Genomic DNA, 230686 nt, shown 5'->3' on the forward strand with positions numbered 1-230686 from the left:
GCCCTTGCGCCGGCCGCCCTGGTTGACGGCGGCGACGGAGGAGTCCAGCGTGCGCAGCCACGGCACGATGCCGTTGGAGTGCCCGTTCGTGCCCTTGATGAGCGATCCGCGCGAGCGGACCCGGGTCCAGGAGATGCCGATGCCACCGGCGTACTTGGACAGGCGGGCGACCTGCCCGTACCGGTCGTAGATGGACTCCAGCTCGTCCCGGGGCGAGTCCAGCAGGAAGCACGACGACAGCTGCGGCCGGCGGGCGCCGGAGTTGAACAACGTGGGAGAAGAGGGCAGATAGGACAACGTGGACATCAACGCGTACAGCTCGGCGGCCTCGCCGACCGTCTGGGACAGGCCGCAGGCGACGCGGAGCATGAAGTGCTGCGGGCGCTCCAGCACCTTGCGGCTCTCGGGGTGGCGCAGCAGGTAGCGGTCGTAGACCGTGCGCAGGCCGAAGTACTCGAACCGCTCGTCGGCGTCGGCGTCGATGAGCGCGTCCAGCTGTTCACGATTTCGCCGGACGAAGTCGGCGAGCGCGTCCTGGATCAGCCCGGCCGCGTGCGTGGCGGCGATGGAGTCCGAGAACGAGCGGACACCGTGGCCGGCCGCCTCGTCGGCGATCTCTTCGGCCAGCAGCCGCGCGGCGACCCGGGAGTTGGCCGGGTCGGCGATCACGCGCGCCGCCGCCTCCTCGATGGCCAGCCGCCGATCCATCTCAACGATCTGCGTCACGTGCAACACTCCTCGCGAGCGAGCTTTCCCCCTGCGAAGGCACGCGAGAGCGCACGCGGCAAGCACGGAGATCCCCCGGCCGCGCAGCCCCCGGGCCCTCCCTCGAGGCCCAATGGACAAGACAACCGCTGGCAGGTCTTCGGGCTCGCGGGCGTCTCAACGCGTGAGTCCTACTGGCCGTCGCTTCCCGGACCTGGGTCCAGTGCTCATGACGGCGGTCGTTCCCGCTTACCGCTGCGGGGCAGCCCTGGAATCGCACCAGGTTCCCTTTTGCTCCGCCTCCGGGGAGGCGAACCAGCGACAGTGCAGGATCCTACATCTAGTGGCCGATCCCGCAACTATCCCCGGTATGTTGTGCTCGGCGTGTCGAGCATGCCGAGTTCACGGAGTACTCTGCGGGTACGGGCGGACTCGGTGGCCAGCCACGTGGCGAAGTCGTCGCCGCTGAGCGGGATGGCCTCCCAGCCCCCGTTACGGCAGGCCTCGTGCCACGGCGCCGACCGGGTCGCGTCCTCCATCATGCGCACCGCGGCGCCCCGCCGTTCGCCGTCCATCGCGGCGGGCCCGACCACCGCGCACCAGTCGGCGAAGTCGACCCGCACCCCGCACTCCAGGAGCGTCGGGGCATCGACGCCGGGGACCCGGGCGGCCGAGGAGACGGCCAGCGGCCTGATCCGGCCGGAGTCGAGCCGGGCCCGCCAGTCGCGCAGCCGCCCGGTGGCCGCCGCGACCTTGCCGCCCTGCATGGCCGCCGCCACCTCCTGGGCGCCCGGGTAGCCGGTGTAGTCGATCTTCCTGACGTCCACGCCGAGCCCCTGCGCGACCAGGCCGAACAGCAGGTGATCGGGCTCGCCCAGGGGCCCGCCGGCCAGGTAGGTGCGCTCCGGCTGGGCCAGCAGGTGGGCGGCGAAGGCGTCGAAGTCCTTGAGCCGCGAGTTGGCCGGCACCACCAGCACCTCGACGTTGCCGGTGAGCCTGGCCAGCGGCGTGGTGGTGACGTGCATGGGGCGCTGGTCGTTCAGCTCGGCGGCGGCCAGCGCGGGCAGGCCGGTGACGGTGACCGTGGTCGTGCCGCCCGTGCCGGTGGCGGGGTAGCCGGTCCTGCGCAGGGTGCGGTAGAGAGCCTGCGCGACCGGGGCCCATCGCTCACCGCCGGGGACGACGCCGACGGGGCCGAGGCCGTGCGCGCCGCCACCCGCGGTGGCGCATCCGGAGGCACAGGCGGCCAGGCCGAGCCCGAGTGCGAAGAACTGCCGACGCCGCATGATGCCCCTCCCCGAACCCCGCGAGACCTCCCATTACATGAGGTTATTGGCAGATCACACGGTGTTACACATCGGGGGGCACTCTTCACGTATCATCGGCCGGCAGCGCGAACATCCTGATGTAGAGCGGGCGGGCGTCCGGGGGCGCGTCGTCGGCCCGGTGGCCGTACTTGGCCAGCAGCGCGATGTACTCCTCGAAGAAGGCGTCGAGATCCTGCTTGGTCATCCGGCCGAACCCCCGCGAGGCCTTGGCCCAGTCGGGGTCGCGCCGGTAGGCGGCCCCGAAGCGGTCCAGCAGCGCACGGTCCTCGGCCATGCCGATGCGGTAGAACTCCTCCAGCACCGCGCGGCTCTCCGGCGCCACGTCGCGGAAGTTCGGCGTGCGGATGTCGCGTGGCATGTCGGCCTTGCGCCACCAGCGCTCGCGGCCGGCCGAGCGCTCGGGGATCTCCTCGATGAAGCCGTACTTCTCCAGCTGGCGCAGGTGGTAGCTGGTCGTGCCGGTCTTGGCGCCGAGCAGCTCGCCCAGCGTGGTGGAGGTGGCGGGGCCGTGCACGTTGAGGTGCGTCAGCATGCGCCGGCGCATCGGATGGGCCAGGGCCTTCAGACGCTCGTGATCGTCGAGATACAGCGGCGCCCCATCCTCATCCCTCATGAGGAGAGAGCTTAGTCCTGCCGGATGATTTCTGCAGACATGTCTTTGCCGAGACCTCTCTGCAGAGTAGCGTCGGCAGCATGAAGAGGTTAGTGATCATGGTGTTCGCGCTCGTCTGCGCGTTCGTCCCGGCCGTTCCCGCGCTCGCCGCCGACGGGCTGACCGTCACCGAGGTCGCCTTCCGCGGCAGCGGCGGCCTCCCGATGCACGGCAGCGTGCTGGTCCCCTCCGGCGCGCGCGGGCCGCTGCCCGGCCTGGTGCTCGTGCACGGATCCGGCGGCGGGACCCCGCGCACGAAGCTGATGACCGAGGCCGAGGCCTTCGCCCGCCAGGGCCTGGCCGTGCTGGTCTACGACAAACGCTCCGAGGGCTACTCGATGACCGTCCGCGACTACGGCCAGCTGGCAGAGGACGCGCTCGGCGCGCACGCGACCCTGCGCGCGTTCGCGGGGGTCGACCGGGACAACGTCGGCATCTGGGGGCTGAGCGAGGGCGGCTGGGTCGCCCCGCTGGCCGCCACCCGCTCCAAGGACGTCGCGTTCGTGGTGATCGTCGGCGGCAACGCCATGCAGCCGCTGCGCCAGCAGACCTGGGCGGTCGCCGCCGGGCTGCGCAACGCGGGCGTCAGCGGCCCGGTGCCCGACCGCGGCGTACCCGCCGTCTACCGGCTGCTGGCCGGCGCCGGGCAGTTCCCGATGCCCTGGCACGACGCGCAGGCCGTGCTCGCCCGGGTCACCCAGCCCGTGCTCGGCATCTGGGGCGCCCACGACCTGCTCACCCCGCCGCGCGAGACCCCGCGGCTGCTGGCCGAGGGACTCTCGCACGAGCACTACACGCTGCGCTACTTCGCCGGCGCCGACCACGCCGCCCACCTCACGCCCGACCGCGGCGTCACCCGCTCCCCCGAGCTCGCGCCCGGCTACGCCGAGGCCGTCGGGACCTGGGTGAAGCGCGTCGCCGCCGGGCGGCTGCCCACCGCGGAGAGCGTGGGCGAGCTGCCCGGCCAGGCGTCGCTGACCGTCGCGGTCCCGCCGCCGGCCTGGTGGGAGTCGGCCGCGGTGCAGGTGGGGGCGCTGGTGCTGTTCCTCGTGGCCTTCCTGGGCTACCCGGTCTGGGCGCTGGTCAGGCGGGTGCGGGGCCGTACCCCGGCGGACATGAGGGCGGGCTGGCCGCGGACGGTGGCGATCGCCGCGCCCGTGGCGGCCTTCGGCGCGCTGGCCTACCTGTTCTACTCGATCATGACGGGCGGCAAGCTGGGCTCACCCGGCCCGCTGGTGGCCGGCCGCCCGCTCGTCTGGCTGGTCCTGCAGGCCCTCGCGGTGCTCGCGCTGGTCGCGGCCGTGCTCACGGTGCCCGCCGCGCGCCGCGCGCGTGGTTCCGAGCGGGTACGGCTGGCCGTCCTGCTGACCGGCGCCGCGGCCTTCCTGCCCTGGGCGCTCTACTGGGGACTGCTGGTGCCCTGAGGCAGCGGGCTAGCGGGGGCGGCCGGGTTTGCGGCCCATCGCGGCCCGCAGGTACGGCGGCAGCCGGTCCTCACCGACCAGCCGGGGCGTGTCGGGGCGCCACTCGGTCACCTCGACCAGTCCCGGTTCGACCAGCTCGAAGTCACCGAAGAAACCCAGGATCTCCGCCTCGGTACGCCCCACGGCCCCGCCTACGGAGGAGCCGCGGTAGATGTTCTTGGCCTCCTCCTCCGCCTCCGGGTCACCGAGCGTCGGCACCGCGTGCGTGAGCACCAGGTAACTGCCCGGCGGCACGGCCTCGCGCAGCACCGCGACCATGCCCGCCGGGTCGTCGGCGTCCTGGACGAAGTGCAGGATCGACACCAGCAGCACCGCGACCGGCTCGGTGCGGTCGAGGAAGCCGCCCACCTCGGGGCTGGCCAGTAACTCTCTGGGCCGCAGCAGGTCGGCGTGGAGGAAGACGACCCGGCCCGACTCCTCCAGCAGCGCGCGGGCGTGCGCCGCCACGACCGGGTCGTTGTCGACGTAGACGACCCGGGCCTCGGGCGCGATCTCGTGCACGTTGCCCTGCGTGGGCAGGCCGCTGCCGAGATCGAGGAACTGCCGGACGCCCGCCTCGGTCAGCGCCCGCACCGCCCGTTGCAGAAAGGCGCGGTTGGCCCTGGCTATCGGGATGGCCTCCGGGATGTGCTTCGACAGCTGGTCGATCGCGTCGCGGTCGACGCCGAAGTTGTTCTTGCCGCCGAGCATGTAGTCATACATCCGCGCCAGATTCGGCGTCTGCGGGTCGAAGGCCACATCATGATCTTAGGTCTTCTCAGTCATGACTTCACTGGATACCGTCCGATTCATGGCCGATTTCGAGCATTTCCCCTTTACGTCCGGTCGGAGGGGTGCCCCATCGGACCAATACGCCATCCGCCGTGAGAAGGAACCGCTCGGCCTGGTCCAGGTACCGAGCGGCGACCACGTCCACCTGGCGACCCGCTACGAGGACGCCGCCATGGTGCTGACCGACCCGCGCTTCAGCCGCGACCTGTCCTACCCCGGCGCGCCCCGCATGTTCAGCGGCTTCACGATCGCCGAGGCGCCCGGCGGCCTGATCGGCATGGACCCGCCCGACCACACCCGCCTGCGCCGCCTGCTGTCGGGTACCTTCACCCCGCGTCAGGTGAACGGCTGGCGCCCCCGCCTGCGCGAGCTGGCCACCGACCTCGCCGACCGGCTGCCCGCCGAGTTCGACTTCGTGACCGCGTTCGCCTTCCCGCTGCCCGTCCAGGTGATCTGCGATGTCATGGGCGTGCCCGGCATCGACAGCGAGCGCGTACGGCGCTGGTCGGACGCCATGCTCTCCTCCTCCGGCCTCACCGAGGAGGAGAAGGCCGGATCGGCCGCGGAGTTCTACGCCTACTGCGCCACGATGATCGCCGAGCACCGCGACGCCCCGGGCGACGGCCTGCTCGCCTCCATGATCGAGGCCAGGGACGGCGGCGACCGGCTCACCGAGGACGAACTCGTCCGCATGACGCTCGGCCTGTTCCTGGCCGGGCACGAGACGACCGGCTCGATCCTGTCCAGGGCGGCGCTGCGGCTGCTGGCTCCCCGCGACGGCTTCGAACGCCTGGTCGCCGACCCCGGCGTGATCCCGCGGGCGACCGAGGAACTGTTCCGCGTGGAACAGCCCGGCGACAGCCCGCTCATCCGCGTCGCCACCGAGGACGTCGAACTGCCCTCGGGCCCGATCAGGAAGGGCGAGGGGGTCATCGCCTCCTTCGCCGGGGCCAACTACGACCCCGGCGTCTTCCCCTCCCCCGCCACCATGGACTTCGACCGCGCCGCCGGGCAGTCGCACCTGGCCTTCGGCCGCGGCGCCCACTACTGCCTGGGCGCCAACCTGGCCAGGGCCGAGGTGCAGGAGTTCCTGGGTGTGCTGGCCGCGCGCATGCCGGGGTTGCGGCTGGCCGTACCGGCTGAGGAGGTGGAATGGACGGTGGGCAGCATCATGGTCCGCCCGCTCCACCTGCCCGTACGCAGGTAGCCCCTACTCGACCGTGACGCTCTTGGCCAGGTTGCGGGGCTTGTCGACGTCCCGCTCCAGGGCCACGGCGGCGTGGTAGGCCAGCAGCTGCAGCGGGATCGTCAGCAGGATGGGGTCGAGCTCGATCTCGTTCTTCGGCACCACGATCGCGTCGTCGGCCAGCTTGGCGCCGGGCTCGCGGTGGCCGATCATGAGGACGTTGCCGCCGCGGGCGCGGATCTCGCCGAGCGTGGTGAGGTTCTTGTCCAGGAGTTCGTCGTCGGGGACGATCGCCACCGTCGGCATCTCGGGGCCGATGAGCGCGAGCGGCCCGTGCTTGAGCTCGCTGGCCGGGTAGGCCTCGGCGTGGATGTAGGAGATCTCCTTGAGCTTCTGCGCGCCCTCCCTGGCCACGGGGTAGCCGCGCACCCGGCCGACGAACATGATCGACGGACGGCCCGCGTACTTCCGCGCGAAGTCCCTGATCCGGTCGCCCTGCTTGAGGATCTCCTCGATCTGGTCGGGCAGCTTGGCCAGGCCGTCCACGATGCGGCGGCCGTCGGCGGGCGAGAGGTCGTGCACGCGGCCGAAGTGCAGCGCGAGCAGCGCGAACGCCACCGCGGTGGAGGTGAACGCCTTGGTGGAGGCGACCGAGACCTCCGGCCCGGCGTGCAGGTAGATGCCGCCGTCCACCTCGCGGGCGATGGCGCTGCCGACGGCGTTGACGATGCCGATGACGCGGCCGCCCTTGCGCTTGAGCTCCTGGACGGCGGCGAGCGTGTCGTAGGTCTCGCCCGACTGGCTGATCGCGACGTACAGGGTGTCGGGGTCGACGACGGGGTTGCGGTAGCGGAACTCCGAGGCGGGCTCGGCGTCGGCGGGGATGCGCGCGAGCTCCTCGATGAGCTGGGCGCCGATCTGGCCGGAGTAGTAGGCGGAGCCGCAGCCGATGATCTTCACGCGGCGGAAGGAGCGGGTCTCGCGCGCGTCCATGTTGAGCCCGCCCAGGTGGGCGATGTGGAAGCGCTCGTCGAGGCGGCCGCGCAGCGTGCGGGCGACGGTCTCGGGCTGCTCGGAGATCTCCTTGAGCAGGTAGTGCTCGAAGCCGCCGGTGTCGTAGTGCCCGGCTTCGACGTCAACGGTCAGGGGCTCCTTCGCGGTCTCCAGGCCGCCGCTGGCGAAGGTGTGGAAACCGTCCGCCTTGAGCACGGCCAGCTCGCCGTCCTCCAGGTGGACGACCTGGCGGGTGTAGCGGACCAGCGCGGCCACGTCCGAGGCGGCGAACATCTCCTTCTCGCCGATGCCGAGCACGATCGGGCTGCCGTTGCGGGCCACGACGACCTCGCCGGGCCGCTCGGCGTCGAGGACCGCGATGCCGTAGGTGCCGACGACGCTCTTGAGCGCCTTCCTGACCGCCTCCTCCAGGCTGGAGGTCTCCTCGACGGTGCGGGCGATCAGGTGGGAGAGCACCTCGGAGTCGGTCTCGGAGACGAAGACGACGCCGTCGGCCTCCAGCTTGGCGCGCAGTTCCGTGGCGTTCTCGATGATGCCGTTGTGGACGACCGCGACGCGCTCGTCGGCGGAAAGGTGCGGGTGGGCGTTGACGTCGCTGGGCACGCCGTGGGTGGCCCACCGTGTGTGACCGATGCCGAGCGTGCCCTTGAATCGCGCGGGTACGGCCTGCGCCAGGTCGGCCACCCGGCCCTTGACCTTGCGGACCTTGAACCCCTTGTTGGAGACGACGACCCCGGCCGAGTCGTACCCGCGGTACTCCAGTCGCTGCAGACCCTCCAGCAAGATGGGGGCGGCGTCCTTCGGACCGACGTAAGCCACAATTCCGCACATACGGGCGTCCTCTCTTATCCGTAAACGATGCGGCGCAGCTGGCGCAGGGACAGCTCCGGTGCCGCGACCCGGCGTCCCGGCAACTCGGCGGCGATCCTGGGGAAGATCTCGTCGTTGGTGAGGCCGCGGGCCTTCAACTCGGCGTGCCGCCGCCGGACGAACTCCTCCACCGTTTCGGAGAAGTACGCCAGCACCTCGGCGACCACGCGGGCCGCCTCACCGGGGCCCAGCGGACTGGTCCTGGTCAGGTGCGCGATGAGCTCTTCGTAGGGATGCCGTGCCGTGGACACAGTCGAGGACATTACGCATCTGGGCCAGGTTCAAACAACTTCCTGCCCGAAATCGGGCAGGAATTGGCGACTTCGTCCCGTGCCTTTGCCTCGCAAGGCCGCAAAATCGGACCACATACGCATCGCACGCCCCGGGTGACACTCTTCTCACAGGGCATGATTACTCTATGTAGTTGTATGCTGCCTTTCCGTGGGAGTTGTCATGCCACACTGGATCGCCCTCACCCTCGCCACCGGCCTCCTGACCGCACCCACCCCCCAGCCCGGACGGCAGGGCGACTTCGCCGAGGCCGCCCGGGAGTACGGCGTTCCGGTCAGCGTGCTGCTCGGGGTCTCCTATCTGCAGTCGCGGTGGGACGACCACGCCGGGCTGCCGAGCGTGTCCGGGGGCTATGGGCCGATGCATCTGGTGGACGGGGGCGCGGCCGTACCGGAAGGTCATCATCACGACGGCGACCCGCGCGGCGACGACGCCCGCCCCATGCGGCCGCCCACGACGCCGCACGATCCGGGTTCCGCCGAGGCTCCTGAGGACACGTTGCGGGAGGCGGCGCGGCTGAGCGGGATCGGGGCGGCGCGGCTGCGGCGCGATCCGGCCGCGAACATCAAGGGCGGGGCGGCGCTGCTGGCCTCCTATCAGGCGCGGCCCAGCGGGGCTCCGGCGGACTGGTATGACGCGGTCGTGCGGTACGCGGGGTCGCGTGGGTTCGCGGACGAGGTGTTCGCGCTGATGAGGACGGGGGCGGCCCGCCGTACCGAGGACGGCTCCCTCGTCCGGCTGGCCGCCGCGCCCGAGGCGGTGCCGCCCGCGCGCCCGATGCGGAAGGCGGCGAACCCGGCCGAGTGCCCGACCTCGCTGGACTGCGAGTGGATGCCCGCGGCCTTCAAGAGGTTCGGCAAGAAGAAGGACTACGGCAACCACGACCGCCTGAACCGGCCGCGGCGCGTCGACTACATCGTCATCCACGACACCGAGGGCTCCTACGCGGGCGTGCCGTCCATGGTGGGCAATCCCCGATACGTCAGCTGGCACTACACCATCCGCTCCCGCGACGGGCATGTCGCCCAGCACGTGCGAAATCGCGATATTGCCTGGCATGCGGGCAACTGGGATATCAACTCGCGCTCCATCGGCATCGAGCACGAGGGCTATCTGGCGAGGGGCGGCGCCTGGTACACCGAGGCGATGTACCGCTCGTCGGCGCGGCTGGTGAAGCACCTGGCGTCGGTGTACAAGGTGCCGCTCGACCGCGCGCACATCATCGGCCACGACAACGTGCCCGGCACCACCCCGAGCACCGTGCCCGGCATGCACGAGGACCCCGGCCCGTACTGGGACTGGGCCCGCTACTTCGCCCTCATGGACGCCCCGCTCAAGCCGTCAGGCAACGGCGACTCGGTCGTCATCCGCCCCGGCTTCGACGAGCACCGCGAACGCTACACCGGTTGTTCGAGCAAGCGCCCCGCCCGCGCCTGCCCGTCGCAGGGCTCGGCGTCGGTGTGGCTGCGCACCGCACCGCGCGAGGACGCGCCGCTCGTCGACGACATCGGCAAGCGCGTGGGCCAGGGCAGCACCTACAGCGTGTACGACCACAGCGCCCGCGCCTCGACCGGCCAGCGGTTCGCCGTGGCCGGGCGCGAGGGCGAGTGGACCGCGATCTGGTACCTGGGTCAGAGGGCCTGGTTCCACAACCCGCCGTCCGCGCCGACCGCCATCCCGGCCGCGGGCCCGCTGGTGACGCCGGTGAAGGACAAGGTGCGGGTGTACGGCCGGGCGTACCCCGAAAAATCCGCCTATGCCGGATCGCGCAGCCGCTTCCAGCGCCACGTCCCCCTGAACTACGTCATCCGCCGCGGCCAGTCCTACTCCGCGGGCCTCACCCTGACCGGCACCTACCACCGCGCCGACTCCATCCACCCCGCCCGCCACGACACCGTCAAGGGACGGCTGCGCTACCACCAGATCCAGCTCGGGCACCGGGTGATGTTCGTACGGGCGGAGGACGTGCGGGTCGTCAGGTGAGACCCGTACACGCGCGGTGCGCACGGGCACTCCACGGAAGCGATATGGTTTTCCCGTGACCGGCGCTCACCGCCGGACACACGCGGAAGTGGCTCAGTGGTAGAGCATCACCTTGCCAAGGTGAGGGTCGCGGGTTCAAATCCCGTCTTCCGCTCGGAGTGCGATCTCCTGGTGGAGTGGCCGAGAGGCGAGGCAGCGGCCTGCAAAGCCGTCTACACGGGTTCAAATCCCGTCTCCACCTCGGTTGTACGGCGGACCGCCAGGATCCGCTAAAGTAGGTCAAGCGCCATGCGGAAGTGGCTCAGTGGTAGAGCATCACCTTGCCAAGGTGAGGGTCGCGGGTTCGAATCCCGTCTTCCGCTCGTTCGACAATTGAATAATCCCAGGACGATTAGCTCAGCGGGAGAGCGCTTCCCTGACACGGAAGAGGTCACTGGTTCAATCCCAGTATCGTCCACCAGCATGACCCAGCCCTCCACCTGAGGGCATCTTCACCGCCATCCGCGCGTCCCGCTGGCGTGTCTGACGTTCCAGGCAAGGTCACCGGGAAGGCCGACGGCCGTTCCTTCCCTCGCCGAGCGCTCGCCTTCGAGCTCTACCCGGGCGTGAACTGCACCTCGCTGGTCGGACTCTCGGTGTGGCCAGGAGGCTGTCCGCCGGGCAGGCGCGTGAAGACCACGGCTTCCGCTCGCGGATCGTCGGGTCGAACGGTCGGCAGGCACGTCCGGGTTCCGGTCAGGAAGCGATGTGCTCCCAGTTCTCGGTCCTGGCGCAGTCCTTGAAGCCGAAGCGGCGCGCCGCCTGGCCCACGGCCTTCGCCGACTCCATCGCGATGCCCGCCTGCATGACCCGGAGGACGTCCGCCACCTGCGGCGACTCCATCATGCCGCTCATCTTGCGGAGGTCGGCGGTGTAGTCGGCGAGCTTGGTCAGCCAGTCGTTCAGCTCGGCCTGGCCGGTCTCCGGCCTGGGCAACCGGCGGGTGTGGTCGTGCAGGTCCGTCAGGAGGGCCACGCGCTCACGGATGCCCGGCGAGTCGTCGGCGCCGATCCCGTCGCCGTAGGCCAGGTCGCCGGCGAACCGCTCGCTGATGACACGGCACTTCTCGTCCGCGCTGTCGATCAGCGCCTGCCTGGGAGGAGCGGAGCAGCCGGCGAGCAGCAGCAGCACGATCCCCGTGAGAGTCGTCTTCGTCACCCGGACAGGATGGTACGCCCGCCCCGGGAGGGCTCCCCGGCGCCGGCGGGCGGGGCCGGCGCCGGGTTTTCCTGGATGGTCAGGTCAGGGCGGGTTCGAGGATGCGGTTCTGCTCGTCTACCAGGATCACCCGGGGCTGGTGGTCGGCGATCTCGTTCTCGGCCAGCTGGGCGTAGGTGATGATGATGACGGTGTCGCCGCGCTGGACGAGCCGGGCCGCGGCGCCGTTCACCACGACCTCGTTGGCGCCCGGCGTCCCAAGGATCGTGTACGTCTCGAACCGGGCGCCGTTGTTGACGTTGACGACGTGCACCAGTTCGTGGACGCCGATGCCCGCCGCCTCCAGCAGTTCGGGCGAGAGCGTGAGCGAGCCCACGTAGTTCAGGTCGCTGTCGGTGACCGTGGCCCGGTGGATCTTGGAATTCATGAAGGTGCGCAACATGCGGTGAGCCCCTGTCTGTGTCGGTGGAAAGCCGTCGGAAAGTCGATGGATACTACAGGGCCGACGCCCGCGCCGAGTTTATCCAGCCGCACCCCCGACCACCAGCGAAAAACTCTCCGGTGCATCTTTAAGGAATACTGAAAGGCCCTCGATTCGGCTCAGCCCGAATAGATTGGCAGCCGCAGCCGGGGCCCATAACGTCGCCTCCAAGGGGTAATCGGGGAGGAACTTCGGGCGCAGGCAGGACGGGGCGCGCCGTTTTCCCACGTATGTTCAGAAGGGGATTCCGCCATGCCGAATTCCGTGACCAAGCATTACATCGATCAATGTCTGGACGAGCGATCCGGCCTGCGTGACGCGGTACGGCGGGCGCCGTTCTCACCGGCCTTCGCCCACGCCTACGGGCAGCGGCTGGCCGATCGGCCGTGGTTCGCCGGTGAGTCGCGGCTGCGTGAGTTCGCCGCCGATCTGCGGCCGTTCCTGGATCTGCTGGTGTCGCTGCCGTGGCGGTTGTTCGACGGCGACCTGGCGGCGTACTGCGCGACGCTGGGTGTCAGTCCCCGGCACGCCGCGGTGATGACGAGGAACGCGACCCGCAATCCGCCCAGGTACGCCCGCCCTGACGTGTACTTCGACGGCTCGGCGTTCAAGCTGCTGGAGCTCAACATCTGCAGCGCGCTCGGCGGGCTCGACCAGGCGGCGGTCAACCGGGCGCTGCTGGAGGTGCCCGAGTTCCGGGCTTTCGCCGAGGAGCACCGGCTCGGGTTCTCCGACACGGCCGCCGAGTTCGCCGCGGCCCTGCACGACATCGCCGCCCCGGTGGCGGAAGGCGACAGCCCGGTGGTGGCCATGACCGAATGGACGGACGGCCTGGCCGCCTATGGGCACCGTATGCAGGTGCTGCAAGAGCAAATGGGCGCGGCCGGGCTCGACGTACGGCTCGCCGAGGCGGGCCAGTTCAAGGAAAAGGCCGGAAAGCTCTTTCTGGACGGCACGCCTGTCGACATGGTCCTGCGCTATTTCTCGGTCGACGAAATATGTTCCGACCCGTCGGGAGAAGAGGTCGTGGAGCCGATAGTGCGGGCCCACGAATCGGGCCGGACGGTTCTCCATTCAACGCTCGACAGCTATCTCTACTCCAACAAGGGCTGCATGTACCTGCTGTCGGACCCGCGCTGGCGTGCGGCGTTCACGGCCGAGGAGTCCGCGCTGATCGACCGGGTGCTGCCGTGGACGCGGGCCCTGTCGGGCACGGACGTGGTCGAGCGGGCGCTGGCCGAGCGCGAATCGCTCATCCTCAAGCCGCGCGTCGGCTACGCCGGCACCGGGACGGTCGCCGGGTGGACGGCCGGTGAGCGGGAGTGGCGGCAGGCGGTGGCGGCGCACACCGGCGACGGCTACATCGTCCAGCGGCGGGTGACACCGCAGGCCGAGCCGGTCTGCGACGCGGAAAGCGGCGAGGTGGCCGACTGGATCGCCGCCTGGAGCTTCTTCTTCACCGACCGCGGTTACGCGGGTTCGTCGTTCATCCGCGCCATCCCGGCCGGCTCGGGGCCGATCATCAGCCCGTCCACGCAGCCGCCGATGCGTACCACCAGCGTCTTCACCTTTCCGCACGAATGAGGGGTTGCAGCCATGACCGAGATCATCAGGAAACGGGCCGAGCGCGTCCTTGTGATCGGCGCCGGTGTGAGCGGCCTGACCACGGCCCTGTCGTTGGCGCGGGCCGGGTTCGAGGTCGTCGTCGCCGCCGAGAAGGACGCCGCGCAGTGTGTGTCCGTGGTGGCGGGCGCCTTGTGGGAGTGGCCGCCCGCGGTGTGCGGCTACCACCATGACCAGATCTCGCTGTCGCGCTCGAAGGGGTGGTGCATGGAGTCGTACGAGATCTTCGACGGCCTCGCCGCCGACCCGTCGACGGGCGTGTTCATGCGGGTCTCGAACTTCTACTTCACCCACCGTGTCGAGCAGCACGTCCACGACCAGAACAAGATGAACGAGCTGGCCGTCAGGGTACGCGGGTTCGAGCGTGACCCCGGCCTCGCCTCGGCCAACGGCGTGAACCCGACGTACGGGATCCAGGACGCCTACCGGCACCTCGCCCCCATGATCGACACCGACACCTACACCGGCTGGCTGCTGCGGCAGGCGGAGGAGGCCGGGGTCAAGGTCGTGCGGGCGCGGGTCTCCGGCCTGCTGCGTGGGCAGGAGCGCGAATTGCACCAGGCGTACGGCGTGGACGCGATCGTCAACTGCACCGGCCTCGGCGCGGCCGAACTGCACGGGGTGCCCATGTACCCGCTGCGCGGCGCGCTGGTGCGGGTGCTCAACGACGGCAGCCGGATCCCGAGGATCGAGGAGGCGCACTGCGTCTCCCACGACGAGCGCAACGGGGACGAGCAGGACATCGTGTTCATCGTGCCCCGCGGTGAGAACCTCGTCGTGCTGGGCGGCCTCGCCGAGCCCGACCAGTGGAGCACCGACATCAACCTCGACAACCACCAGCCGGTACGCGACATGTACAACCGGTGCGTGCAGTTCATGCCGGCGATCGGCAAGGCGGAGATCGACCCGGTCGAGCCGGTACGCGCCGGCCTGCGGCCCTTCCGCAAGCAGAACGTCTGCCTGGAGAGCGAGCCGGGAACCCGCATCGTGCACAACTACGCGCACGGCGGCGCCGGGTTCAGCTTCTCGTGGGGGTGCGCGCGGGAGACGGTCGACATGGTGAAATCCTTCGCGATCTGAACGCGGGGCGGGGGGCTCGGTGGTCCGGGCCCCCTCAGAGGGGGATCTCGGTCAGCCACTCCGGGTGGCGCTCGGAGCGTCCGCGCACGATCGCCGCGTACTCCCGCTCCAGCCGCGCCGTCACCGGCCCCATCGTCCCGTCGCCGACGCGGCGCCCGTCGACGGCGGTGACCGGCAGGATCTCCCAGGCGGTGCCCATGAAGAACACCTCGTCGGCCAGGTAGAGCTCGCTGCGGTCGACCTCCCGCTCCTCCAGCGCCAGCCCGAGGTCGCGGGTCAGCGCGCAGACGCTGTCCCTGGTCAGCCCGGCCAGCAGGCCACTGGTCAGCGACGGGGTGATCACCGTACCGTCGCGCACGAGGGCGACGCAGGCGCCCGGACCCTCGCTGACCTTGTGCCGGTCGTTGAGCAGGATGGGCCAGTCGTGGCCGTTCTCCCTGGCCTCCATCATCGCCAGCCGCCCGTTGTGGTAGTTGGAGAACGTCTTGGCCCGCGGCGGCATGGACGCGTCGCTCACCCGGATCCACGAGCTGACCGCGGCGCGGCAGCCGCGCGGCGTCAGCAGGTGGCTGTGGAAGGGCCAGCTGTCGACGACGATCTCGCAGCGGGTGCCCGCCGGGACCATCTGCTCGCGGATCACGCCGCGCGGGAAGGCCCACGGCCGGATGTAGGTGTCGGTACGGCAGGCGTTGGCGCGCAGCAGGCCGAGGATGGCCTCCCGCAGGTCGTCCACGCCGCCGGGCAGGTCGAGCCGGCACAGCCGCGCCGAGTCGAACAACCTGCGCAGGTGGTCGTCGAGCCGGAAGGCCAGCAGGCGGCGCCCGTCCGCGGCGAGGTAGGCCTTGATGCCCTCGAAGACGGCGGCGACCGAGGCGTGGCCGACCGCGTTGACGTGCACGGTGGCCTGCTCCCACGGCACGAGGGCGCCGTCGCGCCAGATCCACTCCGGATGCCCGCTGCCGCGGGCGGCCAGCGAGGCGAGGGTGTCGGGGGCCTGGGTGTCGGCGGCCTGAGTGTCTGCGGCCTCAGTGTCGAGTGCGTGCGTCATGCGGCCGCCACCTCCAGGCCGTCGAGCGAGATCTGGTACAGGGTGTCGAGGACGGCGCTGGCCGCGCCGAGGTCGGCGTGGCGGCCGGCGGCGCTGGGCACGGCGACGCAGCGCAGTCCGGCGGCCCGCGCGGCGGCGACCCCCACCTCGGAGTCCTCCAGCGCCAGCACCTCCTCGGCCCGCAGCCCGCACCGCCGCAGGGCCAGCAGGTACAGGTCGGGAGCGGGCTTGGCGGCGATGCCGCCGTCGGCGGTGACCAGGTGGTCGAACCACTCGAGCGCCCCGAGCCGCCCGAGGTGCCCGGCCACCCAGGTGCGCGGCGAGCCGGAGACCACCGCGAGCCGGATGCCGCGCCGCGCGGCCTCCCCGGCCAGCGCCCGTACGCCGGGCCGCAGCGGCTCGGCGTCGGACAGCTCCTGCTTGCGGGCCAGCCGCCAGGCGACCTCCTCCTCGGTCACCGCGCGGCCGAGCGTGCGCCCGAGATGCCCGGCCGCGATGTCGGCGCCGGAGGAGCGTCCGGTCATCGCCGTCCACACCGACTCGGGAAAGGCGAGGCCGAAGCGGGCGTAGAGGTCGCGCCAGGACTGCCGGGCGGCCCGTTCGGTGTCGCAGAGCAGGCCGTCGAAGTCGAAGAACAGTCCCCGGACGGCCATCACGCGGGCTGCCCTGCGTGGACGGGGCCGAGGACGCGGCCGAGGTAGTCGTTGGCGAACACGCCGTCGGGGTCGAGCGCGGCGCGCACACGCGCGAAGCTCTCCCACTCCGGGTAGCGCGGGCGCAGGATCTCGGCGGTGGCGGTGTGCGCCTTGCCCCAGTGGGGCCGGGCGTCGAGGTCGCGCAGCACGGGCTCGGCGACGCGCAGGATCTCGATGTAGCCCGCCGTCCTGGGCACGCACAGGTTGACGTAGCCGGTCCGCCGGCCGTACGCGGGACTGAGCGGGGAGTCGTCGGGGGCGCCTACGCGCACGAGCACCGAGTACGGCGAGTAGTGGCCGAAGCGGCGCAGCGCGCCGCGCAGCCCGGCCAGCGCGGCGGGGATGTTCTCCAGCGGCAGCGCGTGCTCCATGGCCAGGAACTTGATCGGCTGCGGGAAGGCGAAGACCCGGTGGGCGGTGTCCACGTAGGAGACGCGCTCGCCGGTGGCGGGTGTACGGCCCAGGCGGGGGACGATGCCGGGGCGCAGCCGTCCGGCCAGGCCGGACAGGCCGCAGCGGACCTCGGCCAGCGTGCTGTCGTAGCGGTGCAGCGCGGCGCGCGGGGTGGGCGGCGCGGCGGTGCGGTCCAGCGCGCGGGTGGCGGCGCCGTCGGCCCACGGCAGCCAGGAGAACGAGACGTGCTCGGCGCTGCCCGCCCACTCCCCGAAGCGTTCGAGCAGCGCGTCGAGCGGCTCGCGGCCGAGTACGGCGCGCAGGTTGAAGCGCGGCACCACGCGCAGCGTGACCTCGGTGATCACGCCGAGGGCGCCGAGCGAGGTGCGCGCGCACCGGAACAGCTCGGGGTCCTCGCGGGTGTCGCACTCGCGTACGGAGCCGTCGGCGGTGACCAGGCGCAGGCGGGTGACCTGGCCGGAGAACGGCGGATGGGTCAGGCCGGTGCCGTGGTTGCCGGTGGCCAGCGCCCCGGCGACGGTCTGCGCGGCGATGGTGCCGAGGTTGCCGAGCGCCAGCCCGGCGCGGTCGAGGGCGGTGCTCAGCATGTGTAAGGAGGTTCCGGCGCGCACGGTGACGGTCCCGGCGGCGCGGTCCACGCCGGCGACGCCGCGGAAGCGGGTCAGGTCGAGCAGCGTGCCGTCGGTGCAGGCCAGCTGGTTGAAGGAGTGCCCGGTGCCGACCGGGCGCACGGTGCGGCCGGCCTTGGCCGCGGTGCGCACCGCGTGGACGATCTCCTCCTCGCGGGTCGGCGCCAGCAGCGTGGCGGGGGCGCAGCGCGCGGTGCCCGACCAGGTACGCCAGGTGGGTCGGTTGCTCATGTTCTCCCGTTCCCTGTGGAGAGGTGGGTGCGGTAGCGGGAGACCGCGTCGGACCAGTCCGGCATGGTGATCCCGAGGTGCTTCAGGCGGCCGGTGCTCAGGGTGGAGTTGCGCGGGCGGCGGCCGAGGAAGCCGCAGTCGTCGAGCGCGACCGGCTCGGCGGCCCGGCCCTCGCGCCCCAGCGCCACCCTGGCGACGTCGAACCAGCTGGCCGAGCCGGTGTTGGCCACGTGGAGCGTCCCCGCGGTGCCCCGCTTGAGCAGCAGCACCATGGCGCGGGCCAGGTCGACGGTGTAGGTGGGGCAGCTGAACTGGTCGTGGATGAGGCGTACGCGCTCGCCCCGCTCGGTCTGGCGGATCATGGCGAGCACATTGTCGGTGCGCTCGTCGCTGCCGCCGAACAGCCAGGAGGTGCGGATGACGAGGTGGTCGTCGACCGTGGCCGCGATGCGCTCGCCGGCCAGCTTGCTCAGCCCGTACACGCTGAGCGGGCCCGGGGTGTCGGTCTCGCGGTAGCCGCCGTCGGGGGTGTCGGCCCCGTCGAAGACGTAGTCGCTGGAGACGTAGACCAGGCGGCTGCCGGTCCTGCGGCAGGCGTCCGCGACGTTGCGGACGCCTGCCACGTTCACGCGCAGCGCGAGCTGCGGGTCGGCCTCGCACTCGTCGACGATCGCGTGCGCGGCGGTGTGGACGACGACGTCGGGCGCGAAGTCCTCGACGGAGGCGCGCACCGCGCCGGGGTCGCCGATGTCGAAGTCGGCCACGGAGACGCCGCGCACGTCCCAGCCCGCGGTGAGCGGGTCGGCGGCCAGCGCGGCGCGCAGTGCGGTGCCGAGCATCCCGTCGGCTCCGGTGAGGTAGATCCGCATTCCCCCGCGTCTCCTTTACAGGTGGCCGAACTCGGCCAGCAGCTCGGACACGGTCGCCCCCGAGTTGATCTTGTCGCGGATCGTCTTCTCCTTGCCGATCTGCACGCGGGTGCCTTCCAGCACGTCCTGGGCGTCGGCGGAGGGGACGACGGCGATGCCGTTCTCGTCGGCCACGATGATGTCGCCCGGGTGGATGACCTGGCCGTCCACCACGACGGGCACGTTCACCTGCACCGGCTCCGTGCGGTTGTGCACGGCGGTGGGCGAGGGCCTGGGCACCGTGCCGCGGTACCAGACCGGGAAGTTCAGGTCGCGGATCTCGTCCACGTCGCGGATGGCGCCGTCCACGATCCCGGCCGCGACGCCCGCCTTCAGCGAGAGCGTGGACATCAGCCCGCCCCACATCGCGGTCCTGGTGGAGCGGTGACAGGCGAGCACGATCACGTCGCCCGGCCGCGCCCTGCTCAGCACCGGCATGCAGTCGACGAGGTCGTCGATGGACAGGTTCACGGTGATCGCGGGCCCGACGATCTTGTGGTGCGGCAGCACCGGCAGCAACCCCCCGATGGCTCCGGTACGGCGGCGCGCGTCGGTCACCAGGCAGCTCGGGCTGTACTCCTTCAACACCTCGCGGAAGGCGTCGATGATCTCCTGCGGAGGGCGCGGCATGTCGTTGTAGACGGTCTCCACTGTGGTCCTTTCAGGAAACGTGTTTACGGATGGTGTCGGCCAGGTGCTCGGGGCTCAGCCCGTGGGCGGCGAGCACCTCGTCGTCGCGCCCGCAGCGGGGCACGTCCTCGACGCCGATCCCGAGGAAGGCGGGCGGGCCGGGCAGGCCCAGCTCCAGCAGCGTCCTGGCCACGACGTCGGCCTGGCCGCCCCTGGTGTAGTGGTTCTCCACGACGAACAGCCGGTCGGCGCGGCCGGCCAGGTCGGCCAGCCAGCCGGCGTCCACGCGGTTGAGCCAGGGCAGGTTGACCACGGTGAGCTCCAGGCCGGTCGCGGCCAGCGCCTCGGCCGCGCGCAGCAACTGGGCCAGGACGATCGGCCCCGAGCCGATGGCCACGGTCCGGCCGCCCTCGCGCACGACGGTGCCCCGGCCGGGCACGAGCGGCGCGGCGGGCAGCGTGGCGGTCTCCGGCGGGCAGGGCACGCTGACCAGCCGGAGGTAGACGCTGTGCGGGGTGTTCGCGCAGAAGTCGACCGCGGCCCGCGTCTCCTCGGGGCTCGCCGGCTCCAGGATCACCAGGCCGGGCATCGCGGCCAGCGCGCTCACGTCGCGGACCGCCTGGTGGGAGTGGCCGGGCGCGGCTGGCAGCAGCCCGGCCAGCGACCCGACGTAGATCACCTTCCGGCCTTCCGTGGCGTTGGTGTAGATCTGCTCGTTCGGCCGGGCGTGCAGGAAGCAGGAGAAGGAGTGCGCGAACGGCAGCAGCCCCCGGTAGGCCAGGCCCCCGGCGATCGAGACCATGTCCTGCTCGGCGATGCCGCATTCGACGAAGCGCAGGGGGAAGCGGCGCCAGAACGGGATCAGGCCGGTGTCGAGCACGAGGTCGGCGTCCAGGGCGATCACCCGGGCGTCCCGGGCGGCCAGGTCGGCGAGGGCTTCGCCGTACACCTCGGGGAGTTTGGGTGTCTGGAGCTTGACGGGGGGCTGGTCCTGGGCGGTGCTCAGCCCGAACGGACCGCAGCTCGCGCGGGCGGCGTCGAGGAGCTCGCCGTGCGCGGCGAGGTAGTCCTCGCGGGCGGGCGCGCCGCTGTGGAAGCGGTAGCGCCACTCGTCCTCGCGCATCGAGGTCGCGGCGAAGCGCGCGCAGCCCGCGCCCTTCACCGTGTCGGCGATGATCACGGCGGGCCGGTCGGCGTGATCGTCGGCGCGGCGGGCGAAGGTGGCGGCCAGTTGTTCCTGGTCGTGCCCGTCGCACCGCAGGACGGCCCAGCCGAACGCGGTGAACTTGGCCTCCAGGTCGCCGAGGTCGCTGACGTCGCGTACCCAGGTGTCGGACTGGATCTTGTTGTGGTCGACGATGACGGTCAGCTCGCCCATGCCGGAGCGGGCCGCGCCGGCCAGGGCCTCCCAGTTCTGGCCCTCCTGGAGCTCGCCGTCGCCGGTCAGCACGTAGACGCGCTGGTCGCGGCCGAGCAGCCGGTTGGCCAGCACGACGCCCTTGGCCTTGGAGATGCCCATGCCGAGCGAGCCGGTGTTGAAGGGCATGTGCGGGGTGCCGACGTCGGGGTGGCCGGGCAGGCCGCCGAGGCGGCGCAGCCGGTGCAGAAGGTCCTCCTCCAGCCGGCCGAGACCGATCAGCGCCGCGTACAGGCCGGGGGCGTCGTGGCCCTTGGAGGAGAAGAACAGGTCGTCCTCGCGCAGCTCTTCGAGCAGGAGCCGGCTGATGACGTCGGCGGCGCTGAAGCTGGACCCGAGGTGCCCGGATCCGGCGCGCATGATCATGTAGAGGGTGTTGATCCTGGTGAGGGTGGCGAAGGCGTGGGCCCGGCGGCAGGGGTCCTCGATGCCGCCGAGCACGCGCGTGATCTCGCTCACCGGCACCCAGGCCAGCGTGCGGGTCTCACCAGCAGACGTAGCCGCCATCGACCTGCAACTCCGTTCCTGTGACGTAACTGCTCTGGTTGGAGGCGAGGAAGAGCAGCGGGCCCGCCAGGTCCTCGTGGCGGGCCATCCGCTGCAGGGGCACTTTGGCGCTGAACTTCCTGCGGAACTCGGGGTCCTGGCCGCCGAGCACGCCGCCGGGCGAGAGCGTGTTGACCCGCACGCCGCGCGGGCCCCACAGCGCGGCCAGGTACCGGGTCAGCGCGGACACCCCGGCCTTCGACATGCCGTACGCGGGCGGCTTGAGGAAGGGCGGGTCGAGCGGCAGGTGCTCGTACAGCCGGGGGTCGGGGGCCATGGTCCCGTAGAGGGAGCCGATGTTGACCACCGAGCCCCGGCCGTTCCTGGCCAGCTCGGCGCCGAACACCTGGCAGGCGCGCAGCGTGCCGTGCAGGTTGACGTCCAGCACGGCCGCCGAGCGCTCGTCGGGGATGTCCTCGAACGTCCAGCTCCCGGTGGCGGCCGACGGCGGCTGGTCGATCCCGGCGTTGTTGACCAGGATGGCCGGCCGGCCCAGCTCGGCCAGGCACAACTCCAGTGCCGCGCCCAGGCTGAGCCGGTCGGTGATGTCGGCCTTGGCGAGCACGAAGCGCTCGTCGCCGTGGCGGGTCAGGGTCTCGGCCAGCTCCGCGCTCAGCTCGGCGTGGATGTCGAGGCCGAGCACCCTGGCGCCCGCGCCGAGCAGCGCGTCGGTCCAGACCGCGCCGAGCCGGCCCAGCACGCCGGTCACGACCGCGATCTCCCCGGTCAGTTCGATGTTCAGCGCAGTCACCCTCAGCCGAGAAGGTCGGGGCTGAGGTCGGCGTCGAAGGCCAGCGGCGCGCGCAGCGTGCGCCCCACGACCTGTCCCAGCAGGTACGGCCGCATGCCGTCGCCGCCGGGTGACTTGATCGCGATGTCGTCCTCGGTCAGCACGTGGCCGGTGTCCAGGTCACGGGCGGCGACCAGCTTCTTGCCCAGCTTCCGCAGCGCCGGGGCCTCCGCGGGCAGCTGGCGCTTCTCCCCCGAGCCGAGCGACTCCCGGGTACGGCGCAGCCCGGCCACCAGTTCTCCCAGCTGCTCCGGTTCGAGGGAGAAGTGGTGGTCGCTGCCCGGCCTGGTGCGGTCGAGGGTGAAGTGCTTTTCGACCACCCGGGCGCCCAGCGCGTAGGCGACGTAGCTGAGATCGGGTCCCAGGTCGTGGCCGGAGAAGCCGACCACGACGTGCGGGAACTCCCGCCGGTAGGTGCCGATGACCGACAGGTTCAGGTCGGTGGCCGAGACGGGGTAGATGGCGGTGCACTGGAGCATCGCCACGTTGGAGTTGATCGGCAGCACCACGTCGAGCGCGCGGCGCACGTCGGTCATGTCCGCGCCGCCGCTGCTCATGATCAGCGGCAGGCCGGTCTTCGCGGCGTAGCTGAGCAGCGGGGTGTTCGTGAGGTCCGCGGAGGCCAGCTTGATCGCCGGGACGCCGATGCCGACGAGGAAGTCGACGCTGGCGAAGTCGAAGGCGGTGGAGATGAAGTCGATGCCCGCCTCGCCGGCCACCTTCGCGAGGTGCGTGTATTCGTGGTGGCCGAATTCGAGGGCCTCTCTGTGGGCGCCGTAGGTGGCGCCGTAGCTGTTTCTGCCGGTATAGGGCTCGTCGTACATCGCCTTGGTGTACAAGGTCGTGTTCTCGCGCTTCTGAAGTTTGGCCGCGCTCGCGCCGGCGGCGGCGGCCTTCAGGACGAGTTCTTCCGCCTTATCCAGGTCGCCCTCGTGGTTGTGCCCGATCTCCGCGATTACATACGCGTCGGAACCATCCGAGATCACTCTGCCGGCTATTGCCAGTTCCCGCGAACTCATTTTTCCCCTTTACCATGCACACGTGTCGACATGCGGCGCGAATGTTTGTCGCTCCGCACTCTTGGCCGTAACCGACTCGTACCAGAGGAAGCATGCTCCAGCGCTGGTCAGCGCCTTGCGATGGGAGATCCTCAAGTGTCTCCGCCCAGGCGAGCATGCTCGCCGAATACACCTTTGGATTGTTTATCCGTGCCGATCAACCGGCGCCGCCCTTGCCGTATCGATCACACCCCGATTTCACCCCTGGCCTCATCTCAGCGCCCATTTGGCCGCGGATCTATGTGAGGTCCCCACAAATCACTGGTCAAGTGTTACACGACCGGTCGTCGCACTGTCAACACATGACATATTTAGCCAGGTGGATCGTATTAAGTCAGGATGGCCTTAAAGCGCCGATGGACGCCACCCTTCAGCAGGGCTTCAACATTGTGATCCGATGTTCTCGGCAAATTAATGGGGCGGGATATCACGCGATGGGAGCCATTACAAGGGACTCGGCCACGGTGGTGCGCGCGTACATGACGAATCGCCCCGCGCGATGCGCGGTCACCAGTCCCGCGGAACGCAGGGCGGCGAGATGCTCCGAGACGCTGCTGGCGGCCAGACCCGTCCGATGGGTGAGCTCGGTGGTGGAGGCGGGCGTGTCGAGCTCCATGAGCAGAACGGTCCTGGAGCGCCCGATGACCGCCGCGAGAGCGTCGGCCGTGGTGCGGTCGCGGCGCTCCCACAGCGAGGCCACTCCGCGCGCCGGATAGGTCAGCGTTGGCTGCCAGGGCGGGATGGTGCTGGAGAAGACCGACGGCCAGACGAACGCCGAGGGGACCAGCAGCAGACCCTGGCCGTCCAGGGAACGCGCGCCGGAGTAGCGCGGGTGGGCGATGTGCAGGCTGCCGTCCTGCCAGCGCACGATGGAGGCCAGGTCGGCGAAGAGCCTGGCCGCGCCGCCGTCGGCCAGGCGGCGGGCGCGGTAGATCACGTCGCCCTGGTGCAGCGCGCGCAGGCGCGGCCAGTGCGGGGCGATCGCCAAGTCCCAGTACGCCTCGATCACCCCGGCCAGCCTGGCCAGGCCGGGGACCGGGTCGTCGTGGAGCGCGTCCACCCAGGGCGAGCGCGCGTCGACCATGTGCCCGAGGTCGGTCCTGACCTGGCCGGGCGGCGTGGCGCGCAGCGTCTCCAGCTGGGCGGCGAACTCGGGGGCCGGCGTGAGCGGCGGCGGCGTCAGGAAGTCCGGGATGTACCAGCTCGGCACGGGCACCAGGTCGGACAGCGGTCCGAGGTCGAGGCCGGAGGAGGCCAGCAGGGGCCGGGTCTCGGCCACCCACGGCTCGTGCACGATGTGGGCGGCCGGATCCTTCAGCACCCGGATGCTGGCGACGACCTCCTGCAGCGGGGAGGTCGCGAAGCGGGTGCGGGCGAGGTCGTCCGCCGAGAAGCCGAGCGTCAGCATGACACCCCCACAATTTCCGCGGAAAATCCATTGTGCACGCATTTCGGGCGATCGCGAGGCTTTAAGCGGCGCTTCAACCCAGGGCACAGAATCTTTCACTACTTCTTTCCGCGGCGACCCTCCATAATGGGGCCCGAAACGGATTCCGGCTTATGGAGAAACGTCTGATGCCAAGTTCCCTTTTCTCGCTGGGCGGCGACCTTCCGATCCGGAGGCTGGGCTTCGGCGCGATGCGGCTGACCGGTGAGGGCAACTGGGGCCTGCCGGACGACCCCGGGTACGCGCTCGACGTGGCCAGGCGCGCGGTCGAACTCGGCGTGAACTTCATCGACACCGCCGACGCCTACGGCCCGGGAACCAATGAGGAGCAGCTGGCGCAGGCGCTCCGGCCCTACCCCGACGGCCTGGTCATCGGCACCAAGGCGGGCCAGAGCAGGCCCAGCAGCGACGACTGGGTGCCGCTCGGCCGTCCCGAGTACCTGCTGCAGCAGGCCCACCTGAGCCTGCGCCGCCTGGGTGTCGAGCGCATCGACCTCTACCAGCTCCACCGCATCGACCCGAAGGTCCCGGCGGAGGAGCAGTTCGGGGCGCTCAAGCAGCTCCAGGACGAGGGGAAGATCCGCCACATCGGGCTGTCGGAGGTCTCGGTCGCGCAGATCGAGCAGGCGCGCAAGCAGATCGACGTGGTGAGCGTGCAGAACCTCTACAACATCACCAACCGCCGCTATGAGGACGTCATCGACTACTGCGAGCGGGAGAACATCGCGTTCATCCCCTGGTTGCCGCTGGCCAGGGGCGGCCACGCCAGCGCCGGCGGCGCGCTGGCACAGGTCGCCAAGCAGCTCGACGCCACGACCGCACAGATCTCGCTGGCGTGGCTGCTGCGCCGCTCCCCCGTGATCATTCCGATCCCGGGCACCTGCTCGATCCCCCACCTGGAGGAGAACGTCGCGGCGGGCGACATCGAGCTGACCGACGAGCAGTTCGCCTACCTCACGCGCGAGGTCGCGGGGGGCTAGGCGCCAACGGCGGCCGCCGGGGCGCGCGGTCCGGGCAGGACGGACGGCGTCCCGGCGGGCAGGGGCCCGTCGATCAGCCGGTGGTCGGGCTGGGTCACCAGCCGGGCCGCCGTGGCCAGCATCTCCACGGCCGCCATGACGGCGGGACGACGGCCGGCCTCCTGGCGCCAGACCGCGTAGACGCGCCGGCTCAGGCGGGGGCGTACCGGCACGATCCGCACGCCGTCGGGCACCTGGTCGCGGCCCAGCCTCGGCATGACCGCGACCCCGAAGCCCGCCTGCACCAGCGCCAGCTGCGTCGGGTGCTCACCGGCGGTGTGTCCCACCCGCGGCTCCACCCCGCGCTCGCGCATGGTGTGCAGCAGCCAGTCGTGGCAGCCCGTGCCGGGCGACCAGGTGATCCACACCTCCTGCGCCAGGTCCTCCAGGTCGAGCACCGAACGCTCGGCCAGCGGATGCCCGGCCGGCAGCGCCACGTCCACGACGTCTTCGAGCAACTGCTTCGTGGCCAGCCGATCGGGTACGGCCAGCGGCACGTTGAACCAGTCCTGGACCACGGCGACGTCCAGGTCCCCCCGGGACACGAGGGGCATCGAGCCTTCCTGCTCCTGCTCCGACAGCTCCACGCGAAGCTGCGGATACTCGCGTTTCAACATGGTGACGGCCCGGGGCAGCAGGCCCCGCACCGTGGACGGGAAGCCCGCGATCGACAGCTTGCCCACGACCGCGCCCCGGTACCCGTCGAGCTCGGCCTCCGCCTCGTCGGCCAGGGACAGGATGCGCTCGGCGTATCCGAGCAGGAGCCGTCCGGCGTCGGTGAGCCGCACGCCCCTGCCGTGGCGTTCCAGCATGCTCTGGCCTACCTCGCGTTCGAGCTTGGCCAGGCGCTGGGAGACCGCCGAGGTCGTGATGTGCAACACGTCCCCAGCGGCGCTGATCGAGCCGCTCCGAGCTACGGCGTGCAACGTCTGCATTAACGCCAACTCAATCATGTGCCGATCCTAACCGTGGGCCTTCCTCCTCCGTCAGCCCTGCCGGTCGGGTGGTTTTGTGCCGTTCGACGCATTCACCGGCTCCTAGGACTCCGGCTCCTCTCGCGGCAGTTCCCGCATCTTTCTCATCGGCGAGAAATAGAGCGGCAGCCACGCGAGGGCCAGTCCGGCCGCGCCCACCCAAAGGGCGGTCCGCACGCCGGCGAACTGCCCGATCAACCCGGTGAGCGCGGCGCCGAGTGAAAGCACGCCGTGCATGAGGAACCGCATGGTGGCGTTCATCCGGCCCAGCAGATGCGTGGGGGTCACCTGCTGGCGGAAGCTGATCAGGATGACGTTGTTCACGCCGATCCGGTAGTTGAGCACGAGCCAGGCGGCGCCCGCGAGCCACAGCCATATCCCGCGGTCGACGAGCGGGAACACCGCGCAGGCCGGTACGACGGCGAGCCCGATGATCCACAGGCCGCGGCCCTGTCCGAGCCAGGCCGTGACCCGGCGCGCGGTCAGGGCGCCGAGCAGCATGCCGATGCCGTCCACGGCGAAGAACAGGCCGAGCGTGAACGCCGAAAGCCCAAGCTCGCGCTGGAACATCAGCGGCATGATCACGATGATCATCGAGACCGACATGTTGACCATGGCGCCGTTGATCGCGATGGCGCGCAGCAGCGGGTGGCCGAAGACCAGGACCAGGCCCTCCCTGATCTCGCGCACGAGGTGGCGCTTGCCGCCCTCGGGCGGCGGCGGGGGCGCCTCGCGGTCGCGGATGCGCGACAGGCACAGCGCCGACCACACGTAGCCCACGGCGTCCACGGCGGCGGCCAGCGGCGCGGTGATGAGCTGGATGAGGAACCCGGCGCCGGCCGGCCCCGCCACGTTGTTGACCGCCTCCATGCCGCCCAGGTGGGAGTTGGCCTCCACCAGGCGCTCGCGCGAGACGATGGCGGGCAGGTAGCTCTGTGAGGAGACGTCGAAGAACACGGTGGCGAAGCCGCTCAGGACCACGACCACGTACAGCTGGGGGAGCGTGAGCACACCCAGCGCGTACGCCACCGGCACCGACCCGACCAGCGCGGCGCGCACCAGGTCGGCCACCACCATCACCCTGCGGCGCCCGTGCACCCGGTCCATCCACGCGCCCGCCGGCAGCCCGATCAGCAGGAAGGCGATCGTGCCCAGCATGCCGAGCACGCCGACCTGGCCCGGCGAGGCGTTGAGCACGATCACCGCGACCAGGGGCAGCGCCAGCAGCCTGATCTGGGTGCCGAACATACTGACCGCGGCGGCGGCGAACAGCAGCCGGAAGGAGCGGTTGACCCGGAACAGCGAACCCGGCCGCTCCTCCAGCGTCTCCGCCTCCGTCCCGCGGCCTTCAGCCATCGATCCTCCGGCCACGGACGTGGAACAGCTCGCCGAGTCCCTTCAGCGAGCGGTCGCAGGCCGCCGCGTCCTCGCCGACGGCGAAGCCCGCGGCCATCCGGCCCTTCACGAACGAGCCCGGCGGCAGCAGCAGCCGCTTGCCCGGCTCGGCCAGCAGGGTGACCTCCCAGATGCCCGGGGGCAGCCGGTCGGTGTCCAGGCGCAGGTCGTCCACGACCATGTCGTGCGGGGGGTAGAAGTAGCGCACCGCGGCGCTGGAGCGGCGGCGTGGCCGTACGTCGGGACGCTCGCCGCAGGCGATCCGCGCGGCGGCCACGAGCAGGTCGACGCCGGTGGCCAGCAGTCCGACGTAGGAGACGAGGTCGCCGCTGAGGCGGCCGTTCAGCTCGACCACGCGCGGGCCCCTGGCGGTGAGGCGCAGCTCGGTGTGGGTGACGCCGTTGTCGAAGCCGAGCGCGGCGTGCGCGGCGCGTACGACCTCGACGATCTCCGGGTCGTGCAGCAGCGGGTCGTCGGTGCTGACGAAGTGGCCGGTCTCCTCGAAGGTGGGCGGCCGGTCGAGCTCCTTGCGCGAGATGAACACGGGCTCGACCTCGCCGTGGAAGACGGCGGCGTCGACGCCGATCTCCGGGCCGTCCAGGTACTCCTCGACCAGCACGCCCTCGGCGTAGCGCTCGACCTCGGCGAAGTGGGCGCGCTCGGTGAAGGCGAACTGCGCGTCGAGCTGCTCGGGCCCGTCCACGCGGGCCACGCCCTCGCTGCCGGCCAGCGCCCGCGGCTTGAGCACCACCGGATAGCCGATCTCGGCGGCGACGCGGTGGGCAGCGGCGGCGTCGGGCACGGGGACAGAGCGGACCGAGCCGGGGATGTCCGGGGTCATGCGGGCGCGGGTCAGGCTCTTGTCCCTGCAGGCCAGGATGGCGTCGGAGGGGCTGGTGGGCACGCCGAGTGCCTCGGCGATGCGGGCGGCGTTGTGGACGCGCATCTCGTCGTAACAGAGCACGCCGGCGAACGGCATGCGTGTGAACAGCTCCTTCGCCGCCGCCATCGCCTCGTCCAGGTCGAGCGCGTCCACCTTCGTCTGGCCGACGAGGTAGGGCCGGTCCCAGGTGGCCTCGCGCGCGTCCAGCAGCCACAGCCGGAACTCGCGGTGCAGCCCGCGCAGCCCCCACTCGCGGTACTGCGGGTTCATCCCGCTGTTGACCAGCAGGATCAGCGGCCGGTGGTCGGCGGGGTCGGCGGGCGGGAATCCGTCGGACATGTCATCGCCCCTCGGGGTCGGTGCGCAGCCGCAGCGTGCTCACCAGTTCGTCGAAGACCGGGTCGAGTTCGTCCACGTCGTTCACCTTGAAGATCAGGTGGCCGTGGCCCTGGAAGGTGCGGGGCGGCACCTCGAGGTGGTCGCCGAGGTGGCGGTAGATCTCCACCTCGTCCACGCGCGGGTCGGCGGCCGCCCGGTCGAGGCCGACGATCTCGCTCAGCGTCCCCGCCCGCTCGGGGAAGATGTTCCAGAAGCCGATGGGCCGCGCGACCTCGCGCGGCGCGATCTCGGGGGTACGGCCCAGCGCCAGGTCCAGCGCCGCCTCCACCAGGTCCACCCCGGTGCTGAGCAGGACCGAGCGGTAGATGGGCCCGCCGCCCATGCGCGCCGCGGCTTCGAGCACGACCGGCTCCACCCCGCCGGCCAGCCGGAACTCCACGTGGGTCGGCCCGGTGAGTATGCCCATCGCCTCGTGCACGTCGCGTACGGCGGCGGCGATCCGCTCGACCGTCTTCTCCGGCAGCCGGGTGGGCGTGCAGGCGTAGACCTCCTCGAAGGTCGGCCCGGTCGGCAGCGGCTTGTCGTGGATGGCCAGCACGTGGGTCGTGCCCGCCACGACCAGGGACTCCACGCAGATCTCCGGTCCCGGCACGAACTGCTCGGCCAGGACGCCGCCGCCGTAGGAGCGCATCGCGGAGTCGTGCAGCGGGTCGTAGGTGAAGCCGGCCCACGCGCCCTCGCGGATGACGTCGAAGTGCTCCTCCAGCTCCGCCATGGTGGCGACGCTGCGCACGTACATGCTGCCGGTGCCGATGATCGGCTTCAGCACCATCGGGAAGCCGACCTCGCCGGCCGCCTTCTCCGCCTCTTCCAGGGTTGCGGCCAGGGCGAACCTGGGCTGCGCGACCCCGCCCTCGGCGAACGCGGCCCGCATCAGGTACTTGTCCCTGGCCAGGTGCGCGGTCCGCTCGCTGACCCCCGGCAGCCCGAACTCGGCGGCGACGCGGGCGGCGGAGGGCACCGCGGCCTCGGCGAAGGTGACGACCGCGTCGATCGGGGCGCTCTCCGCCGCGGCCACGGCTTTGGCGGCGCTTAACGTCTCGTCGATGCTGCTGGTGTCGGCGACCACGACCTCGTCGACGTAGTCGGCCTCCCATTCGGGATCCTTCATGATCATGATGACCCGGTGGCCGTGCTCCTCGGCGTATTTCCGCGTGCGCGCCAGGTGCCTGCGCCGGCTCAAATTCTTTTTATGCAGCACGATAATACTCATCGAGGCCCCCACGAATTTCGTCCCGGAACACGGAGTAAAGGGATTTCGAATTCGATGCTAACCGCGGGTCACCCGGGTAACCAGTGAAAAGGTCTTTCAACCATCCTTTAGCGATGCTGAAAGCGCGTGGCAGAATGGCGCCGGTGACCTTCCACGCCCCCGAACCCCACTGGCCCGCGACCGTCGCCGAGGCCGAGGCCGAACAGGATCGCCTGCGGCCGTTCGCCGACCTGGACGGCCCGGGACCGGCCGAGGTGGGCCTGGTCGCCGGTCTCGACGTCGGGTACCGCGACGACGAGGTGGTGGTGGGCGCCGTCGTGGTGCTCGACGCCGCGAGCCTGGAGGTCGTGGACCGGGCGGTGGTCAGGCAGCGCGCGAGTTTCCCCTACGTGCCGGGCCTGTTCGCGTTCCGGGAACTGCCGCCGTTGCTGGCCGCGGTGGGCAAGCTGTCGGTCCGTCCCGAACTTCTGGTGTGCGACGGGTACGGCCTGGCCCACCCCCGCCGCTTCGGCCTGGCCTGCCATCTGGGCGTGCTGACCGGGCTGCCGGCGATCGGCGTGGCCAAGACGCCGTTCGTCGGCGAGCACGCCGAGCCGCCGCCCGCCCGTGGCGCCTGGTCGGCGATCCTGCTCGACGGCGAGGTGGTCGGCCGGGCGCTGCGCACCCGCGAGGGCGTCAAGCCGGTCTTCGTCTCCCAGGGCCACGGCGTCGGCCTGGACAACGCCTGCGCGCACATCCTGCGCCTGTCACCCACATACCGCATCCCGGAGCCGATCCGCCAGGCCGACCACCTGTCCCGCCTCCCCTGAACCCACCCACGCACGCGAAACCACCCACGTGGGTGAAACCGCCCATACGCGCGAACCCCGTCTATGTGCGCGAGCGGGCCAGGTGCCACAGCAGGAACGGCGCGCCCAGGGCGCCGGTGACCACGCCGACCGGCAGGACCGTCTCGGTCAGCAGGCGCTGGCTGATCAGGTCGCTGACCACCACGAGCGTCGCGCCCGCCCAGGCCGAGGCGGTGACCGGTGGCATCGGGGCCCGTGCCAGGCGCTGGGCCAGGTGCGGGGCGGCCAGTGCCACGAACAGCACCGGGCCCGCGGCGGCCGTCGCGAACGCCGCCAGCGCCGCCCCGCACAGCAGCAGCGCCACCCGCGAACGCTGCACCCGCACGCCCAGCCCGACGGCCACGTCGTCGCCGAGTTGCAGGGCCCGCTGCCCGCGCGTCAGCAGCAGCACCACCGGCACGAGGACGGCCAGGGCCAGCGCCAGGGGCCGGGCGTGGTCCCAGCCGCGGTCGTTGAGGTTGCCGACCAGCCAGCCGAGCGCCCTGGCCGCCTGGTACTGCTCGGCCCGGCTGAGCAGGTAGTACGTGACGCTCACGCAGATCCAGCTGAGGCCGATCCCGACCAGGACGATCCGGTAGCCGGTGGTGCCGCGGTTCCAGGCCAGCACATAGATCAGCAGACCTGCGGCCAGCGCGCCCATCAGGCCCAGGGCCTGGGAGCCGAGCCCGGTGAAGCCCAGGACGATGGCGGCCACCACCGCGGTGCCGGCGCCCTGGGTGATGCCCAGCATGTCGGGACTGGCCAGCGGGTTGCGGGTGATGGACTGGAACAGCGCCCCCGCCATGCCGAACGCGGCCCCGGTCAGCACGGCCACCACCGCCCTGGGCAGGCGCAGTTCGTGGACCAGGAAGAGGGTGGCGGGCTCACCGCTGCCCCACAGCGCGGGCAGCACCTCGCCGAACGGCACCGCGATGTCCCCGGCGCCGATCCCGACGGCCAGGCAGAAGGTCAGGAAGGCGGTGAGGGCCAGGGCCAGCCAGACCACCAGGACACGCGGGCGCGCGGTTCCCGAGACGGCGGGCCGTACCAGCCGGAAGGCCGCGCGGTGCCGGGAGAGCCGCACACCGCCGGAAGCGCTCACGGCGCGGCCGCCCTTCGGAGCCGCGCCGGGGTGGCCACCCTCGGACGCCGGGCCAGGACGGTCGCTCACAGCTCGGCCACCCTGCGGCGGCGGACCAGGGCGATGAAGAACGGCGCGCCGAGCAGCGCGGCGACCAGGCTCACGTCGATCTCCTGGGGGCGGGCCACGACGCGGCCGAGGATGTCGGCGACCAGCACGAGGCAGGGCGCGACCAGGGCGGCGCCGGGCAGCAGCCAGCGGTGATCGGGGCCGGTGACCATGCGGACCAGGTGCGGGACGGCCAGGCCGACGAAGACGATCGGGCCGGTGACGGCCACGGCGGCGCCGGTCAGGACGGTGACGGCGATCGCGGCACGCAGGCGGGTCGGGCCCAGGCGGCGGCCGAGGGTGACGGCCACGTCGTCGCCCAGGGCCAGGGAGTTGAGCGCGGGGGCGGTGCCGAACGCCAGGATCGCCCCGAGTGCCAGGAACGGCAGGACGGTCAGCACGGTCTCGTTGGAGTGGCCGGTGAGCGAGCCGGCCGACCAGTAGCGGTAGCGGTCGAGCGCTTCGGGGTCGGTCAGGGCCAGGCCGCTGGTCAGGGAGTCGAGCAGGTACGTGAGCGCGACGCCGGCCAGCGCGAGCTTGACCGGGGAGGCGCCGCCCCTGCCGCGGCTGCCCAGGGTGTAGACCACGACGGCGGCCAGCGCGGCGCCGCCGAAGGCGAACCAGATGGTGGTGAGCAGCCCGGTGGCGGCCAGGAACGTGGCGGAGGCCACGATGCCGAAGGCGGCGCCCGCGCTGACGCCGAGCAGGCCGGGGTCGGCCAGCGGGTTGCGTGTCAGGCCCTGCATGACGGCGCCCGCCAGTCCCAGCGCGGCTCCGGCGAGGATCGCGACGAAGGTGCGGGTCAGGCGGGTGCCGCGGACGATGGCCGCGGTCTCCGGGTCGACGCTCGCGGGGTCGGTCAGCGCGCGGGCGACGTCGGCGAGCGGGATGGCCCGGCTGCCGACGGCCAGGGAGAGCAGCACCAGACCGAGCAGGACGACCACGGTGCCCGTGATCAGCAACGATCTCTGACGAGTCACCGAGGTCCGATCAAATTGAAGAAGAGGGAAGGCTTACCTTACTATCACGGTCCCATGAACACTCCTCGACGCCTGCTGGTGTCGCTCGCCGCCTTGGCGCTGAGCCTGACGACCGCCTGCGGTGGCACGCAGCCCGCACAAGACAAGACCGCTCAAGGCCAGGCCACGGCCGCCGCGGCACCCGGCGCGTCCGGTGCGTTCCCCGTGAAGGTCGAGCACCTGTACGGCACGACGGAGATCAAGAAGAAGCCCGAGCGGATCGTCACGATCGGGCTCAGCGACCACGAGCCGGTGCTGGCGCTCGGCCACAAGCCGGTCGGGGTGGTGGACTGGTTCCAGCGCAGCCCGTTCAGCGACTGGCCGTGGACGAAGGACAAGTGGGCCGGCACCGAGCCGACCGTGCTCGGCCTGCGCGAGGACGGCGTGAAGATGGAGAAGCTGCTCGCGCTCAAGCCCGACCTGATCTTCGCCATGTACTCGGGCGTCCAGAAGGCGACCTACGACCAGCTTTCCAAGATCGCCCCCGTGGTGGCGCAGCCGAAGGGCTTCGACCCGTACGCCGCCCCGTGGCAGGAGATGACGCTGCTGGCCGGGCGCGCCCTGGGCCAGGAGGCCGACGCCAAGAAGCTGATCACCGGCATCCAGGACCGGTTCGCCCAGGCGCGCAAGGACAACCCGCAGTGGGCGGGCAAGACGGCGGTGGCCGCGGACAGCTTCAAGGCCGGCACCTACTCGGCCTTCCAGAAGGGCGACCCGAAGTCGGCGTTCCTGGCCGAGCTGGGCTTCACGATCCCGGAGAAGATCACCAAGCAGGCGGGCACGTCCAACGTGGCCGAGTTCGGCTCGGAGGGGCTGAACATGCTGGAGGTCGACCGGCTGGTCTGGCTGACCACCGGCAAGGAGCCGTGGGAGCGGATCAAGAAGGACGCGGTCTACAAGGAGCTGAAGGTGGCCAAGGAGGGCCGCGACCTGTTCCTGACCTACCAGGACCCGCCGATCGGCGCGGCGCTGTCGTTCAACACCGTGCTGAGCATCCCGTACGCGATCGAGCAGATGGTCCCCCAGATCAAGAGTTGAGCGCGTTAACGCGTTAGGCTAGCCCACGTGAGTGGGATCTTACTGCTGACCTTCGACGACTTCTTCGTGCCGGAGTGGCGCGCGGCACGGGAGGTCTTCCGCGCGCACGGCGCCCGGGTGACGTTCTTCGTCAGCGAGCCGTGGCAGGTCCGGAGCTGGGCGGGCCTGCGCGAGCTGGCCGCCGACGGCCACAGCGTGGGCGCCCACGGCTTCCGGCACCTCAGGGCCGACGAGCGGGTGGCCGAGGCGGGCGGCGCGGCGTACCTGCGCGAGGAGATCGAGCCGTGCCTGGCCGCCCTGGCGGCGGAGGGGCTGCGGGCGCGCGGCTTCGCCTATCCCAACAGCGCCCGCTCCCCCGCCTCCGACGCGGTCCTGACGACGGTCTTCGAGCGGCTGCGGGGCGGGCGCGGGGTGCCGGACGGCGCCGAGCCCGCCGACGTCGGCGACTTCTTCGTGCCGGTGGCCGAGCTCGCGCGCCGGCGGGTGCTGATCGGCGCCGGCGCCGACAACGGCCGGATGTTCCGGCCCCGCGGTCTCACCGAAGCCGCCCTGCTCGGCGCCCTGCGCCGCGCAGCCGCCCGCGAGGAGGCCCTGACCCTGTACGCGCACGCGATCGCCCCCGCCCACGAGGCCAACTACCTGACCCCGGACCGCCTCGACCGGCTACTGGCCGAGGCCGCCCGGCTGGGCCTGCGCTGCCTCGGCTTCGACGACCTGCCCGCGCCGGCTTGAACCTGACATCAATGGCAAGTCTTACGGTTCTCGCATGACGAACCACACGCTTTTCGACTACAGCCCCATCACCGATCGGCCCGCGATCACGTGGCCGGGCGGCGCCAAGGTCGCCGCCTACGTTGGGCTCAACATCGAGCACTTCCTCATCGACCGCCCGTCCACCAGCATCTGGCCGGGCACCGCCGACCTCGTGCCCGACGCGCTCAACTACGGCTGGCGCGACTACGGCGTGCGCGTGGGCATCTGGCGCACGATCGAGAGCCTCGACCGGCACGGCGTGCGGGCCAGCGCGCTGCTCAACTCCGACGTGGCCGCGCACTACCCGCAGATCATCGAGGCGGGCCTGCGCCGCGACTGGGCATGGCTGGCGCACGGGCGCACCAACTCCATCCTGCACACGGGCATGGAACCGGAGGAGGAGCGCGCCTTCCTCACCGACGTCGTGGACACCATCGCGGGGGCGACCGGGCAGCGGCCGAAGGGCTGGATGGGCCCGGGGCTGACCGAGACGTTCAACACCCCCGCCCTGCTGGCCGAGCTCGGGCTGAGCTACGTGCTCGACTGGACCAACGACGACCAGCCGTACCGGCTGAACGTGCCCGGCATGATCAGCGTGCCGTACACGCTGGAGCTCAACGACCTGGCGCTGTTCTCCAAGGGGACGACCGGACCGGAGTTCCTGCGGATCGTCCAGGACCAGTACGAGCAGTTGCGCGCCGACTCCCGGGACAGCGGGCGGGTGATGGCGCTGGCGCTGCACCCGTTCGTCACCGGCCAGGCCTTCCGTGCCAAATACGTGGACCAGGCGCTGGAGTACCTGGCCGCCCAGCCGGACATCTGGCTGACCACCAGTGACGAGATCGCCGAGCACTACGTGCGCACGTCGGCCGCGGCCTGACGCCGGTAGAGCAGGCGGCGCATGAGCGCCTCGGCCGGGCCGGGCAGGCCCCGCCGTTCCAGGAAGAAGGCGAGCGCGAGCGTGATCAGCCACGCGCCCAGCGCGTAGAGGGCCGCGCCCGCGCTGCCCAGATGAGCGCCGAGCCCGAGGCCCCACGCGGCCAGTACGGGACCCAGCAGCACCGAGTGGGCGAGGTAGACCGACAGCGACCGGCGGCCCGCCGCGCTCACCGCAACCCCCAGCGGGCGCCGCACCCACCCGCCGGTCGCGAGCAGGGCGAACACCGCGACGTAGCCGAGCCCGGCGAAGATCCCGGTCGCCGCCTGCAGCAGGAACAGCTCGCCCTGGTCGGTCTGCGCCCCGGCCGGCACGCTCAGGACGCCGAGGTGGGCCAGCGCGGACGGCAGCGCGCCCAGCCAGCCGAGCGGGATGCCCACGGCGGCCGTGACGACCAGTAGCCGGCGGTGGCGGGCGGGCTCCTCCAGGACGCGCTTGCGGGCGGTCCAGATCCCCAGCAGCAGGACGGCGTGCATGCCGAACTGCGCCGGCGCGCCGGCCAGGAGCATTCCCCAGGTGGTCAGGCGCCCGGCGGCGGCGGCGAGCCAGCCGTCCTCGCCGGTGGCGTACTCGACGTGGCCGGGCGTGGCGACGTGACCGGGCGCGGCGTCGGACGCGCCGGTCGCGAGCATCAGCGCGTTCAGCCCGAGTGCCAGGACGAGGAGCAGCCCGGCGAAGATCGCGGCCCAGACGAGCAGGGTGCGGTTGGAGCGGCGCAGGAACAGGGCGCCGAGGACCAGGCTGATCAGGCCGTACACGGCGAGGATGTCGCCGGCCAGCAGCAGGGCCGCGTGGACCAGGCCGAAGGCGATCAGCAGGAGGCTCCTGCGGCGTACCAGCCGGACCGCCGCGGCCGGTGAGTCGCCCCGGCCGACCTGGCGGTCCATGAGGCGGGCCATGCCGTACCCGAAAAGGAAGGCGAAGAGCGGGTAGATCCGCAGGTCGACCAGGACGATCATCAGGAACTGCGTGATCCGGTCGGCCGCCGACCCCTCCGCGGGGTGCCAGCCGGAGGGGCCCGTGCGCGCGGCCCACAGGTGGAACACCACGTTCGACAGCACGATCATCGCCAGCATCAGGCCGCGCGCCAGGTCGGGCGCGGCCGAGCGTTCGCTTGAAGCCATCACTCCCCCTTCACAACTCCGATCGACATTCGGAGTTTCGTGACTCCGAACGGTATACGGAGTTGTAGGATGGCCGCAAGATGACGATCGACGACCTGCTGTGGGGGCGCGTACGGCGCCCGACCCGGGGGCCCAAGCAGGGCCTCGACCTGGAGCGTGTGATCACCATGGCCGTCGAGATCGCCGACGCCGACGGCCTGGCGGCGCTCACGATGAACCGGCTGGCCAAGGCGCTGGGCGCGGGCGCCGCGTCCCTCTACACGTACGTACCGGGCAAGCCCGCGCTGGAAGCGCTCATGCTCGACTGGATCATCGGCACCGGCCCGCTGCCGCACGCCCTGCCGGGCACCTGGCGCGAGCGCCTGGAGGCGGGCGCGCGCGCCGACTGGTACGGCTACCGCGCCCACCCCTGGGTCCTGCAACTGGCCATCGCCCAGGTACGGCCCGGCCCGAACCTCGTGGCGTGGTACGACTCGACGCTGGCCTCGCTGGAGTCCACCGGCCTGACCGAGCCCGAGAAGGTGGACGTCGTGGAAACCCTCGACGCCTACGTGCGCGGCATGGCCCGCCTGGCCCTCGACCCGGCGCCGGCGCGCGACGAGGAGCCCGACGGGGCGGCGGAGGCCTACCCGGCGCTGGTCAGAGCGGCGAGGGCCGGGGCACTGGCGCCCCGGCCCGAGGCGACCTTCGAGTTCGGCCTGGCACGACTGCTCGACGGCGTCGAAGCCCTCGTCCGCGAACGGCTCAAGCCGTGACGCGCTCCACGCCGGTATAGGCGGGCACGCCCGCGCGGGCGGCCAGGTACGTGCGCCGCGACAGGGCGCTCATTCCAGCCCCACGAGCTGGGCGGAGCGGAACAGCGCCGGGTTCTTGGGCGCGGAGCCCACCCCGCCGCCCCACTCCAGGTAGCCGTCGCGGGCGTCGCCGTTCGTGCCCGCGTCGGCATCGTTGACCAGGAACGACAGCCCGACCAGCCCGGCCGGCGGCGCGTCGTGCCCCAGCGACTTCCACGGTACGGCCAGCCGGTACGTGGTGGTCTTGGCCGCCTCGTCCCGCGTCACCCGGACGTCGGCGCCGGGCGTCGGCCCGGCCGGCTGCCCCGGAGGCGGGCCCCAGGTGTAGGCGACGGGCCCGCCGGACAGCAGGGCCGCCCCGACCTCGACCCGGGTGCCGCCGAGTTCGCCGGGGAAGGCGGAGTAGAGGTCGAACTGGATCGAGTCGACCTGCCAGGCGAGCGCGGCGTCGCGGGCGGCGTTGTGCGTGTCGTCCTTGATCACCGCGTCCAGGACCAGCGCCTCGGGGGTGTGCGTGAAGCGGACGTTCCCCGAGAGGTCGGCGGGCCCGGTCCTGGTCCCGCCCCGCAGGCCCACCCAGCGGCCCAGGGTGTCGAGGTCGATCGGGTCCAGCGTGGTCGCGCCCGCCTTCTCCACCGGGGTGAAGCTCATCGAGCCGCTCTCGGCCGCCTCGCCGGCGTTGACCGCGTAGCCGTAGGCGACGAACGGCGCGACCTGCGGCAGCGCCGCCTCGACCGATGCCGTGGCGGACGGCGCGACCTGCGGCGGATCGGCGATCGTCCCGTGCCAGGAGCCGACCCGCCAGCCGACGGAGCCGAGCTTGAGCGGCGTCGTGGGGCTGTTGTTGGTGAGCGTGACCTTGACCTTCTTGGCGTCGATGACCGGCCGCGCCTTGATCGAGTACGGCTTGAGCACCTGCGTGGAGGTGCGCAGCCTGGCGATGGCGCCGCGGGCGCCGGAGGCGCTCGCGGTGACGGCGCGGATGCCGGTGGTGCCGGTCGCGGGCAGTTCCAGCGTGACCGAGGTCTTCCGGCCCCTTCGGGTGACCAGGTCGGCCGTGACGTCGCCGGCCGCGACGGTCAACCGGCCGGGCAGGTGCGCGCCGCCGGTGCGGTCGGCGGTGACGGTCACCTTGAGCTTCTCGCCGGTGACCGACTTCTCGGGGGCGCCGGCCGACAGCGGCGAGGCATCGGCCTTGGCGGCCAGGACGCCGGAGACGAAGACGGGGCTGCCGTCCAGGTCCAGGCGTACCTTGCCGGCCTGCGGGGTGAGGGTGCTGACCTTGCCGAACTGGTCGGTCAGCGTCACCGGGGTGAGCGCGGCCAGCGTGACCGAGCGGGGCTGCGTGGCCCACAGCAGGCGCCTGCCGCCGCTGATCGGATAGGAGTAGATCTCGGGGTCGCCGAGGTTCTGGCGGGCGCCGAGCGTACGGCCGGCGAGCTGGCGGATGAGCACGGCGTTGGAGATCGCCGCCGGTTTGGGCGCGGGCGCGCCGACGCCGGAGCCCGGACGGCGGAACAGGCCGAAGCGGTGCTCGCGCTCGCCGGGGTTGTCGCCGTCGTCGAGCACGTCGTACCAGAAGTACTTGCTCGCGCCGGCGGCCTTGGCCAGGGTCTGCGCCCTGATCAGGTAGTCGGCCTGCTGCGCCTCCGTCGAACCGGAGGTGTGGGTGGGCCAGCCGTTCTCGCTGATCCAGACCGGCATGTTCTTCTTGGCCTTCACCTTCTGGACGAGCTGCGGGAACTCGGTGACCAGGACCGTCTTCTCCGGCGGGGTGCCGGGGCCGAGGCTGGCGTAGCCGTAGAAGTTCACGCTGAAGGTGTCGAGGTGGTTCAGGCCGCCCAGGTTGATGAACTCCTCGTGCCAGGCGAGCTGCGTACCGGCCGAGGTGGGACCGACCAGGTTGGTGGTGGCCGGCACGGCCTGGTCCACGGCCTTGACCATGTTCAGGTAGCACTGCGGGGTGATGCCGCAGGCGCCGTCGTTGAAGCCGGTGGAGTTGTACTCGTTGTAGATGGAGATGTCGCGGGTCCGCCCGGCGTACTCGGCGGCCACGGCGGCGCCGAAGCGGGCGAAGGCGGCCAGGCCCGCGGGGGTGCTGGGCGTCTTGCCGCCGTCGTAGAGAGGGTTGCGGTAGCCGAGGATCGGCATGGTCGTGATGCCGTGCTTGGCGGCCTCGTTCAGGCCCGCGTGCAGGGGGTAGCCCTCGTGCGTGTAGACGCCGGGCTGCTTCTCGATGCCGCTCCAGTTGGCGTCGGAACGGACCTCGCTCCAGCCGACGCGGCCCATGGTCTCCAGCAGGGCCTCCTCGTAGCCCTTCTGCCAGCCGTAGTGCATCGCGACGGAGAAGTAGGGGTCCTTCGCGGCCAGTGGGGTGATGACGCCGAAGCTGGTGGAGCGGGTGGTGAGCGGGGTTTTGGCGGTCAGCGTGTAGTAGCCGGGGCCGAATGCCGAAATATCGAGACTTGCGGTGCCGTTCGTGACCGGCAGCGTGCCGGAGCGCAGCGGCACCCCGTTCGGGTCGCCGACGGTCCAGTCGATCTGGCCGGCGGCGGCGGAGAAGGTGATCGCGTTCCGGCCCTGGGTGAACACCAGCGACTTGCTGGTCACGCTGAGCTGCGCGGGGTCGGTGAAGTAGACGTCGACCTCCGACACGCACACGCCCGGCATCGACGCGGCGTCGGCCTTGACGTTGAGCCGGAAGTCGGCGCCGTTGGCGCGGTTCTTGAAGTTGACGCCGCCGAGCTCGTACTGGTGTGTCTTCCAGGTGCCCGAGCCGGTCAGCTGCAGGTTGGCAGAGCCGGTGAAGGCCCCGGCCGTGCCGTCGTAGTGGATGTCCATGCCGGTCGGCCCGGCGTCGAAGTACCGCACGACGACATACGCCCTGCTCGCCCCCGCCGGGATCGCGGCGTCGGCCACGTCCACGTAGACATAGCGGTTGTACGGCGTGCCCGAGGTCTGCCAGCACGACACGCCGCCGCGCTCGCTGACGGCGGCGGCCGGGTTCTTGTCGGCGTCACCCGGCCAGGCCCGCACGACCCCGGTGTAGACCGGGTTCGCCCCGAGCGTGGCGCTGGCGGCGGGCGCGGCCGAGGCACCGGGGCCGGCCGAGGTGCTGAGGTCGGCCGAGGCGCCGGGGTCGGCGGACGGCGCGCCGGGGCCGGCCGAGGTGCTGAGGTCGGCGTGGGCGGGCGGGGTGCCGGGGTCGGCGTGGGCGGGCGGGGCGGACAGCAGCCCGCCCGTCAGTGCCGCCGCCAGCGCGGCCAGCGCGGCCCGGCGTAAAGTGCTCTTCATACGAGGTCCTTTCTCGTGTGCCGCCGCCCGCCCCTTCCTGGTCGTCGTGGCGGGCGGCACGGTCAGATCGTGCGGACGGCCACCGCGACCTGCCCGGTGGCGGGGTCGCCGTGGTTGTACAGGACGGCGGAGCCGTCGGGGGTGAAGATCGGGTGCGGGTGCCGGGGGTGGGTGTCGGCGCCGGTCCTGGCGAGGAACGTCCGCTCCCCGGTCGCGACGTCGATCAGCAGCACGTCGGAGATCTGGCGGGCGTTGTCCCAGCCGCGGCCGGGCTCGTCGTGGGGCCCGGTGGTGTCCACGACGGCGTGGCGGCCGTCGCGGCCGATGTCGCAGTGCCAGATCCGCTCCCCCTCGCTGACCAGCCGCGCGGGCCGGCCGTCGGGGTGGACGGCGTAGAGCCCGCGCGGGCCGCGCTCGCTCACGCCGTAGACGCAGACGAGGGCGCCGAGGTCGTGGAACATCCAGCGCTCGTGGCCCGCGGCCATCCCGCGCTGGTCGAAGACGCGGCGGCGCTCGCCCCTGTGGTGCGCCCACACCCGGTCGCCGATCTCGTCGGCCGGGCCCTCGTGGGAGTAGGCCAGCCACTCCTCGTCGTGCGGGCTGTGGTGCGGGTGGTTGGCGAACCACTCCTCGCGAAAGAGCCGGGTGACCGCGCCGGTGGCGAGCGAGACCTCCAGGCAGTCCACCGCCCCGCCGTCGTGCTCCATCACCACCACGCGGCGGCCGTCGGCGGTGATCGAGCACAGGCCCTGCAGTCCTCGGCCTCGGTGGACCGGCTCGGGTTCGCCGCCACCGAGGTCGAGGACGTACAGGGCGCCGTCGCGCACCCAGGCCGCCACCTCGGCCTCCAGCGCCACGTCGGGCCAGACCAGATCCGCCGCCGTGAACGCGCACAGCGGGCGCTCGTCCGGTTCGCCGCCGCGCCAGGCGACGCTGCTGATGCCCTGTTCGCCGGTACGCGGGCCGTACCTGCTCACCAGCAGCCGCTCGCCGCCCGCGTGGAAGCCGTTGGCGTGCGGATAGGTCAGGTGCGCCCCGGTCATGACGAGGTCGTGGCCGGTGCGGGACAAATGGTTCATGCCGCTCCTAGGTGACGTCAGAGCCGGAACGGGTGCGCGGCCTCGAAGCCGAGGACGCGCCGGGCCTCACTCAGATCGATCGGTACGGCCCGGCCCGGCAGCCCCGCGCGCGGCGGGGAGCCGGGGTGGTGGCGGGCGAGCAGTTCCTCGGTGGGCTGGGACGCCAGCGTGTCGGGGGCGGCCACGAACAGCACGTGCGCCCCGCTCAGCGGCCTGGTGATCGACAGCCAGCAGGCGGTGGCCGCGTCGCGCAGGTCGAGGTAGGCCCACAGCTCCCTGGCGCCGTCGGACGGGTCGGCGGCCAGTTCCGCGGCCCGCTCCGGCAGGCGCTCGTCCGCGCCGCCGACGAACGGGAAGCGCAGGGCCACCACGGACATGCCGTGCAGGCGCGCCGCCATCCTGGCCGTGGCCTCGTCGGCCTCCTTCGACAGTCCGTAGGGGTCGGCGATCAGCAGCGGGTGCGCCTCGTCCACGGGCACGTAGACGGGGCTGACCGGGGTGGGGGAGAACGGCAGGCCGAGCGCGCACAGGCTGCTGGCGATCACCGCCCGGCGCACGCCCGCCCTGCCCGCCTCGTCGAGCACGGTGAAGGTGGCGCGGGTGTTGTTGCCGAACACCTCCGGCGCCGGGTGATGGTTGGGCGAGGGGATGGCGGCCAGGTGGACCACCGCGTCGGCGTCGCGGACGGCCTGCCGTACCGCTGAAGGGTCGCCCGCGTCGCCGGCCACGACGCGGTCGGCCTTCAGGTCGCCCGGGTCGTCGAGCACCAGGGCGGTGACGTCCGCGCCCTCCTCGGCGCAGCGGTCGAGGACCGCGCGCCCGATGAGTCCCGCCGCCCCGGTGACCAGCACTCGGGTCAACCCTTCACCCCCGTGAATCCGACACCGCGCACGATGTACTTCTGAAAGACGATGAACACCAGCACCGGCGGCAGAAGTGCCATGAACATGCCGGCGATGACCATGTTCTCCTCGGCGAACTCCGCCAGCCTGGGCAGCGCCACCGAGATCGGCTGCGCCTCGCCGTCGGAGATCGCGACCATGGGCCAGAGGAAGTCCTTCCACGCGCTCATCAGCGTGAGCAGCGAGGTCACCGCGAGGACCGGCTTGGACATGGGCAGCACGATGTACCAGAACATCCGCCACGGTCCCGCGCCGTCGACCTGCGCCGCGCCGAACAGCTCGCGCGGGATGCCGTCGAAGAAACGTTTCATGAGCAGGACCGTGAACGCGTGCGAGGCGTGCGGCAGCCATACCGCCCAGGTGGTGTTGGCGATGCCCAGGTCCAGGACGGTCAGGTAGAGCGCGACCAGCGAGACGCTGCCCGGCAGGAACAGCGTGGCCAGGATCGCGCCGTAGACGTAGGGGCCGTAGCGGGGGCGCAGCACCGACAGGGCGTAGGCGCCCATGACGGAGACGATGATCTGCGCCAGCCACGAGCCGCCGGCCAGGATGACCGTGTTGAGCATGAAGTGACCGATGCGCAGCCTGCTCCACGCCTCGCCGAGCAGCGACCAGTCGGGGCTGGCGGGGAACAGGCGCAGCGGGTCGGTGAGGAGTTCCTGGGTGGGCGAGATGGCGCCCTTGATCGTCCAGAGGATCGGGCCGAGGCCGAGCACGAGCACGCCGAGGAAGACGGCGAACTGGGTCGAGCCGAGGACGACCCGCACGATCCGGCGCTGCCGGTCGAAGTTGGAGATCATGAGCTGCTCCACGTTCTGGTCGCGCGCAGGTACACCGCCGACAGGGCGCCGAGCACCACGGCCAGCAGCACCGACAGCGCCGCCGCCATGCCGTAGTCGCCGTAGACGAAGGCGTAGCGGTAGATGAGCAGCAGGACCGTCACCGTGGAGTCCTCCGGCCCGCCGTCGGTCATGACGAACGGCTCGGTGAAGACCTGGAAGGTGCCGATGACCTGCAACAGCAGCATGAGCAGCAGCACGCCGCGCAGTTGCGGCAGCGTGATGTGCCACACGCGCCGCCAGATCGAGGCGCCGTCGCTCTCGGCCGCCTCGTAGAGCTCCTTGGGCACGGCGGTCAGCGCCGCCAGGTAGATCAGCACGGTCCCGCCGGCGCCCGCCCAGGTGGCTTCGAGCACCAGGGAGGGCATCGCCCACGCGGTGTCCTGCAGCCAGGGGTACGGCCCCAGCCCGGCCAGCCCGAGCAGGTTGTTGAGCAGCCCGTAGTCGGCGTTGTAGAAGAACTTCCACATCATGATCGCCACGACCGGCGGCACCGCCACCGGCAGGTACACCAGCACCCGGAACACCGCGGAACCCCGCCGCAGCTGCGACATCACCACCGCCAGGAAGACCGGCACCGGGAAGCCGAACAGCAGCGCGAGCACCGTGAACCAGGCCGTGTTGACCACGGCGGTGCCCAGCAGCGGATCGGCGAACAGGTTGGCGAAGTTCTCCCACGCCACCCACTCGGCCGCCGCCACCAGGTTGGTGCGCTGGAAGGCCAGCAGCCCGCTCTGGATGATCGGCCACCAGGAGAAGACGGCGAAGACCAACACCAGCGGTGCCAGGAACAACACCGAGGCCAGGCCATACGGGCCGCGCCGCCGCCGGGCGCGGCCCGGCGCGGGCGCCGCCGCCCGCTCCTTCCGCTGCAGGACCGCCGTCACCGCTGCGACCTGTCCAGGATCGGCGTCACCTTCCCGACCGCCTTGGCCAGCTCACCCGCCGGGTCGGCGTCCTTTCTCGTGAGTACGGCCTGCACCACCGTGTCCAGGGCGGCGTAGAGCTCCTGCCCGGCGACCGGCGGCTCGGAGATGAACTCCTGCTTCTTCACGCCCTCGTTGTAGGTGGCGAAGTGGTCCCAGTTCACGTTGGAGGCGGCCTTCTCGGCGGCCACCACCGGCCCGGAGACCGCGTCGGAGTAGAACGGCAGCGTGGGCAGGCCCGCGACCAGGCCGTCGGCCTTCCGCTTCTCGGCGCGCCGGGTGGCGAGCGCGGGGTCGTACTTGGGGCGCAGGTAGAAGTAGTCGATCCACTTCACGGCCGCCTGCCGCTGCTCGGGGGTGGCCTTCGGGCTGACCACGGCGACCGTGCCGCCGAGCAGGGTGCCGTTGCCGGAGCCCGAGGGGAGCGTGGTCTGGCCGTAGCTCTCCGGCTTGCCGGCGAACTTCGCGACGTAGCTGGAGTAGAGGTTGGGCGCGCCCATCATCATCGCGACCTTGCCGGAGGCGAAGTCGCGCAGCAGGTCGTCCTGGTTGCGCAGGTGCTGGGTGCCCATCGACCCGTCCTGCCAGCGCATCGCCTTGAGCAGATCGAGCGCGCTTCTGGTGGGGACGTCGTCGAAGGCGGGTGCGTACTTGCCACCCTGCTCCTTCTCCATTCGGCCGCCGTAGGAGTAGGTCATCGTGGTGAGCATCCAGCCGCCGGTGTTGGCGGTGGCGTGCATGCCGAAGCCCGGCACTCCGGCCTTGTCGCTGATCTGCTTGGCGGCGGCGCGGACCTCGTCCCACGTGGCCGGGGGCTTGTCGGGGTCCAGGCCGGCCTTGGTGAACAGGTCGCGGTTGTAGACCAGGCCGGCGGCGTACGCCTCGGTGGGCAGGCCGTACACCTTGCCGCCGGAGCTGCTCGGGGCCAGCAGGCGGGGATCGAAGTCCTTGTTGGCCAGGACCTTCAGGTCGGCGGTGAGGTCGGCGACCTGGCCGCGCTTGATCATGGCGGGCGGGTCGGTGAGCGGGATGCGGAAGACCGTCTCCAGCTGGCCGGCCGCCAGGCGCGCGGCGAAGGTCTTGACGTCGTACTGGGTCTCGGTCGGCTTGAGCTTGATCGTCGGGTTGGCCTTCTCGAACGCGGCCACGTCGGCCAGGAAGTTCTTCTGGCTCTCTGCCTGCGTACTCGGCGGCATGCCGGAGACGGTGATCTCGATCTTGCCGCTGTCGGCGCCGTCCTGGCCTCCGCCGCAGGCGGCGGTGGCGAGCAGGAGCAGTCCCGCAGCTCCTCGTGCGATGTGTGTGTTCATCGGGACTCCAGTTCGTGCCGGGGGGCGAGGTGAGTCGAACGTTATATTTGACGCGTTAACGTGTAAAGCACGAGATGGTAACTTGGCCGAAATATCGTGATTTAACGCGTTAACTAGGGTGGCTCCAGGCCGCCGTCGGGGCGGCGCACCCGCGCCGCCCACCGCTCGTGCAGGTGCGTGACCGGCGGGAACCGCGCGGCCAGCCGTTCGTCGAGTTCCACGCCCCAGCCGGGCGCTGAGGAGGGATGGAGGTGGCCGCCGACGGGATTGAGCGTGCCGGGGAACACCTCGCACACCGCCTCCGGGTAGACGTGCGCCTCCTGGATGCCGAAGGCGGGCGTACTGACGTCGAGCGCGAGGTTGGCCGCGACGCCGACCGGCGAGACGTCGCCCGGCGAGTGCCAGGCGGTGCGCACCCCGGTCAGCTCGCACAGGGCCGTGAGCTTGCGCGCGGGGGTCAGGCCGCCGATCGCGGAGACGTGGCAGCGCAGCAGGTCCACGCCGCCGTTCAGGACGAGCCTGGCCGCCTCGGGCACCGACACCAGCAGCTCGCCGGCGGCGATCGGCACCGGTGAGGCGGCCCTGACCTCGGGCAGGCGGTCGTAGTGCTCGGGCGCGACCACGTCCTCCAGGAAGAACAGCCGGTGGTCGGCCAGGCTGCGGGCCAGGATGACCGCGTCCTTCGGGGTCAGGCGGCTGTGCACGTCGTGCAGCAGCTCGACCTCCTCCCCCAGCACCTGCCTGGCCCGCTCGAACAGCGCGGGCGTGGTGCGCAGGTAGTGGCGCACGTCCCAGCCGTCGGGATGCGGGGCCGCCGGGTAGCCGCCGGGGGCGCCGGGCGCGCCGTAGGTGCCGTGGCCCGGCTGGCCGGTCTGCAGGCGTACGTGGCGGTAGCCGTCCGCCATGAGCCGCTGCGCGTGCTCCAGTGTGGCCTCGACGGTGGCGCCCTCGGCGTGCAGGTAGAGCGGCGCCGCCGCCCTGACCCGCCCGCCGAGCAGCTCGTGTACGGGCATGCCCGCGCGTTTGCCGGCGATGTCCCACAGCGCCATGTCCACCCCGGACAGCGCGTTGTTCAGGACCGGGCCGCCGCGCCAGTAGCTCGACAGGTGGATCATCCGGACGATGTCCTCGATGTCGGCCGGATGGCGGCCGATCAGCAGGGGACCCACGTGCTCGTCGACGGTGGCGGCGACGGCGTGGAAGCGCTGGGTGAAGGTGGCGCAGCCCAGGCCGTACAGGCCGGCGTCGGAGGTGTCCACGCGGACCACCACCAGCGGGATGCCCTCGGGGGCGGTGACGATCGCGCGCACCCCGGTGACGCGCAGGCCGTCGCGGGGCTGCCAGGGGGGTTGTGTCTCGGGCATGACCTGGCCGGGAGAGGGGGGCACGGCATCGCCTTTCAGCGGCTCGTCTTGGGGCAGGACGGTTTCTTGAGTGGGCGGGTCAGCGGGCCGCGGGCCAGCGGGTTGGCGGGTCAGCGGGGGAAGGGCGTCGGGTGCGCGGGCGTGGAGACGCTGAGATCGCCCCAGCTCCAGACCACCTCCGCACCACCGCCGCCCTCTGCCCCTCGGCTCTCCGTGTCGCGGAGCTCGGCGGCGTCGTCCTCCCGACGACCGCTCGGTGAGGTGGGCCAGGGAGCGGCGGAGCCGGCCGGGGCGGTGGAGGAACCGGGGCCCGAAGCGGCAGAGTCGGCCGGGGCGGTGGAGGAACCGGGGCCGGGAGCAGCGGGGGCGGCCGGGGCGGTGGAGGGGCCGGGGGCGGGAGCGGCGGGGGCGGCCGGGGCGGTGGAGGGGCCGGGGGCGGGGGCTGGTGGGAGGTGGTAGGTCAGGGGGGAGGTGGTCGGTCGGTCGTCGCCGGTGAGCAGTTCCACGGCGAAGCCCGCGCGCAGGATCGCGTCGTGGAAGTCCACGGGCCGCACGTCCCCGCTGTACAGCACGACCTCGGCCGCCACCTCGTCCCCCTCCCGAGCCAGCCGCCACCCCGCCGTGACACCCAGGAAGGACGCGGCGGCGGTGTGCACCACGGCCCGCCGCCCGCCGGCGGCCAGCTCGAAACGCCCCTCCCCCAGGTCGCGCCCCGACACCCCGTTCCCGCGCAACGTGACCCGCAGCCGCAGGTCCCCCACCGGGAAGACGGATCCGGGCGGCAGGTCGAGGTTGGGGTGGAAGTCGCCGGAGTCGTAGCTGAGCCACCATCCGGCCAGCACGCGCGGCCCGTCCTGCGCCTGGCGGCACCACGCCGCCGACAGGTCGTGCCCGTTGTGGATCATGCGGGCGCGCAGGACCACGGCCGGGTCGTCGGGCGTACGCCAGTACCCGAGCAGGGGCCGCCGCTGCACCCACGCGAACTCCTCGTTCACGCTGCCCAGGCATGCGTCCTCGGTCAGCCAGGTGGTCCCCGCGGTCTCGCCGTCGAAGACCGTCCGCACCCGCACGGGGTCCGCGGGCAACGCGCGAAACCGCTCCACCAGGTACGGCGGGCACGCCAGCCCCGGCATCAGCCGGGGCGTCGGGTCACCCTCCGGCACCCCGGCCCGCTGCCCGATCGGCACCCCGGTCTGCTCCGCCAGATAACGCGTCAACTCGGGCCGCAGCCAGTCGTCGTAAGCCCGCGCGTGCGGCCCCGCGAGCTGCCCGGTCCCGGGATGGAACCGCTCGGCCACCGCGCCCCACACCCGCTCCCGCAGCCGTTCCACGCCGTCGAGGAACTCCCGGTCCGTCACGACCAGCCGGGCCCGTTCGGCGATCTCCAGGAGGAACGGGCTGTAGGCGGGCGAGTTGTACTCGGCGAAGGCGTCCAGCGCGAGCAGGGCGGTCAGCTTGGCCCTGCCGTACTCCAGCAGGAAGGGTTCGGGGAGCAGTTCGCCGGCGGCGGCCGCGGTCACCGAGCCGAGCAGGGCGATGTTGGTGTAGCGCGGGCCGACGTTCCTGCGGAAGATCGACATGGCCGCGTGGCGCAGCGCCGCCGCCACCCCGCCGTCCAGCACGTCCCCGTGTACGGCCAGCACCTGGGCCAGCCGTACCCCGATGAAGTCCGCCCAGTTCCAGTCGGCCGGGCCCATGGCGTGCGGCGGCTCCTCCAGGAAATAGCCCCAGATGCCGTAGTGCTCGTCCAGGGGGTCGGTCACCTGGAGGGCGGTGACCGCGGCGAGCACCTCGCGCGCGCGGTCCACGCGACCGGCCCGCAGCAGCGCGAGGGCGTAGTCGGTGGACTCACGGGTCTCGTGAACTCGGGTTCCCGCGGGGATCCTGGTGTGGTATCCGTTGCTGCGCGACAGCCGCCAGGGCATGCGCGCGGCGGGATCGTAGCGTTCGTCCTGGAGTTTGAGGAACTGGTCCAGGTCCACGTGGGCTCCTTTCGCCGAATGGGGGCCGACAGTAGCCTTAGCGTGTTAACGTGTCAACGATGACAAAGGCCGACGAAGGGGGCGGGATGAGCGACGCTGGCGACACCCAGGAGCCGCTGTACCAGCAGGTGAAGCGGGATCTGGTCGCCGCGATCTCCCGCGGGGAGTACATCGCCGACGAGCCGTTCATCAGCCAGCGGGAGGTGTGCGAGCGCTTCGGGGTCTCGACCACGACCGCCGTGCGCGCGCTCAACGAGCTGGTCACCGAGGGCTACCTGGTGCGCCACCGGGGCCGCGGCACGTTCGTGGCGGAGCGGCCCGCCGAGCCTCCCCAGGCCAGGGAGCGCTCGATCGCCTACATCATGCACGGGCACGGGCCGCACAACACCGACATCATCGACGGCATCGGGTCGGTCTGCGCCGAGCTGGGCTACCGGATGTTCCTGTCCGACACCAAGGGCTCGGCGGCCGCGCAGGAACGCGCGCTACGGCAGGCGCTCGACACCCAGGCCAGCGGGGTCGCGCTCTACCCGGTGGACGGGCACGCGGAGTCCCCGGCGCTCGACGAGCTGCGCCGGCGCAAGGTGCCGCTGGTGATGGTGGACCGCTACCTGCCCGAGGTGCCCACGGACGCGGTGCTGTTCGACAACTTCGCCGCCGGATACCAGCTGACGCGTTATCTCATCGGCCAGGGCCACCGCCGGATCATGGCGCTGTGGGACGCCACCGACTGCACCAGCGTCCAGGAGCGGCTGTCCGGCCACGTACGCGCGCTGCGCGAGCACGGCATCCCGATCTCCCCCGAGCTCACCGCGCTGACCACCTACCTGCGGCTGCCGGACGAGCGGCGGCGGGCCATGCTTGCCGGGCTGCTGGAACGGGCCGAGCCGCCGACGGTGCTGCTGTGCGCGAACGGCTACGTGCTGGCCCACGCCGCCACCGACCTGACCCGGATGGGTGTGCAGGTCCCGGAGAAGGTGGAGCTGGCCGGGATGGACGACGCGGGGCCGTTCGACCTGCTGCCGCTGACGGTCGCGGCGGCGCAGCTGCCCTCGCGGGACATGGGCGAGCGGGCGATGCGGCTGCTCGCCGAGCGGATCGACCAGCCGGATTCGGGCCGCGAGATCGAGCACATCGTGCTGCCCATCGAGATCCGCACCCGCGACGCCGCCTCCGCCTACCTCCGCGTCGTCTCCACTCAGTCCGCCTGACGCCCGGTCCGCCTGACACCCGGCCCGCCTGACACCCGGCCCGCCTGACGCCCGGCCCGCTTGAGAGCCGGCCCGCTTGACACCCGGTCCGCTCCTGCCCCTTGCCGGGGCGGGAGCCTCACCCTACGCTCGTGGTAAGCGCTTTCCAATCAGGAGGTCTCCTCGGTGCCGCCCCCCATCCGCGTCGCCGTCGTCGGCGGCGGCCAGATCGCGAACGCCGTCCATATGCCGACATTTCGTAAACTGCCGGAGGACATCGAGGTCGTCGCCGTCGTCGACGCCACCGAGGACCTGGCCAGGTCCTTCGCGAGCCGATGGGAGATCCCGCACGCGAGCGGCGACCTGGACGCCACGCTCGCCGAGGTCAAGCCCGATCTCGTGGACATCGCCAGCCCGCCCTCCCTCCACCGCGAGCAGGCCGTCGCCGCGCTGCGCGCCGGGGCGTGGGTGTGGTGCGAGAAGCCGCCGTGCCTGTCGCTGGAGGAGTACGACGCCATCGCCGCCGCCGAGCGGGACGGCGGGCCGTACGCCTCGATCGTCTTCCAGCAGCGCTTCGGCTCCGGCGCGCAGCACCTCAGGCGTCTGATCGAGTCCGGCGCGCTCGGCGCGCCGTATGTGGCGCACTGCCAGACCACCTGGTACCGCGACCCCGCCTACTACGCCGTGCCGTGGCGCGGCAGGTGGGCGACCGAGGGCGGCGGCCCGGCGATGGGGCTCGGCATCCACCAGATCGACCTGCTGCTGGAACTGCTCGGCGACTGGCGCGAGGTGCGCGCCATGGCCGGCCGCCTGGCCCGTGACATCGAGACCGACGACGTGACCACCGCGCTGGTGCGCTTCGAGTCGGGCGCGCTGGCCACCGTCGTCAACACCGCCCTGGCGCCGCGCCAGGTCAGCCACCTGCGCATCGACCTGGCCGCCGCCACCTTCGAGCTGTCCCACCTGTACGGCTACGCCAACGACGACTGGACCTGCACCCCGGCCCCCGGCACCGGCCAGATCCCCTGGCCGCCCCCGAGGGACGAGTCCAGCTCCCACCTGGGCCAGCTGCGTGGCCTGATCGCCGACCTGCGCGCCGGCCGCAGACCGCGGGCCAGCGGAGACGACGGCCGCAACTCCCTGGAGCTGATCTCCGCCATGTACCGCGCCGCGCAGACCGGCGAGACCGTGCGCAGAGGCCAGATCGTCGCGGGCGATCCCTTCTATTCCAGCTTGGAGATCACCCTGTGAAGATCAGCGGGTTCGAGCTCTTCTTCGTGAGGCCGCGCTGGCTGTTCCTGCGCGTCGACACCGACGAGGGCGTGAGCGGCTGGGGCGAGCCGATCGTGGAGGGCCGCGCCGAGACGGTCGCCGCCTGCGTGCGCACGCTCATGGACGTTCTGTCCGGCGCCGACCCACGCCGGGTCGAGGACCACTGGCAGGTGATGACCAAGGGCGGCTTCTACCGGGGCGGCCCGGTGCTGTCGAGCGCGGTCTCGGGCATCGACCAGGCGCTCTGGGACATCAAGGGCAAGGCCCTGGGCGTGCCGGTGTACGAACTGCTCGGCGGCCCCGTCAGGGACCGGGTCCGGGTCTACACCTGGGCGCACGGCGACACCCCCGAAAGGCTGGCCGATGACGCGCGGGCGAAGGCGGCGGCCGGGTTCACGGCGGTCAAGTTCGCCGCGTGGGAAGGGCCGCTGCCCGCCGTACCGTCGGCGGCGCAGGTGCGGGCGATCGTCGCCCGCTTCGCCGCGGTCCGCGAGGCGGTCGGCGACGGCGTGGACGTCGGCGTGGACCTGCACGGCCGCTTCAGCGCCGCCGCGGCCCGCCGGGTGCTGCCGCTGCTGGAGGAGTACCTGCCGATGTTCGCCGAGGAGCCGGTGCTGCCGGAGTTCTCCCGCGACCTGCGCCGGGTGGTGGAGAGCACGTCGGTGCCGATCGCCACCGGCGAGCGCCTCTACTCCCGCTGGGACTTCCGCGACGTCCTGACCACCGGCATCGCGGTCGCCCAGCCGGACCTGTCGCACGCGGGCGGCATCTCCGAGGTGCGCAGGATCGCGGCGATGGCCGAGACCCACGACGTCACGCTCGCGCCGCACTGCCCGCTCGGCCCGATCGCGCTGGCGGCCTGCCTCCAGGTGGACTTCGCGACGCCCAACTTCCTCATCCAGGAGCAGTCGCTGGGCATCGGCTACAACACCGGCGCCGACCTGCTCGACTACCTGGCCGACCCGTCGGTGTTCGCCTTCTCCGCCGGCCACGTCGGGCTTCCGTCCGCGCCGGGGCTGGGCGTGGAGGTGGACGAGCGGACGGTACGGCGGGCCGCCGAGCGCGGGCACGCCTGGCGCAACCCGGTCTTCCGCCACGAGGACGGCTCGTTCGCCGAATGGTGAGCCCTCCTACGGGGAGCCGGTGAGCGTCGGGATCGAGTCGAGCAGCAGCTTGGTGTACTCGTGCTCGGCGTGCCTGATCACCCGCGGCGCCGGGCCGCTCTCGACCACCTTCCCGTCGCGCAGCACGATCACCTCGTCGGCCAGCAGCCGCGCGCTGAGCAGGTCGTGCGTGATGTAGAGCATCGCGATGCCCCGGTCGCGGGCCAGCCGGTCAAGGAGCTGGAGGATCTCGGCGCGGATCGAGACGTCCAGCATGGAGATCGGCTCGTCGGCCACGAGCACGCTCGGCTCGGGCGCCAGCGCGCGGGCGATGACGACCCGCTGGCGCTGCCCGCCGGACAGCTGGTGGGGCAGCTTGTCCAGGTACTGCTCCGCCGGATGCAGCCCGACCGCCTCCAGCAGTCCGGCCGCCTTCTCCGCCGCCGCCCGCTCGCCGAGACCGAGGTGGTTGCGCAGCGGGCGGGAGAGCGCGTACCCGACCGTGCGGGTGGGGTTGAGCGCGGCGAACGGGTCCTGGAAGACGATCTGCACGTGCCGCCGATAGCGGGTGAGCCGCCGGCCGCGCAGCCCGCCCACGTCGAGGTTGCCGAAGGCGACGGTGCCCGAGGTGGGCCGTTCGATGCCGGTCACGAGCCTGGCCAGCGTGGTCTTGCCCGATCCGCTCTGCCCGACCAGCGCGGTCACCCGGCCCGGCCGCAGGTCGAAGGAGACCCGGTCCACGGCCCGCGTCACGGTGTTTCGCCACCCGCGGCGTACCCGGTAGTCCTTGACCACCTCCCGCACCGACACGACCGGCTCGCCCGGCGCGGGCTCGGCGCGGTCCGGGGTGAACGCGCGGGCCCGGCCCGCCTCGGGCAGGTCGCCGCCGAGCACGCAGCGGACCGCGCCGGGACCGGCCGGGGCCAGCGGGGGGTGGGTGGTGGCGCAGGCTTCGACCGCGACCGGGCAGCGCTCGCGGAAGCGGCAGCCGCTCTGCTCCCGGGACAGGTCCGGCGGGCGGCCGGGCACGTAGTCCACGCTCACCTCGGCGGCCCGCGGGTCGGCGTAGGAGCCGAGCAGACCGCGCGTGTAGGGGTGCATCGGGCGGGTGAGCATCGCGGCGGCGGGCTGGTCCTCGACGATCTCCCCCGCGTACATCACCATCACCCGGTCGGCCATCTCCATGACCGTCCCGAGGTCGTGGCTGATGAACAGCACGGCGAAGCCCAGCTCGGCCCGCAGTTCGCGCAGCCGGTCGAGGATGGTGCGCTGCACGACCACGTCGAGCCCGGTGGTGGGCTCGTCCAGCAGCACGAACTTCGGCCGCAGTGCCAGCGCCAGCGCGAGCGCGGCCCGCTGGCGCATGCCGCCTGACAGCTCGTGCGGGTAGCGGCGCAGCACGTCCGGGCCGAGCGCGACCATCTCCATCAGCGCCGCCGCGTCGCCGTCGGCGTCGTGCGCGCGGAAGGCGTCCTCGAACTGCGCGCCGACCGTGATGACGGGGTTGAGGGCGTTCATGCTGCTCTGGAAGACGGTGGAGATCCTGGCCCACCGCAGCGGCCGCAGGTTCTCCTCGCTCGCGTGCGTGACGTCCACGCCGTCGAAGACGACGCTCCCGCCGCTGATCGCGGCGGGCTTGTCCAGCAGCCGCAGTACGGCGTTGCCGAGCGTCGACTTGCCGCACCCGGACTCCCCCAGCAGCCCGACGAACTCGCCCTCGTCCACGTCGAAGCCGACCCGGTCCACCGCGCGTACCGGCGCGGCGTCGCGCGGCCGGTAGGTCACCGACAGCTCGCGCACCTCCAGCAGGGCCATGTCAGTCCTCCCTCAGGTGCGGGTTGCTCAGCGCGTCCACGCCGAAGTTGACCAGCGTGAGCGCGATCATCAGCCCGGCGAAGGCCAGGCCGGGCGCCACCAGCCAGGCCCACTGGCCGGTGAGCATCGCGCCGCCGTTGTTGGCCTGGTTGAGCATCGCGCCCCAGCTCACGCTGGCCGGGTCGCCGAGCCCGAGGAAGGAGAGCCCGGCCTCGCCGCCGATCGCGCCGAGGCAGGCGCCCATGAAGCCGACCACGACGAGCGAGGTCATGTTCGGCATGATCTCCTTCATGATGATCCGGGCGGTGGAGTCCCCGGCGAACTTGGCGGCCGTCACGTAGTCGCGGGTGCGCAGGGAGATGATCTGCGCCCGTTTGATCCGCGCGCCGTACGCCCAGCCCGTGACGCTGATGACCGCGACGATCAGCCACAGTCCCTTGACCGGCGAGTACGCCGCGAGGGTGATCATCAGCGGCAGGACCGGCACGACCAGCGCCAGGTTGGTGAAGAAGGAGAGGATCTCGTCGACCAGCCCGCCGAGGTAGCCGGAGGTCAGCCCGACGGCCAGCGCGATCACCGTGGACAACACCCCCGCGGCCAGCCCGACCACCAGGGAGATCCGGGCGCCGTAGATGAGCTGGGAGAGCACGTCCTCGCCGCGCGCGGTCGTGCCGAGCCAGTGCCCGGCGCCGGGCGGCAGCGAGCCGTCGAAGGAGTCGTCACGCGGCCCGTACGGCGCCAGCCACGGCGCGAGCAGCCCGACGACGACGAACCCGGCCAGCATGACCAGCCCGATCCGGCACTTGCGGTTGCGCCACAGGATGACGAGCCAGCCGGGCAGCCGGGTGGCCCGCCGGGCCTCGGTGGCGGCCAGTTCCGCGGTCATGCGGCCACCTCCCTGCGCACGCGCGGGTCCAGCACGCCGTAGAGCATGTCGGCCAGGAAGTTGGCGAGCAGGACGCCGATCGTGATGAACAGGAACAGGGCCTGCATGAGCGGGTAGTCGCGGTTGGTGACCGAGTCGAGCATCATCCGGCCGAGGCCCGGATAGTTGAAGATCGACTCGACCAGCACGGTGCCACCGAGGATGCCGCCCAGCGCCATGGCGAAGCCGGTCACGTTGGGCAGGATGGCGATGCGGGCGCCGTAGGTGAGCGCGATCCTGCGCTGGGGCAGGCCCTTGGCTCTGGCCAGGCGGGCGTAGTCCTCGCCGAGCGTCTGGACCATGTTGTTGCGCATGCCGATGATCCAGCCGATCGGGCCGACGATGAGCAGCGCCAGCGCGGGCAGCACGCTGTGCTGGAAGGCGTCGGAGAAGAAGATCCAGCTCCAGCCGGGGTTGGAGCCCGGCCCGTAGCCGCCGCGGGCGGGGAACCAATTGAGCGTGATCGCGAAGACGTAGATGAGCATGAGCGCCAGCCAGAAGAACGGCAGCGTGCCGACGAACGTCGAGCCCAGCGTGATCACCGAGTCGGTACGGGTGTTGCGCCGGTGGGCCGCCCACGCGCCGAGCAGCGTGCCCGCGGCGAACGAGAGCACGTGCGTGACCCCGACCAGGATCACCGTCCACCACAGCGCCTGCCCGATCATGTGCGTGACCGGGTAGGGGAAGTAGGTGTAGGAGACCCCGAACTCGCCCCGCAGCACCGCGCCCAGGTAGTTGACGTACTGCGTGAGCAGGGTGCCGTCGGGGGCGCCCAGCATCGTGCGCACCGCGGCGACCTGGGCGGGGTCGATCGCCTGGCTGCGCCCGCTGAGCCGGGCGACGATGGCCTCGGCCGGGTCGCCCGGCTGCAGCCGGGGGATGAGGAAGTTGAGCGTGACGGCGGCCCAGAGGGTGGCCGCGAAGAACCCGGCCCGCCGAAGGAAGTACCTCATGCCGGCTTCAGGTTCGTGATGATGAGCAGGTTGTCGCCCGGGTTGGCGTAGGGGTTCTTCGCGTCGGGCCAGCCGACGGCCTTGTCGGTCTGGTACTGGAACCACTTGGCCCCGTACCACAGCGGGATGACCGGCACCTGCTCCATCATGATCGTGGCCAGGCCGGCGACGGCCTTCTTCTGGGTGGCCTCGTCGGTGGCGACGCGCAGTTCGTCCAGCAGCCGGTCGGTCTCGGCGTCCTTCCAGCGCACGAAGTTGGAGGCCGCCTTCTTGCCGATGGGCGCGCTCTGGTCGCCGGGCAGCGGCTCGGCGAAGTTCCTGAACATGTTGCACGAGCCGCCGTGCACGCCGAGCAGCGCGTCGTAGCTGCCGATCGCCCGGTCGCTCTCGTAGGTCGGGAAGTCCGGGGTCTCCAGGTCCACGTCGAAGCCGAGCGCCTTGAGGTTCTTGACGATGATCTGGCCGGCGGCCAGCCAGTCGGTCCACTCGCCCGGCACCTTGAACGTGAACGTCAGCGGCTTGCCGTCCTTGCCGAGCCGAGTCCCGTCGGCGTCCTTGGTGTAGCCGGCGGCGGTGAGGGCGGCGTCGGCCTTGGCCGCGTCATAGGGGATCACGCCCTTGCCCGTCAGGCCGGGCGGCAGCCACTTGTCGTGGCCGGGGACGATGAGGCCGCTCTGGCTGGCCTGGGTGACGTAGCCGTTCTGCGACTTGTCGATGATCTGCTTGTGGTCGAAGGCGCCGGTGAGCGCCTTGCGGAAGGCCAGGTCGTCGAAGGGCTTCCTGGTGAGGTTGAGGTAGACGCTGATCGTGCCGCCCGGCGGGTACCAGTAGTGGTTGACCTTGGGGTCGCGGGCCACGTAGGCCTTGTCCACGTCGGGGATGAACATCGCGTTGTGGTCGTACTCGCCGCGGCTCATCTTGAGCTGGTCGATCGGGCCGCCGCCGTCGGCCTTGTGGAAGCGGATCTCCTGGACCTTGATCTTGTCGGCCTGCCAGTAGTTCGGGTTGCGCTGGATGGTCAGCTGCTGGCGGTTGAAGGCCTTCACGGTGAACGGGCCGGTGCCGACGGGGTTGTCGGCGTTGACGAACGTCGTCGGGTCGGGGACCTTCGACCAGATGTGCTCGGGCACGATGAGGACGTTGACCGCGAGGGTGAAGGCGGAGGCGCCGGCGTCCTTGAAGCGCATGGTGACGGTCGCGGCGTCGGTGGCCTCGACCGAGGACAGGTAGCGCCACACGCCCTCGTTGTCGAAGGCCGGATGTTTCTTGATCAGGGCGTAGCTGTAGGCCACGTCCTTGGCGGTCAGGGGGGCGCCGTCGGTCCACTTCACGCCCTGCCGTACCCGCAGGACGAGGGTCTTGGGGTCGGTCCAGGAGTACGCGGCGGCCAGCCAGGGCTTGGGGGTGCAAGAGAAGTGGTCGTACTCGACGAGCTTCTCGAAGAGGTATCCGGTGGCGCCCAGCTGGGTGGCGAGCAGGTAGGGGTTGTAGTTGGCCTGCGGCTCGGTGCCGCCGCCGAAGTCGCCGTAGTCCAGGTGGCCGATCATGCCCTGGGCGGTGTCCTGCGGGGCGGCCATGCCTTCCGTGCCGGTGCATCCGGCCACGGCCAGTGCCGCCACTAACGCGATGAGGATCTGCTTACGTCCTCTCACCTTTGCTTTCACTCCTTCTGCTGGTGGTGCAGCCGCAGCTCTCGCGCAGCACCGGTTCGGTGGCGAGGACCGCGTCCATGACGGCTCCCGGGCCGCCGAGTCCGGAGATGAGCAGCCGCGCGGTGGTCGCGCCCAGTTCCCTGATGGGCTGGCGGACCGTGGTCAGGCGCGGCTGCACGAGCGAGGCCATGGGCACGTCGTCGAAGCCGGTGATCGCCACGTCGGCGGGCACCGACAGGCCGCGGCCGAGCGCGCCGATGAGCAGGCCGAGCGCGGTCTCGTCGTTGGCGCAGACCACCGCGCGCGGGCGGCGGCGGCCTTCGAGCAGCTCTCCCGCGGCGATGACGCCGTCGGACTGCTGCAGCCCGAGCCGCAGCGGCTCGCGCGGCGCGCTCACCTTGGCCGCGCGGTGGGCGGCCTTGAACGCCTCCCAGCGCTCGGTCACGTCGGGCGAGCCGCCGGGGTTGCCGACGAACGCCAGCCGCCGGTACCCGTGGTCGAGCAGCAGGTGCCTGGTCAGCTCGCCGATCGTGGTGTTGTCGGCGCGCACGGCGGGCACGCCGTCCATGGAGCGGCCGGCCAGCGTCACGACCGGGACCCGCTCGGCGGCCCGCCGGAGCGCGTCGTCGCTGATCGTGCCGCCGTGGACGGCCATGCCGTCCACCCGCTCGGCCATGGTGAGCACCTGCTCGTCGGCGCCGGCGCGGTGGTGGGTGGCCAGGATGTGCACCGAGGCTCCCGCCGCCATCGCCTCCGACTCGAAGCCCTGGATGAGCTCGGAGAAGTACGGCCCCGCCAGCCCCGGGAAGACCATCGCCACCGAGCCGTGTTTCTGCTCGGCCAGGGCGCGGCCCATCTGGCTGGGACGGTAACCGTATTCCTCGATGACGCGGAGCACGCGCTCGCGCATCTCGGGACTGACCTGGCCCGTTCCCCGCGAGACGCGGGAGACGGTGGCGACGGAGACCTGGGCGATCTTGGCGATCTCTCGCACTGTCGGGCGTCTGTTGCCCATGGCCCGCCTCCGCCGTAACGTGTTGCTGTAACCGCTTTCAGCGACCATATGTGAGGAACCTCACCACGGCAAGACCCCCACGGAGAGGACCCGTCCGCATGCGCGACATCCGTCTCGGCCGGCGCAGAATCCTGATCGACGGCGTGCCTTCGCTGGTCATGAGCGGGGAGGTGCACTACTTCCGGCTGGCGCCCCGCGACTGGGGCGACCGCCTCGACCGGCTGGCGGAGGCGGGGTGCACGGCGGTGGCGACGTACATGCCGTGGCTGGTGCACGAGCTGCCCGACGGCTCCGCCGACCTGACCGGCAGGACCGCCGGGCACCGGGACCTGACCGGGTTCCTGGACCTGGCGGCCGGGCGCGGGCTGGCGGTGATCGCGCGGCCGGGGCCGTTCGTGATGGCCGAGCTCAAGAACGAGGGCATCCCCTATCGCGTCTACGCGCGGCACCCGCAGGTGCACCCGGTGACCTGGGACGGCGCACCGGCGCCGACCAGGACCATCGACTACCTCGCCCCCGCGTTCCTGGAGGAGGTGGACGCCTGGTACGCGGCCATCATGCCGGTCCTGGCCGAACGGCTCGCGCCGCGCGGCGGGCCGGTGGCGGCGGTGCAGCTCGACAACGAGGTCGGGATGTTGTCGTGGGTGAGCAACTCCCCCGATCTCACCGACGGCGTGCTGGCCGACTTCGCCGCGTGGAGCGGCGGCGCGTTCGGCGGCCTGTCGCCGCGCAGCCCGTCCGGCCCCGGCTCACCGGCCTTCCACCACGCGCTGGGCGCCTACAACCGCGACCGCTACGCCCGCTACCTCGCCTTCCTGCGCGAACGGGCCGAGGCGTACGGGGTGCGCGGCGTGCCGTACCTGGTCAACATCCACGGGACCGGCGGCGGGCGCGGCCGGACCTACCCGATCGGCATCAGCCAGCTCTACCGCGCCTACCGGGGCCGGCCGCAGCTCACCTCGGGCTCCGACCACTACCTGGGCGACCTCACCGTGGGCAACGTCGCCGACCTGTACGTCGGCAACGCGTTCATGGCCGCCGTGCACGACGCGGACCAGCCGCTCACCTCGCTGGAGTTCGAGGCGGGCACCGGCGACTACGGCGAGGACCTGGCGCTGATGGTGCCGCCGTCGGCGCTGGAGCTGAAGACCCGGCTGTGCGTGGCGCAGGGGAACCGGCTGATCAACTACTACCTGTTCGCGGGCGGGGTGAACCCGCCGCTCGACGTCCCCGCGGGCGACGGCAACGACCGCGTCGCGTTCACCGGCGAACGCCACGGCTTCGCCGCGCCCGTGGACCCGGAGGGGCGCACCGGCCCGGCGTTCGCGGCGATCCGGTCGGTGCTGTCGGCCGTGCGCGGGGCGGCGGAACTGCTGGCCGACATGGACGAGGAGCACGACGACGTGGCACTGGGCTTCGTGCCCGACCACTACCTGACCGAGTACGCCTACCCGGGCGACGCCGAGCGGCGGGCGATCGTGGCCGACCTGGAGCGCTTTCGCGGGATGGGCTCCAGGGACGTCCTGGCCCGCGCGCTGCTGCTGGCCGGGTTCTCCTTCCCGGCCGTCGACCTTCAGGAGGACTTCGCCCCCGGCCGGGTGCTGGTGCTGGGCAGCGCCACCACGCTCGCGGCGCGGGTCCAGCGGCGGCTGGCCGCGTACGTGCTGGACGGCGGGCGGCTGCTGCTGGCCGGCATGCTGCCCGGCCGCGACACCGACGGCGCGCCCTGCACGATCCTGGCCGAGGCGCTGGGCCTGTCGGCCGGGCCGCCGGTGGAGGGCACCGCCGAGTTCTTCCCCTCGGTCCGCGCGGAAGGCCGCGCGGAAGGCCGCGCCGAGGTCCGGGTCGGCGTGCTGCAGCACCTGAGCGCGCCGGAGGCGGAGGTCCTGGTCCGCGAGGCGGTCTCGGGCGCCCCGGTCGGCGTGCTGGTACGCGCCGGGTCCGGCCAGGCGATCGTCCTGACCTGCGACTACCCGTGCCACCTGGACTTCTGGACCGGCCTGCTCGCCCTGCTCGGCGCCCGGCCCCGTCACACCCACGACGCGCCGGTCCCGGGCATCGTGGTGACCTCCACCGCCGATCCGGGCGGGCAACGCCTGGTGCACCTGCTGAACGTCGGCCCGGTGGACCAGTCACTCGTGCTCAGCAGGGACGGCCGGCCGCTGTTCGGCGGGCGCAGGATCGACCTGCCCGCCCGCTCGGGCCTGATGCTCCCCGAGGGTGTCATGCTCCCCGAGGGCGCCGGCGATCTGGCCTGGTCGACCTGCGAACTGGCCGGTCCCGGCCTGCTTCGCCGGCGCGGCACGGGCGACGCCGCCCAGGTCGGGGAGCGCCTGCTGACCTGGCCCGACGACCCCGCCGCCCGCGGACAGACGGTCCGGCCGGGTCAGGAGCGCCCGGCTCCCGGCCACTCGACGCCCTCGAACGGGTCCTAGTCGACCTCCAGCTCCTCCTGCGGCGGCCGCTGCCCCTCGGGCACGTGCTGGAGGTTGACCCGGATCCGGTACCACACGCTGCTGCGCCCGCGCATCCCGTCGACCAGCACGTCGGCGGGCTCCAGCAGGGCGGCCACCTCCGGGTGGCGCTCCTTCCAGCGCTCGAACCCGGCCATGGCCTCGTCCTTGTGCTGCGCCCGCGCGATCTCGATGAGCGGCATCGTCTGCTGCCGCCGCCCCTCCCCCTTGGGCGCCTTGGGGGCGGGCCCCAGCGACTCGGCCAGCTCCAGCAGCCCGTCGAGCACGCCGGCGTGCAGATCCATGTCCTCCCACGGGTCGCCGATCTCGGCGTAGCGCTTGGGCACGGTCTCGATGGTGTACGCCTCCGGCCGGCAGCCCGGCACCTCGTCCCAGGTCAGCGGCGTGGACACGCGGGCATCGGCCACCGCGCGCACCGAGTAGGCGGAGGCGACGGTGCGGTCGTAGGCGTTCTGGTTGAAGTCGACGAAGACGCCCTCGCGCTCCTCCTTCCACCAGCGGGCGGTGGCCAGGTCCGGCGCGCGCCGCTCGACCTCGCGGGCGACGGCCTCGGCCGCCTTGCGCACCTGCGCGTACGGCCAGCGCGGCTCGATCCTGGCGTAGACATGGAAACCCCGCGACCCGGACGTCTTGGGCCAGGCGGTCAGCCCGTGCTCCTCCAGCACCTCCCGCGCCACCTGCGCGGTGGACAGCACGTCGCGGAAGGGCACGCCGGGGATGGGGTCGAGGTCGATGCGCAGCTCGTCGGGGTGGGCCAGGTCCCCGGAACGCACCGGATGCGGGTTGAGGTCGACGCAGCCCAGGTTGAGCACCCAGACGAGCTGGGCCAGGTCGCTGACCACGACCTCGGCCGCGCTCAGCCCGGAGCGGTATTTGAGCTCGGCCACCTCGATCCAGTCCGGCCGCTTGGCGGGCGCCCGCTTCTGGAAGAAGGCCTCCTCCCGGATCCCGTGCACGAACCGTTTGAGGATCATCGGCCGGCCGGAGACGCCGCGCAGCGCCCCGCCGGCCACGGCCCGGTAGTAGGAGATCAGGTCGAGCTTGGTGTATCCGGCCTCGGGGAAGACCACCTTGTCGGGGTTGGTGATGCGAACCTCTCGCCCAGCCACGTCCATGGTCTCAACATACGTGCTCACTCCGACAAAGCCCGGGACCCCCGCAGCAGCGCCCGCATCCGGGTGATCTCCGCGCCCTGCCCCTGGTCGATGTCGGCGGCCAGCGCCCGGATCGCCGGGTCCGCACCCTCTTTGACCACCCGTCCGGCCAGGTCGAGCGCGCCCTCGTGGTGGGCGATCATCCCGGCGAGGAAGGCCCGGTCGAAGTCCGCGCCGCGCAGCGCCGCCATGGCGGGCCCGCCGGAGTGCGCGGCGTGCTCCGGTGTACGGCCCAGCCGCCCCAGCCACGTCGTCAGCCAGGTGATCTCGGCCTCCTGCGCGACCCTGACCCGCTCGGCCGCCGCCAGGACGGGCCGCGAGGCGGTCCGCCCGCGGGCCAGCGCGGCCATCTCCAGCCCCGCCCGATGATGGGCGATCATGGCCTCGGCGAAGCGCACGTCGGCCGCGTTCGGCTGCTCGACCGGCGCGACGGTCTGGCCGGGGGTGGCGGTGGCCGCGGGCTCGCCGGGGCCACCGGGCAGGATCACGGGCGGCCCGCCGGTGGGGACGACTCCCCGCGGGGGCGGCTGGGCCGTACACGCGCAGGCGAGCACTGTCACGGCGGCGAGCACCGCGTTACGGTTCATCTGGGCAAAATCTACGACGAACGGGGTGACCGTGCGACGGGGTGTTCTCATCGGGCCGCTCGCCGTGCTGTTGTCCGGATGCTTGTCCGGGTGCGCGGGCGAGCCGCCGCTCCGCGCCGCGCCGCTGCCCGTGGTGTCCGACACCCCGGCCCCCACGGGCGCCCCGATCGACCCGGAGATCCTGAAGAAGCGCGACGCGACGATCAGGCACAGCGACAACCTCCGGCCCGTCGCCGGGGTGAACAACCCGGCCCCGTTCGACACCGCCGCCGCGATCGGCACCGACCTCGCCTTCACCGGCGGCTACGCCATCGCCGGCAACTACGAGGGCTTCACCGTCTACGACGTCTCCGCGCCCGAGCGGCCCGCGGTCGTCAGCCAGGTCTACTGCCCGGGTCCGCAGAACGACGTGACGGTCAGCGGCAACCTGCTCTTCCTGTCGGTCGACCTGCCCATGGGCAGCGCGAGCTGCGACCCCGGCGCGTCCGGGCGTACCTGGGAGGGCCTGCGGATCTTCGACATCACCGACAAGGCGGCCCCGAAGTACGTCGGCGCGGTCGCGACGCCGTGCGGGTCCCACACCGCGACGCTCGTCTCGGCCGACGCGCGGAACGTCATCCTCTACTCCTCCTCCGCGCCCAGCCGCCTCGGCGGCGGCGCCAGTGCGGCCTGCGAGCGGAACAAGGGCCGGATCACCGTGGTGAAGGTGCCGGTGGGCGACCCGGCCAGGGCGGCGGTGGTGGCCACGCCCGTCGTGCTCGACGACGGCGGCACCGCGCTGCCCGAGCCGTTCGGCTACGGCGGCTGTCACGACGTCACCGTCTTCGCCGCCAAGAAGCTGGCCGCCGCCTCCTGCATCGGCGACGGCCTGCTGCTGGACGTCACCGACCCCTACAACCCGAGGGTGCTCGACCGTGTACAGGATCCGGCGCACTTCGGCTACTGGCACTCGGCGGTCTTCACCCGCGACGGCGACCGGGTGGTCTTCTCCGACGAGTTCGGCGCCGGCCGGTCGGTGGTCTGCGACCCGAAGGCAGGCCCTCAGCTCGGCGGCAACGGCGTCTACGCCATCAAGGACGGCAGGCTCGAACTGCTCGGCTACTTCAAGATCCCCCGCCCGCAGCTCGCGCCGAAGACGTGCAGCGCGCACAACGGCTCGCTGGTCCCGGCCCTGGGCCGGGACATGATGGTGCAGGGCTGGTACGACGGCGGCGTGTCGGTGATCGACTTCACCGACCCGGCGCGGGCCAGGGAGATCGCCTACTTCCAGCGGGAGAAGTCGCCCTTCGACCACGGCGGCTCGTGGGCCGCCTACTTCTACGCCGGCCACATCTACTCCAGCGACATGATCGCCGGCCTGGACGTGCTGAAGCTGACCGGCGTGCCGTTCGAGCCGGCCGGACCCGGCGAGTTCAACCCGCAGACGCAGCGCTAGGAGAAGCGGCCGTGCCGGCCCTCCCCCGAGGCGAACCTGGCGGCCCCCGCCAGCCCGTCCTCCAGCGAGATCATGCCGTGGCGCAGCTCGTTGACCATGGCCTCGCGCTCGGGCAGGCCGTCCTGCTCCAGGGCCGAGAGCCGGTCGCCGCGCAGGCACGTCTGCGGGAAGGCGGCCAGGGTGGCGGCCAGTTCCTCCGCCGCCCGCCGCGCGGTGCCGGTGGGCACGACGCGGTTGGCCAGGCCCATGTCCAGGGCCTCGCCGGCCTCGACGGGGCGGCCGGTGAGGATGAGGTCCATGGCCCGCGACAGGCCGATCAGGCGCGGCAGCCGTACCGTGCCGCCGTCGATGAGCGGCACGCCCCAGCGGCGGCAGAACACCCCGAAGACCGCGTCGCGCTCGGCGACCCGCAGGTCGCACCAGAGGGCCAGCTCCAGCCCGCCCGCGACGGCGTGGCCCGCCACCGCGGCGATCACCGGCTTGGACAGGCGCATCCTGGTCGGCCCCATCGGGCCGTCGCCCTCCTCGCCGACATGGTTGTCGAGCCGCTTGAGGTCGGCGCCGGCGCAGAACGTGCCGCCCTCGCCCCACAGCACGGCGACGGCCGCGTCGGACTCCTCGAACTCGGTGAACGCCGACACCAGCGCGTCGGCCATCTTCCTGTCGACGGCGTTGCGCGCCTCCGGCCGCGACAGCACGACCGTGGTCACCGGGCCCGCACGCTCCACTCGGACGCTCATGGCTCTCGCCTCCGTGATCCGTAGTCGCCGAACGGGTCGTCGCGCTCGCACAGCAGCTTGAGCATCTCCAGCTGGTCGCCGGGAAGCAAGGCCATCCGGGACGCCGGCGCCGTGGCGTGCCCATGGAGCCGCTCGTCCGGCACCACCTCGGCGGCCCGCGAGCGGTCTCCGTACGGATCACGCGATGGCCCCCGCCAGCAACGCGTCGAGGTGGTCGGCGTGGGGGGTGTCCAGGCCGCGCAGCGGGCCGCGCTCGGCCAGGTGCGCCTCGGCGTAGAGGCGGGCCACCAGCGCCTTGCGCTCGTCGTCGATGCCCCACGTGGCCTGCTCCTCCAGCAGCGCGGCGGCGTAGACGTCGGCCATGAACTGGGCCAGCGGGTAGAGCCTGGCCTCGTCGGGGGCGCCGAGCCAGGCCTCGACGGCCTTGGCGAGGTCCTCGACGCGCTCCTGGGTGAGGGGCGAGGTGGCGGCGCCGCGCAGCCGGTCGAGGAAGGGCAGGTGGGCCTGCTCCTTGAGCATCGCGCGCCGTACGTCGAGGCAGAGGATGTTGTCGCCGCCCTCCCAGATCGGGTTGACCTGGGCGTCGCGCAGCAGGCGGGCGACGGGCCACTGCTCGATGTAGCCGTTGCCGCCGTGCACCTCGATGGCGTCGCTGGCGGCGGTGACGCCGAGCCTGGCGGTGCGCAGCTTGATCACGGCGGGGCCGAGCCGCAGCCGGTTGATCAGGCCGTCGAAGACCATGGCCTGTGCCGCCTCGACCTCGACGATCAGCTCGGCGAGCTTGCGGCGCATGAGCGGCTGGGCGATGAGCGGCTTGCCGAACGCCTCGCGGGCGCGGGCGTAGCAGACGGCCTCGACCAGCGCGCGGCGGGCCACGCCGACGCCCATCATGGCCACGCCGAGCCGGGAGGCGTTGGTGAGCTTCATCATCGTGCCGAGGCCGGATCCGGAGCCCGAGCCGGACAGCAGGAACGCCTCGGCGCCGGTGAACTCGACCTCGGCCGAGGCGACCGAGCGGGTGCCGAGCTTGTCCTTGAGGCGGCGGATGCGCACGCCGTTGCGCGCGCCGTCGCGCCGCTCCCACAGTACGAGGAACGGCTTGACCTCCTCTGACGGCAGCCGGGCCAGCACGACGAAGGCGGAGCCGTTGGCGTTGGAGGCGAACCACTTGAAGCCGTCCAGCCGCCACGCCTCGCCGTCGGGGACGGCGGTGGTCTCCAGCGCGGCCAGGTCGGAGCCGCCGGTGCGCTCGGTGAACATCTGCGCGGCCTCGCCGGAGTAGAAGCCGTTGGCGAAGATCTCGCGCACCCGGTCGCGTACGTCGGCGGGCGCGTGCTTCTCGGCGAGTTGCACCACCATGTCGCCGCCGGTGCCGAGCGCGCAGCCCATCCCGATGTCGGCCTGGTTGAGCAGGTAGGTCCAGGCGGCCCCGAGCGCGGCCGGGTTGGCGCCGTGGTCGAGCGCCTCCTGCACGAAGGAGGGCGCGAGGAAGTTGTCGGCCATCATCGCGGCGCGGGCGGTGTGGAAGGAGGGCGGCATGACGACCTGGCTGACGTCGCGGCCCCACTTGTCGTACTTCTCCAGCCGCGGCGGGTTGCGGTCGGTCTCCTCCGCGCACTCGGCAACGACGCCGCCGGTGACAACGCCCAGCCTGCGCAGGTACGGCTCCGCCCACGCGTAACCGTCGCCGAGGTGGTGGCGCATGAGCAACTGCAGCGTGGGGTCGATGGCCCACCAGTCGCGCCCGGCGGCGCCCTGGTAGCGCTCGGTCGCGTAGCGGTCACTGTTGTCGAACGGTTCGATGAGATAGCGGCCCATGCTCGGAGTGTTACATATACTCAACACGCGATGGAAGAGCGTAATAGTCTCAGTGCCCGGTCCGCCGTCCTCAGCGCCCTGCTCGGCAGCCACCCGCCCCGGCTGGCCGCCCGCCACCTCGTGCGCATCGGCGAGCTGTTCGGCATCGCCGAGGGAACCGTCCGGGTGGCCCTGTCCCGGATGGTCGCCGCCGGCGACCTGGTCCAGCAGAACGGCCGTTACACCCTGTCGGAACGCCTGCTCGAACGGCAGGGCAGGCAGGACGAGAGCCGCGACCCGCACACCAGGCCGTGGGACGGCGCCTGGGAGATCGCGCTGGTGACCGCCGAGCGGCGCGCCCCCGCCGACCGGGCCGCCTTCCGCCACGCGATGGGCGCGCTACGCCTGGCGGAGCTGCGCGAGGGCACCTGGATGCGCCCGGCCAACCTCATCAGGGACTGGCCGGAGAGCGTCACCGCGCAGTGCACGCTCGTCGACGGCCGCCCCCGCCGGGATCCCACTCCCCTCCTGTGGGATCTCGACGGGTGGGCGGCCGAGGCGCGCGCGCTGGAGCGGGAGCTGCAGCGGGCCGACGGGCTGGCCGAGGGCTTCATCGTCTCCGCCGCGGTCCTGCGCCACCTGCTGAAGGACCCGCTGTTGCCACCGGCGCTGCTGCCCGCCGGCTGGCCGGGCGCCGAACTGCGCGAACGCTACGACGCCTTCGACCGGTCCTACCGCGAGGTGCTGATGAAGCACCTCAGAGACTGACCCCGAAGACCACGCGCCGGTTCTTGAACTCCGTGACGCTCCAGAGCCTGCCGCCCTGCACGGTCAGGTCCTCGGGACCGATCGGGAAGGGCCGGGCGCTCAGCTTGGCGCCGTTGGTGACCAGGAGCCTGCCGTTCCTGTCGGCGTCGAAGGCCTGGCTGAGGTACCACGTGCCGCCCTGGGAGACCGCGCCCTGGATCTTGGCGGCGCCCATCTGGAAGCAGTCGCGGGCCGGGCCGGGCCGGTTGCCGGCCAGCTCGTAGCGGACCACCCGGCCGGTGGGCCCGTCCGGGTCGTACTCGCCGGTGATCAGCAGGTCGGGACCGGCGCTGCGGTCGATCGCCACGAACGAGAAGATCGCGCCGCTCGGCGAGGCCAGCCGCCAGAAGTCGCTCTGCGGGACGACGTAGCGGTAGCCGAAGGCGTGGAACCTGCCCCCGTGGCGGCCCACGCGCTTGTCGTCGCCGAGGTCCTTCTGCGCGGTGCGCAGGTCCAGCATGGTGTTGAGGTCGAAGACGCGCAGGCCCCGCTTGGTGTCGGCCACGTAGAGCAGGTCGCCGTACCAGGCGATGCCGCCCGCGTGGATGTCGATCGGCCCGTACGAGCCGTCCGGCTTCGCCTCGACCAGCAGCACGTGCTGGTACTTCAGCGTGGACGGGCTGAGGAACGTCACCCGGACGCCGCGCTCGGGCACCGGCGCCTTCGGCTTGAAGTACCAGCTGACCGCGAACACCGGCACACCCGCCTCGCCGGAGTCCTCGCCGCCGGTCAGCCCCTGCGGGTACCAGTCGACGGTCGCCTGGTCCTTGGCGTCGAAGGCGTACCACTCGTGCGGCTTCGGGCTCATCGCGCCCAGCGCCGCCGCGGCGCCCTTGCGCACGGCCGTCCTGTTGGCCTGTGCGAGCAGCGCCTCGACGCCGGTGCTGCCGATCTCGCCGGCCAGCTTCGCCGCGCCCTCGGCGAGCTCGCCGGGCGCCTGCCGCAGCGCGAAGGGCGCCGCGTCTGCCGGGACCATTCCCGTGGTAGCCATATACCCCTCGCTTATCCGTCTCCTTTGTCTCCGTTTGACGAATGGGGCGGGCCAGAAGTTGCGTTCAGCGCCACAAGTGCACCGGCAGCCCGGACAGCGCCAGCTCGCGGTAGCGCCGCACCAGCCGCTCCACGTCGCCGTCGTAGCGTTCCAGCGCCTCGCGCTGCCACGCCGATCCGGTACGGCGCAGCCGTACACGCTGCTCGATCACCCCGAGCGCCCGGTCGGCCTCGTCGGCCGCGACCCCCGCCCCCAGCAGGGCGGCCCTGGCCTCGGGCAGCAGGGCGAGCACCAGGTCGGCGGCGGGCAGCTCGCCCTCGCGGCCCGGCCAGGACAGCCGCGCGTCCAGGCCCTTCTGGGCGGCCCGGTAGAAGTTCTGGTACGCCTCGGCGAAGCGGTAGCCGGTCAGGTCGTGCTCGGCGCAGGCCAGCGTGAGCCCGACCAGGAACGCGGTGTTGGCGGTCATGTCCGCGCAGCTCGGCCCGGCGGGCAGGGCGCGCATCTCGACCCGCAGGTGGCCGCCGTCGCCGGGGTCGTAGACGGGCCGGTTCCACTGCCAGACGGTGCCCTGGTGAAGCCGGAGCTCGGCCAGCTCCCCATCGGATGACATATCCGGCATGACGGGGTCGTAGTCGCGGACGTAGCGCTCGAACAGCTCATACGCCCCCTCGTGCACCCAGTCGGAGCCGAACGTGACCCGCCCGTCCCTTCTGAAGCGCCGCTCCACGTCCCGGTCGTCGGCCGCCTCCTCCATGAGCGCGATGCGCGTCTCCTCCCAGAGCGTGCGGCCCAGGAACAGCGGCGAGTTCCCGCAGGCGGCCAGCACCGGCCCGGTGGCCAGCTGCGCGGCGTTGAACAACCGGGCGAAGCGCTCGGGCGGCGTGCGCAGGTGCACCTGCCAGGAGGTGTTGGCCGCCTCCAGGACGACGTCCTCCACCTGCAGCTCCAGGTCGTCGATGACCACCAGGAACGGCTCCACGCGCAGCCTCCTGATGCCCCTGCTCAGCGCCCGGTAGCGGTTCTCGTCGCTGATCGCCTGCCGGGTGAAGTCGCCGGTGCCGAGCGTGGGCAGGATGCCGATCGGCAGGGCCCCGCCGCCCTCGACCGCGCCGTCCGCCTTCAGCAGCGTCTCCTGGATCTCCGCCCCCATGGCCGAGAACGGCCGGCCGGCCAGCGGCACCGGTGTCAGGTTGATCTCCAGGTTGTACCGGCCCAGCTCCAGCACCACGCGCGGGTCGTCGAGCGCGGCGCGTACCTCCTGGTTGCGCGGCAGCGGCAGGCCCTTCTCGTCGATGAGGAAGAGCTCAAGCTCGGCGCCGAGCGTCGTCGGGCCCTGGCCGAAGCCGGGCCTATCGAGCAGCGCGCGCAACGTGCCGAGCTGCTCCTCCAGCCGCTCTCCGAAACGGGCGAACTCCGCCTCGGAGAACCGCTCCTTGTCCAAGTCTCGTCCCATCCCTCCCTTCTGTCCTGGGGGCGGGCGTCCACACCTACCAGGGCACCGGACCGGCGTCCTCGAAGTAGCCGCCGCTCGGCCCGTCTTCAGCCAGCGTCGCCAGGTGGAGCGCGATGGCGGCGCCCTGCCCGGCGGTGCGGAAGCCGGTGTGACCGTTGAGGTCGGTGGCGCAGTAGCCGGGGTTGGCGGCGTTGACCTTGATCGGGGTGTCCATGAGCTCCTTGGCGTAGGAGATCGTCACCATGTTGAGCGCGGACTTGGAGGAGTTGTAGGCCAGGTAGTTGTGCGGGTAGAGCGGGTCGTCCCGGTCGATCGCCCTGGACAGCGAGCCGAGCTCGCTCGACATGTTCACGATCCGGCCGGCGGGCGCGCGGCGCAGCAGCGGCAGCATGGCGTTGGTGACCGTGACCACGCCGAGCACGTTCGTCTCGTACACCTGCCTGAGCACCGCGGCCTCGGTGGCGCTCGGGCGCGGGTCCTCCTGCGCCACGACGATGCCGGCGTTGTTGACCAGGATGTCCAGCGTGCCGTACTCCTCCTCCAGCCACTTCGCCGCCGCCCGCACGCTCGCCGCGTCGGTGACGTCGAGCCGCACGTACGGCTGGCCGATCCCCCCGGCGGCGGCCCGCCCGCGCTCCTCGTCGCGCGCCCCGACCACGGCGGTGACGCCGCGCTCGCCGAGCAGCCGGGCGATCTCGAAGCCGATTCCCTTGTTCGCGCCTGTGATGAGAGCTGTCGTCATGCCGTCGAGATTCGCCCCGGCCGAGCGCGGGCGGGAGAGACCTCCCGAGACTGGGATCGGCGGTACCACCCTCACGCGCCGCCGATGACGGAGGATAAAGGACATGAACCGCGAAGAACTGGCCGCCTTCCTGCGCAGCAGACGTGCCCGCCTCGCCCCGCGCGAGGCGGGCCTGCCCGAGGGCGGGCGCCGCCGCACCCCCGGCCTGCGCCGCCAGGAGGTCGCCCAGCTCGCCGGCATGTCGATCGACTACTACATCCGGCTGGAGCAGGCCCGCGGCCCGCACCCCTCGCGCCAGGTGCTCAACGCGCTGGCCAGGGCGCTCATGCTCACCGCCGACGAGCGGGCCCACCTGTTCCACCTGGCCGGGGCGCGGCTGGAGACGCCCCGGCGGCGCGGCGACGTGCCCGCCGGCACGCTGCACCTCATCGCGTTCCTGGAGGAGGTCCCCGCCTACGTCCTCGACGCCAAGTACGACATCCTCGCCTGGAACCCGATGGCCAACCTGCTCATGGGCGACCTCGACTCCCGGCCGCGCGACGACCTCAACGTCATCCGCTGGGTCTTCCGCGCCCCCGACCTGGCCGAGCACCTCACCTACGAGGAGAAGGGCCGCTTCGCCCGCGCCTCCGTGGCCGACCTGCGCTGGGCCGCGGGACGCTACCCCGACGACCCCGAGATCCAGGCGCTGGTGGCGGAGATGCTGGCCTGCAGCCCGGAGTTCGCCGCCCTGTGGGACCAGCACGAGGTGGCGGTGCGCAGGGAGCAGCGCAAGCTCATCCACCACAGCGTCGTCGGCACCATCGACACGCTCTGCCAGGTCGTGCCCGTGCCCGACCGCGACGACCTGCGCCTGGTCCTCTACACCACCGAACCCGGCTCCCCCTCTCACCAGGCCTTGCGCAGGTTGCGGCAGGTGACCCTAAGCTCATGAGATGCGAGCGGTAGCCTTTGACATCTTCGGCGGCGAGCTGGACCTGCGCGAGCTCCCCGATCCGGCCCCCACGCCCTACGGGGCGGTGATCAGGGTCGAGGCGACAGGCCTGTGCCGCAGTGACTGGCACGGCTGGCAGGGACACGACCCCGACATCACCGCGTTCCCGCACGTACCCGGGCACGAGCTGGCCGGCGTGGTCGTCGCCACCGGCTCCCTGGTGCGCGGCTGGTCCGAGGGCGCACGGGTGACCGTCCCGTTCATCTGCGCCTGCGGATCCTGTACGGCCTGCGCCGCCGGAGACCAGCAGGTGTGCGAACGGCAGACCCAGCCCGGCTTCACCCATTGGGGCTCCTTCGCCGAGTACGTGGCCATCGACCACGCCGACGTCAACCTCATCCCGGTGCCGGAGGAGATGGACTTCACCACGGCCGCCGGCCTCGGCTGCCGCTTCGCCACCTCCTTCCGGGCCGTCACCGAGGTCGGCGACGTACGCCCCGGCGAGTGGGTGGCCGTGCACGGCTGCGGCGGCGTGGGCCTGTCCGCGATCATGATCGCCACCGCCGCGGGCGGCCGGGTCGTGGCCGTGGACATCAGCACCGACGCCCTCCACCTGGCCGAACGCGCCGGCGCCACCCATTTCGTCAACGCCTCGGCCGGTGACGCCGCCGCCCAGGTCAGGGAGCTGACCAGGGGCGGCGCGCACGTCTCCCTCGACGCCCTCGGCAGCCCGGCCACCTGCGCGGCCTCCGTCGAGTCGCTGCGCCGCCGGGGACGGCACGTCCAGGTCGGCCTCCTGCCGGACGCGGCGACGCCGATCCCGATGGGCCGCGTGATCGCCCACGAGCTGCGGCTGCTCGGCAGCCACGGCATGGCCGCCCACGCCTACCCGAGGATGCTGGAGCTGATCAGGGCCGGCATCCTGCACCCCGACCAGCTCGTCACCCGCACCATCGGCCTGGCCGACGCGGGCAAGGCACTGGCCGCCATCGGCTCGGTGCCCGGCGTCACGATGATCGTCCCCTAGCCGCACAACCCCATCTCCAGCACGGCCCCGAGCGCCGGGACCGGATCATCCGAGCACCTTGATCTTCTTCATCGTGGGCTGGGAGATCACGCGGGCGACGCCGGGAATGCCGATGATCTTCCCGGTCTGGAACGCCTCGTAGGCGGCGTAGTCGGCCACGAGCACGCGCAGGTGGTAGTCGGGTGTGGCGAACAGCCGCCGGAACTCCACGACCTCCTCGTAGGCCGCGATCGTCCTCTCCAGTTCCTCCAGCGTCTTCAGGTCGCTGACGCTCACCTCGATCGAGACGATCACTTCCAGACCGGCGCCGAGGATCTCGTGGTCGACCGTCGCCCGGTATCCGCTGATCACCCCCGCCTCCTCCAGCCGCTTGACCCGGCGCAGGCACGGCGGGGGCGTGAGCCCCACCCGCCGGGCCAGCTCGACGTTGCTCAACCGGCCGTCCTGCTGGAGCTGAAACAATATTTCACGATCAATGGCATCAAGTACATATTCATTACCCATAAGGCCACGATAGCGCCATAAGTGGAAACCATATGAGGTCCGTTCCGCACTAGAATTTCGCTGGATCCCCCACTTCGAGCCCGGTTTTCGGCATGCCCCGAGGAAGGCGACAGATCATGACGAACCCCGCCGCCCAGGTCCAGGACTGGCTGGACGCCCGCGCCGACGACATGGCCGCGCTGCTGACCCGCCTGGTGGCCGTGGACTCCGAGAACCCGCCCGGCCGCGCGCTGGGCCGGTGCGCCGCGATCCTGCGCGAGGAGATGTCCCGCCTGGGCCTGTCCCCCGAGATCCTCCCCATCCCCGGCGCCCCCGGCCACCTGGAGGAACCGTGCGTCGTACGCGGCACCGCCGGAGAAGGCGCCCGGCTCCTCTACTTCCACGGCCACTTCGACGTCGTCCCCGCCCAGGACCGCGCCCAGTTCACCGCCGAACGCCGCGACGGCCGCATCATCGGCCGCGGCACCGCCGACATGAAGGGCGGCATCGTCAGCATGCTGTACGGCGCCGCCGCCGCCCGCGAACTCGGCCTCCTCGGCGGCGGCCGCATCGTCATCCACCTCGTGTGCGACGAGGAGACCGGCAGCGTCACCGGCTCCGGACACCTGCGCGAGGCCGGGCTCATCGACCCGTCCGCGCTGGCCATGCTCACCGCCGAGCCCAGCGGCGGCGGCATCTGGAACGCCGCCCGCGGCGCCGTCTCGCTGCGCGTGGACGTGGCCGGCCGCGAAGCCCACGTCGGGCAGGCGAACCTCGGCGTCAACGCCTTCTGGCACATGCTCCACGTGGCCCGCCCGGTCCAGGACTACGCCACGGAGATGGCCGGGCGGCCGACCGCGTACCCCATGAACCCCGCCGACGCGCGCGGCACCATGCTCGTGGTCGGCGGCCGGTCGGCGGCCGGGTCCAACTTCAACGTCGTGCCCGGCTCCGCCTACTTCACCGTCGACGGCCGCTACAACCCGGAGGAAGACCTGGAGGGCGAACTCAAGCGCCTGACCACGCTGATCGAGCACGCCGCCGGTGAGATCGGCGCCGACGTCACCGTCAAGACGACCCAGCTCCAGCCCTCCGCCGCCACCGACCCCGCCCATCCGGCCGCCGCCGAACTGGCCCGCGTGGTGACCGCGGTCACGGGCGAGCCCGCCCGGTTCGAGCTGTGCGCGGGCATCCTGGAGATCCGCTGGTACGCCCAGCTCGGCATCCCGTCCTTCGGATACGGCGCCGGCCGCCTGGACGTCTCCCACGGCCCCGAGGAGTACATCGACGAGGCCGCCATGCGCCGCTGCGCCACCGTCTACGCCCTCTACGCCGCCAACCTCCTCACCTGACCCCGGCCTCCCGGGATCTCGGCTCCTGGCAACCGGCCGCACCACCGCCCCTCGCGCCGGGCATCCCGCCTCGGCGCCTTCCAGGTGAGGGCCCGAGTGCGCGCTGCGGGCTTTCCTCGCCGGACGTTCCGCTCCCGTGGCTCGGCCCACCCGGCGGGCCGTACCGGAGAACGGTGGGGCGTTAGGTGAGGGTCGTGAGGCGGTGGCGGGTGCGGGCGGGGGCGGTTGGGGGGATGTCGGCGAGGATGTCGGCCAGCGTGGTGGCGGCGAGGGTGCGGCGCCAGGCCTGGTGTGCCTCCGCCATCTTGACGGCCAGGACGCACGGGGCCCGGCACTCCTCCGGCGGCAGCGCCCCCCGCCCCTGCTGCCGGATCTCCCGGCACTCGTACGGCGACGACGTCCCGTCCACCGCCTCCACCACCTGCAGCATGGTGATCTCGCCCGCCGCCCGTGCCAGCCGGAACCCGCCCCGCGGCCCCGTGCTGGCGCTCAGCAGCCCGGCCTTGACGAGCGCCTTCAGCTGCTTGGCGAGGTAGGGCACGGGCAGGTCGAAGTACTGGGCGAGCTGGGTCGTGGACGCGCTCGCCCCCGGTTCGAGCTGCGCCAGCGTCGTGGCACAGTGCAGGACCCATTCCGTGCTCACAGGCAACTTCACGCCCATGAGTCTATAGGAGATATTAAGGACCCATTTAGTCCGTGATAGTGTCACGTCGAGACGAGGAGAGATCATCATGCGCATCGCAGTAGCCGGCGCGACCGGAAACATCGGCGCCCTCACCATCACCGCCCTCGAAAAGGACGGGCACGAGGTCGTCGGCATCAGCCGCTCGCTGGGCGTGGACCTGTCCACGGGCAAGGGCCTGGACGAGGCGCTGACCGGCGTCGAGGCGGTCGTCGACGCCATCAGCATGCCCGGGGCGGACGAGGCCGAGACGGTGGCGTTCTTCTCCGGCGCCACCGGCAACCTGCTCGCCGCCGAGCGGCGGGCCGGTGTCCGCCACCACGTGCTGCTCTCGATCGCCGGCCTCCACCGCACCGGCGGCAACGCCCACTACGCCGGCAAGCGCGAGCAGGAACGCCTCGTGTCGGCGGGCCCCGTGCCGTGGACCATCGTGCCGGCCACGCAGTTCCACGACTTCCCCGCGATGGCCGCGAGCTGGGACGAGCGGGACGGCGTCGCCCGTGTCGCCCCGCTGCTCATGCGGCCGATCGCCCCCGCTGATGTGGCCGCCGTCCTGGCCGAGGTCGCCACCGGCGAGCCGCGGGGCCGCTACGCCGACATCGCGGGGCCTGACCAGCAGGACCTGGTCGACATGGCGCGGCGCACGTACGCGGCGCGCGGCCAGGAGATCGTGCTGGTGCCGACGTGGTCGGGCATCTTCGGCCCGGACTTGGCGGGCGATGTCATGCTGCCCGGCGAGGGAGCCCGGATCATGCCGACCACGTTCGACACGTGGCTGGCCGGCCAGGTCCCGGCGGCGGGCTAACCGAGTGTCCGCGCGTGGGCGCGGGCCGACGCCGTCTCGCGGCCGACGATCGCGGGCGCCTCGTGCACGAGTTCGTCGTTGGTGAGCGCGTCCACCATGAACAGGGCGAAGTCGATGCGCCGGGTGAGGTTGCCGGCCAGGACGGGGTCGCCCACGTGCCGGCTCCACACGGGCAGCCCCTGGCTCTCGCCCTCTTCCAGGTCGCTGCCCCGCACCACCGTCCACCGGGTGTCGCTGGCGAAGATACGCCGGCAGGCCTCCACCTGGTCGCGCAGGTCGGCGAAGCGGACCAGCCGGGCGAGCACGCCGAACACCGCGGCGAACGTCCGCAGTTGCCACGTGTAGACGTCCTTGCCGTCGCGGGTGATGTGCCACCCGCAGGAGAACACCAGGCGGGCGCCCGGCCGCGCGTAGTCCATGACCGCCTGGGCGGTGCCGCTGGAGTATTTCCGCATCCCCCACGGCACCAGGACCGTGAGAACTCCGTCGCACCCGGCGACCGCGCGTTCGATGACCCGCCGGTCGTTGGTGTCGCCGGGGACGATGGTGATGCGGTCCTTGACGGCGTCGAGCTTGCCGACGCTCTTCTTCCGGCAGACGCCGACGACCTCGTAGCCGCGTTCCAGCGCGTGCCTGACCATGTACCGCCCCAGCTTGCCCGAGGCGCCGACAATACAGACCTTCATCGAGTTTCCCCCTGTCCGATGGTGATGACGACCTTGCCGCGGGCCCGCATGCTCTCGACGTACCGGATCGCCTCCGGGACCTCGGCCAGCGGGTACACGCGGTCGACGACCGGCACGATCTCCTTGGCCGCGAGCAGCTCGGCCAGGTGGTTCAGCGCCTGCTTGCCCGGCTTCCACGAGACTCCGGTGATCCGCTGCCCGACGAACCTCGCCACGACCATGCCCTTGACCACCTGCACCAAGGGCCCGAGCACCCGCCCGCCGCCGGAGGACAGGCCGCCGACGAGCGCCAGCGTGCCCTTCGGCGTCAGCGCGCGCCTGAATTCCTTGAGTGAACGGTTGCCGACCAGGTCCACCAGCAGGTCGTAGCGCTCGATCGGCCGGGTGAAGTCCTCGCGGTTGTAGTCCACGACCTCGTCGGCGCCGAGCGAGCGGACCAGGTCGGCGTTGTGGGCGCCGCACACGCCGGTGACGTGCGCCCCGAGCGCCTTGGCGAGCTGGACGGTGAAGGTGCCGATGCCCCCCGAGGCCCCGTTGACCAGCACCCGCTGCCCGGCCACGAGCCCGTCGAGCGCCTTCAGCGCGGTCTGCCCCGCCATGGGCACGGCCGCCGCCGCCTCGAAGCTCACGTCCTCGGGCTTCGGGACAAGCGTTTCCTGGGGTACGGCTACCGCCTCGGCGAACGCGCCCAGCCGTACACCTCCGAACACCTCGTCACCCACGGCGAGGCCGCGCACGTCGGCCCCCACCCGCTCGACGACCCCGGCCAGGTCGGCGCCGAGGATCGACCCCGGCTTGGGCCGCCGCAGCCCGGCGGAGAGGCGCACCAGGTGCGGGTCCGAGCGCAGGTGGCGCCAGTCGTAGGGATTGACGGCGGCGGCCCGTACCCGGACCAGGACCTCGTGGCGCCCGGGCTCGGGCTCGTCGACCTCGCGCAGGGCCAGGACGTCCGGCGAGCCGTACCGCTCCCAGACCCAAGCCTTCGTACGTCGTAAGGTTGCCATACGTCATAAGGTTGTCGTACGACGTAAGGTTGTCAAGTCCCAGCCTGAGACGGCTCTCAGCCGAGCCGGCGGCGCTCCAGTCCCTCAAGGATCAGATCGAGCGCGAAGGAGAACTCCGTGTTGTCATCGCACCAGCTCAGCGTGGTTTCGGGGGCTTCGTGGGCGATCGCCGCCATCATCCCGGCCAGATGGGGATATTTCATACCCATCTGTTCCATCAACGCCTCGTCCATGTCGTCGGACGGGTCGTCCGGCTCGAACAACTCCTGCGTGAACCCCATCGCCCGGCTGCCCAGCGCGTGCAGCGCGTGGTGCGCCAGATCGTAGGTGAACCCGCCCGCCCGCAGAATCCCGAGCACGCCCTCGTAGTAGGCGATCGCCGCCTCGCTGAGCGACGAGCGCGTCTGGATCACGCCCGGCGCCCACTTGTGCCGCAGCAACACCTCGCGCGCGGCCAGAATCCGCCCCCGCAACGCCGCCTGCCAGTCACCGGCCGGATCCGGCCCCTCGGCGACCTCGACCACCCCGAGGATCTCCCCGATCACCATCTCGACGACCCCGTCGAGGATCGCCTCCTTGTTGGCGACATGGTGGTACAGCGACATCGGCTCCACCCCGAGCTCCTGCGCCACCCGCCGCATCGTCAGCGCGTCGAGCCCGGCCCGGTCGGCCAGTTCGACGGCGGCGCGCAGCACCCGCCTGCGGCTCAGCGGGACACGGGGCTGCTCGTCGGTTTCTTCGTCGGTCCAAAGAGGCACCCCAGCACTTTACCCGTACACCGTAAGGCCCAGTCCAGGCGGCTCTAGACGTCGCCGGGCCGCCCGCCCGGGGAGATCAGGCCGGTCTCGTACGCGAGCACGACCGCCTGCACGCGGTCACGCAGGCCGAGCTTGGACAGAATGCGGGCCACGTGCGTCTTCACCGTGGTCGCGCTGAGCGTCAGCCGGTCGGCCAGTTCGGCGTTGCTCAGGCCGGTGGCCAGCAGGCGCAGGACCTCCAGCTCGCGCGGCGTCAGCCCGGACAGGTCGCGATGCAGGGCCGCGCGGGCGTCGTCGCGGCGGGCGAAGCGCTCCACCAGACGGCGGGTGATCGTGGGCGCGAGCAGCGCGTCACCGGAGCGGACCAGCCGGACCGAGGCCACCAGGTGCTCGGGGGTGACGTCCTTGAGCAGGAAGCCGCTGGCTCCGGCGGTGAGCGCGGCGTAGACGTACTGGTCGAGGTCGTAGGTGGTCAGGATGAGCACCCGGGTGTCGTCCGCGCCGCCGGTCACGATCCGCCGGGTGGCCTCGATGCCGTCGGTTCCCGGCATGCGGATGTCCATGAGCACGACGTCGGGCCGGGTGCGCCGGACCGCGGCGACGGCCTCGGCCCCGTCCGCCGCCTCGGCCACCACCTCGATGCCGTCGGCCGTCAGGATCATCCGGAACCCGGTGCGGACCAGCGCCTGGTCGTCGGCGATGACCGCGCGCAGCGGTGGCGGCGGGGTCACGCGGCGGTCCAGGGGATGCGGGCCCTGAGCCGGTAGCCGTCCGGCCCGCTGGTGGTCTCCAGGGTCCCGCCGTACAGGGCGAGCCGCTCGCGCAGCCCGATGAGGCCGCGGCCCTGGCCGGTGCCGGGCCCCGCGGCCGGGCCGCCGCCGGTGTCGCCGACCTCGACCTCCAGGAAGTCGCCCGCGCGGGCGACCGTGACGGTGGCCGCCGCGCCCGCCGCGTGCTTCATCGTGTTCGTCAACGCCTCCTGTACGACACGGTAGACCGCCAGGTCCACGCCCGGAGGCAGAGGCTGGAGGCCGGCCTCGACCCTGGCCTCGACCTGGAGCCCGGCGGCGCGTACCCGCTCGATGAGACCGTCGAGCCGGCCGATTCCCGGCTGCGGTTCGAGCCCGCCGGGAAGCTCTTCCGACGCGGCGAGCAGGCCCATCACGTTGCGCAGCTCGGCCATGGCGGCCCGCCCACTGGCCTCGATCGCCACCAGGGCCTGCTTCGACTGCTCGGGATGCGCGTCCATCACCTTGCGCGCGGCCCCGGCCTGGATCACCATCACGCTCACATTGTGGGTCACCACGTCGTGCAGTTCGCCCGCGATCCGGTCGCGCTCGGCCTGGACCGCCCTGCGCGCGGCCTCGTCCCGGTCCCGTCGCAGCGCGTCGAGGCGCTCGCGGTTGCGCTGCCAGAACCGCACGAACACCGCGAGCGCGCCCGCGCTGAGCAGCACCACGTACGGCCCCAGCCAGCTCGGCAGGCTCGGCACGATGTCCGCGCCGGCGGCGCCCGCGAGCACGGCCGCCAGCAGGAGCCCCGCTGCCGCGGCCACCCGGTGGCGGCTGTGCGCGAGCGCGCTGTAGGCGGCGATGACGCAGGCCAGGACGGTGATCCAGGTCTCTCCCCCGTCCATGGCCAGCGTCGCCGGCACCACGGCCCAGAAGGTCGTGAGCGGGAAGCGGCGGCGGGCCGCCAGCGGCAGCGTGCCGAGCACCACCAGCAGCACCGCCAGACCGGCGTCCTCGTCGGGAACGGGCACCACCGGCTCGGGCGACGGCATCGCGCCCACCGGCCCGCCCGTCGGCCCGCCCGTCGGCGGAGTCGTGAGCGGTGGGGTCACGGCCGGCAGAACCGGCGGCGTCGGCAGCTCGGGCGTGGCCGGCGGTTCCGGGAGCTTGGGCGTCGTCGGCGGCGCCGGGAGCTCGGGCGTCGTCGGCAGGGCCGGGGGCGTGGCCGGCGGCGTCGGGGGCGGCAGGGTCGGAGGCGGCAGGGTCGGGGGCGGTAGCGGAAGTGCCCGGGTCGCGGACGGATGGGCGGACTGGGGTGCCGGGTCGTGGCGGAGGCGGAGCAGGTCCGACACCGGGTGGGGCGCGGCGCCACGGTCGGCCTCGTCCAGGCTCGCCGTCGCGAACACCGCCACGACGGTCAGGGCGATCGCGAGCAGCAGGTCGGTGACGAGCGCCGCGCGGGACGGCCGGGCGACCGGTGTCTCCGGCCGCAGCAGACCGCGCACGTGCTGCCACCAGAGGCGCCGTTCATCAGCTGTCACCTGCGTATTGTCGCGTTTGCCGGGCTGTCCGCGCATCGTCCCGAGTGACCGGGGCGGTGGTCCGGCAGGCGTACATCCCGAGGATGACGTCCCGGCGGATCATCCCCGGGAGGTAGCCGACATCGCCGTCACGGCCGACGCGCCCGCCGATCCCCCGCCTCTAGCGTCGTCCCCACTTCACACGAGAAACGGGGATATTTCATGCATAGTCGTGCCTTGGGCGGCTTGATGGTCGTCACGAGCCTGCTGTCACCTCTGGCCACGGCCACCCCGGCCACCGCCGCCTCACCGGCCACCGCCGCCTCACCGGCCTCCGCCGCCTCACCGGCCACCGCCGCCACCTCTGCCTCTGCCTCTGCCTCTGCCTCTGCCTCTGCCTCGGCCGCCGCAACGATCTCCGCCGCGACACCGCGCCTGCCGAAACCGACCGGCTCGCTGGCGGTCGGCACCACGTCCCTCCACCTCAAGGACACCTCCCGCCCCGACCCCTGGGTGCCCTCCGTCAAGATGCGGGAGCTCATGGTCACCGTCTGGTACCCGGCCACGTCGCCGGGCGGGCGGCGGGCGCCGTACCTGACGGCGAAGGAGTCGGAGCTGCTGCTCAAGGACGGCGGGATCACCGGCGTGAAGCCCGGCATCCTCGCCACCACGCGCACCAACGCCCACACCGGCGTGAAACCGCGCGGACGCAAGCACAGCCTGCCGCTCGTGGTGCTCTCGCCCGGGTTCAAGAAGCCCCGCGCCACGCTGACCGCGCTCGCCGAGGACCTGGCCAGCCGGGGCTACGTGGTGGCCGGCATCGACCACACCTACGAGAGCATCGCCACGGCCTTCCCCGACGGGCGGGTCACCACCTGCGTGCCCTGCGACGGCGAGCGCGAGCCCGCGACGTTCACGAAGGCGGCCAAGGGGCGGGCGGCCGACGTCTCGTTCGTGATCGACCGGCTGACCGCCAATGGCGCCTGGAAGGGCGCCGCGCTGATCGACCGGTCCAAGGTCGCGATGGCCGGCCACTCCCTGGGCGGCGCGAGCAGCCTCGCCGCGATGGTCAAGGACGGCAGGATCCGCGCCGGGATCGACATCGACGGCACCGTCCCGCCGGGCGTACCGGAAACCGATCTCGCGCGGCCGTTCATGTTCCTCGGCAAGCCCGCCACCTACACCCCGGGATCCGGCAGCGCCGAGACCGCCACCTGGGAAGCCGCCTGGAAGCGCCTGACCGGCTGGAAGCGCTGGCTGCTGATGACCGGCGCGCAGCACGAGTCGTTCAACGACCTCGGGCCGCTGGCCGCGCAGCTCGGGCTCGACACCGGCGCCCAGGTGCCGGGGCCCCGCTCCTGGGAGCTCACCAGGACCTACGTCGGCGCCTTCCTCGACCTGCACCTGCGCAAGAAGCCCCAGCCCCTCCTGGACCGCCCCTCACCCCGCCACCCGGAGATCAAGCACGTCTCCCCCTAAGGGCGGATGTAGGCGAGCAGTCGCTCCACCGGCCAGGTGTTGACCACGTCGTCGGTCGTCAGCCACGCGCGCTGGGCGATGCCGACGCCGAAACGCTGGTTCTTCAGATGCGGTACGGCATGCGAGTCGCTGTCGATGGAGAACTTCACCCCATGATGCCTGGCCAGCCGGACCAGGTCGGAGGGAAGGTCGCTGCGGTCGGGGTAGGCGTCGATCTCCATGACCGTGCCGGTGCGCGCGGCGGCGGCGAACACGGCGTCCCAGTCGGCCTCCACCGGCTGGCGCTTGCCGATCTTGCGCGTGGTCGGATGCCCGATGACGTCCACGTACGGGTTCTCGCAGGCGGCGATGAACCGGCGGGTCATCTCCTCGCGCGACTGCGTGAAGTGGGAGTGGACCGAGGCCACGCAGACGTCGAACCCGGCCAGGATCTCCTCCGGCCAGTCGACCGAGCCGTCGGGCGCGATGTTGAGCTCGCTGCCGTGCAGCAGCCGCATTCCCGGATAGGACTCCTGCAGCTTCCTGATCTGCTCGCGCTGCTCCAGCGCCTTCTCCAGCGTCATGCGCTGCATGGTCAGGTCGGGGGCGTGGTCGGTGATGGCGTAGTAGGAGTAGCCGAGCGCGTGCGCGGCGGCGACCATCTCCTCAAGCGAGGCGATGCCGTCGGTCAGGTTGGTGTGGGTGTGCAGGTCGCCCTTCAGGTCGGCCAGCTCGACCAGGGCCGGGAGCTCGCCCTTCAGGGCCAGCTTCACCTCGCCCTCGTCCTCGCGCATGGGCGGGGGCACGAACTGCATGCCGAGCGCGGTGTAGATGTCCTGCTCCGTGGTGGCGGCCAGGACCCGATCACCCTCGAACAGCCCGTACTCGGAGAGCTTCCAGCCCTTCTTCACCGCGATCTCGCGGATGGTGACGTTGTGCTCCTTGGAGCCGGTGAAGTATTGCATCGCGGCGCCCCACGACTCCTCCGGGACCACGCGCAGGTCCACCTGGACGCCCGCGGTGGTGCGGATGGAGGTCTTCTTGTCGCCCGCCGCGATGACCTCGGCCACGTACGGCTGCGCGCGGAAGCGCTCCATGATCTCGACCGGCGCCACCGCGAGGATGTCGATGTCGCCGATCGTGTCCTTCATCCGGCGCAGCGAGCCCGCGTAGTCGATGCGCGTGGCCAGGTCGGACAGCGACGCGATCACCTGCTCGGCCAGCGACATCGCGACGCCGACGTGCACCCGCCGCCCGGCCTGCTCCATCTGCTCGATGCCCTTGGCCAGATTGGCCAGCGTCTTCGGCCCGAGCCCCTTGACCCCGTCGAGGCGGCCCGCGGTGATCGCCTCGGCCAGCGCGGCGGGCGAGTCGATGCCGAAGTCCTCGAACAGCATGATGGCCGTCTTCGGCCCCAGCGTCGGCACGCTCGTCAGCCGGCGCACGCCGTCGGGCACCTTCGCGCGCAGGGCGTCGAGCTGCCGGAAGCTGCCACGCTCCAGGAACTCCTCGATCTTCAGCGCGATCGCCTCACCCACGCCCGGCACCTTGCGGACGTCGACCTGCGCGATGTCCTCGGGGAAGCCGGCGATCGCCTTGACCGCCTTCTGGTAGCTGCGCACCCGGAAGGCGTCGCCCCCGGTCAGCGCGAACAGCTCTGCGTATTCCTGAAGGGCGGCCGCCGCCTGCTCATTTGCCCGTGCCATGTGCACAGCTTAGGAGGTGGGGCCGACATTTCCTCTCGCCATGTCGGCCCGGACATGTCACGCTCGATCATGCGCAGAACCACCCTCTTAGCCCTGTTATCGGTCCTCCTCCTGCCAGCCGGTACGGCTGCCGCCGCCCCCGTCCCCACGCCGTCCCCAGCGGTCAGGGACTTCGGCAACGGCCCCGAGCGCAACGAGGAAGCCGCCCTGGTCGAGGATGCGACCGCGGCGCTGAAGGCCCAGGCGGCCGCGCCGTACCACCACGACAAGACCAGGGGTTATCCCCGCAAGAACCAGCTCCCCCTCCCGCCGGAGAACCCCGCGGACGCCTCGATCAAGCTGGGCCTGATCCCGCACCACGCGATCGCGGCGAAGCTGAACGCGCTGCAGGCGCTCGGCGACCGTGTGAGCGCCGAGGTCCTCGGCCGCTCGGCGGGCGGGCGCGACCTCTACTTCGTGACGGTCACCGCGCCGGAGAGCCCCGCTGAGGTCCGCGAGCAGGAACGCCTGCGCCGCCAGATCGAATCGGGGCGAAAAGTCCCGAAAAATCGCTATAAAACGCCGATCTTCATCAACGGCAACATCCACGGCAACGAGTGGGAGGGCACCGACGCCTCCCTCCGGGTGATCGAGGAACTGGCCACCAGCCCGCAGGCGGCCACCCTGCTCAAGCGCGCCCGCCTGTACTTCAACATCACCGCCAACCCCGACGGCAGAGTCCTCGGCCAGCGCCCCAACGGCAACGGCTTCGACCTCAACCGCGACATGATCACCGCCTCCCAGCCCGAGGCCAGGGCCATGCGGCAGATCATGATCGACACGCAGCCGGTCGCCATGCTCGACCTGCACGGCTACGTCAACGGCACGCTGATCGAGCCGACCACACCGCCCCACGGCGCCAACTACGAGTACGACCTGTTCATCACCAACACCTACGCCAACGGCCTCGGCATGGAGGCGGGGGTCAACGCCCTGGGCTACACCCCGGAGAAGGACGGCGTCTTCCCCGTCCAGATCCCCTTCCGCGACTCCGAGGAGGGCTGGGACGACTGGCCCCCGATCTTCACCCCGCAGTACGCGCCCTTCCATGGCGCGGTCGCCGCGCACACGGTGGAGATCCCGCTGCGCGTCAACGGCTCCGACTACACCAACCTGCCGGTCGAGGAGCTGCGCCGCCGTTCCCGGATCAACACCGACGTGGCCGCCGCGGCCGTGCGCGCCACCTACGGCCACGTCCTGGCCAACCACGACAAGCTGATCGCCGACCAGACCGAGGTCTTCCGCCGCGGCGCGGCCGGCGAGCCGTCCAGGACGGTCCCGCTCGGCATCGTGCCCGGCTTCGGCCCCGAGGACGTCTACACCACCACCTACCCGCGCGGCTACGTGATCCCCGAGGGCACCCCGGCCGCGGCCCGGCTGGTGGACCACCTGATCGCCAACGACGTGGAGGTGGAGCGGGCGATCCTGCCCTTCCGCGCGGGCGGCCGCTTCTACCCGTCCGGCACGTACGTGGTCGACATGCGCCAGCCCAAGCGCGGCCTGGCCAACGTGATGCTGGAGCCCGGCGCGGACATCAGCCCGCGCGTCGACGCCATGTACGACATCTCGGGCTGGAGCCACGCCCTGCTCTGGGGCGCCGGCGTCACCTCCGTGCGCGACCTGCGCGTGCTCGCGGAGCCGGTCCGTTCCGCGGCTTCCACCGGCTACGTCCCGCACGGCGACGGCGCGCTCGCGCTCAAGGTCGCCGACGGCCGCGACGCGCAGGCGCTCAACGCGCTGCTCGCCCGCGGCGTCGAGGTCACCTGGGCGGGCGACACCGCCACGCTGCCCCGCTCGGCGCGCGCCGCCGCCCGCGAGGTCGCCCAGCGCTACGGCGTGCGATTCTCCCGAGCGGGTACGGCGGGCGGCCCCAAGCTCGCCCCGGTCAGGATCGCCGCGGCGGCCTCGGCAGACGAGCTGTTCACGCTGCGCGAGATGGGCTTCGCGGTGACACCGGTCTCCACGACCCTGGCCAACGCCGGATTCGACTGGAACGCCGTGGACGTCCTGTTCGTCGCCAGCGGCCTGTCCTACACCGCGCTCAACCCGGCGGCCAAGGCCGCGCTCGACGCCTTCCTGGCCAAGGGCGGCGTCGTCACCCGCGGCGGCACGGGCGCGACCTTCAACGCCGCCGCCGGGCTCCTGACCGTCACCTCGGTGGCCGGGCGCGGCGACGCCAACGGCGTGGTCAGGATGGCCTCGGGCGAGCACGGGTTCGTGTACTCGCCGCGCTGGTTCACCGGGCTGGGTCCCGAGGTGAAGGCCGAGCAGACCTACGAGGCGTTCGTGTCCGGGCACTGGCGCCCGAACCAGGACGGCTCCGGCGGCCAGGACGCCGCCAAGGGCCAGGCGGCGGTCGTCAGCGGCCAGGACGAGCGCGGGGCTCGCGTGGTGCTGTTCGGCACCGAGCCGATGTTCCGCAACCACCCGAAGGGGCTTTTCGCGCAGGTCGCGCGGGCCCTGTACAGCACGTCCCAGTGAGGTGACACGTGGGCCGGGCGGCGCGCCCGGCCCGCGTGCTCACATGCGTACCTCGCGAGGAGTGTAGGCCTCGCTCAGGAACGCGATCTCCTTCTCCGTCAGCTCCACGCCGACCGCGGCCGCCGCGTCGTCGACGTGCCGGTCCTTGGTGGCGCCCACGATCGGCGCGGTCACCCCGGTGCGGCCCAGCAGCCAGGCCAGCGCCACCTGCGCCGCCGGCAGCTCGCGCTCCCTGGACACCTGGGCCACCCGGTCCAGGATCACCTGGTCGTTCTCCGGCTCGTACAGGAAGTCGATGCGCTCGTCCGAACCCTGCCTGGCGGTCTGCTGCGCCGATCCGGCCCTGGCCAGGACGCCGCGGGCCAGCGGGCTCCAGGGGATGAGGCCCACACCCTGGTCGGCGCAGAGCGGCAGCATCTCCCGCTCCTCCTCGCGGTAGAGCAGGTTGTAGTGGTTCTGCATGGACACGAACCTCGTCCACCCGTTCACCTCGGCCACGTGCTGGGCCTTCGCGAACTGCCAGGCCCACATGGAGGAGGCGCCGATGTAGCGGACCTTGCCGGAGCGGACGACGTCGTGCAGGGCCAGCATGGTCTCCTCGATCGGCGTCTCGTCGTCCCAGCGGTGGATCTGGTAGAGGTCCACGTAGTCGGTGCCGAGGCGGTCCAGGGAGGCGTCGATCGCGGCCATGATGTGCTTGCGCGACAGCCCGCGGTCGTTGCGGGCCTTGCCCATGGGGAAGTAGACCTTGGTGGCCAGCACGTAGTCCTCGCGTCGGGGGAAGACGCGGCGCAGCACGTTGCCGGTGATGACCTCGCTGGCGCCGGCGCTGTAGACGTCGGCGGTGTCGAAGAAGGTCACGCCGGCGTCGGCGGCGCGCCGGACGAGCGGTTCGGCCTGTTCCTCCGGCAGGGTCCATTCCATCTTGCCGGGATCGCCGTAGCTCATCATGCCGAGGCAGATACGCGAGACCTGAAGGCCGGTGTTACCAAGACGCGAATATTCCATGAAAGTCAGCTTATGGTGGTCATAGGGTGAAGGCGGATGGGCCATGGGTAAGAGCCGGAAATGGTGACACCCCGCAGGATGCTGGTCCGGATTCTTTACGGCTCCCGCTACGACCGGTTGCCGCACGGCCAGCGTGCTTACGTACGACCGGGCGAGCGGGTGATCCGCGAGGCCCAGTGGCGGCTGAGGCTGCGCCGCGCGCCCGTGACCTCGCTGCCCGACTACTCCGGGTCGGTACCGCTCGGGGAGATCGAGGAGTTCCTGGCCTGCACGCTGTGCGGCGAGGAGCGCCAGCAGCCGCTGTTCGAGCCGACCGGCGGCAAGGGCTGGCGCTACCGGGTGGTGCGCTGCCCGGCCTGCGGTTTCCTCTACCGCAACCCGAACGTCCGCCCCGAGCACCTCGGCGACCTGTACGCCGGTTCCTACAGCTCCTTCCTGACCGGCAAGTACGCCGCCCAGCGCCGGCGACGCTACGAGCTGACGATGAAGGCGTTCTCCCCCGTGTTCGACGACGGCGCCGGCCGCAGGCTGCTCGACTTCGGCTGCGGCACCGGGCTCTTCCTGGGCCTGGCCGAGGAGCTCGGCTTCGACGCGGTCGGCGTCGACCTCTCGCCCGACTCCGTGGAACAGGCGAATGCCACACTCCGCACCGCCCGCGCCCACCTGGGCGACCCCGAGGACGTGCCGGAGATCGCCGCGGGCGGGTTCGACGTCATCACGCTCTGGTCGGTGCTGGCGCACCTGCCGCGCCCGCTGGAGGACTTCGCGCGCTTCCGCCGCCTGCTGGCGCCGGGCGGGGTCCTGCTGGTGCTGACCGTCAACGCCAATTCCCTGCTGCTCAAGGCGTACGGCTCCCGCTGGAGCGGCTTCACGAAGAACCACCTGATGTTCTACTCCTCGAACACGCTGCCGGTGCTGCTGCGCCGTACCGGATTCTCCGGGGTGGCCTTCGCGCCCCACTTCGGCGACTCGATCGAGGCGGGCACCACGCACCTGCCCGAGAAGCTGCGGCGGCGGCTGGTGACGCGGATCCGCGCGAGCGACGGCGGGAACATGATGCGCGCGCTCGCCTTCGCCGACCAGGAGGCGCTGGAGCGGTGGGGAGCCGAGCAGAAGGCCCGTGAGCTGTAGGAACTCGCTCATCGACGTCCAGAACGCCAAGCGCTACCGCGCGGCCGTGAGCCAGGGCCCCGAGGGCACCCGCGCCTGCGCCAAGACCGACGCCACCACCGTGGAGACCGGCGGCAAGCTGTCGTTCCAGGCGACCTACGCGGCGCCGCGACGTGCTGTTCGCCCTGGACGAGCACACGCTGACCGCCAAGGCCAGGCAGCGTGTCGCGGCCGTCACCGCCCGGATCGGATCGGGTCCGGTGAGCGTCGAGGGCCACACCGGCGGCCGGGCGATCGAGGAGAACCGGCGCGTGGAGATCATATTCAATGCCGGTGAATGAGCCAATAATGCCGGGGCTTATTGGCAATTACTCCACTTGATCCGGCCGGGGAATGCCCTTTAGGTACCTACTGTCAACCGAGGTACGTGAAGGGAACCCTTTTATGGCTCGTAGCCGCCTCATCGGCTTAGCCGCCACCGTACTCACCCTCCCTCTCCTGATCGTCGCGGCGCCCTCCGGCGCGGCGGCGGCGCCCGACCCGGCTCCACCGGGCGACATGATCGCCGGCGCCAAGACCGGCGCCCGGATGGTGGTCGACGGCACCACCTACGAGATGCCGGCCACCTATACCCCGAAGGCGGCCGCGAAAGCGCGTTCCGCCGCCCCCACGCCGCCTGTCGGAACGGTCCGGCAGTGGTTCGCCAGCGACGACAACACCGGCTGGTACCTGAAGGACTTCACGCTGCGCGGGGTCGGCGGCAAGATCGAGGTGTGGGTCGCCAACGACCTCGCCTTCCCCGCCGGCGACTGCCGCCCGGCCAGTTCCGTCACGATCACCGACGCCAACGTGGCCCGGATGATCAGCGAGTTCGACACCAACATGTACCCGAAGGAGACGGCGGCCTTCAGCACCCCGCCGGACCGCGACGGCACCGCCTCCCAGGTGCCCAGGGACTTCACCGGCGACGGCGACAACACCGTCGCCCTGGTCGACAACGTGCGCGACTCGAACTTCTACGACTTCCCCGCGAACACCACCTACACCGCGGGATTCTTCTCCGGCGCGCTCAACGAGGCCACCGACCGCAACGTCATGACGATCGACGCCTTCGACTGGGCCCACCGCACCGGGGTCAACCCGCCCGACGAGCCCACGTCCGACCCCTGCACCAGCCGCCCGGCCCGCCCCAACTCCTACGAGGGCACGTTCGCGCACGAGTGGCAGCACCTGCAGATGTACTACACGGACTCCTTCGAAGGTAACTGGATCAACGAGGGCCTGTCGGACTACGCCATGTACCTGACCGGGTACTCCGACAGCCTCAAGACCGTGCACGAGAAGGGCTGGGACAGCCACCTGATCTGCCAGCAGGGCTGGGCCACCGTACAGACGCCCGCCAACCCCAACGTGCGCGACTGCGGCGGCCCGGAGAACTCGCTGACGCTGTGGGGCGAGGGCAACACCGGCGGCGACGTGCTGGCCGACTACGGCAACGCCTACGCCTTCATGCTCTACCTGGCCGACCGCTTCGGCGCCGACATCCTCACCCGGCTCCACAACGACGCCAAGCGCGGCCTCGAAAGCGTCACCGCGCAACTCGCCACCGAGGGACAGAACGACCTCTACCGGGTGATCCACGACTACCAGTCGATGACGCTGCTCGACGGCATCGTGGGCGAGTCCCGGCACGGCGTCGTGATCGGCGTGCCCAAGAAGCGGGTCACCGCGGCGAACCTGCGCTCCAGCGTCAACTTCGCCAACCCCGACTCCCACGCCACCCCCGGCGCGGCGCCCAACGGCGCCGACTACCTCGCCCCGCGCGACGCCGCCGGCAAGGAGCTGCGCGGGCGCGACCTGCGTTCGCTCTCCTTCGAGGGGGTACGGTCGCTGCCGCCCGCGCCGTTGCAGTGGACCGTCGTCAGCGACGACGCCGACCGGCCGGGCAACCCGGTCGTCTGGTCGGGCAACCGCAACAACCTCGACGCCACGGCCGTCGCCAAGGTGACCGTCCCGGCGACCGACCCGGTGCTGCGCTTCCTGGCCAAGTACGGGGCCGAGACCGGGTACGACTACGCGTACGTGATGGTGTCCACCGACGGCGGGGCCACCTACACCCCGATCGCCGGTGACAAGACCACGCAGGCGCCGCTCGGCCCCGGCCTGAACGGCACCACGACCGGCTTCGAGCCGCACACCTTCGACCTGGCCGCCTACGCCGGACAGGAGATCCTCGTCAACTTCCGCTACGTCAGCGACGGCGGCGTCAACGAGGGCGGTCTCAAGCTCGACGACATCGCCGTGGGCGGCACCGCGGTGAGCGACGGCTCCAGCCTCGACCCGTTCGACTCGGTCACCGAGGTCAGGCCGATCGCGATCGACAGCTGGAACGTCCGGCTGATCGGGTACGACGGCAAGCGGTCCGTGGCCCTGTACGCGGAGGTGGACGACAAGTTCGCCTTCAGCCTCAACCGGCTGCAGCTCGCGCTGCTGGCTCCGTTCCCGAAGGTGGCCGCCATCGTGGCGGTCGACGACCCGGGCGAGCAGGTCCAGCAGTACGCGCCCTACACCCTCAAGATCAACGGCGTGACCCAGCCCGGCTAGAACACGCGAAAGCCCCCTTCCAGGAAGGGGGCTTTCGCACGGGCGGATGGACGGGCTACAGGCCCGGCTCCGGCGAGCGCGGGTAGCCCGGCGGCCGGTCGCCGGGGTACGGAGTGCCCGGGGTGGCCGGATTGCGGGGCACGTGCGGGGTTCCCGGAGTGGGCGGGAAACCCGGGTCGTGCGGATTGCCCGGAGTCTGCTGGCTGCCCGGAGTCCGCTCGCCGGCCGGAGTCTGCGGGGTGTCGGTGCCGTGCGCATATGGCACGTCGCCGCGCCACGCGCCGGTCTCGCCGCCGCGTGCCTCGATGTAGTCCTTGAAGCGGCGCACGTCGCCCTGGACGCGCATCCGCACGAGCTGCAGCCAGTCGCCGGCGGTCTCGAGGAAGCCCTCCGGGTCGTACTCCATCTGCAGCGTGACCCTGGTCGTGGTGTCGTCGAGCCGGTGAAAGGTGACGACGCCGGCCTGGTGCGGCCGGTCGACGGAGCGCCAGGCGATGCGCTCGTCCGGGTGCTGCTCGGTGATCTCGGTCTCGAACTCCCGCTTGACCCCGGCGATCTCCGCCAGCCACGCGTTGCGCGTGTCGGTGAGCTGCTTGACCGACTCCACTCCTTCCATGAACTCGGGGAACGTCTCGAACTGCGTCCACTGGTTATAGGCCACCCTGACGGGGACCATGACGTCTATTGAATACTCGATGCTGCTCATGGGTTCGCGCCTGCCCCACGGCGGCGCGCCCTAACGTCGTCAGGCCGTGACCGCGAACAGCGCGACCGTGGTGCAGCTGCCGCCGATGTTGAGGGTCAGCGCGGTGCGCGCGCCCTCCACCTGGCACTCCCCCGCCCCGCCCGACACCTGCCGGGCGGCGTCGTACAGCATGCGCACCCCGGTGGCGCCGACGGGATGGCCGAGCCCGATGAGCCCGCCCGACGGGTTGACCGGCAGCGATCCGCCGAACTCGATCGACCCTGACTCGACGGCCCGCCACGACTCGCCGGGCGGCGTGAGCCCGAGGTGGTCGAGCGCCACGTACTCGGTGATCGTGAAGCAGTCGTGGGTCTCGATCACGTCCACGTCGGCCGGGCCGCGCAGCCCGGCGCGCTCGTAGGTGTCGAGCACGGCGCGCCGCAGATGGGGGAAGAGGTACGGCTCGCGCGCGGCCAGCTTGTCCTTGAGCAGCATCGGCGCCGTCCGGTGCCCCCAGCCGGAGATGGCGGGGCCGGGCCTGCCGTACCGGTCGGAGGCCAGGATGACGGCGGCGGCGCCGTCGGTGATGCGGCCGCAGTCGTACTTGCGCAGCCGTCCCTCGACCGGCGGGTTGAGCACGTCGTCGGCGCCGAAGCAGCCGTCGGGGAAGGTCCAGGAGCGCGCCTGGGCGAGCGGGTTGCGCAGGGCGTTGCCGTGGTTGATCTCGGCGATGCGGGCGAGGTGCTCGTGGGCGAGCCCGTAGCGGACGTCGACCTCGTCGGCGATCTCGGCGAACAGCGCGGGCCACGGGAAGTCCGCCCCCTGCGCCTCGCGGCCGGCCCACGCCGCGCAGCCGAGGTGCCCCGCGGCCTCCTTGGCGCCGACGTTGCGCATGAGCTCGACGCCGACGACCAGCGCCACGTCGTAGCGGCCCGCCTCCAGGTCGGCCATCGCGGCCAGCACCGCCATCGACCCGGAGGCGCACGCGGCCTCGTGGCGTGCGGTGGGCAGCATGGACCAGGCCGGGTCGATGGCGGCGACCATGCCGCCGAGGTGGGCCTGGCCGGCGAACAGCTCTCCGGCCAGGTTGCCGACGTGCGCGACCTGCACCTCCCGCGCGGCCACGCCCGCCGACTCCAGCGCGCCGAGCGAGGCCTCGCGCATCATGTCGTACAGGCTCGCGCCGGTGCGGGCGAAGTCGGTCTGGTAGCCGCCGAGGACGCGGATCACAGTTTCAGCTCCCTCTTGAGTATCTTGCCGACCGGGCTTCTGGGCAGCGCCTCGACGATCTCCAGCCGCTCGGGCAGCTTGTAGGAGGCGATGCCCTTGCCGCGCAGGAACGCCACGACGGACTCCAGCGAGATCTCGCCCTTGGCGACGACGACCGCGCAGACCTTCTCCCCGAGGACGTCGTCGGGGTAGCCGGCGACCGCGGACTCCGCCACCGACGGGTGCCCGGCCAGCAGCCCCTCCAGCTCGGCGGGGGCGATGTTCATGCCGCCGCGGATGATGATGTCCTTGGCCCGGTCGACGTAGCGCAGGTACTGGCCGTGCTCGCCGGCGATCTCGAACAGGTCGCCGGTCCTGAGATAACCGTCCTCGTCGAACGGCTCCGCCACGGCCGTGCCCGGCAGGTAGCCGGCGAAGACGGTGGGGCCGCTGAGCCGCAGCTCGCCGGGCACTCCGGGCTCGGTGATCTCCTGGCCGCCGGGGGTGACGAGCTTGGTGCTGACCCGGTCCAGCAGGGCGGGCGCCCCGGGCGCGCCGGGGCGGGGGAAGTAGCGGGCGCGGGTCTCGGGGTCGGGCATGTGGGCGGGGTCGGACAGCAGCGCGACACCCTCGTTGGAGCCGAAGAAGTTGATGATCGCGATGCCGTGTTTCTCCTGCCAGCCGCGGACCATCGGCGGCGGCAGCGGCGCGGAGCCGGAGCCGATCCTGGTCAGCGAGGAGATGTCGGCCTTGGCCAGGATCGCCTCCTGGTGCAGCAGCAGGGTGAGCAGCGCGGGCGGGGCGAGGGTGTAGGTGACGCGTTCGGCGGCGATCTGGGCCAGGTAGGTGGGCAGGTCGAAGGGGTGGTGCTGGATCAGCACGGCGCCGGAGCGCAGCCAGGGCAGGAAGACGCCGCCGATGCCGGCCATGTTGACCATGGGGAACGGGTTGAGTATCACGTCGGCGGCGGTGAGGGCGGGCGCGGCCGTACAGACGGACTCGACGGCGAGCCAGTCGTAGTGGCAGCGCGGCACGCCCTTGGGCGTCGCCTCGGTGCCGGAGGTCCAGCAGATCGTCACCCGCTCGGCCGGGTCGGCGGCGCGCGTCGGCGGCGCGTCGGCGCTCACACCCTCCAGGTCCGCGGGCCACGTCAGCGTGGGCGTGCCGGCGGGCGCGCGCGAGTCCCGGCCGGTGACCAGCAGGGACGCGCCGGACAGCGGGAGGAGCTGGGCCAGCTCGTACGCGCGGTACTGGACCGGGAACGGCGTGACGCTCGCGCCGAGCCGGACGACGGCGAGGAAGGTCACCGCCAGCTCGACGCTGTTGGGCAGCCGGACGGCCACCACGTCGCCGGGGCCGATGCCGCGGGCGCGCAGGACGCCGGCGACCCTGTCCACTTCGGCGCCGAGCTCCGCCCAGGTCAGGCGCTTGACCGGGCCGTCGAGATGGGCGGCCTTGTCGAGCGGGTCCACGATCGCGAGCACGCCGGGGCGGGCCGCCACGTGGGTGCGGAGGAGCTGGTCAATGGTCTCGTCTGTCCACCAGCCCGCGGCGACGTAGCGGGCGATCCGGTCGGCGGAATGCGTCATCGCGACTCCCCAGGGGTGTGATGGCCGCAACACTACGAAAGCAGAAGTCAGGTCGTCAACGGTCCGGATATTGACGGCTGACTTCGTCTATCGTAGCTTCCAATCATGGCCGAAACTGTCGTGATCATGGACGAGTCGGGCGAGCGGAACCCGTACCTGCTGGGCCTGTACGCGCCGGTCCAGGAAGAGCTCACCACCGATGACCTGACGGTGATCGGGCGGATCCCCGCCGACCTCAACGGCGTCTACCTGCGCAACGGGCCCAACGCCCGCTTCCCGATGAAGGGCCGCTACCACTGGTTCGACGGGGACGGCATGGTGCACGCCGTCCATTTCGAGAACGGCCGCGCCCGCTACCGCAACCGCTGGATCCGCACCCGCGCCTTCGAGGCGGAGTCCGCCGCCGGGCGGGCGCTCTGGACCGGCGTGATGGAGAACCCGAAGGGCAACCCGTTCGGGAACGCGCGCGGGCTGCCGTTCAAGGACACGGCCAACACCGATGTGATCTTCCACCGGGGGCGGGTGCTGGCCTCCTGGTATCTGTGCGGCTCGCCGTACGGTGTGGATCCGTTGTCGCTGGAGACGCTGGGGGCCGACACCTTCCTCGACACGCTCAACGGCGATTTCATGGCGCATCCCAAGGTGGACGAGCGGACCGGGGAGCTGTTCTGGTTCGACTACGGGCCGCGGCCGCCGTACCTGCGCTATGGGGTCGTGGGCGCGTCGGGACGGGTCGAGCACTGCGTGGAGCTGGACCTGCCGGGCGCGCGGCTGCCGCACGACATGGCCATCACCCAGAACCACGCGATCCTCATGGACCTGCCGCTCTACCAGGACCCCGACGCCGCCCGGCAGGGCCGCTACAAGCTCACCTTCAACCGTGAGCTGCCCTCGCGCTTCGGGGTGATCCCGCGCCGGGGTCAGGCGCATGAGATCCGGTGGTTCGAGGCGAAACCCTGCTACATCTACCACGTCGTCAACGCGTGGGAGGAAGGCGGGGAGATCGTCATGGACGTCTGCCGGGTCTCGCGGCCCGCGCCGTCCGGGAACGGCTCCGCGCTGTCGCGGATGATCGCCTACCTCAAACTCGACGCGCGCATGTACCGCTACCGCTTCGACCTGCGCACCGGCGCCACCTCCGAGCACTACGTGGACGCCGACCACAACACCGAGTTCCCCTCGATCGACGCGCGCGCCACCGGCCTGCCGAGCCGCTACGCCTACAACGTCTCGGTCGCCGACGCCGCGACCAACCTGTTCGACGGCCTGGTCCGCTACGACAACGTCACCGGCGCCAAGGAGACCCACACCTACGGCCCCGGCGTCTACGGCAGCGAGGCCCCCTTCGCCCCGCGCGACGGCTCCACCGGCGAGGACGACGGCTACCTGGTCACCTTCGTCACCGACGAGCGCGAAGGCCGCTCCGAGGTGCGGATCCTCGCCGCCTCGCGCATCTCCGAGGGACCGATCGCCCGGGTACTGCTGCCGCGACGGGTGCCGCTCGGCTTCCACGCCACCTGGGTAAGGGCGGACCAGCTGCGATGACCGTCTACGTCTACGACTGCGTCAGGACCCCGCGCGGCAAGGCCCGCCCCGGCGGCGGACTGGCCGAGGTCACGCCGCTGGCCATGCTCGAAGGGCTGCTCGGCGCGCTCGGCGGGCGTACCGGGATCACGCGGGCCGACGACCTGATCGTCGGCTGCGCCACCCAGAACGCCGAGCAGGGCGGCAACCTCGCCCGCACCGCCGCCCTGACCACCGGTTTCGACACACCCGGTATGACGCTCAACCGGTACTGCACCTCCGGCATCGACGCCGTGCGCACCGCCGCCGCCCTCGTCGCGTCGGGAAGCGCCCGGGTCGTCGTCGCGGGCGGGGTGGAGTCCGTCTCGCGGGTGCCGATGTTCTCCGACCGCGGGCCGCTGTGGTCGCTGCCGGTCGGGTCCTTGCACATGGGCGTCGCGGCCGACGCGGTCGCCACGCTGGAGGGTTTCTCGCGCGAGGAGCTCGACCGGTACGGCCTGCGTACCCAGACCCTGGCCGCGGAGGCGTGGGCAGGCGGCCGCTACGACCGTTTCCTGGTCCCGGTGAACGACCTCGGCCACGACGAGCACGTACGGCCCGGCCTCACCCAGGACGCCCTGTCCGCGCTCGAACCCGCCTTCGCCGCCACCCCCGGCCAGGACGCCGTCGCCCTCGCCCACCTGCCCGGACTGGGCCGGATCCGCCATCTCCACACCCGGGGCACCTCGCCCAGCCTGTGCGACGCCGCCGGGCTGGTGCTCATCGGAACCGGCCTGGACCTGGAGCCGCTGGCCAGGGTGGCCGGGAGCGCCACCGCTGTCGGCGACCCGGTCACGATGCTCACGGCCGGGCAGACGGCGGTCGAGAAGGTCCTGGCCCAGGCCGGGCTGAGCGCCGACGACGTGGAGGTCTTCGAGTTCGCCGAGGCGTTCGCGGCGTTGTGCCTGAAGTTCCAGCGCGACCTCAAGGTCGGCGACGACCGCTTCAACGTCAACGGCGGCACCATCGCCATGGGCCACGCCTTCGGCGCCACCGGGACGCTGCTGGTGGCCTGCGTCGCCGAACTGCACCGGAGGGGTGCGCGGTATGGGGTGGCCGCGGTGAGCGGGGCCGCCGGGTCGGGGTCGGCCGTGTTGCTGGAGCGGGTATGACGCACAACGAGCCTTTTGAGCACAGCGCTCCCCTTGGGCCTGGCGAGTCCGCTGGGCGGTCCAGTGGCGCGGTCGGGTTGAGGCTCAGTGTCTCGCTCGGGTTGTGGCAGGACCGGCCGGCCGAGGAGGCGTTGGCGACCGCGCGGGCGGCCGACGCCCTCGGGTACCCGTCGCTGTGGGTCGGGGAGATGGCCACCTATGACGCGTTCGCGCTGGCCACGGCGATCGGGCTGGCCACCGGGCGGATCGGGCTGACGGTCGGGCCGCTGGCGGTGACCGTACGGGACCCGATGACGATCGCCGTGGGCGCCGCCTCCGTGGCCGCGCTCACCGGCAGGCGGGTCGACGTCGCCCTGGGCACCTCGAGCCCGCTCGTCGTCGAGGGCTGGCACGGACGTTCCCGCGCCCGCTCGGCCGCCGCGCTGCGGGAGTCGGTCGAGGCTCTGCGGCCGCTGCTGGACGGTGAACGGTCGGCGTACACCGGCGAGTCGGTGGCCAGCAACGGCTACCGGCTACGGCTGCCCGCGCCACGCTCACGGCTGACGGTGGCGGCGTTCGGGCCGTCTGCGGTGCGCACCGCCGCCCGCGCCGACCGGATGGTGCTCAACCTGATCACTCCCGCGTCGGCCGCCCGGCTGGCCGCCCAGGTACGCGCCCTGAACCCCGAGGTCTCGGTGGCCGCCTGGGTGAGCGCGGCCGTGGACCCCGACCGCGAGGCCGTGGACCGCATCCGCCGCGCCGTCGTCGGTTACCTGCCCGCGCCCGGCTACGGCGAGATGTTCGCCGAGGCCGGGTTCGCGGACGTGGTCGCCTACGCGCGCACCGGCCCGCACCCGCGCGAACTGCTGGCCGCGGTGCCGGACGAGCTGGTCGCCTCGGTGGCACTGCTCGGCGACGCGGACACGGTGGCCGCCCGCCTGTCGGCGTACGCGCGGGCGGGGGTGGACGAGGTGGCGCTGGTGCCGGTCGGCACCGACCGCGACCCCGCCGGCACCACCACCCTCAAAACCCTCGCCCCCCACAACCCAGACCCTTGAACCACCCACAACCTTCGCCCGTCACAACCTGCTGCGGACTCCGGGCGTCCGGCTCGTGAAGCCGTCCCGGCCTCTGGGCGTCCGGGTCGTGAAGCCGTCCTGGTCTGCGGGCGTCCGGGTCGTGAAGCGTCACCTGGCCGGGCCACCCGGCTCCGGGCCGTCGTCCGCCACCTTTCCAGGCGCCGGACCGTCGTCGGCCGGCTTGCCGGACACCGGCCCATCGTCGGTGGGATTGCCGGCTCCCGGGCCGTCCTCGGCCGGTTCGCCGGACGACGGGCCATCGTCCGTCGGCTTGCCGGACGCCGGAGCGGCCTCCGCCGGCTTGCCGGGTGTGGGGCCGGCGGGGGCGGTGCGGCGGCGGGAGCCGGCGAACCACATGCCCGCACCCAGCGCCACCAGCACGGCGGCCACCACCCAGATCCAGCCCGGCAGCCCCTGACCCTCCTGGGTCGCGGCCGCCGCCCGCCCCGGATCGGCGGGCTGTGTGGAAGCGCTCTCCACGGGCGGCGCCGGAGCCGCGGACGTGGCCTCGGCAGGGCTGACCGTGTCGGTGGGGGTGGGGTCGGAGGAGGGGGTGGGCGGGGCGGTGACGGTGAAGGGGATCTCCCCCTGGATCGGATGCCCGTCGGAGGAGACCACCCGCCAGCCGATCACGTAGCGCCCGGCGGCCAGCGCCTCGGGCACCTCGGTGGTGACGGTCTTGCCGTCGGCGACGGGCTTGCTCAGGGGAACGAGCTTGTCACCGCTGTCCCGCAGCACCACGACCGGCATGCGAATCCTGGCGGTGAACTCCAGCTCGATCTCCTCGAGCGACTTCACCTTGGCGTTCTTGCCCGGCGAGCTCGACTTGAGCGCGTCGTGGGCAAGAGCGGCGGTTGGCAGAAAGATCAGTACAAGACCGCAGATCATCGCGGTCAGGATGGAACGCGGCAGCTTCGCCATCGTCTGAAACTCCATGGAAACGACCCGGCCCGCAGAACCTGCCAAGGCCGGGGACACCGGATGGACGCCTGTGGCGCCGGCGCACGTCAGCCGGCGCGCGACGGCCCCGGGGGTCCGCGCCGGTGCACCACCGCGGCGAGCTCACGCCGCCCTCGGGGCTCGGGTTCACCTTCCGGTACGGCCGGCCGTACCGGAAAAGGCAGCCGCACCGGAGCGGCGGCCAGCAACCGCGGCAGGCGCGGCGGCGGCGCGGACCACAGGCGCAGCAGGGTCCACGCGGCGCTCTCGCCGCGATACAGCCACCACCCGGTCAGCAGCGCGACCGTGAAGTGGGCCACCACCATGCCGGGACGCGGATGCCCGTGATCGGGCACGACGACGTGCGCGGACGTCTGCGCGAACAGCAGGTGCAGCAGCGTCTGCGTCGCGGCGGTGGCGGCCAGGACGCCTTCGCGGCTCCGTTCGCGCCCGCCGAGCAGCAGGGCGAGCGACAGGGAGGCGGCGGCGCCGAGGGCGAGCGCCCACGACGCGATGGCGCCGCCTCCGGCCAGAAGGTGTCCTCCCGCGGAGACCACGACGCACGCCATGCCGAAGACGGCGGCGCGGATCAGGCGCAGGCTCGGATCCCGAGGGGACACATCCGCCATAGTGTCAGCCGCGCCTGCCCGCGAGAACCCGGCCGAGCACGATGTCGAGCAGCAGGAACGCGCACAGGGAGATGCCCAGGAGCGGCATGAAGTACCCCACACCCACCACTACCAGCGCAAAGGGGATCAGAGCCGCCCAGTGCACGCCGCGCCAGCCGCCGCGCGGGTAGCCGCCGAGTTTCGGGCGGCGCGTCCACCACATCCGGTAGCCGAGCACGATCATGGTGATGACGCCCGCGGCGAGCAGCATCAGCACGATCTGGTTGGCCAGGCCGAACAGCAGGCCCTGGTGCCCGTCGATGCCCCAGCGGGTGAGCTTGGCGGCCAGGGGGAAGTCGGCGAAGCGCAGTTCGGCGCGCACCTGGCCGGTGGCGGGGTCGACGGCCACCTGGTCCAGCCGTTGCGGCCAGGTCTTGTCGGACTCCTTGACCAGGTACGGCTCGCCGGGCTTGGCCGGCCAGACGATCTCCAGCGGCCCGGACAGCCCCCGGCTCGCCGCGGCGGCCGTGACCCGGTCGGGACCGACATCGGCGGCGCCATGCTGGTGCCCGCCGGAGGCGGAGGGGGCGTGGGCGCCGTGCTCGCCGCCGGTGGCGATGGACGGCGTGGTCCAGCCGAGCGTGGTGCGGAGCCGGTCGACGTTGTCACCGGCGTACTTCGACCAGGTCAGGCCCGTGGCCGACAGGAACACCAGGCCCACCACCGCCCACAGGCCGATCGAGCCGTGCCAGGACAGGACCCGCCGGCGGCCGGTGACGCCGCGTTCCGGCGTGGTCAGGCGGCGCAGGCGGGTGCCCTTGCGCCGCTTGCGGCCGATCCACAGGAGCAGGCCGCCGAGCGCGACCACCCAGAGCCAGCTTGCCGCCAGCTCGCTGTAGAGGCGGCCGGGCTCGCCCAGGTGCAGGTTGCGGTGAAGGTGGGAGATCCAGGCGCGCACCGGCAGCGCACCGGAGCTGCCGTAGCTCTCCAGCGCGCCGCGTACCTGGGCGGTGGACGGGTCCACGAAGACCGCGAGCTGGGTGCTATCGGGCAGGCCGGGCACGTCCAGCAGGACGCGGGTGGTCTGGCCGGGCTCGGCGGCGGGCCGTACCGCGGTGATCGGGGCCCGCGGGTGTGCGGCGCGGGCGGCGGCGATCTGCCGTTCCAGGGGCAGGCTCCGGCCGCCGGGCGGCGCGGTCAGCTCGTGCGCATAGACGATCTTCTCGATCTGGTACGACGCCGCGTACAGCAGGCCGGTGGTGGCCGCGACCAGGAGGAACGGGGCGATGAGGAGCCCGGCGTAGAAGTGCAGGCGCAGGACGAGGGGGCGCAGCGCCGGCCAGCTCGCCGACCGCCCGGGGGGTGGATCGGCGCTCTCGGTCCGCTCGATGACGTCGGTGGAGGAGCTCATGGTGGTTTCTCCGTTCGGCCGGTGGCGCGCACAGCGAGGTACGCGCGATCCGGTCAGGGGGTTCGGACGCGGCCCTGATCGAGGAGGACACGCGCGGAGGCCGCGGCTGCCGGAGCGCACGGCCTTACGCCCGGGCGCGGACGCCCGGGAGCACCCGGGCGGGGATGCCCGGGATCAGAGAACGGAGAGAACGAGCGGCGGTCCGCGCCGGGAGACGATCGTGACGAAGGGCGCACGAGGGGCGAGCGTGCCCTCGTCCTCGACCGGTGCCAGCCCGGTGGAACCGGTCTCCGGCGTGGCGGTCAGCAGGACGAACAGCCGGGCCCACAGGCCGCCGACGGAGGCGACGGCCAGATGAGCCAGCAGGGCCAGCGCGCACTCGCCGCGCTCAAGCCACCAGGCGGAGATCAGGGCGACGACGGCGTGCACGAGGAACATGCCCAGGCCGTTGCCGAGCCCGCCGCCGTGCCCATGCGCGGCCACCGGGGCGGCCACGGGCACGGCGCCGGCGGTGAACAAGTGGTGCATGCCGTACTGGGCGGCGAAGCTCGTGGCCAGCAGAAGTTCCCTGCCACGCTGCAGGCGGCCGAGCAGGTAGGCGCCGGCCCAGGTCAGCGCGAGCGCGAGACCGAGGGTGACGGGCCGGATCTGTGCGCCTCCGGCCAGCATGTGCAGAGTGAGCGAGGCCAGCACGCAGGCCACCGCGAACACGGTGGCGCGCAAAGCGCGCAGAACGGGCCGGCCGACATGCACCCGCACATGATGCCACAGCCCGCCGCGAACCTCAGGCGGTCCCGGCCAGCGGCAGCCGCCGCTCGGGGATCACGAAGTGCACCTCGGTACGGCTCAGCGCCACCCCGCACGACCCGCACCGCAAACAGGGTAGAAAAGCCCGCCCACAGGCCCGATGAATGAACCGCAGATCGGTGTCCGCCGGCCCCTCGTACCACTTCTGCGCCCACTCGACCAGAAACGCGAAGATCCCGAAGAAGCCCAGCCCCTTGCCGGTGAGCCGATAGCGAGGCCGCGCCCCCGGCTCCTCCACGTCCAGCACGCCCAGCTCGGTGAAGCGCCGCAACCTGCTGGCCAGCACCGACGGCGCCACCCCCAGCTCGGCCTGAAAGTCCGCGAACCGCCGCACCCCCAGAAAGGCGGCGGCCAGAACCACCGTGCTCCACCGATCCCCGAGCAGCTCGAACGTCTCCGGCAAATACGACAGCGGGTCATCCTCCCCCGCACGCACGATCCTCCGATGATGCCGCGGCACAGTCACCTGCGCGAACGTGGCCGCCCCCCGCGACGTCTCGGTGTCGCGCGCGCCGACGGGCGCCGCCCCGCACCCCAGACACCCCAGCTCGACGTCGGTGCGGCTCCCGCACACATCATGCGCCAGCTCCGGCAGCCCATGCCGCCTGGGCACCCACCGCCGCTCCCACGACCAGATCTCCACCAGCACCGGCCACAGCTCGATCGCCCGCTCGGTCAGCAGATACTCGGTCCGCGTCCGCCCCTGCTCCCGGTAGGGCACCGGCCTGAGCAGGTCGCCCGCCACCATCTCCTTGAGCCGGTTGGACAGCACCGACTCCGACATGCCGAGCTCGTCGCGCCAGTCGGCGAAGCGGCGCAGGCGCAGCAGGAAGGCGCGTTGCAGGATGAGCATCGTCCACTGGTCGCTGACCGCCAGCAGCGCCTGCCCGATCGCGCTGGGCCGCTCCGCTTCCATCCACCGCTCCGCTTCACGTTGTCCGCCGGGTAAAACTACCGCTGTTACACGCCATCCCAGCATGCCAGCCCACCCCTCACCGACCCCGCGCCTGGTCCGCACCCGGAAGCGCCACGACCACGCGAGCGGGAAGGCGCCAGCTCAAGGGGTGAAGACCCGCACGGCAGCATCACGGGATGTCGTGACCTGGGCACCGGAGGTATCGGGATGTGGGCCGAGGCAGCGCGGGCAGCGCAGGATGTCGCGCGATGTCGCGGACATGGAGCCCGTGGCGGAGGTGGCGGGTGTGGGGCTAGGTGGTGGGGTTGGGGTTGGGGGTGTCGTGGACGTGGCCGGTGGCGGTGAAGGTGAGGGAGCGGTCGAAGTCGGCGGCGAACCAGCGGTCGTGGGTGACGGCCAGCACGGTGCCCTCGTAGGCCGACAGCCCCCGCTGCAACGCCTCCGCGCTGGCCAGGTCGAGGTTGTCCGTGGGCTCGTCCAGCAGCAGCAACGTCGCGCCGGACAGCTCCAGCAGCAGGATCTGCAGGCGCGCCTGCTGCCCGCCGGAGAGCGTCTCGAAGTGCTGGCCGCCCGCCGGAGCCAGCTCGTAGCGGGCCAGCGCGGCCATCGCGTCGTTTCGCTCCAGGCCGTACGTGGCCATGATCAGCTCGGCGATCGGGCGGCCGTGCAGGTCGGGCCGCAGGTGGGTCTGCGCGAACCAGCCGGGCCGCACCCGGGCGCCCAGAGTGAAAGCCCCGGTGTGGGCGATCGGCTCCCCGGCCAGCAACCGCAGGAAGTGCGACTTGCCGGTCCCGTTGAATCCGAGGACGGCGATCCGCTCGCCGTACCAGATCTCGGTGCTGAAGGCGCGCACGAGGCCGGGCAGGGCGAGGTCGCGCACGGTGAGCGCGCGTTTGCCGGTGCGGCCGCCGCGCAGGCGCATGCGGATGTTCTGCTCCTTCGGCGGGCGCTCCGGCGGGCCGGCCTCCTCGTAGCGGGCGAGCCGGGTCACGGCGGACTGGTAGGCCCCGGACAGCGCGTCGTTGCGAGTGGCGCGCTGGCGCAGCGTGTGGACGGCGCCGCGTAGCCTGGCGCGTTCCTCCTCCCAGCGGCGGCGGCGCTCGTCGAGGCGGGCGGCGCGGTCGCGGCGGGCCTGGGGGTAGCCGGTGTAGCCGCCGCCGTGCACCCACACGCCGCGCGCCTCGACGGTGACGATCCGGTCGGCGACCTCGGCCAGCAGCCTGCGGTCGTGCGAGACGAGCAGCACGGTCTTGGCCGAGGCGCGCAGTTCGCCCTCCAGCCACTGCTTGCCGGGCAGGTCGAGGTAGTTGTCGGGTTCGTCCAGGAGCAGGACGCCGTCGGGGCCGCGCAGCAGCGCGTGCAGCATGAGGCGCTTCTGCTCGCCGCCGGACAGCGTGCGCACGTCCCGCTCCCGCGCCGACAGGTACGGCAGGCCGAACGCGGCCGTCGTGCACACGTCCCAGACGACCTCCAGCTCGTACCCTCCGGCGTCGGCGTAGTCGCTGAGCGCCTGGGCGTAGGCGAGCTGGCTCGTCTCGTCGTCGCCGAGGGCGGCCTCGGTCCCGCGTACCGAAGCGACGGCGGCGCGGACCGGCGGGGGCGCGACCGACAGCAGCAGGTCCCCGACGCTCCCCGCGTCGAGGAACTGCCGCATCACCCCGATCCCGCCCACGGCGCGCACCCGCCCGGCGGTGGGCCGCAGCTCACCGCCGATCAGGCGCAGCAGCGTGGTCTTCCCGCCGCCGTTGGGCCCGGCCAGGGCGGCTTTGGCGCCCTCGCCGACCTTGAACGACACCTCGTTGAGCAGCAGGCGGCCGTCGGGCAGCACATAGGTCAGGTCGTCGACCTCGATATGGCTCACCGTTCTATTACTAGACCATCGATCCAGTCGGCGTACAGCGTATTATCGGCCGGGTGAGCGACGAGAACGTGTGGCTACGGCCCCGCAAACCCGCCCGTCAGGTGCTGACCATCGAGCGGATCGTGGCCGAGGCGCTCGCCCTGCTCGACGAGGAGGGCATCGACCGGCTGACCATGCGGCGGCTGGCCGAGCGGCTCGGCACCGGGTCCACCACGCTGTACTGGCACGTGAAGACCAAGGACGACGTGCTCGACCTGGCGCTCGACGCGGTGTTCGGCGAGGCCGAGCTGCCCTCTGGCGGCGACTGGCGGGCGCGGGCCGAGCGGCTGTGCTCGGCCTGGCGGGCGGCGATGCTGCGCCACCCGTGGTCGATCACGCTGCTCGACCGGCCCATGATGGGGCCGAACGCGCTCGGCCGTACCGACTTCCTCTACCGCACGCTGGAGGAGGCCGGGCTGCCCGACGTGCGGGCGGCCGCGCACAGCCTGTCCACGTTCGTGATCGGCTCGGTCACCCTGCAGTCCCACGACGGCGCCGCCGACCTCACCGAGCACCTGCGTCCCTATCCCACGCTGGCCGCGCACGGCCTGGCCCACGACTGGGCGGCGACCTTCGCCCGCGGCCTCGGCTACCTGCTCGACGGCATGAGCGTGATCGCCCCCGTGGGGCAGCCGGAGACCGCGCGCCGTACCTGCGGGCCGTCGGCCTGAGCGAGCAGGACGATCCGGCCGTCGTCGGGATCCTGGTCGAAGACCTCGGGCGCCCACGCCGCGCACTGCCCGGCGGCGGCGCACCGCTCCCTGTCCACGACGATCACCACGTCACCTCCAGCCGGTCCACGCCGTACACGAGCATCCCCACGCGCTTGGGCACCTCCTCCAGCGGTACGGCCAGCCGCAACCCGGGCAGGCGGCGCAGCAACGCGGGGAAGGCGATCTCCAGCTCCATCCTGGCGAGGTTCTGCCCGAGGCACTGATGCGGGCCGAAGCCGAAGGCCAGGTGGTGGGTACGCGGCCGGGTGAGGTCCAGCACGTCGGGGTTCTCGCACAGGGACGGGTCCCGGTTGGCCGCGGCCAGCGAGACCGTGAGGAAGTCGCCCTCCGGGATCGTCACCCCGTCCAGTTCGAGGTCCTGCGAGGCCCGCCGGAACATGAGGGTGTCGACGACCGACAGGTAGCGCAGCATCTCGTCCGCCGCGGTCTTGGCGACCTCGGGCTCGTCGCGCAGCAGCGCGAGCTGGTCGGGCCGCTGGAGCAGCAGCAGCGTGCCGACGCCCAGCACGCTGGCGCTGGTCTCGTGGCCGGCGATCAGCAGCAGCACGGCGATCCCGGCCACCTCCTCGTCGGTCAGGTCGGTGCCGGTGAGCAGGTCGTCCAGCAGCCCCTCTCCCGGCCTGGCCCGCTTGGCCGCGACGAGCTCGGTGAGGAAGACCCCGAAGTCCTCCAGCGCCGCCGTGGCCGTCTCGATGTCGAGGTTCGTGTCGAGCAGCCGGACGCTGGCGATCTGGAAGGTCTCGCGGTCGGCGTACGGCACGCCGAGCAGCTCGCAGATCACCAGCGTCGGCACCGGCAGCGCGAAGTGCTCGACCAGGTCCACCGGCCGCGGCTGCCTCTCCACGTGGTCGAGCTGGTCGGCGATGATCTGCTCGATCCTGGGCCGCAGCCGGTTCATGCGCTGGAGGGTGAAGCGGCCGGTGAGCATGCGGCGGATCCGGGTGTGCTGGGGCGGGTCCATCTGGACGAACATCCCCGGCGGCGGCGCGGCCTGGTACAGCGGCACGCCCTGCTGGCCGCCCTCCACCTCGGAGCTGAAGCGGGTGTCGCCGAACAGCCGGCGGACCAGGTCGTGGCTGGTGGCGTACCAGATCTCGTCGCCGGTGTTGAGCCGCACCTTGCCGAAAGCCTCGTCGGTGGCCCCGTCCGGCGGGCTGAACGGACAGGAGCGCGTCATCGGAATCTGTCTCATGCCTCAACGGTGGGCGGCGGGGCTGACGGCGCCCGCACCCGGCGCTGACATGAGCCCGACGATCTCCTCGCGGTCCATCCCGGCGCCCCGCCGGTAGGCCAGCGAGAACGCGGCGTCGCCGAGCACGCGCCTGGTCTCCGCCTCGACGCCGGCGGCTTCGGTACCCGGTAGCCCGCGCAGCGTACCGGCCGCCCCGAGCAGCGTCGCGGCCCGCCCGGCGGCGCCGGCGGCCAGCGCCAGCCCGGCCATGCCCTCGACCGCCCCGGCGGCGGCGGGCACGTCGAGCGTGCGCAGGAGGATGTCGAACGCCTCGCGGAAGAGCCCCTCGTCACCGGCGACCTGTCCCAGCCCGATGAGGACGCGGGCGCGCAGCTCCTCCTCCCCCACCCAGAGCGTGTGCCCGCAACCGGCCAGCGCCTCGCGGTAGAGCTCCGCGGCCCGTCCGCCGTCGCCTTCGAGCCTGGCGACCTCGGCCCGCACGTACGTGGCCGCGGCCATCTCCTCCGGCCCCTTCCTCGACCTGGCCAGCCCGACGGCCCGCTCCAGGTCGGCCTTGGCGCCGTCGAGGTCGCCCGCCCTGGCCTTGACCGAGCCCCTCTGGGCCAGCACGAACACGGTGTCCTGCGCGTCGCCGAAGACCGAGGTCAGCGCCATGGCCTCCTCGGTCAGGGCCAGCTCGCGCGCGTGCTCGCCCCGCCAGCCGGCGATCTCGGCCATCTGCAGCAGGGCCTGCGCCGCGCCCCAGCCGTCGCCGGCCAGCCGGAAGGCGGTGAGCGCGCTGCTCAGGTGCTCGGAGGCCTGGTTCACCTGGTTGCCGCCGCCCAGCCGTACCTGCGCCAGGAGCAGGTGGGCGAAGCCGCGCGACCACGGCTGCGAGCTCGTGGTGGCCGTCAGGAGCGAGGGCACGATCGCGCCGTAGTCGCTCTGGGCGACGGCGAGATAGGGGCGCACCATCTGGATCAGCGGGTACTCGGGCACCGGACCCAGGTGCTCGGCCAGCCGCTCGGCCCGCTCCAGCAGCGGGCGGATCTGGGCGCGCGGGCTGGCCGCCGACGCCACCTGCAGCACGGACATCACGTAGTGGGCGCCGCACTCCTCCGCTCCCGGCAGGGCGAGCGCGGCGACGGTGAGCTGGGCGGCCTCCTGCCCGAGCCCCCGCTGCCACCAGTAGAGCCACAGCCCCGCGGTGATCCGCAGCGCCGTCGCGGGCCGCCCGGCCGCGATCGCCCAGCGCAGCGCCGCGTGCAGGTTGTCGTGCTCGGCCGCGAGCTCGGCCATCGTGCCCGCCTGCCGATGATTGCGCAGGTACGGCTCCGCCCGGACGGCCATGTCGGCGAAGTACCCGGCATGGGCCAGGCGTACGGCGTCGGCGTCGTCCTCCCCCAGATGCTCGGCGCAGAAGGCGCGCACGGTCTCCAGCATCCGGTAGCGCCCGTGGTCGGCTTGGACGAGTGACTTGTCCACCAGAGCCGCGAGCAGGCCGGGCGTGGCGCCGCAGACCCGCTCCGCGGCCTTGAGCGAGGCCCCCGAGGGGAAGGCGGACAGCCGTGCGGCCAGCCGCTGCTCGTCGGCCGACAGCAGCTCCCAGCTCCACGCCACGACGGCCCGCAGCGTCCGGTGGCGGGCCTGGCCGCCGCGCGGCCCGGAGCCGAGCAGGTCGAGGCGGTCGCCGAGCCGCTCCTCCAGCCGCTCGGCCAGGTCCTCGGCCGACAGCGCGCGCAGCCGGGCGGCGGCCAGCTCGATCGCCAGCGGCAGTCCGTCGAGGGCGCGGCAGATCCGCACGACCGCGTCGGTGGCGGCGAAGCGCGGGTCGGCGGCCCGCGCGCGGTCCACGAGCAGGCTCACCGCCGGGCTGTCCAGCGCCTCGGCCAGGGCTGCGCCCTCGGCGGGCAGCGCGAGCGGGCGCAGCGGCAGGCTGACCTCGCCGTCGAGGCCGAGCGGCTCGCGGCTGGTGGCCAGCACCCGTATGCCGGGCGCCCCGGCCAGCAGCCGGTCGGCCAGGGCGGCGGCCTCCTCGATCAGGTGCTCGCAGTTGTCCAGCACGAGCAGGAGCACCTCTCCCGCCAGGATGGCGACCGGGTCGCCGCCGGGCGTGAACGCGCCGCCCAGGGCGCCGAGTACGGCCTGCCGTACCCCTGCCGCCGGGGCGAGTTCGACGAAGCAGACGCGCTCCCCGATCGGCCCGCTCACCGCCTCCGCGGCCAGCCGGGTCTTGCCCGAGCCGCCGGGGCCGACGAGCGTCACCAGCCGGTGCTCGCGCAGCAGGACGCGCAGGTCGGCGAGCTCGCGTTCGCGGCCGACGAAGCTGCTCATCTGGCGGCGCGGCCCCGGCATGGCCATCAGCGGGCGCTGGGTGTGCTCGCCGCGCAGCACCGCGACGTGCAGGGTTCTGAGCTCCGGCGACGGGCTGGTGCCGAGCTGCTCGGCCAGCAGGCGGCGGTGGTCCTCGTAGCACTCCAGCGCCTCGACCTGCCTGCCGGTCGCGGCCAGCGTGCGGATCAGCAGCTCGCGCGGGCGCTCGCGCAGCGGGTCGGCGGCGACCAGGGTGCGCAGTTCCCCGATCAGGCGGGCGGGCTCGGCCTTCAGCGCGAGCTCGGCCTCGATCCGGTTCTCCAGCGCCTCCGCGCGCAGGCTCGCCAGCCGCTCGCGGTGGCCGTCCAGGCCCGGCAGCCCGGCCAGCGCCTCGCCGCGCCACAGCGCGAGCGCCTCGCCCAGCAACCGCACCGCCTCCTGTGTACGGCCGGCCCGCCGCCCTTCGGCGACCAGGCGGGCGAAGCGGTGGGCGTCCACGTCGTCGGGGTCCACGCTGACCCGGTAGCCGGGCCCGACCCGCTCGACCGGGACGAACTTCCGCAGGCGGGAGATCTGCGACTGCAGGGCGTTGGGCGCGGCCCCCTCGCCGCCGTAGACGACCTCGCGCAGGCGCTCCGCGGAGACCGGCCGCCCGGCTTCCAGCAGCAGCGCCGCGAGCAGCGCCCGCAGGCCGTCCCCGTTGACCTGCTCGCCGGCCACCTCGGTCGTGCCCAGGATGCGGTAGCGCATACTCCGATTCTGTCCGCCGGCGCGCTCCGGTGAGGCACTACCCGGCGGCGAACGTGATGATCTCCGGGGCGGCGCCGGTCAAGGGCCCGCGGTTCCAGTCGCCGTACTGGGCCTCGATCTCCAGCCCGCCTCCGCCAGGAAGCGCAGGGTGCTCCAGCTCACCTCGGGGCGCTCCCATCCCGGGCTGGTGTAGGTCTTGGGTGAAGGTGACGTGCTCGGCCGTCACCTGCCGCACCTCCACGTCCACGCGCACCGGTGTGATCTCGGAGCCCGTCCGGCGTTCCCGGTCCCGGTCAACCACGCGCGGTCCTCCGGTAGCGGATCATCGGCCCCAGCAGGCCGGCAACCGTCTCGAACGGCGTCATCCCCAGGCGTTCCACCACGGCGATGGAGGCGGTGTTGCCCTCGTCCACCTCGGCCAGGACCTCGGGCAGGCCGGCCGGGCCCAGGGCGTGCTCGACCACCGCGCGGGCCGCCTCCGTGGCGTAGCCGTACCCCCAGAAGGGCGGCGACAGGCTGTAGGTAACCTCGACGCCGAGGTCCTCCAGCGGCCGGAGCCCCGCGGTGCCGGCGAGGACGCCGGTGGCGCGCTCACGGATCAGCCACAGACCGCAGACGGAGTCGCGCTCGCTGTCGGCGATCGCCTCGGCCACCCGCTCGGCGGTGAGGACCTCGCCGTCGAACAGGAAGCGCCGCACGTCCGGGTCGGTCCAGTGCGCCAGCAGGTCGGCGAGGTCGGCTGCGGCGACCGGCCGGAGTTCGAGCCGGTCGGTGGTCAGAACGTGCTGCATCCGGCACAGACTACGAGGTGTACCCCGCCCAGCGCGCGACGGTTTCCGCGTATACGCCGGGTACCTCCAGCGGGAACACGTGACCGGTGTCCGGGAGGGTGTGCTGCGTCCAGTCGGGGCGGCGGGCGGTCAGGTCCTCGCGGGCGCCGTCGATGACGATGTTGTCCGTCTCGCCCCACAGGACCAGGGTGGGGGCGCTCACCCGGGAGAGGGCCGCGCGGACGGGCTCGGGATCGACGAAGATCGCCCGCATGATCGAGGTCACCGCGGTGACGGTGTCGCCCAGCCTGGCCGGGTCCGCCGTGCGCAGTTCCTCGCCGATCAGCGCGGTCATCTCGGGCGACAGTCGGGTCAGGTCACCGCCGACCAGCTTCTCGCCGCCGGTCAGCGTGTCGCGGTCGGCGTACGTCCTGATCTTCATCTCCAGGAGGGGACGCGCGCCGGCGCGCAGGACCGTGCGGGCCAGCGGCTGCGCGGCCGACAGGCACACGCGGCCGATCGTGCGCCACCACCGGGCCTCCTCCTCCGGCAGCCGGGCGGGCAGGGCCGGGGTGGCGAGCACCAGGCGGCCGGCCCGGTCCGGCGCGAGGCCGGCGAACATCGCCGCCACCAGCCCGCCCATCGACCAGCCGTGGACGGTCGCCTTCTCCAGGCCGAGCGTGCCGGTGAAGGCGCGTAGGAAGCGGACGTTCGGCGCCAGCCTGGCCGCGCGCGGATGCGGCAGCTCGGTGTGGCCGAACAGGGTTCCGGGCAGGTCCGGCACGTAGACGGGGCCGAAGGCGGCCAGGTGGGGAATGAGGTCCATCCACAGCGTCGCGCTGCCGCCCAGCGGATGGACCAGCAGGTGCGCGGGGCCGTCGCGCTCGGATCCGGCCCGGAGATAGTGGACGGCGGCGCCCTGGACGTCGACCGTCTCGCTGCGAATACCCGCCCAGCGGGCGCTGACCGTACCCCAGTCGGAGTGGCGCATGTTTCCCAGTATTAAGTGATGCGCTCGGTTCTGGGCGCGGCGACGAGGACATAGTCCTTCGTGCACAGCGCCATCGAGCGATCCAGCCGCGCGGCGTTGAAATAGATCTCCGGTACGGCCAGCAGCGCCGGATCCACGACCAGCTCCAGGTCCGGATGGTAGGAGAAGGGCAGCACGGTGCCGCTCACGCTCCCGGCCAGTTCCTCGGCCCGGTCCTTGTCGGCGAAGGCCGCGTACGTGCCCCCGTACAGCGCCTTGACCGCCTGGAGATCGAGCTTGGCGTCACCCGGGACGACGGCCAGCACGAAACGCTTCTCCTTCTTGCCGATCTTCACCATGACGATCAGGCATTTGGCCGCGTGGCTGACCTCGTTGCCGCGCAGCTCGCTGACCAGCTCGGTACGCCCTTCCGGGGCGTGCTCGATCAAGCGGTATCCGGCCCCGGCGGCGTCGAGGTCGGCGATCAGGCGGTCGTACAGGGAGGACGTCATCCGCGCACCCTACTCCCAGGTCCAGAGCGGCACCTCCCTGATCGGGTGCAGGTCGGCGTCGGTCTTGGCGTGGGAGTTCTGCTGGGCCACGCGGGCGCCGAAGTCGGCGTGCGATCGCACGGCGGCGCGGAAGCGCTCGTCGGCGAGGAGCCCGGCCTCCTCGAAGGCCTCCATGTAGAGCGTGACGAACCGTTCGCGCTGCTCGTCGGTGATCTCGAGGTCGCGGTGGACACGGATGACGTGGTCGAAGCCGAGTTCCTCGGTGAAGTGGCCTGGGCCGCCGAAGGACTCGGCGGTGAACCAGGTCAGGTGGTCCACGTGGTGCGGGCGACGCTCGGTGAACAGGGTCTTCAGCACCGGGTCGGCCAGGACCTTGTCGTAGAAGGAGGCTTCGACGCGATGCAGTGCCTCGTCGCCGCCGGCGTGCTCGTAAAGAGTGGCCATGGTTCGCCATTACAGATCACGGCCATCGAACTGTCCAGATGTATGCTGGCCGGGCGCGTCAGGGCGCATCCGGTCCGCGGGAAGGGCGAAGCCCACCTGGTCACGGTGTGTTTTTAGGCCTGACCTCTTTTCCGGTCTGATCATGCGGACGTCAGACGTATACGGAAGGGAGGCCATCGTGCCCATCTCTCGTCTTCCCGACCATCCGAGCGCCGAGGCGCTGCGCAAGCAGGCCAAGACGCTGCTGCGCTACGTACGCGCCGGCGTGCCGGAGGCGCTGGCCATGGTCGAGGAGTTCCATCCCCGGCGCCCGAACGCGCCCAAGCTGGCCGACGCCCAGCTCGTGACCGCCCGCCGCCACGGCTTCCCCAGCTGGGGACGGCTGATGAAGCACCTGGAGACCGTCGGACGCTACACCCGTTCGCCGCACGAGGTGCCCGCCGCCGCCGATCCGGCCGCCGAGTTTCTGCGCGTGGCCTGCCTCACCTACGGCGACGACTACCCCGGCCGCCTGCGCGAGGCCGACGAGCTGCTCGCCGCCGACCCCGCCCTGGCCACGGCGAACGTCTTCACGATGGCCGCCACCGGCTCGGCGGCCGCGTTGCGCGCCGCGCTGGCCGCCGACCCCTCGCTCGCCACCGCGCAGGGCGGCCCGTTCGGGTGGGAGCCGCTGCTCTACCTGGCCTACGCGCGGCTCAAGCGTCCCGGCCGGTACGTGGAGGCCGCCCGCGTCCTGCTCGACCACGGCGCAGACCCGGACGCCGGGTTCCTGTGGGACGGGCTGCCGTCGCCGTTCACCGCCCTGACCGGCGCGTTCGGCGGCGGGGAGGGCGACCAGCCGCCCCACCAGAGCGGGCTGGAGCTGGCCCGCGTGCTGCTGGCGGCCGGCGCCGACGCCAACGACGCCCAGACCGTCTACAACCTCGGCCTCGCCGGCTCCTGGTCCGACGACACCGCGCATCTGGAGCTGCTGCTGGAGTACGGGCTCGGCCGCGGCGACGGCGGGCCGTGGCGCGAGCGGCTCGGGCACGAGCTGGCCTCGCCCGCCGAGCTACTCAGTGAGGAGCTGGCGACGGCCGCGCTGCGTGGCGGTCCGCGCCGGGTCAGGCTCCTGCTGGAGTACGGCGTGCCGGTCGATCGGCCGGGTGGGCATCCGGGGTTCGGCGGGCGGACGCCGTACGAGCTGGCGCTTGTCCACGGCCACCGCGAGGTGGCCGGGCTGCTGGCGGCGGCGGGGGCGCGGCGGCCGGAGCTCGACGAGCTGGAGGCGTTCGCGGCGGCGTGCATGAGCGGCGACGCCGATGCGGTCGCCGCCCTCGGGCCCGAGGTGCTCGCGCGGGCGCTGGCCGAGACGCCCGGCCTGATGAACCGGGCGGCCGAGCACGGGCGGCCGGACGTGGTGCGGCTGCTGGCGGGGCTCGGCTTCGACGTCGGGCACCGGGAGCGGAGCACTCCCCTGCACCTGGCGGCCTGGAACGACGACGTGGACACCGTCACGGCGCTGCTGGAACTCGGGGCCGACCCGTCGGCGGAGGACGACGACCACGACTCGACGCCGCTGGGCTGGGCGGAGTACGGGGGCAAGCGGCGGGTGGCCGCATACCTGAGGATGACATACCCCGGGCTGATGTAATCCCGCCGCCCACCCGGCAGGCTTGCCCCCATGAGAATCACCATCATCGCGGTGGTCACCGTGCTGGTGCTGGCCGTCGGCGGGGTGGCCTGGGCCTACCCGTCGGTGGCCGCCACCGCCTGTCCTGGCTGCTACGGGCTGAGCTCCGCCGGTGACGACGTCTACGTGGAGGAAGGCGTGCCGGCCGCGCCGGTCCTGGCGACCGTGGCCGCCGCCCGGCGGGTGGTCGGCGACTTCTACGGCGGGCGGGTGAGCACGCCGAGAGTCCTCGTGTGCGGCACCGCGCCCTGCTACACGGGCATAGGCGGCGGCAAGGAGAAGGGCGTGGCGGTCCTGAACCGCGCGGTGATGCTGTCGCCGGGCGGCCTCGATCCGGTGATCGCCTCCCACGAGATGGCGCACGTGGAGCTGCACGCGCGACTGTCCGGGGAGGTGCCGCAGTGGTTCGACGAGGGCTTGGCGGTGGTGATCTCCGGCGACGCGCGCTACCTCGGCTCCACCGGCGACCGCTGCCTGGTGGAGCCGTCGGGGGCGCTGCCGGTGACGCTGGAGGAGTGGCTGCGTGCGGCCTCCGCCGATCGGCAGACGTACGCGAAGGCGGCCTGCCAGGTCAGCCGCTGGCTCATGGCCCATGACGGCCGGGACGGAGTCCTGCGCCTGATCGGCAAGCTCAACGCCGGCGAGCCGTTCACCACGGCGGCCCGCTGACAACCCCATCAGAGGAAAGGCACGCGATGACCCAGTCCTTCGGCACCGAGCCCGCATTCCGGCAGTCCCCGTTCACCGCGGAGGAGATGGCCAGAAGCGAGGCCAACTTCTCCCCCTTCGTCGCCCAGCAGCTCATCTCCAACGGCCATTTCCGGGTGGCGGCCGACAACCCGGACCTGGTGGAGCTGTTCCAGAACGTGGCCCGCCGGGTGAGCGACATGCTCGGCCAGCGCGTGGTCAGCTACTCCAACGGCCGCTACCTCATCATCACCTTCGCCGACCAGCCCGCGTCCACCAATCCCGGCACCCCCGCCCCACCCCTGGACCCCCAGTCCTGACCCGCTTCCTCAGCCCCGTCCGTGGCTTCACCTGCGCAGGCCGGAATGGGTGACCGACGAGCTACAGCGAGCCCGGCCGGCCGGATCGCCCGTGACCTCGCCGACCGGGCGATCCGCGCGGATCCCGCGGTACACGCGCATCCTGGCGCCTCGACAACGCTCTCGACCCCCCGCTCGGTCCTCCGGACCGGGGGTCACGCGCCCTGGGACAGGAGGGTGGTGATGGCGGTGCGGAGGGCTGGGGCGGTCGCGTCGCCGAAGGGGCCCTCGGGGTAGTCGACGACCCAGACGTGGAGCATTTCGGGGGTGGAGGGGAGCTTCGTGGTGCCCTTGGGGCAGGTGCCATCCGGGTTCAGGACGGCCACGCCGCCGCCGGGCAGCCCGCAGAGGTCGTCGTGGGCGTGCCAGTGCGTGAGGGAGCCGCCGATCCTCGGGCCCTGGGCGCCCGGAGGCATGATGTACATCGCGCCCAGCAGGATGCTGCCGCCGCTCGGCTTGCGGTAGTACACCAGGGCTTCGGGGCGGGTCGGGTCGAGCACCCGGTCGTCCATGATCCACGCCATCTTGGTGAGGTGAACGACGCCGCCGGTGTCGATCGACTCGGCGAACCCGTCCTTCGTGGCCGCCGCCAACGTGGGCCACCGCTTGGGCAGCTCCCGCTTGGCCGCCGCCACGGCCAGGTCCGCGGCCGCCCGCTCGCCCTCACTCGGCGGCGCCACCGGCCCCTGGTCGCCATGCTTGTGCCCACCCTGCTGATCCTCGCCCGCGCCCGCGCCCGGGTCGGTGCCGGTGTTCTGGCTCTGGCCGGTGCCGTGCTGGTGGCCGTCCGCCGCCGTGGTGCCCGCCTGATTCGCGGGTACGGCGTGGCCGTGGGTGCCGAAGACGGGCAGGAAGACCGTACCGACCGCGACCACCACCAGCCCGGCCACCACCCCCGCCCCGATCCGCCTCGACCGGCTGGGAACGGCCGGGCGCGCGGTCCTGTCCAGCAGGGTGAGAGCACAGCAGACCAGGACGATCTCCAGGGCGGTGGCGAGCACGTCCGGGGCGCCCACGGGCTCCGGCCGGCCCGCACCGGGGCCGAAGGGCACGCCGAGGGTGCGGCTGACTCCCCACAGGGCCACGATGGCGGCGTTGCCCACGATCCCGGCCAGCAGCACGGGCCGCGCCGGGCGGAGCAGTACCACCGCGGCCCAGAGCACCTGCGCCCATCCGGCCACGGCGAAGAACGCCCCGTGCCGCCAGTCCATGGCGAAGTGCTCCCCCATGGCCGCGAAATGCACGGCCCCCGCCCCGGCCGACAACACCGCGAGCACCACCAGATTCCCCGGCACCCGCAACCCAGCCCCGGGCAGCGAGGACTCCACACCCCCAGAGGCGGCACGCGAGCCTTGCGTCCCTACGGATGCCGTCACCTCTTCGGATGGCTCCGGCTGCCCGTCCCCAGCAGACGCCGCACCACCGGATGGCTCCCGACCCTGTGAAGACACGACGCCCTCCGCCGCGTTCGGGCCCACGGACGCGGTCCGCGAAGGTTGTGTGCCTGCGAAGCTCGCCGGACCGGCGGGTGGCTCCGGCTGCCCACCCAGGGAAGCCGCCGCACCACCGGACGTCTCCGGCTGGGTGTCCGGGGCGTTCTGCACGTCCTCGGGTGGTGGTGCCGGGTCGGTGGATGGCGCCGTCTTCTCTCGCGGCTCCGGTAACGGCGGGTCCGGGGCGGGTGGGGGGTTTGAGGAGGGCTGGGCGGGGGTGCTGGGGTCTGGGGTGGGGGGCATGGCGGCCTCGCTCCGCTGGCGGCTGACAAGCGCTTGCGCCGATTATGCACGCGCAACCCCACCCCCCACAGACCCAGTTACGAGCCAGGCACACGTTTTCGGGAGAGACACACGGGGGCACGTATCCAAGGTGAGAGTGGGCGATCATGCAGGTCACACCATAGGATGAGATTGGCTAGTTAACTGGTAGGGAATAGGTGAGTTATGTACGCCACCGCGACCATCGTCAAGCCGCTCCCCCCAGAGCTCTTCAGGACGCACGGCGCGAGCGCGGAGATGCGCTGGGACGCCATGGCGGGCCAAGGTTTCCACACCCCCACCGACCGCTTCTTCGTCCGCAACCACACCGTCACCCCGTCCATCGACCCCGCCACCTGGCAACTGGCCATCCACGGCGACGGTGTGCGATGTCCGGGCGCGTACACCTATGACCAGTTGCGCGCCATGCCCGCCCGCACCCTGGACGCGGCGATCGAGTGCGCGGGCAACGGCCGCCGCTTCTACGGCACCCAGCAGGGCGAGCCCGCCCCCGGCACCCAGTGGGCGCTCGGCGCGATCGGGGTGGCGCGCTGGCGCGGTGTGCCCCTGCGGTACCTGCTGGAGCGCTCCGACATCACCGCCAGAGCCGTGGACGTGCTGCCGACCGGCCTCGACGCCCCCTTCGAACACCACGGCCACGTACGCCGCCCTCTGCCCGTCGACAAGGCCATGGACGACGTCCTGGTCGCCTACGAGATGAACGGCCACCCTCTCCCGCCCGACCACGGATTCCCGGTACGCCTGGTGGTGCCGGGATGGGTGGGAATAGCGTCCATCAAATGGCTCGGAGACATCGAAGTGGCCACGCGTGAATTGTTCACCCCGTGGAACACGGAGTTCTACCGCGACGTCACGGTGAATCCGGTGAAAAGCGCGCTGGAACTCGGCTGGAACGCGCGGGTGCCGTTCGGCCGCCCGCAACTGCTGCGCGGCCGTTCGTGGTCGGGGCGCGGCCGAGTGGTCAAGGTCGAGGTGAGCTTCGACGACGGCCGGACCTGGCGCCGGGCGGAACACCGCGGCCCACACCTGGTCAGCGCCTGGTTGCCCTGGCACATCACCTGGGTGCCGAGGCGCCTGGGCGAGCGGTCGATCCTCGTCAGGGCGACCGACGCGAGCGGCGCCACGCAGCAGCTGAAAAGGCCGCGGCACGAGTTCGGGTATCACTTCGACGCCGCGGTAAGGCACCCGATTACCGTTATCCATGGATAGACAATTGTCACCGAGTCGCTGAGCTGCGGGTCCGCGCGGAGCATCCGAATTCATCTGTAAGACTCTCGCGGAAACGTCCCGGAAATCCCGCGATGTGAAGCTGACCTCGAATCGAACACCCGGGAGAAGAGCCGATGCGCCAGCTGACCGCACTCGACGCGCAGTTCCTCAACGCCGAGTCCGCGACGACCTCCGCCCACGTGGCGGGGCTGGCCATCCTCGACCCGCTCGGCGGCGTCCTCGACCGCGAGACGCTCGCCGCGCTTCTGCGCGAGCGCATGCACCTGTCGCCCGCGCTGGGCCTGCGGCTGAGCGAGGTGCCGTTCGGCCTCGACCACCCCTACTGGGAACCCGACCCCGCGTTCGACCTGGCCAACCACCTGTTCGAGACGGAGGTGGCCGCGCCCGGAGGCGAGTACCAGCTGGCGGACGCGGTCGCCCGCATCCACGCCGGCCAGCTCGACCGCACCCGGCCGCTCTGGGAGATGCACCTGCTGCGCGGCCTGACCGGGGGCAGAGTCGCGGTCTACACGAAGGTTCACCACGCCGCCATCGACGGCGTCTCGGGCGCGGAGACGCTCGCCGCCCTGCTCGACCTCTCGCCGGAGCCACGGGTGATCGACGTCACGCCGCCGCCGGCCGAGCGGGCTCCGAGCCTGGCGGGCATGCTGTACGGCGCCGCCGTACGCACGGCCACACACCCCGCGCGCGCCCTCGGCTCGCTGGCCAGAGCGGCAGGCGAGCTGGACGCGATCCCGCTGGCGGCGGGGCTGCCCGGCGCGCGGCGGATCGCGCGGGCGGCCAGGCTCGTCGCCGGCGACCACCGCCCGCGGCCGGAACTGCCCGGCCTGACCGCGCCGCGCACGCCGTTCAACGGGCCGATCAGCGCCGAGCGGCGGCTGTCGTTCGGCTCGGTGCCGCTCAAGGACGTCAAGGACGTCGCCAAGCGGCACGGCATGAGCGTGAACGACGTGGTCATGGCGCTGTGCGCGGGCGCGCTGCGGACCTGGCTGCGGGATCGGGACGCGCTGCCGGAGGAGCCGCTGATCGCGGCGGTCCCCGTGGCGGTGCGGACGGCGGGCGCCCGGCAACTGGTCGGCAACCACATCTCGGCCATGGTCACGCCGCTGGCGACGAACGTGGCCGACCGGCACGCGCGGCTGCACGCGACCCGTTCCATGATGCGCACGGCCAAGCGGCGCTTCGCCGCGGCCTCGTCGAGCTGGCTGCACGAGCTGTGCTCGCTGCTGCCGCCGCCGGTGACCCGGCTGGCCTCCCCGGCGATCTTCCGGCTGGCGGCGGTGGCCTGCCCGCCGATCAACCTGATCATCAGCAACGTGCCGGGCCCGCAGTTCCCGCTGTATCTGTGCGGGGCGAGGGTGCTGTCGTACTACCCGATCTCGGTGCTGACCGACCTGAGCGGCGGGGTGAACATCACCTGCTTCTCCTACGACGGCATGCTCGACTTCGGCGTCGTGGCCTGCCCGGAGCGGCTGGACGACGTCTGGTCGCTGCAGCGCCACCTGCGCGCCGCGCTGGACGAGCTGCTAGATGAGCGAGTGGGCGATGAGCTCGGCGACGGCGTCGGGGTCGATCTGGTGTCCGGTTAGCTGGCAGAGGTTCTCCTGGTAGAGCAGGACGGCGGCGAACGTGGCCGCCGCCACCTCCAGCCGCGCGCTCTCGCCGCGCCGGCCGGGCAGGGCGAGTTCGAGCGCGAACCTGGAGCGCCTGATCAGCTCGCCGTTGAGCCGTCCGAGGCGGTCCTTGACCGAGCGGTGGGTGTCGGCCTCGCGGAACAGGATGCGCCGCATCGCCGGTGAGGCACGCAGCGGCAGCCTGCGGGCCAGCTTGGACAGCGTGCCCGCCGGATCGCCCGGCATGGCGTCGACTTCCTTCGTCTCCTCCACGAGGGTGCGCTCGTCGATCAGCGCCACCAGCACGTCGATCTTGCGCGGGAAGTAGTGGAAGACCAGTCCTTTGGGCACCCGCGCCAGCTTGGCGATGACCGCGGTAGGGGTGGCCTCGTAGCCACCGCCCGCGAACAACTCCTCGGCCGCGTCCAGGATGCGCGTGCGCGCGTCACCGATCACCACAGCCGAACGATATCGCCACGGCTGACACGCTGGCCATGCCGTCCAGGAGAGATCACCGTACATACTCCGTCGTACAGTGATGTAGTATTTGCGACATTGGTGTCGCAAACGAGACGAGGATGTGCGATGGCTGCCAGTCGTGACGAGATCGTCGCCGTGGCGATCCACCACCTCAACCAGGCGCCGAACGCGTCGATGGCGGAGATCGCGCAGGCCGCCGGGATCAGCCGCGCCACGCTGCACCGGCACTTCAGCACCCGCGCCGAGCTGCAGTACGAGCTCAGCTCCCGGGCCATGGACGCCTGGGCGAAGACGCAGGCGGCCGTCGGCCTCGACGAGGCCCTGAGCGCCGACCTCGACGCCGCCGGGATCAAACGGGTGCTCGACGAGCTGCTGACGGTCACCGTCGCCCACGGGGACGAGCACGGCTTCGCGCTCACCGACCACACCGCGGACCGCCACGCGGACCTGGTGCGCCGCGCGCAGGAGCTGGAGGAGAGGGAGATCGCCCTGTTCACCGCCGCGCAGCGGGCCGGCGTCCTGCGCGCGGACCTGCCGCCGCGCTGGGTAAGCAATCTCGTGTACGGCCTGCTCGTGGCCGTGAGGGAGAGCATGCGGCGGGGGGACGTCGCGCGCAGGGACCTGCCCAGGATCTTCCTTGAAACGTTCTATCGGGGGACTACATGACGCTCAGCACCGCGCCCGTCGCGCACAAGCGCAGATGGGCCGGACTCGCCGTCCTTTCGGCCAGCCTCTTGCTGGTCGTCATGGACATGACCATCCTCAACGTGGCCCTGCCGGCGATCTCGGCCAGCCTGCGCCCGGACGCCATCCAGCTGCTGTGGATGGTCGACGTCTACTCGCTGGTCCTGGCCGGCCTGCTGGTCACGGTGAGCGCCCTCGGCGACCGGTGGGGGCGCAAGAGGATGCTGCTCACCGGGTTCGGCGTGTTCGGTCTCGCCTCCGTCCTGGTGATGTGGGCCGAGAGCCCCGGCGCCGTGATCGCGGTGCGCGCCCTGCTCGGCGTGGGCGGCGCCATGATCATGCCGTCCACGCTGTCGATGATCCGCGCGCTGTTCACCGACTCGCGCGAGCGCGCCACCGCGCTGGGCGTCTGGGCGGCCATGGCGGCGGTCGGCGGCGCGCTCGGCCCGATCCTCGGCGGCTTCCTGGTGGAGCACTTCAGCTGGCACGCGGCGTTCCTCGTGAACGTGCCGGTCATGGCCGTCGCCGTGCTCGCCGGCCTGTTCCTGCTGCCCGAGTCGCGCAACCCGAGCCCCGGCCGCTGGGACGCGCTCGGCACCGTGCTGTCGATCGTCGGCATGGCCGGGCTCGTCTACTCGATCAAGCACTTCGCCAAGGACGGCCTGACCGACCCGACCGCGCTGGTGTCGCTGGCCGCCGGCGCGCTCGCGCTGACCTGGTTCGTCCTGCGCAGCCTGCGCCGCCCCGACCCGCTGCTGGAGGTCAGGCTGTTCCGCAGCGGCCCGTTCACCTCCGGCGTGCTGGCCGCGCTCACCACCTCGATCGCCATGGCCGCGATGATGCTGCTCATGGCCCAGTGGATGCAGCTCGTCCAGGGCTACACGCCGCTGGAGACCGGGGTACGCCTCCTGCCGACGGCCGTCACCGCGCTGATCCTGTCACCGCTGGCGCCCGCGATGGCGGAGCGGATCGGGGCGCGTACCGTGCTGGCCGGTGGGCTGGTCGTGGCGGGGCTCGGGTTCCTGGTGCTGTTCGCGGCACCGCTGGTCTACGGCTGGGTCGCGCTCGCGCTGCTGCTCATCGGCGCGGGCATGGGTTCGCTGGCCATCGCCTCTGCCGTGATCATGTCGGGCGCGCCGCTGGAGAAGGCGGGCAGCGCCGCGGCCATCGAGGAGACCAGCTACGAGGTGGGCGGGGTGCTCGGGGTGGCCGTCCTGGGCAGCGTCGCGGCGGCGGTCTACCGTACGGCGCTGCCGTACACCGGAGCCCAGGCCGAGGTCGTGCGCGAGTCGATCGGCGGCGCGCTCGACGTGGCCGCCACGCTCGGCGAGCGGGGCGTACGGCTGGCCGAGCAGGCCAAGGCGGCCTTCGGCGACTCGATCGCGGTGACGGGAGCGGTGGGCGCGGCGCTGATGCTTCTGGCGGCGGTGGTCGTGTGGAGGCTGACGCCGCGCACGCTCGACATCGGCGCGGCCCATCACTGAAGCGCGCGCTTCAGCATCGGGTACGCCCGGCGCAGTTCCCGCTGCCAGAAGGCGTGGTTGTGCCCGCCCCGGTAGAAGTGGGTGGTGACCGGGATGTCCAGCTCGCGCAGGCGGCCGGCGAAGGCTCTGGCGGCCCGGCCGGCCAGGTCCTCGACCAGGTCGCCGGCGCCCGCGGCCACGTACAGGCGCACTCCCCTGAGCTTTTCCGCCTGGTCGTAGGGGTTGTGCGCCTGCCAGTTGGCGCGCTGGCGGCTCGGGTCGCCCCAGATGCGCTTCCAGTCGGTGCCGAGGCAGCCGAGCGTGGTTCCGGCCATCACCGCCTGGGGGACGCCGTCGCCGAGGAGGTGCACGGCGCCGCTGAAGGAGGCGGCGGCCTTGAAACCGCCCTTGGCGGCGTACAGCATGGCGCCCTGGCCGCCCATGGAGTAGCCCGCGATCACCCGGGCGGGACCGGCGCGGTAGCGGGACTCCAGGAGCGGCAGGAGCTCCTTCAGGTGGTAGGTCTGCCATTTCGGGGGGCCGCCTTCGCCTCCGTTCCACCAGTCGGAGTAGCTGCCGCAGCGGCCGCCGTCGGGCATGACGACCATGAGGCCGTCGTCGCGGGTGAGGTCGTCGACGTCGGTCTTGGCGGTCCAGGATGTGTGGTCGTCCAGGCCGCCGTGCAGGAGCCACAGCGCGGGCCAGCGCGCGCGGCCGGCCCAGCCGTTCGGGAGCAGGAGGCGGACCTTGGTGGTGGCGTCGAGGGCGGGCGAGCGGAGGGTGAGTTCGAGGCGGCGCTCGTCCAGCCGCTTCTCCTCCAGCACCTCGATCGCGGGCTCCGGTGATTTTTCCGGATTTTTCACTACTTGAGGCTGCCAGTTGGCCCTGAGGACGATCACGACCAGCACGAACAGCGCGCCCGCGAGGATCGCCCCGATCAGGCAGCCACGCATCCGGGCTCGCATCGGCCCTCCTCACGCGGCACCCGGGCCCTGACGGCGGAACCGCTGTTGGATGCGCGGATAATAGCGAGGTGAGATCGATCGGCACCACGGCCCTGTCCGTGTTCCCTCTTTGCCTCGGCACCAACGTCTTCGGCTGGACCGCCGACCGCGAGGCGTCCTACGCCGTCCTGGACGCCTACGTCGAGGACGGCGGCAACTTCCTCGACACCGCCGACGTCTACCCCGCGTGGGCGACCGGGGAGTCCACCGCCGAGCGGATCATCGGTGACTGGATGATCGAGCGCGGCAACCGCGACTCCATCGTCCTGGCCACGAAGGTCGGCATGCTGTCCGGATGGACCGGCCTGGCGCCCAGGACCATCAGGACCGCGGTGGAGAACAGCCTGCGCCGCCTGCGTACCGACCGGATCGACCTCTACTGGGCGCACGTCGACGACGAGGGCACCCCGCTGGCCGACACGCTGGCCGCGTTCGACGCGCTGGTGCGGGAGGGCAAGGTCCGCTACATCGGCGCCTCCAACCACACCGCCCCACGCCTGGCGCAGGCGCTGAAGGTCTCCGACGACGAGGGCCTGGCCAGGTATGTGGCGCTGCAGCCGGCGTACAACCTGATGGAACGCGGCTTCGAGGGGCCGCTGCGCGACGTCGTGGAGCGCGAGGGGCTGTCCACGACGCCGTACCACGCGCTCGCCCGCGGCTTCCTGACCGGCAAGTACGCCCCCGGCGTCACCGTGGACAGCCCCAGGGCGGGCCGGGCGGCCGAGTACCTCAAGACCGAGCGCGGCCTGCGTGTCCTGGACGCCCTCGCCAAGATCGCCGCGGTCCGCGACGTGGAGCCGGCCGCCATCGCCGTCGCCTGGCTGGCCGCCCAGCCCACGATCACCGCCCCGATCGCCAGCGCCCGCACCCCGGCGCAGCTCAAGCCGCTGATGGCCGGAGCGCGCCTGGCCCTGGGCGCCGAGGAGCTCGCCACCCTGGCCGAGGCCTCAGCCGCCTGAGCCCGGACGCCGGGCGCCGGCGACCGTGAGGCGGATGGAGTACAGGTCGCCGGCCGAGTTGGTGACGAACAGGTTGTTGCGCTTGGGTCCGCCGAAGACGAGGTTCGAGGCGGACTCGGGCAGCAGCAGCCTGCCGATCAGCGTGCCGTCGGTGGCGTAGCAGCGTACGCCGTCGAGGGCGGCGGCCCACACCCGGTCGTGGCAGTCCACGCGGATGCCGTCGAACCAGCTCTCCGCGAACACCTTCCCGCCCGACAGGGCGCCGTCCCCGGCCACGTCGAAGACGCGGAGGTGGCGCTCGCGGGTGTCCACGACGTACAGGAGAGACTCGTCAGCCGAGAAGGCCAGCCCGTTGGGCCGCACGAAGCCGGCGGCGGCGATCCGCAGCTCGCCCGTGGCGGGGTCGAGGCGGTAGACGTGGTCGCCGCCGATCTCGCTCTCGGCGGGGCTGCCCTCGTAGTAGCCGGTGATGCCGTAGCGCGGGTCGGTGAACCAGATCGTCCCGTCCGAGCGGACCACGACGTCGTTCGGGCTGTTCAGGCGCTTGCCCTCGAAGTTGTCGGCGAGCACGGTGATCGTGCCGTCGTGCTCGGTCCTGGTCACCCGGCGGGCGCCCTGCTCGCAGGTGACCAGCCTGCCTTCGAGATCGACCGTGTTGCCGTTGGCGTTGCCCGAGCCGTGCCGGAAGACGCCGACGGCGCCGGTCGTCTCGTCCCAGCGCAATAGCCGGTCGTTGGGGATGTCGCTCCACACCAGGTAGCGCCCGGCGGCGAAGTAGGCGGGCCCTTCGGTCTTGCGGCTGCCGCGGTGCAGCACCTCGACGTACTCGTCGCCGCCGTCGAAGGCGAACCGCTCGTCGAGTACCTCGAATACCGCTTTGAATCTGTCCATCGTCACAACTCCCCCTTCTACCATCGAGCCCGTGTGGCAACTCCTGCGGGGCAACGCCCCCTTCCGATGGTTATGGGTATCGCGCTCCGTCTCCTTCGCCGGTGACTCGCTCAGCCTGGTCGCCCTCATGGTCTACGTCGCCTCCTCCACCGGCGAAGCGCTGGCGGTGTCCCTGCTGCTGCTCGCCGGGGACTTCGCCCCCGCCCTGTTCGCCCCGCTGACCGGCGCGATCAGCGACCGCTACGGCCACCGCCGCGTCATGATCACCTGCGAGTTCGCGCAGGGCGCGCTGGTCGTGCTGATCGCCCTGTGGCTACCCCCGCTCCCCGTCCTGCTGGCCTTGGTGGGCCTGCGCGCGGTGATCGGCCAGTTGTTCCAGGCCGCCTCGCGCTCCGTGGTGCCGTCGCTGGTGCCCGACCGCGACCTCGAGCGCGCGAACACCGCGGTCGGCCTCGGCACCAACGGCGGCGAAGCCCTCGGCCCGCTCGCCGCGTGGGCGCTGCTGTCGGTGATCGACATCCGCGCCGTCCTGCTGATCGACGCCGCCACCTTCCTGGCCTCCGGCCTCGTCCTCACCAAGGCCATCCGGTACGGCAAAGCCCCCGAGGAACCGCACACCCGAGGCTCCCTGCTGTCCGACACCCGCGAAGGCCTGCGCTACATCCTGAGCCACCGCCTGATCAGAGCCGTCGGCCTGGGCTTCTTCGCCGTCGTGGCCTTCAACGGCATCGACGACGTGGCCCTGGTCTTCCTGGCCACCGACCTGGGCGACCCGGCGTCCGCCGGTTTGCTGCTGGCCGGCCCCGGAATCGGTCTGCTGGCGGGCTACATCCTGCTGGCCCGCCGTGTCCCGCTGCAGATGGGCGCGTTGCTGGTGGCCGGGTTCGCGGTGAGCAGCGCGGGCAACCTGCTGACCGGGTTCGCGTGGGCGGTGGGGGCGGCGCTGGCGATCCAGACGATCCGCGGCCTGGGGATCGCGGCCATGGACGTGGCCTCGACCACCCTGATCCAGCGCAATGTTGCACCGGACGTGATGGGCCGCACCTTCGCCACCCTGTACGGCGCCATAGGCGTGGCCGCCGCCCTCTCCTACGTGGCCGGAGGCGTCCTCCTGGACGCCACGTCAGCGGCAACGGCCTTCATCATCGCCGGCACAGGCGGCCTCCTGGCCACACTGGCCACCGCCATAGCCCTCCACCCCACCCACCAACCACCCCCCACCCCCGAACCCCCAAACCCGAAAGACCAGACAGACCCAGAAAGAAAAGACAAACCCTGACCAGAGACCCCGAACCCCGAGGGCCGAGAAGCCGAGGGGCCACGGGGCCGAGGGGCCACGGGGCGCGGGGCCGGGAGACCGAGGGGCCGAGGGGTGGAAGTCCACGAGCCGGGCCCGGACGGCCAAGAGGCGGGGAGGGTGGAGCCCTAAAGCCAGGTTCGGGTCCGAGGGCCGGGAGGCCGGGAGGCCGGGAGGCCGAAGGGGGCAAGAGGCCGGAGAGCGGGAGGGGCCGGAGGGGCCAGAGAGCCGAAGGAGGGCCGGAGGCGGGCGGGGCCGGGGCGGGGCGGGGCCGGGGCGGGGTGGTTGTCCGCAGCGGTGCCCATCGGGTTGTGCGCGCCGAGGCGGCGGGAAGGTGGGCGGTGGGCTTCGGCGCGTTGTCGCGGCGGCCGGCGGAAGGCACGGCGGCTGGGCAAACGTGCGTTGTGACGGCGAGGACCACGTCAGACTGCCGGGCACCTCGCACGGACGCGCCACCCCTGGCGGCGGGAGGCGTCCGCTGGCTTGCCGTAACCCTAAAGGCCACAAAAAACCCTAAAGGCCGCAAAAGGCGGGAGGCGTCCCCAATGAAGGCGCAAAGAGATCAGCGAGAAGTCAGCGAGCGGGCGGCGGCAACGAGGGTGGCGAGGTCGGGGTCGGCGAGGTGGGACTCGGTGGCGATCTTGACGTGGCGGGCCTTTTTGCCGGTCCCCTCCAGCAGCGCGGTCGGGTCCTGGGTGAGCAGGTCGGCACCGCGGGCGAACATCAGGTTGATGTGCGCCTGATGCAGGGCGATCGCCACGATCAGCCCCTTGTACGTGCCGGGCTGGTAGGTGTAGGCGATCAGGCGGGCCGGTTCGTCGACCTCCTCCTGCGCGTCGGGCAGCAGCCGGCGCAGGAAGTTTCGGGCGGCTCCGGCCAGGGTGCGGATCTCCGGTGAACAGGTGGCGAGCAGCGCGGCGGCCTGGTCTTCCATGACAAGACTCTATCGTCCGAGCTCGGCCTCGAGGGTGGGGCGCCCGGGTCCGGGCGCCCCACGCGGTCAGTGCTCGGCGGCCTTCTCCGCGCCCACGCCGGTGAGCGAGCGGACCTCGATCTCGGCGTACTTGGCGGCGTTGTACTCCTTGCTGAGCACGGTGCCGAGCCAGCCGAAGAAGAAGCCGAGCGGGATCGAGATGATGCCGGGGTTGGACAGGTTCCAGATGTGGAAGTCGGCGCCCTTGATCAGCGCGGTCTTCGAGCCGGAGACCACCGGCGAGAAGATCACGAGGATCAGGCAGGAGATCAGGCCGCCGTAGATGGCGGCGACGGCTCCGGCGGTGTTGAACCGCTTCCAGAACAGGCTGTACAGGATCGCCGGCAGGTTGCCCGACGCGGCGACCGCGAAGGCCAGCGCGACGAGGAACGCCACGTTCTGGCCCTGGGCGAGGATGCCGAGTCCGATGGCCGCCGCGCCGATGACGAAGGCGGAGACCCGGGCCACGACGACCTCTTCGCGCTCGGTGGCGTTGCCCTTCTTGAACACGTGGGCGTACAGGTCGTGGGCGAAGCTGGACGAGGAGGCCAGCGTGAGCCCGGCGACCACGGCCAGGATCGTGGCGAAGGCGACGGCGCCGATGAGCGCCAGCAGGACGGTGCCGCCGACGGTGCCGAAGAAGTTCTCGCCGATGGCCGCCGCGAGCTGGGGCGCCGCGGTGTTGCCCGCGGTGTCCGAGGCCGGGATCTTGACCAGCGCCGCGGCGCCGAAGCCGAGCACCAGCGTCAGCAGGTAGAACGTGCCGATGATGCCGATGCCCCACAGGACGGACTTGCGGGCGTCCTTGGCGGTGGGCACGGTGTAGAAGCGGATGAGGATGTGCGGCAGGCCGGCGGTGCCGAGGACGAGCGCGAGTCCGAGGCTGATCAGGTCGATCTTGCCCATGAGGCCCTGGGCCTCGGTGCCGTACTTGAGGCCGGGTTCGAGGAACGCCGCGCCCTTGCCGCTGGCCTCGGTGGCGGCGCCGAGCAGCGCCGAGAGGTTGAAGTTGTACTTGGCCAGCACCAGCACGGTGATCAGCGCCGCGCCGCCCATGAGCAGGACGGCCTTGACGATCTGGACCCAGGTGGTGCCCTTCATGCCGCCGAACACCACGTAGACGATCATCAGCGCGCCGACGGCGACGATCGTCCAGTTCTTGGCCTCGGCGCTGGTGATGCCGAGCAGCAGCCCGACCAGCGCGCCCGCGCCGACCATCTGGGCCAGCAGGTAGAAGATGCTGACGACGATGGTGGAGACGCCGGCGGCGGTACGGACCGGGCGCGGGCTCATCCGGAAGGCCAGCACGTCGGCCATCGTGAACTTGCCCGAGTTACGCATGAGCTCGGCGACCAGCAGCAACGCCACCAGCCAGGCCACGAGGAAGCCGATGGAGTACAGGAAGCCGTCGTAGCCGGACAGCGCGATCATGCCGGCGATGCCGAGGAACGACGCGGCCGACATGTAGTCGCCGCCGATGGCGAGGCCGTTCTGGACGCCGGTGAAGGACCGCCCGCCGGCGTAGTAGTCGGCGGCGGTCTTGGTGTTGCGGCTCGCCCAGAAGGTGATGCCGAGCGTGGCGGCCACGAACGTCAGGAACAGGATCGTGGAAAGTGTGGACGAACTCACTTGGTCTGCTCCTCGACTTCGTGCCGGAGCTTGTCGGCCAGCGGGTCCAGCTTCTTCTCCGCGTGCCTGGAGTAGGCCCAGGCGATCCAGAAGGTGGAGACGAACTGCAGCAGGCCCAGGATCAATCCGACGTTGATGTTGCCGAGCACCTGAATGCCCATGAAGTCCCGCGCCCACCCGGACAGCACGACATACAGGAGGTACCAGACGAGGAACGCGACCGTCATCGGGAAGGTCCAAGCGCGGAACCGGCGCTTCAACTCCTGGAATTCACTGCTCTGCTGAACCCGTTCATAGACCGACGCGTCGTGTTCTTGTGTTGTCACCATGCCTCCCGCTTAGTGTGATGGGGATCACGCACAAGGTAAGAGCGCAAACTACCCTCCGTGGAGGTCCACAGTCCCGTCGTTCGGCGAGCCGCCGCCGCGTGGCGTTTAGTTGGGCATGGCCTGCGGTGAAAGGTCCGTTTCACGCGATAAGCGGTAACCGTCGTCGTTTCACGGGATAAGTCCGGGCATTCGAGATGAATGGCCGCTTGATGTGTATACACACAACTACTCAGCGTAATCAAGCAGGGAGGGCTCAGCCCTTGACGGCTCCGGCGGTCAGGCCCTCGACGATGTAGCGGCGGATCGCGGCGAACAGGATGAGGGTGGGGATGACCGAGACCACGGTGGCGGCGGCCATCGAGCCCCAGTCGATGTCGTACTGGGTGATGAAGGAGTTCATGGCGACCGGCACCGTCTTGGCGTCCTCGCTGTCGATGAAGGTGATGGCCAGGAACAGCTCGTTCCAGCACTGCACGAACGCGAAGATGAACGTCGCCGCGATCCCCGGCAGCATCACCGGGATGACCACGCGCACCAGCGCCGACAGCCGCGAGGCCCCGTCCACCTGGGCGGCCTCCTCCAGCGCGACCGGCACCCGTTCGTAGAAGCCGCGCATGATGATCGTGGAGAACGGCACCAGCATGGCGACATAGACCACCATGAGGCCGGCCAGCCGGTTGAGCAGGTCGAGGTCGGACATCAGCAGGTAGAGCGGGCCCAGGGCGATGAACAGCGGGATCATCTGGGTCACCAGGAAGGCCAGCATCAGCGCTCCCCTGCCGGGGAAGGTGAAGCGGGCCAGGGTGTAGCCGCCGAGGACGCCGATCACGGTGACCGCGGCCGCCGCGACCAGCGAGACCATCAGGCTGTTGGCGAGGTAGCGGCCGAAGTCGGCGAACTCGAACAGTTCGGCGTAGTGCTCGAAGGTGAGGTTGGCCGGCCAGTACTTCAGCGGCATCGAGAAGATCTCGGCCTTGGGCTTGAGCGAGGTGACGACGATCCAGTAGAGCGGGAAGACGGTGATGAGCAGCCAGGCGCCCAGCACCGTCCCCTTAGCGAGCCTTTTCACCATCGGCGGACCTCGTCACGTTCAGGTAGAAGATGCTGAAGGCCAGCAGCAACGCAAGGACCAGCAGCCCGACGGCGCCGGCCCGGCCGTAGTCGCCGCCCATGACCTGCTGGATGAGGAAGGTGGTGACGATGTCGGTGCTGCCGGCGGGTCCGCCGCCGGTCATGGAGTAGATCAGGTCGGGGAAGTTGAGGATCCAGATGATCCGCAGCAGCACGATCAGCGCCAGCGTGGGCCGGATGTGCGGCAGGGTGACGTGCCAGAACTGGCGCAGCCGGGAGGCGCCGTCCACGCCCGCCGCCTCGTAGAGCTCCTTGGGGACCGACTGCAGCGCGGCCATGATCATGATGGCGAAGAACGTCGTGCCGTACCAGACGTTGGCCACGATGACCGAGGTCATCGCCCAGCCGGGCGTGGACAGGAAGCCGATGCGCTGGTCGATGATCCCGGTCTTGAGCAGCAGGTCGTTGATCACGCCGAACTGCCCGTTGAACATCCACCGCCACAGCAGCCCGATCAGGAACCCGGACATGGCCCACGGGAAGAACACCCACGCCTGGTAGAGCCCGCGGCCCCTGAAGTGCCTCCTGAGCAGCAACGCCAGCCCGAAACCCAGCACGAACTGGAAGAACAGCGAGACCACGACCCACGTGCCGGTGTTGCGCAGCGAGGTCCAGAACCGCTCCTCGGCCAGCACCGCGGCGAAGTTCTCCAGGCCGACGAAGGGCGTCTGCGTCAGGTCGAACAGGTTGTAGCGCTGGAAGGCCATGACGCTGCCGCGCACCATCGGCCAGTAGGTGAACAGGACGACGAACACGATCCCGGGCAGCAGGCACAGCGTGATGAACGCCGCCCTGCGCCCGGTGAACGCCCTCTTGGTCACGAGACCTTCTTCGCCTGGTCGGTCCAGAAGGCGTCCCAGGCCTTCAGCACGTCGGCGGTGCTCTTCTTGCCGGTCAGCAGCGCCTGCACGTCACGGTCGGAGTCGACGAGGAACTGGCTCCATCCCGGGTAGTCCACGGGCCGGATCGTGATCACCTGCTTGGGGTCCTGCTGCGCCTCCAGGTAGGCCTTCCAGGCGCCCTGGGAGAACTGCGGGTCGCTCTGCGCCTGCTTGGAGATCGGGATGAGCGAGTTGCCCTTGGCGAAGCGGATGCTCTGCTGCGACTCCGACAGGAACTGCACCAGCTTGACCGCCTGGTCCCGATGCTTGGTGAAGGAGGTGACGCCCCATCCGGCGTAGCCGACGGGCTGGTAGGCGTATCCGCTCGGGCCCTTCGGGATCGGCGCCGTGGACCACGCCTTGACCCCGCTCTCCTCGACCGTCTTGATCACTTCGGGGTCCTGGATGAGCATGCCGGTGACGCCCGAGGTGAAGCCCTGCACCATCTCCGGGTAGGCCCACGAGACCGAGTCCGGCGGCGAGGCCTCCTTGAAGATCTTGACGAACAGGTCGAGCGCCTGCGCGGCCTCGGGAGTGGCGAAGATCGTGCGCTTGTCCGTCAGGTAGAAGGACTTGTCCGGGTTGAGCGCCTCGCCGTTGTAGGCGCTGATCATCATGACGGCGTAGTCGGCGCCGCCCTTGCCCCCGCGGAAGGAGTAGCCGAACCGCTCGCCGCCGGTCATCTTCTTGCCCGCCTCGTACAGCTCCTGCCACGTCTTCGGCGGCGCGGCCATGCCCCAGTCGGTGCGGTAGAAGAGCGTGCGCTGGTAGAAGCCATAGGGGATGAGGTACGGCTTGCCGCCCACCTCGACCGCCTTCTTCTGGGTCAGTTCGGTCAGGCCGGCCCAGCCGCTCCACTCGGTCGTGGGCAGTTCGCCGAGCCAGCCGTTGTTGGAGAAGGACTTGGCCGTGTGGTCGCGGACCTCCAGCACGTCCAGGCCCTTCTTCGTCTGCAGGATCTGGGTGATCTTCTGGTCGGCGCTGTCCAGCGGCGGCGAGATGAGCTCCACCTTGACGCCCGGGTTGGCCTTCTCGAAGTCGGCGAGCAGTGACTTGAGCAGCTTGGTGCGCTCCGGGCTGGTCAGGCTCTCGACCATGCGCAGCCGTACCTCGCCGGGGCCGGAGCCGGTGGACGACCCGCAGCCCGCGAGCAGCACGGTGAGGGCGGCAAGGGCCAGGAAGGATTTCACGACGCCTCCATAGATGTGACAGCGCTGTCAGTCACGCTAGGCGACCGACCCCCTCCAGCGCTAGACCGAGGTCCTTGATCAATGTGTCCGCGGACTCAAGGCCGACCGACAGCCGCACCAGCCCGACGGGGATGCCCATGGTCGCCCGTACGCTCTCCTCGACCGACAGCGCCGGCACGTTGACCAGCGACTCGAAGCCGCCCCACGAGACGCCGATGCGGAAGTGCCGCAGCCGGTCCAGGAACTCGGCCGCCTCCTCACGCGACTCGGTGTCCAGCTCGATGCTGAACAGGCTGGAGAAGCCGGACATCTGGGCCTTCGCCCGCACATGGCCCGGGTGGGAGGGCAGGCCGGGGTGGTTGACCACCCGGACGGCCGGGTGCTCGTCCAGGAAGGCGGCGACGGCCAGGCCGCGCTCCTGGTGCGCGGCCATCCGCACCGGCAGCGTGCGCAGGCCCTTGATCACCTTGGCGGCGTCGTGGGGTGACATGGCGGCGCCGTACAGCTGATACTCGGTCAGCGCGAGCGGCCTGATCAGCCGCGACGGGCCGGCCACCACGCCGCCGACCAGGTCGCTGTGCCCGCCCACGTACTTCGACAGCGAGTGCAGCACCAGGTCGACCCCGAGCGTCAGCGGCTTCTGGAAGATGGGGGTGGACCAGGTGTTGTCCATGGCCGTGACGAGGCCGCGCTCCCTGGCCCAGCCGGTGACGGCCGCGATGTCGAAGACCTCGTAGCGCATGTAGGACGGCGACTCGAAGTAGAGTAGGCGCGTGCTCGACCTGATAGCGCTGTCACACCCCGCGAGATCGCTGACGTGCGTATGCGTGACGCCGAATTTCTCCAGATAGCGCAGAAACTGGGTCGTCGGCCCGTAGACGGCGCCCAGCACCAGCACGTGGTCGCCCGCCGACACCAGCGACGAGATCGTGGCCGAGATCGCGCCCATGCCGGAGGCGAAGCACTTGGCCCGCTCCGCCCGCTCCAGCGCGGCGAGCTTGCGCTGGGCCAGGTCGACGGTCGGGTTGGTGCCGCGCCAGTAGACGTAGCGCTCGTCCTCGTCCTTGATCGCCTCGCCCAGCTCGCCGGCCGTGCGGAAGGTGAACAGGGAGTTCTCGAACACCGGCGGGTTGACCGCGCCGAGCAGCCACGGCTCGTCCTCGCCGAGGCGTCCGCAGATCCATTCATCATCCATGGGGGCAGAGTATGACAGCGCGCAAGCCGACCATGGCCGACGTGGCCAGGTACGCGGGGGTCAGCCTGAAAACGGTCTCCCGGGTGGTCAACCGGGAGCCGCACGTCAGCACCGAGGTCCAGCTAAAAGTGGGCGCCGCGATCAGCGCGCTCGGCTTCCGCCGCAACGAGGCGGCGGCCCGGCTGGCCAGGGGCGCCACGATGCTGACCATCGGGCTGGTGATGGAGAACATCTCCAACGAGTTCTACTCGCGCCTGGCCAAGGCGGTCGAGGCGGCCGCCGCCGAGCACGAGGCGCTGGTCGTGTTCGGCTCCTACGAGGAGCGGCCCGAGCGCGAGCGCATGCTGGTCGAGTCCATGTACGCCCGCGGCGTCGACTCCCTCATCGTCGTCCCGTCGTCGGGCGACCACGCGTGGCTGGCCAGGCACACCGGCCTGACCACGGTCTTCGTGGACCGGCTGCCGCCCGGCCAGGACAGCGACGTGGTCCTGCTCGACGACCTGAGGGGCGGCCGCCTGGCCACCGGGCACCTGCTCGCGCACGGCCATCGAAGGATCGCGCTGATCTCCGACGACGTACGGCTGAGCTCGGTGCGCGACCGGGCAACCGGCTACCGGGAGGCGCTCGGCGCGCCGGACGAGCGCCTCGTCGTGCACGGCGTCTTCGACCCGTGGCGCGTCTCGCAGGAGGTCGCCCGGCTGCTCGACCTGGCCGACCCGCCCACCGCGTTCTTCGCCACCAACAACCGGGCCGCGATCGGCATCCTGCAGGCCCTGCGCGAGCGCCCGGAACGCCCCGCCTACGTGGGTTTCGATGACTTCGCGCTGGCGGAGGTGTTCAACCCCGGCGTGAGCGTGGTCCGCTACGACATCGACCGCATCGCCCGCAGCGCGGTCGGCCTCCTGCTGGACCCGTCCGGACGGCCGCGCCGGGTGACCGTACCGGTGGAGCTGGTCGTCCGCGGATCCGGCGAGCGCGCCCCCTAGCCTTTGGGCCGCCAGTCGCCGCGGTCCAGGTCGAGGTCCTCGGGCGTGTGCAGGCGTACCATCGTCCTGGCCACGCCCGGCGGCACCCGGTGCGGGGTCAGGAACGACACCGCCACCATCACGGTGAACGCGATCGGCACCGTCCACGCCGCCGGCTGCGCCAGCAGCGCGTTGACGACCCCGTCGTACGGCCCGCCGATGATCGTGGCCAGCACCGCGCAGCAGGCCAGCCCGCCCCCGGCGAACAGCCCGGCGAGCGCGCCCGTCGTGGTCAGGCGCCGCCACCAGATGCCGAGCACGAGCAGCGGGCAGAACGAGGAGGCCGCCACCGCGAAGGCCAGCCCCACCACGTCGGCCACGGGCAGCGAGCGCGCCCACAACGCCAGCGCCAGCGGCACCGCCACGGCCATCAGCGTGGCGATCCTGAACGAGCGCACGCCGCCGCCCAGCAGATCCTGCGCGATCACCCCGGCCACCGACACGGTCAGCCCCGACGAGGTGGACAGGAACGCCGCGAACGCCCCCGCCGTCACCAGCGCGGTCAGCAGGTCCCCGAGCGTGCCGCCGACCATCGTGCCGGGCAGCGTGAGCACGACCGCGTCGGTGCGGGCCAGGTCGGGGGTGTAGAGCCGGCCCAGCCAGCCGTAGGCGGCGGGCAGCAGGTAGAAGGCGCCGAGCAGCGTCAGCACCACGAGCGTCGTACGGCGCGCCGCCCGCCCGTCCGGATTGGTGTAGAAGCGCACCAGCACGTGCGGCAGCCCCATCGTGCCCAGGAACGTCGCCAGGATCAGCGAGTACGTGGAGTACAGCCCGTACTCCTTGCCGCTGCTCAGCGGCATCTGCCAGGTGGCCGCGTCGGCCGCGCTCAGGCCGGGCGCGCCGTCACGCTTCCAGGCCAGCAGCAGGAACACCAGCGGCACCGCCAGCGCGGTCAGCTTCAGCCAGTACTGGAAGGCCTGCACGAACGTGATCGAGCGCATCCCGCCCGACAACACGTTGACCGCCACCACGACCGCCACCAGCAGCCCGCCGACCCAGATCGGCGCCCCGGTGATCGTGCGCAGCACCAGCCCGGCGCTCTGGAACTGCGGCATCAGGTAGAGCCAGCCGATCAGCACCACGAGCACGCTGGCCGTACGGCGCACGGCCATCGACTCCAGCCTGGCCTCGGCGAAGTCGGGCAGCGTGTACGCGCCGGAGCGCCGCAGCGGGGCCGAGACGAGCACGAGCAGCACCAGGTAGCCGCCGGTCCAGCCGACCGGCAGCCAGAGCATGTCGATGCCGTAGGTGAGGATGAGGCCGGCGATGCCGAGGAAGGAGGCGGCCGACAGGTACTCGCCGCCGATGGCCGAGGCGTTCCAGAGCGGGCTGACCGTGCGGGAGGCGACGTAGAAGTCGGAGGTGGTGCGGGAGAACCGGATGCCGAACGCGCCGATGAGCACCGCGGCCACCACGACGACCACGACCGCGGTCAAACTCATTTGCGCTCGACCAGGTCGGCGAAGTGGCGTTCGTTGCGTTCGGCCTGCCGTACGTAGAGCCAGGCTCCCACCACGAAGGCGGGATAGATGAGGCAGGCGAGCACCGCCCACGGCAGTGGCACGCCGAGCAGGTGCAGGCCGCGCACGTCCGGCAGGAGCAGGAACAGCAGCGGCAGCCCGCCGATCACGCAGGCCAGCACGGTGCAGACGAACAACGCCAGGCGGAACTGGGTGCGCAGCAGGGAGCGCATGTAGACCTCGCCGACCACGGTCTGCTCGTCGATCTCGCGCGTGGCCGGGTAGCGGCGGCGGCGGGCGGCGGCGGTGCGGGGGCTGGTGACGGCGACGCGGCGGTTGCTCATCGTTTGGCTCTTCTGACGAGGAGGTCGCGCAGCTCGCGGGTGTGGCGGCGGCTGACCGGGATCTCGGTGCTGCCCACGGTCACCGTGCACCTGCCCGAGTCGATGTGCAGCTCCTCGATGTGCTTGACCGCGACCAGGTGGCTGCGGTGGACCCGGACGAACCCGGCGGCGGCCCAGCGTTCCTCCAGCGTGTTGAGGGGGATGCGGACCAGGTGGGTGCCCGTCTGGGTGTGCAGGCGAGCGTAGTCGCCCTGCGCCTCCACGTACACGACATCGGCGGAGGAGACGAAGCGCGTCACCCCGCCCAGCTCGACCGGGATCGTGTCGGCGTCCTCGCCGTCCGGCGCCACGTCGGAGGACAGGGCCACCCTGCGGATCGCCTCGGCCAGGCGTTCCGGGCGTACCGGCTTGAGCAGGTAGTCCTCGGCCTTGATCTCGAACGCGTCGACCGCGTGCTCCTCGTAGGCGGTCACGAACACCACCCGGGGCGGGTTGGCGAACTGCGCCAGCAGGCGGCCCAGCACCACGCCGTCGAGCCCGCGCATCCTGATGTCGAGGAAGACCGCGTCGACCGGGCGGCCCTCGGCGATGCCGCGGTCGAGCTGCCGCAGCGCCGCGGCGCCGTCGCGGGCGGTCAGCACCTCGTCGATCCGCGGGTCGGCGCGCAGCAGGTAGGACAGGTCCTCCAGAGCCGGAAGTTCATCGTCGACCGCCAGGACGCGCAAGCCAGCCACGCAACACTCCTTCCGATCCCTTGACAGTGATAAAAGCGACAAGAGGCGTCAAGCCCGTCACGCGCAGGTCACAGGTCACTAGCGGGCCGAGACCCCCGGGTGGTACTTCGGCACGCGCACGTTGACCTTGGTCCCGGCGCCCTTGCCGGTCTCCACGACCAGGCCGTACTCATCACCGTAGACCTGGCGCAGGCGCTCGTCGACGTTGGCCAGGCCCACGCCGCCCGCGCTGACCACCTCTCCGGCCAGGATGAGCCGGAGCCGGTCGGGGTCCATGCCGAGACCGTCGTCCTCGACGCTGATGCGGCACTCGGCCCCGGCGTCCTCGGCGACGATGGTGATCCGGCCGACGCCGTTCTTGCTCTCCAGGCCGTGCCGTACCGCGTTCTCCACGAGCGGCTGCAGGCAGAGGAACGGCACCGCGACCGGCAGCACCTCCGGCGCGATCCTGAGCGTGACCTGGAGCTGGTCGCCGAAGCGGGCGCGTTCCAGGATCAGGTAGCGGTCGATGGAGCGCAGTTCCTCGGCCAGCGTGGTGAAGTCGCCGTGGCGGCGGAAGGAGTAGCGGGTGAAGTCGGCGAACTCCAGCAGCAGCTCGCGGGCGCGCTCCGGGTCGGTGCGGACGAACGAGGCGATCGTGGTCAGCGAGTTGTAGATGAAGTGGGGGGAGATCTGCGCGCGCAGCGCCCGTACCTCGGCCTCCATCAGGCGGGTGCGGGAGCGGTCGAGCTCGGCCAGTTCCAGCTGGGAGTCGACCCAGCCGGCCGTCTCCTGGGCCGCGCGCACCAGCCCGGCGGAGGCGGTTGGGCCGTAGGCGGCCAGCGAGCCGACGATGCGGTCGTCGGTGGTCAGCGGCACCACGACCGCGTGCCTGATCGGGCATTCGAGCAGCTCGCACGGGATCGACAGCACCTGGGTACGGCCGTCGCGCAGGGTCGCCGCCGCGTGGTCCAGGGCGTCGGCGGCGTGGTGGTCGCCGATGCCGTCGTACACCAGCAGCCGCTCGCCGTCCGTGATCGCCAGCGCCGGCGAGCCGAGCAGCTCGCGCAGGTGGCGCGAGGCCTTCTGCGCGCCCTCGGCGGTCAGCCCGGCGCGCAGCGGCGGCGCGGCCAGCGAGGCGGTGTGCAGCGTCTCGAACGTGGCCCGCTCGGCCGGCCCGGTCCCCAGCTCGCGCCGGCCGCGCAGGACCCGCCACAGCACCACGGCCGGGACGCCGACCAGCACCACCGCCAGGATCAGGCCGACGGCGAGTTCCATGACTTCCTGATCAGCTCGGCGTAGGACTCGGCCTCGGCGTCGTCGGCGTACTTGGTGCGCGGCCAGAAGAAGCCGCGCAGCCCGTCCTTCTTCTGGCGCGGCACGATGTGCACGTGCAGGTGGGCGACGCTCTGGCTGATCCGGTTGTTCATCGCGACGAACGTGCCCGCCGCCCGCAGGCCCTCCTCCACCGCGCGGGCGGCTGCCTGGACGCGTTCGAAGAACGGGCCGACGCCGGTGAGGTCGGCCAGCGTCTCCACGTGACGGCGCGGCACCAGCAGGACATGGCCCTTGAAGACCGGCCTCGTGTCGAGGAAGCCGACGGCCACCTCGTCGGAGAAGACCGTGAAGGCGGGCCGTTCCCCCGCGATGATCTCGCAGAACAGGTCGGTGCTCACCCGCCGACTTTAGCCGCGAACGCCGACCAGCTGCTCACGTTGGGGCCGCCCCACTCCTGGGGCGCGTGCAGGAAGTGCTCGCCGACGTGCGCGGCCAGCCGCTCGGGGGCCTCGGCGACCTTGCCGCCCCTGACGTGGTAGACGAGGCCGCCGGGGCGCTGACCCATCGCCATCCAGGGCAGCCACGGCGAGACGCGGCTCCAGGAGAAGAAGCTGGGCACGTTCTGGATGTCGCTCTCCACGTCCTCGGCCTTCGCGAAGAACTGGAAGAGCTCGAGGGCACGATAGGTATCGTTTGCCGAATTTTCCGGAAATTCCGCGACTTTGAGGGGCGAGGGGTAGGCGAGACGGATGTCCACATTGAAGATGACCTGGTCGCCGATCCTTGTCCGCGGGACCGGGTACGCGCCCAGGCGCTGGTTGACCGGGTCGTTGAAGACGTGCTGGACCTCGACCTTCCGGCCGGTGAACGGGTTGTCCCAGGTCTGGAGGATCTCGCGGGACTTCGGGTCGAGATAGGCGGCGGCCTCGCGGGTCAGGAGCTGCCAGGCGCCGTCGGCCTCGGCCACGCGCGCCACGTTGAGGCCTTCGAACCCGAACAGGTGGTGCGGGCCGTCGTCGTCCTGCCAGCCGTACACGTCGCCGGTCCACCACGAGATCGTCTCGGCGCCGTCGGTCGAGGCGCGCACCCGAAGGAAATCCATGGGGTGAAGCCTCTACGACCGCGCGTCAGGTTTCAAGACACTCTGTCGTGATCACTTGACGGTGATGGTGAAGATCGCGGTTCCGGACTCCCTGACGCTGTCCGGGGCCGTCGGCGTCTTCTCCGCCCCGCAGCGCCAGCAGTTGTACAGCTTGACCTCCGTCGTGCCCGGCCGCTTGGCGTTGAAGACGAAGTAGCCGGTGCCGCCGCTGCCCGGGGCGTCGCCGTCGCTCTCATGCTCCTCGCTGATGAACGAGGCCACCGTCGCGTCCGGCACCTCGACCAGCGACCAGTTGTCGCCGACCGACGGGTTGTCGGCGACGACCAGCGAGAAACGATCGCCCTGGCTCACCTCGACCGGGGTCGTCCGGCCCTTGGCGCCCTTCACGACGGTGCCGTAGTCGCTGACCGCCGAACCCGCGCCGCATCCCGCCGCCGCGACGGCCAGCAGGACCGCCGCGGCCCATGTCCTCTTCACCTGCCGCAGCGTATCGTTCCCTCCCCGGGGGTACGGCGGCGCGTTCAGCGCCTGCGCTTGAGCAGGCGGCGCACGACGAGGGCGACGATGGTGCCCACGGCGGCCATCACCAGGATGGGGCGCTTCTTCGCCTCCGTGGCGGCGGCGTCGGCCACCTCCCCGGCCTTGTCCGTCGCGGCCGCGGCCGTGTCCTTGGCGGCCACCGCCATCTCGCCCGCCTTGTCCTTCGCCGTGGCTGCCAGCTCGCCCGCCTTGTCCTTGGCCGTCGCGGCCGTGTCCTTGGCCGTCGCGGCGACCTCGCCCGCCTTCTCCTTGGCCGTGTCGGCCATGTCGCCTGCTTTATCCTTAGCCGTCGCCATCGCGTCGCCTGCCTTGTCTCTCGTTCCGGTCGTCTCATCGGGCTTCGCACCGGCCGGGGTACCCACCGTGGCCCGGTGCGCGCCCACGTCTCCCGCGCTGCGGTCCCGGTCCATCCCGGGATCTGCCTCGGTCATCTCCGGGCCCCTCCTTCACCACGTCGGCACGGATGGAAGGCGCCCGCGGCGTGTGCCGCCGCCTCCTCCGACGAGAAAGGCGCCTACCCAGCCGGGAGGCGCTCTATCACGGCTGTTCCCCGCGCAGGTCCTCGCGCATGGCGTCGCGGGCGGCGAGAAGCGGGTCCTTCTCCTCGGCGTGCTCACGGATCGCGGCGAGCTCTTCCTCCGCGCGCACGTCCGTGACGTCCCCGTGCGTGTTGTCGGCCGCGACGAACACGCCGCGCGCCTTGCGCGCCGCTTCGGCGGCCTCGGCGTTCTCCGCCGCACCCGCCCGGGTCTGCGGCACGTTGATCGAGGTCGGGTCCACGGGCGTGCCCACGACGGCCTCGTGCGCGCCGACGTAACCTGCGGTCACTCCCTCGACGTATTCCTCGTGCTCCTCCATCGGCCCTGCCTTCCCGTGCTCTCACCCGTGGTTCTAACCGCACGGGTCGAGATCAACGGCAAAGCCCCGGCCACGATGTGGTCAGCGCCGGGCGAGCCTCAGCAGGAACCCGACCACCGCCACGGCGTCGGACGACTTGGGCACCTCACACCAGCCACCCGGCTTGTCCGGCGCGGCGAACGGCGAGGGCAGTTCGCACGGCGGCGCCGGCGGTTTGGGGCGTTCGCACCAGGATCCGGTCATACCGTCAGCGTACGTCGGGCCCCGCCGCCGCCGCGAGCCTCCATCCGGTAAGCGTCACCCCAACGGCGGCGTGCTGTCGGTGTCCGGCGGTAGCCTGCCGGGGTGCTGGTGGTGCATGGAGTGTGGGCGGGTGGCGGGCTCGCCTTCTGGGCGGAGGACACCGAGGCGGTCGGAGCCGTGTCGCGTGGTGCCTGGCCGCGGCCTCATCCGTTCGCCGCCGGGCATGAGGAGCTGGCCGCCCATCTCGGGCTGTCCGGCGGCGGGCACCGCGTGATGGAGATGGTGCTGCCGGGCTCGGCCGCCGCCCCGGTGCCGTCGCCGGAGACCGGGCTTCTGGGCGACGGGGTGCGAGCGCGGGCGCGCGTCTGGCGGGTACCGGTCGTGGTGCCGGAGGCCGGACGCTGCCTCGACCTGCTCGGCTCCGGCGGGGCGACGGTGCGGTTCTGGGGCGTCGTGGCGGAGCTCGCCCGCGATCTCGTACGGCGCGGCCGTGTCCTGCCCCAGCTCCTGCCGTCCGCCGAGCACCCGGGATCCGCGGATGGGGGGGACGCGGTTGAGGCGGACGCGGACGAGGGGCTGGCCATGTGGGCCGTCCCGCAGGACACGGCGCTGGCTCGGTGGCGGGTGGTGCTGACCGGGCAGGACGCCGCGCGGTTCCGGGAGCTGGCCCTGGCGATGCCGCCCGCCTGCCGTACCGGAGACGTGGAGCGGGCCTCGGCCGGGGTGCTGCGCGCGGCGCTCGACCACTTCGCCGACGCCCACGTCAGGGCCAAGGTCCACGAGCCGCTGGTGGCGCGGCCCCGCACGCTCAGGGACCGCTGGCTGGCCGCGCTCACCGGGCCCGGCGCCTCCTGCCCGGACGTGCCGGAGCTGCGGGAGGCGCTGACCGGGTGGTATGACGCGGTGGCGGCGGCCGACAGTTCGGCGCGCGTCAGCTTCCGCCTGGTCGAGCCCTCGGCGGACGCCGATGCCGGTGACGCGGGGTCCGGGAGTGCGGGGTCCGGGAGTGCGGGGTCCGGGAGTGCGGGGTCCGGGAGTGCGGGGTCCGGGAGTGCGGGGTCCGGGAGTGACGACGGGTGGCGGGTGGAGCTGGCGTTGCAGGCCGTGGACGATCCGAGCCTGTACGTCCCCGCCGACCGGATCTGGCGGGGTGAGCCGCTGCCGGGGTTGCCTTCGCGGCCCGAGCGGGAGCTCCTGACCGGGCTGGGCAGGGCGGTACGCCTCTATCCCGATCTCGACCCCGCTCTCCGGGTGGCCGAGCCGCGGGAGCTGGTCCTCGACACCGCGGGCGCGTTCACCTTCCTGCGGCAGGCGGCGCCGCTGCTGCAGGCGGCCGGGTTCGGGGTGCAGCTGCCCCGCTGGGCCGGGCGGGCCAAGCTGGGGCTCAAGCTGACCACCCGGACCAAGAGCCAGCAGGCGGCCACCGGCCAGGGGTTCGGGTTGCGGGAGCTGGTCGACTTCCGTATCGATCTGGCCGTCGGTGACGAGAGCGTCAGTGAGGAGGAGCTGGCGGAGCTGGCCCGGCTCAAGGTGCCGCTGGTGCGTGTGCGCGGGCAGTGGGTGGAGCTGGACGAGCGCCAGCTCAAGGCGGCCCTGCGGGCGGTCGAGGGGCGCAGGGACGGCGAGCTGAGCGCGGCCGAGATCCTGCGGAACGTCGTTCAGGGCGAGGACGACGAGCTGCCCCTGCTGGAGATCGACGCCGACGGTGTCCTCGGCGATCTGCTGTCGGGGCAGGCCGAGCGGCGGCTGACCCCGCTGGCCACCCCGGCCGGGATCGACGCCACCCTGCGGCCCTACCAGGAGCGCGGGCTGGCCTGGCTGAGCTTCCTGTCGGAGCTGGGGCTGGGCGGCGTCCTGGCCGACGACATGGGCCTGGGCAAGACGATCACCACGCTGGCGCTGCTGGCCCACGAGAGGGCTCAGGCCGTACCGGCGTCGCCGACGTTGCTCGTGTGCCCGATGTCGCTGGTCGGGAACTGGCAGCGGGAGGCGGCCAGGTTCGCGCCCGGCCTGAAGGTCTACGTGCACCACGGCAGCGGACGTGACGCCGCCCAGGCAGAGGGCGCCGATCTGGTGATCACCACGTACGGCACCGCCCAGCGCGACCTGGAGACCCTGAAGGGCTTCACCTGGCAACGCGTCGTCTGCGACGAAGCCCAGGCGATCAAGAACAGCGGCACCCTGCAGGCCCGCGCCGTACGGGCGATCCCCACCCGCACCCGCCTCGCCCTGACCGGCACCCCGGTGGAGAACCACCTGGCCGAGCTCTGGTCGATCATGGAGTTCTGCAATCCCGGGATGCTGGGCTCGCGTTCCAGGTTCAGGTCCCGCTACCAGGAGCCGATCGAGGCCCGCCAGGACGAGCAGGCCACGCTCGCGCTCAAACGCGCCACCGGGCCGTTCGTGCTGCGCCGACTCAAGACCGACCGGTCCATCATCACCGACCTGCCGGAGAAGCTGGAGGTCAAGGAGTGGTGCTCGCTCACCCCCGAGCAGGCCTCCCTGTACCAGGCGGTGGTCGACGACATGATGGGCAAGATCGACGGCAGCGAGGGCATCGAGCGGCGCGGGCTGGTGCTGGCCGCGATGGCCAAGCTCAAGCAGGTCTGCAACCACCCGGCGCACCTGCTGAAGGACGGTTCGCGGCTGACGGGCCGTTCGGGCAAGCTGGCCCGGCTGGAGGAGCTGACCGAGGAGATCGTGGCGGAGGGCGAGAAGGCGCTGGTCTTCACGCAGTACGCGGAGTTCGGCACGATGCTGCAGCCGTACCTGGCCGCCCGGCTGGACCGCCCGGTGCTCTGGCTGCACGGCGGCCTGGCGAAGAAGGCGCGTGACCGGCTCGTCGACCGGTTCCAGAACGACCCGGAGCCGATGGTGTTCCTGCTCTCGCTGAAGGCCGCGGGCGTCGGCCTCAACCTGACCGCGGCAAGCCACGTCATCCACGTGGACCGCTGGTGGAACCCGGCCGTCGAGAACCAGGCCACCGACCGGGCGTTCCGCATCGGGCAGCGCAAGAACGTCCAGGTGCGCAAGCTGATCTGCGCGGGCACCCTCGAAGAGCGCGTTGACGAGATGATCGAGCGCAAGAAGGCGCTGGCGGAGCGGGTGGTCGGCACCGGCGAGGACTGGCTCACCGACCTGTCCTCCCAGGAGCTGCGCGAGGTCTTCCGCCTGGGCGCCGAGGCGGTGAGCTGAGCATGCCGGTCGGCAGGGACGGATGGTACGACGGCGGCCGGCCGATCACGGTCGAGGGCGGGCTCAAGGCGCGCACCCAGCGCGGCACGATCGGCGCCTCGTGGTGGTCGCGCAGGTTCGTCGACATCCTGGAGCGGGTGTGCGACAAGGGGCGGCTGGCGCGCGGGCGCACCTACGCGCGCAAGGGCCAGGTGCTCTCGCTGGAGCTGGCCGCGGGCCTGGTGAGCGCCAGGGTGCAGGGCTCGCGCCCGGACCCGTACGAGGTGGCGGTCAGGGTCGAGGTGTACGCGGAGGCGCTGTGGGCCGAGCTGGAGGCGGCGATCGCCGGGCAGGCGGTGCACCGGGCCAAGCTGCTGGCCGGGGAGATGCCGGCGGAGATCGAGGAGGTCTTCGCCGCGATGGGCGTCGACCTGTTCCCGCACGATCTGGACATGGAGTGCTCGTGCCCGGACTGGGGGTTTCCGTGCAAGCACCTGTCGGCGGTGCTCTACCTGCTGGCCGAGTCGTTCGACGACGACCCGTTTCTGGTGCTGGCGTGGCGGGGCCGTACCAAAGAGCAGTTGCTGGGGTCGCTGGCCGATGACGGCGGGGCGGGCGGCGACCCGCTGGCGGTGGCGGACGTGCCGTTCGCCGACCGGCTGGCCGACTTCTACGCGGCGGGCGCGAGCCTGGGGCGGCCGGAGCGGCGGGCGGCGGGCGCGCCCGATCTGCTGCTGCGGTTGTTCCCGCCGCCGGAGGGGCTGGCGCACCAGCTCGGACCGGCTTATATCGGCATGGCCGCAGATCTTGAGGCACCCGCCGGCGAGACCTAATATGAGGGCCCTCTCGCCCCGAACCGGAGAGGACTCCTCGTGAGCTCACCCGCGTTAACGGCAAAGGTCTCCGGCGGTTGGACGGCACGGCTCTCCCTGGCCCAGCTCGGGCTGATGATGGGCTGGTTCACGCTCATCCAGATCGTGCTTCCCCAGCACATGGTGGAGGTGGACAACGCCCACAAGGAGGCGTCGCTGGCGGTGGTGTTCGCCGTGGGGGCGGCGGTGTCGATGGTGTCGAACGTGGCGTTCGGCGCGCTGTCGGACCGCACGCGCGGCCGCTTCGGCCGGCGCCGCCCGTGGATCATGTTCGGCGCGCTGACCGGCGCCGCGGCCCTGGTGCTGCTCGGCACCCAGCGGACGGTGCTGGGCATGACGATCGGCTGGAGCCTGGTGCAGCTCACGTTCAACGCGACGTACGCCTCGACGGTCGCGGTGGTGCCGGACCGGGTGCCGGAGTGGCAGCGCGGCCGGGTGCTGGCGGTGGCGGGCGCGGCGCAGGCGGCGGGACCGCTCCTGGGCGGGCTGGTGGTGGCGCTGGTCGTCACCGGCGTGCTGCCGTCCTATCTGGCGATGGCGTTGCTGCTGCTGGTGACCGTGCTGCCGTTCGCGCTCGGGACCGGCGAGGGGCCGGTGCCGGACGCGGCCAAGGCGCGCTTCGACTGGCGCACGCTCTGGGTGAGCCCGCGCCGCCACCCCGACTTCGCGTGGGCGTGGGTGACGCGTTTCCTGCTGAACCTGTCGATCTCGATGGGCACCGGCTACCTGCTCTACTACCTGCGTGACGCGATCGGCTACGAGCGGCTGTTCCCCGGGCACGGCGTGGACGAGGGCGTGCTCATCCTGCTGGCGGTCTCCACGGTGGCCGGCATCGGGCCCACGCTGCTGTCCGGCTGGCTGTCGGACAAGATAGGCAAGCGCCGCCCGATCGTCAGCGTGGCGGCGCTGCTGACCGCCTCGGCGGGGGTGCTGCTGGCGTTCACCACGTCCTGGCCGACGGTGATCGTGGCGGCGGTGATACTCGGGGCGGGCAGCGGCGCGTTCCTGGCCGTGGACCAGGCGCTGCTGACGCAGGTGCTGCCCACCGACCTCGACCGGGGCAAGGACCTCGGCGTGCTCAACCTGGCCTCGGCCGGGCCGCAGGTGCTCGCGCCGGTGCTGGCCGCGCCGCTGGTCACGCAGCTGGGCGGCTATCCGGCGCTCTACACGGTCACGGCCGCGGTGGGCATCGCCGGCGCCCTCCTGGTGTGGAAGATTCGCGGGGTGCCGTAGCGTCGGCGCATGCTGATCGAGACGGCCGAGCGGGTGGCGCGGGAGTTCGAGCTGGGCGAGGTGACGGCGGAACCGGTCTACGCGGCACGCGGCGAACTGGGCCTGATCTGGCGGGTGGACACCGACCGGGGTTCGTGGGCGGTCAAGGAGTCGCTCATCGACGTGGCCGAGCACGACGCCGCCGCCGACGTGGCCTTCCAGCGTGCCGCCGCCGCGGCCGGCGTGGTGCTTCCGGCCCCGGTCGTGGACCGCGGCGGGCGGGTGATCCTGCGGGCGCGGCCGTACGACCTGAGGGTCTATGAGTGGGCCGAGCTCGCCGCCGGCGAGATCACCGCCGCCCAGCTGGGCGCGGCGACCGCGAGCGTCCATCGCGTACGGCACGCCGCCCGCGGCCCGGTGCCCGGCTGGTTCGCCGCCCCGCTCGGCGCGGAGGGGTGGGCGGGGATCGCCGCGATCTCGCGCCGCCAGGAGTGGGAGGACGCGCTGCGCACCTGGCTGGACGACCTCGTCGCGGTGGAGGCGATCGTCGCCGAGCCGGATCCGGCGCGGGTGACGACCTGCCATCGCGACCTCAACGAGGAGAACCTGCGCATGTCCGCCCAGGGCGTGCTCACCGTCCTGGACTGGGAGAACTGCGGTCCAGCCGTGCCCGCCTGGGAGCTGGCCGCGATCGTGGCCCGCGACCCCGGAGTCTACCCCGCCTATGTGGCGGCGGGCGGTCCGGCGCGGGTGACCCGGCCGGAGGACTTCTCGATGCGCGTGGCCGTACAGGGGCATCTGCTGGAGTTCTACGCGCGGCGGGCGAGCGATCCGGCGGAGGGCGAGGAGAACCGGGCGCGCTCGCGCGCCCGCCTGCGCGAGATGCTGACGCGGCCGCTCACGCTGGAGCGGATCTCAGCGATCCTCGAAGGTCTCCGGGACCATCACGCGCACCCCGTTGGGCACCACGCGCAGCCTGATGGGGGTGCGTAGGCGCACCTCACCGTCGACGTCGGCGGCCATCGGCGGTTCGGTCTCCAGCAGCATCTCGCGGCCGGTCACGAACGGCCCGCCCGCCATGCTGCGCCAGCGGCCGGACGCCGCCCGCACGAGCGTCTCGCCGAGCAGCCGCAGCTTCTTGCCGGAGCCGAGCTGGTAGGCGACGAGCTGGCCGTTGTCGATGCTGATGTCCTTGGCCACCTGCCAGCCGCCGTGGAAGCGGCCGTTGGCGATGTTGAGCTGGTGGGTGAGGAGCTCGTGGCGCTGGCCGTCGACGGTGATGAAGGCGCGGAACGGCCGGTGGCCCGGCAGGATCGTCAGCGCCGTCAGCGGGTAGGCGGGGCGCCCGATGATGCGCTTGAGCCACGGCTTGACCTTGCCGGCCACCTCGACGGAGACGCCGAAGCTGGCCAGGTTCGCGAACGGGCGGTCGTCGGCCATGCCGAGGTCGATGTCGGCGACCTTGCCGGTGGCGAAGACGTTGATCGCGCCGGCCAGGTCGAGCGGCAGGCCGAGGCTGCGGGCGAAGTTGTTGGTGGTGCCGAGCGGGAGCACGCCGAGCGCGACGTCGCGGTGAGCGATGTGGCGCACGGCCGACGACAGGGTGCCGTCACCGCCCCCGACGATCAGCAGGTCGGGCTGGGTGGCCAGCGCCCTGTCGAGATGCTCGCGCAACCGCTTGGGCTTGAGCACCGAGAACTCGGCGAGTGGTTCGAAGCCCAGACCGTGGATGAGGTCGAGCGCCTCGAAATAGTGGCGGCGACCGCGGCGCGAGCGAGTGTTGATCACCACGGCCACCCGGCGCTCCCGCCGGATGGCCGCGGTGTGCTCCGCCTTGGTCCTAAGGTCCGTCATGGTCCCTCATCGTAGGGCCGCCGGAGCGGCCCCTACGATCACTTCTTGGGCGCGACGACCTGGACGATGGCTCCGAGGTTGCCGGGCAGGGGGCTGACCAGCTTGAACTGGACGCCCAGCGCCTTGCCCTCGTCACCCGGGTTGCCGGTGCCGAGCTTGTGGCCGTGGCCCATGTCGGTCCCGTACAGGTCGGGGGCGGGGGTGCCGTCGAAGTTGACGACGCGCGTGCTGTACTGCTGGTCGCCCTTGGCGGGGACGACCGCCGACGCGTCGAAGTCGCGGTAGAACAGCGAGCCGTTCTGCAGCTCGAAGCCCGGGTACCAGGTCTTCGCGTCGGTGAAGTTCGGCACGCCCTTCAGCGCGGCGATGTCCGAGCAGTACTCGCTGAACGGCTCGTCCGGCGCCTCCAGGCACTCCTTGAACGGGTAGGTCTTGTTGAAGGAGAACGCGGCGTTGGAGGTCTGGGAGCGGCCTTCCAGGTTCTTGTTGCGGCTCGGGTCCTTGGCCGCCGCGGTCCCGGTACGGCGCAGCGGCTCGTAATGGGAGTCCACGACCAGCAGGCTGCCCTTGGCTCCGATGCTGGGCAGCTGCTCCAGGCTCGGGATGATCACGTTGTTGGTGTAGGTCGAGTCGCGGAGCCAGACCAGCAGGCCGGGCGCGTTGTACTTGACCTTCTGCACGTTCCACGCGCCGTCGCGCGAGTAGGTGGTGTCGTAGGCGTACTGCAGGCCCTTGTCGAAGCCGTCGAAGTTCCGCCACTCGGCGAGGTAGAAGCGGGAGATCTCGCGCGAGCCGTTGTTCACGGTCCAGCCCTGGCCGCTGGTGTTGGTGAACGTGCCGCCGGTGGCCTTCCAGCCGTTCTCGCCGCCCTCGACGTCGTCGCTCCACACGGCGGTGCCGCCGTTGGTGAGCTGGAAGTCGTCGGCGTGCCAGCCGCGCGGGGTGGAGGCGGCGTCGGTGTTGTAGGCCAGGCGCAGCTTGACGGTCTGGCCGGCGAACGGGGTCAGGTTGACGTAGTCGTGCCGCCAGCCGTCGGTGTTGCCGGTGAGGCCGTACTTCTTGTTGCCGAACGTCTTGAGGTTCTTGTTCGGGTCCGGGTAGTCGTCCGGGGTGGTGACTTCCTGGCCGGCCTCGTTGAAGACCTTCTGCTGGGTCCAGGTGTTGCCGCCGTCGGTGGAGACCTCGACGAAGCCGTAGTCCCAGTCGGCCTCGATCTCGTAGTTGTTCCACATCCAGAAGCGCAGGTCGCTTCCGGCGGGCACCTGCACGTCGCGGGTGACCTTGACGTTGGCCCACTCCTGGTCCATGCCGGACCACCAGGCGTTGGCGCCGCTGTGGGCGTCGATCATCTTCAGCGGCTGGCTGGCCAGGTTGACGCGGATGCCGTCGGCGGTGAACTTGGGCGTGCGCGAGGACTGGCCGACGGTGACCAGCTTGCCGGCGTCACCGGGGTTGAGCGTCTTGGGGTTGGCCCAGCCGAGGACCCACTTGTCCCACAGGCCCATGTGCGTCGGCATCGACTGGAAGATCGGGCCGGAGTGCGAGCCGCTGGACATCAGGTCCCAGAAGTCGACGGAGGAGCTGCCCGCGCCGCTGGTGTCGTACAGGTCGGGCAGGCCGAGGTCGTGGCCGTACTCGTGGGCGAAGACGCCGACGCCGGAGTCCTCGGGCTGCACGATGTAGTTCGAGATCTTCTTGTCGGTACCGGGGACCTGGTAGCCGCCGGCGACCGCGCTGGAGTGCGCCCAGATCGCGTAGGTGCCCTCCTTGCCGCCGTCGGAGGACTTGTCCTTGCCGGCGTGGACGAGCACCAGGTGGTCGATCACGCCGTCGGGCTCGGCGAAGTTGCCGTCGCCGTCGGCGTCGGAGGTGTCCTCCTGGTCGTACTCGGCCCAGTTGAAGCCGGGCTGCGTCTGCGCCAGGACGTTGACCGCGTCGATGGCGAGCTGGCCGGCGCCCAGCGGGTTGTCCGGGTGGCCGGACATGTCCTGGGGTGCGCCACCGCAGGCGGCCGCGCCGTACCACGCCTCGGAGTGCGGGGCCTTGATCCAGCCGACGGCGGAGCCGGTGACGGAGTAGGCGCCCTTGGACATCTCCTCGTACATCTTCTTCATGGTGTGGCCGGAGATGTCGATGCCGGGGCGGCCGTCGCGCGGGTCCTTGAGGTCCTTGCGCACGCGCTCGGTGATGCCCTTGTCGGTGTAGAGCATCTTGTTGAAGTGCGCGGGGCTGAAGTCGGGAACCCAGAAGGAGTTGTTGTCCTTCTGGGGCAGGCTCGCCGGGTCGGGGATGTTGTTGTGGAGCGGGCCGTTCATCTTGGTGCCCGGCGGCTCCACGACGCAGTCGTCGGGCGCGCTGTCGGGCGTGCGCAGGCGGTTGTAGCCGGAGAAGTCGTCGTTGGCGTTCTCGTTGAACTCCACGAGCAGGGTCAGCAGCTTGGCCGTCTTGGTCTGCTTCGACTTCTTGAAGATCCAGTCGGCGGGGTTGCGGCCGGTTCTGATGGCCTCGTTCTCCCGGGCGGCCAGGACGCGGCCGGCGACCGGGTTGCCGCTGGTGAACTTCTGGTCGAACTTCTGCGCCGGGGAGAGGCTGCGGGCGGCGGGCGAGCCCGGCGCCGGCGGATCCGCGAGGGTCTTCTCCACCCGGGGCGGTGCGTAGTTGATGTAGGCGTCTGCCGCGCTGGGGACGTACCTCGCGATAGAGGCGTCCGCGGGTGCGACGGCGAGTCCCGTGGCGATGAGGGTGAGCGCGGGGACTGTGGCTAAGTAGCGTCTGCTTGGCACAAAGCGGACGCTAAGCCCAAGGTCAAGTGATCGTAAAGCCCTTTCGGGAAATGTGATGTATCAGTGGGGAATTTCAGAACAGCAGAAGCACGGCCAGAGTGCCGCCCGCAATAGCGCCGCCATAACAGAGCAGCGCGATGAACAGGTCGAATCTGGCCACGCTCAGAAGTTCCTCACTGGTGTGCCGGATCCGGTGCGCCGCGTGAAACAGGCACAGGACGATGACGGCCACCAGGGCCAGCCGTACCGGAACCGGGTCAAGAAGCGCGGTCAGATGCGGCGTGGACGGCCAGTCGAGCACGCCGAGCGGCATGAGCACCCCGAACAGCAGCACCAGCACGGGCAGCAGGAGCGCGGCCACTACTCCCCCGCCGCTGAACAACAGCCACAGGTACGGCTCGGCCGTGCGCCGCCGGCTCATGGCGTCCTCAGCACGAAGTAGGCGATGACCGCCGAGATCAGCAGCCAGGCGGAGTGGTTGCCGCCCTGGATCATCCAGGCGGGCAGGCGGTAGCCGTCCAGCCGGACGACGGTCGCCTTGGGGGCCAGGTTCAGGAACGTCACCGCGTGGAAGGTCGTGGCGGCCAGCGCGACCACGTTGAGCACGATCACCCACGGCTGCCCGGCGAAGGCGGCCGGGTCGCCGCCGTTCAGCACGGCGTCGATGACGATCATCAGGAAGACGATCGCCCACGCCACGAACACGCTGGTCAGCTCGCGCGCCACGAACACCGTGTAGTTCCGGTTGCGCAGGAACCACGCGTGGTCGCGCGGCGGCCGGTACGCCGTCGTCATCGCCTGCTCCAAGGGAGGATGGACCGCATCGCGGCCGTGACCTTGTAGCGCTGGATCGCCTCGGCCGGATCGACGTGCTTGGGGCAGACCCGGGTGCATTCGCCGACGAACGTGCACCCCCACACCGCCTCGTCCAGGTTGAGCATGTCGAAGCGGTCGCCCATGTCGCGCGAGTCGAGCTCGTAGCGCTGGGCCAGCGCGATCGCGGCCGGGCCGAGGAAGTCGGGGTCGAGCACGTAGACCGGGCAGGCCGAGTAGCAGAGCATGCAGTTGATGCACATCGAGTACTGCTTGTACGCCTCAAGCTGCGCCGGGGTCTGCGCGTGCTCGGTCGTCAGCGGCAGTTCCTCGCCCTCCCTGATCAGCCACGGCTTCACGTGCCGCAGCTTGTCGAGGAAGTCGTCGACCTCCACCACCAGGTCGCGGATGATCGGGAAGCCCTTGAGCGGCTCGATCCTGATCGGCCCGTCGCCGAACTCGGTGAAGAACGTGCCGCAGGTCAGCCGGGGCTCGCCGTTGACGTTCATGCCGCACGAGCCGCAGATGCCCATCCGGCACGACCAGCGGAACGACAGCGTCCCGTCGAGCTGGTCCTTGATGTAGTTGAGCCCGTCGAGCACCGCCCAGTCGTCCATGAGCGGCACGTCGAAGCTCTCCAGCACGGGCACGCTGTCCTGGCCCGGCCGGTATCGGGTGACTTCGAGGGTGATGGTGCGCGTGGTGGCCTGGCGTGCCTCGTGGTGTTTCGCCTCAGTCACGGCCATAAACCCTTTCGCCGGGAGGCCAGCGGGTGATCGTCACGGGCAGCAGCCCGACGGACGGCGCGCCGTCGGGCGCGCGGTAGACGAGCGAGTGCGCCAGGAACTCCGTGTCGTCGCGCGCCTCGTAGTCGGTGCGCTGGTGCGCGCCGCGCGACTCGCGCCGGTTGAGCGCGCAGGCGGCGATCGTCTGGGCCACGTCCAGCATCGTGTGCAGTTCCTGCAGGTTGATCAGCTCGGTGTTGAAGGTGGCGCTGGTGTCGTCCATCCGCGCGCCGTCCGCCCGCTCGCGCAGCTCGGCCAGCGTGTCCACGGCCTTGGCCAGCTCGGCGCCGGTGCGGTAGATCCCGGCCGCGCCCTCCAGCGTGTGCTGCATCCGCTCGCGCAGGTCCGCGATGCGGTCGCCGCCGTGGTGGCCCTCCCGCGCGCGCTCCAGCCGCCGTCGCTCGTCCTCCCCCTGCGCGCGCACGGCGGGCGGCTCCGCCCGCCGGTGCGCACGGGCGAAGGCGGCGGCGGCCGTACCGGCTCTGCGGCCGAAGACGAGGATCTCGGGCAGCGAGTTGGAGCCGAGCCGGTTGGCGCCGTTGATACTGACGCAGGCGGTCTCGCCCGCCGCGTACAGGCCGGCGATGGGAGTGGCGCCGTCCAGGTCGGTGTGGACGCCGCCCATCACGTAGTGCACGACCGGGCGGACCGGGATGAGGTCGGTGGCCGGGTCGAGGTTCTGGTAGCTGCGGCACAGCTCGCGCACGAACGGGATCCTGGCGTCGATCTTGCCTTCGCCCAGGTGGCGCAGGTCCAGGTAGACGACGGGGCCGTAGGGCGTCTCGACGGTGCGGCCGCGCCGCTGCTCGTGCACGAACGCCTGCGAGAGGCGGTCGCGCGGGCCCAGCTCCATGCTGCGCAGCTTGGGCTTCTCCGTCGGCTTGCCCAGGTCGTAGTCCTGGAGGTAGCGGTAGCCGTCCTTGTTGATCAGCCAGCCGCCCTCGGCGCGGGCCGCCTCGGTGATGAGGATGCCGGTGAACGGCAGGCCCGTCGGGTGGTACTGGATGAACTCCATGTCCTTCAGCGGCGCCCCGGCCCGGTAGGCCAGGGCCATGCCGTCGCCGGTCTTGATGGCGGCGTTGGTGGTGAAGGGGAAGACCCGGCCGCAGCCGCCGGTGGCCAGGATGACGGTGCGGGCGGCGATGGTCTCGATGCGCCCGGTCCTGATCTCGACGGCCACGACGCCGTGGACGCGGCCGTCGTCGACGATCAGCTTGGTGACGAACCACTCGTCGTAGCGCCAGATCTCGCCGTATTTCATGGTGGTCTGGAACAGGGTGTGGAGCAGGTGGAAGCCGGTCTTGTCGGCGGCGTACCAGGTGCGCTCGCGCTTCATCCCGCCGAACGGCCGCACCGCCACCCGCCCGTCGCCCTCCCGGCTCCACGGGCAGCCCCAGTGCTCCAGCTGGATCAGCTCCCGGGGCGCCTCGGCCACGAAGGCCTCGACGGCGTCCTGGTCGCAGAGCCAGTCGCCGCCGGAGACGGTGTCGTAGCAGTGCTCGTCCAGGGAGTCCCCCGCCGCGATCACTGCGGCGGCGCCGCCCTCGGCCGAGACCGTGTGGCTGCGCATCGGGTAGACCTTCGACACGACCGCCACGCTCAGCTCCGGGTCGGCCTCGGCGACCGCGATGGCCGCGCGGAGCCCGGCGCCGCCCCCTCCGACGATGAGCACATCGATCATGGGCGTCACTTCCCGTGGTCGGGTTCGATGGGGTCCTTCACCCGCTTGCCGTCGTGCCGGATGGCGGACAGATGGATGCTGCCGTCGTGGTACTCGTGGCGGATCCTGCGGCAGCCGCACTCGAAGAACTGATCCCTGATGACCAGGCCGTAGCCGTCGTCGTCGACGAGGCGCTCACCGCCGGATCGTTTCCCGCAGGGGGCCTGTTCGGGGGTGAAGGGGATTTTGGTGCCTGTCATCGCCGATCTCCCTAGAAAGGCGAAATGTCATCTCCACACAAGCACCACGAGGACCTCCTGAATAGGTCAGATGTCTCTCCCGGTTTGCGGCTGCTCCACGGGCGGGGGCTGGGCCGGCGCCGGCTCGCGGGGATAGTGCAGGTCGAAGGCGGGACGCTCGGAGCGGATCGGCGGGATGCTGACGAAGTTGTGGCGCGGCGGCGGGCAGGACGTCGCCCACTCCAGCGAGTTGCAGTAGCCCCACGGGTCGTCCAGGGTGACCTTCGCCCCGTGCCTGGCGGTCTTCCAGACGTTGTAGAGGAACGGCAGCGTCGAGGCGCCGAGCAGGAAGGCGCCCACCGAGGAGATCTCGTTGAGCGTGGTGAAGCCGTCGGCGGCGCCGAAGTCGGCGTAGCGGCGCGGCATCCCGAGCGTCCCCAGCCAGTGCTGGATCAGGAACGTCGTGTGGAAGCCGACGAAGAGCGTCCAGAAGTGCACCTTGCCGAGCCGGTCGTCGAGCATCCGGCCGGTCATCTTCGGCCACCAGAAGTAGAAGCCGGAGAACATCGCGAACACCACGGTGCCGAAGACCACGTAGTGGAAGTGGGCCACGACGAAGTAGGTGTCGGAGATGTGGAAGTCCAGCGGCGGCGCAGCCAGGATGACGCCGGTCAGCCCGCCCAGCAGGAACGTCACCAGGAACCCGACGGCGAACAGCATCGGCGTCTCGAAGCTGAGATGGCCCCGCCACATCGTGCCGATCCAGTTGAAGAACTTCACGCCCGTCGGCACCGCGATGAGGAAGGTCATGAAGGCGAAGAACGGCAGCAGCACCTGCCCGGTCGGGAACATGTGGTGCGCCCACACGGTCATCGACAGCCCGGCGATCGCGATCGTCGCCCCGACCAGCCCCATGTAGCCGAAGATCGGCTTGCGGCTGAAGACCGGGATGACCTCGGTGATGATGCCGAAGAACGGCAGCGCGATGATGTAGACCTCGGGATGGCCGAAGAACCAGAACAGGTGCTGCCAGAGCATCGCCCCGCCGTTCTCCGGCGCGAACACCTGGGTGCCGAGCTTGCGGTCCGACTCCAGCACCAGCAGCGCCGCCGCCAGCACCGGGAAGGCCATCAGCACGAGCATGCTGGTCAGCAGCGTGTTCCAGGTGAACAGCGGCATCCGGAACATGGTCATGCCCGGCGCCCGCATGCCGATGATCGTGGTGATGAAGTTGACCGCGCCGAGGATCGTCCCGAGCCCCGAGAGCGCGAGACCCATGATCCACAGGTCGCCGCCGAGCCCCGGCGAGTACGTGGCGGTCGACAGCGGCGTGTAGGCGAACCAGCCGAAGTCGGCCGCGCCACCCGGCGAGACGAACCCGGCCAGCACCATGATCCCGCCGAACAGGAACAGCCAGTACGCCACCGCGTTCAGCCGCGGGAACGCCACGTCGGGAGCCCCGATCTGCAACGGCATCACCACGTTGGCGAACCCGGCGAACAGCGGCGTCGCGAACAGCAGCAGCATGACCGTGCCGTGGATGGTGAACAGCTGGTTGTACTGCTGCTGGCTGACCAGTTGCATGCCCGGCTGGGCCAGCTCGGCCCGCATCACCATGGCCATGAGCCCGGCCACGAGGAAGAACACGAACGAGGTGATCAGGTACAGGTACCCGATGACCTTGTGGTCGGTGGTCGACATCCAGGAGACGATCACGGTGCCCGTACGGCGGCGCCGTACGCGCTCGATAGAGGTCTCGCGGACGGTCGTCACGGCAGCTCCCTCCGACGCGGTGCCCCCGATGACCCCATTCCACGCCAACCGCAGCATCGGCGCAATTACCCTGGCGAAGATCAGGCTTACGGAAGGGCAGAGGATGAAGAGGGTCGCGCTGGTGTGCGCCGGGGTCGTGGTGGCGGGGTTGTTCACGGGGCAGGCGGCGCAGGCGAAGCCGTCCATCCCGAGAAATTTCCTCCTTTATGAGAAGCAGGCGCGCGCCGACGCGGGCGGCGAGCACTGGATCCTCGTCGAGGGCGCCAAGCACGAGGACGTCTGGAACGCGCAGTGCCGCCCCGCGACCCTCAAGGGCTGGTCGGCGCGGCGTGACCTCACCTACGACACCGAGATCGGCGGCGGCGAGAAGACCAACGCGATCCGCGGCGAGCAGGTGTTCGTCTTCACCAAGGCGAGCGGGGCGCGGGCGATGATGGCCGGGATGCGCAAGCTGATGAAGGGCTGCGCGCAGATCAGGGCGAGCGCGCCGCGGATCGGCGAGGAGGCCGTGGGCGGGGTGCTGAAGATCAAGGGCAAGGTCCCGCAGACACAGCAGTTCGTGGCGGTACGGCGGGGCGCGGCCGTGGCCCTCTACTGGGACCTGGCCAACGCCGCCAAGCCGCTGCGCACGATGGCACGGCACGAGCGGGACGCCAGGCGGATGGCGGCCAAGTTGTGCGCGATCGGCGGCTGCTGACCCCTGCGTCTTCTATCCTTCGTAGCGACTCGATCGGAGGAGATCACGTGAACGCACAGCGCGACTACGACGCCCTGGTCAGCCGGGGCCTCAAGCTTGACCTCACCAGGGGGAAGCCGTCGCCGCGCCAGCTCGATCTCGCCGACGCGATGCTGACGCTGCCCACGTCCTATGTCGCCAGGGACGGCATGGACGGGCGCAACTACGGCAACCTGCAGGGGCTGGCCGAGTTGCGGGAGTTGTTCGGGCCGTTGCTGCAGGTCCCGGCGGAGCAGCTGGTGGTGGGCGGCAACTCCAGCCTCACGATGATGCACGACACGGTGGTGCACGCGCTGCTGAGCCCGGTGCCGGGCGCGCCGGTGCGGTGGGTGGAGGCCGGCGAGATCACCTTCCTCTGCCCCGTTCCCGGATATGACCGGCATTTCACGATCTGTGAGCGACTCGGGATCAAGATGGTCGCGGTGCCCATGAACGCCGACGGGCCGGACATGGACGTCGTCGAGCGGCTCGTGGCCGAGGACGCGAGCGTCAAGGGCATGTGGTGCGTGCCGAAGTACAGCAACCCCTCGGGGATCGTGTACGGCGACGAGACGGTGCGGAGGCTGGCGTCGATGCGCACCGCCGCCCCCGATTTCCGGATTTTTTGGGACAACGCCTATGCGGTGCACCATCTGACCGAGGACCACGCCGAGATCGCCGACCTGCCGGCCCTGAGCGCCGCGCACGGCAACGCCGACCGGGTGTTCGTCTACGGCTCGACGTCGAAGGTGACGATGGCGGGGAGCGGGGTGTCGTTCTTCGGCTCGTCGCCGGCGAACGTCGCGTGGTTCCTGGCCAACACGGCCAAGCAGTCGATCGGGCCCGACAAGATCAACCAGCTGCGGCACGTGGAGTTTCTGCGCGACGGCGCCGGGGTGGCGGCGCACATGCGCAAGCACGCCGAGCTGATCGGGCCGAAGTTCGCGATCGTGGACCAGATCCTGTCGAAGGAACTGGACGACCTCGCCTCCTGGACCAGCGCGAAGGGCGGGTACTTCATCACTCTCGAGGTGCCCCATGCCGGACGGGTGGTCGAGCTGGCCAAGAACGCGGGCATCGCCCTGACGCCCGCAGGCGCCACCCATCCCTATGGCCACGACCCGTCCGACCGCTTCATCCGGATCGCCCCTACCTTCCCCAGCCTGGACGAAGTCGAACAAGCCATGCAGGGCCTCGTCACCTGCATCCGCCTGGCCGCGCAGTGATCGCGCGATTCTGATCGCGCGATTCTGATTGCTTTCGGCCGCTGTTTGCTGCGCTCTTATCCGTTACGGCGCAGCCCAGTGGGCGCCTCCCGCCGTCGTGGGCTCGCATCCGTGCGGGGTCGGCCGGCAGTCTGACGTGGTGCTCGCCGTTACGGCGGTTCGCCGGCCGGGTTCCGTGCCCCGCACGGGCCGCCGTACCGGCGCGCCGAACACCACCGCCGGACTTCCCGCCGTCTCGGCGCGGAAGAGCGACAAGCACGGGCATGCCCGCACCGACCTAACGCTCCGCACACACCCCGCCCCCGGCCCTCGCCACGCCCCTCGTGCCGGCCCTCCTCCCGCCTCCAGCCCGGTCCCTTCTCCCCTGTCCTGGCCCTGGTCCCGGGGCGGGTGGGGTGGGGTGGGTCAGCGGCGGAAGCCGAAGATGTACTCGCGGGTTTCGCTGGGGTGGAAGGACACGCCCACTCCGGGTTCGAAGGCGGCGTTGTCGCGGGTGCAGTAGTACAGGCCGTGCCAGACCTCTATCGCGCGTTCCCTGGCCGGGGTTTCGGCGTCGTCGCGTTTGCGGGCGCCGTACGAGCCGACCACGAAGAACGTGCCGAAGATCCAGAAGAGGCCGGTCAGGCAGAACGGCGCCAGCAGTACCTCGCCCCAGGACGCGTTTCCGCCCATCGCGATGACCAGCGCGACCACCAGGTGCACCAGTGCGGCGCCCAGCAGCATCAGGTAGCCCTGGTTGCGGGCCCATGGCGTGTAGTGGCGGCTGGGGAAGGAGAGCCAGACCGCGAGCTGGGTTCGGCTCATCGCGCGCTTGGAGACGCCCAGGGCGGGTGCGGTGGGCAGGTCATGGACCTGTTTGTCACCGGGCAGACGTACGCGGCCGATTTTGTACGTCGTGCCGGCGGCGACGACCCCCGGCACCGAGGCCACCTGATCAGCCTGGGAACACACCGGGCACGTCACATCCACCTGGTGCAGTCTGGCCGGAAGCCGTGGCCAGCGCAAACCGTAAGGTTCTCCTGTGAGCGTGATTGATACCTTGATCGACCGCCTTCCGGACGGACGCGTACTTACCGACCCTGATGTGATCGACTCCTACGCCCGTGACAAGACGTTCTGTGAGCCGGGCAAGGCTCTCGGCGTGGTTCTCGCCGGGTCGCGTGAGGACGTGGTGACCACGCTTCGGTGGGCCAGTGAGCACCGGGTGCCCGTGGTGCCGCGCGGTGCGGGGACGGGGCTGGCCGGGGCGGCGACGGCGGGCGACGGTTCGATCGTGCTCTCCCTGGCCAGGATGACGGCCATCCGCGAACTGTCGCCGGCCGACGAGATCGCCGTGGTCGAGCCGGGGGTGATCACCGCCGATCTGGACCGGGCGGCGCGTGCGCACGGCCTCATGTACGCGCCCGATCCCTCCTCCTACGAGATCTCCACCATCGGCGGCAACCTGGCCACGAACGCCGGCGGGCTGCGCTGCGTCAAGTACGGCGTGACCCGCGACTCCGCGCTCGGCCTGGAAGTCGTGCTGGCCGACGGCCGGGTGCTGAACACCGGCCGCCGCACGATGAAGGGCGTCACCGGCTACGACCTGACCGGCCTGTTCGTCGGCTCCGAGGGAACGCTCGGGGTGATCACCGCGGCGACCGTACGCCTGCGCAGGGCTCCGGAGGCGCCGCCGGCGACGTTCGCGGCCGAGTTCGGCTCGCTGCGCGAGGCGGGCGCCGCGGTGTCGGCCATCATGGCGGCCGGTTGCCAGCCGTCCCTGCTGGAACTGCTCGACCGCGCCACGCTGGAGGCCATCGACGACATGCGCAGCATCGGGCTGGAGGCGGGGACGATGGCGATGCTGATCGGCCAGTCCGACGCCACTGACTCGGCGGCGGCCGTCGCGCGCATGCAGGAGGTCTGCGAGGCGCACGGCGCGGCCTTCGTGGCGGTCTCGTCGTCTCCGGCCGAGGCCGAGGAGCTGATCGGCGTGCGCCGCATGGCCTACCACGCCAAGGAGCGCCTGGGCGCCTGCCTCGTGGAGGACGTGTGCGTGCCGCGCTCGGTCCTGCCCGACATGATCGGCGCGATCGAGGCGGCAGCCGTACGGCATGGCGTGAAGATCTGCACCGTCGCCCACGCGGGGGACGGCAACCTGCACCCGGTCTTCATCTTCGACCGCGGCGCCGCGGAGCCCCCGCCCGAGGTGTGGGCGGCGGCCGACGAGGTGTTCACCCGCGCGCTCGCGCTCGGCGGCACGCTGACCGGTGAGCACGGGGTGGGGCTGCTGAAGAAGCGGTGGCTGGCGTTGGAGACGGGCGAGGTCGTGGAGGAGATCCATCACGGCATCAAGGCGGTTTTCGACCCGCTGGGCATCCTCAACCCCGGCAAGGCCATCTGACCCCTTTTCCGGTACGGCAACGCCTGGTCGGCCCCCGGATTCGCGCGCCGGAGCGATCGGGTAAACACCTTCTTGACTGGCGGGTGGGTTGCGTTAGCACCGGGTTAAAACGTGAAAGATCTCTCAGGTCGGCAGACGCACCAAGTAGCACACTGGTAGCGTTTTGCCCCATCTATTGATGACTTATGGGGGTCCGACGTGAATCAGTACCAGCCGTTGGCGGCGGACGACCCGCGACGGCTGGGTGCGTACGACATCGTCGCCCGGCTCGGCGAGGGTGGCCAAGGCATTGTTTACCTGGGCAAATCTGACTCCGGTGAGCAGGTCGCGGTCAAGCTGCTGCATCATGCGCTGGCCGCCGATCCGACCGCTCGTGACCGGTTCCTCCGGGAGGTCGCGGTCGCGCAGCGGGTGGCCCGGTTCTGTACCGCTCCGGTGCTTCATGCCGATCTGGAGGGCAGCCGGCCGTACATCGTGAGTGAGTTCGTGGCCGGGCCGTCGTTGCGTCAGCTCGTCGACCAGGAGGGGCCGCGCCGCGGTGCCGCGCTCGAACGGCTCGCCATCAGTACGGCCACCGCGCTCGCGGCCATCCACCGCGCCGGGATCCTGCACCGGGACTTCAAGCCCGCGAACGTCCTCATGGGGCCCGAGGGTCCTGTCGTGATCGACTTCGGTATCGCGCGTGCTCTGGACTCCCCCGGCGCCACGGCTACGGGGATGGCGATGGGGACGCCGTCGTACCTGGCTCCCGAGCAGTTGAGCGGCGCTCCGGTGTCCGAGGCGGCGGACGTGTTCGCGTGGGGCGTCACGATGGTGTTCGCCGCGTCCGGGCGGCCCGCGTTCGGGTCGGACTCGATCCCCGTGGTCATGAACCGGATCCTCCACCAGGAGCCCGAGATCGTCGGCCTGGACGGGACGATGGCCGAACTGGTGGCCGCGTGTCTCTCCAAGGACCCCGCCGTCCGGCCGACCGCGGACCAGATCATCGTCCGCCTCACCGGCCAGCCGGTCCCCCGCGCCGCGGTCGAGCCCGTCACCGGACCCACGGCCCAGGTCCGTCCGATCCCGGACAACCCCGTACCTGTCACCGGGGCTCAGGCCGTCCCCGGCCCGCAGCCGGCTTCCGGTCCGCATGGCCCCTCTCAGCCCGTGGCCGGTATGCCCGCTCCCGGTCCGAACGGCCCCTCCCAGCAGCCCGTGGCCGGTATGCCCACTTCCGCCCCGAGCGCTCCTTCCGGCCCTCAGGCCGTGCCTGGCGCGGTCGCCGGTGCGCAGGCGGCGTCCGGCGCGGCACCTGGGCCGAACGCACCAGGAGCGCGTCCCTCCGGACCCCACGCTCCCTCCGGGCCTCAGGGTCCATCCGGGCCGCAAGGTCCTGGACAGGCGCATCCTCAAGGCCGGCCGGGGATGTTCGGGCCGCAGCAGGGTCACCCCACCGCACCAGGACAGCGTGGGGGGCCCGGACCCGGTGTACCCACCCAAGGCGGGCCAGGCGGGCCCATGGCGGCCGCGGTCGCCGGGCAGCAGGGAGGCAACGGCGGCAAGGCCGACCCCGCCACCCGCAGCCGCCGGACGCTGACCTACGCGCTGTCCGGCGTGGCCGCGGTGGCGCTGCTCGTCGTCGGCGGTGTCGTCATCGCCGCGCAGAACGGCCAGACGCCGGTCACACTGGTCAACGCCCTCGGTTCCGACGAGTCGCCGACCCCGGCGGGCGACGGTTCCGGCGATGCCGGGCAGCAGCCGCCGGTGGTGACGGATCTGCCCGCCGTACCCTCGAATGAGCCCACGCAGGGCGAGCCCACCGAATTGCTCCCGAGCGAGGACCCGACGTTCGAGGAGCCGTCGCTGGAGACGCTGCCGGAACCGGTGCAGTCCAGGAACCAGCAACCCAACCCGACGAACCCGCCCAAGCACGAGACGCGCCCGTCGGACAAGCCCTCCTCGAAGAAGCCCACCACCACGCCCAGCAAGTCCGAGAACCAGGTGGACCCCGGCGGCGAGACCACCGACCCGCCGTCCGACCAGCCCAAGCCGACGACGAAGCCCACCACGAAGCCGCCGACCAAACCGACGGCCAAACCGACATCCAAGCCCAAGCCGACCCCGAAGCCGACGATCAAGCCGACCCCCAAGCCGACTCCGAAGCCCAGCACCAAGCCGAACCCGTACACGGTCGGCCAGGTCTGCGGCTCCGGCTTCAAGACGGTCAACTCCCACGCGCTGGGCGACAAGGCGACCATCTACCTGATGTACAACTCGGCACAGGGCAAGAACTGCGTCGTCACGATGTCGCGCCTGATGTACCCGGCCAAGATGCCGATGAACGCGATCCTCCAGGTCAAGGGCGGCGGCTCCGGCTCGAACCCGGGCTCGTTCACCGCCTACGCCGGCCCGGTCCGCCTGGCCGCACTCAAGAAGTGCGTCATCTGGGGCGGTTCCTGGGGCAACCTGTCCTGGAAGTCCGGCTGGAGCCACTGCGGTTAGACCCCCTCCCGGCGGCGCCGCTCCCCTCTTCGGGGGCGGCGCCGCCGTCATTTCCGCCCATGGGGTACGGCGCGCATCCGGTTGGGTCTTCCGTTGGCCGGGACGGCGGTCGTAGGGTAGTTGACGTGATCGTCAAGTCTGAGGTGCTGACCGCCCGCGGCCGCAGGACCAGGGCCGCTCTGGTCGATGCCGGCCGGGAGGCGTTCGCGGCCCAGCCGCTCGACGCCGTCCGCATCGACGACGTGTGCGCCCGCGCCGGCGTCTCCCACGGCACCTTCTACACGTACTTCGACTCCAAGGAAGCCCTGTTCAGGGAGGTCGCCGGGGTGGTGGTGGGCGAGATGTTCACCGCCAGCGTCGTCGGCCCGGCGGCCTCCGGCGCGCCGTATGAGCGGATAGAGGCGGCCAACCGCCTCTACCTGCGCGCCTGGGCGGCCAACTCCCGCCTGGTCAGGATGCTCGAACAGGCCGCCACCACCGACGAGAGCTTCGCCGGCCTGCTGCTGGAGCTGCGCGAGGTGTTCGTCCGGCGGGGCGCCGAGGGCCTGCGCCGCCTCCAGGACCAGGGCCTGGCCGACCCCACGCTCGACCCCAGGCTGACCGCGATCATGCTGGGCGGCATGGTGGAGCACTTCGCCCACGTATGGCTGGACCTGGGCGAGCACGCCGACGAGGCGGCCGCCGTGGACCTGCTGACCAAGCTCTGGGCCCGCGCCATCGGCTTGACGCCGACGTCAACTTCACCGCCGCTCCACCCCGGCGTGTCCACCGAGCCACTTCCGCCTCCCGGCGCAGACCTTCTGGAGCCGCCCCGATGATCACGAGCAGGCTGGACACGGGCGGCGCGGAGTACCGGGAGCGGCGCGCGGCGATGCTCGCCAAGCTGGCCGACCTGGACGCCGAGCACGCCAAGGCCGTCGCGGGCGGGGGTGAGAAGTACGTCGACCGGCACCGCAAACGCGGCAAGCTCCTCGCCAGGGAACGCATCGAGCTCCTCGTCGACCCCGACTCGCCGTTCCTGGAGCTGTCACCGCTGGCCGCCTGGGGCAGCGACTTCCCGGTGGGGGCGAGCGTGGTGACCGGGATCGGGGTGATCGAGGGCGTCGAGTGCGTGATCACGGCCAGCGATCCGACGGTCCGGGGCGGGGCGTCGAACCCGTGGACGCTGAAGAAGACGTTGCGCGCGTCGGAGATCGCTCTCCGCAACCGCCTGCCGTACGTGAATCTGGTGGAGTCGGGCGGAGCGGACCTCCCGACACAGAAGGAGATCTTCATCCCGGGCGGGCAGATCTTCAGGGAGCTGACGCGGCTGAGCGCGGCGGGCATCCCGACGATCGCGCTGGTGTTCGGCAACTCCACGGCGGGCGGCGCCTATGTGCCCGGGATGAGCGACCACGTGGTGATGGTGAAGGAGCGCGCGAAGGTCTTCCTCGGTGGTCCGCCGCTGGTCAAGATGGCGACCGGCGAGGAGTCCGACGACGAGTCGCTGGGCGGGGCGGAGATGCACGCGCGCACGAGCGGCCTGGCCGACCATCTCGCGGTGGACGAGCATGACGCCCTCCGCATAGGCCGAAATATCGTGAAATCGCTGCGCTGGCGCAAACTCGGCACCACCCCCGGAACCACCCATGACCCGAAATATCCGGCCGACGAGCTTCTCGGCATCGTCCCCGAGGACCTCAAGATCCCGTTCGACCCCCGCGAGGTCATCGCCAGGATCGTGGACGGCAGCGCCTTCGAGGAGTTCAAGCCCCTCTACGGCCCCTCCCTCGTCACCGGCTGGGCCACCCTCCACGGATACCCGATCGGCATCCTCGCCAACGCCCGCGGCGTCCTGTTCAGCGAGGAGTCGCAGAAGGCGACGCAGTTCATCCAGCTCGCCGACCAGTCGCGCACCCCGCTCCTCTTCCTCCAGAACACCACCGGCTACATGGTCGGCAAGGAGTACGAGCAGGGCGGCATCATCAAACACGGCGCCATGATGATCAACGCGGTGTCGAACTCCAGCGTGCCGCATCTGACCGTCACCATGGGCGCCTCCTACGGCGCCGGAAACTACGGCATGTGCGGCCGCGCCTACGACCCGCGCTTCCTGTTCACCTGGCCGAGCGCCAAGTCGGCGGTCATGGGACCGGCCCAGCTCGCCGGGGTGTTGTCCATCGTGGGGCGGGCCTCGGCGACGGCGCGCGGCCTGCCGTACGACGAGGAACAGGACGCGGCCATGCGCGCCATGGTCGAGGCGCAGATCGAGGCGGAGTCACTGCCGTTCTTCCTGTCGGGCCGCCTCTACGACGACGGCGTCATCGACCCCCGCGACACCAGGACCGTGCTGGGACTGTGCCTGTCGGCGATCAACAACGCGCCGGAGCCGGAACCGCAGAGATATGGGGTGTTCCGTCCATGACCGTGATCACGCGCCTGCTCGTCGCCAACCGCGGTGAGATCGCCCGCCGCGTCTTCCGCACCTGCCGCGAGCTCGGCATCGAGACCGTCGCCGTCTTCTCCGACGCCGACGCGGACGCGCCGCACGTGGCAGAAGCCGATCACGCGGTACGGCTGAGCGGCGTCACCCCCAGCGCCACCTATCTCGATATTTCCCGAATCATCGAGGCAGCCCGGATGTCCGGAGCCGACGCCATCCACCCCGGCTACGGCTTCCTGTCGGAGAACGCCGCCTTCGCCCAGGCGGTCCTGGACGCGGGCCTGACCTGGGTGGGCCCCTCCCCCGGGTCGATCGCCGCCATGGGCTCCAAGGTCGAGGCCAAACGCCTGATGACCGAGGCAGGCGTCCCCGTCCTGCCGTCCCTACCCCTCACCGCCCCGACACCCCCCGGCACCCCAGAAGAACAGACCACCGAGACGACCACCCCCAACGCGACGCCCCTCGGCCCACCCGTCGGGCACACCGTCGACACAACGGAGGCGACGCCCGGCCCGACGGATGGCCCGACCAACACCGACACGGCCAAGGCGGACCGGGCCGCCCCGGACAACGGGGCCCTTGGCGCGGACATGCGGACGGATGTGCACGTGGGCGTGGCGGACGCGGTCACGGCCGCCACGGCGGAGGGCCTTGGCGCGAACGCGGCGACCCTGCGGCCTGGGGGCCATGGGGTGGAGGGGGCGGCCCCGGGCGCAGGGGGCGTTGGGTCCGAGGCGGGCATGGGCGCGGGGGGCGTCGGCGTGGAGGGCGTGGGTGGGGTGGCTTATCCGCTGTTGGTCAAGGCTTCTGCCGGGGGTGGTGGGCGGGGGATGCGGGTGGTGCGGTCGGCCGGTGAGCTTGAGCGGGAGGTGGCCTCGGCGCGGCGGGAGGCGGAGGCGGCCTTCGGTGACGGCACGGTGTTCGTGGAGCCGTTGCTGGAGGGTGCCCGGCACATCGAGGTACAGATCCTGGCCGACACCCACGGCACCGTCTGGGCCCTGGGCGAGCGTGAGTGCAGCGTCCAGCGGCGGCACCAGAAGGTGCTGGAGGAGTGCCCGTCCCCCGCGATCTCCGGCGAGATGAGGGACAGGCTCCAGCGGGCCGCCGTCAGCGCCGCCCGCGCCATCGGCTACACCGGCGCCGGCACCGTGGAGTTCCTGGTCAAGGACGACACCGTGGCATTCCTGGAGATGAACACCCGCCTTCAGGTGGAGCACCCGGTCACCGAACTGGTCTACGGCGTCGACCTGGTCAGGCTCCAGCTTGAGGTCGCGGAGGGCGCCGCCCTGCCGGAGGCGCCCCCGGAACCGGCGGGCCACGCGATCGAGGTCCGCCTGTACGCGGAGGACGCCCATTACGTCCCGCAGTCCGGCACCCTGCACAGGTTCGAGATCGACGGCCCGGTCCGGGTGGATTCGGGGGTCGAGTCGGGCTCCGTGGTCTCCACCCACTACGACGCCGTGCTGGCCAAGGTGATCGCCCACGGAGCCACCCGGAACGTGGCGATCAGGAAACTCACCGGCGCCCTGAAACAGGCCAAACTCCACGGCCTCACCACAAACCGCGACCTCCTCCTCAATATCCTGAAAAATCCGGACTACGTCGCGGGCGCCACCCACACCGGCTTCCTCGACCAGCACGATCTCACCGCCACCCCGGAACCCACCGAGCTGGAAGCCCTGGCCGCCGCCCTCGCCCTCGCCGCCGCCAACCGGGCCGGGGCCAAGGTCCTGGCCACGCTGCCCGCCGGCTGGCGCAATGTCCGTTCGCAGGAGGAACGCGCGAGGTTCGCCGAGATCGAGGTGGTCTATCGGCCCTTGCCGGAGGGGGTCACGGTCGTGGCGGCGACGCCGTACCGTGTGGTGCTGGAGCGGGACGGGATCAGGCACGCCCACGACGTCGCCCGCTACGACGACGCCGTCTACGTCGGCTCCGCCCGCCTGACGCCGCTGCCCCGGCTGCCCGAGCCGGTCGAGCACGTGGCCCCGGGATCACTGCTCGCGCCCATGCCCGGTAGCGTGCTGCGCGTGGAGGTCGAGCCCGGCGACCGCGTGACCAAGGGTCAGGTGGTGCTGGTGCTTGAGGCCATGAAGATGGAGCATCAGATCGCCGCGCCCGCCGACGGCGTCGTCGCCGGCCTGCGCGTGGAAAAGGGGCAGCAGGTGGAGGCGGGCAGCGTGCTGGCGATCATCCAGGAGGGGGACGAGTGAGCAGTCTGGTCCACAAGGAGCTCGACGGCGGCATCGCCACGATCACGCTGGACTCTCCGCCGAACCGCAACGCCCTGTCGGTGCGCCTGCTCGGCGACCTTGAGGCCAGGCTCAACTGGGCGCTGGCCGAGCCGGAGGTACGCCTGATCGTGCTGACCGGCACCGGCCCGGTCTTCTGCTCGGGCGCCGACCTGAAGGAGCAGCGCATCGAACCGGCCGCGGGGGCGGGGGACGCGCCGGTGACGGCGTCGTTCCCGGAGATCCTGGGGCTGATCTGGGAGAGTCCCAAACCGGTCATCTGCCGCCTCAACGGCACCGCGCGGGCGGGCGGGCTCGGGCTGGTCGCCGCGTGCGACTTCGCGATCGCGCCGGACACCGCCTCGTTCGCCTTCACGGAGGTACGGCTCGGCGTCGTACCCGCGATGATCTCGGTGCCGGTGCTGCGCAGGCTGGACCCCCGGGCCGCCGCCGAGTACTTCCTGACCGGCGAGGTCTTCGACGCCGCCCGTGCCGCGGAGATCGGGCTGCTGACGCGGGCCGTACCCGGGGACAGGCTGGACGCCGAGGTGGCGCGCTACGCCGAGATGCTCCTCAAGGGCGGCCCCGAGGCGCTCGCGATCACCAAGCGGATGGTCCGCGACATCCCGCAGGTGTCGTTCGAGGAGGGCCTGCGGCAGATGACCGCGTTGTCCGCGCAGCGCTTCACCTCGGAGGAGGGCCAGGAGGGCATCGCCGCCTTCGTGGACAAGCGCCCGCCGAAGTGGGTGCCATGACCCTGCGCGTGGCCAACTGCAGCGGCTTCTACGGCGACCGCCTGTCCGCGGCCCGCGAGATGGTCGAGGGCGGCCCGATCGACGTGCTGACCGGCGACTGGCTGGCCGAGCTGACCATGCTCATCCTGGCCGGCAACCGCCTGAAGGGCCGCCCCGGTTACGCCCCCACCTTCCTCAAGCAGGTGGAGGAGGTGCTGGGCACCTGCCTGGAGCGAGGCATCAAGATCGTCTCGAACGCGGGCGGGCTCGACCCTGAGGGCTGCGCGGCCGCCGTCACCGACCTGGCCGCCCGCCTGGGGCTGAGCGCCTCCGTGGCGGCCGTCAGCGGCGACGACCTGACCGGCCGCGACCTCGACCTCACGAACGCCGACACCGGCGAGAAGCTCGACGCCACCCCGCTGACCGCCAACGCCTACCTCGGCGGGCGCCCCATCGCCGCCGCCCTCACGGCCGGCGCCGACGTGGTGGTGACCGGCCGCGTCACCGACGCCGCCCTGGTCACGGGCCCCGGCATCTGGCGGTACGGCTGGCGCCCCACCGACTACGACGCGCTCGCCGGTTCGGTGGCCGCCGGGCACGTCATCGAGTGCGGCTGCCAGGCCACCGGCGGCAACTACGCGTTCTTCACCGAGATCCCCGGCCTGACGCACTGCGGCTTCCCGATCGCCGAACTGGAGTCCGACGGCTCCTCGGTGATCACCAAGCACCCGGGCACCGGCGGCGCCGTCACGGTCGGCACCGTGACCGCCCAGCTCCTGTACGAGATCGGCGGCCCCCGCTACCTCGGCCCCGACGTCACCGCCCACTTCGACACCGTCACGCTGGAGCAGGAGGCGCCCGACCGGGTCCGCGTCAGCGGCGTACGCGGCTCGCCGCCGCCGGACACGCTGAAGGTGGCCGTCAACTACCTGGGCGGCTACCGCAACACGATGACGCTGATGCTCACCGGCCTGGACCTGGAGGAGAAGGCGCGGGTGGCGCAGGAGGCGATCTGGGCCCGGGTGCCACGCGAGGCGTTCGACGACGTGGACGTGAGCGTCGATCCGCCGCTGCTGCGGATCACCGTCATGTCGGCCGACGCAAAGGTGGCCGGGCGCGCGTTCTCCTCGGCGGTGGTGGAGACCGGGCTGGCCAGCTATCCGGGTTTCTACGGGCTCACGCCGCCGGGGAACGCCTCACCCTATGGGGTGTACTGGCCCGTTCTCGTGCCCGCCGGCTCGGTGCGGGCGCGGGTGACGGTGGACGGGACACCGGTGGAGGTGCCCGCCGGAGCCGAGCACACGGGCGGTTTCGACGGGACGGCGGCCGAGGCGCCCGCCTACACCGGCGGGCCCACCGCGCGGGCGCCGCTGGGCCGGGTGGCCGGGGCCCGGTCGGGCGACAAGGGCGGGAACGCGAACCTGGGCGTGTGGGTGCGATCGCCCGCCCAGTACGGCTGGCTGGCCGCCTACCTGACCGCCGACCGGCTCCGGGAGTTGCTGCCCCGGCTGGCCGGATACCGCCTCGACCGGTACGAGCTGCCCAACCTCAACGCGGTCAACTTCGTCGTCCACGGGCTGCTGGGGCGAGGAGTGGCGGCAAGCCCGCGGCTCGACCCGCAGGCCAAGGCGCTGGGCGAGGAACTCCGGGCCCAGATGGCCGACATCCCGGCGGACTACCTGACCTGACCGCCAGCCCTGGCGTGCCTGCCTTCCGCCCACGTCCACCGCCACCACGCACGCCATGACCCGGCATCATGGCCCATGCCCGGTCAGGGCATCATGTCCGGATGCACGTTCGGCGACTCACCCACGACGACCTGCCCGCCTGCTCCCGCCTGGCCGTCTCCCGCCAGTGGGGCGCGGAGGAGCACAAGTGGCGCTTCCTGTTCGACGTCGGCGAGGTCTACGGCATCGACGCCCCGGGCGGGGGCCTGGCCTCCACCGCGCTCCTGGTCCCCTACGGGCCGGACGCCGCCGCGGTCAGCATGGTCCTGACCGCGGCGGGACACGAGCGCCAGGGCCTGGCCGGCCGTGTCGTCCGCCACCTCCTCGACGTCGCGGGCGAGCGCACGGTCTGGCTCTACTCCACCGCCAACGGCCGCCCCGTCTACGAGCGCCTCGGATTCCGCGCCGTGGGCCGCGTCGAGTCCCACCGCGGCCCGTTCACGGGCGCGCCGTCCGGCGCGAGCCGCCCCGCCACCGAGCGCGACCTGGACGACATTCTCGCGCTGGACGCGAAGGTCTTCGGCGCCGACCGCTCGGACCTGCTGCGCCGCATGCCCGCCTTCCACGAGCGGGTCAGGGTGCTGGAGGCGGGCGGCAGGATCGAGGGGTACGGCGGCGCCTGGCGCAACGACACCCAGATCGTCATCGGCCCCCTCGTCGCCCAGGACGCCGAGCAGGCCACGGCGCTCATCGGCGACCTGGCCGCCGGCTGGGACCTGCCGGTCAGGCTCGACCTCGACATGAGCCGTCCCGGCCTGGTCGCGTGGGCGGTGGAGCGCGGGCTCGGCTCGCCGTTCCCGAACACGGTGATGGTGCGGGGCGGCGAGCTGCCGGGCGACCACGCGCGCCGGTTCCTGCCGCTGATGGTCTCGCTGGGTTGACCTTCGGCGAAGGGCGGCCGTAGATTCACGACTAGAATTTGATTCTGATCCGGGTCCGAAGGGTGCCATGACCTCCACGCACATCGACGTCAGCACGATCGACTTCGACGCGCTCGGGGCCTGGATGGACGGGCAGGGCCTGCCCGGCGGGCCCATCGGGGACGTCGCGCCGGTGCTCGGCGGCACGCAGAACGTGATGGTGCGCTTCTCGCGGGGCGGCCGGCCGTACATCCTGAGAAGGCCCCCGCTGCGGCCGCGGCGCAAGAGCAACGAGGTGCTGCGGCGTGAGGCGAGGGTGCTCGCGGTGCTGCGCGACACCGCGGTGCCCGCGCCGCGGCTGATCGCCGCGCAGACCGCGGACGAGCCGGTCTACTACCTGATGGAGCCGGTCGACGGCTTCAACCCCTCGACCGGGCTGCCGGAGCCGCACGCCTCCGACGCGGCGATCCGGCACCGGATGGGGCTGGAGGCCGCGGTCGCGCTGGCCGAGCTCGGGCGGGTGGATCCCGGGCGGCTGCCGGGGTTCGGACGGCCGGAGGGCTTCCTGGAACGGCAGGTGCCGCGCTGGACGGCCGAGCTGGAGTCCTACGGCAGGCTCGACGGCTACCCGGGCCCCGAGATCCCGCTGCTGCGCGAGACCGCCACGTGGCTGGAGCGCCACCGGCCGGCGTCGTTCACGCCGGGGGTGATGCACGGCGACTACCACTTCGCGAACCTGATGTTCGCCCACGACGGCCCGCGCGTGGCGGCCATCGTGGACTGGGAGATGTGCACGGTCGGCGACCCGCTGCTCGACCTCGGCTGGCTGCTGGCCACCTGGCCGTCGAACGCCGGGCACGTGCCGGGACTGCCGTCCGAGGACGAGATCGTCGCCTGCTACGCCGCGCTGACCGACCGGGACATGTCGGCGATCGACTGGTACGCGGTCATGGCCTGCTTCAAGCTCGGCATCGTGCTCGAAGGCAGCCACGCCCGCGCCTGCGCCGGGAAGGCGCCCAAGGACATCGGGGACCTCCTCCACCAGACCACCCTGGACCTGTTTGCGAGGGCACAGACATGGATTTCGCGGTAGAGCCGGAGTTCCAGGCCAAGCTCGACTGGATGGACACGTTCATCCGCGAGGAGGTGGAGCCGCTCGACCTGGTCTTCCCCGGCCAGGCGTACGGCACGCCGGACGAGCGGCTGCGCAAGATCGTGGACCCGCTCAAGGAGCAGGTCAGGGCACAGGGCCTGTGGGCCTGCCACCTCGGCGCCGAACTCGGCGGCCAGGGCTTCGGCCAGCTCAGGCTGGCCCTGATGAACGAGCTGATCGGCCGCTCCACCTGGGCCCCGGTCATCTTCGGCTGCCAGGCGCCCGACACCGGCAACGCCGAGATCATCGCCATGTACGGCACCGCCGCCCAGAAGGAGCGCTACCTGCGTCCTCTGCTGGACGGCGAGGTGTTCTCCGCGTACTCGATGACCGAGCCGCAGGGCGGATCGGACCCGAGGCTGTTCACGATGAGCGCGGCCAGGGACGGCGAGGAGTGGGTCCTGGACGGTGAGAAGTACTTCACCTCCAACGCCCACAACGCCGCCTTCTTCATCGTGATGGCGGTGACCGACCCCGAGGCGCACCCCTACAAGCGGATGTCGATGTTCCTGGTGCCGTCGGACACGCCGGGCGTGGAGATCGTGCGCAACATCGGCACGATGGGCGACCGCTCCGGCCACCACGCGCACCTGCGTTACACCGGCGTACGGGTGGGCGCGGACGCGCTGCTCGGCGAGGAGGGCGGGGCGTTCGCGGTGGCGCAGGCCCGGCTGGGCGGCGGCCGGGTGCACCACGCGATGCGCACGGTCGCGGCGGTCAAGCGGGCCTTCGACATGATGTGCGAGCGGGCGCTGTCGCGGGCCACCCACGACGGGGTGCTGGCCGGCAAGCAGCTCGTGCAGGCGGCGATCGCCGACTCCTACCTGCAGATCCAGCAGTTCCGGCTGCTCGTGCTGCACACGGCGTGGCTGATCGACCAGTCGTCGACGCGGGAGGCGCGCACGCAGATCGCGGCCTGCAAGGTGGCGGCGGCCCGGGTCTTCCACGACGTGGTCTACCGGGCGATGCACCTGCACGGCGCGCTCGGCGTCTCCAACGACACGCCGCTGGCGCGGCTGTGGCAGGCGGCGCCGCTGATGGGCATCATGGACGGGCCGACGGAGGTGCACCAGGCCTCGATCGCGCGCCGCGTGCTGAAGGACTACGAGCCCGCGCCGGGTTTGTGGCCCACGGAGTACTTGCCGGACAAGATTGCTGCCGCTCGGGCGAAATACGCCGATATCTAGCTGATCAGGCAGTACGGTGGGACGTCATGAGACTCGTCCTCGCAGCGTCCCTGGCCGTCGTCCTGTCCGGATGCGGCGCCACGGCAGGCGGTACGGCAGGCGGCGCCGCCGCCCGGGAGCAGCTCAATCCCGCGACCGAGTCTCCGGCCACCAAGCCCCAGGGCACCTCCCAGAACGCGCCCGGGAACGCCCGCGCCCCCGGCACGCCCATCCCGGCGGACGCCGCCAAGCTGGCCGCCGACCTGAAGGCCACGACCACCGCCCTCTACTCGGGCATCGACGCCTGGACCAAGAGCAAGGCCGCCCAGCCGCCGCAGGAGGTCGTCCTGTACGCCCTCCACCACCAGCGCGTCTACCGCAAGCTGGCCAGGAACGCCACGCTGGCCCGCGCCGTCATCGCCAAGCTGCCCAGACCGGTGGCCGCCGAGGCCCGCGACAACGCCAAGGCGGTCGGCAAGCTGCTGTCGATGGCCCGCCCGATCACCGCGGCCCGCCGCGCGAAGATGCGCCTCGCGCAGGCGGAACCGGCCGGAACGCTGCGCGGCCACATGGTCAAGGCGGAGAAGCGCTTCGGCGTCGAGTGGGAGGTGCTGGCGGCGATCATGCTGGTGGAGACGAAGTTCGGCCGCGTGCGCTCGGCCAGCTCCACGGGCGCGCAGGGGCCGATGCAGTTCATGCCGGGCACCTGGAAGATGTATGGCATGGGCGGCGACGTCCACAAGTCCAAGGACTCGATCATGGCCGCGGCCAACTACCTGAAGGCCACCGGCGCCCCCAGGAACTACCGCCGCGCCGTCTTCGCCTACAACCACGACGTGCGCTACGTGGACGCGGTGCTGGCCCACGCCGCCCAGATCAAGCGTGACCCGCGCAGCTTCTACGCCTACTACAACTGGCAGGTCTTCGTCCTGTCGGCGAAGGGCGACGTCCGCCTGACCGGCCCCCGGTGACCGACTCATACCAATTTGAACTAAAACGATCACATAAATCCCTGGAGCTCCTACAATTGCTCGCAATTGCAGGATTGATCGGGGAAGGATCGTCATGCGTATGCGGTTTCTCGGCTCCACTTCGGAGGCCGGGGCCTGTCCCACCCTCTACGAGACCGACCGCGGCACCATCGTGGTGCAGGGCCTCCAGCTCACCGACCCCGAGGCGCTCGCCGATCTGCGCGACGTCCTCGACGGCGAGACGGCGGTCGAAGTACCACGCGAACTGCTCGTAGACATCGCCCGCCGAGTCCTCTGACCCATTACGGACGCTCGCCCGCCCCCGAGCGCCCCTCCTGCCCGCGTCACCCCTCGGCGCGGGCATTCCGCTTTCCGGCTGCCGGAAAGCCACGCGGCGCGACCGATTGATCACAATTGCGAAACCGGGCCTGGCATGATCCATGCCCACAGGTCTAGCCTCTAGCGGCGTGACGTCCTTTCAGCAGGCGCGCATCGACCTCGGCGCCCAGCTTCGCCATCTGCGCGAGGCGGTGCACCTGTCCGGCAAGGATCTGGCCGAGCGGCTTGGCTGGCAACCGTCCAAGGTCTCCCGGCTGGAGAACGCCCGCCAGACCGCGACGGAGGACGACGTGGTGGTGTGGGCGACAGCCGTACAGGCTGCTCCGGAGGTGACGGACCAGTTGATCGGCCAGGCGATCTCGCTGCTGGAGCGGCACGACGACTGGAAGCAGCGCCACCGCAGCGGGCTGGCCGCCATCCAGGAGGACATCCGCGACCTGGAGGCGCGCACCCACCTGTTCCGCGTGTTCGAGCCGGGCATCGTGGTGGGCCTGCTGCAGACCACCGAGTACGCCCGGCACGTCTTCCGCAAGGTCAAACGCCTCTACAGCGCCCCCGACCAGATCGACGCGGCGGTACGCGTGCGGATGCAACGCCAGGAGATCCTCTACGACCCGACGCGCACCTTCCGCTTCGTGGTGCCCGAGGCCGTCCTCCACACCAGGCTCGCCCCGATCGACGTGATGCGCGGCCAGCTCGACCGCCTGCTGGCCGTCAGCACGCTGCCGAACGTCGAGTTCGGCGTGATCCCCTACACCGCCGAGCTGCCGTCCTCGCCGATCAACGGCTTCTGGATCTACAACGAGGCCATGGTCGGGGTCGCCACGATGACGAAAGACCTGGTCCTCCGCGATCCCGATGACATCGCCTTCTACGTGAGCGCGTTCGACGAGTACTGCAAGGTCGCCCATTTCGACGAATCCGGCAGGGCCCTCATCATCCGGATTCTTCACGAATACGGGAAACAATCCTCACTTTAATCCCTGCAATTGCTTGCCCCGCGAGCGAAGATCGTGCAATTCTGTGGCGCGAGACGTTGCGGAGGTGACGCCTGATGCTGGACACCACGCTCTGCCTGGAGCGCTTCGCCTGGTACGCGGGTCGCCACGCCGACCTCTCGGTCCAAAGCGTGGCCCTGGCCTGCGACCCCGCGTACGTGTCGGTCCGCAACCGCTTCTCCACCACGCTCACCGAGACCGTCACGTGCTCCGACGAGGGCGCCTTCGTCACCTCCTGGGGCTACCGCCTGGGCAGCACCGACGACGTGGAAGCCGCCGCCGCCCGCCTGGCCTTCCTCCTCGCCGCGCTCCCCGCGTAAATCCCCGCACAGCCGTCCCCGCACAGCCGTCCCCGCACGGCCTTCCCGCGCAGCCTCCTCCCCGCGCAATTTTCCCCGCGAGGACTTTCTCCCCCACAGGCTTTCTCGCAACAAAAGCACCTCCCCTCCGCGCGCCCAAAGCCCGCCCGCGACACACGAGCCTTTTCACCCGCCGCGCCTTTCTCCCGCCACGAACTCACCGTTCGCCCGCGCCACAGGGGCTCGCCCTCTCGCGCGCCGCGTAGGCCGCATCCCGCCGCACAAGCCTTCTCGCCGCGTGCGGGCGCTTGGGGTTGCCCTCTCGTGCCCGGCCTTTCGGGGTTACGGCAAGCCGCCCCCACCCCACCCGCCGCACATGGCCGGGCTCTGTCCAGGGTGACGGCCGGCGGGCGCGCGGGGCCGGCCGCCGTGACGACTCCGAAGTCGGCCCGCTGAGCGGGAAACCCCGTGACAACCGGATCTGACGGACGTAACGTTGGCGCGTCAAGTTCAGCACGCTAAGTGGTCGCGTCAACACCAAGAGTTCTGTCCAGCGGACCCAGCGAGGGTGAGGTGCCCATTGGCTAGCGAAGGCATTCTCCGGTTCATCACCGTCCGGCCGGCCAAGGCGCGAGTCCAGCCCCCGCCGAATGTGCTGGTCCCGGCGGCCGGGCTCTTCCAGCAGCTCGCCGCGGCGGTGGCGAGCGGCGCGGACCGGGCCGGGCTGCGGGAGATCGCCCGCGGGTACAGCGCCGCCGCCGACCACCCCGAGCCGTTCGACACCGCCGCCCTGCGCGAATGGTTCTACGCCAACCAGGACCGCCCCCTCGAAGACGCCGACCTGGACGCGCTGGTCCGCCACGCCTACGGGAGGGCGCTGCCGGAACTGGTGGCCGGGGAACGGTTCGCCGCCACGCGGGCCCGGGTCACCGACCAGGTGCTGACCACCGCGCTGCTCGGCGACCCGGCGGGCGACGGCCAGCGCCACCTGCTCGACGCCAAACTCCTCGCCCTCGCCGCCACCCTCGCCGCCACCCCGGACCAAGCCACCCCGGACCCAACCACCCCGGATCAGGCCGTCCCCGGCCGGGCCATCCCGGGCCTGGCCGCCTCGGGGCATGCGATCCCGGAGCAGGCGATCCCCCGCCAGACCGCCCACGGGGACGTAGGTCAGGAGGACACGGCCCACGGGGATGGGGCCCACGGCGGTGTGGATCACGGCCAGGCGGATCACGGGTATCCGGGGCAGGGCCAGGACGCACCGGGCGAGGAGGGTTCGGGTGAGGGTGGGGACGCGGCCGGCGGTGGAGGCGTGGAGGGCCGGAGCGTGGAAGGGGGGCGGAGGACCCTGGGGGATGTGGTGGGTGGGGTTGTGGTGATGTTGCCCGGGTTTCTGGGGCGGGTTCGGCAGGAACCCCTTCCGGTGCCGCCGTCCCCGCCCTCCAACGATGCGGGCCGGGAGGCGCGTGACTGGCTGGGGCGGCTGGAGGAGGCGCGGCGGGAGCTGGTGCGGATGGTCACCGACGGGCGGCACGTCGAGTATCCCGACGTGCTGGCCTCCGTCGTGCCGGACGGCGATGTCGAGCGGCTGCTGGCCGGGCTGCGGGCCGCCAACGCCGGACGCCCCCGGCTGTCGGCCTCCGGGGTGGCGCGGCTGAGCGGCACGACCACCGGCGTCCTGGAACAGCTGGGGCAGCTCGACGACGAGGTGCTGCCGTTGCGGGCGGTTCCGGTCATCGAGGAGGAGATGCGGCGGGCCGGCGCTCACGTGGGGACGCGGGCCGTACCGGATGGGGTGCTCGCCTTCGACGGCGGCGAGATCGATCTCGGACGCTACCACCGCGCCCTCGGCGACTCCCCGGCCGTCACCGACCCGCCGCCGGTCCCCCAGCACTCGCAGGCGGGCGTCGCCGACCTGCTGGTGGTCCGGCAGAAGATCAAGGCCTACGAGCTGGGCGAGTACGCCCACATCGAGAACGTCATGGCCGGCGAGTCCCGTGAGCGCTCCACCCGCCGCCTCACCCAGGTCGAGGAGATCATCGAGCGGGAGACCGAGACGGAGACCGAAAAGGAGAAGGACCTCCAGTCCACGACCCGCAACGAGCTGCAGAACGAGGCGGAGAAGCACGTCAAGAGCCAGCTCGACATCGAGGCGGGCCTGCAGGTCAGCGGCAGTTACGGCCCCGCGGTCTCCTTCACCTCCAGCCTCAAGGCGGGCTTCTCCACGACCACCGAGGAGTCGCAGCGCAAGGCGTCCTCGTTCTCTCAGGAGGTCACCCAGCGCACGGTGGAGAAGGTCCGCGAGAAGGTACGCACGCTGGTGCGCAAGCGCACGCTGGAGGAGTTCGAGGAGAACAACCGCCACGGCTTCAGCAACAACCTGGCCCGCCACATCCGCGGCATCTACCGCTGGCTGAACAAGGTCTACGACGCCCAGGTCTTCAACTACGGCCAGCGCATGATGTTCGACTTCGTGGTGCCGGAGCCGGCGGCGTTCTACCTCTACGGCCTGGTGGAGAACCCGCCGCAGGACAGCGAGCTGGTCAAACCGGCCCCGCCGACCGTCGCGGGCAACCCGCTGACCCCCGCGCAGATCGACGCGGGAACCTACGGCCCGCTGCTGGCCCGCTACCGGGTGACCGACGCGCCCCCGCAGCCGCCGGAGCTGCGCACGGCGAGCTTCTTCGCCAAGTACGACGGCGGCAACTACACCTCCACCGGCGCCGCGGGCAAGGTCGAGATCCCCGACGGCTACCGCGCCTACCGGGCGACCGTGCAGGCCACCCACATCTGGGCCGCGGACATCCAGCTGCACCCGTTCCAGATCGTCTTCGACGGCAAGATGTACGACTTCCACGACACCTGGGGATCGCAGGGCGGGCCGACGAGCTGGCTGGAGAAGGACGCGTCGGTCTCGATCTCCGTGGCGGCCAACGCGTGGGCTGTGGCGATCGACGTCGACTGCAAGCTCTCCCCCGAGGCGTACGCGAGCTGGCAGCACGCCGCCTTCGACGCCATCATCGCCGCCTACCAGCAGCAGCTCGCCGAGTACAACGAGCGCAAGGCGCAGCGCGAGCTCGAACGCAGCAGCAGCCGGCAGTTCGGCCGCAACCCGCTGGCCAACCGGCGGGTGGAGCGCGACGAGCTGAAGAAGTGGGTCATCATGATGCTGGCCAAGCAGCCCGAGCTGAACCTCGACTCGTTCAAGAGCCCGACCGGCGCGCCCGTCCTCGACCTCGACAAGGCCAACGCCAACGGCCGCTACATCCGGTTCCTGGAGAACGCCTTCGAGTGGCAGAACATGCTCTACGTCTTCTACCCGCACCTGTGGGGGCGGCGGGCGCGCTGGGTGCCGGCGCTGAACGTCACCGACCCCGACCCGGACTTCGCCGCGTTCCTGCGGGCCGGGGCGGCGCGCGTGCAGGTGCCGGTGCGGCCGGGGTTCGAGCGCGCGGTGGCCTACTTCGTGCACACCGGCAACGTGTGGGACGGCAACGACGTGCCCACGGTCGAGGACGAGCTGTACGTGCCGATCATCGACGAGATCACCACCAACCTCGGCAGGATCGACGGCGGCGTCCCCTACCCGGCCGGGTCCAGGCCGTGGGAGGTGGTGGTGCCGACGGACCTGGTGCTGGTCCAGGATCTGTCCGAGGTGCCGCCGCTGCGGGACGCGCTGCGCCCCGGCTCCCACGTCACCCTCGACGCCGGCGAAGGCTGAGGTGTGCGCCTACCGCCTGCACGCCGACTACGACCGCACCGGGCGGCTGAGCGGGGACGCGGCGGAGTGGGCAGGCAGGAAACGCGAACCCGGCGCCGTGGTGCGCGCCAACCTGGACGCCGACGCCAGAAGGCTGCCCGCGTCGGTCGCCCGGTCGGGCCCCGCCACCCCCGACCGGGAACGGCAGGCCAAGACGGCCGGGGACGACGAGCCGATCAGGATGCAGGTGCAGGAGGTGAGCCACGAGCCCGGCCCGCTGTTCGTGGTCCTGCAGGGGGCCGATCCGCAGCGGATCGCGGTCGTGGACTCGACCGGGGTGCGGATCCGGCCCGTTCCGCGGCGGAACCTGGCCCGCTATCCGCTGCCGGCGGGGCCGTACCCGAAGAGGCTGGCCTTGGAGGCGGTGGACCTGGCGGCCAGTCCCGCGACCAACAGGATGCTGGTCCCCGGAGCGGGGCCACCGACCGGCGCCAGGATCGTGGTGCGGCTGGAGCGCGACGGCGCGGGCGGCACCGTGGTCGAGGACGAGGCGGTGGTGACGCTGGCGCCGTTCGTGCTGATCGGCAACGCGGGGCGGCTGGAGCGGCTCTACATGTGCGCGGTGCGGGAGGACGACCCGGCCGGGTCGCTGGACGACAACGGGCCCGCCGTCGCCGACGTGCGCGCCGCGCTCGCCCCGCTGGGCGTGCCGCTGGTGCTCATCCCGCAGGAGGTGCACGGCGGGGACAGCTGGATCCAGGACCAGTACCAGCTCGGCTACACGCGGACCCCCGACGGGGTGCAGCGGGTGCTCCTGCACACGCCGCGCACCCGCTCGGACGCCTCCAGGACCGGGGCCCCGAACCTGGGCGGCGTGCTGGCCGGACACTTCCTGAGCAAGGACATCGGGGTCTGCCAGGCGTTCTGGGACCGCGAGCTGACCGTCCCGGGAGCGGGCGGCGCGCCCGCGCGGATGGGCTTCGCCGAGAGCGACCGGCTGCTGACCGTGCTGACGAAGGTCCTGGTACTGCGCCGGCACATGGTGGAGATGGTCTCCAGGATCGGCACCGCCGAGGACCTGGCCCGCATGCGCGAGGCGATCGGCCCGGCGCGGGCCGACGTGTGGAAGTCCCGCTCGGAGCTGGACCTGCTGCTGAGCCTGTTGCGCGGTACGGCACGCGCGGCGCTGACCCGCCCGGACACCCCGTGGAAGAAGGACCTGATCGACCCGCTGCTCGACGACGCGCGCCGGCAGGTGGCCGCCGTGACGGCCGAGATGCCGATCGCGGGCGACCGGGCCCGGCTACGGCTGCCCGCCAGCGGGCCGCGCCCGGCCAGGGAGTTCGTCCTGAGCGCCGGCGAACTGGTCGAGCTCGACCGGCAGCTCGGCAACTGGCACTCCGGGCACAACTACGGCGGCAACATCGAGGTCGGCCCGCCCTCCAAGAACGGCCCCGCCGGGGTGGTCGTCGTCGGCAACACCACCCAGCGGGCCGGCGACGGCTCCACGCTCACCGACATGGACCCGGACCTGCTGGCCTTCCTGCGCGGGCAGGCGCACGGCCACCAGAGCGTGGTGGAGGTGGACACGAGCTGGCTGGACGTGGGCCACGTGGACGAGATGCTGGCGTTCGTGCCGGACCCGCGCGACCCGCGCGGCCTGGGCACGGTGCTGCGCGCCGCCCCGGCCATGGCACTGCTGATCATCACCGAGGCCAAGCGGGAGTTCCTGAGCGGGCTGAACGCCCGCGACCTCGCCGAGTACACGAACTGGCGGTACATCAGCTCCCGGAGCCGCCACACGATCCAGGGCACCAAGCCGATCACCCACCTGCTGCGGGGCCTGCGCTGGCTGCAGCATCACGAACCGGGCCAGACCCTGCCCACCGAACCTCCGGAGATCTACCAGCACCTCGCCCGGCAGAACGCCTCGGGCCCGACCGCGCACGACATCCCGTTGCCCGTCTCGCCCTGGAGCACCCAGCCCGCGCCGGTCTATCCGGCGGGCATCTCGGTCTACGAGATGTACTACTTCAGCGACAACCTCAACGAGGACCTGGAGGCGGAGCCGGCACCCGCCAGGAGCGGGCCGGACGGGACGGAGATCCCCGCGGCGGGCCGGCTCACCGAGGCGGTGGAGCGGATCACCACGGAGTACGACGGCAGGATGCCGATCGTCGGCCTCCCGGTCTTCTTCGACCGGCGCTCGCCCGCGAGCGGCCGCAGCACCGCCTTCACCCCGAACCTGGCCAACCTGCAGGTGGCCGGTGACCGCCTGCTCATCCCCCGCCCGCACGGGCCGCGCATGTCGCCGGAATCGGCGGCCCGTGTGCTGCGCGCGGTGGCCGCGCGCTTCCCCGAGGCGGTGCGCGCCGCGCGTCTCACGCCGCAGTGGCTACGCGCCCGCGGCCTGAACCGGACCACGTTCTGGGCCCGCCACCGGTCGGTGGGCAAGCCGACCGCCACCGACCTCGCCAATCTGGCATTCGCCTTCGCCGACGGTTTCCCCCGCGGCATGCCGGATGCCCAGATCCGCCGGCACATCCAGCGGGCCAACGCGAACGCCTTCGACGCCGCCGGGCGGCTCAACGGCGGCGGCTGGCGGCAGCTGGTGATCCCGGAGAACAAGGTGGACCTGTTCGAGGCCTGGACCGAGGCGGTCGCCGACAAGCTCGGCTACCGCGTGCAGTGGGTGGAGGCGTGGTACTACCACGTCCGCCTGGGCTCGATCCACTGCGGTACGAACGTGCTGCGCGCCGTCCCCGCCGACCGGCCGTGGTGGCGTTAGGCGGGCCGCCAGGCGGCCGCGGTGTGCCCGTCGCGGCCCCGGGTGGTGACCGCGGCCAGGAGGCTGTTGAGCACCGACTCCTCCACCGCGTCGAGGGTGGCCTCGAACAGCGGGCTGAGGTGCCGGTCGGCGACGTGCTCGCCGGAGGCGGCGGTGGAGAAGGCGAGGCCGTAGTCGCCGCTGCCGTTGGAGTAGGAGGCGCCGACCCGGCCGAGGGCGTAGACGCCGCGCTTGGCGACCCGGGTCAGCTGGCGGCCGTCCAGGCGGGCGTCGGTGGCCACGACGATCATGCAGGAACCGTCGTCGGGCGGCGTCTCCAGGCCGAGCAGCTCCAGCTCGGAGACGGTCTCCGCCTCGTGGGTACGCGCCCCGGTGCGCAGGGTTCCGCCGAAGTTGGCCTGGACCAGCGCACCGACGGTCACCCGGCCGGCCCCGGTCAGGTCGAGGATGCGCGAGGCGGTGCCGATGCCGGCCTTGAAACCCAGGGCGACGGTGCCGGTGCCCGCGCCCACGCAGCCCTCCTCGACCGGCCCCGGGCGGGCGCCGTCGAGCGCGGCGAAGACGTGCTCGGCGGTGATCGGGCGCGCGGGCATGTCGGACAGCCAGCCGTCGTTGCACTCGCCCACGACGGGGTTGACCGACGGCAGGCCGGGGTCGCGGGCCAGCATCCAGCTGATCAGCGCGTCGGCCACGCGGAAGGTGGACATGGTCGCGGTCAGCAGGATCGGCGTCTCGATCACGCCGAGCTCGGCGACCTGGGTGGTGCCGACGAGCTTGCCGTAGCCGTTGCCCGCGTAGACGCCGGCGCTGAGCGGCAGCCGGTCGGGGACGACCGCGGTCACGCCGGTGTGGATCGCGGGCTCGCGCCGCAGCGTGATGTGGCCGACGCGCACGCCGGGCACGTCGGTGATCGCGTTGTGCTCCCCCGTCCGGTACGGCCCGCCGGCCAGACCCCGCTCACGCGCGCGCATGGCCGTCATGCGGAGAACGCCTCGGGAGACAGCCCGACCTCGCGGGCGGCGGCGGTACGGGCGTGTGCGAGCAGGCGTTCCTGGGTGAGCACGTCGGGGTGGAGCGTGTAGCGGATGGCCAGCCCGTCGAGCATGGCGTCGAGGCGTTCGGCCGCTCCGGCCGGGTCGTCACAGGTGAACTCGCCGCCGTCCACCCCGTCGGTGATCACCCGCTCGATCGCGCGCAGCCACGTCGCCTCCAGCTCCAGGACGATCGCGTTGACCGCGGGCTCGCGCAGGGCGGTGTTCCAGGCGTCCAGCCACAGCAGCCAGCTCTGGTCGGCGCGCGACTGCGGGATGTAGTAGTCAAGGACCCGGTCGAAGCGCTTCACGGCGGTGCCGGGCCCGCGCACGATCTCCTCCAGCCGGGCGCTCTCCACGTCGAGCGTGGCCCTGAGCATCGCGGTGATGAGCTCGTCCTTGGTGGCGAAGTGGTAGTGGATGAGGCCGCCGCTGACGTTGACCGCCTTGGCGATGTCGGCGATCCGGGTGTTGGCCAGCCCTTTTTCGAGGACGACGCGCCGGGTGGCGGCCAGCAGCTCGGCCCGGCGCTGGTCGGCCTGTTCGGCTCGGGAGGAAGCACTTCGCACCACGAAATCCTATCGCCGGGCCGTACGCCGGTATCCGTCAGCATCCCGCCTTGTACAGGACCTTCCGCACGTCGGGGGTGTCGACGTTCTCGCGGGTCACGATGGTGGCGTCGGTCGGGATGGACGCGGTCACCTGTTGTCCCTTGACCGCGGCGACCGCCTGCTCCACGCCCTTCGCGCCGATCTCGCCGGGCAACTGGGCGATGAGCGCCTGCACGACGCCGTCCCTGAGCTGCTTGACCTGGGCCGGGCCCGCGTCGAAGCCGACCATCTTGACCTGGCCGAGCTTGCCCGCCTGCTGCAGCGCCGTGCCCGCGCCGGTCGCGGAGTTGAGGTTGGTGGCGAAGACGCCGGCCAGGTCGGGGTCCTTCGCCAGCGCGGCGTTGACGATCTTGGAGGCTTCGCCGACGTCGTTGTGCGAGTACTGCACGCCCAGCGAGCTCACGCCGGGATGGGCCGCTTTGATCTCCTCCTCGAAGCCCTTGATCCGGGCGTCCACCGTGCTCACGCCGGGGTCGGTGGAGATGACCAGCACCTTGCCCTTGCCGCCGATCTGCTCCGACAGCGCCTTGGCCGCCGCCGCGCCGCCCTTGACGTTGTCGGTGCTGATCCTGGACAGGCCGATCGAGGCGTCCTCGACCACCGTGTCCACCAGAATGATCTTGATGTTGCGCTGTTTGGCCTGGGTGAGCGGGGCGATCAACGCCTTGACGTCGGTGGGCGCGATGAGCAGGGCGTCGGGCTGGGCGGCCACGACCGAGTTCACGATCGGCGTCTGCAGGGTCGGGTCGAACTTCTGCGGCCCCTGCACCTCCAGCTCGACCCCGAGCTCCTTGGCCTTGGCCCGCGCGCCGCAGGCCATCGTCTCGTAGAACTCCTCCCCCGCCAGCCCCTGCACGAGTGTGACCCGGACGGCGCCACCGGCGCTGGGCTGGCCGCAGGCGGCGAGGGCGAGCAGGAGGGCGGCGGCGAGGGCCTTGCGCATGGGGAGTCTCCTCACTGGTCGCGGCGGGCGCGTTGGCGCTGGTCGACGTAGACGGCGGCGATCAGGACGGAGCCGACCACCACCTGCTGCCAGAAGGGCCGCACGCCGAGGATCTGGAAGCCGTTCTGCAGCACCGCCGGGATGAACACGCCGATGACGGTGCCGGCCACGGTGCCGACGCCGCCGAACAGCGACGTGCCGCCGATCACGACGGCGGCGATGGCCTGCAGGTTGTCGGTGGAATGAGCGGACACGCCGGTGATGCCGTACTTCGCCAGTGACAGGTAGCCGGCCAGCCCGGCCAGCAGTCCCGCGAGGCCGTACACGGTGACCAGGTGCCTGGCGACGCGCACGCCGGCGCGGCGGGCGGCCTCGGCGTTGGAGCCGATCGCGTAGGTGTGGCGGCCGAAGCGGGTGCGGGCGAGGGCGAAGCCGAGCACGGCGGTGACGGCGCCGCAGATCCACACGAGGTGCGGCACGCCGAGCCAGCGTGCCAGGCCGAGGCCGAGGTTCAGCTCGCCGGGCGCGCGCAGGTCGACGCCGCCGGTCAGCAGCAGCGCGGCGCCGAGCGACATGCCGAGCGTGCCGAGGGTGACGATCAGCGCGGGGATCCGCCCGTGCGCGACGAGCAGGCCGTTGAGCAGACCCCACCCCAGCCCCGACAGTACCGCCGCCGCCGCCCCCATCAGCAGCGAGCCGGTGGCCTCGGCCGTCAGAGCGGCGGCCACGGCCGAGAAGACCAGCACGCCGCCGACCGACAGGTCGATCCCGGCGGTGATGATCACGTAGGTCATGCCGGTGGCCAGGAGCAGGAGGATGGCGGCGTCGCTGACCAGGTTCAGGAGGTTGAAGGGGGTGGCGAAGCTGCCGGGCCGCAGGAGGGCGAAGGCGGCGAGCAGGCCCGCGAGCACGAGCCCGATCCAGAACACCTGCGCCGACAGCAGCCGTCCGCTCATCCGAGTGCTCCCGTCATCGCGCCGACCAGTTCTTCCATGGAGACCTGCGCGGTGGCGAAGCGGGCCACCCTGCGGCCGAGCCTGAGCACCTCGACCCGGTCGGAGACGGCCTTGACGTCCTGCATGTTGTGGCTGATCAGCAGCACGCTCACGCCGGAGTCGCGCACGCCGCGGATGAGGTCGAGCACGCGGCGGGTCTGGACGACGCCGAGCGCGGCGGTCGGCTCGTCCATGAACACCACGCGGCGCGCCCAGGTGACCGCCCTGGCCACGGCGACGCCCTGCCGCTGGCCGCCGGAGAGCGTGGAGACCGGCGCGTCCTGCGACTTCAGCTCGACCCCGAGGCGCTCGCAGGCCTGCCGGGCGCGCTCGCGCATGGCGGCGTCGTCGAGCAGCCCGAGGCGGCCGAGCAGGCCGGGCCTGAGCAGTTCGCGGCCGAGGAAGAAGTTGGCCGCGGGGGTGAGGTCGGCGCAGAGGGCGAGGTCCTGGTAGACGGTCTCGATCCCGGCGGCCCTGGCGTCCTCGGCGGAGGAGAAGGCCACGGGCCCGCCGTCGAGCAGGATCTCGCCGTCGTCGGGCGGTTCGACCCCGGACAGGATCTTGGCGAGGGTCGACTTGCCCGCGCCGTTGTCCCCGATCAGCGCGACGACCTCGCCGGGCGGCAGCGCGAGGTCGGCTCCGCGCAGCGCCTCCACGTGGCCGTAGCTCTTGACGATGCCGCGGGCTTCGAGCAGCGGTCCGGCCATAGATCTATCAAGAGCGGGGTTGACATCGTTGTCAACCCCCGATCAAGAACAGTCGTGGAGGCCGTCCTGGCCATGCACGGCCGTGCAGTTCTCCTGGACCCACGCGGTGGCCTGGCCACTTCCTCTGCCGCCGCCGGTCATCACGTAGCGCAGGCGGCCTGAGGAGGTCAGCTCCTCCAGGCGCGCGGTGGTCATGGCCGGGTCGGCGCCGGTGAAGCCGCCCATGGCGATGACCGGCTCGCCGGTGGACAGGATCAGCGAGGCGGCCTGCTGCGCGCTGCCCACCGCGACCAGCCAGTCGGCGTTCCCCCGGTTGGCCTCCAGGAAGGTGACCAGCTCAGCACTGACCTCCCGCCCACCAGGACCCCCGGAAAGGCCCGGGTTCCCGGAAGAGCCCGGAGTGCCGGAGAAGCCGGGGGTGCGGGAAAAGCCGGGGGTGCCGGAGAAGCCGGGAGTGTCGCCGGGCGACCGGTCTCCTGCGGGCGGGGCCTCTCCGGCGGGCTGGCGGCCGCCCGGCTGGCCCATCGGGCCGCCGCCGAAGCCGCGGCGGCCGTTGTCGGGTCCCGCGGTCGGGTTGGTGCCGTTCACCGGGGACTGCAGCGGCGTGACCGCGTACGCCGCCGGTCCGGCCAGGCCCGCGACCAGGGCCAGGACCAGCCCGGCGACGGTGATCGCGGCGCCGCGCCGTACCCGGGCCAGGATCAGCGTGAGCCCGGCCAGAGCGGTGGTCCCGAGCACGGCCCAGGCCAGCCACGGCGCCCACTCCGGCGTACGGCGCAGCACCGCGAACGCCCACCCCCCGGTCACCACCACGGCCACCGGCAGCACCCAGCCCAGCACCCGCGCCTCCCGGTAGGCCCGCCACATGAGCACCCCGCCCATCCCGCTCAGCGCCGCCACCGCCGGAGCCATGGCGGTGCTGTAGTAGGGGTGGAAGGTGCCGCTGGAGAAGCTGAAGACCACGACGTGCACGGCCAGCCAGCCGCCCCACACCAGCCACGGCCCCCACGCCCACGCCTGCCCCGACCTCCTGGCCCGCACCCCGGCCACGGTCGCGAGGAGCAGGGCGATCGCGCAGAACGGCAGCAGCCACGAGATCTGTCCGGCCATCACGTCGTTGAACAGCCGCCCGGCCCCGGACTCCCCGCCGAACGAGGGCCCGCCGGCCCGCCCGCCACCCTGGCCGAAGATCCGGCCGAGGCCGTTGTAGCCGATGACCAGGTCCCGGACCGAGTTGTCGGTGGATCCGCCGACGTAGGGGCGCGAGCCGGTGGGCCACAGGTCGACGATCGCCATCCACCAGCCGCTCGACACCACGAGCACCGCACCGGCGGCCAGCAGGTGGCCGAGCCGCCTGACCACGGTGGCGCGGGCGCAGAACAGGTAGGCGAGGGCGAAGGCGGGCAGCACCAGGTACGCCTGGAGCATCTTGGTGTTGAACCCGAGGCCCACGAAGACCGCGCAGAGCAGCAGCCAGCGGGGACGCCCGGTGCGCAGCGCCTCCAGGCAGAACCAGGCGGCCACGGTGAGCAGCAGGACCAGGAGCGTGTCCGGGTTGTTGTCGCGGTTGATGGCCACGGTGATCGGGGTCAGCGTCATCGCGAGGGCCGCGATGAGCCCGGCCGCCTCCGCCCGCCGCTCACCGAAATATGCGGACATGTTGCGGCGTACCGCCGAGTAGACCACCGCGACCGCCGCCACGCCCGCCAGCGCCTGCGGCAGCAGCATGCTCCACGTCGAGAACCCGAAGATCCGCGCCGACAGCGCCATCACCCACAGCGCCAGCGGCGGCTTGTCCACGGTGATGAACGACCCGGCGTCCAGCGCGCCGAAGAAGAACGCCTTCCAGCTCTGGGTGGCCGACAGGACGGCGGCCGAGTAGTAGGTGTTGGCCATCCCGCTCAGCGCCCACGTGTACAGGACCAGGGCGACGGCGAGCACCCCGGCCAGCGCCCAGCGCGCCCGCGTCATCGGCTCACCCTGCGCGGGTTGAACACCCACACGCGCAGCAGCAGGAAGCGCACCAGGGTGGCCAGCGCGTTCGCCAGCACGACCGCGGCCAGCTCGACGCCGTGCGAGACGCCACCGGGCAGCAGCGCGAGCCCGCCGGTGGTGAGCGCCAGCCCCACGAGGAAGGCGATCAGGCCCTCGAACTGGTGCCGTACGACGCCGGCCGGGCCGCTGATCCCGAACGTGAAGCGCCGGTTGGCCGCGGTGTTGGCCACGGCGGTGACCAGCAGAGCGATCGCATTGGCCGGCATGGGCGCGAGCGCCCCGCGCAGCAGCGTATACAGCCCGAGGTAGGCCAGCGTGCTGACGACGCCCACGATCGCGAAGCGGGGCAGCTGCCTGGCCAGCCCGCGCGGCACCTCCCGCGACGGGATCGGCGCGCGCAGCGCGTGGGCGCGGGCCAGCCTGGCCATGCCGCGCAGGTCGTCCAGCGCGGTGCGCACGACGTCGACCCTGCTGTCCGGGTCGTCGACCCAGTCGACCGGCACCTCGTGGATGCGCAGCCCGTGCCGCTGCGCCAGCAGGAGCAGTTCGGTGTCGAAGAACCACTGCTCGTCCTCGACCGCGGGCAGCAGCGCCTGCGCCACCTCGGTACGCACCGCCTTGAAGCCGCACTGGGCGTCGGTGAAGCGGGCGCCGAGCAGGGCGTGCAGGAGCAGGTTGTAGCAGCGGGAGATGACCTCACGCTTGGGCCCGCGCTCCACGCGCGCCGCCGGTGCCAGCCGGGTGCCGATGGCCAGGTCGCTGTGACCCGACAGCAGCGGCGCGACCAGCGGCAGGAAGGCGTCCAGGTCCGTGGACAGGTCCACGTCCATGTAGCTGACGACGTCCGCCTCGCTCCGCGACCACACCTGGCGCAGCGCCCGGCCGCGCCCCTTCTCCTCCAGGTGTACGGCCCGCACGTGCGGCAGCTCGGCCGCCAGCTCCCCGGCCAGCGGCCAGGTGCCGTCCGTGCTGGCGTTGTCGGCGATCGTGATGCGGAAGCCGTACGGGAAGGTGGCCAGCAGATAGTCGTGCAGCCGGGTCACGCTCGCGCGCAGGGCGCGCTGCTCGTTGTGGACCGGGACGACCACCTCGACCAGCCGCGTCTTGATGGATGTTGGCATGCTCCCAGGTCACCGGCCCGGTCTTTAGCCGGACTTAGCCGATGATGAGAGTGGGGTGAGACTTCCCGGCAGCCGCACGGTGGCGATCACTCCGCCGCCCTGCGCGTTGTCCAGCCGGACGCTCCCGCCCGCCTCGGCCACCGCCTGCGCCACGATCGCCAGCCCCAGCCCCGAGCCGGGCAGCGCGCGGGCCGACGGGGAGCGCCAGAACCGCTCGAAGACGTGCGGCAGCTCCTCGCGCGGGATGCCGGGCCCGTGGTCGCGCACGGTCAGCACGCCTCCGCGCAGCATCACCTCGATGCCGTTCTCGCTGAACTTGCGGGCGTTGTCGATGAGGTTGAGCACCGCCCGTTCCAGCGAGGCGGCGTTGCCGACGGTGTACCACTGGCCGAGGTCGGTGCTCAGCTCCGCGCCGCGCAGCCTGGCCCGCTCGGCGGCGGCCTTCACCACCTCGTGCAGGGCCAGCTCCACGTGCGGTTCGTGGTCGGTGTCGCCCCTGGCCAGCATGAGCAGGTCGCCCACCAGCGCCGACAGCTCGGCGAACTGGGCCTTCACGTTGACCAGCAGCCGCTCCTTGGCGGCCGGGTCGAGCTGCCTGCCGGTCTGCTCGCTGCGCAGCAGCAGGTCGATGTTGGTGCGCAGCGTGGTCAGCGGGGTGCGCAGCTCGTGGCCGGCGTCGGCGACGAGCTGGCGCTGGCGGTCGCGGGAACCGGCCAGGGCGGCGGTCATCGCGTTGAAGGAGGCGCTCAGGCGGGCGATCTCGTCGTCGCCCTTGACCGGGATGGAGGTGTCGAGGTCCTCGGTGGTGGCGATGTGCTCGACGGCCCTGGTCAGCTCGCCTACCGGGCGCAGGGCCGTACGGGAGACGAACAGGCCCGCCGAGGCGGCGCCGAGCACGCCGAGGCCGGCCACGCCCGCGAGCAGGGCGGCCAGGGTGTTGAGGGAGTTCTGCAGGCGGTCGAGGCGGCGGGCGCTCATGACCGCCACGCCGGGCGCGACCCACTTGGTGGCGACGCGGACCTGCGCGCCGTCGCTGGTGGTGCTCGTGTGCAGGCATTGGCCGCCGGAGCGTGCCACGCGCAGGTCGTCCTCGGTCACGTGGATCGGTGTGCCGAACGAGCAGGTCGGGCTCCCGTCGGCGTAGATGATCTGCTCGGAGTACGGCGGCACGTAGGCGTCCGAACGCGGCGGCTCGGTCGAGCACCTGACCAGGAGCTTGCTCACGTCGGGCCGCTTGCCCGGCGGGCCCTCCAGCTCGTGGTCGAGCTGGTTGAGCAGTTCCATGCGCACGATGGAGAAGCACAGGACCGCCGAGAGCGCGACCGCCAGCGCCACCGCAGCCGTGACCAGCAACGTCATCCGGGCGCGCAGGCTGCTCCATCTCACGGCGCGTTCCGCAGCACGTAACCGACGCCGCGCACGGTGTGGATCAGCCGGGGCTCGCCGCCCGCCTCGGTCTTGCGCCGCAGGTACATCACGTAGACGTCGAGGGAGTTGGAGGTCGGCTCGAAGTCGAAGCCCCACACCTCGCCGAGGATCTGGTCGCGGGTCAGCACCTGGCGCGGGTGGCTGAGCAGCAGTTCGAGCAGCTGGTACTCGGTCCTGGTCAGGTCGAGCCTGCGGACGCCGCGGGTGACCTCGCGGGTGGCCGGGTCCATGCGCAGGTCGGCGTAGGCGAGCAGGCCGTCCTGCGGCACGGCGCCGAGCGCGCTGCGCCGCAGCAGCGCCCGTACCCTGGCCAGCAGCTCGTCCAGCTCGAACGGCTTGACCAGGTAGTCGTCCGCGCCCGCGTCCAGGCCGGAGACGCGGTCGCCGACGGCGTCACGGGCGGTCAGCATCAGCACCGGCACGTGGTTGCCGCCCTGCCGCAGCCGCCGGCACGCGGTCAGCCCGTCGAGCCTGGGCATCATGACGTCCAGCAGCACCGCGTCGTACGCCTCGCGGGCCAGCTGCTCCAGCGCGGCCTGCCCGTCCACGGCCGTGGCCACCTGGTAGCCCTCGAACTCCAGGCTCGACTGCAGCGCCTCGCGCAGCGCCGGCTCGTCGTCCACCACCAGGAGTCGCATGGGCTCACTCATGAGCCAACGCTATGCCGCCATCATGAGAACTCGCTGAAGGACATGTCGGTCAGGTCAGCAGCGACATCGCGGCGTTGTGGCCGGGGATGCCGCTGACCCCGCCGCCGCGCCGCGCCCCGGCCCCGCACAGCAGCAGCCTCGGGTGCCCAGTCTCGACGCCCCAGCCGCCCTCGTCGGCGTAGGGCCAGCTCAGGTCGCGGTGGAAGATGTGCCCGCCGGGCAGCCCGGCCTCGTTCTCCAGATCGACGGGCGTCTTGGCCTCCAGGCAGGGCTCGCCCGCCGGGGTGGTGGCCAGGCAGTCCTCGATGGGCTCGGCCAGCACGGAGTTGATCGAGCGGAGCGTGGCGTCCAGGGCCGCGCGCCGCGACTTCTCCGGGTCGTCGCGGAAGAGGCGGGCGGGCATGTGCAGCCCGAACAACGTCATCGTCTCCCCGTCCTGGCCGAGGATGGACCGGTCGGTCAGCGAGTGGCAGTAGACCTCCGCGGGCGGCAGCGCCGGGATCTCGCCCCGCGCCGCCTGGGCGAAGGCCCGCGCGAGCTGCTCCTGGCTCTCGTTGATGTGGAAGGTGCCGCTGAAGGCCGCGTACGGTTCCACGCCGGTGTCCTTGAGCCGCGGCAGCCGCCGCAGCACCATGTTGACCTTGAGCTGGGCTCCCTCCGGCGTCTCCGGCTCGCGTCCCAGCAGCCGATCCAGTACGGCCGGCGGCACGTTGGCCAGCACCCGCTCCGCGGACACCACGTGCTCGGCCTCCCCCAGCCGGAAGCTCACCTCCCCGGCCTCCGGGTCGATCCCGATCACCTCGGCCCCGGTCCTGATCTGCGCCCCGGCCTCGCGGGCCGACGTGGCCAGCGCGCCGGACACCGCGCCCATGCCGCCGACGGGGACGTTCCACTCCCCGGTCCCGTCCCCGATCACGTGGTAGAGGAAGCACCGGTTGGCCAGCAGGTCGGCGGCGGGGTCGGCGAACGTGCCGATGAGCGCGTCGGTGAGCACCACGCCGCGCACGGTGTCGTCGCGGAAGCGCGCCTCCACCGCCCGCCCGATCGGCTCGGCGAACATCTCCCCCCAGGCCCGCGCCCCGACCAGCCGCTCGACCTCGCGCGCCGCGGGCAGCGGCCCGAGCAGCGTGGGCGCCAGCACCCGCGCCACCTCGGCGGTCATCTCGTAGAACTCCCGCCAGGCCCGGTAGTCCCGCGCGCCGCCGGTGACGGCGCGGAAGGACTCCTCGGTACGGCCGGCGTCCTCGTTGTCCACGAGCAGCCCCGTCCGCCCGACCGGCGTGTAGGAGGCGTAACGCCGCCGCCGGAGCTCGACCCGCAGGCCCAGATCCATGACGATCTTCGTCGGCAGGAGGCTGACCAGGTAGGAGTAGCGCGACAGCCGCGCCTCGACCCCGGGAAAGGCCTGGGCCGAGATGGCCAGCCCGCCGACGTGGGCGAGCCGTTCGAGGACGAGCACCCGGCGACCGGCGCGGGCGAGATAGGCGGCGGCGACGAGCCCGTTGTGCCCGGCGCCCACGATGACGGCGTCATAACGCATGAAAGGTCCTTAAGCAGGAGACAAGGATGGGACGGCACGAAAGACGCCCCGCTACAGCCCCGTCTGCCAGTGCGGCTCCGGCCGCAGCAGTTCCTCCCTGGACACCATGCCCGGGACCTTACCCGTCACGGATCGGTCAATACCACCTCCACATATCTGCGATCCGGCGTGACCGCGACCACCTGAACCTTCAGCACGGTGTCCACCGCGTACTCCGTGGGCAGGCTCGCCCCCACCCCGGCGGTGCCCTCGAACCAGACCGGGTTCTGCTCGCCGTGCCAGGCCAGCACGGGGCGGCGGCCGATGGAGTGCACGACCACCGCCGGCTGGATCGCCGCGTCCTGGCCGAAGCGGGCGCGGTACTCGACGGTGATCTCGCCCTGGCTGGTCGGGACGACCGCGAGCACGGGGTCGTGCAGGTTCGCCTGGCCGAAGGCGGCCAGGCGGATGCGCGGGGAGGTGGACAGGTCCGGGCGGAGCACGCTGCTGGAGGCGGCGAACTCCGGCACGTACCGGTAGAGGGCGGCCGGCGACAGGTTGCGGTCGCTGCGGAAGAAGCCGGGCGAGATCACGGTGACGCCGACGAACGCGGGCGGCGTCGGGACCGCGCGGTCCTGCACGCCGGTGAAGCCCATGACCGAGTAGTCGTCGTGGTAGACGTAGTCGCCGCAGGGGCCGAAGGCGTGCTCGAAGCCGATCACGTGGCCGATCTCGTGGTCGTAGAAGGACAGGAACCCGCCCTGGTCGAGGACGGCGGCGCCGCCGATGGCCCCGGAGTTGCACGGCGGCGGATGCATGAACACGACCACGCGGTCCACGCCGTCGAAGCTGACGCCGTCGCGCTCGGCCTGCGCGCGGGTCTGGTTGACCATGCCGCCGCGGTCGTCGCGGTTGCCGACCTGCGAGATGCCGGTCAGCACCCGCCACGGCTCCACGCTGAAGCGCAGTTCGCGCAGCCGCAGGGTCGAGGCCGACCAGAAGTCGAGCATGCTCCAGCCGTTCGGCGCGTCGAGGACCTCGCGCAGCGCCGCGTCCGGCCAGACGGGGTGGACGTTGGCGTCGGGGGCGTTAGTCGCCCACGTGTAGCGCAGCACCTTCACGTTGAGTGGCCGCGTGTGCGTGCCGGTACGGCGCAGCAGTTCGCGCACCGACACCTGGCCCGGCAGTCCCGCCTCGCGCCCCAGGGCGCGCACGCTGATCGGCAGCGACCGGACCGCCTTGCTCAGTCGGACGGAGAGCATGGCATTCCTCCAGCGGAGTCAGCGGAGTCAGCGGGGTCAGCGGAGCAGGACGAGGATCGGGATCAGCCCGATGCCCCGGTCGAGCGCGGACATGGCCTTGCCGATCACGGCGCCGAAGGACCGGCCGGGGTCGAGCGCCTTCATCGCGTGGCCGGGCGTGTCGGAGGTGGTGAGCAGGTCGCCGACGCCGACGGGGGCGTAGGAGGCGTCGACCCGGCAGTAGACCTTGCCGACGAGCGCGAGCGGGTAGCGTCCCGCGCGCTGGTCGCGGTGGTCGAGGATGACGCCGGGACGGTAGTCCCCCGCCCCCGAGACCACTCCGGCGACCTTGGAGTCGTAGGCGCTGGTGCTCATCCGCACCCGGTCGATCCCGTCGAGCACGACGACCGTGCCGGGCACGACCTCATCGGTCTCGGTTTCCGCGAGCGAGAAATTCTCGGCCAGATCGGCTCCGGTGAGTAGGACGTCGCCGGTGACGATGACATTTCCCTTGAAGAATCCGGCGGGGCCGACGCCGCGATGGTCGGCGTAGAGCGCGGCACCGGTACTGTCCGCATTGAGATTATAGGCGGCGATAGCCGCGGTATTAGGGGAATTGGTCTCGGCGTGAACGGCTTCATAAGCCTCACTTCTGGCGTCCACCGCCGCGCCGATCCCGGTCCTGACGAACACACCGGGCCCGCGCCCGCGGTTCTCCGCGAACAGGGTCGCCCCGGTCCCTTCGGCGTTGAGGTTGTATCCGGCTATGGCCGCGTTCTGCGGAGAATTGGTGGTCGCGTGCACCCCGTCGAATTCCTGGCTGATGCCGTGAACTCCGGGGCCGCTCTTACTGGTGCCTTTTACCGCGGCTTCGCCGGGGCGCGAGGTCTCGCCGTTCAACGCAGGCATTGGGGGGCCTTTCATCGGACGCCTGGGTTCTTCAATATGTCACCCGGTCATCCGGCCAGCCAGGCGATAATCACCTTACTCGTTTATCAATTCGCCATTTAGCGGGATTTATAGACCAATTGGCCGGCTGACGGGGGCCGTGACGGTGGGGCATTTGTCCGACGTGAGAAGCGACCCCCACGATCGGCGCCCGCGCGCGTCGGCGGGTGGCGTGGGGGCGGCTTGCCGTAAGGGATGGGAGGGGTTGAGCGCCCTAAGGGATGGGTCACGGCCGGCTGGCGATGGAGAGGAGCGTGGCGGCGGGGGAGGGAAGCGTGCGGCCGCGGCGCCAGACCGCGCGCAGGCTGCGGACCAGGTTGAGGCCGGCCAGCGGCACCTCGACCAGCCGGCCGGTCGCGAGGTCGGCCTCGACGGCGTAGCCGCTCAGCACCGCGGGCGCCGCGCCCGCCGACGCCGCGCCCTTCACCGCCGAGTTCGAGCCGAGCTCCAGCCGGGGGCTGGCCTGGTGGAGGTCGCGGAAGGCCAGGTCGAGCGTCTCGCGCGTGCCCGAGCCAGGCTCGCGCACCACCAGCGGCGTCGCGGCCAGTTCCGCCCCCCGCAGCACGGTACGGCGGCGCGCCCACGGGTGCCCCGGCGCCACCACGACCACCAGCCGGTCGGTCCCGACCACGCGCGAGTCCAGCCCGTCGGGCACGTTCGGCCCCTCCACGAAGCCCAGCTCGACCGACCTCGGCGTCCCGTCCGCGCCGGCCAGGACCAGCGCGGCCACCTCGGCGGAGTTCACCACGTCGAGCCCCACCTGCACGTCCGGCTCGCGGTTCTGGAACTCGCCCAGCCACCGCGGCACCAGATACTCCGCCACCGTCATCGACGAGGCCACCCGCAGGTGCGCCGCCTCGCTGAGCCGCACGGCCGCCGCCGCGCGCATGAGCTCCTGCGCCGCCGACAGCACCTGCGAGGCCCAGCCGGCGACCATCTTCCCCTCCGCGGTCAGCGCCGACCCACGCGGCGTACGCTCCAGCAGCGGCAGCCCGAGCCGGCGTTCGAGCTGGGCGATGCGCTTGCTGGCCGACGGCTGGGCGATGCCCGCGGCGCGCGCGGCACGGCCCAGGCTGCCGAGCTCGCCCACGTCGACGAGGAGCTTCAGCGAGTCGAGATCCGGCAGCGCGCTCATAGCCTAAGGCTATGACCTGCCAGGCAATGCATGTCTACTGGGAGGTTCCGGACGGCCGGAGACTCGGATCATGGTCTCCCTCACCGTCACGCGCGCCTGGCCCCGCCTGCATCTGCCCGGCATCGCCCTGGCCGCGGCGGCGGTCGCGATGGCGCTGGTCGTGAGCCGGTTCCTGCCCGCGCTCAGCCCGGCGATCATCGCCGTGACGGCGGGGGCGGCCTTCCACAACCTCGGCTGGCTGCACGAGCGGCTGCGGCCCGGACTGCAGTTCGTCGCGAAGCGCGTGCTGCGGGTGGCGATCGTCCTGCTCGGCCTGCAGATCGCGCTGCCCCAGGTGCTCACGCTGGGCGCCCCGACACTGCTGATCGTGGCGGCGGCGACCGGCCTCACGTTCGTGCTCACGCCGCTGCTCGGACGGTGGCTGCGGGTCGCGCCCGGCACGGCCCTGCTCATCGCCGCGGGCGTGAGCATCTGCGGCGCCTCGGCCATCGCCGCCATGCATGAGAGCGCCGACTCCGACGACGACGACGTGGCCTCCGCCCTGGGTGTCATCACCGTGTACGGCACCGCCGCCATCGTGGCCGTCCCGCTGCTGGCCGGCTGGCTGGGACTGACGGGGCGCCAGCTCGGGGTGTGGGCCGGGGCGGCGGTGCACGAGGTGGCCCAGGTGGCCGCGATCGGCGCGGCCTCCGGCGCGGCGGTGCTGGGGGTGGCGATCACGGCCAAGCTGGCCCGCGTGGTCCTGCTCGCGCCCATGGTCGCGGCCACCACCCTGCGCGCCCAGGCCGGAGCCGCCTGCCGTACCCCTGCCGGGGCCTCCCTGCGCACCGAGACCGAGGCCGCTCTGCGGGCGAGGACCGGCGCCCGGCGGCCGCCGATCATGCCGTTGTTCGTGGCCGGGTTCCTGGCGATGGTGGTGGTGCGCAGCCTCGGCGTCCTGCCCGAGGCGCTGACCTCGGCGGTGCCGCCGGTGACGAGCGTGCTGCTGGCCGCCGCGCTCTTCGGCCTCGGCACCAACATCGACCTGCGGAAACTGGCCAAGGGCGGGCGGGCCGTACTGCTGGGCGGGATCTCCACCGCGCTGATCACCGGCATCTCGCTGGCAGGGGTGGCGCTCCTGGTGTGATCTCGGGTGGACGCGTCAGGGATCGCCCCGTAACGTGCTCACTTTGGAACAACATCAGGAAATAGACCGTTCCAAAGAGTGCCACGTCAAAGGTCCCACAAGGAGCACGTACCCGATCATGCGCACCACCGCCGACCCCATCCTCCAGCCCTCCGACGAGGTGTCCGCGGCCCTGGCCGGCGGTTCGCCCGTGGTCGCGCTGGAGTCCACGATCATCTCGCACGGCCTGCCCCAGCCCCGCAACCTGGAGGTGGCCAGAGAGCTCGAGGCGGTCGTCAGGGACGCGGGCGCGGTGCCGGCCACGATCGCGGTACTGGACGGCATTGCCAGGATCGGCCTGAACGAGGTCGAGCTGGAGCGCATCGCCACCGAATCCGGGCTGCGCAAGCTCGGCCAGCGTGACCTTCCGGTGGCCGCCGCGCTCAAGGCCAGCGGCGCCACCACCGTCTCGGCCACCTCGTTCCTGGCCGCGCGCGCGGGTATCCGGATCTTCGCCACGGGCGGGCTGGGCGGCGTCCACCGCGGCTGGACCGTGGAGCAGGACGAGTCGGCCGACCTCGACACTCTGGCCCGCACCCGGATCACGATCGTGTGCGCGGGCGTGAAGTCCATCCTCGACGTGCCCTCGACGCTGCAGCGGCTGGAGACGCGCGGCGTCACCGTCGCGGGCTACCGCACCGACACCTTCCCCGGCTTCTACCTCCACACCTCCGGCGAGCCGATCGACTGGCGCATCGACGCCCCCGAGCAGGCCGCCGCCATCATGCGCGGCCAGGACGCCTTCGGCGGCCCCGAGACCGCGCTGATCGTGGCCAACCCGGTGCCCGAGGACCGGCAGCTCGACCCGGCCCTGCACGACCGCGTGCTGGGCGAGGCGCTGGCCGCCGCCGAGCGCCAGGGCGTCACCGGCCAGGCGATCACCCCGTTCCTGCTCGACTACCTCGTGCGCGGCACCGGCGGCGCCTCCCTGGAGGCCAACCTCGCCGCCGTCCGCGGCAACGTCGCCCTCGCCTCTCGCATCGCCCTCGCCTGGGCCCAGTAATGGACGGCGGGACTGCCGGGGGCCTGCTCGTCATCGGCGACGTCGTCACCGACGTGGTGGCCGTGCACGGCACGCCGGTCGCCACCGGCACCGACACCGAGGCCGACATCGTGCTGCGCCCCGGCGGCTCGGGGGCCAACACCGCTTCCTGGGCCGCCCATCTGGGCGCGCCGACGGCCCTGCTGTCCCGCGTCGGCTACGACAGCAGCGAGTGGCACACGAACGAGCTGGTCAAGGCGGGTGTGCGCCCACTGCTCTCCGTCGACTCCGACCATCCGACCGCCGTGGTCATCGCGATGGTCGACCGTACGGGTGAGCGGTCCATGCTCACCAACCGCGGCGCCGGCGGCCGGATCTCCCCCGCCGACTGGTCGCCGTCGATGCTGGACGGCATCCGCCATCTCCATCTGTCCGGGTACACCTTTTTCGCGGATCAGGGGCTCCAACTTGCCCGAAATGTGATGGCGGAGGCGGCCGGCCGCGGCGTCTCGATCAGCATCGACCCCGCCTCCACCGGACCGCTGCGCGCCTTCGGCGTCGAACGGTTCCTGCGCGAGAGCGTCCCCGCCGGCCTCGTCATCCCCAACCGCGACGAGGCGCTGCTCCTCTCGGGCGCCGCCGCGCCGGAACGCGCCGCCGAACTGCTCAGCCGGAGGTACGGCACCGCGGTCGTGAAACTCGGCCCCGGCGGCGCGATCGCGGCCGTGGACGGGCGGATCGTGGCCACGGCCGAGGCGCTGCCGAGCGAGGCGGTGGACTCGACGGGAGCCGGTGACGCGTTCGCCGCCGGGTATCTCACGGCACGACTTTCCGGGGCCGGAGAAGGGGCCGCGTTGCGGGCAGGATGCCGTGCGGGTGCCGATTGTGTGGCCCTAGTGGGGGGCCGTCCACGGTACGGTTTGCAGTTGAACCATCTTTACCCTATTCACACCGATTGATAGCTTTCCGCGTAGGCTGCACCACCAGCCACATGCATCACTCTGGGGAGGATACGGTCCGCCGATGGACGTCGAGTCATCGATCTGCCTGAGCGACCTGGTCCCTGCCCTGCGCTGGAGCCGTCCTCAGCAGGTAGCGGAGATCTTGGCCGATCCTCGGCTGCCGGCAGGGTGGTGGAGCTCGCTGGCGTTGTCCCGGGCACTCGGCGCGACGGGCCTCGACTGGGTGTGCGAGCGGCTCGCCCGCCTCGCCTCGGCTCGATGGGACCATCTGTCCCTCGCCGACGTACTGCCCGCGCTGACCGTCCACCACGTGGACCCGACGCTGCCCGGCTGGCCGGAACCGACCCGCTCGGCGATCAACGGCCTGGGCGGGTGGCACCGGCTGCGCCGCCTGTGTCCGGGCGACCTGGCCACGCCCGGTACGCCGGGGGAAGCGGTGATCGGCTCGGTCTTCCGCGAGATCCTCGCCCAGATCCCGATCCAGACCGGCCCCCTCCCTGCCCATACCGGCCCCCTGCCCGTCCAGCCCGCCCCCGGTGCCATGTCCCGGCCGGGCGCTCCCCAGCCGGGCACCGCACCGTCCCACCCCGGAGCCACGCCCCACCCCGGAGCCGCGTCCCAGCCAGGCGCCACGCCCCACCCGGCCACCACGTCCCACCCGGGCGCCGCGCCTGCGCAACCAGGCGCCACGCCCTCCCAGCCGAGCAGCGCGCCCTCGCAGCCGGGCGCCCTGCCCGCCCGCTCAGGAGCCCCGGCGCAGCCGGGCGCCGCGCCCGCCCACCCGGGAGTTCCTTCACAACCGGGTGCCACGCCCACTCACTCGGGCGCCATGCCCGCACAGCCGGGCGCCGCGCAGCCAGGCACCTCACAGCCCGGTGGCGGTCAACCTGGTGGCGCGCCTTCCCACCCGGGTTCCGTACCCGGCGCTCCTTCTCGTGCCGGTGCGCCCGCGCAGGCCGCGTCACCCGCCGCGCCCGCGCCCGCCGACGGCCCGACCCGCCCGGTCGGTAGCACGCAGCCCTCCTCCGGAGCTCCATCGGTGCCAGGAGCGCCGGGAGGCACCGTGCCCGGCCGGGCACCAGCCGTCGGCCCCGGCCAGAACGCCGCACTCCCTGGCCAGAGCGGCGCCGGCCAAGGCGTCACGCCCCCCGGGCAAGCGGCTCCCGGTCAGGGCGGTCCCGGTCAGGCTGGTGCGCCACCGGCCGGTGCTCCGGGTTCCGCCGGCGCGCTGCCCCAGCGCCCGCCCGGCGCCCCGCTCCCGAGCCCCACCCCGGAACCGTCGGACACCGACCACGCCATGGTCCGCGTGGTGGACGGGCTGTTCCGCGGCATGGACCGCCTCGAACTGGCCGTGGCCACCCACCGCCTGTTCGCCGAGGACCCGGTCAGCCTGCGCACGCTGGCCCACAAGATGCTCGTCGAGCGCGACGTCCTGTCCCCGGCGCAGCGCATGGCCGAGGAACGTGTCCTGCACTGGCTGCGCTCGTCGGAGTCCGCGCCGGTGACCGGCCACATGTTCCGCCTCACCGAGTGGCTCGGCGCCGCCGCCACGCAGGAGCAGCTGATCGGCGCCGACCCGGCCCACCCGGTGATCGTCCCCTCGCTGCGCAGCCCGCTGTGGCGCGTGCTGGTCACGCTCATGCCCGACCGCCGCCTGCAGGACGGCTGGCTCGTCGTCGGCGACCTGCACGGCCTGCAGAACCGCACCCGCCAGCTCCTGGCCACGGCCCCGAACGACGCCGACCGCCACGAACTGCTCGAACAGCTCGGCATCCGCCGCCACTCCGCGCAGGCCTGGCTGGACGCCCTGCCGCCGGAGTCACCCCGCGCCCCGGCCGCCCCGGCCGCGGAACCGGCGCCACAGCAACCACTGCCCCGCCGTACCCCCGGAGCGAACGGGCACCATCACCGGGGCGGCACGCCGATCCCGGCCGCGCCCGCCGGGAACATCGACCCGTCGGCCGCGCTCGCGACGCTGTCGGCGCTGTCGGGCGGCCGCTCGCCGATGCTGGCCGGCACGCCCTCGACGCCGCCGCCCCCGCCGCCGAGCCCGACCTCGGATCCGCGCCGCTGGCAGCGCATCGAGGTCACGCCCGAGCACCTGCGCGGCGGCCCGGTGCCGGTGCCGGAGGGGTACGCGGCCCAGCTGGGCATGCGGCCCGGCACGCTGCTGTCGGTCACCGGACCGGGCGACAACGCGATCGTGCTGGTCTGGCAGGGGCACCAGCCGGTGTTCGACTCGCTGCAGCCGGTGCTCATGCGCCTCAACGCGCGCCCCGGCGACCAGGTCTACGTGACCGTCGACGGCTACCGGCTGGAGGCCCAGCTAACCGGCTGAGCCGTCGAACAGTCCCGTGCGGTGCGCGGTGGCGGCCGCCTCCCCGCGGGAGGAGACGCCCAGCTTGCCCAGGATGTTCGAGACGTGCACGCTGACGGTCTTGACCGAGATGAACAGCTCGCCGCCGATCTCCCGGTTGCTCTTGCCGTCGGTGAGCAGCCGCAGTACCTCCAGCTCGCGCGCGGTCAGCCCGAACTGCGGCCCCTGCGGCTCCGGCTCGTCGGCGACCGCGATGCGCGCCCGCCGCGCGAACGAGTCGAGCTCCGCCAGCAGCGTCCGCGCGCCCAACCGCTCGGCCCGCTCACGCGCCCTGGTCAGCCGCTCGGCCGCGTCCTTGCGCGCGCCCGCCGCGTGCGCGGCCCTGGCCGCCCCCGCCAGGGCCCTGGCCTCCTGGTACGGCTGCCGCAACCCGGCCCAGGCCTCGGCGGCCGCGTCCCAGGCGACCAGATCGTCGGCCGCCCCCGCGATCGCGTTGAACGTCAGCCGCTCCGCCTCCTGCAGCACGCCCTCGGCCGTCATCCACCGCGCCTGCGCCTTGGCCTCCTCCAGCACCGCGCCGCCCAGGAGCGCGCACGGGATGAGCACCGGCCAGGCGTAGCGGGGGCTGGCGGCCAGATCCTGCTCCCGCAGCACCCGCATGGCAGCCTCCGCCGCCTCCTCCATCCGCCCCCGCGCGGTGTGCAGGTCGATCTCGCGGGCGGCGACGGGCAGCATGTGCTGGTCGCGGTAGATGGTGCGCTTGATCACGCTCTGCTGGGCAGCGAACATCGCCTCGGCCTTGTCGAGGTCGCCGCGCCACAAGGCGATGTCGCCGACGAACCCCTGCAGGCTCGCCCGGTACGGCGCGGGCGGCGCCAGATCCAGCGCGTGCTCGATCACTTCCAGCGCCTCGTCCCAGCGGCCCAGCGAGACCAGCGGCTCGGCCAGGTTGATCGCCAGGAACGTGCCCGAGGTGCGGGCCAGGCCGTACTCCTCGGCGTCGGCGATGCCGCGGCGGGCCACCTTGACCGCCTCCTCGTGCCAGCCGGCGCCCTCCAGCCGGTCGGACTCGGAGATCGCGGTGCGCATCAGCGCGTTGTAGGCCTTGTCGCCCATGGCGATCTCGCGGGCCTCGGCGAACTTCACCAGCCCCGCCTCCACATCGCCGAACCTGAACCGGCCCCACGCCAGGGTCGTCAGCCCGTGTGCCTCGGTGGCGCCGTCGCCGACGGCACGGGCGATGCGTACCGCCTCCTCGGCGTAGGCGATCTTCTCCGGCCACATCTCGCGGGTGTTGCACATGCGCGCCAGCGACTCGGCGATCTGGGCGCGCAGCTTGGTGGGCGGCTCGGCGGGGACCAGCTTCGCCGCCGCCTGCAGATCCTCCAGGTTGCCCTTGCGGCCCAGGTCGTAGCGGAGCAGCCCGCGCAACCTGAGCAGCAGCGCGGTGCGCACCGGGTCGGTGACCGGGTCGACCTCCTCCAGCGCGGCGCTGGCCAGCGAGATGCCGCGGTCGAACTCCCCGGCGTTGAAGGCCACCGCGGCGGCGGCGCGCAGCACCTGCACGCGGTCGGCGCCGATGCGCTCGGCGGCGTCGGGGACCTTCGACCACAGTTCGAGCACGCGCGACAGCATCCGCAACTGCTCGTCGTAGGCGGCCGACTTGCGCGCGGCGGCCGCCGCCTTCCAGGCGCTGACCAGCCCCCACAGCGCGTCGTGCGCCGCGTGCCAGTGGTGGGCCAGCTCGATGGCGCCGCGCGGGGCGGGCAGGATCGCCAGGTCGCGTTCGAGCGCCTCGGCGAAGCGGGTGTGCAGCCGGGAGTGCTCGCCGGGCAGCAGGTCGTCGTGGAGCGCCTCGCGGATCAGCGCGTGGCGGAAGGCGTAGCCCTCGCCGTCCACCACCAGCACGTTGCCGGCGACGGCGGGCCGCAGGGAGCGCGAGAGCTCGCCGTCGTCGAGCCCGGTCACCGCGAGCAGCAGGTCGTGCTCGATGCGCTGGCCGCCGGCGCTGGCCACCCGCATGAGCTCCTGTGTCTCCTCCGGCAGCCGTTCAACGCTGGCCAGCAGAAGGTCGCGCAGCGACTCCGGCAGGCTGTCACCGCCGCCGCCCTCGCTCAGCAGCGCCTCCACGAACAATGGGTTGCCCTCGCTGCGGGCGTAGATCTCGTCGATGGCGACCGGAGACGGCTCGTGTTCGAGGATGCTCGCGGCCTGGGCGACGACCTGCTTGCGGGTGAGGCGGCCGAGTTCGATCCTGGTCACCCAGTCGACGCGGCCCAGCTCGGCCAGCAGGGGGCGTAGCGGATGGGTGCGGTGCAGTTCGTCGGTGCGGTAGGTCACGACGATGAGCAACGGCACGTCGGTGCGCTGGTAGCGCACGAGGAAGGAGAGCAGGTCGCGGGTGGAGCGGTCGGCCCAGTGGGCGTCCTCGATCACCATGAGCACCGGCCGCTGCTCCGCCAGGTGCTCCAGCAGGCCGAGCACCAGCTCGAACAGCCGGGCGCGCGCCTCGGCGCCGTCGCCGTCGGGCTCGCCGAAGTCGGGCAGCAGGCGGGCCAGGCCGCGCGTGTTGCCACCGGGCACCAGCGCGGACATGCCGTCGTGCCCGATGTCGCGCAGCAGCCGCCGCAGGACCGCGGTGAACGGCGCGAACGGCAGGCCGTCCGTGCCCAGTTCCAGGCAGTGCCCGACGAGCTGGCGGGCGTCACCGATGCGCTCGGCGAACTCCTTGATCAGGCGGGTCTTGCCGACGCCCGCCTCGCCGCCGACCAGCACGGTCGAGGCCGACCCGGACCGGGCGCGGGCCAGCGCACGACCGAGCGCGCCGAGTTCACTCGCGCGCCCGACGAACCGGGGGCTCACCGTATGGATGCTCACGCCCCATAGGATGCCACCTGACTAGGACAGAACGGTCACCTAAGAACCTTGCGGAAGAACGTCGCCGACTCCTCGTAGCCCAGAGCGGAGTAGAACTCGGGCGCCCGGCGGGTCGCCATGGCCACGTACCCCGCCTCGCGCTCGCGCGCCCAGCGCTCGAAATCCTCCAGCAGCGAGCGCCCGATGCCCTGGCGGCGCGAGCCGGTCTGCACCATGGCCTCCTCGACCCAGGCCACGGGCCCGTTCGCGAAGAGCGTCAAATGGACGAAGCCGAGCAGGTATCCGGTGACCCGCCCGCCGGCCACCGCCGCCAGCAGCAGCGCGTCCTCGTTGCGCAACAACTGCGGCAGGGCCACGTCGAACGCCTCGCGCTCCGGGCGGAACGTCATTCCGAACTCGCGGGCCAGCGCGAAGATCTCGTCCGCGTCGCCCTTCTCGGCCCGCCTGATTACAAGATCGTCAGATGTCACCCTGCGCACCCTACTTCACCGATGCCGATTTATTGCTCTGCAACCGGACAATCACGAATTGTGGTCAAGGCAGGGAGAATAGCGAACGCAGGGTGCTCTACACCACCACCCAGCGTCATAGATCGGAGAGGCCGAGCTGGCGGGCGATCAGCATGCGCTGGACCTCGCTGGTGCCCTCGCCGATCTCCAGGATCTTGGCGTCGCGGTAGAAGCGGCCGACCGGGAACTCGTTCATGAAGCCGTAGCCGCCGAAGATCTGGGTGGCCTCGCGGGAGTTGTCCATGGCGGCGTTGGAGGAGACGAGCTTGGCGATCGCCGCCTCCTTCTTGAACGGCCGGCCGGCCAGCATCCTCTCCGCCGCGTGGTAGTAGGCCAGGCGCGAGGTGTGGGTCCGCGCCTCCATGTCGGCGATCTTGAACTGGATCGCCTGGTAGTGGCCGATCGGGTGGCCGAAGGCCTGGCGTTCGCGGACGTAGCGCAGGCACTCGTCCACGCAGCCCTGGGCCAGGCCGACGCTGAGGGCGGCGATGGCGATGCGGCCCTCGTCGAGGGTCTGCAGGAACTGCGCGTAGCCACGGCCCCGCTCGCCCAGCAGGTTCTCCGCCGGGACCCGGCAGTCGGTGAAGGACAGCTCACGGGTGTCGGAGGCGTTCCAGCCGACCTTGGAGTACTTCTTCGAGACGGTGAAGCCGGGGGTGCCCGCCGGGACCAGGATCGTGGAGATCTCTTTCCTGCCGTCGCGCTCCCCGGTGATGGCGGCCACGCCGACGACGCCGGTGATGTCGGTGCCCGAGTTCGTGATGAACGCCTTGGTCCCGTTGATCACCCACTCGCCGCCGTCCAGGACGGCGGTGGTCCGCATGCCGCCCGGCACGTCGGAGCCGCCGCCGGGCTCGGTCAGGCCGAACGCGCCCAGCATCTCCCCGCCGGCCAGCTTGGGCAGCCAGGTGGCCTTCTGCTCGGCCGTACCGAAGCGATAGATCGGCATCGCGCCCAGCGAGACCGCGGCCTCCAGCGTGATCGACACGCTGGAGTCCACCCGCGCCAGCTCCTCCAGGGCCAGGCACAGCGCGAAGTAGTCGCCGCCCATGCCGCCGTGCTCCTCCGGCAGCGGCAGCCCGAACAGGCCCATCGCGCCCATCTGCCGGACGATGTCGTAGGGGAACTCCTCGCGCTCGTAGTAGTCGCCGATCACCGGCGCCACGACCTCGCGGGCGAACGCCCCGACGGTTTTGCGCAGCTCGGAATACTCGTCATTGAGCATGGCTAGTCCTTTGGGGATAGGGCCGTCTGGGATAGGGCCGTCTGGGATAGGGCCGTCTGGGATAGGGCTTGGACGACGCGGGACGGGCTCGGCCGGCCCAGCCGCTCGGCGAGCCAGACGCTTGTGGCGACCAGTTCGTCCAGGTTGAGCCCGGTCTCGATGCCGAGACCGTCGAGCATCCAGACCAGGTCCTCCGTGGCGAGGTTGCCGGTGGCCGAGCCGGCGAACGGGCAGCCGCCGATGCCGCCGGTCGAGGCGTCGACCACGGTGACGCCGGCCTTCAGCGCGGCCATCGTGTTGGCCAGGGCCTGGCCGTAGGTGTCGTGGAAGTGGACGGCCAGCCGTTCCGGCGAGCCGAACGCCTCGACCAGCGCGGTGGCGTGGCCGGGAGTGCCGACGCCGATGGTGTCGCCCAGCGACAGCTCGAAGCAGCCGAGGTCGAGCAGCCGCGTGCCGACGCCCACGACCTGCTCGATCGGGGTCGGGCCCTCCCACGGGTCGCCGAAGACCATCGAGACGTACGCCCGCACCCTGAGCCCGTGCTCCAGCGCCCCGGCGATCACCGGCTCGAACATCTCGAACTGCGACTCCAGGCCGCGGTTGAGGTTGCGATTGGCGAAGGTCTCGGTGGCGCTGGCGAAGACGGCGATCTCCTCGACACCGCTCTCCAGCGCCCGGTCGAGCCCCTTGAGGTTCGGCACCAGCACCGGATAGCGGATGCCGGGCCGGCGTTCGAGCATGGCCAGCAGCTCGCCGGAGTCGGCCAGCTGGGGCACCCATTTCGGGTGGACGAAGCTGGTCGTCTCGATCACCGTGTGCCCGGCGGCGGCGAGGCGGCCGATGAACTCGGCCTTCACCTCGACGGGGACGACCGCCTTCTCGTTCTGCAGGCCGTCGCGGGGGCCGACCTCGTAGACCGTGACCCGCTCCGGCAGGCCGTCCAGCTTGTGCATCACGCCTCCACCACGGCGAGGACCGCGTCCATGTCCACGGACTGGCCCGCCCGCACCGGGAGCTCGCGCACCACGCCGTCCACGGGCGCGGTGACGGTGTGCTCCATCTTCATCGCCTCCACGACGACCAGCGGCTGATCCTTGGTGACCTGGTCGCCGACGGCCGCCTTGACCAGCAGGACCGTGCCCGGCATCGGGCTGCGCACGACGCCGTCGCCGCCGCCCGCCGCGCCCGGCCGGTCGCCGGGGTCGCCGATGCAGTGCCTGGTCAGCGCCCACGCGCCGCCGTCGCGCCCGATCCACACGGTCTCGCCGTCGCGCGCGAACGTGTAGGAGGTGACCCGCCCGCCGAGCGTCAGCACGGCCCTCTCCCCAGCGACCCGCACCTTCGCCGGTACGGCTCCCGCACCCACGACCGACCCAGGCACGGCTTCCTTGTGCACGGCTTCGCGTTCAGCCGGTGGCTCCTCGGCGGCGCCGGGCAGCCGGATCTCCGCGGCGGTGGCGGGCAGGCCGCGTACGGCCACCTCGTGCACGCCCTCGCGGGACTCCAGCCGCAGCGTCGTCCAGGCCCGCTCGCCCACCCGCCAGCCGTCGGCCACGTCCCAAGGGTCGCGCCCGGCCGGAGCGCCGTGGAAGATCAGCGCCGCCGCGGCCAGCACGTCCGCCGGGGTCGCGGCGGACAGGTCCAGGCCGGGCAGGACGCGTTCCACCAGCCCGGTGTCCAGCTCGCCCGCCACCACCTCCGGCCGCGTCACCAGCGCCCGCAGGAACGGGATGTTGGTCGTCACGCCCAGCACCGTCGTGCGCCCGAGCGCCCGGTCGAGCGCCCTGAGCGCCTCCTCGCGCGTGGGCGCCCAGGCGACGACCTTGGACAGCATCGGGTCGAAGTCGCTGCCGACCACCGTGCCCGCCGCCAGCGAGGAGTCGACGCGTACGCCGGAGGGCTCCGCCAGCGCGAGTACCCGGCCGCCGGTGGGCAGGAAGCCCCTGGCCGGGTCCTCGGCGTACACGCGGGCCTCGACGGCGTGGCCGCGCAGCCGTACCTCATCCTGCGTGAACGTCAGCGGCTCGCCCGCGGCCACCCGCAGCTGCAACTCCACGAGGTCGACGTCCGTGACCAGCTCGGTGACGGGGTGTTCGACCTGGAGGCGGGTGTTCATCTCCATGAAGTGGTAGTCGCCGGTGGTGCCGTCGACGATGAACTCGACCGTGCCGGCGCCGGTGTAGCCGACCGAGCGGGCCGCCTCGGCCGCCGCCGCGCCCATGGCGGCGCGCGTCTGCGGGGTGACGAAGGGCGAGGGCGCCTCTTCGATGATCTTCTGGTGCCTGCGCTGGAGGCTGCACTCGCGCTCGCCCAGGTGCACGACGGCGCCGTGGGTGTCGGCGAGGACCTGGATCTCGATGTGCCTCGGGTTCTCGATGAAACGCTCGATGAGCAGGGTGCCGTCGCCGAAGGCGTTCACGGCGGTGCGGCGCGCCGACTCCAGCGCCTCGGGCAGTTCCGCGGCCGCGCGGACGAGCACCATGCCCTTGCCGCCGCCGCCGGCCGATGGCTTGATCAGCGCGGGGAAGGCGTTCCAGTCGCGCAGGTCGTCGGCGGGCTCGGCGCCGCCGGGCACCACGGGCACTCCGGCCGCGGCGACGGTGGCCTTGGCGCGGATCTTGTCGCCCATGGCCTCGATGGCCTCGGCGGGCGGGCCGATGAAGACCAGCCCCTCCTTGGCGCAGAGCCGGGCGAACTGCGCGTTCTCCGCGAGAAACCCATAGCCCGGGTGTACGGCTTGCGCGCCGATGTCTCGGGCGGCGGCCACGATGGCCCCCATGTCCAGATATTTCGGGACCTGGAGGGCGTGGTCCGCCTCGCGGACGTGCAGGGCGCCGGCGTCGGCCTCGGTGTAGACGGCGACGCTCGTGACGCCCATCGTGCGCAGGGTCCGGATGATCCGGACGGCGATCTCGCCGCGGTTGGCGATCAGAACGGTGGAGAACATCGTCACATCCTGAAGACGCCGTAGCCGATGGGTTCCAGCGGCGCGTTGGCCGCCGCCGAGAGTGCCAGCCCGAGCACGGTGCGGGTGTCGGCCGGGTCGATCACGCCGTCGTCCCAGAGCCTGGCGGTGGAGTAGTAGGGGTTGCCCTGGTCCTCGTACTGGGCGCGGATGGCGTCGGCGTCGGCGTTGCCCACGGTCGTGAGCACGTTGGCCGCCTGCTCGCCGCCCATGACCGAGATGCGGGCGTTCGGCCACATCCACAGGAACCGCGGCGAGTACGCCCGCCCCGCCATCGCGTAGTTCCCGGCGCCGAACGAGCCGCCGATGATCACCGTCAGCTTCGGCATCCGCGCGCACGAGACCGCGGTGACCATCTTGGCCCCGTGCTTGGCGATGCCGCCCGCCTCGTAGGCCTTGCCGACCATGAACCCGCTGATGTTCTGCAGGAACACCAGCGGCACCTGGCGCCGGTCGCACAGCTCGATGAAGTGGGCTCCCTTGAGCGCCGACTCGGCGAACAGGATGCCGTTGTTGGCGATGATCCCGACCGGGTGGCCGTGGATGTGGGCGAAACCGGTGACCAGCGTGTGCCCGTACTCGGCCTTGAACTCCTGGAAACGCGAGCCGTCCACGACCCGCCCGATGACCTCGCGCACGTCGTACGGCTGCCGCGTGTCCGCCGGCACGATGCCGTAGAGGTCGCGCGGGTCGAGCAGCGGCTCCTCCGGCTCGGCGCTGCCCCAGGGGCGGGGCGGCCGGGGGGCCAGGGTGGCGACGATGTCCCTGACGATGGCCAGCGCGTGGGCGTCGTCCTCGGCCAGGTGGTCGGTGACGCCGCTGGTCCGGGCGTGCAGGTCGCCGCCACCCAGTTCCTCCGCGGTGACCTCCTCGCCGGTGGCCGCCTTGACCAGCGGCGGGCCGCCCAGGAAGATCGTGCCCTGGTTGCGGACAATGACCGCCTCGTCGCTCATGGCCGGGACGTAGGCGCCGCCGGCCGTACAGGATCCGAGGACGGCGGCGATCTGCGGGATGCCGCGCGCGGACATCGTGGCCTGGTTGTAGAAGATGCGGCCGAAGTGTTCGCGGTCGGGGAAGACCTCGTCCTGTTTGGGGAGGAAGGCTCCGCCGGAGTCGACGAGGTAGACGCAGGGGAGGTTGTTGTGGAGCGCCACCTCCTGGGCGCGCAGGTGCTTCTTGACCGTCATCGGGTAGTACGTGCCGCCCTTGACCGTCGCGTCGTTGGCGACGATCACGCATTCGCGGCCCGAGACCCGGCCGATGCCGGTGATGATGCCCGCTGCGGGGGCCTGATCGTCGTAGAGCCCGTTGGCCGCCAGCGGCGACAGCTCCAGGAAGCGCGAACCCGGGTCGAGCAGCCCGTCCACGCGGTCGCGCGGCAGCAGTTTGCCGCGCTCCACATGGCGTTGCCGCGAGCGCTCGGGTCCGCCGAGCGCCGCGCGGGCGAGCCTGTCGCGCAACTCGGCGGCGAGCCGCTCGTTGAGGTCGGCGTTGGCCTTGAAAGCCTCGCCCCCGAGGTCGGCGACCGTTTTCAGCACCGGCCATTGAGTCATGCTGGAAAGGTTAGTCATCATTAACGTCTATGTCTAGAATGTGAGACATGAGCACTCCTACCCGCAGCCGAGGGGCCAGACGCGCCGAGATCCTCGACGCCGCCGCCCGGCTCTTCGCCGAACGCGGCTTCCACGGGGTCTCGATCGAGGAGCTCGGGGCCGCGGTGGGAGTGTCGGGCCCCGCCCTCTACAAGCACTTCAGCGGCAAGGAGGCGTTGCTGGCCGAGATGCTGCTGGGCATCAGCTCCCGGCTGCACAGCGGGGCCGGCGACCTGGTCACCGCCGCCGGGACGCCCGAGGAGGCGCTGTCCGCGCTGCTGCGCGGGCACATCGCCTTTTCGCTGCGGGAGCCGTACCTGATCACGGTGCACGACCGGGAGCTGGGCAACGTGCCCGAGCCGCAGCGGCGGCAGATCCGCCGCCTGCAGCGGCTGTACGTGGAGGAATGGGTCACCGTCCTGACCGAACTGCGGCCCGGCCGCCCCGCCGCCCGGCTGCGCGCGGCCACGCACGCCGTCTTCGGCCTGCTCAACTCCACCCCGCACAGCGCCGGCGACCTCCCCGCCGACGACACCGCCATCCTGCTGTACGAGCTCGCCCACACCGCCCTGGTTAACATCCCCTAACCGGACACCACCGCTCCGCCCGGCACGTTTCCCGGGCGCGCGTGGTCGCGGGATGCCCGGAGATCGCGGCACACTTCGCCTCCCTCGCCCCGCCTGGCCGCGGCCACCATGCCCGCGTTCGCCGAGGTCGTCACTCCGTCGCCCCGCGCGCTTTGCCGCACCCCCTGCCCGCCATGCGCCTTGCCTCTGGTTTCGGCCTCTCGCCTGCGGCGCGATCCGCCCTGGGTTTCGGCTGCCATGCGGCGCCTCTCCGCGGCCTGTCCGTGGTCGCCGCGTTCCCCCTTGCCCTGAGTGACCGGTAGTCGGCAAATTGCTTGCGGCTGCCAATTATCTAGATATATCTTTGAAGCATCTAGATAGTAGGAGGGTGATCATCGTGCAGGAGTCCGATGACTGGCCCGAGGCGTTCGCTCCCTTGGGCACCCCGTTTCACACGACGGGCCCGCCGATCCCCGTGACGGCCCCGCGCGTACGGCGGGGCGACGTGCGGGCGGCGTTGCTGGTGCTGATCCACGAGGGGCCGCGCAACGGCTACCAGATGATCCAGGACATCGCCGAGCGCAGCCGCGGCGTCTGGCGGCCCAGTCCCGGCTCGGTCTATCCGGCGCTCCAGCAGCTTGAGGACGAAGGCCTGGTCAGCGGTGGCGAGTCCGGCGGGAGCCGTACCTTCCAGCTCACCGAGCAGGGGCGTGAGCAGGCGGAGCGGCTGGCGACGGGAAGCGCGCCGTGGGACGAGGTCGCGCGCACGGTCCCCGAGGACCGGCACGAACTGCGGCTCCTGTGGGGGGCGCTGGGCGAGGCGTTCGTCCACCTGACCCACACGGCCAACGACCGGCAGGTCGCCGAGGCCAAGAAACTGCTCCGGCAGACGCGCAAGTCTGTGTTCCAAATCCTGGCGGAGGACTAGATGACATTAACTCCGGCGGTAGCCGTACAAGATCTGAAAAAGACCTATGGAAAGGTCGAAGCGGTCAAAGGCGTCAGCTTCGAGGTCCGGCCGGGAGAGGTGTTCGGCTTCCTCGGCCCGAACGGCGCCGGCAAGACCACGACCATCAGCATGCTCTGCACGCTGGTCAACCCCACCGGCGGCAGCGCCAGCGTCGCCGGTCACGACGTGGTCGGCGCCCGCGACGAGGTGCGGCGCAACATCGGGCTGGTGTTCCAGGACCCGACCCTCGACGGGTACCTGTCCGCGGAGCAGAATCTCCGCTTCCATGCCGAGCTGTACGGCGTGCCGCGCCACATCGTCGGCGACCGGATCCGCCAGGTCATGGAGATGGTGGCGCTCTGGGACCGCAAGGACGCCAAGGTCATGACGTTCTCCGGCGGAATGAAGCGGCGCCTGGAGATCGCCCGCGGCCTGCTCCACTCGCCCAGGGTGCTGTTCCTGGACGAGCCCACGGTCGGCCTCGACCCGCAGACCAGGGCGGCCATCTGGGGGTACATCAACAAGCTGCGCCTGAGTGAGGACATCACGATCTTCATGACGACGCACTACATGGAAGAAGCCGAGTACTGCGACCGCATCGCCATCATCGACCACGGCGAGATCGTCGTCGTCGACTCCCCCGAGGCGCTCAAGGCCAGCGTCGGCAAGGACCGCGTGCAGATCCACACCGGCGATGACGAACGTGCCATCACCGCGCTGCGCGAGCGGTTCGGGCTCGAGGCGACGGTGCACGAGGGGGCGGTGACGTTCGCGGTCGCCTCGGGCGAGGAGTTCGTGCCCCGGCTCTTCGCCGAACTCGGTCAGCCGATCAGGTCGGTGAGCGTGTCGCGGCCCTCGCTCGACGACGTCTTCATGTCCTACACCGGCTCCACCATCAGGGACGCCGAAGCCGACGACAAGAACGCCTGGATGAGAGCGATGGTGCGCCGATGACCACCGAAACCATCTCGGTCGTGGTGCCGGCCCGCAGCGCCGGGCACGACCTGCGCGCGGTCAAAGTGGTGCTCCACCGGGAGATGCTGCGCTTCCTCAGCGACCGTACGCGGATGTTGTCCATGCTGTTCCAGCCGGTGCTGTGGTTGTTCATCATGGGCACCGGGCTGGGGTCACTGGTGCAGGGCAGCATCCCCGGCGTCGACTATCGCACCTTCATGTATCCCGGGATGATCTCGATGACGGTCATCATGACCGGGATGTTCTCGGCCGGGTCGATCGTGTGGGACCGGGAGTTCGGCTTCCTGCGCGAGATGCTCGTCGCGCCGGTCTCCCGGGGCGCCATCGTGCTCGGGAAGTGCCTTGGCGGCGCCATCGTGGCCACCGCGCAGGGCGTCGTGATCCTCGCGATGGCGGGGCTGGTGGGCGTGCCGTACTCCGGGACGCTGATGGTGACGTTGCTGGCGGAGATGTTCCTGGCGGCGTTCACGATCACCGCGTTCGGGGTGATGCTGGCGGCGCGGATGAAGAACATGCAGACGTTCTTCGGGCTGATGCAGATGGCCATCATGCCGATGATGTTCCTGTCCGGGGCGATGTTCCCGCTGGCCAACCTGCCATCGTGGCTGCACGTCCTGACCGTGGTCAACCCGATGACGTACGCGGTGGACCCGATGCGGCAGGCCGTCTTCTCCCACCTTTCCGTGCCGCCGGAGGTGAACGCGATGCTGAACCCGGGCGTGCAGTGGTTCGGATGGCAGGTGCCGGTCCTCCTGGAGATCGGCGTCGTCGCCGGGCTGGGGGCGGCGTTGCTGGGGGTGGGGATCCTCCAGTTCCGGCGGGCCGACTGAGGCTCCATGCCGGATCGATATAGCACGCCGCGTTCTGTCGGTGACGGAGGGTATCTTTCCCGATGGCATCTTCGCCCCCCTCCCTTTCGAAGGAGACGCCTGTGCATGTCAGCGAGATCGACCTTCCGCTTCTGGAGCGGCGTGTCACTCTACTGGAAGGAGCTATATTCAGCGGCGTGCCTACGCTGAGCATCGCCGACCGGTTCGACGCGCTGCACACGCGCATCGACGAGACCGGCCGCAACATCATCGAGAAGATGGAAACGCGGTTCGACGCGGTCGACCTCAGGTTCGACGGCATCGACCAGAGGCTCGACGCCATGGACCTCCGGTTCGACGGCATCGACCAGCGGTTCGACACGCTGGAAGCAAGCATCAACGAGCGGTTCGAGAAGGTTGACCAACGGTTCGAGCAGATGGAAGACCGGATGACTCGGGTAGAGGGTCAGCTGGTCGATATCAAGGCCATGCTGATCAGTCTGGGTGCCAAGAACCCCAACTAGCCCGATTTCCTGATGCCCCGGGCTCGATGGTGGGCCCGGGGCGCCGGGGGGTCCTCCGGATGGGGGATGCCGGGTGGCGGGGTGGGGGATGCCGGGGGGCGCGACCGGACACGAGCATCGCCGTATGACAGCGATAACAGTGCGCGACCTGCGCAAGGCCTACGGCGGCACGGTGGCCGTGGACGGGGTGTCGTTCGAGGTCGCGCGGGGTGAGACGTTCGGCGTCATCGGGCGCAACGGGGCGGGGAAGACGACCACGGTCGAGTGCCTGGTCGGGCTGCGTAAGCAGGATGCGGGCAGCATCCGGGTCCTCGGGATCGATCCGGCGCGGCGGCGGGAGCTGGCCAGGAAGGTCGGGGTGCAACTGCAGGACAGCGCGCTGCCCGACCGGATCAAGGTGGGTGAGGCGCTCAGGCTGTTCGCCTCGTTCTACGCGCGGCCCGCCGACCCCAGGAAGATCATGGGTACCTGGGGACTGGACAAGCTCAGGAATCGTGCCTTCAGCGATCTTTCCGGAGGCCAGCGGCAACGGCTGCTGCTCGCGCTGGCCCTGGTGGGCGATCCCGAGCTGGTGGTGCTGGACGAGCTGACCACGGCCCTGGACCCGGTGGCCAGGCGCGAGACGTGGGATCTGGTCAGGGGCCTCAAGGCTGCGGGCACCACGATCGTGCTGGTCAGCCACTTCATGGACGAGGCGGAGGCGCTCTGCGACCGGGTGGCGGTCTTCCGCGACGGGCGGATCGCGGCGGTCGGGAGCCCGGCCGAGCTCATGGAACGGGCGGGCACGGCGTCGCTGGAGGGTGTGCTGTGAGGGCGTTCGTCCAGTTGTCGCTCAACGAGCTGAGGCTGCTGGCCCGCGATCCGGGCAGCCTGTTCTTCATGGTCGCCTTCCCGCTCATGCTGCTGGTGCTCAACAGCGGCAACAAGCGGCTGGAGATCTTCCTGCCCAGCTATATGGCGATGATCCTGGCGATCGGCGGCATCGCGGCGCTGCCGGGGATCGTGGCCACCTACCGGGAGCGCAAGGTGCTGCGGCGGCTGGCGGTCACGCCCATCTCGCCGGTCATGCTGCTGGGGGCGCAGGTCTCGGCCCAGGTGGTGATGGGGCTGGTCGGTTCGCTGGTGGTGATCGGGGCGGGCATGGTGGTCTTCGGGGTGGCTCCGCCGGCGCACCCGCTGCCGCTGGTGCTGGCGTTCGCGCTGAGCGCGCTGATGACCTGCGCGATCGGATTCGTGATCGCGGCGGTGGCGCCCCGGGCACGGACGGCAGATCTGCTCGGGCTCACGGTCATGTTCCCGATGATCTTCCTGGCCGGGGCGGCGATCCCGCGCGAGGGCCTGCCGGAGACCCTGCGGACGGTCGGGGACTACCTGCCGCTCACCCAGGCGGTGACGGCGATGCGGGAGGGCTGGTTCGGCACTCCGGCCGCGCCGCCGTTGCTGCTGCTCACGGGGATAATCATCGTATGTACGGCGATAGCCGCGTTCACGTTCAGGTGGGAATGAGCCGCTGGCTCCACGCTTTCCACCTTCTCTTCTACGCCTGCCTGACGTTCCCCACGGCCGTGGTCGCGCTCATGGGGACCGGTGGCGGCCGGCCGCTCACGCTGGGGCTGGCGGCGGCGATGGGGGTCTACTACTGGCTCTTCGTGGTCCGCAGGAGCGAGGACCTGGAACGCCTCAACCCCATGGCCTGGCACTTCCTGGTCCTGCTCTGCCTGCTCTTCCTCCTGCTGCGCCGCGAGCCGGTCTTCGAGCTGGTCCAGTTCGGCATGTGCCCGATGCCGTACGTGCTGCTGCCCGGCCGGTGGGGCTACGCCGGAGCGGTGACGCTGGTGCTGACCACGTTCGTGGCGAGCGGCCGGGTGACCGAGCTGGCGGTGAACCCGGGCGCGCTGGGCGGCCTGCTGGCCAACGCCGGGCTGGTCACGATCATGGGTCTGTTCGCGCACCACCTGGTCAAGGCCGGCGAGGTCGGGGTGCTGCGGGAGCGGGCCCGCCTGGCCAGGGAGATCCATGACACGCTGGCACAGGGGCTCAGCGGGATCATCACCCAGCTGGAGGCGGCGGAGCAGGCGATCGACGATCTGCCGGCCGTACGGCAGCGCATCGCCGTCGCCAAGCGGCTGGCCCGCGAGAACCTCGGCGAGGCGCGGCGCTCGGTGGACGCGCTGCGGCCCGAGCCGCTGAACCGGGCCACGATCGACTTCGCCCTCGGGGACGTGGCGGCGCGCTGGTCGTCGGCGAGCGGGGTGCCGGCCACGGTGGCGGTGGACGGGCCGCGCCGCCCGCTGGATCCGGAGGTGGAGGCGACGTTGCTGCGCGCCGCGCAGGAAGGGCTGGCCAACGCCGCCAAGCACGCGGGGGCGCGGCGGGTGGCCATCACGTTGTCGTACATGGAGGACGAAGTGACGCTGGACGTGCTGGACGACGGCGCCGGATTCGACGCGGACGCGGCGCCGGGCGGCGGTTACGGGCTGGCGGCGATGCGCGAGCGCGCGGCGGCGGTCGGCGGCACGGTGACGGTGGAATCGGCACCGGGAGAGGGGACGGCGCTGTGCGTGAGCATCCCGTCCGCCTGATGATCGTCGACGACCATCCGGTGGTGCGGGACGGCCTGCGCGGCATGTTCGACGGCCTGCCCGACATCACGGTGGTCGCCGCCGCGGCCGACGGCCGTGAGGCGCTCGCGCTGGCCAGGAGCACCGAGCCGGACGTCGTGCTCATGGACCTGCGGATGCCGAACCTGGACGGCGTCGGCGCGATCCGCCGCCTGCACGCGGCGCATCCCGCCACGAAGGTGATCGTGCTGACCACCTACGACACCGACGGCGACGTCAGCCGCGCGCTGGCCGAGGGCGTGGCGGGCTACCTGCTGAAGGACACGCCGCGCGAGGAACTGCACCGTGCGGTACGTACGGCCGCCGCGGGCGGCAGGGTGCTGTCCCCGGCGATCGCCGGGCATCTGATGGCCGGCAAGAGCCAGCAGCAGAAGGACCCGAGCCCGCGCGAGCTGGAGGTGCTGCGCCTGATCGCCAAGGGCGCGGGCAACAAAGAGGTCGCCAGGACGCTGCTGATCAGCGAGACGACGGTGAAGACGCATCTCAAGCACGTCTTCGCCAAGCTCGGCGTGGAGACCCGGGCGGCGGCGGTGGTCGCCGCGATCGAACGCGGCCTCCTGTAGAAACTCCAGAGGAAAGCGGAGGGCGCGGGCCCCCTGGATCGGAGGCCCGCGCCCGGGTGGTGCCGGCGGTTACCGCTTGACGCGCACGTAGTCGCTACGGCTGGTGTCGCCGTAGGCGTCGGAGTCGCCCGTGAAGACGAATCTCCAGGTGCCCGACTTCGAGGCCTTCACCTTGGTGTAGATGTTGCCACTGCTGTTGGACCAGGTGGCCTTGTAGTAGTACCACTTGCTGGAGCCCTTGGGCTTGAAGTACAGCCGGATCTTGGCTCGGTGGCCGTCCCAGCCGTCGTCGAGGATCTGCAGCTTGCCCTTGAACTTCAGGTACTTGCCGCGCTTGACGGGCTCGGGGTAGGCGTTGAACTTGATCAGCCTGCTGTCGGCCTTCTCCGGCGGCGGAGGCGGCGTGTGCCGCTCCACGCGGACCCAGTCGGCGTCGCTGGCCGAGCCCTGGATGCCGGAGGAGCCGCCGTACACGGCCCGCCACCAACCGGAGGTGTAGGCCCTGGCGTCGGCCCAGAAGCGGCCGTTGCGGCCGGTCACGTCGCTGGTCACGTGCTCCCAGCGCGAGGACCCGTGGGCCTTGAACTGGATGGCCACCCGCTGGCCGGGCAGGCCTTCCCAGCCCTCGACCTGCAGGTTGCCGCTGAGCGCGAGCCGGTCGCCCTTGTCCACGGGCTCGGGCGAGGCGTCGAAGCCGACGATCCGGCTGGACCGGTCGGCGGCCTTGACGTCCACGCGGTCGGTGTCGCTGACCGAGCCCCTGGCGGAGCCGGTCTTGTCGAACTCGGCCCGCCACCAGCCGGTGGACTCGGCCTTCACGCCGGTGGAGAACCAGCCGGAGCGGCTGGTGCCGGTCTTGGTGATGTGGCGGTAGGCGTCGGTCCCCTTCTCGCGGAAGGTGATCGTGACCTGCTGCCCGCCGTACCCCTTGCCCTCGGCGAGGAGACGGCCGGAGACCTTGATCGTCGAGCCCTTCGCCACCAGGTCGGGGCTGGCGTCGAAGTCGACGATCTTGGTGTCGAGTGCCTTCTTGACCTCGAACGAGCCGCGCGAGGAGCTCTCGCCGTCGCCGTGGGCGATGGCGAGGATGTTCCAGCGTCCGGCGCTCTTGGCGTCGAAGGACTTGGTGCCGGTCCACTTGGTCCACTCGCCGTGCGGCGCGGACTTGAGGTCGACCGGTGTGGGAACGCTGACGTCACCGGGCGCGCGGAGCTGGAGTTCAGCCTTGCCCGCGCCCTTCGTGGTGAAGCTGAACGTCGCCGTGACCGAGTCGTCGAACACGACGACCGGCGACGGACTGACGTCCACGTCGGAAATGCTGGGGGCCTTCGCCCCGGCCGATGCCGACGCCGGCGAGGCCAGAGCGATCGCTCCGGCTCCCATCGCGAGCGCGACGGCTACGGCGCGGATGCGTTGCGACATGCGGGTTTCCGTCCCTTCTGGAGTCCGCAAGTGGTCAACGCGGCATTGAGGGTGCCACGTGTTTCTCTCTAGTAGACGTTTAGGACGGGCAAAAGGTTCGTAAAGCTGACACGCCGTAACGAAACTGAGTCAGTTACACCGGTCCAGAACATGTCACCTCCCGACGAGGCGTCTGGGGGGCATAATCGGGCTTGTGGCGCGCGACACAGTTGAGACTCACTTCCTCGAAGCCGTAGCCGACCTCAAGATGGGCACTCCTCGTGATCCGTCGAGACCGGTCCGCGAAGGCAGCACGCTCAGCGGCCGGCTCTGTCTCGACCTGTACCGCCGCCAGCTCGACAGCCGGCTGCTCGACATCGCGGCCCGCTGGCTGCGCGAGCAGGACCAGGGCTTCTACACGATCGGCTCGGCCGGGCACGAGGGCAACGCCGCGCTGGCCGCCGCGCTGCGCGTCGACGACCCCGCCCTGCTGCACTACCGCTCCGGCGCGTTCTACCTCACGCGCTCGGCCCTGGCCGGGCGGCTGCCCGAGCAGGGCATCCGCGACGTGCTCCTGGGCCTGACCGCCGCGGCGGAGGAGCCGATCGCGGGCGGCAGGCACAAGGTGTTCGGGCACCCCGAGCTCGCGGTCATCCCGCAGACCTCGACGATCGCCAGCCATCTGCCCAGGGCCGTGGGTGTGGCCTTCGCCATCGAGCGGGCCCGCGCGCTCGACGTTCCCGCCGCGTGGGCCGGCGACGCGATCGCGGTGTGCAGCTTCGGCGACGCCTCCGTCAACCACGCCACCGCGCAGTCCGGCTTCAACACCGCCGCCTACGCCACCTACCAGGGCCAGGCGGTGCCGATCCTGTTCGTCTGCGAGGACAACGGCATCGGCATCAGCGTCCGTACGCCCAAGGGCTGGGTCGAGGCGGCGGCGAACCGGCCGGGCATCGAGTACTTCGCCGCCGACGGCTGCGACCTGGCCGCCGCCTACGACGCGGCCGCGCAGGCGGTGGCGCACGTGCGGGCCAACCGCTCCCCCGCCTTCCTGCACCTGTCGACGGTGCGGCTGATGGGTCACGCCGGCTCCGACGTCGAGGTCGCCTACCGCACCCAGCGCGAGATCCGCGCCGACATGGAGCGCGACCCGCTGCTGCGCAGCGCCGCGATGCTCGTCGAGGCGGGCCTCGTCACCCCCGACGAACTGCTCAAGTCGTACGAGTCCACGCGCGAGCACGTGCTGCGCATGGCGCTGGAGACCACGCGCAGCCCGCGGCTGTCCACGGCCGAGGAGGTCATGGCGCCCATCGCCCCGCGCAGCGAGGACGTGATCGCCAAGATCAGCCCGGTGGCGGCCGAGCCGTCGGTGCGCGAGAAGGCCTTCGCCGGCGCGCTGCCCGAGAACGACAAGGCGATGACGCTGTCGCAGGCGATCAACAGGACGCTCTCCGACGCGCTGGCCGTCTACCCGGAGATGATGGTCTTCGGCGAGGACGTCGCCAAGAAGGGCGGCGTCTACGGCGTCACCCGCGGCCTGCAGAAGCGCTTCGGCGCCGCCCGCGTCTTCGACACCCTCCTCGACGAGCAGGCCATCCTCGGCCTCGCGCTCGGCTCCGGCGTCGCCAAGCTGCTGCCGGTGCCCGAGATCCAGTACCTGGCCTACCTCCACAACGCGCTCGACCAGATCCGCGGCGAGGCCGCCACGCTCTCCTTCTTCTCCCGCGGCGCCTTCACCAACCCGATGGTCGTCCGCGTGGCCGGCTACGCCTACCAGAAGGGCTTCGGCGGCCACTTCCACAACGACAACGCCATCGGCGCGCTACGCGACATCCCCGGCCTGGTCATCGCCTCGCCCTCGCGGCCCGACGACGCCTCGGCGATGCTGCGCACGTGCCTGGCCGCGGCCCGTACCCAGGGCGCGGTCTGCGTCTTCCTGGAGCCGATCGCGCTCTACCACACGCGCGACCTGTTCGACGAGGGCGACGGCGGCTGGCTGGCCACGTACGCGCCGCCGACCCGCTGGTCCGACACGCACGTGCCGATCGGGCGGGCCCGCTCCTACGGCGACGGCCGCGACCTGACCATCGTCACCTACGGCAACGGCCTGCGGATGAGCCTGCGGGCCGCGGTCCGCCTCACCCAGGAGGGCTACAGCTGCCGCGTGCTGGACCTGCGGTGGTTGTCGCCGCTGCCGGTCGAGGACCTGGTGCGGGCGGCGGAGCTGACCGGCAAGGTGCTGATCGCCGACGAGACGCGCCGCTCGGGCAGCGTCTCGGAAGGCATCGTGGCCGAGCTGGTCGACGCCGGGTTCACCGGGCAGATCGCGCGGGTGACGTCCGCCGACAGCTTCATCCCGCTCGGCGAGGCGGCCGGCCACGTGCTGCTGTCGGAGGAGGAGATCGAGGCGGCCGCCCGCAAGCTGCTCAGCTAGGTCAGTACGGTGACGGCCCGCCGAACATCTCGGCCACCCGCGAGGCCAGCGTGACATCGCCCTCCACCCGCAGCCGCCCGGACATCAGCAGGTCGGCCGGGTTGACCGTACCGGCGAGGACGCGCAGCAGGTCGGCGGCGGGCATCGCGAGCACCAGAGCCGGATCGCCGGCGCGGCCCTGTGCCATCCTGGCCCGCGCGCCGCGCACGGTGATCGTCCAGGTGGCCGCCGGTTCGAGCCGGAACTCCAGCGTCCCCTGGAACCCGCCGGCCTTGGCCGGGTCGAAGGAGCGCGCCATCAGCCCGAACAGCAGCCGCTGTTGCCCCGGCCCGAACCACCGCTCCAGCTCCCGGTCCTCGCGCCCGCCGACGAAGCGGGCCAGCAGCCCCTGCCCGCCGCGCCGCGCCGCCTTGCGCGCCGCCCGCAGCCGCTGCCCCGCCCCGGCCGGCGCCCGCCGCCCGATCCGCGCGACCTCGGCGTCCTCCTCGATCCGGTACGGCCGCGCCATCACCCTGACCGGAGCCCGCCTGGCCAGCGCCGCCCCGATCGCGGGCGCCAGCCGTTCCGCCTTGGCCCGTTCCCGCTCCTCGCGCCCGTCGGCGAAGACCGGCAGGACCTTCTTGCCGAACAGCTCCAGGCTCTCGCAGATGTGCTCGTGCCGGTTCGGCCCCGCCTGCAGTACGAAGATCATCTGATCGACCCCCGCCTCCTCGTAGCGGCGGACCAGCTCGACGAGCTGCCCCGGGGTGCCGAGCGCCCCCGCCAGCGGATCGTCGCCGCGCGCCCCGAGCGAGGGCCGGCGGGCGGTGAAGTCGTCCCAGATGGAGCCCCGGCCCGGCTCGTGCCTGGACGGGCCGTAGTAGTGCGCGAGCGCGTAGGCGAAGAACCCGGCGCCGAGCGCGCCGCGCCGCCTGGCCTCTTCCGGGTCCTCGTGGCACATCATCGGCAGCACGACCGCGAGGTTGGCGTTGACCGCGAACCCGGCGGGCACGCACTCCTCGGAGGCCAGCAGCCGGTAGTAGTCGCGTGACCAGGTGGCCGCGTCCTCGGGGTGCACGAACGCGAACGACAGCGCACCGATCCCGTTGCGCGCGGCCAGCCGGATCGTCTCGCGCCGCGAGCAGGCCACCCAGAGCGGCGGGTGCGGCTTCTGCACGGGTTTGGGGATCACGTTGCGCGGCGGCATGCGGAGGTGGGGCGAATTCCATCCGGCGAACGGCTCCTCGGCGAACATGCGGGTGACGCAGTCGAGCGCGTCCTGCCACATCTCACGTTTGAGCTCGCGCGCCACCCCGAACCCGCCGAGCTCCGCGGCTGAGCTGGCCTCGCCGGTGCCGAAGTCCACGCGCCCGCCGGAGACCAGGTCCAGGGTGGCCACCCGCTCGGCCACCCTGGCAGGGTGGTTCACCTGCTGCGGGAGCTGGATGATGCCGTGGCCCAGGCGGATGTTCGTGGTGCGCTGGGAGGCGGCGGCCAGGAACACCTCCGGCGCCGCCGAGTGGGAGTACTCCTCCAGGAAGTGGTGCTCGACCTCCCAGACGTAGTCGAAGCCGACCCGGTCGGCGATCTCGATCTGGTCCAGGGCGTCGTTGTAGAGCCGCTGCTCGCTGTCCGGTTTCCAGGGCCGAGGCAGCTGGTGCTCGTAGAAGATTCCGAACCGCATTCTCGGACGGTAAGTGCGTTCTGACATCCTGTCCAGATCCGGACAGGGATCACAGCCACGGCCCGATCGACGGCGCGCCGGGCTCCGGCGCCGGGCCGCGGCCGGTCAGCCACGCGGCCAGCCGCGCGGCGCTCCCGCGCACCAGCGCGACCCGCTCGACCAGGTCACCCTCGTCCGGCCTGCCGCCGGGGTGGACGCGCCAGGTGCGCGCCCGGTCGAGTGGGACCAGCAGCAGCGCCGGGCCCTGGGGGCGGTTCTCCATGGCCGTGGTGACGTCGCTGAGCAGCGCGTCGACCATGCCCTCGGGGAAGTCGTCGAAGGACCCGCCGGCGCCGAGGTCCACGGCGTGGATCCACAGCTCGCGCGCCCGCATCCAGGGGACGTCGGAGGCGGGCACGATCTTGCCCTGCGCGGTGCGGACTTTGGTGTTCCACTGCAGGTCCGACAGGCCCGCCAGGTCCTCGCGCAGCTCACGGTCGCGGTCGGCCGACAGGGCCGCCAGCTCCGGCGCGGGGATGCGGGCCGTCTCCTCGATCTCCGCGTCGCGGGCCTCCCTGCTCGGGTACATCGCCCGCTCCTCGCCGGTCCTGGCCCAGTGGACCAGGCGGGACAGCGCCCGCGCGTTGCAGGCCACGTGCGCCACCACATGGCGGCGCCGCCATCCCGGCAGTTGCGAGGCCCCGTCCAGTCCCGCCTCGACGGCCGCGTCCACCTTGCGGGCGAAGTACTGGCCGCCCGCCTCCATCCACCCGAACTCACTCATGGACACCACGCTAGGACCACGCGCCCCGCGCGGTCCGGCAGACCCCTACAGCCAGTCGCGTCTCTTGAAGACGATGTACAGGATCAGGCACACCCCGGCCATCAGCACGACGGCGAACGGATAGCCCAGCGTCCAGTGGGTTTCCGGCATGAAGTCGAAGTTCATGCCGTAGATCGTGCCGACGAGCGTCGGGGCGAAGAGAATGGCGGCCCAGGCGGAGATCTTCTTGACCTCCTCGCCCTGCCGGATGCTGGCCTCGGTCATCTTGGCCATCTCGGCGTTCTGGGCCTGCGTGACCAGGGTCGAGTTGATCACCAGGATGTCCTGGAGCATCTGGCGGAAGGCGGCCACGCGCTCGGTCACCGTGATCGCGTGGTCGGCGACGTCGCGCAGGTAGCTCTGGAGCTCCTCGTTCACGCCGTACTTGGTGGCGCCGGCGATGAAGCCGTCGATCATCTTCAGCAGCGGCGCGGTCGCCCGCTGGAACTCGATGACCTCGCCGCTCAGCTCGTAGACGCGGCGCGAGACCGCCGGGTCGCCGCTGAACACCTGGCCCTCGATCTCCTCCAGGTCCTTCTGCAGCCCGGCCACGACCGGGGCGTAGCCGTCCACGACGGCGTCGAGGATGGCGTACAGCACCGCCTGGGGGCCCTGGCGCAGGAGGTCGGGGTCGGATTCCATGCGTTTGCGCACGGCCTGGAGGTCGGGGGCCTCGGCGTGCCGTACCGTGATCACGAAGTTGGGGCCGACGAAGACGTGCAGCTCGCCGAAGGCGACCTCCTCCACGTCGTCGAGGTAGCGCGCGGCGCGCAGCACGACGAAGAGCGTGTCGCCGTAGCGGTCGGCCTTGGGGCGCTGGGAGCCGACGATGGCGTCCTCTAGGGCCAGCTCGTGGAGCTGGAACTCCTCGCCCAGCTTGACCAGTTCCCACTCCTTCGGGCGGTACAGGCCGATCCAGGCCATGGTGCCCGGCATCTCCTTGAGCCGTTCGAAGGCGTCGGCCAGCGAGCCGGGGTTGTCGATGCGCTCGCCGTGCTGGTAGATGGCGTTGTCGATCACGGTCGGGCGGTAGGGGGCTTCCTCTTCCACGGCCCGGGGATCCATGGAGTGCTCCGGCGCCTGCTCGCGGATGCGACTGCTTTGCAGGAAGCCCTTCATGCGTGCCATGCGCTCACTCCTTTACGACACCTCGTCGAGCGCCTGGTGGGCCCGGTCCCTGATCGTCTTGCGGAACATCGGCGTCCAGCCGAACAGCAGGCCGGCCGGCCTGCCGAGGGCCATCCTCGACCACCGCTTGAAGTCGAACTCGTCGTGGTGCCGCACGATGAGCCCGTCCTCGAAGCGGAAGAGCGCGGTGACCTCGTTGACGACCTCGCGCCCCGTGCCGCTGAAGGTGTAGCGGGCCGTCCAGATGGCGCTGCCGGTGTGGGCGTCGGCCCGCACGTCGCGGAAGTCCGAGCGCAGCCCGTCGCGTACGCCGAGCTGCAGCCGCCACATCGCCATCACCCGGTCGCGCCCCTCCACCTCCTGGAAGACCGGATCGCCGAAGCTGACGTCCGGATGGTAGCAACGCTCCATGACCTCGAGGTCGCCGCGGCCCAGCGCTTCGTAGAAGGCGCGGACCAGCGCCTCGTGCCGATCGTTCACCCCTCTATCAGATCATGTCCGACCCGTTGTGCCAGCACACGGCCCTGACCCATTCGTCCCCGAGGCCGAGCCGGTCGAGCGCGTGGAGCTGGTGCGCGTACGAGTGTGGAATGTTCGGGAAATCGCTACCCAGCACCACCTTCCCCGCATGGCCGAGTTCACGCAGCGCGGGGCGGAGCGCGGCGGGGAAGGGCATGCCGAGCTCGGCGAAGTCGGTGAAGGCCATCGTGGTGTCGAGCGCGACCCGCTCGTAGCGCTCCGCCAGGCCGAAGAACGGCTCGTACTCAGGCATGCCGAGGTGGGCGATGACCAGGCGCAGGCGGGGGTGCCTTTTCAGGAGGCCGGCGATGGGTTCGGGGCCGATGCGGCCGCCGGGCACGGGGACGGAGCTGGCGTGGACGACCACCGGGAGCCCGGCCTCGGCCAGCAGGCCCCAGATGCCGTCCAGCTCGGGCAGGCGGGGGTCGAAGTCGCTCACCTGGAGGTGGATCTTGAAGATGCGGGCGCCGGCGTCGACGGCCTGCCGTACATAGGACGGAGCGTCCGGCTCGGGGTAGAAGGTCGCGGAGGGGACGCACTCCGGGGTACGGCGGGCGAAGTCGAGCGTCCAGGCGTTGAGATCCCGGGCCATGCCGGGTTTGTGGGCGTAGGCCAGCGCGGAGAAGCGGGTGACGCCCATCTCGCGCAGCCGGGCCAGGCGCTGATCCACGGGCCACTGGTAGGTGACCTTCCAGCCGTCGCCGAGCAGCGGGCCGCCGTGGTTGAAGTGATGCCAGACGCGCCGCTCCATCCGTTCGGGCAGGAAGTGCACGTGCAGGTCGATCAGGCCGGGCAGCCCGCGCGCCGCCCGCCAGGCGGGAACCCCGGAATCAGAATGAAGTTCTGTGACCACGGCGGTGACTTTACCCGGATAGGGTCTCTACTCGATGGACAAGTTCCTGGCACAGCTCGTGGAGGTCCAGCCCGCCCCCGAGCCATGGGTGATCGTGGTGTCGGCGGTGTTCGCCTTCGCGGTGGTCTCCTACACCACCTCCTGGCATCTCACCCGAGGGCTTGTCACGATCGCGCACGAGGGCGGGCACGCGCTGATGGCCCTGCTCACGCGGCGCAAGCTGGAGGGCATCCGGCTGCACTCCGACACCTCCGGCGTGACCCTGACCAGGGGCAAGCCCACCGGGCCCGGCATGGTGCTGACCGCGCTGGCGGGGTATGTCGCGCCGTCGCTGCTGGGGCTGGCGGGCGCGTGGCTGACCGACCAGGGGCGCATCACGCTGCTGATCTGGGTCGTCCTGTTGTTCCTGGTCTGCATGCTGCTGCTGATCCGCAACCTCTACGGCGCGCTCATCCTGCTGGCGACCGGAGGCGCGATCTTCGCCCTGTCCATGTACGCGCCGGACGACATCCAGCAGGTCGTGGCCTACGTGGCGGTGTGGTTCCTGCTGTTCGGCGGCGTCCGCCCGATCATGGAGCTGCAGCGCAAACGCCGCCGCAGGCAGGCGGGCAACTCCGACGCCGACCAGCTCGCCAGGCTCACGGTGCTGCCCGGCGGCTTCTACGTCTTCTTCTTCCTGCTGGTCGCGGGTGCCTCGATGTTCGGCGGCGCGTACCTGATGTCGCCCTTCTGACGCCCACACCCGGGCAAATCGCTAAACTCGCCCCTGACAGGGGGGAAGCACTGTGCAGCACGTCGAGGACGCCCCCGGCTATCGAGTGCTCGATCAGGCCGGCCAGGGCGGATTCGCCATCGTCTACCGGGCCTACCAGGAGCGTCTCGACCGGGTCGTGGCGCTCAAAGTGCTGTCCGTGGACCGGGTCGACAGCAAGACGATGCGCAGGTTCCAGCGCGAACTCCAGCTCACCGGCCGCCTCACCGGCCACCCCAACGTGGTCACCGTCTTCGACACCGGCACGACGCGATCCGGCAAGCCGTACATCGCGATGGACTTCTTCGAGAACGGCTCCCTGCGCGACCGCATCCGCAACAACGGGCCGCTCCCCCTGCAGGAGGTGCTGCGCTCGGGCGTCAAGCTCGCCGGGGCGCTGGCCGCCGTCCACGAGGCCGGGGTCCTGCACGGCGACATCAAACCGCAGAACATCCTCATCTCCCGGTACGGCGAGCCCGCCATCGCCGACTTCGGGGTCGCCCGCGTCATCGACACCGCCGAGGTGTCCGCCTCGACCCACGCGTTCACCCCGCTGCACGCCGCGCCTGAGGTCCTGAGCGGCCACCAGCACACCGCCGCCACCGACATCTACTCGCTCGGCTCCACCCTCTACCACCTGCTGGCCGGCCAGCCCGCCTTCCACAGCCCGACCGACCCGTCGATCGCGCCGCTGATGTACCGCGTCCTGAGCAGCGACCCGCCGCCCATCAATCGCGCCGACGTGCCCGCCGTGGTCTTCTCCACGGTCCTGCGCGCGATGGCCAAGGACCCTCAGCAGCGGTACGGCACGGCCCGCGAGTTCGCCGAGCGGCTGCGGCAGATCCAGGCGGAGCTCGGGCTGCCGGTCACCGACCTGCTCGGCGCCGACCTTGGCCCCTCCCCCGCGCCGCGGCCCGACTCGCCGTCCGGCCCGCAGACCCACCCGGCCACCTACCCGGCGACCGCCCCGGCCGACCTGAACGGCCCCGCCCAGGCTCCCGCCTACCCGCCCGCCAGTCCCAGCCCTTGGGCGCCGGGCTCCACGTATCCGGTGACCGGCGCGGTCAGCCCGTGGGCCCCTTCCGAGACCCGGCACGCCACCGGTCAGGCTCCGGCCGGTCCTGCGGGCGGGCAGGCCACGAGTCCGTGGGCGCC

General features: G+C 71.6%; 203 protein-coding genes, 4 tRNA genes and 1 riboswitch (2 of these 208 only partly in view). Of the genes, 82 read left to right on the plus strand and 125 right to left on the minus strand.

Features of this window, described 5'->3' with window-relative positions; all coding sequences use genetic code 11:
* The 3 genes from ACFWY5_RS18460 to ACFWY5_RS18470 all read right to left on the minus strand — a co-directional run.
* Positions 1-726 carry the beginning of a ribonucleoside-diphosphate reductase subunit alpha gene (locus ACFWY5_RS18460; RefSeq protein WP_379633183.1) on the minus strand. It extends 1437 nt beyond the left edge of the window, so 726 of the gene's 2163 nt are visible here — the first part of the coding sequence; the start codon lies at positions 724-726; its stop codon lies beyond the left edge, outside the window.
* Between the two features lie 112 nt (positions 727-838).
* Positions 839-1040: riboswitch (cobalamin riboswitch) on the minus strand.
* Between the two features lie 24 nt (positions 1041-1064).
* Positions 1065-1991, minus strand: coding sequence for a Bug family tripartite tricarboxylate transporter substrate binding protein (locus tag ACFWY5_RS18465; RefSeq protein WP_379621548.1), 927 nt, complete (start codon positions 1989-1991; stop codon positions 1065-1067).
* An 85-nt stretch (positions 1992-2076) separates the two neighbouring features.
* The gene (locus ACFWY5_RS18470) at positions 2077-2646 is read right to left on the minus strand and encodes an ArsR/SmtB family transcription factor (RefSeq protein ID WP_379621550.1); all 570 of its coding nucleotides are present in this window, start codon (positions 2644-2646) and stop codon (positions 2077-2079) included.
* Positions 2647-2726: 80 nt separating this feature from the next.
* Here ACFWY5_RS18470 and ACFWY5_RS18475 point away from each other — a divergent pair, with 80 nt between their 5' ends.
* Positions 2727-4109, plus strand: a complete 1383-nt coding sequence (locus tag ACFWY5_RS18475) for an alpha/beta hydrolase family protein (protein WP_379621552.1) — start codon at positions 2727-2729, stop codon at positions 4107-4109.
* A gap of 9 nt (positions 4110-4118) precedes the next feature.
* Here the strand turns inward: ACFWY5_RS18475 and ACFWY5_RS18480 are convergent, their stop codons facing one another.
* Positions 4119-4907, minus strand: a complete 789-nt coding sequence (locus ACFWY5_RS18480) for an SAM-dependent methyltransferase (RefSeq protein WP_379633185.1) — start codon at positions 4905-4907, stop codon at positions 4119-4121.
* A 52-nt stretch (positions 4908-4959) separates the two neighbouring features.
* Here ACFWY5_RS18480 and ACFWY5_RS18485 point away from each other — a divergent pair, with 52 nt between their 5' ends.
* Positions 4960-6147 carry a cytochrome P450 gene (locus ACFWY5_RS18485; protein ID WP_379633187.1) on the plus strand — a complete coding sequence of 396 codons (1188 nt, stop codon included), beginning with the start codon at positions 4960-4962 and terminating at the stop codon, positions 6145-6147.
* 3 nt (positions 6148-6150) lie between these two features.
* Here ACFWY5_RS18485 and glmS read toward each other — a convergent pair whose 3' ends face one another.
* Both glmS and ACFWY5_RS18495 read right to left on the minus strand, forming a co-directional pair.
* Positions 6151-7959: a glutamine--fructose-6-phosphate transaminase (isomerizing) gene (glmS, locus tag ACFWY5_RS18490; RefSeq protein WP_379621558.1), complete on the minus strand. Its 1809-nt coding sequence runs from the start codon at positions 7957-7959 to the stop codon at positions 6151-6153.
* A 26-nt stretch (positions 7960-7985) separates the two neighbouring features.
* On the minus strand, positions 7986-8273 hold the full coding sequence (locus ACFWY5_RS18495; RefSeq protein WP_184962258.1) for a hypothetical protein: 288 nt from the start codon (positions 8271-8273) through the stop codon (positions 7986-7988).
* 190 nt (positions 8274-8463) lie between these two features.
* Here ACFWY5_RS18495 and ACFWY5_RS18500 point away from each other — a divergent pair, with 190 nt between their 5' ends.
* The 5 genes from ACFWY5_RS18500 (at position 8464) to ACFWY5_RS18520 (ending at position 10744) form a co-directional block, all read left to right on the plus strand.
* Positions 8464-10284: an N-acetylmuramoyl-L-alanine amidase gene (locus ACFWY5_RS18500; protein ID WP_379633189.1), complete on the plus strand. Its 1821-nt coding sequence runs from the start codon at positions 8464-8466 to the stop codon at positions 10282-10284.
* A gap of 82 nt (positions 10285-10366) precedes the next feature.
* Positions 10367-10438, plus strand: a tRNA-Gly gene (locus ACFWY5_RS18505).
* A gap of 16 nt (positions 10439-10454) precedes the next feature.
* Positions 10455-10525: transfer RNA gene (locus ACFWY5_RS18510), tRNA-Cys, on the plus strand.
* 49 nt (positions 10526-10574) lie between these two features.
* Positions 10575-10646, plus strand: a tRNA-Gly gene (locus tag ACFWY5_RS18515).
* Between the two features lie 23 nt (positions 10647-10669).
* A tRNA-Val gene (locus tag ACFWY5_RS18520) sits at positions 10670-10744 on the plus strand.
* A 275-nt stretch (positions 10745-11019) separates the two neighbouring features.
* Here ACFWY5_RS18520 and ACFWY5_RS18525 read toward each other — a convergent pair.
* Positions 11020-11481 (minus strand): hypothetical protein, encoded by a 462-nt coding sequence (locus ACFWY5_RS18525; protein WP_379621562.1) that lies wholly within the window; start codon positions 11479-11481, stop codon positions 11020-11022.
* Positions 11482-11560: 79 nt separating this feature from the next.
* Positions 11561-11923 carry an aspartate 1-decarboxylase gene (gene panD, locus ACFWY5_RS18530; protein WP_379621564.1) on the minus strand — a complete coding sequence of 121 codons (363 nt, stop codon included), beginning with the start codon at positions 11921-11923 and terminating at the stop codon, positions 11561-11563.
* Between the two features lie 303 nt (positions 11924-12226).
* Here panD and ACFWY5_RS18535 point away from each other — a divergent pair, with 303 nt between their 5' ends.
* Both ACFWY5_RS18535 and ACFWY5_RS18540 read left to right on the plus strand, forming a co-directional pair.
* A complete protein-coding gene (locus ACFWY5_RS18535; RefSeq protein WP_379621566.1) occupies positions 12227-13546 on the plus strand; it encodes a hypothetical protein in 1320 nt (439 codons plus the stop codon).
* A gap of 12 nt (positions 13547-13558) precedes the next feature.
* On the plus strand, positions 13559-14665 hold the full coding sequence (locus ACFWY5_RS18540) for an FAD-dependent oxidoreductase (RefSeq protein ID WP_379633191.1): 1107 nt from the start codon (positions 13559-13561) through the stop codon (positions 14663-14665).
* A 34-nt stretch (positions 14666-14699) separates the two neighbouring features.
* On the opposite strand, the gene ACFWY5_RS18545 is transcribed toward ACFWY5_RS18540, so the two are convergent.
* The 9 genes from ACFWY5_RS18545 to ACFWY5_RS18585 form a co-directional block, all read right to left on the minus strand.
* A complete protein-coding gene (locus ACFWY5_RS18545) occupies positions 14700-15713 on the minus strand; it encodes a branched-chain amino acid transaminase (protein ID WP_379633193.1) in 1014 nt (337 codons plus the stop codon).
* Positions 15710-16366 carry an HAD family hydrolase gene (locus ACFWY5_RS18550; RefSeq protein WP_379621656.1) on the minus strand — a complete coding sequence of 219 codons (657 nt, stop codon included), beginning with the start codon at positions 16364-16366 and terminating at the stop codon, positions 15710-15712. Before ACFWY5_RS18550 ends, ACFWY5_RS18545 begins: the two co-directional genes overlap by 4 nt.
* Positions 16366-17682 carry a D-arabinono-1,4-lactone oxidase gene (locus ACFWY5_RS18555; RefSeq protein ID WP_379633195.1) on the minus strand — a complete coding sequence of 439 codons (1317 nt, stop codon included), beginning with the start codon at positions 17680-17682 and terminating at the stop codon, positions 16366-16368. Before ACFWY5_RS18555 ends, ACFWY5_RS18550 begins: the two co-directional genes overlap by 1 nt.
* Complete coding sequence (gene rfbD, locus ACFWY5_RS18560; protein WP_379633197.1) at positions 17679-18551, minus strand: dTDP-4-dehydrorhamnose reductase; 873 nt, start codon at positions 18549-18551, stop codon at positions 17679-17681. The genes ACFWY5_RS18555 and rfbD overlap by 4 nt, the downstream gene beginning before the upstream one ends.
* 15 nt (positions 18552-18566) lie before the next feature.
* Positions 18567-19241 (minus strand): RraA family protein, encoded by a 675-nt coding sequence (locus ACFWY5_RS18565; RefSeq protein WP_379633199.1) that lies wholly within the window; start codon positions 19239-19241, stop codon positions 18567-18569.
* A gap of 10 nt (positions 19242-19251) precedes the next feature.
* Entirely contained in the window at positions 19252-21144 is a 1893-nt protein-coding gene (locus ACFWY5_RS18570) for a transketolase C-terminal domain-containing protein (protein ID WP_379633201.1), read from the minus strand.
* Positions 21122-21934: an SDR family oxidoreductase gene (locus ACFWY5_RS18575; protein ID WP_379633203.1), complete on the minus strand. Its 813-nt coding sequence runs from the start codon at positions 21932-21934 to the stop codon at positions 21122-21124. The genes ACFWY5_RS18570 and ACFWY5_RS18575 overlap by 23 nt, the downstream gene beginning before the upstream one ends.
* A 2-nt stretch (positions 21935-21936) precedes the next feature.
* Positions 21937-22992 (minus strand): N-acetylneuraminate synthase family protein, encoded by a 1056-nt coding sequence (locus ACFWY5_RS18580; RefSeq protein ID WP_379633205.1) that lies wholly within the window; start codon positions 22990-22992, stop codon positions 21937-21939.
* 466 nt (positions 22993-23458) lie between these two features.
* A complete protein-coding gene (locus tag ACFWY5_RS18585; RefSeq protein ID WP_379621586.1) occupies positions 23459-24439 on the minus strand; it encodes a DUF5937 family protein in 981 nt (326 codons plus the stop codon).
* 167 nt (positions 24440-24606) lie between these two features.
* Here ACFWY5_RS18585 and ACFWY5_RS18590 point away from each other — a divergent pair, with 167 nt between their 5' ends.
* A complete protein-coding gene (locus ACFWY5_RS18590) occupies positions 24607-25458 on the plus strand; it encodes an aldo/keto reductase (RefSeq protein WP_379621588.1) in 852 nt (283 codons plus the stop codon).
* Here ACFWY5_RS18590 and ACFWY5_RS18595 read toward each other — a convergent pair.
* The 4 genes from ACFWY5_RS18595 to ACFWY5_RS18610 all read right to left on the minus strand — a co-directional run bounded on the left by ACFWY5_RS18595 (position 25455) and on the right by ACFWY5_RS18610 (position 30331).
* On the minus strand, positions 25455-26450 hold the full coding sequence (locus tag ACFWY5_RS18595) for a LysR family transcriptional regulator (protein ID WP_379621590.1): 996 nt from the start codon (positions 26448-26450) through the stop codon (positions 25455-25457). The genes ACFWY5_RS18590 and ACFWY5_RS18595 overlap by 4 nt on opposite strands.
* 84 nt (positions 26451-26534) lie before the next feature.
* Complete coding sequence (locus tag ACFWY5_RS18600) at positions 26535-27827, minus strand: MFS transporter (RefSeq protein WP_379633207.1); 1293 nt, start codon at positions 27825-27827, stop codon at positions 26535-26537.
* A complete protein-coding gene (locus tag ACFWY5_RS18605) occupies positions 27820-29088 on the minus strand; it encodes an acetyl-CoA carboxylase biotin carboxylase subunit family protein (protein WP_379633209.1) in 1269 nt (422 codons plus the stop codon). Before ACFWY5_RS18605 ends, ACFWY5_RS18600 begins: the two co-directional genes overlap by 8 nt.
* 1 nt (position 29089) lies before the next feature.
* A complete protein-coding gene (locus ACFWY5_RS18610) occupies positions 29090-30331 on the minus strand; it encodes an ATP-grasp domain-containing protein (RefSeq protein ID WP_379621596.1) in 1242 nt (413 codons plus the stop codon).
* A 143-nt stretch (positions 30332-30474) separates the two neighbouring features.
* Here ACFWY5_RS18610 and ACFWY5_RS18615 point away from each other — a divergent pair, with 143 nt between their 5' ends.
* Entirely contained in the window at positions 30475-31170 is a 696-nt protein-coding gene (locus ACFWY5_RS18615) for an endonuclease V (protein WP_379633211.1), read from the plus strand.
* Positions 31171-31231: 61 nt separating this feature from the next.
* On the opposite strand, the gene ACFWY5_RS18620 is transcribed toward ACFWY5_RS18615, so the two are convergent.
* Both ACFWY5_RS18620 and ACFWY5_RS18625 read right to left on the minus strand, forming a co-directional pair.
* Positions 31232-32359: a FecCD family ABC transporter permease gene (locus tag ACFWY5_RS18620; protein ID WP_379633213.1), complete on the minus strand. Its 1128-nt coding sequence runs from the start codon at positions 32357-32359 to the stop codon at positions 31232-31234.
* Entirely contained in the window at positions 32356-33357 is a 1002-nt protein-coding gene (locus ACFWY5_RS18625; RefSeq protein WP_379621602.1) for a FecCD family ABC transporter permease, read from the minus strand. Before ACFWY5_RS18625 ends, ACFWY5_RS18620 begins: the two co-directional genes overlap by 4 nt.
* Positions 33358-33411: 54 nt before the next feature.
* On the opposite strand from ACFWY5_RS18625, the gene ACFWY5_RS18630 reads away from it, so the two are divergent.
* Genes ACFWY5_RS18630 through ACFWY5_RS18640 form a run of 3 tightly spaced genes read left to right on the plus strand, consistent with a single transcriptional unit; the run spans position 33412 to position 36067 of the window.
* A complete protein-coding gene (locus tag ACFWY5_RS18630; protein ID WP_379621604.1) occupies positions 33412-34434 on the plus strand; it encodes an iron-siderophore ABC transporter substrate-binding protein in 1023 nt (340 codons plus the stop codon).
* A 27-nt stretch (positions 34435-34461) separates the two neighbouring features.
* Positions 34462-35166, plus strand: a complete 705-nt coding sequence (locus ACFWY5_RS18635) for a polysaccharide deacetylase family protein (RefSeq protein WP_379621606.1) — start codon at positions 34462-34464, stop codon at positions 35164-35166.
* 34 nt (positions 35167-35200) lie between these two features.
* Positions 35201-36067, plus strand: coding sequence for a polysaccharide deacetylase family protein (locus tag ACFWY5_RS18640; protein ID WP_379633215.1), 867 nt, complete (start codon positions 35201-35203; stop codon positions 36065-36067).
* On the opposite strand, the gene ACFWY5_RS18645 is transcribed toward ACFWY5_RS18640, so the two are convergent.
* Positions 36040-37248: a DUF418 domain-containing protein gene (locus ACFWY5_RS18645; RefSeq protein ID WP_379633217.1), complete on the minus strand. Its 1209-nt coding sequence runs from the start codon at positions 37246-37248 to the stop codon at positions 36040-36042. The two genes, ACFWY5_RS18640 and ACFWY5_RS18645, sit on opposite strands and share 28 nt — an antisense overlap.
* An 80-nt stretch (positions 37249-37328) precedes the next feature.
* Here ACFWY5_RS18645 and ACFWY5_RS18650 point away from each other — a divergent pair, with 80 nt between their 5' ends.
* Positions 37329-38003, plus strand: a complete 675-nt coding sequence (locus ACFWY5_RS18650) for a TetR/AcrR family transcriptional regulator C-terminal domain-containing protein (RefSeq protein ID WP_379633219.1) — start codon at positions 37329-37331, stop codon at positions 38001-38003.
* A gap of 69 nt (positions 38004-38072) precedes the next feature.
* Here ACFWY5_RS18650 and ACFWY5_RS18655 read toward each other — a convergent pair whose 3' ends face one another.
* The 8 genes from ACFWY5_RS18655 to ACFWY5_RS18690 form a co-directional block, all read right to left on the minus strand.
* On the minus strand, positions 38073-41336 hold the full coding sequence (locus ACFWY5_RS18655; protein WP_379633221.1) for a hypothetical protein: 3264 nt from the start codon (positions 41334-41336) through the stop codon (positions 38073-38075).
* Between the two features lie 62 nt (positions 41337-41398).
* Positions 41399-42415, minus strand: a complete 1017-nt coding sequence (locus tag ACFWY5_RS18660) for an oligogalacturonate lyase family protein (RefSeq protein ID WP_379633223.1) — start codon at positions 42413-42415, stop codon at positions 41399-41401.
* Between the two features lie 17 nt (positions 42416-42432).
* Positions 42433-43266, minus strand: coding sequence for an NAD-dependent epimerase/dehydratase family protein (locus ACFWY5_RS18665; RefSeq protein WP_379633464.1), 834 nt, complete (start codon positions 43264-43266; stop codon positions 42433-42435).
* Between the two features lie 5 nt (positions 43267-43271).
* A complete protein-coding gene (locus ACFWY5_RS18670; RefSeq protein WP_379633224.1) occupies positions 43272-44117 on the minus strand; it encodes a carbohydrate ABC transporter permease in 846 nt (281 codons plus the stop codon).
* Positions 44114-45043: a carbohydrate ABC transporter permease gene (locus ACFWY5_RS18675; RefSeq protein ID WP_379621618.1), complete on the minus strand. Its 930-nt coding sequence runs from the start codon at positions 45041-45043 to the stop codon at positions 44114-44116. Before ACFWY5_RS18675 ends, ACFWY5_RS18670 begins: the two co-directional genes overlap by 4 nt.
* Complete coding sequence (locus ACFWY5_RS18680; RefSeq protein WP_379633226.1) at positions 45040-46392, minus strand: extracellular solute-binding protein; 1353 nt, start codon at positions 46390-46392, stop codon at positions 45040-45042. The genes ACFWY5_RS18675 and ACFWY5_RS18680 overlap by 4 nt, the downstream gene beginning before the upstream one ends.
* Before the next feature lie 113 nt (positions 46393-46505).
* Positions 46506-47780 (minus strand): enolase C-terminal domain-like protein, encoded by a 1275-nt coding sequence (locus tag ACFWY5_RS18685; protein WP_379633228.1) that lies wholly within the window; start codon positions 47778-47780, stop codon positions 46506-46508.
* A gap of 86 nt (positions 47781-47866) precedes the next feature.
* Positions 47867-49738: a hypothetical protein gene (locus ACFWY5_RS18690; RefSeq protein WP_379633230.1), complete on the minus strand. Its 1872-nt coding sequence runs from the start codon at positions 49736-49738 to the stop codon at positions 47867-47869.
* An 86-nt stretch (positions 49739-49824) separates the two neighbouring features.
* Between ACFWY5_RS18690 and ACFWY5_RS18695 the strand changes: the two genes are divergently transcribed.
* From ACFWY5_RS18695 to dgoD, 3 genes are all read left to right on the plus strand, one after another.
* Complete coding sequence (locus tag ACFWY5_RS18695; protein WP_379633232.1) at positions 49825-50949, plus strand: GntR family transcriptional regulator; 1125 nt, start codon at positions 49825-49827, stop codon at positions 50947-50949.
* A 165-nt stretch (positions 50950-51114) separates the two neighbouring features.
* Complete coding sequence (locus ACFWY5_RS18700; protein WP_379621628.1) at positions 51115-52179, plus strand: Gfo/Idh/MocA family protein; 1065 nt, start codon at positions 51115-51117, stop codon at positions 52177-52179.
* Positions 52176-53324: a galactonate dehydratase gene (dgoD, locus tag ACFWY5_RS18705; protein WP_379633234.1), complete on the plus strand. Its 1149-nt coding sequence runs from the start codon at positions 52176-52178 to the stop codon at positions 53322-53324. Before ACFWY5_RS18700 ends, dgoD begins: the two co-directional genes overlap by 4 nt.
* A gap of 6 nt (positions 53325-53330) precedes the next feature.
* Here the strand turns inward: dgoD and ACFWY5_RS18710 are convergent, their stop codons facing one another.
* The 5 genes from ACFWY5_RS18710 to ACFWY5_RS18730 are packed head-to-tail and all read right to left on the minus strand — an operon-like array spanning position 53331 to position 59663.
* On the minus strand, positions 53331-55118 hold the full coding sequence (locus ACFWY5_RS18710) for an ABC transporter ATP-binding protein (protein ID WP_379633236.1): 1788 nt from the start codon (positions 55116-55118) through the stop codon (positions 53331-53333).
* A gap of 1 nt (position 55119) precedes the next feature.
* The gene (locus tag ACFWY5_RS18715) at positions 55120-56004 is read right to left on the minus strand and encodes an ABC transporter permease (RefSeq protein WP_379621634.1); all 885 of its coding nucleotides are present in this window, start codon (positions 56002-56004) and stop codon (positions 55120-55122) included.
* Positions 56001-56996, minus strand: a complete 996-nt coding sequence (locus ACFWY5_RS18720; RefSeq protein ID WP_379621636.1) for an ABC transporter permease — start codon at positions 56994-56996, stop codon at positions 56001-56003. The genes ACFWY5_RS18715 and ACFWY5_RS18720 overlap by 4 nt, the downstream gene beginning before the upstream one ends.
* On the minus strand, positions 56993-58648 hold the full coding sequence (locus tag ACFWY5_RS18725; protein ID WP_379633238.1) for an ABC transporter substrate-binding protein: 1656 nt from the start codon (positions 58646-58648) through the stop codon (positions 56993-56995). Before ACFWY5_RS18725 ends, ACFWY5_RS18720 begins: the two co-directional genes overlap by 4 nt.
* Positions 58635-59663 carry a LacI family DNA-binding transcriptional regulator gene (locus tag ACFWY5_RS18730; protein WP_379633240.1) on the minus strand — a complete coding sequence of 343 codons (1029 nt, stop codon included), beginning with the start codon at positions 59661-59663 and terminating at the stop codon, positions 58635-58637. Before ACFWY5_RS18730 ends, ACFWY5_RS18725 begins: the two co-directional genes overlap by 14 nt.
* 98 nt (positions 59664-59761) lie before the next feature.
* Between ACFWY5_RS18730 and ACFWY5_RS18735 the strand changes: the two genes are divergently transcribed.
* Entirely contained in the window at positions 59762-62098 is a 2337-nt protein-coding gene (locus tag ACFWY5_RS18735) for a beta-galactosidase (RefSeq protein ID WP_379633242.1), read from the plus strand.
* Here the strand turns inward: ACFWY5_RS18735 and ligD are convergent.
* Positions 62095-63252 (minus strand): non-homologous end-joining DNA ligase, encoded by a 1158-nt coding sequence (gene ligD, locus ACFWY5_RS18740; RefSeq protein ID WP_379633244.1) that lies wholly within the window; start codon positions 63250-63252, stop codon positions 62095-62097. The two genes, ACFWY5_RS18735 and ligD, sit on opposite strands and share 4 nt — an antisense overlap.
* A gap of 17 nt (positions 63253-63269) precedes the next feature.
* On the minus strand, positions 63270-63878 hold the full coding sequence (locus ACFWY5_RS18745) for a DUF305 domain-containing protein (protein WP_379633246.1): 609 nt from the start codon (positions 63876-63878) through the stop codon (positions 63270-63272).
* 25 nt (positions 63879-63903) lie between these two features.
* Between ACFWY5_RS18745 and ACFWY5_RS18750 the strand changes: the two genes are divergently transcribed.
* Positions 63904-65313 (plus strand): LVIVD repeat-containing protein, encoded by a 1410-nt coding sequence (locus ACFWY5_RS18750; RefSeq protein WP_379633248.1) that lies wholly within the window; start codon positions 63904-63906, stop codon positions 65311-65313.
* Here ACFWY5_RS18750 and ACFWY5_RS18755 read toward each other — a convergent pair.
* Both ACFWY5_RS18755 and ACFWY5_RS18760 read right to left on the minus strand, forming a co-directional pair.
* Complete coding sequence (locus ACFWY5_RS18755; protein WP_379633250.1) at positions 65310-66053, minus strand: crotonase/enoyl-CoA hydratase family protein; 744 nt, start codon at positions 66051-66053, stop codon at positions 65310-65312. The genes ACFWY5_RS18750 and ACFWY5_RS18755 overlap by 4 nt on opposite strands.
* 177 nt (positions 66054-66230) lie before the next feature.
* Positions 66231-67871, minus strand: a complete 1641-nt coding sequence (locus ACFWY5_RS18760) for an acyl-CoA dehydrogenase family protein (RefSeq protein ID WP_379633252.1) — start codon at positions 67869-67871, stop codon at positions 66231-66233.
* Between the two features lie 30 nt (positions 67872-67901).
* Here ACFWY5_RS18760 and ACFWY5_RS18765 point away from each other — a divergent pair, with 30 nt between their 5' ends.
* A complete protein-coding gene (locus tag ACFWY5_RS18765) occupies positions 67902-68618 on the plus strand; it encodes a PaaX family transcriptional regulator C-terminal domain-containing protein (RefSeq protein ID WP_379627412.1) in 717 nt (238 codons plus the stop codon).
* Here the strand turns inward: ACFWY5_RS18765 and ACFWY5_RS18770 are convergent.
* The 3 genes from ACFWY5_RS18770 to ACFWY5_RS18780 form a co-directional block, all read right to left on the minus strand.
* Entirely contained in the window at positions 68608-69648 is a 1041-nt protein-coding gene (locus ACFWY5_RS18770) for a hypothetical protein (RefSeq protein ID WP_379627414.1), read from the minus strand. The genes ACFWY5_RS18765 and ACFWY5_RS18770 overlap by 11 nt on opposite strands.
* 64 nt (positions 69649-69712) lie before the next feature.
* Entirely contained in the window at positions 69713-71101 is a 1389-nt protein-coding gene (locus ACFWY5_RS18775) for a glutamate--cysteine ligase (RefSeq protein WP_379627416.1), read from the minus strand.
* A 34-nt stretch (positions 71102-71135) separates the two neighbouring features.
* Complete coding sequence (locus tag ACFWY5_RS18780) at positions 71136-71843, minus strand: SDR family oxidoreductase (RefSeq protein ID WP_379633254.1); 708 nt, start codon at positions 71841-71843, stop codon at positions 71136-71138.
* A gap of 103 nt (positions 71844-71946) precedes the next feature.
* Between ACFWY5_RS18780 and ACFWY5_RS18785 the strand changes: the two genes are divergently transcribed.
* On the plus strand, positions 71947-72777 hold the full coding sequence (locus tag ACFWY5_RS18785) for a helix-turn-helix transcriptional regulator (RefSeq protein ID WP_379627420.1): 831 nt from the start codon (positions 71947-71949) through the stop codon (positions 72775-72777).
* Position 72778: 1 nt separating this feature from the next.
* On the plus strand, positions 72779-73804 hold the full coding sequence (locus tag ACFWY5_RS18790; protein ID WP_379627422.1) for a zinc-dependent alcohol dehydrogenase family protein: 1026 nt from the start codon (positions 72779-72781) through the stop codon (positions 73802-73804).
* Positions 73805-73849: 45 nt separating this feature from the next.
* Here ACFWY5_RS18790 and ACFWY5_RS18795 read toward each other — a convergent pair whose 3' ends face one another.
* Positions 73850-74239 (minus strand): Lrp/AsnC family transcriptional regulator, encoded by a 390-nt coding sequence (locus ACFWY5_RS18795; protein ID WP_379627424.1) that lies wholly within the window; start codon positions 74237-74239, stop codon positions 73850-73852.
* A gap of 185 nt (positions 74240-74424) precedes the next feature.
* Between ACFWY5_RS18795 and ACFWY5_RS18800 the strand changes: the two genes are divergently transcribed.
* The gene (locus tag ACFWY5_RS18800) at positions 74425-75639 is read left to right on the plus strand and encodes a M20 family metallopeptidase (RefSeq protein WP_379633256.1); all 1215 of its coding nucleotides are present in this window, start codon (positions 74425-74427) and stop codon (positions 75637-75639) included.
* Between the two features lie 181 nt (positions 75640-75820).
* On the opposite strand, the gene ACFWY5_RS18805 is transcribed toward ACFWY5_RS18800, so the two are convergent.
* Positions 75821-76294, minus strand: coding sequence for an RrF2 family transcriptional regulator (locus ACFWY5_RS18805; protein WP_379627426.1), 474 nt, complete (start codon positions 76292-76294; stop codon positions 75821-75823).
* A 76-nt stretch (positions 76295-76370) separates the two neighbouring features.
* On the opposite strand from ACFWY5_RS18805, the gene ACFWY5_RS18810 reads away from it, so the two are divergent.
* Positions 76371-77126, plus strand: coding sequence for an SDR family oxidoreductase (locus ACFWY5_RS18810; RefSeq protein WP_379633258.1), 756 nt, complete (start codon positions 76371-76373; stop codon positions 77124-77126).
* Here ACFWY5_RS18810 and ACFWY5_RS18815 read toward each other — a convergent pair.
* The 5 genes from ACFWY5_RS18815 to ACFWY5_RS18835 are packed head-to-tail and all read right to left on the minus strand — an operon-like array spanning position 77123 to position 81846.
* The gene (locus tag ACFWY5_RS18815; RefSeq protein ID WP_379627430.1) at positions 77123-77812 is read right to left on the minus strand and encodes an NAD(P)-dependent oxidoreductase; all 690 of its coding nucleotides are present in this window, start codon (positions 77810-77812) and stop codon (positions 77123-77125) included. The genes ACFWY5_RS18810 and ACFWY5_RS18815 overlap by 4 nt on opposite strands.
* On the minus strand, positions 77809-78816 hold the full coding sequence (locus tag ACFWY5_RS18820; RefSeq protein WP_379627432.1) for an NAD(P)-dependent alcohol dehydrogenase: 1008 nt from the start codon (positions 78814-78816) through the stop codon (positions 77809-77811). Before ACFWY5_RS18820 ends, ACFWY5_RS18815 begins: the two co-directional genes overlap by 4 nt.
* Positions 78817-78872: 56 nt before the next feature.
* Positions 78873-79574 carry a TetR/AcrR family transcriptional regulator C-terminal domain-containing protein gene (locus tag ACFWY5_RS18825; RefSeq protein WP_379633260.1) on the minus strand — a complete coding sequence of 234 codons (702 nt, stop codon included), beginning with the start codon at positions 79572-79574 and terminating at the stop codon, positions 78873-78875.
* Between the two features lie 44 nt (positions 79575-79618).
* On the minus strand, positions 79619-80305 hold the full coding sequence (locus ACFWY5_RS18830) for a response regulator (protein ID WP_379627436.1): 687 nt from the start codon (positions 80303-80305) through the stop codon (positions 79619-79621).
* On the minus strand, positions 80302-81846 hold the full coding sequence (locus ACFWY5_RS18835) for a sensor histidine kinase (protein WP_379633262.1): 1545 nt from the start codon (positions 81844-81846) through the stop codon (positions 80302-80304). The genes ACFWY5_RS18830 and ACFWY5_RS18835 overlap by 4 nt, the downstream gene beginning before the upstream one ends.
* Positions 81847-82062: 216 nt before the next feature.
* On the opposite strand from ACFWY5_RS18835, the gene ACFWY5_RS18840 reads away from it, so the two are divergent.
* Positions 82063-83304, plus strand: a complete 1242-nt coding sequence (locus ACFWY5_RS18840) for an alpha/beta hydrolase family protein (RefSeq protein ID WP_379633264.1) — start codon at positions 82063-82065, stop codon at positions 83302-83304.
* On the opposite strand, the gene polX is transcribed toward ACFWY5_RS18840, so the two are convergent.
* Positions 83301-84989 (minus strand): DNA polymerase/3'-5' exonuclease PolX, encoded by a 1689-nt coding sequence (polX, locus tag ACFWY5_RS18845; RefSeq protein ID WP_379633266.1) that lies wholly within the window; start codon positions 84987-84989, stop codon positions 83301-83303. The genes ACFWY5_RS18840 and polX overlap by 4 nt on opposite strands.
* Positions 84990-85058: 69 nt before the next feature.
* On the opposite strand from polX, the gene ACFWY5_RS18850 reads away from it, so the two are divergent.
* Positions 85059-87509 (plus strand): M14 family zinc carboxypeptidase, encoded by a 2451-nt coding sequence (locus ACFWY5_RS18850; RefSeq protein WP_379633268.1) that lies wholly within the window; start codon positions 85059-85061, stop codon positions 87507-87509.
* 39 nt (positions 87510-87548) lie between these two features.
* Here the strand turns inward: ACFWY5_RS18850 and ACFWY5_RS18855 are convergent, their stop codons facing one another.
* Positions 87549-88517 carry an aldo/keto reductase gene (locus tag ACFWY5_RS18855; protein WP_379613257.1) on the minus strand — a complete coding sequence of 323 codons (969 nt, stop codon included), beginning with the start codon at positions 88515-88517 and terminating at the stop codon, positions 87549-87551.
* Positions 88518-88577: 60 nt separating this feature from the next.
* Between ACFWY5_RS18855 and ACFWY5_RS18860 the strand changes: the two genes are divergently transcribed.
* The 3 genes from ACFWY5_RS18860 (at position 88578) to ACFWY5_RS18870 (ending at position 92231) form a co-directional block, all read left to right on the plus strand.
* The gene (locus ACFWY5_RS18860; protein ID WP_379613258.1) at positions 88578-89648 is read left to right on the plus strand and encodes a class I SAM-dependent methyltransferase; all 1071 of its coding nucleotides are present in this window, start codon (positions 88578-88580) and stop codon (positions 89646-89648) included.
* Between the two features lie 152 nt (positions 89649-89800).
* Positions 89801-89968: a hypothetical protein gene (locus ACFWY5_RS18865; RefSeq protein WP_379633270.1), complete on the plus strand. Its 168-nt coding sequence runs from the start codon at positions 89801-89803 to the stop codon at positions 89966-89968.
* A gap of 103 nt (positions 89969-90071) precedes the next feature.
* The gene (locus tag ACFWY5_RS18870) at positions 90072-92231 is read left to right on the plus strand and encodes a choice-of-anchor J domain-containing protein (RefSeq protein WP_379633272.1); all 2160 of its coding nucleotides are present in this window, start codon (positions 90072-90074) and stop codon (positions 92229-92231) included.
* Between the two features lie 55 nt (positions 92232-92286).
* On the opposite strand, the gene ACFWY5_RS18875 is transcribed toward ACFWY5_RS18870, so the two are convergent.
* The 3 genes from ACFWY5_RS18875 to ACFWY5_RS18885 are packed head-to-tail and all read right to left on the minus strand — an operon-like array spanning position 92287 to position 95714.
* Positions 92287-92937, minus strand: coding sequence for an SRPBCC family protein (locus ACFWY5_RS18875; RefSeq protein ID WP_379613262.1), 651 nt, complete (start codon positions 92935-92937; stop codon positions 92287-92289).
* 39 nt (positions 92938-92976) lie between these two features.
* Complete coding sequence (locus tag ACFWY5_RS18880) at positions 92977-94146, minus strand: acetyl-CoA acetyltransferase (RefSeq protein WP_379613263.1); 1170 nt, start codon at positions 94144-94146, stop codon at positions 92977-92979.
* Positions 94143-95714: a class I adenylate-forming enzyme family protein gene (locus ACFWY5_RS18885; protein ID WP_379633274.1), complete on the minus strand. Its 1572-nt coding sequence runs from the start codon at positions 95712-95714 to the stop codon at positions 94143-94145. The genes ACFWY5_RS18880 and ACFWY5_RS18885 overlap by 4 nt, the downstream gene beginning before the upstream one ends.
* A 105-nt stretch (positions 95715-95819) precedes the next feature.
* Between ACFWY5_RS18885 and ACFWY5_RS18890 the strand changes: the two genes are divergently transcribed.
* The 3 genes from ACFWY5_RS18890 (at position 95820) to ACFWY5_RS18900 (ending at position 99426) form a co-directional block, all read left to right on the plus strand.
* Positions 95820-97259, plus strand: coding sequence for a carotenoid oxygenase family protein (locus ACFWY5_RS18890; RefSeq protein WP_379633276.1), 1440 nt, complete (start codon positions 95820-95822; stop codon positions 97257-97259).
* A complete protein-coding gene (locus ACFWY5_RS18895; protein WP_379633278.1) occupies positions 97256-98389 on the plus strand; it encodes an acetyl-CoA C-acyltransferase in 1134 nt (377 codons plus the stop codon). The genes ACFWY5_RS18890 and ACFWY5_RS18895 overlap by 4 nt, the downstream gene beginning before the upstream one ends.
* A gap of 77 nt (positions 98390-98466) precedes the next feature.
* On the plus strand, positions 98467-99426 hold the full coding sequence (locus tag ACFWY5_RS18900; protein ID WP_379633280.1) for an LLM class F420-dependent oxidoreductase: 960 nt from the start codon (positions 98467-98469) through the stop codon (positions 99424-99426).
* Positions 99427-99555: 129 nt separating this feature from the next.
* Here ACFWY5_RS18900 and ACFWY5_RS18905 read toward each other — a convergent pair whose 3' ends face one another.
* The 6 genes from ACFWY5_RS18905 to ACFWY5_RS18930 all read right to left on the minus strand — a co-directional run bounded on the left by ACFWY5_RS18905 (position 99556) and on the right by ACFWY5_RS18930 (position 105989).
* Positions 99556-100368: a copper resistance protein CopC gene (locus ACFWY5_RS18905; protein ID WP_379633282.1), complete on the minus strand. Its 813-nt coding sequence runs from the start codon at positions 100366-100368 to the stop codon at positions 99556-99558.
* Positions 100369-100454: 86 nt separating this feature from the next.
* Positions 100455-101006, minus strand: a complete 552-nt coding sequence (locus ACFWY5_RS18910) for an MFS transporter (protein ID WP_379633284.1) — start codon at positions 101004-101006, stop codon at positions 100455-100457.
* Positions 101007-101019: 13 nt separating this feature from the next.
* Positions 101020-102405: a PepSY-associated TM helix domain-containing protein gene (locus ACFWY5_RS18915; protein WP_379633286.1), complete on the minus strand. Its 1386-nt coding sequence runs from the start codon at positions 102403-102405 to the stop codon at positions 101020-101022.
* A gap of 174 nt (positions 102406-102579) precedes the next feature.
* The gene (locus ACFWY5_RS18920; protein WP_379633288.1) at positions 102580-103158 is read right to left on the minus strand and encodes a hypothetical protein; all 579 of its coding nucleotides are present in this window, start codon (positions 103156-103158) and stop codon (positions 102580-102582) included.
* Positions 103159-103189: 31 nt separating this feature from the next.
* Positions 103190-104128, minus strand: a complete 939-nt coding sequence (locus ACFWY5_RS18925; protein ID WP_379633289.1) for a winged helix-turn-helix transcriptional regulator — start codon at positions 104126-104128, stop codon at positions 103190-103192.
* 292 nt (positions 104129-104420) lie between these two features.
* Positions 104421-105989 (minus strand): ABC-F family ATP-binding cassette domain-containing protein, encoded by a 1569-nt coding sequence (locus ACFWY5_RS18930; RefSeq protein ID WP_379633290.1) that lies wholly within the window; start codon positions 105987-105989, stop codon positions 104421-104423.
* A gap of 53 nt (positions 105990-106042) precedes the next feature.
* Between ACFWY5_RS18930 and ACFWY5_RS18935 the strand changes: the two genes are divergently transcribed.
* A complete protein-coding gene (locus ACFWY5_RS18935; RefSeq protein ID WP_379613274.1) occupies positions 106043-106699 on the plus strand; it encodes a TetR/AcrR family transcriptional regulator in 657 nt (218 codons plus the stop codon).
* On the opposite strand, the gene ACFWY5_RS18940 is transcribed toward ACFWY5_RS18935, so the two are convergent.
* Genes ACFWY5_RS18940 through ACFWY5_RS18975 form a run of 8 tightly spaced genes read right to left on the minus strand, consistent with a single transcriptional unit; the run spans position 106618 to position 113692 of the window.
* Positions 106618-106809, minus strand: a complete 192-nt coding sequence (locus tag ACFWY5_RS18940) for a ferredoxin (protein ID WP_379613275.1) — start codon at positions 106807-106809, stop codon at positions 106618-106620. The genes ACFWY5_RS18935 and ACFWY5_RS18940 overlap by 82 nt on opposite strands.
* Entirely contained in the window at positions 106803-107954 is a 1152-nt protein-coding gene (locus ACFWY5_RS18945; RefSeq protein WP_379633291.1) for a cytochrome P450, read from the minus strand. The genes ACFWY5_RS18940 and ACFWY5_RS18945 overlap by 7 nt, the downstream gene beginning before the upstream one ends.
* Before the next feature lie 3 nt (positions 107955-107957).
* Complete coding sequence (locus ACFWY5_RS18950) at positions 107958-110996, minus strand: ATP-binding protein (protein ID WP_379633293.1); 3039 nt, start codon at positions 110994-110996, stop codon at positions 107958-107960.
* Positions 110997-111033: 37 nt separating this feature from the next.
* A complete protein-coding gene (locus ACFWY5_RS18955; RefSeq protein WP_379633295.1) occupies positions 111034-111297 on the minus strand; it encodes a hypothetical protein in 264 nt (87 codons plus the stop codon).
* Positions 111290-111787, minus strand: a complete 498-nt coding sequence (locus tag ACFWY5_RS18960) for a GNAT family N-acetyltransferase (protein WP_379613279.1) — start codon at positions 111785-111787, stop codon at positions 111290-111292. Before ACFWY5_RS18960 ends, ACFWY5_RS18955 begins: the two co-directional genes overlap by 8 nt.
* A 10-nt stretch (positions 111788-111797) precedes the next feature.
* Positions 111798-112757 carry an alpha/beta fold hydrolase gene (locus ACFWY5_RS18965; protein ID WP_379633297.1) on the minus strand — a complete coding sequence of 320 codons (960 nt, stop codon included), beginning with the start codon at positions 112755-112757 and terminating at the stop codon, positions 111798-111800.
* A gap of 11 nt (positions 112758-112768) precedes the next feature.
* Positions 112769-113248 (minus strand): YbaK/EbsC family protein, encoded by a 480-nt coding sequence (locus ACFWY5_RS18970; RefSeq protein WP_379613281.1) that lies wholly within the window; start codon positions 113246-113248, stop codon positions 112769-112771.
* Between the two features lie 9 nt (positions 113249-113257).
* Entirely contained in the window at positions 113258-113692 is a 435-nt protein-coding gene (locus tag ACFWY5_RS18975) for a group II truncated hemoglobin (protein WP_379633299.1), read from the minus strand.
* A gap of 178 nt (positions 113693-113870) precedes the next feature.
* On the opposite strand from ACFWY5_RS18975, the gene ACFWY5_RS18980 reads away from it, so the two are divergent.
* From ACFWY5_RS18980 to ACFWY5_RS18990, 3 genes are read left to right on the plus strand one after another with little or no spacing between them, the layout of a single operon-like run.
* Positions 113871-115325 carry an ankyrin repeat domain-containing protein gene (locus tag ACFWY5_RS18980; protein WP_379633301.1) on the plus strand — a complete coding sequence of 485 codons (1455 nt, stop codon included), beginning with the start codon at positions 113871-113873 and terminating at the stop codon, positions 115323-115325.
* A gap of 30 nt (positions 115326-115355) precedes the next feature.
* Complete coding sequence (locus ACFWY5_RS18985; RefSeq protein WP_379633303.1) at positions 115356-116033, plus strand: hypothetical protein; 678 nt, start codon at positions 115356-115358, stop codon at positions 116031-116033.
* Between the two features lie 26 nt (positions 116034-116059).
* Positions 116060-116371 carry a hypothetical protein gene (locus tag ACFWY5_RS18990; protein WP_379633305.1) on the plus strand — a complete coding sequence of 104 codons (312 nt, stop codon included), beginning with the start codon at positions 116060-116062 and terminating at the stop codon, positions 116369-116371.
* 194 nt (positions 116372-116565) lie between these two features.
* Here the strand turns inward: ACFWY5_RS18990 and ACFWY5_RS18995 are convergent, their stop codons facing one another.
* Entirely contained in the window at positions 116566-117705 is a 1140-nt protein-coding gene (locus ACFWY5_RS18995; protein ID WP_379633308.1) for a hypothetical protein, read from the minus strand.
* Between the two features lie 645 nt (positions 117706-118350).
* Here ACFWY5_RS18995 and ACFWY5_RS19000 point away from each other — a divergent pair.
* Both ACFWY5_RS19000 and ACFWY5_RS19005 read left to right on the plus strand, forming a co-directional pair.
* A complete protein-coding gene (locus ACFWY5_RS19000; RefSeq protein WP_379633310.1) occupies positions 118351-119394 on the plus strand; it encodes a sulfite oxidase in 1044 nt (347 codons plus the stop codon).
* Positions 119395-119528: 134 nt separating this feature from the next.
* Positions 119529-121004: a wax ester/triacylglycerol synthase family O-acyltransferase gene (locus ACFWY5_RS19005; protein ID WP_379613288.1), complete on the plus strand. Its 1476-nt coding sequence runs from the start codon at positions 119529-119531 to the stop codon at positions 121002-121004.
* On the opposite strand, the gene ACFWY5_RS19010 is transcribed toward ACFWY5_RS19005, so the two are convergent.
* Entirely contained in the window at positions 120942-121487 is a 546-nt protein-coding gene (locus tag ACFWY5_RS19010) for a TetR/AcrR family transcriptional regulator (RefSeq protein ID WP_379613289.1), read from the minus strand. The genes ACFWY5_RS19005 and ACFWY5_RS19010 overlap by 63 nt on opposite strands.
* A gap of 126 nt (positions 121488-121613) precedes the next feature.
* Here ACFWY5_RS19010 and ACFWY5_RS19015 point away from each other — a divergent pair, with 126 nt between their 5' ends.
* Entirely contained in the window at positions 121614-122174 is a 561-nt protein-coding gene (locus ACFWY5_RS19015) for a TetR/AcrR family transcriptional regulator (protein ID WP_379633312.1), read from the plus strand.
* On the plus strand, positions 122171-123676 hold the full coding sequence (locus ACFWY5_RS19020; RefSeq protein ID WP_379613291.1) for an MFS transporter: 1506 nt from the start codon (positions 122171-122173) through the stop codon (positions 123674-123676). The genes ACFWY5_RS19015 and ACFWY5_RS19020 overlap by 4 nt, the downstream gene beginning before the upstream one ends.
* Here the strand turns inward: ACFWY5_RS19020 and ACFWY5_RS19025 are convergent.
* Entirely contained in the window at positions 123670-124620 is a 951-nt protein-coding gene (locus ACFWY5_RS19025; RefSeq protein WP_379633314.1) for an alpha/beta hydrolase, read from the minus strand. The genes ACFWY5_RS19020 and ACFWY5_RS19025 overlap by 7 nt on opposite strands.
* Before the next feature lie 68 nt (positions 124621-124688).
* On the opposite strand from ACFWY5_RS19025, the gene ACFWY5_RS19030 reads away from it, so the two are divergent.
* Positions 124689-125618 carry an aldo/keto reductase gene (locus tag ACFWY5_RS19030; RefSeq protein ID WP_379633316.1) on the plus strand — a complete coding sequence of 310 codons (930 nt, stop codon included), beginning with the start codon at positions 124689-124691 and terminating at the stop codon, positions 125616-125618.
* On the opposite strand, the gene ACFWY5_RS19035 is transcribed toward ACFWY5_RS19030, so the two are convergent.
* A complete protein-coding gene (locus ACFWY5_RS19035; protein WP_379633318.1) occupies positions 125607-126509 on the minus strand; it encodes an SMP-30/gluconolactonase/LRE family protein in 903 nt (300 codons plus the stop codon). The two genes, ACFWY5_RS19030 and ACFWY5_RS19035, sit on opposite strands and share 12 nt — an antisense overlap.
* A 31-nt stretch (positions 126510-126540) precedes the next feature.
* On the opposite strand from ACFWY5_RS19035, the gene ACFWY5_RS19040 reads away from it, so the two are divergent.
* On the plus strand, positions 126541-127788 hold the full coding sequence (locus tag ACFWY5_RS19040; protein WP_379633320.1) for an MFS transporter: 1248 nt from the start codon (positions 126541-126543) through the stop codon (positions 127786-127788).
* Positions 127789-128368: 580 nt separating this feature from the next.
* Here the strand turns inward: ACFWY5_RS19040 and ACFWY5_RS19045 are convergent.
* The 7 genes from ACFWY5_RS19045 to ACFWY5_RS19075 form a co-directional block, all read right to left on the minus strand.
* Positions 128369-128740 carry a DUF1801 domain-containing protein gene (locus tag ACFWY5_RS19045; RefSeq protein ID WP_379633322.1) on the minus strand — a complete coding sequence of 124 codons (372 nt, stop codon included), beginning with the start codon at positions 128738-128740 and terminating at the stop codon, positions 128369-128371.
* Between the two features lie 66 nt (positions 128741-128806).
* The gene (locus ACFWY5_RS19050) at positions 128807-130408 is read right to left on the minus strand and encodes a cation acetate symporter (RefSeq protein ID WP_379613297.1); all 1602 of its coding nucleotides are present in this window, start codon (positions 130406-130408) and stop codon (positions 128807-128809) included.
* A complete protein-coding gene (locus ACFWY5_RS19055; protein WP_379613298.1) occupies positions 130405-130737 on the minus strand; it encodes a DUF485 domain-containing protein in 333 nt (110 codons plus the stop codon). Before ACFWY5_RS19055 ends, ACFWY5_RS19050 begins: the two co-directional genes overlap by 4 nt.
* Before the next feature lie 253 nt (positions 130738-130990).
* The gene (locus ACFWY5_RS19060; protein WP_379613299.1) at positions 130991-131809 is read right to left on the minus strand and encodes a carbohydrate ABC transporter permease; all 819 of its coding nucleotides are present in this window, start codon (positions 131807-131809) and stop codon (positions 130991-130993) included.
* Positions 131790-132689 (minus strand): carbohydrate ABC transporter permease, encoded by a 900-nt coding sequence (locus ACFWY5_RS19065; RefSeq protein WP_221340486.1) that lies wholly within the window; start codon positions 132687-132689, stop codon positions 131790-131792. Before ACFWY5_RS19065 ends, ACFWY5_RS19060 begins: the two co-directional genes overlap by 20 nt.
* Complete coding sequence (locus ACFWY5_RS19070; protein WP_379633324.1) at positions 132686-133939, minus strand: ABC transporter substrate-binding protein; 1254 nt, start codon at positions 133937-133939, stop codon at positions 132686-132688. The genes ACFWY5_RS19065 and ACFWY5_RS19070 overlap by 4 nt, the downstream gene beginning before the upstream one ends.
* 31 nt (positions 133940-133970) lie before the next feature.
* Positions 133971-135134, minus strand: a complete 1164-nt coding sequence (locus ACFWY5_RS19075) for a trans-sulfuration enzyme family protein (RefSeq protein WP_379613301.1) — start codon at positions 135132-135134, stop codon at positions 133971-133973.
* Between the two features lie 11 nt (positions 135135-135145).
* Between ACFWY5_RS19075 and ACFWY5_RS19080 the strand changes: the two genes are divergently transcribed.
* Complete coding sequence (locus ACFWY5_RS19080) at positions 135146-136120, plus strand: LacI family DNA-binding transcriptional regulator (protein ID WP_379633326.1); 975 nt, start codon at positions 135146-135148, stop codon at positions 136118-136120.
* Here ACFWY5_RS19080 and ACFWY5_RS19085 read toward each other — a convergent pair.
* The 10 genes from ACFWY5_RS19085 to ACFWY5_RS19130 form a co-directional block, all read right to left on the minus strand.
* Positions 136117-137601, minus strand: a complete 1485-nt coding sequence (locus ACFWY5_RS19085; protein ID WP_379613303.1) for a cation acetate symporter — start codon at positions 137599-137601, stop codon at positions 136117-136119. The genes ACFWY5_RS19080 and ACFWY5_RS19085 overlap by 4 nt on opposite strands.
* Positions 137598-137963 carry a hypothetical protein gene (locus ACFWY5_RS19090; RefSeq protein ID WP_379613304.1) on the minus strand — a complete coding sequence of 122 codons (366 nt, stop codon included), beginning with the start codon at positions 137961-137963 and terminating at the stop codon, positions 137598-137600. Before ACFWY5_RS19090 ends, ACFWY5_RS19085 begins: the two co-directional genes overlap by 4 nt.
* Positions 137960-138697 carry a LytR/AlgR family response regulator transcription factor gene (locus ACFWY5_RS19095; RefSeq protein ID WP_379613305.1) on the minus strand — a complete coding sequence of 246 codons (738 nt, stop codon included), beginning with the start codon at positions 138695-138697 and terminating at the stop codon, positions 137960-137962. The genes ACFWY5_RS19090 and ACFWY5_RS19095 overlap by 4 nt, the downstream gene beginning before the upstream one ends.
* Positions 138698-138775: 78 nt before the next feature.
* Positions 138776-139954, minus strand: a complete 1179-nt coding sequence (locus ACFWY5_RS19100; protein WP_379633328.1) for a sensor histidine kinase — start codon at positions 139952-139954, stop codon at positions 138776-138778.
* Positions 139933-140352 carry an HIT family protein gene (locus ACFWY5_RS19105; RefSeq protein WP_379633330.1) on the minus strand — a complete coding sequence of 140 codons (420 nt, stop codon included), beginning with the start codon at positions 140350-140352 and terminating at the stop codon, positions 139933-139935. Before ACFWY5_RS19105 ends, ACFWY5_RS19100 begins: the two co-directional genes overlap by 22 nt.
* Positions 140349-141056, minus strand: a complete 708-nt coding sequence (locus ACFWY5_RS19110; protein ID WP_379633332.1) for a DUF1838 family protein — start codon at positions 141054-141056, stop codon at positions 140349-140351. Before ACFWY5_RS19110 ends, ACFWY5_RS19105 begins: the two co-directional genes overlap by 4 nt.
* Positions 141057-141107: 51 nt before the next feature.
* On the minus strand, positions 141108-141533 hold the full coding sequence (locus tag ACFWY5_RS19115; RefSeq protein ID WP_379613309.1) for a protease inhibitor I42 family protein: 426 nt from the start codon (positions 141531-141533) through the stop codon (positions 141108-141110).
* Positions 141534-141577: 44 nt separating this feature from the next.
* Complete coding sequence (locus ACFWY5_RS19120; protein ID WP_379633334.1) at positions 141578-142027, minus strand: hypothetical protein; 450 nt, start codon at positions 142025-142027, stop codon at positions 141578-141580.
* A gap of 106 nt (positions 142028-142133) precedes the next feature.
* A complete protein-coding gene (locus tag ACFWY5_RS19125; protein WP_379613311.1) occupies positions 142134-142454 on the minus strand; it encodes a hypothetical protein in 321 nt (106 codons plus the stop codon).
* An 81-nt stretch (positions 142455-142535) separates the two neighbouring features.
* Complete coding sequence (locus ACFWY5_RS19130; RefSeq protein ID WP_379613312.1) at positions 142536-142697, minus strand: hypothetical protein; 162 nt, start codon at positions 142695-142697, stop codon at positions 142536-142538.
* Positions 142698-142799: 102 nt separating this feature from the next.
* Between ACFWY5_RS19130 and ACFWY5_RS19135 the strand changes: the two genes are divergently transcribed.
* The 4 genes from ACFWY5_RS19135 to ACFWY5_RS19150 are packed head-to-tail and all read left to right on the plus strand — an operon-like array spanning position 142800 to position 148948.
* On the plus strand, positions 142800-145892 hold the full coding sequence (locus tag ACFWY5_RS19135) for a DEAD/DEAH box helicase (protein WP_379633336.1): 3093 nt from the start codon (positions 142800-142802) through the stop codon (positions 145890-145892).
* Positions 145893-145894: 2 nt separating this feature from the next.
* Entirely contained in the window at positions 145895-146704 is an 810-nt protein-coding gene (locus ACFWY5_RS19140) for an SWIM zinc finger family protein (RefSeq protein WP_379633338.1), read from the plus strand.
* Between the two features lie 39 nt (positions 146705-146743).
* Positions 146744-147976: an MFS transporter gene (locus ACFWY5_RS19145; RefSeq protein WP_379633340.1), complete on the plus strand. Its 1233-nt coding sequence runs from the start codon at positions 146744-146746 to the stop codon at positions 147974-147976.
* Between the two features lie 9 nt (positions 147977-147985).
* On the plus strand, positions 147986-148948 hold the full coding sequence (locus tag ACFWY5_RS19150; RefSeq protein ID WP_379633341.1) for a phosphotransferase: 963 nt from the start codon (positions 147986-147988) through the stop codon (positions 148946-148948).
* Here ACFWY5_RS19150 and ACFWY5_RS19155 read toward each other — a convergent pair.
* From ACFWY5_RS19155 to ctaD, 8 genes are all read right to left on the minus strand, one after another.
* The gene (locus tag ACFWY5_RS19155; RefSeq protein WP_379633343.1) at positions 148871-149809 is read right to left on the minus strand and encodes a diacylglycerol/lipid kinase family protein; all 939 of its coding nucleotides are present in this window, start codon (positions 149807-149809) and stop codon (positions 148871-148873) included. The genes ACFWY5_RS19150 and ACFWY5_RS19155 overlap by 78 nt on opposite strands.
* 38 nt (positions 149810-149847) lie before the next feature.
* Entirely contained in the window at positions 149848-152592 is a 2745-nt protein-coding gene (locus tag ACFWY5_RS19160; RefSeq protein ID WP_379613318.1) for an immune inhibitor A domain-containing protein, read from the minus strand.
* A gap of 73 nt (positions 152593-152665) precedes the next feature.
* Positions 152666-153013 (minus strand): fumarate reductase subunit FrdD, encoded by a 348-nt coding sequence (gene frdD / locus ACFWY5_RS19165; protein ID WP_379613319.1) that lies wholly within the window; start codon positions 153011-153013, stop codon positions 152666-152668.
* On the minus strand, positions 153010-153387 hold the full coding sequence (locus ACFWY5_RS19170; protein WP_379633345.1) for a hypothetical protein: 378 nt from the start codon (positions 153385-153387) through the stop codon (positions 153010-153012). Before ACFWY5_RS19170 ends, frdD begins: the two co-directional genes overlap by 4 nt.
* Positions 153384-154145 (minus strand): succinate dehydrogenase iron-sulfur subunit, encoded by a 762-nt coding sequence (gene sdhB / locus ACFWY5_RS19175; protein WP_379613321.1) that lies wholly within the window; start codon positions 154143-154145, stop codon positions 153384-153386. The genes ACFWY5_RS19170 and sdhB overlap by 4 nt, the downstream gene beginning before the upstream one ends.
* The gene (gene frdA / locus ACFWY5_RS19180) at positions 154138-155871 is read right to left on the minus strand and encodes a fumarate reductase (quinol) flavoprotein subunit (protein WP_379633347.1); all 1734 of its coding nucleotides are present in this window, start codon (positions 155869-155871) and stop codon (positions 154138-154140) included. Before frdA ends, sdhB begins: the two co-directional genes overlap by 8 nt.
* Positions 155872-155876: 5 nt before the next feature.
* Positions 155877-156110, minus strand: a complete 234-nt coding sequence (locus ACFWY5_RS19185; RefSeq protein WP_184962500.1) for a hypothetical protein — start codon at positions 156108-156110, stop codon at positions 155877-155879.
* 66 nt (positions 156111-156176) lie between these two features.
* Positions 156177-157862, minus strand: coding sequence for a cytochrome c oxidase subunit I (ctaD, locus tag ACFWY5_RS19190; protein WP_379613323.1), 1686 nt, complete (start codon positions 157860-157862; stop codon positions 156177-156179).
* A 103-nt stretch (positions 157863-157965) separates the two neighbouring features.
* On the opposite strand from ctaD, the gene ACFWY5_RS19195 reads away from it, so the two are divergent.
* On the plus strand, positions 157966-158559 hold the full coding sequence (locus tag ACFWY5_RS19195) for a hypothetical protein (protein WP_379613324.1): 594 nt from the start codon (positions 157966-157968) through the stop codon (positions 158557-158559).
* Between the two features lie 47 nt (positions 158560-158606).
* Positions 158607-159803 carry an aminotransferase class I/II-fold pyridoxal phosphate-dependent enzyme gene (locus ACFWY5_RS19200; protein ID WP_379613325.1) on the plus strand — a complete coding sequence of 399 codons (1197 nt, stop codon included), beginning with the start codon at positions 158607-158609 and terminating at the stop codon, positions 159801-159803.
* Between the two features lie 405 nt (positions 159804-160208).
* Here the strand turns inward: ACFWY5_RS19200 and ACFWY5_RS19205 are convergent, their stop codons facing one another.
* Positions 160209-160733 carry a hypothetical protein gene (locus ACFWY5_RS19205; protein WP_379613326.1) on the minus strand — a complete coding sequence of 175 codons (525 nt, stop codon included), beginning with the start codon at positions 160731-160733 and terminating at the stop codon, positions 160209-160211.
* A 91-nt stretch (positions 160734-160824) separates the two neighbouring features.
* Between ACFWY5_RS19205 and ACFWY5_RS19210 the strand changes: the two genes are divergently transcribed.
* From ACFWY5_RS19210 to ACFWY5_RS19285, 16 genes are all read left to right on the plus strand, one after another.
* A complete protein-coding gene (locus ACFWY5_RS19210; protein ID WP_379613327.1) occupies positions 160825-162186 on the plus strand; it encodes an FAD-binding oxidoreductase in 1362 nt (453 codons plus the stop codon).
* Between the two features lie 198 nt (positions 162187-162384).
* Positions 162385-164670, plus strand: coding sequence for a protein kinase (locus ACFWY5_RS19215; protein WP_379613328.1), 2286 nt, complete (start codon positions 162385-162387; stop codon positions 164668-164670).
* A gap of 125 nt (positions 164671-164795) precedes the next feature.
* Positions 164796-165488, plus strand: a complete 693-nt coding sequence (locus tag ACFWY5_RS19220) for a TetR/AcrR family transcriptional regulator (protein WP_379613329.1) — start codon at positions 164796-164798, stop codon at positions 165486-165488.
* The gene (locus tag ACFWY5_RS19225; RefSeq protein ID WP_379613330.1) at positions 165485-167074 is read left to right on the plus strand and encodes an acyl-CoA carboxylase subunit beta; all 1590 of its coding nucleotides are present in this window, start codon (positions 165485-165487) and stop codon (positions 167072-167074) included. Before ACFWY5_RS19220 ends, ACFWY5_RS19225 begins: the two co-directional genes overlap by 4 nt.
* Positions 167071-169302, plus strand: a complete 2232-nt coding sequence (locus tag ACFWY5_RS19230; protein ID WP_379633349.1) for a biotin carboxylase N-terminal domain-containing protein — start codon at positions 167071-167073, stop codon at positions 169300-169302. The genes ACFWY5_RS19225 and ACFWY5_RS19230 overlap by 4 nt, the downstream gene beginning before the upstream one ends.
* Positions 169299-170075, plus strand: coding sequence for an enoyl-CoA hydratase-related protein (locus ACFWY5_RS19235; RefSeq protein WP_379613332.1), 777 nt, complete (start codon positions 169299-169301; stop codon positions 170073-170075). Before ACFWY5_RS19230 ends, ACFWY5_RS19235 begins: the two co-directional genes overlap by 4 nt.
* Positions 170072-171742 (plus strand): acyclic terpene utilization AtuA family protein, encoded by a 1671-nt coding sequence (locus tag ACFWY5_RS19240; RefSeq protein WP_379613333.1) that lies wholly within the window; start codon positions 170072-170074, stop codon positions 171740-171742. Before ACFWY5_RS19235 ends, ACFWY5_RS19240 begins: the two co-directional genes overlap by 4 nt.
* A gap of 101 nt (positions 171743-171843) precedes the next feature.
* Positions 171844-172662, plus strand: coding sequence for a GNAT family N-acetyltransferase (locus ACFWY5_RS19245; protein ID WP_379613334.1), 819 nt, complete (start codon positions 171844-171846; stop codon positions 172660-172662).
* A 67-nt stretch (positions 172663-172729) separates the two neighbouring features.
* Positions 172730-173734 (plus strand): phosphotransferase family protein, encoded by a 1005-nt coding sequence (locus ACFWY5_RS19250; protein WP_379613335.1) that lies wholly within the window; start codon positions 172730-172732, stop codon positions 173732-173734.
* Positions 173719-174981, plus strand: a complete 1263-nt coding sequence (locus ACFWY5_RS19255) for an acyl-CoA dehydrogenase family protein (RefSeq protein WP_379633351.1) — start codon at positions 173719-173721, stop codon at positions 174979-174981. The genes ACFWY5_RS19250 and ACFWY5_RS19255 overlap by 16 nt, the downstream gene beginning before the upstream one ends.
* Positions 174982-175007: 26 nt before the next feature.
* Entirely contained in the window at positions 175008-175931 is a 924-nt protein-coding gene (locus ACFWY5_RS19260) for a transglycosylase SLT domain-containing protein (protein ID WP_379633353.1), read from the plus strand.
* A gap of 94 nt (positions 175932-176025) precedes the next feature.
* A complete protein-coding gene (locus ACFWY5_RS19265; RefSeq protein ID WP_184962524.1) occupies positions 176026-176229 on the plus strand; it encodes a hypothetical protein in 204 nt (67 codons plus the stop codon).
* A 169-nt stretch (positions 176230-176398) separates the two neighbouring features.
* Positions 176399-177250, plus strand: a complete 852-nt coding sequence (locus ACFWY5_RS19270) for a helix-turn-helix domain-containing protein (RefSeq protein WP_379633355.1) — start codon at positions 176399-176401, stop codon at positions 177248-177250.
* Positions 177251-177324: 74 nt separating this feature from the next.
* Positions 177325-177588, plus strand: coding sequence for a hypothetical protein (locus ACFWY5_RS19275; RefSeq protein ID WP_184962528.1), 264 nt, complete (start codon positions 177325-177327; stop codon positions 177586-177588).
* A gap of 559 nt (positions 177589-178147) precedes the next feature.
* A complete protein-coding gene (locus tag ACFWY5_RS19280; RefSeq protein ID WP_379633357.1) occupies positions 178148-181288 on the plus strand; it encodes a hypothetical protein in 3141 nt (1046 codons plus the stop codon).
* A 1-nt stretch (position 181289) separates the two neighbouring features.
* The gene (locus ACFWY5_RS19285) at positions 181290-184055 is read left to right on the plus strand and encodes a protein-arginine deiminase family protein (RefSeq protein WP_379633359.1); all 2766 of its coding nucleotides are present in this window, start codon (positions 181290-181292) and stop codon (positions 184053-184055) included.
* Here ACFWY5_RS19285 and ACFWY5_RS19290 read toward each other — a convergent pair.
* The 13 genes from ACFWY5_RS19290 to ACFWY5_RS19350 form a co-directional block, all read right to left on the minus strand.
* The gene (locus ACFWY5_RS19290) at positions 184052-185035 is read right to left on the minus strand and encodes a P1 family peptidase (protein ID WP_379613344.1); all 984 of its coding nucleotides are present in this window, start codon (positions 185033-185035) and stop codon (positions 184052-184054) included. The genes ACFWY5_RS19285 and ACFWY5_RS19290 overlap by 4 nt on opposite strands.
* Positions 185032-185655 (minus strand): TetR/AcrR family transcriptional regulator, encoded by a 624-nt coding sequence (locus tag ACFWY5_RS19295; RefSeq protein WP_379613346.1) that lies wholly within the window; start codon positions 185653-185655, stop codon positions 185032-185034. The genes ACFWY5_RS19290 and ACFWY5_RS19295 overlap by 4 nt, the downstream gene beginning before the upstream one ends.
* 37 nt (positions 185656-185692) lie before the next feature.
* A complete protein-coding gene (locus ACFWY5_RS19300; RefSeq protein WP_379633361.1) occupies positions 185693-186640 on the minus strand; it encodes an ABC transporter substrate-binding protein in 948 nt (315 codons plus the stop codon).
* An 11-nt stretch (positions 186641-186651) separates the two neighbouring features.
* Positions 186652-187596 carry an ABC transporter permease gene (locus tag ACFWY5_RS19305; RefSeq protein ID WP_379633363.1) on the minus strand — a complete coding sequence of 315 codons (945 nt, stop codon included), beginning with the start codon at positions 187594-187596 and terminating at the stop codon, positions 186652-186654.
* Positions 187593-188342, minus strand: a complete 750-nt coding sequence (locus ACFWY5_RS19310; protein ID WP_379613352.1) for an ATP-binding cassette domain-containing protein — start codon at positions 188340-188342, stop codon at positions 187593-187595. Before ACFWY5_RS19310 ends, ACFWY5_RS19305 begins: the two co-directional genes overlap by 4 nt.
* Positions 188343-188384: 42 nt before the next feature.
* Complete coding sequence (locus tag ACFWY5_RS19315) at positions 188385-190313, minus strand: glycosyltransferase family 39 protein (RefSeq protein ID WP_379633365.1); 1929 nt, start codon at positions 190311-190313, stop codon at positions 188385-188387.
* A complete protein-coding gene (locus tag ACFWY5_RS19320) occupies positions 190310-191458 on the minus strand; it encodes a glycosyltransferase (protein ID WP_379633367.1) in 1149 nt (382 codons plus the stop codon). The genes ACFWY5_RS19315 and ACFWY5_RS19320 overlap by 4 nt, the downstream gene beginning before the upstream one ends.
* Positions 191459-191482: 24 nt before the next feature.
* On the minus strand, positions 191483-192844 hold the full coding sequence (locus tag ACFWY5_RS19325; RefSeq protein WP_379613358.1) for a sensor histidine kinase: 1362 nt from the start codon (positions 192842-192844) through the stop codon (positions 191483-191485).
* Positions 192841-193524, minus strand: a complete 684-nt coding sequence (locus ACFWY5_RS19330; protein ID WP_379633466.1) for a response regulator transcription factor — start codon at positions 193522-193524, stop codon at positions 192841-192843. Before ACFWY5_RS19330 ends, ACFWY5_RS19325 begins: the two co-directional genes overlap by 4 nt.
* A 61-nt stretch (positions 193525-193585) precedes the next feature.
* Entirely contained in the window at positions 193586-195076 is a 1491-nt protein-coding gene (locus tag ACFWY5_RS19335) for a phytoene desaturase family protein (RefSeq protein ID WP_379633369.1), read from the minus strand.
* Positions 195077-195201: 125 nt separating this feature from the next.
* Entirely contained in the window at positions 195202-196317 is a 1116-nt protein-coding gene (locus tag ACFWY5_RS19340) for a hypothetical protein (protein WP_379633371.1), read from the minus strand.
* 36 nt (positions 196318-196353) lie between these two features.
* Positions 196354-197205 carry a hypothetical protein gene (locus tag ACFWY5_RS19345; protein ID WP_379633373.1) on the minus strand — a complete coding sequence of 284 codons (852 nt, stop codon included), beginning with the start codon at positions 197203-197205 and terminating at the stop codon, positions 196354-196356.
* A 265-nt stretch (positions 197206-197470) separates the two neighbouring features.
* Positions 197471-198379, minus strand: coding sequence for a LysR family transcriptional regulator (locus ACFWY5_RS19350; RefSeq protein ID WP_379613366.1), 909 nt, complete (start codon positions 198377-198379; stop codon positions 197471-197473).
* Positions 198380-198449: 70 nt separating this feature from the next.
* Here ACFWY5_RS19350 and ACFWY5_RS19355 point away from each other — a divergent pair, with 70 nt between their 5' ends.
* From ACFWY5_RS19355 to ACFWY5_RS19370, 4 genes are all read left to right on the plus strand, one after another.
* Entirely contained in the window at positions 198450-199505 is a 1056-nt protein-coding gene (locus ACFWY5_RS19355; RefSeq protein ID WP_379633375.1) for a YeiH family protein, read from the plus strand.
* Between the two features lie 118 nt (positions 199506-199623).
* Complete coding sequence (locus ACFWY5_RS19360) at positions 199624-200547, plus strand: pseudouridine-5'-phosphate glycosidase (RefSeq protein ID WP_379613370.1); 924 nt, start codon at positions 199624-199626, stop codon at positions 200545-200547.
* Positions 200547-201485 carry a carbohydrate kinase family protein gene (locus tag ACFWY5_RS19365; RefSeq protein WP_379633377.1) on the plus strand — a complete coding sequence of 313 codons (939 nt, stop codon included), beginning with the start codon at positions 200547-200549 and terminating at the stop codon, positions 201483-201485. Before ACFWY5_RS19360 ends, ACFWY5_RS19365 begins: the two co-directional genes overlap by 1 nt.
* A 64-nt stretch (positions 201486-201549) precedes the next feature.
* On the plus strand, positions 201550-203826 hold the full coding sequence (locus tag ACFWY5_RS19370; RefSeq protein WP_379633379.1) for a hypothetical protein: 2277 nt from the start codon (positions 201550-201552) through the stop codon (positions 203824-203826).
* On the opposite strand, the gene ACFWY5_RS19375 is transcribed toward ACFWY5_RS19370, so the two are convergent.
* The 6 genes from ACFWY5_RS19375 to ACFWY5_RS19400 all read right to left on the minus strand — a co-directional run bounded on the left by ACFWY5_RS19375 (position 203815) and on the right by ACFWY5_RS19400 (position 212934).
* A complete protein-coding gene (locus tag ACFWY5_RS19375) occupies positions 203815-206682 on the minus strand; it encodes an AAA family ATPase (protein WP_379613376.1) in 2868 nt (955 codons plus the stop codon). The genes ACFWY5_RS19370 and ACFWY5_RS19375 overlap by 12 nt on opposite strands.
* 35 nt (positions 206683-206717) lie before the next feature.
* Positions 206718-207152: a GNAT family N-acetyltransferase gene (locus tag ACFWY5_RS19380; protein ID WP_379613378.1), complete on the minus strand. Its 435-nt coding sequence runs from the start codon at positions 207150-207152 to the stop codon at positions 206718-206720.
* Positions 207153-207267: 115 nt separating this feature from the next.
* Entirely contained in the window at positions 207268-208416 is a 1149-nt protein-coding gene (locus ACFWY5_RS19385) for an acyl-CoA dehydrogenase family protein (protein WP_379633381.1), read from the minus strand.
* Positions 208417-208418: 2 nt separating this feature from the next.
* Positions 208419-209369 (minus strand): hydroxymethylglutaryl-CoA lyase, encoded by a 951-nt coding sequence (locus ACFWY5_RS19390; protein WP_379633383.1) that lies wholly within the window; start codon positions 209367-209369, stop codon positions 208419-208421.
* Positions 209369-211363 carry an acetyl/propionyl/methylcrotonyl-CoA carboxylase subunit alpha gene (locus ACFWY5_RS19395; RefSeq protein ID WP_379633385.1) on the minus strand — a complete coding sequence of 665 codons (1995 nt, stop codon included), beginning with the start codon at positions 211361-211363 and terminating at the stop codon, positions 209369-209371. The genes ACFWY5_RS19390 and ACFWY5_RS19395 overlap by 1 nt, the downstream gene beginning before the upstream one ends.
* Positions 211364-211365: 2 nt before the next feature.
* On the minus strand, positions 211366-212934 hold the full coding sequence (locus ACFWY5_RS19400; RefSeq protein WP_379633387.1) for a carboxyl transferase domain-containing protein: 1569 nt from the start codon (positions 212932-212934) through the stop codon (positions 211366-211368).
* Between the two features lie 47 nt (positions 212935-212981).
* Here ACFWY5_RS19400 and ACFWY5_RS19405 point away from each other — a divergent pair, with 47 nt between their 5' ends.
* From ACFWY5_RS19405 to ACFWY5_RS19445, 9 genes are all read left to right on the plus strand, one after another.
* The gene (locus ACFWY5_RS19405) at positions 212982-213560 is read left to right on the plus strand and encodes a TetR/AcrR family transcriptional regulator (protein ID WP_379613389.1); all 579 of its coding nucleotides are present in this window, start codon (positions 212982-212984) and stop codon (positions 213558-213560) included.
* A gap of 367 nt (positions 213561-213927) precedes the next feature.
* Entirely contained in the window at positions 213928-214467 is a 540-nt protein-coding gene (locus ACFWY5_RS19410; RefSeq protein WP_379633389.1) for a PadR family transcriptional regulator, read from the plus strand.
* Complete coding sequence (locus ACFWY5_RS19415) at positions 214468-215442, plus strand: ATP-binding cassette domain-containing protein (RefSeq protein ID WP_379633391.1); 975 nt, start codon at positions 214468-214470, stop codon at positions 215440-215442.
* Positions 215439-216293: an ABC transporter permease gene (locus ACFWY5_RS19420; RefSeq protein WP_379613395.1), complete on the plus strand. Its 855-nt coding sequence runs from the start codon at positions 215439-215441 to the stop codon at positions 216291-216293. Before ACFWY5_RS19415 ends, ACFWY5_RS19420 begins: the two co-directional genes overlap by 4 nt.
* A gap of 101 nt (positions 216294-216394) precedes the next feature.
* The gene (locus tag ACFWY5_RS19425; protein WP_379633393.1) at positions 216395-216796 is read left to right on the plus strand and encodes a hypothetical protein; all 402 of its coding nucleotides are present in this window, start codon (positions 216395-216397) and stop codon (positions 216794-216796) included.
* 124 nt (positions 216797-216920) lie between these two features.
* Positions 216921-217607 (plus strand): ABC transporter ATP-binding protein, encoded by a 687-nt coding sequence (locus ACFWY5_RS19430; protein ID WP_379633395.1) that lies wholly within the window; start codon positions 216921-216923, stop codon positions 217605-217607.
* Positions 217604-218302 carry an ABC transporter permease gene (locus ACFWY5_RS19435; RefSeq protein WP_379613401.1) on the plus strand — a complete coding sequence of 233 codons (699 nt, stop codon included), beginning with the start codon at positions 217604-217606 and terminating at the stop codon, positions 218300-218302. Before ACFWY5_RS19430 ends, ACFWY5_RS19435 begins: the two co-directional genes overlap by 4 nt.
* Positions 218299-219378, plus strand: a complete 1080-nt coding sequence (locus ACFWY5_RS19440; protein ID WP_379613404.1) for a sensor histidine kinase — start codon at positions 218299-218301, stop codon at positions 219376-219378. The genes ACFWY5_RS19435 and ACFWY5_RS19440 overlap by 4 nt, the downstream gene beginning before the upstream one ends.
* Positions 219354-219980: a response regulator gene (locus ACFWY5_RS19445; RefSeq protein WP_379613406.1), complete on the plus strand. Its 627-nt coding sequence runs from the start codon at positions 219354-219356 to the stop codon at positions 219978-219980. The genes ACFWY5_RS19440 and ACFWY5_RS19445 overlap by 25 nt, the downstream gene beginning before the upstream one ends.
* A gap of 69 nt (positions 219981-220049) precedes the next feature.
* Here the strand turns inward: ACFWY5_RS19445 and ACFWY5_RS19450 are convergent, their stop codons facing one another.
* On the minus strand, positions 220050-221402 hold the full coding sequence (locus ACFWY5_RS19450; protein ID WP_379613408.1) for a hypothetical protein: 1353 nt from the start codon (positions 221400-221402) through the stop codon (positions 220050-220052).
* Between the two features lie 193 nt (positions 221403-221595).
* Between ACFWY5_RS19450 and ACFWY5_RS19455 the strand changes: the two genes are divergently transcribed.
* The gene (locus ACFWY5_RS19455; RefSeq protein ID WP_379633397.1) at positions 221596-223815 is read left to right on the plus strand and encodes a thiamine pyrophosphate-dependent enzyme; all 2220 of its coding nucleotides are present in this window, start codon (positions 221596-221598) and stop codon (positions 223813-223815) included.
* A 1-nt stretch (position 223816) separates the two neighbouring features.
* Here ACFWY5_RS19455 and ACFWY5_RS19460 read toward each other — a convergent pair whose 3' ends face one another.
* The 5 genes from ACFWY5_RS19460 to ACFWY5_RS19480 are packed head-to-tail and all read right to left on the minus strand — an operon-like array spanning position 223817 to position 228780.
* Positions 223817-225478: an LLM class flavin-dependent oxidoreductase gene (locus ACFWY5_RS19460; protein ID WP_379633399.1), complete on the minus strand. Its 1662-nt coding sequence runs from the start codon at positions 225476-225478 to the stop codon at positions 223817-223819.
* 49 nt (positions 225479-225527) lie between these two features.
* Positions 225528-226241, minus strand: coding sequence for a maleylpyruvate isomerase family mycothiol-dependent enzyme (locus ACFWY5_RS19465; protein ID WP_379613414.1), 714 nt, complete (start codon positions 226239-226241; stop codon positions 225528-225530).
* Between the two features lie 45 nt (positions 226242-226286).
* The gene (locus ACFWY5_RS19470; protein ID WP_379613416.1) at positions 226287-227408 is read right to left on the minus strand and encodes a magnesium and cobalt transport protein CorA; all 1122 of its coding nucleotides are present in this window, start codon (positions 227406-227408) and stop codon (positions 226287-226289) included.
* 12 nt (positions 227409-227420) lie between these two features.
* Positions 227421-227888: a nuclear transport factor 2 family protein gene (locus tag ACFWY5_RS19475; RefSeq protein WP_379633400.1), complete on the minus strand. Its 468-nt coding sequence runs from the start codon at positions 227886-227888 to the stop codon at positions 227421-227423.
* A 7-nt stretch (positions 227889-227895) separates the two neighbouring features.
* Entirely contained in the window at positions 227896-228780 is an 885-nt protein-coding gene (locus ACFWY5_RS19480) for an amidohydrolase family protein (protein ID WP_379633402.1), read from the minus strand.
* A gap of 34 nt (positions 228781-228814) precedes the next feature.
* Here ACFWY5_RS19480 and ACFWY5_RS19485 point away from each other — a divergent pair, with 34 nt between their 5' ends.
* Together ACFWY5_RS19485 and ACFWY5_RS19490 are read left to right on the plus strand one after the other, a co-directional pair.
* Positions 228815-229513, plus strand: coding sequence for a M50 family metallopeptidase (locus ACFWY5_RS19485; RefSeq protein ID WP_379633404.1), 699 nt, complete (start codon positions 228815-228817; stop codon positions 229511-229513).
* 52 nt (positions 229514-229565) lie between these two features.
* Positions 229566-230686 carry the 5' portion of a protein kinase gene (locus tag ACFWY5_RS19490; RefSeq protein WP_379633406.1) on the plus strand. The gene runs 613 nt beyond the window's last position, so 1121 of the gene's 1734 nt are visible here — the first part of the coding sequence; its start codon is at positions 229566-229568; its stop codon lies beyond the right edge, outside the window.

This window comes from Nonomuraea sp. NPDC059007, assembly GCF_042740555.1.
In the GTDB taxonomy this organism is placed as follows: Bacteria; Actinomycetota; Actinomycetes; order Streptosporangiales; family Streptosporangiaceae; genus Nonomuraea.

Coding starts and splice junctions, on each gene's coding strand:
- ACFWY5_RS18855 (WP_379613257.1), bottom strand. CDS start 88,517: ATGGAATATTCGCGTCTTGGTAACACCGGCCTTCAGGTCTCGCGTATC.
- ACFWY5_RS19290 (WP_379613344.1), bottom strand. CDS start 185,035: ATGACGGCCATGCGCGCGCGTGAGCGGGGTCTGGCCGGCGGGCCGTAC.
- ACFWY5_RS18680 (WP_379633226.1), bottom strand. CDS start 46,392: ATGAACACACACATCGCACGAGGAGCTGCGGGACTGCTCCTGCTCGCC.
- ACFWY5_RS18965 (WP_379633297.1), bottom strand. CDS start 112,757: ATGCGCCACTCCGACTGGGGTACGGTCAGCGCCCGCTGGGCGGGTATT.
- ACFWY5_RS19365 (WP_379633377.1), top strand. CDS start 200,547: ATGGACGGCGGGACTGCCGGGGGCCTGCTCGTCATCGGCGACGTCGTC.
- ACFWY5_RS19415 (WP_379633391.1), top strand. CDS start 214,468: ATGACATTAACTCCGGCGGTAGCCGTACAAGATCTGAAAAAGACCTAT.
- ACFWY5_RS19060 (WP_379613299.1), bottom strand. CDS start 131,809: ATGGTGAAAAGGCTCGCTAAGGGGACGGTGCTGGGCGCCTGGCTGCTC.
- ACFWY5_RS19265 (WP_184962524.1), top strand. CDS start 176,026: ATGCGTATGCGGTTTCTCGGCTCCACTTCGGAGGCCGGGGCCTGTCCC.
- ACFWY5_RS19085 (WP_379613303.1), bottom strand. CDS start 137,601: ATGAGTTTGACCGCGGTCGTGGTCGTCGTGGTGGCCGCGGTGCTCATC.
- ACFWY5_RS19245 (WP_379613334.1), top strand. CDS start 171,844: ATGCACGTTCGGCGACTCACCCACGACGACCTGCCCGCCTGCTCCCGC.
- ACFWY5_RS19195 (WP_379613324.1), top strand. CDS start 157,966: ATGAAGAGGGTCGCGCTGGTGTGCGCCGGGGTCGTGGTGGCGGGGTTG.
- ACFWY5_RS18590 (WP_379621588.1), top strand. CDS start 24,607: ATGCCAAGTTCCCTTTTCTCGCTGGGCGGCGACCTTCCGATCCGGAGG.
- ACFWY5_RS18660 (WP_379633223.1), bottom strand. CDS start 42,415: ATGAACCATTTGTCCCGCACCGGCCACGACCTCGTCATGACCGGGGCG.
- ACFWY5_RS18885 (WP_379633274.1), bottom strand. CDS start 95,714: ATGACGCATTCCGCCGACCGGATCGCCCGCTACGTCGCCGCGGGCTGG.
- ACFWY5_RS19360 (WP_379613370.1), top strand. CDS start 199,624: ATGCGCACCACCGCCGACCCCATCCTCCAGCCCTCCGACGAGGTGTCC.
- ACFWY5_RS19075 (WP_379613301.1), bottom strand. CDS start 135,134: ATGGATGATGAATGGATCTGCGGACGCCTCGGCGAGGACGAGCCGTGG.
- ACFWY5_RS18735 (WP_379633242.1), top strand. CDS start 59,762: ATGCGCGACATCCGTCTCGGCCGGCGCAGAATCCTGATCGACGGCGTG.
- ACFWY5_RS18600 (WP_379633207.1), bottom strand. CDS start 27,827: ATGGCTGAAGGCCGCGGGACGGAGGCGGAGACGCTGGAGGAGCGGCCG.
- ACFWY5_RS18485 (WP_379633187.1), top strand. CDS start 4,960: ATGGCCGATTTCGAGCATTTCCCCTTTACGTCCGGTCGGAGGGGTGCC.
- ACFWY5_RS18790 (WP_379627422.1), top strand. CDS start 72,779: ATGCGAGCGGTAGCCTTTGACATCTTCGGCGGCGAGCTGGACCTGCGC.
- ACFWY5_RS18850 (WP_379633268.1), top strand. CDS start 85,059: ATGCGCAGAACCACCCTCTTAGCCCTGTTATCGGTCCTCCTCCTGCCA.
- ACFWY5_RS19330 (WP_379633466.1), bottom strand. CDS start 193,524: ATGCGACTCCTGGTGGTGGACGACGAGCCGGCGCTGCGCGAGGCGCTG.
- ACFWY5_RS18475 (WP_379621552.1), top strand. CDS start 2,727: ATGAAGAGGTTAGTGATCATGGTGTTCGCGCTCGTCTGCGCGTTCGTC.
- ACFWY5_RS18970 (WP_379613281.1), bottom strand. CDS start 113,248: ATGACGTCCTCCCTGTACGACCGCCTGATCGCCGACCTCGACGCCGCC.
- ACFWY5_RS18915 (WP_379633286.1), bottom strand. CDS start 102,405: ATGAGCTCCTCCACCGACGTCATCGAGCGGACCGAGAGCGCCGATCCA.
- ACFWY5_RS18545 (WP_379633193.1), bottom strand. CDS start 15,713: ATGACGCACGCACTCGACACTGAGGCCGCAGACACTCAGGCCGCCGAC.
- ACFWY5_RS18615 (WP_379633211.1), top strand. CDS start 30,475: ATGCTGAAAGCGCGTGGCAGAATGGCGCCGGTGACCTTCCACGCCCCC.
- ACFWY5_RS18710 (WP_379633236.1), bottom strand. CDS start 55,118: ATGGCCCTGCTGGAGGTGCGCGAGCTGTCGGTGACCTACCGGCCGCGC.
- ACFWY5_RS18595 (WP_379621590.1), bottom strand. CDS start 26,450: ATGATTGAGTTGGCGTTAATGCAGACGTTGCACGCCGTAGCTCGGAGC.
- ACFWY5_RS19080 (WP_379633326.1), top strand. CDS start 135,146: ATGACAGCGCGCAAGCCGACCATGGCCGACGTGGCCAGGTACGCGGGG.
- ACFWY5_RS18985 (WP_379633303.1), top strand. CDS start 115,356: ATGAGAATCACCATCATCGCGGTGGTCACCGTGCTGGTGCTGGCCGTC.
- ACFWY5_RS18810 (WP_379633258.1), top strand. CDS start 76,371: ATGCGCATCGCAGTAGCCGGCGCGACCGGAAACATCGGCGCCCTCACC.
- ACFWY5_RS19100 (WP_379633328.1), bottom strand. CDS start 139,954: ATGGAACTCGCCGTCGGCCTGATCCTGGCGGTGGTGCTGGTCGGCGTC.
- ACFWY5_RS18465 (WP_379621548.1), bottom strand. CDS start 1,991: ATGCGGCGTCGGCAGTTCTTCGCACTCGGGCTCGGCCTGGCCGCCTGT.
- ACFWY5_RS19300 (WP_379633361.1), bottom strand. CDS start 186,640: ATGCGCAAGGCCCTCGCCGCCGCCCTCCTGCTCGCCCTCGCCGCCTGC.
- panD (WP_379621564.1), bottom strand. CDS start 11,923: ATGTTGCGCACCTTCATGAATTCCAAGATCCACCGGGCCACGGTCACC.
- ACFWY5_RS18630 (WP_379621604.1), top strand. CDS start 33,412: ATGAACACTCCTCGACGCCTGCTGGTGTCGCTCGCCGCCTTGGCGCTG.
- ACFWY5_RS19035 (WP_379633318.1), bottom strand. CDS start 126,509: ATGGACAGATTCAAAGCGGTATTCGAGGTACTCGACGAGCGGTTCGCC.
- ACFWY5_RS19305 (WP_379633363.1), bottom strand. CDS start 187,596: ATGAGCGGACGGCTGCTGTCGGCGCAGGTGTTCTGGATCGGGCTCGTG.
- ACFWY5_RS18555 (WP_379633195.1), bottom strand. CDS start 17,682: ATGAGCAACCGACCCACCTGGCGTACCTGGTCGGGCACCGCGCGCTGC.
- ACFWY5_RS19185 (WP_184962500.1), bottom strand. CDS start 156,110: ATGACAGGCACCAAAATCCCCTTCACCCCCGAACAGGCCCCCTGCGGG.
- ACFWY5_RS19240 (WP_379613333.1), top strand. CDS start 170,072: ATGACCCTGCGCGTGGCCAACTGCAGCGGCTTCTACGGCGACCGCCTG.
- ACFWY5_RS18760 (WP_379633252.1), bottom strand. CDS start 67,871: ATGGGCCGCTATCTCATCGAACCGTTCGACAACAGTGACCGCTACGCG.
- ACFWY5_RS19275 (WP_184962528.1), top strand. CDS start 177,325: ATGCTGGACACCACGCTCTGCCTGGAGCGCTTCGCCTGGTACGCGGGT.
- ACFWY5_RS18550 (WP_379621656.1), bottom strand. CDS start 16,366: ATGGCCGTCCGGGGACTGTTCTTCGACTTCGACGGCCTGCTCTGCGAC.
- ACFWY5_RS18775 (WP_379627416.1), bottom strand. CDS start 71,101: ATGGGACGAGACTTGGACAAGGAGCGGTTCTCCGAGGCGGAGTTCGCC.
- ACFWY5_RS18925 (WP_379633289.1), bottom strand. CDS start 104,128: ATGGAAGCGGAGCGGCCCAGCGCGATCGGGCAGGCGCTGCTGGCGGTC.
- ACFWY5_RS18580 (WP_379633205.1), bottom strand. CDS start 22,992: ATGAGTTCGCGGGAACTGGCAATAGCCGGCAGAGTGATCTCGGATGGT.
- rfbD (WP_379633197.1), bottom strand. CDS start 18,551: ATGCGGATCTACCTCACCGGAGCCGACGGGATGCTCGGCACCGCACTG.
- ACFWY5_RS19230 (WP_379633349.1), top strand. CDS start 167,071: ATGACCGTGATCACGCGCCTGCTCGTCGCCAACCGCGGTGAGATCGCC.
- ACFWY5_RS19430 (WP_379633395.1), top strand. CDS start 216,921: ATGACAGCGATAACAGTGCGCGACCTGCGCAAGGCCTACGGCGGCACG.
- ligD (WP_379633244.1), bottom strand. CDS start 63,252: ATGGACGTGGCTGGGCGAGAGGTTCGCATCACCAACCCCGACAAGGTG.
- ACFWY5_RS19320 (WP_379633367.1), bottom strand. CDS start 191,458: ATGCCAACATCCATCAAGACGCGGCTGGTCGAGGTGGTCGTCCCGGTC.
- polX (WP_379633266.1), bottom strand. CDS start 84,989: ATGGCACGGGCAAATGAGCAGGCGGCGGCCGCCCTTCAGGAATACGCA.
- ACFWY5_RS18605 (WP_379633209.1), bottom strand. CDS start 29,088: ATGTCCGACGGATTCCCGCCCGCCGACCCCGCCGACCACCGGCCGCTG.
- ACFWY5_RS19450 (WP_379613408.1), bottom strand. CDS start 221,402: ATGTCGCAACGCATCCGCGCCGTAGCCGTCGCGCTCGCGATGGGAGCC.
- ACFWY5_RS19470 (WP_379613416.1), bottom strand. CDS start 227,408: ATGGCACGCATGAAGGGCTTCCTGCAAAGCAGTCGCATCCGCGAGCAG.
- ACFWY5_RS18500 (WP_379633189.1), top strand. CDS start 8,464: ATGCCACACTGGATCGCCCTCACCCTCGCCACCGGCCTCCTGACCGCA.
- ACFWY5_RS18800 (WP_379633256.1), top strand. CDS start 74,425: ATGACGAACCCCGCCGCCCAGGTCCAGGACTGGCTGGACGCCCGCGCC.
- ACFWY5_RS18745 (WP_379633246.1), bottom strand. CDS start 63,878: ATGAACCGTAACGCGGTGCTCGCCGCCGTGACAGTGCTCGCCTGCGCG.
- ACFWY5_RS18975 (WP_379633299.1), bottom strand. CDS start 113,692: ATGGCCACTCTTTACGAGCACGCCGGCGGCGACGAGGCACTGCATCGC.
- ACFWY5_RS18870 (WP_379633272.1), top strand. CDS start 90,072: ATGGCTCGTAGCCGCCTCATCGGCTTAGCCGCCACCGTACTCACCCTC.
- ACFWY5_RS19015 (WP_379633312.1), top strand. CDS start 121,614: ATGGCTGCCAGTCGTGACGAGATCGTCGCCGTGGCGATCCACCACCTC.
- ACFWY5_RS19250 (WP_379613335.1), top strand. CDS start 172,730: ATGACCTCCACGCACATCGACGTCAGCACGATCGACTTCGACGCGCTC.
- ACFWY5_RS19335 (WP_379633369.1), bottom strand. CDS start 195,076: ATGCGTTATGACGCCGTCATCGTGGGCGCCGGGCACAACGGGCTCGTC.
- ACFWY5_RS19465 (WP_379613414.1), bottom strand. CDS start 226,241: ATGAGTGAGTTCGGGTGGATGGAGGCGGGCGGCCAGTACTTCGCCCGC.
- ACFWY5_RS19125 (WP_379613311.1), bottom strand. CDS start 142,454: ATGGAGGAGCACGAGGAATACGTCGAGGGAGTGACCGCAGGTTACGTC.
- ACFWY5_RS19395 (WP_379633385.1), bottom strand. CDS start 211,363: ATGTTCTCCACCGTTCTGATCGCCAACCGCGGCGAGATCGCCGTCCGG.
- ACFWY5_RS18720 (WP_379621636.1), bottom strand. CDS start 56,996: ATGAGGTACTTCCTTCGGCGGGCCGGGTTCTTCGCGGCCACCCTCTGG.
- ACFWY5_RS19155 (WP_379633343.1), bottom strand. CDS start 149,809: ATGACGGACCTTAGGACCAAGGCGGAGCACACCGCGGCCATCCGGCGG.
- ACFWY5_RS19055 (WP_379613298.1), bottom strand. CDS start 130,737: ATGGTGACAACACAAGAACACGACGCGTCGGTCTATGAACGGGTTCAG.
- ACFWY5_RS19000 (WP_379633310.1), top strand. CDS start 118,351: ATGTACGCCACCGCGACCATCGTCAAGCCGCTCCCCCCAGAGCTCTTC.
- ACFWY5_RS18815 (WP_379627430.1), bottom strand. CDS start 77,812: ATGAAGGTCTGTATTGTCGGCGCCTCGGGCAAGCTGGGGCGGTACATG.
- ACFWY5_RS19460 (WP_379633399.1), bottom strand. CDS start 225,478: ATGCGGTTCGGAATCTTCTACGAGCACCAGCTGCCTCGGCCCTGGAAA.
- ACFWY5_RS18860 (WP_379613258.1), top strand. CDS start 88,578: ATGGTGACACCCCGCAGGATGCTGGTCCGGATTCTTTACGGCTCCCGC.
- ACFWY5_RS19315 (WP_379633365.1), bottom strand. CDS start 190,313: ATGACGCGGGCGCGCTGGGCGCTGGCCGGGGTGCTCGCCGTCGCCCTG.
- ACFWY5_RS18585 (WP_379621586.1), bottom strand. CDS start 24,439: ATGCTGACGCTCGGCTTCTCGGCGGACGACCTCGCCCGCACCCGCTTC.
- ACFWY5_RS19485 (WP_379633404.1), top strand. CDS start 228,815: ATGGACAAGTTCCTGGCACAGCTCGTGGAGGTCCAGCCCGCCCCCGAG.
- ACFWY5_RS19385 (WP_379633381.1), bottom strand. CDS start 208,416: ATGCTCAATGACGAGTATTCCGAGCTGCGCAAAACCGTCGGGGCGTTC.
- ACFWY5_RS18895 (WP_379633278.1), top strand. CDS start 97,256: ATGACCGTCTACGTCTACGACTGCGTCAGGACCCCGCGCGGCAAGGCC.
- frdA (WP_379633347.1), bottom strand. CDS start 155,871: ATGATCGATGTGCTCATCGTCGGAGGGGGCGGCGCCGGGCTCCGCGCG.
- ACFWY5_RS19345 (WP_379633373.1), bottom strand. CDS start 197,205: ATGCCTGCGTTGAACGGCGAGACCTCGCGCCCCGGCGAAGCCGCGGTA.
- ACFWY5_RS19350 (WP_379613366.1), bottom strand. CDS start 198,379: ATGAGCGCGCTGCCGGATCTCGACTCGCTGAAGCTCCTCGTCGACGTG.
- ACFWY5_RS19130 (WP_379613312.1), bottom strand. CDS start 142,697: ATGACCGGATCCTGGTGCGAACGCCCCAAACCGCCGGCGCCGCCGTGC.
- ACFWY5_RS18990 (WP_379633305.1), top strand. CDS start 116,060: ATGACCCAGTCCTTCGGCACCGAGCCCGCATTCCGGCAGTCCCCGTTC.
- ACFWY5_RS18945 (WP_379633291.1), bottom strand. CDS start 107,954: ATGAGACAGATTCCGATGACGCGCTCCTGTCCGTTCAGCCCGCCGGAC.
- ACFWY5_RS19045 (WP_379633322.1), bottom strand. CDS start 128,740: ATGGAAGACCAGGCCGCCGCGCTGCTCGCCACCTGTTCACCGGAGATC.
- ACFWY5_RS19110 (WP_379633332.1), bottom strand. CDS start 141,056: ATGGATTTCCTTCGGGTGCGCGCCTCGACCGACGGCGCCGAGACGATC.
- ACFWY5_RS19340 (WP_379633371.1), bottom strand. CDS start 196,317: ATGCTCTCCGTCCGACTGAGCAAGGCGGTCCGGTCGCTGCCGATCAGC.
- ACFWY5_RS19420 (WP_379613395.1), top strand. CDS start 215,439: ATGACCACCGAAACCATCTCGGTCGTGGTGCCGGCCCGCAGCGCCGGG.
- ACFWY5_RS18785 (WP_379627420.1), top strand. CDS start 71,947: ATGAACCGCGAAGAACTGGCCGCCTTCCTGCGCAGCAGACGTGCCCGC.
- ACFWY5_RS18960 (WP_379613279.1), bottom strand. CDS start 111,787: ATGCAGCACGTTCTGACCACCGACCGGCTCGAACTCCGGCCGGTCGCC.
- ACFWY5_RS19400 (WP_379633387.1), bottom strand. CDS start 212,934: ATGACTCAATGGCCGGTGCTGAAAACGGTCGCCGACCTCGGGGGCGAG.
- ACFWY5_RS18770 (WP_379627414.1), bottom strand. CDS start 69,648: ATGGCTACCACGGGAATGGTCCCGGCAGACGCGGCGCCCTTCGCGCTG.
- ACFWY5_RS19260 (WP_379633353.1), top strand. CDS start 175,008: ATGAGACTCGTCCTCGCAGCGTCCCTGGCCGTCGTCCTGTCCGGATGC.
- ACFWY5_RS18695 (WP_379633232.1), top strand. CDS start 49,825: ATGAGCGACGCTGGCGACACCCAGGAGCCGCTGTACCAGCAGGTGAAG.
- ACFWY5_RS18875 (WP_379613262.1), bottom strand. CDS start 92,937: ATGAGCAGCATCGAGTATTCAATAGACGTCATGGTCCCCGTCAGGGTG.
- ACFWY5_RS19225 (WP_379613330.1), top strand. CDS start 165,485: ATGATCACGAGCAGGCTGGACACGGGCGGCGCGGAGTACCGGGAGCGG.
- ACFWY5_RS18570 (WP_379633201.1), bottom strand. CDS start 21,144: ATGGCGGCTACGTCTGCTGGTGAGACCCGCACGCTGGCCTGGGTGCCG.
- frdD (WP_379613319.1), bottom strand. CDS start 153,013: ATGAGCCGGCGGCGCACGGCCGAGCCGTACCTGTGGCTGTTGTTCAGC.
- ACFWY5_RS19405 (WP_379613389.1), top strand. CDS start 212,982: ATGAGCACTCCTACCCGCAGCCGAGGGGCCAGACGCGCCGAGATCCTC.
- ACFWY5_RS19025 (WP_379633314.1), bottom strand. CDS start 124,620: ATGCGAGCCCGGATGCGTGGCTGCCTGATCGGGGCGATCCTCGCGGGC.
- ACFWY5_RS18950 (WP_379633293.1), bottom strand. CDS start 110,996: ATGCGCTACCGCATCCTGGGCACGACCGAGGTGGCCGGCGAGCAGGTC.
- ACFWY5_RS18755 (WP_379633250.1), bottom strand. CDS start 66,053: ATGAGCGTCCGAGTGGAGCGTGCGGGCCCGGTGACCACGGTCGTGCTG.
- ACFWY5_RS18645 (WP_379633217.1), bottom strand. CDS start 37,248: ATGGCTTCAAGCGAACGCTCGGCCGCGCCCGACCTGGCGCGCGGCCTG.
- ACFWY5_RS18820 (WP_379627432.1), bottom strand. CDS start 78,816: ATGGCAACCTTACGACGTACGAAGGCTTGGGTCTGGGAGCGGTACGGC.
- ACFWY5_RS18765 (WP_379627412.1), top strand. CDS start 67,902: ATGGAAGAGCGTAATAGTCTCAGTGCCCGGTCCGCCGTCCTCAGCGCC.
- ACFWY5_RS18905 (WP_379633282.1), bottom strand. CDS start 100,368: ATGGCGAAGCTGCCGCGTTCCATCCTGACCGCGATGATCTGCGGTCTT.
- ACFWY5_RS18640 (WP_379633215.1), top strand. CDS start 35,201: ATGACGAACCACACGCTTTTCGACTACAGCCCCATCACCGATCGGCCC.
- ACFWY5_RS18540 (WP_379633191.1), top strand. CDS start 13,559: ATGACCGAGATCATCAGGAAACGGGCCGAGCGCGTCCTTGTGATCGGC.
- ACFWY5_RS19150 (WP_379633341.1), top strand. CDS start 147,986: ATGCTGATCGAGACGGCCGAGCGGGTGGCGCGGGAGTTCGAGCTGGGC.
- ACFWY5_RS18670 (WP_379633224.1), bottom strand. CDS start 44,117: ATGATCTCCAACTTCGACCGGCAGCGCCGGATCGTGCGGGTCGTCCTC.
- ACFWY5_RS19370 (WP_379633379.1), top strand. CDS start 201,550: ATGGACGTCGAGTCATCGATCTGCCTGAGCGACCTGGTCCCTGCCCTG.
- ACFWY5_RS19140 (WP_379633338.1), top strand. CDS start 145,895: ATGCCGGTCGGCAGGGACGGATGGTACGACGGCGGCCGGCCGATCACG.
- ACFWY5_RS18655 (WP_379633221.1), bottom strand. CDS start 41,336: ATGAAGAGCACTTTACGCCGGGCCGCGCTGGCCGCGCTGGCGGCGGCA.
- ACFWY5_RS18715 (WP_379621634.1), bottom strand. CDS start 56,004: ATGACCGCGGAACTGGCCGCCACCGAGGCCCGGCGGGCCACCCGGCTG.
- ACFWY5_RS19355 (WP_379633375.1), top strand. CDS start 198,450: ATGGTCTCCCTCACCGTCACGCGCGCCTGGCCCCGCCTGCATCTGCCC.
- ACFWY5_RS18780 (WP_379633254.1), bottom strand. CDS start 71,843: ATGACGACAGCTCTCATCACAGGCGCGAACAAGGGAATCGGCTTCGAG.
- ACFWY5_RS19020 (WP_379613291.1), top strand. CDS start 122,171: ATGACGCTCAGCACCGCGCCCGTCGCGCACAAGCGCAGATGGGCCGGA.
- ACFWY5_RS19310 (WP_379613352.1), bottom strand. CDS start 188,342: ATGGCCGGACCGCTGCTCGAAGCCCGCGGCATCGTCAAGAGCTACGGC.
- ACFWY5_RS18730 (WP_379633240.1), bottom strand. CDS start 59,663: ATGGGCAACAGACGCCCGACAGTGCGAGAGATCGCCAAGATCGCCCAG.
- ACFWY5_RS18470 (WP_379621550.1), bottom strand. CDS start 2,646: ATGAGGGATGAGGATGGGGCGCCGCTGTATCTCGACGATCACGAGCGT.
- ACFWY5_RS19120 (WP_379633334.1), bottom strand. CDS start 142,027: ATGACCGAGGCAGATCCCGGGATGGACCGGGACCGCAGCGCGGGAGAC.
- ACFWY5_RS18495 (WP_184962258.1), bottom strand. CDS start 8,273: ATGTCCTCGACTGTGTCCACGGCACGGCATCCCTACGAAGAGCTCATC.
- ACFWY5_RS18650 (WP_379633219.1), top strand. CDS start 37,329: ATGACGATCGACGACCTGCTGTGGGGGCGCGTACGGCGCCCGACCCGG.
- ACFWY5_RS19005 (WP_379613288.1), top strand. CDS start 119,529: ATGCGCCAGCTGACCGCACTCGACGCGCAGTTCCTCAACGCCGAGTCC.
- ACFWY5_RS19440 (WP_379613404.1), top strand. CDS start 218,299: ATGAGCCGCTGGCTCCACGCTTTCCACCTTCTCTTCTACGCCTGCCTG.
- ACFWY5_RS19390 (WP_379633383.1), bottom strand. CDS start 209,369: ATGCACAAGCTGGACGGCCTGCCGGAGCGGGTCACGGTCTACGAGGTC.
- ACFWY5_RS19170 (WP_379633345.1), bottom strand. CDS start 153,387: ATGACGACGGCGTACCGGCCGCCGCGCGACCACGCGTGGTTCCTGCGC.
- ACFWY5_RS19090 (WP_379613304.1), bottom strand. CDS start 137,963: ATGAGCAACCGCCGCGTCGCCGTCACCAGCCCCCGCACCGCCGCCGCC.
- ACFWY5_RS19255 (WP_379633351.1), top strand. CDS start 173,719: ATGGATTTCGCGGTAGAGCCGGAGTTCCAGGCCAAGCTCGACTGGATG.
- ACFWY5_RS18890 (WP_379633276.1), top strand. CDS start 95,820: ATGGCCGAAACTGTCGTGATCATGGACGAGTCGGGCGAGCGGAACCCG.